203 protein-coding genes, 5 pseudogenes and 2 riboswitches (1 of these 210 running past the window's edge) are annotated in these 228,278 nt (G+C 65.8%); of the genes and pseudogenes, 82 read left to right on the top strand and 126 right to left on the bottom strand.

Annotation, left to right across the window (positions count from 1 at the left end):
- On the bottom strand, positions 1–773 hold the beginning of the coding sequence (locus CFB35_RS18405) for a VTT domain-containing protein (protein ID WP_089465399.1). 1,246 nt of this gene lie to the left of the window's left edge; the window shows 773 of its 2,019 coding nt (coding positions 1–773); it begins with the start codon at positions 771–773; the stop codon falls past the left edge of the window.
- A 122-nt stretch (positions 774–895) separates the two neighbouring features.
- On the bottom strand, positions 896–1,348 hold the full coding sequence (locus CFB35_RS18400; RefSeq protein WP_089465398.1) for a hypothetical protein: 453 nt from the start codon (positions 1,346–1,348) through the stop codon (positions 896–898).
- A gap of 332 nt (positions 1,349–1,680) precedes the next feature.
- Between CFB35_RS18400 and CFB35_RS18390 the strand changes: the two genes are divergently transcribed.
- Both CFB35_RS18390 and CFB35_RS18385 read left to right on the top strand, forming a co-directional pair.
- Positions 1,681–2,328: a response regulator transcription factor gene (locus tag CFB35_RS18390; RefSeq protein WP_059580324.1), complete on the top strand. Its 648-nt coding sequence runs from the start codon at positions 1,681–1,683 to the stop codon at positions 2,326–2,328.
- Entirely contained in the window at positions 2,325–4,124 is a 1,800-nt protein-coding gene (locus CFB35_RS18385; RefSeq protein WP_089465397.1) for a sensor histidine kinase, read from the top strand. The genes CFB35_RS18390 and CFB35_RS18385 overlap by 4 nt, the downstream gene beginning before the upstream one ends.
- 40 nt (positions 4,125–4,164) lie before the next feature.
- Here CFB35_RS18385 and CFB35_RS18380 read toward each other — a convergent pair whose 3' ends face one another.
- The 4 genes from CFB35_RS18380 to CFB35_RS18365 all read right to left on the bottom strand — a co-directional run bounded on the left by CFB35_RS18380 (position 4,165) and on the right by CFB35_RS18365 (position 7,295).
- The gene (locus CFB35_RS18380; protein ID WP_060967920.1) at positions 4,165–4,464 is read right to left on the bottom strand and encodes a type II toxin-antitoxin system RelE/ParE family toxin; all 300 of its coding nucleotides are present in this window, start codon (positions 4,462–4,464) and stop codon (positions 4,165–4,167) included.
- On the bottom strand, positions 4,461–4,736 hold the full coding sequence (locus CFB35_RS18375) for a YlcI/YnfO family protein (protein WP_059580322.1): 276 nt from the start codon (positions 4,734–4,736) through the stop codon (positions 4,461–4,463). The genes CFB35_RS18380 and CFB35_RS18375 overlap by 4 nt, the downstream gene beginning before the upstream one ends.
- Before the next feature lie 98 nt (positions 4,737–4,834).
- A complete protein-coding gene (locus CFB35_RS18370) occupies positions 4,835–6,145 on the bottom strand; it encodes an MFS transporter (protein WP_059580063.1) in 1,311 nt (436 codons plus the stop codon).
- A 124-nt stretch (positions 6,146–6,269) separates the two neighbouring features.
- The gene (locus tag CFB35_RS18365) at positions 6,270–7,295 is read right to left on the bottom strand and encodes an ABC transporter substrate-binding protein (RefSeq protein ID WP_089465396.1); all 1,026 of its coding nucleotides are present in this window, start codon (positions 7,293–7,295) and stop codon (positions 6,270–6,272) included.
- A 237-nt stretch (positions 7,296–7,532) separates the two neighbouring features.
- Between CFB35_RS18365 and CFB35_RS18360 the strand changes: the two genes are divergently transcribed.
- Together CFB35_RS18360 and CFB35_RS18355 are read left to right on the top strand one after the other, a co-directional pair.
- Positions 7,533–8,198, top strand: a complete 666-nt coding sequence (locus tag CFB35_RS18360; protein ID WP_059580058.1) for a response regulator transcription factor — start codon at positions 7,533–7,535, stop codon at positions 8,196–8,198.
- Positions 8,185–9,606: a sensor histidine kinase gene (locus CFB35_RS18355; protein WP_089465395.1), complete on the top strand. Its 1,422-nt coding sequence runs from the start codon at positions 8,185–8,187 to the stop codon at positions 9,604–9,606. Before CFB35_RS18360 ends, CFB35_RS18355 begins: the two co-directional genes overlap by 14 nt.
- Positions 9,607–9,660: 54 nt before the next feature.
- Here CFB35_RS18355 and CFB35_RS18350 read toward each other — a convergent pair whose 3' ends face one another.
- Entirely contained in the window at positions 9,661–10,110 is a 450-nt protein-coding gene (locus tag CFB35_RS18350) for a hypothetical protein (RefSeq protein WP_089465394.1), read from the bottom strand.
- A gap of 48 nt (positions 10,111–10,158) precedes the next feature.
- On the opposite strand from CFB35_RS18350, the gene CFB35_RS18345 reads away from it, so the two are divergent.
- A complete protein-coding gene (locus CFB35_RS18345) occupies positions 10,159–10,407 on the top strand; it encodes a DinB family protein (protein ID WP_256940000.1) in 249 nt (82 codons plus the stop codon).
- A 6-nt stretch (positions 10,408–10,413) separates the two neighbouring features.
- On the opposite strand, the gene CFB35_RS18340 is transcribed toward CFB35_RS18345, so the two are convergent.
- The 4 genes from CFB35_RS18340 to CFB35_RS18325 are packed head-to-tail and all read right to left on the bottom strand — an operon-like array spanning position 10,414 to position 15,088.
- Positions 10,414–11,178: an ABC transporter ATP-binding protein gene (locus tag CFB35_RS18340; protein WP_089465393.1), complete on the bottom strand. Its 765-nt coding sequence runs from the start codon at positions 11,176–11,178 to the stop codon at positions 10,414–10,416.
- Positions 11,175–12,032: an ABC transporter ATP-binding protein gene (locus CFB35_RS18335; protein WP_089465392.1), complete on the bottom strand. Its 858-nt coding sequence runs from the start codon at positions 12,030–12,032 to the stop codon at positions 11,175–11,177. Before CFB35_RS18335 ends, CFB35_RS18340 begins: the two co-directional genes overlap by 4 nt.
- Before the next feature lie 11 nt (positions 12,033–12,043).
- Entirely contained in the window at positions 12,044–13,855 is a 1,812-nt protein-coding gene (locus tag CFB35_RS18330) for an ABC transporter permease (protein ID WP_089465391.1), read from the bottom strand.
- A 39-nt stretch (positions 13,856–13,894) separates the two neighbouring features.
- Complete coding sequence (locus CFB35_RS18325) at positions 13,895–15,088, bottom strand: ABC transporter substrate-binding protein (RefSeq protein WP_089465390.1); 1,194 nt, start codon at positions 15,086–15,088, stop codon at positions 13,895–13,897.
- Between the two features lie 355 nt (positions 15,089–15,443).
- Between CFB35_RS18325 and CFB35_RS18320 the strand changes: the two genes are divergently transcribed.
- Genes CFB35_RS18320 through CFB35_RS18305 form a run of 4 tightly spaced genes read left to right on the top strand, consistent with a single transcriptional unit; the run spans position 15,444 to position 19,031 of the window.
- Positions 15,444–16,457: a LysR family transcriptional regulator gene (locus CFB35_RS18320; RefSeq protein WP_089465389.1), complete on the top strand. Its 1,014-nt coding sequence runs from the start codon at positions 15,444–15,446 to the stop codon at positions 16,455–16,457.
- On the top strand, positions 16,454–17,914 hold the full coding sequence (locus CFB35_RS18315; RefSeq protein ID WP_089465388.1) for an NAD(P)-binding domain-containing protein: 1,461 nt from the start codon (positions 16,454–16,456) through the stop codon (positions 17,912–17,914). The genes CFB35_RS18320 and CFB35_RS18315 overlap by 4 nt, the downstream gene beginning before the upstream one ends.
- Complete coding sequence (locus CFB35_RS18310) at positions 17,911–18,441, top strand: CMD domain-containing protein (protein ID WP_059580035.1); 531 nt, start codon at positions 17,911–17,913, stop codon at positions 18,439–18,441. The genes CFB35_RS18315 and CFB35_RS18310 overlap by 4 nt, the downstream gene beginning before the upstream one ends.
- Complete coding sequence (locus CFB35_RS18305; protein WP_089465387.1) at positions 18,438–19,031, top strand: peroxidase-related enzyme; 594 nt, start codon at positions 18,438–18,440, stop codon at positions 19,029–19,031. Before CFB35_RS18310 ends, CFB35_RS18305 begins: the two co-directional genes overlap by 4 nt.
- A gap of 267 nt (positions 19,032–19,298) precedes the next feature.
- Here the strand turns inward: CFB35_RS18305 and CFB35_RS18300 are convergent, their stop codons facing one another.
- The 4 genes from CFB35_RS18300 to CFB35_RS18285 all read right to left on the bottom strand — a co-directional run bounded on the left by CFB35_RS18300 (position 19,299) and on the right by CFB35_RS18285 (position 25,191).
- The gene (locus tag CFB35_RS18300; protein ID WP_089465386.1) at positions 19,299–22,067 is read right to left on the bottom strand and encodes an Hsp70 family protein; all 2,769 of its coding nucleotides are present in this window, start codon (positions 22,065–22,067) and stop codon (positions 19,299–19,301) included.
- 5 nt (positions 22,068–22,072) lie between these two features.
- Positions 22,073–23,914 (bottom strand): Hsp70 family protein, encoded by a 1,842-nt coding sequence (locus CFB35_RS18295; protein WP_059640351.1) that lies wholly within the window; start codon positions 23,912–23,914, stop codon positions 22,073–22,075.
- On the bottom strand, positions 23,911–24,501 hold the full coding sequence (locus CFB35_RS18290) for a DUF2760 domain-containing protein (RefSeq protein ID WP_060315824.1): 591 nt from the start codon (positions 24,499–24,501) through the stop codon (positions 23,911–23,913). Before CFB35_RS18290 ends, CFB35_RS18295 begins: the two co-directional genes overlap by 4 nt.
- 249 nt (positions 24,502–24,750) lie before the next feature.
- Positions 24,751–25,191, bottom strand: coding sequence for an Rrf2 family transcriptional regulator (locus CFB35_RS18285; protein ID WP_059580023.1), 441 nt, complete (start codon positions 25,189–25,191; stop codon positions 24,751–24,753).
- A 142-nt stretch (positions 25,192–25,333) separates the two neighbouring features.
- Between CFB35_RS18285 and CFB35_RS18280 the strand changes: the two genes are divergently transcribed.
- The 5 genes from CFB35_RS18280 (at position 25,334) to CFB35_RS18260 (ending at position 30,404) form a co-directional block, all read left to right on the top strand.
- The gene (locus CFB35_RS18280; RefSeq protein WP_089465385.1) at positions 25,334–26,248 is read left to right on the top strand and encodes an NAD(P)/FAD-dependent oxidoreductase; all 915 of its coding nucleotides are present in this window, start codon (positions 25,334–25,336) and stop codon (positions 26,246–26,248) included.
- Positions 26,249–26,356: 108 nt separating this feature from the next.
- Positions 26,357–27,316: a LysR substrate-binding domain-containing protein gene (locus tag CFB35_RS18275; RefSeq protein ID WP_089465384.1), complete on the top strand. Its 960-nt coding sequence runs from the start codon at positions 26,357–26,359 to the stop codon at positions 27,314–27,316.
- 129 nt (positions 27,317–27,445) lie between these two features.
- Positions 27,446–28,576, top strand: coding sequence for a DSD1 family PLP-dependent enzyme (locus tag CFB35_RS18270; RefSeq protein WP_059580017.1), 1,131 nt, complete (start codon positions 27,446–27,448; stop codon positions 28,574–28,576).
- A 109-nt stretch (positions 28,577–28,685) separates the two neighbouring features.
- Complete coding sequence (locus CFB35_RS18265; protein WP_059580014.1) at positions 28,686–29,657, top strand: ornithine cyclodeaminase family protein; 972 nt, start codon at positions 28,686–28,688, stop codon at positions 29,655–29,657.
- 24 nt (positions 29,658–29,681) lie between these two features.
- The gene (locus CFB35_RS18260) at positions 29,682–30,404 is read left to right on the top strand and encodes an HAD family hydrolase (protein ID WP_059580012.1); all 723 of its coding nucleotides are present in this window, start codon (positions 29,682–29,684) and stop codon (positions 30,402–30,404) included.
- Between the two features lie 60 nt (positions 30,405–30,464).
- Here CFB35_RS18260 and CFB35_RS18255 read toward each other — a convergent pair whose 3' ends face one another.
- Both CFB35_RS18255 and CFB35_RS18250 read right to left on the bottom strand, forming a co-directional pair.
- Positions 30,465–31,082 (bottom strand): glutathione S-transferase family protein, encoded by a 618-nt coding sequence (locus CFB35_RS18255; RefSeq protein ID WP_059580010.1) that lies wholly within the window; start codon positions 31,080–31,082, stop codon positions 30,465–30,467.
- Between the two features lie 94 nt (positions 31,083–31,176).
- Complete coding sequence (locus CFB35_RS18250) at positions 31,177–31,545, bottom strand: YciI family protein (protein ID WP_059580008.1); 369 nt, start codon at positions 31,543–31,545, stop codon at positions 31,177–31,179.
- 81 nt (positions 31,546–31,626) lie between these two features.
- On the opposite strand from CFB35_RS18250, the gene CFB35_RS18245 reads away from it, so the two are divergent.
- Both CFB35_RS18245 and CFB35_RS18240 read left to right on the top strand, forming a co-directional pair.
- Positions 31,627–32,094 (top strand): MarR family winged helix-turn-helix transcriptional regulator, encoded by a 468-nt coding sequence (locus CFB35_RS18245; protein ID WP_059580006.1) that lies wholly within the window; start codon positions 31,627–31,629, stop codon positions 32,092–32,094.
- 146 nt (positions 32,095–32,240) lie between these two features.
- On the top strand, positions 32,241–33,002 hold the full coding sequence (locus tag CFB35_RS18240) for an isocitrate lyase/phosphoenolpyruvate mutase family protein (RefSeq protein WP_059580004.1): 762 nt from the start codon (positions 32,241–32,243) through the stop codon (positions 33,000–33,002).
- Between the two features lie 151 nt (positions 33,003–33,153).
- Here the strand turns inward: CFB35_RS18240 and CFB35_RS18235 are convergent, their stop codons facing one another.
- Positions 33,154–34,053 (bottom strand): LysR family transcriptional regulator, encoded by a 900-nt coding sequence (locus CFB35_RS18235; RefSeq protein ID WP_060010323.1) that lies wholly within the window; start codon positions 34,051–34,053, stop codon positions 33,154–33,156.
- Positions 34,054–34,154: 101 nt separating this feature from the next.
- On the opposite strand from CFB35_RS18235, the gene CFB35_RS18230 reads away from it, so the two are divergent.
- Entirely contained in the window at positions 34,155–35,033 is an 879-nt protein-coding gene (locus CFB35_RS18230) for an aldo/keto reductase family oxidoreductase (RefSeq protein ID WP_059640367.1), read from the top strand.
- A gap of 50 nt (positions 35,034–35,083) precedes the next feature.
- Here CFB35_RS18230 and CFB35_RS18225 read toward each other — a convergent pair whose 3' ends face one another.
- Positions 35,084–36,286: an MFS transporter gene (locus CFB35_RS18225; protein WP_060010326.1), complete on the bottom strand. Its 1,203-nt coding sequence runs from the start codon at positions 36,284–36,286 to the stop codon at positions 35,084–35,086.
- Positions 36,287–36,356: 70 nt separating this feature from the next.
- Between CFB35_RS18225 and CFB35_RS18220 the strand changes: the two genes are divergently transcribed.
- Positions 36,357–37,406, top strand: a complete 1,050-nt coding sequence (locus CFB35_RS18220; protein WP_059579991.1) for an AraC family transcriptional regulator — start codon at positions 36,357–36,359, stop codon at positions 37,404–37,406.
- A gap of 52 nt (positions 37,407–37,458) precedes the next feature.
- On the opposite strand, the gene CFB35_RS35010 is transcribed toward CFB35_RS18220, so the two are convergent.
- Positions 37,459–37,623, bottom strand: coding sequence for a hypothetical protein (locus CFB35_RS35010; RefSeq protein WP_179231760.1), 165 nt, complete (start codon positions 37,621–37,623; stop codon positions 37,459–37,461).
- Between the two features lie 68 nt (positions 37,624–37,691).
- The gene (locus CFB35_RS18210; protein WP_059580319.1) at positions 37,692–39,608 is read right to left on the bottom strand and encodes a DUF3857 and transglutaminase domain-containing protein; all 1,917 of its coding nucleotides are present in this window, start codon (positions 39,606–39,608) and stop codon (positions 37,692–37,694) included.
- 178 nt (positions 39,609–39,786) lie between these two features.
- Between CFB35_RS18210 and CFB35_RS34445 the strand changes: the two genes are divergently transcribed.
- Positions 39,787–40,371, top strand: coding sequence for a hypothetical protein (locus CFB35_RS34445; RefSeq protein WP_143328743.1), 585 nt, complete (start codon positions 39,787–39,789; stop codon positions 40,369–40,371).
- Positions 40,308–41,171, top strand: coding sequence for a crotonase/enoyl-CoA hydratase family protein (locus tag CFB35_RS18200; RefSeq protein WP_059640373.1), 864 nt, complete (start codon positions 40,308–40,310; stop codon positions 41,169–41,171). The genes CFB35_RS34445 and CFB35_RS18200 overlap by 64 nt, the downstream gene beginning before the upstream one ends.
- A gap of 48 nt (positions 41,172–41,219) precedes the next feature.
- Here the strand turns inward: CFB35_RS18200 and pdeR are convergent, their stop codons facing one another.
- From pdeR to CFB35_RS18180, 4 genes are all read right to left on the bottom strand, one after another.
- Positions 41,220–43,223 (bottom strand): cyclic di-GMP phosphodiesterase, encoded by a 2,004-nt coding sequence (gene pdeR / locus CFB35_RS18195; RefSeq protein ID WP_089465383.1) that lies wholly within the window; start codon positions 43,221–43,223, stop codon positions 41,220–41,222.
- A gap of 574 nt (positions 43,224–43,797) precedes the next feature.
- Positions 43,798–47,436, bottom strand: coding sequence for a hydantoinase B/oxoprolinase family protein (locus tag CFB35_RS18190; RefSeq protein WP_059579981.1), 3,639 nt, complete (start codon positions 47,434–47,436; stop codon positions 43,798–43,800).
- 121 nt (positions 47,437–47,557) lie between these two features.
- Positions 47,558–48,856: an MFS transporter gene (locus tag CFB35_RS18185; protein ID WP_059579978.1), complete on the bottom strand. Its 1,299-nt coding sequence runs from the start codon at positions 48,854–48,856 to the stop codon at positions 47,558–47,560.
- Positions 48,857–48,940: 84 nt separating this feature from the next.
- On the bottom strand, positions 48,941–49,714 hold the full coding sequence (locus CFB35_RS18180; RefSeq protein WP_059579976.1) for a putative hydro-lyase: 774 nt from the start codon (positions 49,712–49,714) through the stop codon (positions 48,941–48,943).
- A 205-nt stretch (positions 49,715–49,919) separates the two neighbouring features.
- Here CFB35_RS18180 and CFB35_RS18170 point away from each other — a divergent pair, with 205 nt between their 5' ends.
- Complete coding sequence (locus tag CFB35_RS18170; RefSeq protein WP_059579973.1) at positions 49,920–50,852, top strand: LysR family transcriptional regulator; 933 nt, start codon at positions 49,920–49,922, stop codon at positions 50,850–50,852.
- Between the two features lie 155 nt (positions 50,853–51,007).
- Positions 51,008–51,865, top strand: coding sequence for a hypothetical protein (locus CFB35_RS18165; protein WP_059579969.1), 858 nt, complete (start codon positions 51,008–51,010; stop codon positions 51,863–51,865).
- Between the two features lie 10 nt (positions 51,866–51,875).
- Here CFB35_RS18165 and CFB35_RS18160 read toward each other — a convergent pair whose 3' ends face one another.
- The 5 genes from CFB35_RS18160 to CFB35_RS18140 form a co-directional block, all read right to left on the bottom strand.
- Positions 51,876–52,202 carry an antibiotic biosynthesis monooxygenase gene (locus CFB35_RS18160; RefSeq protein WP_059579967.1) on the bottom strand — a complete coding sequence of 109 codons (327 nt, stop codon included), beginning with the start codon at positions 52,200–52,202 and terminating at the stop codon, positions 51,876–51,878.
- Positions 52,203–52,267: 65 nt separating this feature from the next.
- A complete protein-coding gene (locus CFB35_RS18155) occupies positions 52,268–53,254 on the bottom strand; it encodes a YkgJ family cysteine cluster protein (protein ID WP_059579965.1) in 987 nt (328 codons plus the stop codon).
- Positions 53,248–54,060 (bottom strand): MetQ/NlpA family lipoprotein, encoded by an 813-nt coding sequence (locus CFB35_RS18150; RefSeq protein WP_059579961.1) that lies wholly within the window; start codon positions 54,058–54,060, stop codon positions 53,248–53,250. Before CFB35_RS18150 ends, CFB35_RS18155 begins: the two co-directional genes overlap by 7 nt.
- Positions 54,057–55,106: a formylglycine-generating enzyme family protein gene (locus CFB35_RS18145; protein WP_059579958.1), complete on the bottom strand. Its 1,050-nt coding sequence runs from the start codon at positions 55,104–55,106 to the stop codon at positions 54,057–54,059. Before CFB35_RS18145 ends, CFB35_RS18150 begins: the two co-directional genes overlap by 4 nt.
- A 15-nt stretch (positions 55,107–55,121) precedes the next feature.
- Positions 55,122–57,071 carry an arylsulfatase gene (locus tag CFB35_RS18140; protein WP_059579955.1) on the bottom strand — a complete coding sequence of 650 codons (1,950 nt, stop codon included), beginning with the start codon at positions 57,069–57,071 and terminating at the stop codon, positions 55,122–55,124.
- A gap of 275 nt (positions 57,072–57,346) precedes the next feature.
- Between CFB35_RS18140 and CFB35_RS18135 the strand changes: the two genes are divergently transcribed.
- Entirely contained in the window at positions 57,347–58,060 is a 714-nt protein-coding gene (locus CFB35_RS18135) for a hypothetical protein (protein WP_059579953.1), read from the top strand.
- A 94-nt stretch (positions 58,061–58,154) separates the two neighbouring features.
- On the opposite strand, the gene CFB35_RS18130 is transcribed toward CFB35_RS18135, so the two are convergent.
- Positions 58,155–59,084 carry a LysR family transcriptional regulator gene (locus tag CFB35_RS18130; protein ID WP_059579950.1) on the bottom strand — a complete coding sequence of 310 codons (930 nt, stop codon included), beginning with the start codon at positions 59,082–59,084 and terminating at the stop codon, positions 58,155–58,157.
- A gap of 131 nt (positions 59,085–59,215) precedes the next feature.
- Between CFB35_RS18130 and CFB35_RS18125 the strand changes: the two genes are divergently transcribed.
- Positions 59,216–60,235 carry an NAD(P)-dependent alcohol dehydrogenase gene (locus tag CFB35_RS18125; RefSeq protein WP_059579948.1) on the top strand — a complete coding sequence of 340 codons (1,020 nt, stop codon included), beginning with the start codon at positions 59,216–59,218 and terminating at the stop codon, positions 60,233–60,235.
- A 72-nt stretch (positions 60,236–60,307) separates the two neighbouring features.
- Here the strand turns inward: CFB35_RS18125 and CFB35_RS18120 are convergent, their stop codons facing one another.
- The 3 genes from CFB35_RS18120 to CFB35_RS18110 form a co-directional block, all read right to left on the bottom strand.
- Positions 60,308–61,492 (bottom strand): porin, encoded by a 1,185-nt coding sequence (locus tag CFB35_RS18120; RefSeq protein WP_059579945.1) that lies wholly within the window; start codon positions 61,490–61,492, stop codon positions 60,308–60,310.
- 136 nt (positions 61,493–61,628) lie between these two features.
- On the bottom strand, positions 61,629–62,411 hold the full coding sequence (locus CFB35_RS18115) for an ABC transporter substrate-binding protein (RefSeq protein WP_059579942.1): 783 nt from the start codon (positions 62,409–62,411) through the stop codon (positions 61,629–61,631).
- A gap of 50 nt (positions 62,412–62,461) precedes the next feature.
- Positions 62,462–63,583 carry a M20 aminoacylase family protein gene (locus tag CFB35_RS18110; protein WP_373453019.1) on the bottom strand — a complete coding sequence of 374 codons (1,122 nt, stop codon included), beginning with the start codon at positions 63,581–63,583 and terminating at the stop codon, positions 62,462–62,464.
- A 183-nt stretch (positions 63,584–63,766) separates the two neighbouring features.
- On the opposite strand from CFB35_RS18110, the gene CFB35_RS18105 reads away from it, so the two are divergent.
- The 4 genes from CFB35_RS18105 to CFB35_RS18090 all read left to right on the top strand — a co-directional run bounded on the left by CFB35_RS18105 (position 63,767) and on the right by CFB35_RS18090 (position 67,624).
- Entirely contained in the window at positions 63,767–64,726 is a 960-nt protein-coding gene (locus CFB35_RS18105) for a LysR substrate-binding domain-containing protein (RefSeq protein WP_059579937.1), read from the top strand.
- 154 nt (positions 64,727–64,880) lie between these two features.
- The gene (locus tag CFB35_RS18100) at positions 64,881–65,171 is read left to right on the top strand and encodes a co-chaperone GroES (protein WP_011694564.1); all 291 of its coding nucleotides are present in this window, start codon (positions 64,881–64,883) and stop codon (positions 65,169–65,171) included.
- A gap of 12 nt (positions 65,172–65,183) precedes the next feature.
- On the top strand, positions 65,184–66,824 hold the full coding sequence (gene groL, locus CFB35_RS18095) for a chaperonin GroEL (RefSeq protein ID WP_059579935.1): 1,641 nt from the start codon (positions 65,184–65,186) through the stop codon (positions 66,822–66,824).
- Positions 66,825–67,009: 185 nt separating this feature from the next.
- Positions 67,010–67,624, top strand: coding sequence for a LysE family translocator (locus CFB35_RS18090; protein WP_060967952.1), 615 nt, complete (start codon positions 67,010–67,012; stop codon positions 67,622–67,624).
- Positions 67,625–67,889: 265 nt separating this feature from the next.
- On the opposite strand, the gene CFB35_RS18085 is transcribed toward CFB35_RS18090, so the two are convergent.
- The 13 genes and pseudogenes from CFB35_RS18085 to CFB35_RS18020 all read right to left on the bottom strand — a co-directional run bounded on the left by CFB35_RS18085 (position 67,890) and on the right by CFB35_RS18020 (position 81,014).
- Positions 67,890–69,890: a family 2A encapsulin nanocompartment cargo protein cysteine desulfurase gene (locus CFB35_RS18085; protein ID WP_089465382.1), complete on the bottom strand. Its 2,001-nt coding sequence runs from the start codon at positions 69,888–69,890 to the stop codon at positions 67,890–67,892.
- Positions 69,865–70,797, bottom strand: coding sequence for a family 2A encapsulin nanocompartment shell protein (locus CFB35_RS18080; protein WP_006479760.1), 933 nt, complete (start codon positions 70,795–70,797; stop codon positions 69,865–69,867). The genes CFB35_RS18085 and CFB35_RS18080 overlap by 26 nt, the downstream gene beginning before the upstream one ends.
- A 136-nt stretch (positions 70,798–70,933) precedes the next feature.
- Positions 70,934–71,155, bottom strand: a complete 222-nt coding sequence (locus CFB35_RS18075; protein WP_011356215.1) for a helix-turn-helix domain-containing protein — start codon at positions 71,153–71,155, stop codon at positions 70,934–70,936.
- A complete protein-coding gene (gene epsC, locus CFB35_RS18070; protein ID WP_089465381.1) occupies positions 71,152–72,102 on the bottom strand; it encodes a serine O-acetyltransferase EpsC in 951 nt (316 codons plus the stop codon). Before epsC ends, CFB35_RS18075 begins: the two co-directional genes overlap by 4 nt.
- Positions 72,103–72,130: 28 nt before the next feature.
- Entirely contained in the window at positions 72,131–72,601 is a 471-nt protein-coding gene (locus CFB35_RS18065; RefSeq protein WP_089465380.1) for a rhodanese-like domain-containing protein, read from the bottom strand.
- A 371-nt stretch (positions 72,602–72,972) separates the two neighbouring features.
- Positions 72,973–74,372: pseudogene (locus CFB35_RS18060) on the bottom strand (amidase family protein).
- 75 nt (positions 74,373–74,447) lie between these two features.
- On the bottom strand, positions 74,448–75,239 hold the full coding sequence (locus CFB35_RS18055) for an alpha/beta fold hydrolase (RefSeq protein ID WP_059580317.1): 792 nt from the start codon (positions 75,237–75,239) through the stop codon (positions 74,448–74,450).
- An 84-nt stretch (positions 75,240–75,323) separates the two neighbouring features.
- On the bottom strand, positions 75,324–75,644 hold the full coding sequence (locus tag CFB35_RS18050; protein ID WP_059579919.1) for a DUF4148 domain-containing protein: 321 nt from the start codon (positions 75,642–75,644) through the stop codon (positions 75,324–75,326).
- Between the two features lie 279 nt (positions 75,645–75,923).
- A complete protein-coding gene (locus CFB35_RS18045) occupies positions 75,924–76,466 on the bottom strand; it encodes a cytochrome P460 family protein (protein ID WP_059579916.1) in 543 nt (180 codons plus the stop codon).
- Positions 76,466–77,509 (bottom strand): alpha/beta fold hydrolase, encoded by a 1,044-nt coding sequence (locus CFB35_RS18040; RefSeq protein ID WP_059640422.1) that lies wholly within the window; start codon positions 77,507–77,509, stop codon positions 76,466–76,468. The genes CFB35_RS18045 and CFB35_RS18040 overlap by 1 nt, the downstream gene beginning before the upstream one ends.
- 254 nt (positions 77,510–77,763) lie before the next feature.
- Positions 77,764–79,143 (bottom strand): tripartite tricarboxylate transporter permease, encoded by a 1,380-nt coding sequence (locus CFB35_RS18030; protein ID WP_059579912.1) that lies wholly within the window; start codon positions 79,141–79,143, stop codon positions 77,764–77,766.
- Positions 79,143–79,640: a hypothetical protein gene (locus tag CFB35_RS18025; RefSeq protein ID WP_089465379.1), complete on the bottom strand. Its 498-nt coding sequence runs from the start codon at positions 79,638–79,640 to the stop codon at positions 79,143–79,145. Before CFB35_RS18025 ends, CFB35_RS18030 begins: the two co-directional genes overlap by 1 nt.
- 87 nt (positions 79,641–79,727) lie before the next feature.
- Positions 79,728–81,014: a hydroxymethylglutaryl-CoA reductase, degradative gene (locus CFB35_RS18020; RefSeq protein WP_089465378.1), complete on the bottom strand. Its 1,287-nt coding sequence runs from the start codon at positions 81,012–81,014 to the stop codon at positions 79,728–79,730.
- A 164-nt stretch (positions 81,015–81,178) separates the two neighbouring features.
- Here CFB35_RS18020 and CFB35_RS18015 point away from each other — a divergent pair, with 164 nt between their 5' ends.
- Positions 81,179–82,564, top strand: coding sequence for a PLP-dependent aminotransferase family protein (locus tag CFB35_RS18015; protein ID WP_089465377.1), 1,386 nt, complete (start codon positions 81,179–81,181; stop codon positions 82,562–82,564).
- 53 nt (positions 82,565–82,617) lie between these two features.
- Here CFB35_RS18015 and CFB35_RS18010 read toward each other — a convergent pair whose 3' ends face one another.
- Together CFB35_RS18010 and CFB35_RS18005 are read right to left on the bottom strand one after the other, a co-directional pair.
- A complete protein-coding gene (locus CFB35_RS18010) occupies positions 82,618–83,895 on the bottom strand; it encodes an epoxide hydrolase family protein (protein WP_060967959.1) in 1,278 nt (425 codons plus the stop codon).
- 204 nt (positions 83,896–84,099) lie between these two features.
- A complete protein-coding gene (locus CFB35_RS18005) occupies positions 84,100–84,804 on the bottom strand; it encodes an SDR family oxidoreductase (RefSeq protein ID WP_089465763.1) in 705 nt (234 codons plus the stop codon).
- A 134-nt stretch (positions 84,805–84,938) separates the two neighbouring features.
- Here CFB35_RS18005 and gcvA point away from each other — a divergent pair, with 134 nt between their 5' ends.
- The gene (gcvA, locus tag CFB35_RS18000) at positions 84,939–85,829 is read left to right on the top strand and encodes a transcriptional regulator GcvA (RefSeq protein ID WP_059579899.1); all 891 of its coding nucleotides are present in this window, start codon (positions 84,939–84,941) and stop codon (positions 85,827–85,829) included.
- Between the two features lie 25 nt (positions 85,830–85,854).
- On the opposite strand, the gene CFB35_RS17995 is transcribed toward gcvA, so the two are convergent.
- The 6 genes from CFB35_RS17995 to CFB35_RS17970 all read right to left on the bottom strand — a co-directional run bounded on the left by CFB35_RS17995 (position 85,855) and on the right by CFB35_RS17970 (position 92,283).
- Complete coding sequence (locus CFB35_RS17995; RefSeq protein WP_089465376.1) at positions 85,855–86,442, bottom strand: pyridoxamine 5'-phosphate oxidase family protein; 588 nt, start codon at positions 86,440–86,442, stop codon at positions 85,855–85,857.
- 94 nt (positions 86,443–86,536) lie between these two features.
- Positions 86,537–86,728 (bottom strand): hypothetical protein, encoded by a 192-nt coding sequence (locus CFB35_RS17990; RefSeq protein ID WP_059579893.1) that lies wholly within the window; start codon positions 86,726–86,728, stop codon positions 86,537–86,539.
- A 12-nt stretch (positions 86,729–86,740) separates the two neighbouring features.
- Positions 86,741–87,940, bottom strand: coding sequence for a PLP-dependent aminotransferase family protein (locus CFB35_RS17985; protein WP_089465375.1), 1,200 nt, complete (start codon positions 87,938–87,940; stop codon positions 86,741–86,743).
- A gap of 370 nt (positions 87,941–88,310) precedes the next feature.
- Positions 88,311–88,955, bottom strand: a complete 645-nt coding sequence (locus CFB35_RS17980; RefSeq protein WP_226094119.1) for a hypothetical protein — start codon at positions 88,953–88,955, stop codon at positions 88,311–88,313.
- Between the two features lie 556 nt (positions 88,956–89,511).
- Positions 89,512–89,850, bottom strand: a complete 339-nt coding sequence (locus CFB35_RS34440) for a hypothetical protein (RefSeq protein WP_143328742.1) — start codon at positions 89,848–89,850, stop codon at positions 89,512–89,514.
- A gap of 132 nt (positions 89,851–89,982) precedes the next feature.
- Positions 89,983–92,283, bottom strand: a complete 2,301-nt coding sequence (locus CFB35_RS17970) for an NADP-dependent malic enzyme (RefSeq protein ID WP_089465374.1) — start codon at positions 92,281–92,283, stop codon at positions 89,983–89,985.
- 134 nt (positions 92,284–92,417) lie between these two features.
- Here CFB35_RS17970 and CFB35_RS17965 point away from each other — a divergent pair, with 134 nt between their 5' ends.
- Positions 92,418–93,389, top strand: coding sequence for a LysR substrate-binding domain-containing protein (locus CFB35_RS17965; RefSeq protein WP_089465373.1), 972 nt, complete (start codon positions 92,418–92,420; stop codon positions 93,387–93,389).
- 5 nt (positions 93,390–93,394) lie between these two features.
- Here the strand turns inward: CFB35_RS17965 and CFB35_RS17960 are convergent, their stop codons facing one another.
- From CFB35_RS17960 to CFB35_RS17945, 4 genes are all read right to left on the bottom strand, one after another.
- Entirely contained in the window at positions 93,395–94,072 is a 678-nt protein-coding gene (locus tag CFB35_RS17960) for a hypothetical protein (protein ID WP_089465372.1), read from the bottom strand.
- A complete protein-coding gene (locus CFB35_RS17955; protein ID WP_089465371.1) occupies positions 94,072–94,446 on the bottom strand; it encodes a VOC family protein in 375 nt (124 codons plus the stop codon). Before CFB35_RS17955 ends, CFB35_RS17960 begins: the two co-directional genes overlap by 1 nt.
- A gap of 215 nt (positions 94,447–94,661) precedes the next feature.
- On the bottom strand, positions 94,662–94,886 hold the full coding sequence (locus CFB35_RS17950) for a hypothetical protein (RefSeq protein ID WP_089465370.1): 225 nt from the start codon (positions 94,884–94,886) through the stop codon (positions 94,662–94,664).
- Entirely contained in the window at positions 94,886–95,146 is a 261-nt protein-coding gene (locus tag CFB35_RS17945) for a hypothetical protein (protein ID WP_089465369.1), read from the bottom strand. The genes CFB35_RS17950 and CFB35_RS17945 overlap by 1 nt, the downstream gene beginning before the upstream one ends.
- A gap of 328 nt (positions 95,147–95,474) precedes the next feature.
- Here CFB35_RS17945 and CFB35_RS17940 point away from each other — a divergent pair, with 328 nt between their 5' ends.
- Complete coding sequence (locus tag CFB35_RS17940; protein ID WP_089465368.1) at positions 95,475–95,933, top strand: GNAT family N-acetyltransferase; 459 nt, start codon at positions 95,475–95,477, stop codon at positions 95,931–95,933.
- Positions 95,934–95,989: 56 nt separating this feature from the next.
- On the opposite strand, the gene CFB35_RS17935 is transcribed toward CFB35_RS17940, so the two are convergent.
- Entirely contained in the window at positions 95,990–96,682 is a 693-nt protein-coding gene (locus CFB35_RS17935; protein WP_089465367.1) for a glutathione S-transferase, read from the bottom strand.
- Positions 96,683–96,828: 146 nt separating this feature from the next.
- Here CFB35_RS17935 and CFB35_RS17930 point away from each other — a divergent pair, with 146 nt between their 5' ends.
- Positions 96,829–97,404, top strand: a complete 576-nt coding sequence (locus CFB35_RS17930) for a TetR/AcrR family transcriptional regulator (protein ID WP_089465366.1) — start codon at positions 96,829–96,831, stop codon at positions 97,402–97,404.
- Positions 97,405–97,526: 122 nt separating this feature from the next.
- Here the strand turns inward: CFB35_RS17930 and CFB35_RS17925 are convergent, their stop codons facing one another.
- From CFB35_RS17925 to CFB35_RS17905, 5 genes are all read right to left on the bottom strand, one after another.
- Complete coding sequence (locus tag CFB35_RS17925) at positions 97,527–98,030, bottom strand: GNAT family N-acetyltransferase (RefSeq protein WP_089465365.1); 504 nt, start codon at positions 98,028–98,030, stop codon at positions 97,527–97,529.
- Between the two features lie 95 nt (positions 98,031–98,125).
- Positions 98,126–99,217 carry an IS630 family transposase gene (locus CFB35_RS17920; RefSeq protein ID WP_059625722.1) on the bottom strand — a complete coding sequence of 364 codons (1,092 nt, stop codon included), beginning with the start codon at positions 99,215–99,217 and terminating at the stop codon, positions 98,126–98,128.
- 82 nt (positions 99,218–99,299) lie between these two features.
- Positions 99,300–99,734 carry a lysozyme inhibitor LprI family protein gene (locus CFB35_RS17915; RefSeq protein ID WP_256939988.1) on the bottom strand — a complete coding sequence of 145 codons (435 nt, stop codon included), beginning with the start codon at positions 99,732–99,734 and terminating at the stop codon, positions 99,300–99,302.
- A 94-nt stretch (positions 99,735–99,828) separates the two neighbouring features.
- Positions 99,829–100,398, bottom strand: coding sequence for a YdeI family protein (locus CFB35_RS17910; RefSeq protein WP_060967970.1), 570 nt, complete (start codon positions 100,396–100,398; stop codon positions 99,829–99,831).
- A 96-nt stretch (positions 100,399–100,494) separates the two neighbouring features.
- Positions 100,495–101,622 carry an aminotransferase class V-fold PLP-dependent enzyme gene (locus CFB35_RS17905; RefSeq protein WP_089465363.1) on the bottom strand — a complete coding sequence of 376 codons (1,128 nt, stop codon included), beginning with the start codon at positions 101,620–101,622 and terminating at the stop codon, positions 100,495–100,497.
- Positions 101,623–101,898: 276 nt separating this feature from the next.
- On the opposite strand from CFB35_RS17905, the gene CFB35_RS17900 reads away from it, so the two are divergent.
- The gene (locus CFB35_RS17900; protein WP_089465362.1) at positions 101,899–103,080 is read left to right on the top strand and encodes a serine hydrolase; all 1,182 of its coding nucleotides are present in this window, start codon (positions 101,899–101,901) and stop codon (positions 103,078–103,080) included.
- A 94-nt stretch (positions 103,081–103,174) separates the two neighbouring features.
- On the opposite strand, the gene CFB35_RS17895 is transcribed toward CFB35_RS17900, so the two are convergent.
- The 4 genes from CFB35_RS17895 to CFB35_RS17880 form a co-directional block, all read right to left on the bottom strand.
- Positions 103,175–104,347, bottom strand: coding sequence for an FAD-binding oxidoreductase (locus CFB35_RS17895; protein WP_059579830.1), 1,173 nt, complete (start codon positions 104,345–104,347; stop codon positions 103,175–103,177).
- Between the two features lie 151 nt (positions 104,348–104,498).
- Positions 104,499–105,650, bottom strand: coding sequence for a branched-chain amino acid ABC transporter substrate-binding protein (locus CFB35_RS17890; RefSeq protein ID WP_059640455.1), 1,152 nt, complete (start codon positions 105,648–105,650; stop codon positions 104,499–104,501).
- 421 nt (positions 105,651–106,071) lie between these two features.
- On the bottom strand, positions 106,072–106,263 hold the full coding sequence (locus CFB35_RS17885) for a CsbD family protein (RefSeq protein WP_059579825.1): 192 nt from the start codon (positions 106,261–106,263) through the stop codon (positions 106,072–106,074).
- 140 nt (positions 106,264–106,403) lie between these two features.
- Positions 106,404–107,936 (bottom strand): helix-turn-helix transcriptional regulator, encoded by a 1,533-nt coding sequence (locus CFB35_RS17880; protein WP_089465361.1) that lies wholly within the window; start codon positions 107,934–107,936, stop codon positions 106,404–106,406.
- A gap of 399 nt (positions 107,937–108,335) precedes the next feature.
- On the opposite strand from CFB35_RS17880, the gene CFB35_RS35005 reads away from it, so the two are divergent.
- The 3 genes from CFB35_RS35005 (at position 108,336) to CFB35_RS17870 (ending at position 109,189) form a co-directional block, all read left to right on the top strand.
- Positions 108,336–108,500 (top strand): hypothetical protein, encoded by a 165-nt coding sequence (locus CFB35_RS35005; RefSeq protein WP_006484627.1) that lies wholly within the window; start codon positions 108,336–108,338, stop codon positions 108,498–108,500.
- Between the two features lie 87 nt (positions 108,501–108,587).
- A complete protein-coding gene (locus CFB35_RS17875) occupies positions 108,588–108,938 on the top strand; it encodes a BON domain-containing protein (RefSeq protein WP_059579819.1) in 351 nt (116 codons plus the stop codon).
- Positions 108,939–108,991: 53 nt separating this feature from the next.
- Entirely contained in the window at positions 108,992–109,189 is a 198-nt protein-coding gene (locus tag CFB35_RS17870) for a CsbD family protein (RefSeq protein WP_059579817.1), read from the top strand.
- 239 nt (positions 109,190–109,428) lie between these two features.
- Here CFB35_RS17870 and CFB35_RS17865 read toward each other — a convergent pair whose 3' ends face one another.
- Complete coding sequence (locus tag CFB35_RS17865; protein WP_060315991.1) at positions 109,429–110,457, bottom strand: DUF1338 domain-containing protein; 1,029 nt, start codon at positions 110,455–110,457, stop codon at positions 109,429–109,431.
- A 223-nt stretch (positions 110,458–110,680) separates the two neighbouring features.
- On the opposite strand from CFB35_RS17865, the gene CFB35_RS17860 reads away from it, so the two are divergent.
- Complete coding sequence (locus CFB35_RS17860) at positions 110,681–111,628, top strand: LysR family transcriptional regulator (protein WP_059579810.1); 948 nt, start codon at positions 110,681–110,683, stop codon at positions 111,626–111,628.
- A gap of 60 nt (positions 111,629–111,688) precedes the next feature.
- Here CFB35_RS17860 and CFB35_RS17855 read toward each other — a convergent pair whose 3' ends face one another.
- Both CFB35_RS17855 and CFB35_RS35000 read right to left on the bottom strand, forming a co-directional pair.
- Positions 111,689–113,818, bottom strand: coding sequence for a TonB-dependent siderophore receptor (locus tag CFB35_RS17855; protein ID WP_089465360.1), 2,130 nt, complete (start codon positions 113,816–113,818; stop codon positions 111,689–111,691).
- Between the two features lie 130 nt (positions 113,819–113,948).
- A complete protein-coding gene (locus CFB35_RS35000; RefSeq protein WP_179231759.1) occupies positions 113,949–114,491 on the bottom strand; it encodes a hypothetical protein in 543 nt (180 codons plus the stop codon).
- Between the two features lie 135 nt (positions 114,492–114,626).
- Between CFB35_RS35000 and CFB35_RS17850 the strand changes: the two genes are divergently transcribed.
- Complete coding sequence (locus CFB35_RS17850) at positions 114,627–116,255, top strand: NADP-dependent glyceraldehyde-3-phosphate dehydrogenase (RefSeq protein ID WP_089465359.1); 1,629 nt, start codon at positions 114,627–114,629, stop codon at positions 116,253–116,255.
- 71 nt (positions 116,256–116,326) lie between these two features.
- Here the strand turns inward: CFB35_RS17850 and CFB35_RS17845 are convergent, their stop codons facing one another.
- Positions 116,327–116,959, bottom strand: coding sequence for a LysE family translocator (locus CFB35_RS17845; RefSeq protein WP_059579804.1), 633 nt, complete (start codon positions 116,957–116,959; stop codon positions 116,327–116,329).
- Positions 116,960–117,548: 589 nt separating this feature from the next.
- Here CFB35_RS17845 and CFB35_RS17840 point away from each other — a divergent pair.
- From CFB35_RS17840 to CFB35_RS17825, 4 genes are all read left to right on the top strand, one after another.
- Complete coding sequence (locus CFB35_RS17840) at positions 117,549–117,872, top strand: hypothetical protein (RefSeq protein ID WP_034205546.1); 324 nt, start codon at positions 117,549–117,551, stop codon at positions 117,870–117,872.
- A 123-nt stretch (positions 117,873–117,995) separates the two neighbouring features.
- The gene (locus tag CFB35_RS17835; protein ID WP_089465358.1) at positions 117,996–118,481 is read left to right on the top strand and encodes a hypothetical protein; all 486 of its coding nucleotides are present in this window, start codon (positions 117,996–117,998) and stop codon (positions 118,479–118,481) included.
- Positions 118,482–118,724: 243 nt separating this feature from the next.
- On the top strand, positions 118,725–120,194 hold the full coding sequence (locus CFB35_RS17830; protein WP_089465357.1) for a PepSY domain-containing protein: 1,470 nt from the start codon (positions 118,725–118,727) through the stop codon (positions 120,192–120,194).
- Positions 120,195–120,234: 40 nt separating this feature from the next.
- Entirely contained in the window at positions 120,235–122,352 is a 2,118-nt protein-coding gene (locus CFB35_RS17825; RefSeq protein ID WP_089465356.1) for a TonB-dependent siderophore receptor, read from the top strand.
- Between the two features lie 94 nt (positions 122,353–122,446).
- Here the strand turns inward: CFB35_RS17825 and CFB35_RS17820 are convergent, their stop codons facing one another.
- Positions 122,447–123,679: an NADH:flavin oxidoreductase/NADH oxidase family protein gene (locus tag CFB35_RS17820; RefSeq protein ID WP_089465761.1), complete on the bottom strand. Its 1,233-nt coding sequence runs from the start codon at positions 123,677–123,679 to the stop codon at positions 122,447–122,449.
- A 77-nt stretch (positions 123,680–123,756) separates the two neighbouring features.
- Here CFB35_RS17820 and CFB35_RS17815 point away from each other — a divergent pair, with 77 nt between their 5' ends.
- Together CFB35_RS17815 and CFB35_RS17810 are read left to right on the top strand one after the other, a co-directional pair.
- A complete protein-coding gene (locus CFB35_RS17815; RefSeq protein ID WP_059579790.1) occupies positions 123,757–124,215 on the top strand; it encodes a MerR family transcriptional regulator in 459 nt (152 codons plus the stop codon).
- A 176-nt stretch (positions 124,216–124,391) separates the two neighbouring features.
- Positions 124,392–124,712 (top strand): DUF1330 domain-containing protein, encoded by a 321-nt coding sequence (locus CFB35_RS17810; protein WP_059579788.1) that lies wholly within the window; start codon positions 124,392–124,394, stop codon positions 124,710–124,712.
- A gap of 28 nt (positions 124,713–124,740) precedes the next feature.
- Here the strand turns inward: CFB35_RS17810 and CFB35_RS17805 are convergent, their stop codons facing one another.
- Positions 124,741–125,577: an NAD(P)-dependent oxidoreductase gene (locus tag CFB35_RS17805; RefSeq protein ID WP_089465355.1), complete on the bottom strand. Its 837-nt coding sequence runs from the start codon at positions 125,575–125,577 to the stop codon at positions 124,741–124,743.
- Between the two features lie 71 nt (positions 125,578–125,648).
- On the opposite strand from CFB35_RS17805, the gene CFB35_RS17800 reads away from it, so the two are divergent.
- A complete protein-coding gene (locus CFB35_RS17800) occupies positions 125,649–126,752 on the top strand; it encodes a LacI family DNA-binding transcriptional regulator (protein WP_089465354.1) in 1,104 nt (367 codons plus the stop codon).
- 82 nt (positions 126,753–126,834) lie between these two features.
- Here the strand turns inward: CFB35_RS17800 and CFB35_RS17795 are convergent, their stop codons facing one another.
- On the bottom strand, positions 126,835–128,127 hold the full coding sequence (locus CFB35_RS17795; RefSeq protein ID WP_059579857.1) for an MFS transporter: 1,293 nt from the start codon (positions 128,125–128,127) through the stop codon (positions 126,835–126,837).
- Positions 128,128–128,540: 413 nt separating this feature from the next.
- Here CFB35_RS17795 and CFB35_RS17790 point away from each other — a divergent pair, with 413 nt between their 5' ends.
- Positions 128,541–129,074, top strand: coding sequence for a methylated-DNA--[protein]-cysteine S-methyltransferase (locus tag CFB35_RS17790; protein WP_089465353.1), 534 nt, complete (start codon positions 128,541–128,543; stop codon positions 129,072–129,074).
- Positions 129,075–129,142: 68 nt separating this feature from the next.
- Here CFB35_RS17790 and CFB35_RS17785 read toward each other — a convergent pair whose 3' ends face one another.
- Entirely contained in the window at positions 129,143–129,634 is a 492-nt protein-coding gene (locus CFB35_RS17785) for an Lrp/AsnC family transcriptional regulator (protein ID WP_059640479.1), read from the bottom strand.
- Between the two features lie 156 nt (positions 129,635–129,790).
- Between CFB35_RS17785 and glmS the strand changes: the two genes are divergently transcribed.
- Positions 129,791–131,620, top strand: a complete 1,830-nt coding sequence (gene glmS / locus CFB35_RS17780) for a glutamine--fructose-6-phosphate transaminase (isomerizing) (protein WP_089465352.1) — start codon at positions 129,791–129,793, stop codon at positions 131,618–131,620.
- Positions 131,621–131,990: 370 nt separating this feature from the next.
- Here glmS and CFB35_RS17775 read toward each other — a convergent pair whose 3' ends face one another.
- The 6 genes from CFB35_RS17775 to CFB35_RS17755 all read right to left on the bottom strand — a co-directional run bounded on the left by CFB35_RS17775 (position 131,991) and on the right by CFB35_RS17755 (position 138,731).
- Complete coding sequence (locus CFB35_RS17775; protein ID WP_089465351.1) at positions 131,991–132,578, bottom strand: SLATT domain-containing protein; 588 nt, start codon at positions 132,576–132,578, stop codon at positions 131,991–131,993.
- Positions 132,556–133,440, bottom strand: a complete 885-nt coding sequence (locus CFB35_RS17770; protein ID WP_089465350.1) for a nucleotidyltransferase — start codon at positions 133,438–133,440, stop codon at positions 132,556–132,558. Before CFB35_RS17770 ends, CFB35_RS17775 begins: the two co-directional genes overlap by 23 nt.
- A 177-nt stretch (positions 133,441–133,617) precedes the next feature.
- Positions 133,618–134,721, bottom strand: a complete 1,104-nt coding sequence (locus tag CFB35_RS17765) for a hypothetical protein (protein ID WP_143328741.1) — start codon at positions 134,719–134,721, stop codon at positions 133,618–133,620.
- A 253-nt stretch (positions 134,722–134,974) separates the two neighbouring features.
- On the bottom strand, positions 134,975–136,981 hold the full coding sequence (locus tag CFB35_RS17760) for a DUF3732 domain-containing protein (protein WP_089465348.1): 2,007 nt from the start codon (positions 136,979–136,981) through the stop codon (positions 134,975–134,977).
- Positions 136,982–136,983: 2 nt separating this feature from the next.
- The gene (locus tag CFB35_RS35685) at positions 136,984–137,445 is read right to left on the bottom strand and encodes a three component ABC system middle component (RefSeq protein WP_373453018.1); all 462 of its coding nucleotides are present in this window, start codon (positions 137,443–137,445) and stop codon (positions 136,984–136,986) included.
- Between the two features lie 26 nt (positions 137,446–137,471).
- The gene (locus CFB35_RS17755) at positions 137,472–138,731 is read right to left on the bottom strand and encodes an ABC-three component system protein (protein ID WP_089465347.1); all 1,260 of its coding nucleotides are present in this window, start codon (positions 138,729–138,731) and stop codon (positions 137,472–137,474) included.
- A gap of 350 nt (positions 138,732–139,081) precedes the next feature.
- On the opposite strand from CFB35_RS17755, the gene CFB35_RS17750 reads away from it, so the two are divergent.
- The 6 genes and pseudogenes from CFB35_RS17750 to CFB35_RS35375 all read left to right on the top strand — a co-directional run bounded on the left by CFB35_RS17750 (position 139,082) and on the right by CFB35_RS35375 (position 142,924).
- The gene (locus CFB35_RS17750; protein WP_233624056.1) at positions 139,082–139,468 is read left to right on the top strand and encodes a hypothetical protein; all 387 of its coding nucleotides are present in this window, start codon (positions 139,082–139,084) and stop codon (positions 139,466–139,468) included.
- 2 nt (positions 139,469–139,470) lie between these two features.
- The gene (locus tag CFB35_RS17745; RefSeq protein ID WP_256939986.1) at positions 139,471–140,802 is read left to right on the top strand and encodes a nucleoside 2-deoxyribosyltransferase; all 1,332 of its coding nucleotides are present in this window, start codon (positions 139,471–139,473) and stop codon (positions 140,800–140,802) included.
- Positions 140,799–141,419: a 7-cyano-7-deazaguanine synthase gene (locus CFB35_RS17740; protein ID WP_089465346.1), complete on the top strand. Its 621-nt coding sequence runs from the start codon at positions 140,799–140,801 to the stop codon at positions 141,417–141,419. Before CFB35_RS17745 ends, CFB35_RS17740 begins: the two co-directional genes overlap by 4 nt.
- Positions 141,365–142,081, top strand: coding sequence for a hypothetical protein (locus tag CFB35_RS17735; protein WP_256939985.1), 717 nt, complete (start codon positions 141,365–141,367; stop codon positions 142,079–142,081). The genes CFB35_RS17740 and CFB35_RS17735 overlap by 55 nt, the downstream gene beginning before the upstream one ends.
- 339 nt (positions 142,082–142,420) lie before the next feature.
- Positions 142,421–142,609 (top strand): annotated as a pseudogene (locus CFB35_RS35380) (H-NS family nucleoid-associated regulatory protein); the annotation flags it as partial.
- Positions 142,610–142,675: 66 nt separating this feature from the next.
- Positions 142,676–142,924, top strand: a complete 249-nt coding sequence (locus CFB35_RS35375) for a hypothetical protein (protein ID WP_256940234.1) — start codon at positions 142,676–142,678, stop codon at positions 142,922–142,924.
- 220 nt (positions 142,925–143,144) lie between these two features.
- Here the strand turns inward: CFB35_RS35375 and CFB35_RS17720 are convergent, their stop codons facing one another.
- The 3 genes from CFB35_RS17720 to CFB35_RS35370 form a co-directional block, all read right to left on the bottom strand.
- Entirely contained in the window at positions 143,145–144,527 is a 1,383-nt protein-coding gene (locus CFB35_RS17720) for a competence protein CoiA family protein (protein ID WP_179231758.1), read from the bottom strand.
- A 474-nt stretch (positions 144,528–145,001) separates the two neighbouring features.
- Positions 145,002–145,145: a hypothetical protein gene (locus tag CFB35_RS35615; RefSeq protein WP_306427105.1), complete on the bottom strand. Its 144-nt coding sequence runs from the start codon at positions 145,143–145,145 to the stop codon at positions 145,002–145,004.
- Between the two features lie 677 nt (positions 145,146–145,822).
- On the bottom strand, positions 145,823–146,341 hold the full coding sequence (locus tag CFB35_RS35370) for a DUF6471 domain-containing protein (protein ID WP_089465340.1): 519 nt from the start codon (positions 146,339–146,341) through the stop codon (positions 145,823–145,825).
- Positions 146,342–147,151: 810 nt separating this feature from the next.
- Between CFB35_RS35370 and CFB35_RS34435 the strand changes: the two genes are divergently transcribed.
- The 5 genes from CFB35_RS34435 to CFB35_RS34420 are packed head-to-tail and all read left to right on the top strand — an operon-like array spanning position 147,152 to position 154,901.
- A complete protein-coding gene (locus CFB35_RS34435; RefSeq protein ID WP_143328739.1) occupies positions 147,152–148,513 on the top strand; it encodes a hypothetical protein in 1,362 nt (453 codons plus the stop codon).
- A complete protein-coding gene (locus tag CFB35_RS35680) occupies positions 148,506–150,008 on the top strand; it encodes a TniQ family protein (protein WP_373453015.1) in 1,503 nt (500 codons plus the stop codon). Before CFB35_RS34435 ends, CFB35_RS35680 begins: the two co-directional genes overlap by 8 nt.
- Positions 150,009–151,631, top strand: a complete 1,623-nt coding sequence (locus tag CFB35_RS17690) for a TniQ family protein (protein WP_089465338.1) — start codon at positions 150,009–150,011, stop codon at positions 151,629–151,631.
- On the top strand, positions 151,607–152,608 hold the full coding sequence (locus tag CFB35_RS34425; protein WP_143328738.1) for a hypothetical protein: 1,002 nt from the start codon (positions 151,607–151,609) through the stop codon (positions 152,606–152,608). Before CFB35_RS17690 ends, CFB35_RS34425 begins: the two co-directional genes overlap by 25 nt.
- 34 nt (positions 152,609–152,642) lie before the next feature.
- Entirely contained in the window at positions 152,643–154,901 is a 2,259-nt protein-coding gene (locus tag CFB35_RS34420; RefSeq protein ID WP_143328737.1) for a DDE-type integrase/transposase/recombinase, read from the top strand.
- A 407-nt stretch (positions 154,902–155,308) separates the two neighbouring features.
- Here the strand turns inward: CFB35_RS34420 and CFB35_RS17675 are convergent, their stop codons facing one another.
- Positions 155,309–156,190, bottom strand: a complete 882-nt coding sequence (locus CFB35_RS17675) for a GIY-YIG nuclease family protein (protein ID WP_089465335.1) — start codon at positions 156,188–156,190, stop codon at positions 155,309–155,311.
- 604 nt (positions 156,191–156,794) lie between these two features.
- Entirely contained in the window at positions 156,795–161,342 is a 4,548-nt protein-coding gene (locus CFB35_RS17670; RefSeq protein ID WP_089465334.1) for an AAA domain-containing protein, read from the bottom strand.
- 746 nt (positions 161,343–162,088) lie between these two features.
- On the opposite strand from CFB35_RS17670, the gene CFB35_RS17660 reads away from it, so the two are divergent.
- Entirely contained in the window at positions 162,089–162,601 is a 513-nt protein-coding gene (locus CFB35_RS17660) for a hypothetical protein (protein WP_143328736.1), read from the top strand.
- A gap of 346 nt (positions 162,602–162,947) precedes the next feature.
- The gene (locus CFB35_RS17655) at positions 162,948–163,427 is read left to right on the top strand and encodes a surface-adhesin E family protein (protein WP_060312399.1); all 480 of its coding nucleotides are present in this window, start codon (positions 162,948–162,950) and stop codon (positions 163,425–163,427) included.
- Between the two features lie 366 nt (positions 163,428–163,793).
- On the opposite strand, the gene CFB35_RS34415 is transcribed toward CFB35_RS17655, so the two are convergent.
- The 3 genes from CFB35_RS34415 to CFB35_RS17640 all read right to left on the bottom strand — a co-directional run bounded on the left by CFB35_RS34415 (position 163,794) and on the right by CFB35_RS17640 (position 166,686).
- Positions 163,794–164,279: a hypothetical protein gene (locus CFB35_RS34415; protein ID WP_143328735.1), complete on the bottom strand. Its 486-nt coding sequence runs from the start codon at positions 164,277–164,279 to the stop codon at positions 163,794–163,796.
- 965 nt (positions 164,280–165,244) lie between these two features.
- Entirely contained in the window at positions 165,245–165,601 is a 357-nt protein-coding gene (locus tag CFB35_RS17645) for a hypothetical protein (RefSeq protein ID WP_155644586.1), read from the bottom strand.
- 42 nt (positions 165,602–165,643) lie between these two features.
- A riboswitch (SAM-I-IV-variant riboswitch) is annotated at positions 165,644–165,747 on the bottom strand.
- A 150-nt stretch (positions 165,748–165,897) separates the two neighbouring features.
- Complete coding sequence (locus CFB35_RS17640) at positions 165,898–166,686, bottom strand: hypothetical protein (RefSeq protein WP_306427098.1); 789 nt, start codon at positions 166,684–166,686, stop codon at positions 165,898–165,900.
- Positions 166,687–167,521: 835 nt separating this feature from the next.
- On the opposite strand from CFB35_RS17640, the gene CFB35_RS17635 reads away from it, so the two are divergent.
- From CFB35_RS17635 to CFB35_RS17605, 7 genes are all read left to right on the top strand, one after another.
- Complete coding sequence (locus CFB35_RS17635) at positions 167,522–170,284, top strand: type VI secretion system Vgr family protein (RefSeq protein WP_089465330.1); 2,763 nt, start codon at positions 167,522–167,524, stop codon at positions 170,282–170,284.
- A 19-nt stretch (positions 170,285–170,303) separates the two neighbouring features.
- Positions 170,304–172,616, top strand: a complete 2,313-nt coding sequence (locus CFB35_RS17630; protein ID WP_089465329.1) for a hypothetical protein — start codon at positions 170,304–170,306, stop codon at positions 172,614–172,616.
- Positions 172,613–174,094, top strand: a complete 1,482-nt coding sequence (locus tag CFB35_RS17625) for a virulence factor (RefSeq protein WP_256939984.1) — start codon at positions 172,613–172,615, stop codon at positions 174,092–174,094. The genes CFB35_RS17630 and CFB35_RS17625 overlap by 4 nt, the downstream gene beginning before the upstream one ends.
- Before the next feature lie 65 nt (positions 174,095–174,159).
- Positions 174,160–175,503, top strand: a complete 1,344-nt coding sequence (locus tag CFB35_RS17620; RefSeq protein ID WP_089465328.1) for a virulence factor — start codon at positions 174,160–174,162, stop codon at positions 175,501–175,503.
- 79 nt (positions 175,504–175,582) lie between these two features.
- Positions 175,583–175,840 (top strand): PAAR domain-containing protein, encoded by a 258-nt coding sequence (locus tag CFB35_RS17615; RefSeq protein WP_060316058.1) that lies wholly within the window; start codon positions 175,583–175,585, stop codon positions 175,838–175,840.
- Positions 175,841–175,858: 18 nt separating this feature from the next.
- Positions 175,859–176,173 carry a TrfB-related DNA-binding protein gene (locus tag CFB35_RS17610; protein ID WP_059579849.1) on the top strand — a complete coding sequence of 105 codons (315 nt, stop codon included), beginning with the start codon at positions 175,859–175,861 and terminating at the stop codon, positions 176,171–176,173.
- A 155-nt stretch (positions 176,174–176,328) separates the two neighbouring features.
- Complete coding sequence (locus CFB35_RS17605; RefSeq protein WP_089465327.1) at positions 176,329–177,807, top strand: aminotransferase class V-fold PLP-dependent enzyme; 1,479 nt, start codon at positions 176,329–176,331, stop codon at positions 177,805–177,807.
- A gap of 97 nt (positions 177,808–177,904) precedes the next feature.
- Here the strand turns inward: CFB35_RS17605 and CFB35_RS17600 are convergent, their stop codons facing one another.
- The 5 genes from CFB35_RS17600 to CFB35_RS17570 all read right to left on the bottom strand — a co-directional run bounded on the left by CFB35_RS17600 (position 177,905) and on the right by CFB35_RS17570 (position 184,216).
- Entirely contained in the window at positions 177,905–178,072 is a 168-nt protein-coding gene (locus CFB35_RS17600) for a hypothetical protein (protein ID WP_226094112.1), read from the bottom strand.
- A gap of 135 nt (positions 178,073–178,207) precedes the next feature.
- The gene (locus CFB35_RS17595; protein WP_059579750.1) at positions 178,208–178,639 is read right to left on the bottom strand and encodes a hypothetical protein; all 432 of its coding nucleotides are present in this window, start codon (positions 178,637–178,639) and stop codon (positions 178,208–178,210) included.
- Positions 178,640–178,682: 43 nt separating this feature from the next.
- A complete protein-coding gene (locus CFB35_RS17590) occupies positions 178,683–180,530 on the bottom strand; it encodes a peptidase S10 (RefSeq protein WP_089465326.1) in 1,848 nt (615 codons plus the stop codon).
- Positions 180,531–181,232: 702 nt separating this feature from the next.
- Positions 181,233–183,047 (bottom strand): ExeM/NucH family extracellular endonuclease, encoded by a 1,815-nt coding sequence (locus tag CFB35_RS17575; RefSeq protein WP_060011790.1) that lies wholly within the window; start codon positions 183,045–183,047, stop codon positions 181,233–181,235.
- Between the two features lie 227 nt (positions 183,048–183,274).
- A complete protein-coding gene (locus CFB35_RS17570) occupies positions 183,275–184,216 on the bottom strand; it encodes a CopD family protein (RefSeq protein WP_060011788.1) in 942 nt (313 codons plus the stop codon).
- Between the two features lie 89 nt (positions 184,217–184,305).
- On the opposite strand from CFB35_RS17570, the gene CFB35_RS17565 reads away from it, so the two are divergent.
- Entirely contained in the window at positions 184,306–184,731 is a 426-nt protein-coding gene (locus tag CFB35_RS17565) for a hypothetical protein (RefSeq protein WP_081075378.1), read from the top strand.
- A 13-nt stretch (positions 184,732–184,744) separates the two neighbouring features.
- Here CFB35_RS17565 and copC read toward each other — a convergent pair whose 3' ends face one another.
- From copC to CFB35_RS17535, 6 genes are all read right to left on the bottom strand, one after another.
- Positions 184,745–185,125, bottom strand: coding sequence for a copper homeostasis periplasmic binding protein CopC (copC, locus tag CFB35_RS17560; RefSeq protein WP_059579847.1), 381 nt, complete (start codon positions 185,123–185,125; stop codon positions 184,745–184,747).
- 14 nt (positions 185,126–185,139) lie between these two features.
- Positions 185,140–185,487, bottom strand: a complete 348-nt coding sequence (locus CFB35_RS17555; RefSeq protein WP_060011799.1) for a copper-binding protein — start codon at positions 185,485–185,487, stop codon at positions 185,140–185,142.
- A gap of 66 nt (positions 185,488–185,553) precedes the next feature.
- Positions 185,554–186,849 (bottom strand): multicopper oxidase family protein, encoded by a 1,296-nt coding sequence (locus CFB35_RS17550; protein ID WP_060011786.1) that lies wholly within the window; start codon positions 186,847–186,849, stop codon positions 185,554–185,556.
- A gap of 1 nt (position 186,850) precedes the next feature.
- Complete coding sequence (locus CFB35_RS17545; RefSeq protein ID WP_060011784.1) at positions 186,851–188,347, bottom strand: TolC family protein; 1,497 nt, start codon at positions 188,345–188,347, stop codon at positions 186,851–186,853.
- Positions 188,344–188,625: a hypothetical protein gene (locus tag CFB35_RS17540; RefSeq protein WP_059579842.1), complete on the bottom strand. Its 282-nt coding sequence runs from the start codon at positions 188,623–188,625 to the stop codon at positions 188,344–188,346. The genes CFB35_RS17545 and CFB35_RS17540 overlap by 4 nt, the downstream gene beginning before the upstream one ends.
- A gap of 90 nt (positions 188,626–188,715) precedes the next feature.
- Complete coding sequence (locus CFB35_RS17535; protein WP_089465325.1) at positions 188,716–189,072, bottom strand: hypothetical protein; 357 nt, start codon at positions 189,070–189,072, stop codon at positions 188,716–188,718.
- 228 nt (positions 189,073–189,300) lie between these two features.
- Here CFB35_RS17535 and CFB35_RS17530 point away from each other — a divergent pair, with 228 nt between their 5' ends.
- Complete coding sequence (locus tag CFB35_RS17530; protein WP_059579730.1) at positions 189,301–189,972, top strand: heavy metal response regulator transcription factor; 672 nt, start codon at positions 189,301–189,303, stop codon at positions 189,970–189,972.
- Positions 189,969–191,378: a heavy metal sensor histidine kinase gene (locus tag CFB35_RS17525; RefSeq protein ID WP_059579727.1), complete on the top strand. Its 1,410-nt coding sequence runs from the start codon at positions 189,969–189,971 to the stop codon at positions 191,376–191,378. Before CFB35_RS17530 ends, CFB35_RS17525 begins: the two co-directional genes overlap by 4 nt.
- Positions 191,379–191,401: 23 nt before the next feature.
- Here the strand turns inward: CFB35_RS17525 and CFB35_RS17520 are convergent, their stop codons facing one another.
- The 4 genes from CFB35_RS17520 to CFB35_RS17505 form a co-directional block, all read right to left on the bottom strand.
- Positions 191,402–192,610 (bottom strand): MFS transporter, encoded by a 1,209-nt coding sequence (locus CFB35_RS17520; RefSeq protein WP_060011780.1) that lies wholly within the window; start codon positions 192,608–192,610, stop codon positions 191,402–191,404.
- 90 nt (positions 192,611–192,700) lie between these two features.
- Positions 192,701–192,886: a DUF1289 domain-containing protein gene (locus CFB35_RS17515; protein ID WP_059579721.1), complete on the bottom strand. Its 186-nt coding sequence runs from the start codon at positions 192,884–192,886 to the stop codon at positions 192,701–192,703.
- 2 nt (positions 192,887–192,888) lie between these two features.
- Positions 192,889–193,896, bottom strand: coding sequence for a CDF family Co(II)/Ni(II) efflux transporter DmeF (dmeF, locus tag CFB35_RS17510; RefSeq protein WP_059579718.1), 1,008 nt, complete (start codon positions 193,894–193,896; stop codon positions 192,889–192,891).
- A gap of 12 nt (positions 193,897–193,908) precedes the next feature.
- Positions 193,909–194,184 carry a metal/formaldehyde-sensitive transcriptional repressor gene (locus tag CFB35_RS17505; protein ID WP_059579714.1) on the bottom strand — a complete coding sequence of 92 codons (276 nt, stop codon included), beginning with the start codon at positions 194,182–194,184 and terminating at the stop codon, positions 193,909–193,911.
- 115 nt (positions 194,185–194,299) lie between these two features.
- Positions 194,300–194,468: riboswitch (yybP-ykoY riboswitch) on the top strand.
- 69 nt (positions 194,469–194,537) lie between these two features.
- On the opposite strand from CFB35_RS17505, the gene CFB35_RS17500 reads away from it, so the two are divergent.
- Positions 194,538–195,548, top strand: coding sequence for a sodium:calcium antiporter (locus CFB35_RS17500; RefSeq protein WP_059579712.1), 1,011 nt, complete (start codon positions 194,538–194,540; stop codon positions 195,546–195,548).
- A gap of 94 nt (positions 195,549–195,642) precedes the next feature.
- On the opposite strand, the gene CFB35_RS17495 is transcribed toward CFB35_RS17500, so the two are convergent.
- The 6 genes from CFB35_RS17495 to gstA all read right to left on the bottom strand — a co-directional run bounded on the left by CFB35_RS17495 (position 195,643) and on the right by gstA (position 203,261).
- Positions 195,643–196,011: a copper-binding protein gene (locus tag CFB35_RS17495; protein WP_059579708.1), complete on the bottom strand. Its 369-nt coding sequence runs from the start codon at positions 196,009–196,011 to the stop codon at positions 195,643–195,645.
- Positions 196,008–199,214, bottom strand: coding sequence for an efflux RND transporter permease subunit (locus CFB35_RS17490; RefSeq protein ID WP_060011778.1), 3,207 nt, complete (start codon positions 199,212–199,214; stop codon positions 196,008–196,010). Before CFB35_RS17490 ends, CFB35_RS17495 begins: the two co-directional genes overlap by 4 nt.
- A complete protein-coding gene (locus CFB35_RS17485; RefSeq protein ID WP_060011797.1) occupies positions 199,211–200,734 on the bottom strand; it encodes an efflux RND transporter periplasmic adaptor subunit in 1,524 nt (507 codons plus the stop codon). The genes CFB35_RS17490 and CFB35_RS17485 overlap by 4 nt, the downstream gene beginning before the upstream one ends.
- Before the next feature lie 11 nt (positions 200,735–200,745).
- Positions 200,746–202,038: a TolC family protein gene (locus CFB35_RS17480; protein WP_060011776.1), complete on the bottom strand. Its 1,293-nt coding sequence runs from the start codon at positions 202,036–202,038 to the stop codon at positions 200,746–200,748.
- A 92-nt stretch (positions 202,039–202,130) separates the two neighbouring features.
- Positions 202,131–202,517, bottom strand: coding sequence for a hypothetical protein (locus CFB35_RS17475; RefSeq protein WP_059579699.1), 387 nt, complete (start codon positions 202,515–202,517; stop codon positions 202,131–202,133).
- Positions 202,518–202,604: 87 nt separating this feature from the next.
- Complete coding sequence (gstA, locus tag CFB35_RS17470) at positions 202,605–203,261, bottom strand: glutathione transferase GstA (RefSeq protein ID WP_060011773.1); 657 nt, start codon at positions 203,259–203,261, stop codon at positions 202,605–202,607.
- Between the two features lie 44 nt (positions 203,262–203,305).
- Between gstA and CFB35_RS17465 the strand changes: the two are divergent.
- From CFB35_RS17465 to CFB35_RS17450, 4 genes and pseudogenes are all read left to right on the top strand, one after another.
- Positions 203,306–203,521 (top strand): annotated as a pseudogene (locus CFB35_RS17465) (winged helix-turn-helix transcriptional regulator); the annotation flags it as partial.
- A gap of 22 nt (positions 203,522–203,543) precedes the next feature.
- Complete coding sequence (locus CFB35_RS17460; protein WP_060011771.1) at positions 203,544–203,912, top strand: hypothetical protein; 369 nt, start codon at positions 203,544–203,546, stop codon at positions 203,910–203,912.
- A 40-nt stretch (positions 203,913–203,952) separates the two neighbouring features.
- Positions 203,953–204,816 carry a hypothetical protein gene (locus CFB35_RS17455; RefSeq protein ID WP_060011769.1) on the top strand — a complete coding sequence of 288 codons (864 nt, stop codon included), beginning with the start codon at positions 203,953–203,955 and terminating at the stop codon, positions 204,814–204,816.
- 549 nt (positions 204,817–205,365) lie between these two features.
- Entirely contained in the window at positions 205,366–206,250 is an 885-nt protein-coding gene (locus CFB35_RS17450) for a helix-turn-helix transcriptional regulator (protein WP_059579689.1), read from the top strand.
- Between the two features lie 90 nt (positions 206,251–206,340).
- On the opposite strand, the gene tam is transcribed toward CFB35_RS17450, so the two are convergent.
- Positions 206,341–207,126 (bottom strand): trans-aconitate 2-methyltransferase, encoded by a 786-nt coding sequence (tam, locus tag CFB35_RS17445; protein WP_060011768.1) that lies wholly within the window; start codon positions 207,124–207,126, stop codon positions 206,341–206,343.
- 138 nt (positions 207,127–207,264) lie between these two features.
- Here tam and CFB35_RS17440 point away from each other — a divergent pair, with 138 nt between their 5' ends.
- The gene (locus CFB35_RS17440; RefSeq protein WP_059579683.1) at positions 207,265–208,161 is read left to right on the top strand and encodes a LysR family transcriptional regulator; all 897 of its coding nucleotides are present in this window, start codon (positions 207,265–207,267) and stop codon (positions 208,159–208,161) included.
- A gap of 71 nt (positions 208,162–208,232) precedes the next feature.
- Here the strand turns inward: CFB35_RS17440 and CFB35_RS17435 are convergent, their stop codons facing one another.
- The 3 genes and pseudogenes from CFB35_RS17435 to CFB35_RS17425 all read right to left on the bottom strand — a co-directional run bounded on the left by CFB35_RS17435 (position 208,233) and on the right by CFB35_RS17425 (position 209,902).
- On the bottom strand, positions 208,233–208,667 hold the full coding sequence (locus tag CFB35_RS17435; protein WP_059579681.1) for an N-acetyltransferase: 435 nt from the start codon (positions 208,665–208,667) through the stop codon (positions 208,233–208,235).
- A gap of 108 nt (positions 208,668–208,775) precedes the next feature.
- Positions 208,776–208,979, bottom strand: a complete 204-nt coding sequence (locus CFB35_RS17430) for a hypothetical protein (protein WP_059579677.1) — start codon at positions 208,977–208,979, stop codon at positions 208,776–208,778.
- A gap of 34 nt (positions 208,980–209,013) precedes the next feature.
- A pseudogene (locus CFB35_RS17425) lies at positions 209,014–209,902 on the bottom strand (DUF3422 family protein).
- 161 nt (positions 209,903–210,063) lie between these two features.
- Between CFB35_RS17425 and CFB35_RS17420 the strand changes: the two are divergent.
- Positions 210,064–210,939 (top strand): LysR family transcriptional regulator, encoded by an 876-nt coding sequence (locus CFB35_RS17420; protein ID WP_006485479.1) that lies wholly within the window; start codon positions 210,064–210,066, stop codon positions 210,937–210,939.
- Between the two features lie 27 nt (positions 210,940–210,966).
- Here CFB35_RS17420 and CFB35_RS17415 read toward each other — a convergent pair whose 3' ends face one another.
- A complete protein-coding gene (locus tag CFB35_RS17415; protein ID WP_059579673.1) occupies positions 210,967–211,539 on the bottom strand; it encodes a hypothetical protein in 573 nt (190 codons plus the stop codon).
- Positions 211,540–211,667: 128 nt separating this feature from the next.
- Positions 211,668–212,018, bottom strand: a complete 351-nt coding sequence (locus CFB35_RS17410) for a hypothetical protein (RefSeq protein WP_089465324.1) — start codon at positions 212,016–212,018, stop codon at positions 211,668–211,670.
- A gap of 253 nt (positions 212,019–212,271) precedes the next feature.
- Here CFB35_RS17410 and CFB35_RS17405 point away from each other — a divergent pair, with 253 nt between their 5' ends.
- The 4 genes from CFB35_RS17405 (at position 212,272) to CFB35_RS17390 (ending at position 215,666) form a co-directional block, all read left to right on the top strand.
- Entirely contained in the window at positions 212,272–213,030 is a 759-nt protein-coding gene (locus CFB35_RS17405) for a hypothetical protein (protein WP_226094110.1), read from the top strand.
- The gene (locus tag CFB35_RS17400; protein ID WP_089465323.1) at positions 213,027–213,380 is read left to right on the top strand and encodes a hypothetical protein; all 354 of its coding nucleotides are present in this window, start codon (positions 213,027–213,029) and stop codon (positions 213,378–213,380) included. The genes CFB35_RS17405 and CFB35_RS17400 overlap by 4 nt, the downstream gene beginning before the upstream one ends.
- A gap of 343 nt (positions 213,381–213,723) precedes the next feature.
- The gene (blaOXA, locus tag CFB35_RS17395; protein ID WP_089465322.1) at positions 213,724–214,530 is read left to right on the top strand and encodes an OXA-1043 family class D beta-lactamase; all 807 of its coding nucleotides are present in this window, start codon (positions 213,724–213,726) and stop codon (positions 214,528–214,530) included.
- Positions 214,527–215,666 (top strand): acyltransferase, encoded by a 1,140-nt coding sequence (locus tag CFB35_RS17390; protein WP_089465321.1) that lies wholly within the window; start codon positions 214,527–214,529, stop codon positions 215,664–215,666. Before blaOXA ends, CFB35_RS17390 begins: the two co-directional genes overlap by 4 nt.
- Positions 215,667–215,839: 173 nt before the next feature.
- Here CFB35_RS17390 and CFB35_RS17385 read toward each other — a convergent pair whose 3' ends face one another.
- The 8 genes and pseudogenes from CFB35_RS17385 to CFB35_RS17355 form a co-directional block, all read right to left on the bottom strand.
- On the bottom strand, positions 215,840–216,430 hold the full coding sequence (locus tag CFB35_RS17385) for a class I SAM-dependent methyltransferase (RefSeq protein ID WP_089465320.1): 591 nt from the start codon (positions 216,428–216,430) through the stop codon (positions 215,840–215,842).
- Positions 216,431–216,929: 499 nt separating this feature from the next.
- Positions 216,930–218,651 (bottom strand): ubiquinone-dependent pyruvate dehydrogenase, encoded by a 1,722-nt coding sequence (poxB, locus tag CFB35_RS17380; RefSeq protein ID WP_089465319.1) that lies wholly within the window; start codon positions 218,649–218,651, stop codon positions 216,930–216,932.
- A gap of 282 nt (positions 218,652–218,933) precedes the next feature.
- Positions 218,934–221,939 (bottom strand): ATP-binding protein, encoded by a 3,006-nt coding sequence (locus CFB35_RS17375; protein ID WP_089465318.1) that lies wholly within the window; start codon positions 221,937–221,939, stop codon positions 218,934–218,936.
- Positions 221,924–222,154, bottom strand: a pseudogene (locus tag CFB35_RS35365) (hypothetical protein); the annotation flags it as partial. The pseudogene CFB35_RS35365 and the gene CFB35_RS17375, both read right to left, overlap by 16 nt.
- A 98-nt stretch (positions 222,155–222,252) precedes the next feature.
- Entirely contained in the window at positions 222,253–222,912 is a 660-nt protein-coding gene (locus CFB35_RS17370) for a response regulator (RefSeq protein ID WP_089465317.1), read from the bottom strand.
- Positions 222,913–223,262: 350 nt separating this feature from the next.
- Positions 223,263–223,451, bottom strand: coding sequence for a hypothetical protein (locus tag CFB35_RS17365; RefSeq protein WP_081059181.1), 189 nt, complete (start codon positions 223,449–223,451; stop codon positions 223,263–223,265).
- Positions 223,452–223,571: 120 nt separating this feature from the next.
- A complete protein-coding gene (locus CFB35_RS17360; protein WP_089465756.1) occupies positions 223,572–226,646 on the bottom strand; it encodes an ATP-binding protein in 3,075 nt (1,024 codons plus the stop codon).
- A gap of 380 nt (positions 226,647–227,026) precedes the next feature.
- The gene (locus CFB35_RS17355) at positions 227,027–228,052 is read right to left on the bottom strand and encodes a hypothetical protein (protein WP_089465316.1); all 1,026 of its coding nucleotides are present in this window, start codon (positions 228,050–228,052) and stop codon (positions 227,027–227,029) included.
- Between the last annotated feature and the right edge of the window lie 226 nt (positions 228,053–228,278).

Here is a 228,278-nt window from a genome sequence, read left to right as displayed (position 1 = left end):
AACAGCCACACGCAGCCGATGAACAGCAGCGCGAGCACGGGCACCGCGCCCGGCAACGCGCGCAAGCGGGCGATCGCGCCGTGCAATCGCGCGCCGACCCGCGGCCAGCGGTGCGCGCCTGCGTGCACGGCGTCGGCGAGCGCACGGCGCAGCAGCGGCCAGCCGCGCCGCAGCGCGACGCGCACGCCGATCCATACCAGCGCGACCAGCGCGGCCACGACCAGCAGGATGGCGGCGACCCGCACGCTGATCGCCGCGGCCAGTGCGGCCGATGCGCCGAACAGAATGCCGGGCGCGACGTGCACGGGCGCCCACACGAGTGCCGAGATCACGTTGACCGGATAGAACGACCGGCGCGGCAGCGTCGCGCAGCCGACGACGACCGGCACCACCGCCCGCACCGGCGCGAGAAAGCGCGCGAGCACGATGCTCTTCATGCCGTGACGCAACACGAATTCCTCGCCGCGCGCGTACGCGCTCGCGTAGCCGAAGCGCACCCATGCGTTGCGGATCATCCCGCGGTAACGTCGCCCGAGTTCGTAGCTGATCCCGTCGCCGATCACCGCGCCGACGGCCGCGACGCCGATCGTCGCCCATGCATCGAGCGCGCCCGCGCCGATCAGCGCGCCGGCCGCGAACATCACGGCGCCGGCCGGCACGACCGTGCCGATCAGCGCGATCGCCTCGGCGCACGCGGCCACGAATACGATGGCCAGCACGAGCAGCGGATGCGCGCCGATCGCGCCGATCCACGCATGGATCGTGTCGCTCATCGCACACTCCCGAGCGGGGCGGCCCGGTGTGCGAACGCCGGGCCGGCAGGGGCATTGGATACGTTCATCGCAACATGTACACGCTCGCGCCGCCGGCGGGGTTCAGGGGGCAGGGTTGCGGCTCAATCGAACTCGTGCTGCCGCGCGTCGGCCTCGAGCGGCGCATCGTGGTAGCCGACCGTCGCGATCTCGCGCAGGTAGCGCGCAAGAAACGCGCCGATCGAGCCGGCGGCCTCGTATTGATGTACGTGACGGAATTCATGGGTCAGCAGGCGGCGCGTGTCGTGCCCGCGCAGCACGTACACCGCATGACCGAGCGTGAGGCCGATCGTCCCGGGCGACAGCAGCCCCGTCTCGCGGGCGATCTCGGCAAGCGTTGGCGTATCGGGAAACGGCATGCGATCGACCGCCACCACGCGAATGAGGTCCGGCTGCACGACGCCCACCGCGCGCGCATCGTCGGCTTGCGCGGGCGTCAGCGGCGCGCCCCGGGCGAGCCCGCTCGCCGCCTCGGCTTCGGCCCAGGCGAGCGCGGCGGGCAGCGCGGACGGCAGGATATCGGCCAGGTCGATCATCGCGGGCTCCCCGGTTCGCGCAGTGGCATCGCGCACCAGTTTAGTCCCGATTCGGCACGGTTCGCGGGGCGGTTGCGGCGACGGCGCGCCGGGCCGCGTCGGACGTCACGATCCCCCCGGGAATACCCTGATTCGCCCGGGCTGGGGCCGTGCCATTCCGCGTGAATTATTTCGTGTCGGTGGGCATTTCGCGACCCACCATCCTGAAAATTTCGCGAACGAGTACCGTTTTCGGGTTCGGGGGCATATATTGGTCAGAAGAACGGCCGCGGCAACACCCGGACAGCAACGACAGCAGCGCGCGGCGTCATCCCGAAGAGGACCGCTGGAAGATGATCAGGGTAATTCTGGCTGACGATCACGCAGTCATGCGGGACGGACTGCGTCACATCCTGGAAACGGCCGGCGGTTTCGAGATCGTCGGCGAGGCGAGCGACGGCTCGGGCACGCTCGCGCTGGCCGAGCGCGCCGCCGCCGACGTGCTGCTGCTCGACCTGTCGATGCCCGCCCCCACCGGCATCGAGCTGATCCGGCTGGTCAAGCGCCAGGCGCCGTCGCTGCGCACGCTCGTGCTGACGATGCACGCGGAAACGCAGTACGCGGCACGCGCATTCAAGGCCGGCGCCATCGGCTATCTGACGAAGGACAGCGCGACCGCCGAGCTCGTCGAGGCCGTCGGCAAGGTGGCGGCGGGCGGCGTCTACGTGAGCCCGTCCGCGGCCGAAAGCCTCGCTCGCACGTTGCGGGCGCCGGCTCATGCCCTGCCGCACGAGCGACTGTCTGCGCGCGAGCTCGACGTGATGCGCCGCATCGTCACGGGCCGGACCGTCACGCAGATCGCGTGCGAACTCGCGCTGAGCGCGAAGACGGTCAGCACGTACAAGACGCGGATCCTCGAGAAGATGGCGCTGCCGCACGAAGCCGCGCTGATCCGCTACGCGGTGCGCCACGATCTCGACCTCGGCACCGACGACGCATGACGGCCGCCTTCCCCCTCCCGCCCGCCCCGCCGCCGTCGGACGACGACGGTCCGGATACGTCGCGCCTGTTCATGTCGTCGCTGCCGCCTGGCCGACGCGAGCGGCGGCTCGCGCTCGCGACGGTGCTCGTCTCGGCCGTGATCTTCGCCGCGCTCGCGCCGTTCGCAGCGATCCCGCTCGCGCCGGGCTGGGCGTTCATTCCCGTGTACCAGTCGGCGATCGTCGTCAACGACATGGTGACGGCCGGCCTGCTGCTCGGCCAGTACGCGATCCTGCGCGAGAAGCCGCTGCTCGTGCTGGCGGGCGGTTACCTGTTCACGGCGTTCATGGCCGGCACGCACATGCTGACCTTCCCCGGCCTGTTCGCGCCCACCGGCCTGCTCGGCGCCGGCGAACAGACCACCGCATGGCTGTACCTGTTCTGGCATGGCGGCTTTCCGCTGTCGGTCGCCGCGTACGCACTGCTGCGCGCGACCTCGCGCGGCCGTGCGGTGCCGGCCCCGCAGCGTCGCGCGGCGATTCCGGTCGTCCTCTGCATCGCGGCCGCAGGCGGCGTGACGGTCGCGCTCGCGCTGCTCGCGACCGCCGGCCACGACCTGCTGCCGCGCATCATGAGCGGCAACCGGATGACCGCGACGATGACGAAAGCGATCACGGCCGTCTGGGGGTTGAACCTGGTCGCGCTGATGCTGATGTGGCGGCAGCGGCGGCGCCATTCCGTGCTCGACCTGTGGGTGATGACGGTGCTCGTCGCGTGGCTGTTCGACATCGCGCTGTCGTCGATGCTGAACCACGGGCGCTTCGATCTCGGTTTCTATGCGGGGCGCGCGTACGGTCTCGTTGCATCGGGCGTCGTGCTGTTCGCGATGCTGTTCGAAAACGGCCGGCTGCATGCGCAGACAGTGCGCGCACTGGCGGGCGCCCGCTACCAGCATCTGCTCGTCGCACAGAAAAGCGCGCAGTTGAACGACGCGAACGAACGGCTCGAACAGCGCGTCGCCGCGCGCACCGCGCAACTGAGCGCGTCGAACCGCGACCTGCGGCGCGAAGTCGAGGAGCGCGTGCGTGCCGAGCGGGCGCTGCAGGCGTCGCGCGAGGAGCTGCGCGAGATCGCGGCGATCAGCGCCAGCGCGCGCGAAGCCGAGCAGCGCCGCATCGCGCGCGAACTGCACGACGAACTGGCGCAGTCACTCGCGGCGCTGAAGAACGACCTCGAATGGCTGATCGACCGCGTGCCGCAGGACGACGCGTCGCTCGCACGCAAGATCGCGGCAATGCATACGCTCGCACGCGGCGCGGTGGCCGCGACGCGCCGCATCGCGTCCGACCTGCGCCCGCTGATGCTCGACGATCTCGGCTTCGCGGCGGCGATGCAATGGCTCGTGGAGGATTTCCGGCACCGTCACGGGATTACCTGTTCGCTGCACGTCGAGCCGCCCGAGCTGCAACTCGACGAGCCGTATGCGACGGCCGTGTTCCGCATCGCGCAGGAAGCGCTCGCGAATGTCGCGCGGCACGCGGCCGCGTCGCACGCGGCCGTCGAGCTCGTGTGCGGCGGCGAAGCGATCGCGCTGACGATACGCGACGACGGCGCGGGATTCGATCCCGCGGTGCCGCGCAAGTCGAGTTCGTTCGGGCTGGTGGGGTTGCGCGAGCGCGCGTATCTGGTCGGCGGCACGCTGCGGATCGCGACGACACTCGGCGAAGGCACGACGGTGGAGGTGGATATTCCGGTGGCGTCCGTGCATGCGGCGATTGTGCATGAAGGACCCGGCGCGTTGCGGACGAAAGGCTAAAGCGGTCAAAGCAACGGTAGCGGGATGCTGCCGCGAGGGGTCAGTGGTAGTCCTCTTCGCGCTGATGCCGAACGGCCAAGACCGTGACTTGTTCAGCACTTTCGATCTCGAACAGGAGCACATAGCCTGACGTGCCGAAGGAAACGATGAGTTCACGCAGGAAGGGATTGCTCCCATCCAGCTTGCGGCAGGTAAACGGAAACAATCGCAACATGGCCACACCTCGTTCGATCGCTTCCAACGCCCTCGCTGCCGCTTCCTCATCACGTTCGACGAGATATCGATACAGTCGCACCAAGTCTTCGCGCGCCGCACGCGTATATCTGACTTGGTAACTCAATCCGCCGCCTTCTTCGAACGAGCCGCTTTCAGCATGGACTCGAGCTCGCGCTGAACGTCGGCGGCATCGATGTATTCGCCCGTGCGTCGCGCCTCGTCGCGAGACGCCAAACCTCGTGCGACGAACTCGCGCTGCAAGCGTCGCCGAGCGATGCCATCACGCAACGCCGACTCCATGAACGCAGACAGCGTCTCGTTTTCCGCAAGAACTGATTCCGCTTCCTCGCGCAACTGCGGATCGACTCGCAGCGCGGGCATCGTGGCCGTTTTCATCGCACCCTCCATGCATTACATATGTAATACATGGTAGCACATCGGCCCGAATCGACGACAGTCGACCGTTCGTTCTAGTCGAGCTGTCGACGGAACGCTCACGCCCGCGCCGCCACCATCCCCCGCTCCGAGCGCGTCCACGCGACCAGCGCGCCGACGCCGAGCAGCGCGAGGCACACGATCGGCACGATCATCGGCCCGAACGCGGTGCCCGTCATCTTGCCCGCGAACGGCATCAGGTTCTGGCTGAAGAAGCCGCCGAGGTTGCCGATCGAGTTGATCGCCGCGACGCTCGCGGCCGCCCGCGCGCCGGTGAAGTAACGCGGCGGCATCGACCAGAAGCACGGATACAGCAACGGGATGCACGCGCCGCCGAGCACCAGCGCGATGAAGCGCAGCGGCGTCGACGGCAGCACGAGGCTCAGCAGGAAGCCGAGCGCACCGAGCGCCGCGACGATCGCGATCGTGCGCAGGATGCTCTTCGCGCGGCGCAGCTTCGCCGGCAGCCACACCAGCAGCACCACCGCGAGCGCCCACGGCAGCATGCTCAGGAAGCCGTTCGTCGCGCTCGACACGCCGAACGATTTCACGAGCGTCGGCAGCCAGTACGTGACGCCGTACAGCGACGTCGACATCAGCATGTAGGTCGCCGCGAACAGCATCACGCGCGGATCGAGCAGCGCCTTCCACGGCTGCCCGTGCTCGGCCTGCGCCGGCTTCTCGCGCTCCAGCGCGGCCGCGACGATCTGCTTCTCGCGCTCGTCGAGGAACGGCGCTTCGCGGAACGACGCGGGCAGCACGCGGAACACGACGATCGCGACGATCACGGCCGGAATGCCCGTCGCGACGAACACCCACTGCCAGCCCGCGAGCCCCCACACGCCGTTCAGGCTCAGCAACACGCCGCCGACCAGCGAGCCGAGCATGTTCGCCAGCGCGCTGCCGAGCGTGAAGATGCCGAGCACCTTCGCGCGGTAGCTCTGCGGGAACCACAGCGTCAGGTAGTAGATCACGCCCGGATAGAAGCCGGCCTCGGCGATGCCGAGCAGGAAGCGCAGCGAGCAGAACGCGGGCATCGACGTGGTGAAGCCCATCAGCACCGTGATGAGCCCCCAGGTCAGCATGATCCGCGCGAGCCACACGCGTGCGCCGTAACGATGCAGCGCGAGCGTGCTCGGCACCTCGAACAGCAGGTAGCCGATGAAGAACAGCGACGACGCGAGCCCGAACGCGGCTTCCGTCATCCCGAGGCTGTGCACCATCTGCAGTTTCGCGAAACCGACGTTCTGCCGGTCGATGAACGCGATCAGGAACATCACGACGAGGATGGGCAGCAGGCGCCGCGCCATCTTCGACATGATGCGCTGTTCTTCGGCGGACGCGGGGTCCAGGGTGTCGGTAGCGTTCACTTCAGGCTCCTTCGTGAATCGGTTGCGTATCGGTTGAATCGGCGGGTTGAATCGGCGCCGCGCGGAACGAGCGCGCCGGCGCCACGTGGTTCGATGAATGGAATCGGCTCGCGGCCCGCGTGGCTCAACCCGACCGGTAGTCGTCGAGCATCGGCGCGAACATCTCGTGCCACGCGCGCGGCTTGGCCTTGATCGTGCCGGCGAGGTACAGGAATTCGACGTAGTCCATCAGCTGGTTCGGCCGCACCGAGAAGCGCGTGTCGGGCGCGGCCAGCATGCGCATCACGTCGTCGTGCGACACGCCGACGCCGGACGACGCCGCATAGAGCGCCGCCGCCGCGCGCGGGTCCTGCGCGATCAGGCGGTTCGCTTCGTCGAGCGCGCCGAGAAACGCCGCGGCCAACGCGGGCTCCGCATCGACGAGCCGCTTCGGCGCGAACACGACGTCGAGCGTCATCGGCCCGAGCACGTCGACCGAGCTCACCACGCGATGGATGCCCGGCTGCCGCAATTCGAGCGTCGAGAACGGCGGCGACGTGAAGTGCGCGGTCACGCCGTGCTCGCGGCGGATCAGCGCCTGCATCGCCTGCGGATGCGGCAGGTTCACGGTGATCGAATCGAGCTGCGCGAAATGCGTGGGGCCGAGCTGCCGGCTCGCGACCATCTGCAGTACGACCGCCGACAGCGACGTGCGGATGCCCGGCACCGCGATCCGGTCGGACGGCGTGAAATTGCGCAGCGACACGAGACCCGGCCGGTTCGCGTTCAGCGACAGCGACGTGGTCGACAGCCCGCTGATGCCGATCACCTCGACATTCGGAATGCCGCGCGCCCGCGCCCACAGCTCGATGAAACCCGGCGCGCCGGCGCCCGCGAAATCGAGCGTGCCGGCCATCATCGCGTCGTTGACGGAATTGCCGCCGTCGAGCAGCACCCATTCGACCGCGACGTCGCGCACGCCGTGGCGCGCCGCATGCCGCTCGAACAGCCGCTGCTTCTCCATCACGAGCAGCGGCAGGTACAGCACGCCATAGCCTTTCGAGATCCGCACCGTGCGCGGTTTCGCGCGCACGAGCGCCGGGGCCCCGAGCGCGCCCAGCACGCCGAGGCCGGCGGCGATCAACGCGCGGCGGCGCGGCGACGTCGTCATGCGCGCACCGCCGCGCGGCGGACGGCCAGCGGCGACGCGCCGGCCGGCGTGGCGCGGCGGCGCGCGTTCGTCGTGCCCGTGACATGCTGCATGTTGCCGTCTCCTTGAATATTTCTGGTATTAATGCCGTCCTTGCATCCTGCTTCCGGCTCGACACAGGTTATCGGGCGAGTCTGAGAAAATGCTGACATCCCGTCCCCGGGAAAACCCCTAATCCACCTACCTGCAAACGGCACCATGCGCATTCTCGTCGTGGAGGACGATGCCGAAATCGGCGCGGCGATCCGCAGCCGTCTCACGCGGCTCGGCCATGCCGTCGATCTCGAAACCGACGGCTCGACCGCGAACGGGCTGCTGCGCGTCGAGCGCTTCGATCTCGTCGTGCTCGATGCGAACCTGCCCGGCATGGACGGCTTCACGGTGCTGCGCAACCTGCGCGCGGCCGGCAGCACGACGCCCGTGCTGCTCGTCACCGCGCGCTCGGCGATCGACGACCGCGTGAGCGGCCTCGGCCTCGGCGCCGACGACTACCTCGTGAAGCCGTTCGACTACCGCGAGCTCGACGCGCGCGTGCAGGCGCTCTTGCGCCGCAACAGCGGCCACGCGAACGACGTGCTGACGCTCGGCGGCCTCGTGATCGACCGCAGCAGCCGTCTCGCGGAACTCGACGGCCAGCCGCTGTCGCTGTCGCGCCAGGAATTCGCGCTGCTCGAAATCCTCGCGAGCCGTCCGCAGCGCATCTTCTCGAAGGAAGAACTGCTGAACCAGTTGTTCAGCTTCGGCAACGAGCCCACGGCGAACGCGGTCGAGCAATACGTGACGCGCGTGCGCAGGAAGCTGCAGGGCAGCTCGGTCGAGATCCGCACCGCACGCGGGATGGGGTATCAGATTGCCGCGCACTGACTGGTTCCCGAGGACGCTGTTCGGGCGCACGCTGCTGTTCATCGCGCTCGTCGTCGCGACCGGCGCGCTCGCGCTCGCTGCGATCGCGCGCTACTACGCGGGCGTCGCGGCCGAACGCGCGTACGACCAGTTGCTGGCGGGCGCGTCGATCCAGGTCGCGGAAAACCTCTACGTGCAAGGCGGCGTGCTCGCGCTGAATCCGCCGGTCGCCGCGCTGTCGACGCTGTCGCGCTACGACCTCGTCTACTACAAGGTGGTCGATTCGCGCGGCGTCGTCGTGGCCGGCTATCACGATCTCGCGAGCCCCGCGACACTCGCCGCCGCGAAGCAGGGCCCCGCGTTCGCGAACGCCGTCTACCAGGGGCACCAGGTCCGCACCGCGACGATCGCACGCTACATGCCGGAGGAAAGCACGCCGGGCTGGGCGCTCGTGACGGTTGCCCAGACCACCAATGCGCGCCAGCAACTGACGAACGACATGAGCATCAAGGTATGGACGCTGATCCTGCTGATGAGCGTGCTCGCGATCGGTGCGAGCGGCCTCGCGATCCGGCGCGGCCTGCGCCCGCTCGCGCGGATCGGCGCGATCATCGCCGCACGCGACCCGGCCGACCTGCGGCCGGTGGCCGTCGATACGCCGAGCGAGATCGACGCGATCATCGGGTCGATCAACGGGTTGATGCGGCGGCTCGCCGAGCGGATCAACGCGATGCAGCGCTTCATCGCCGACGCCGCGCACCAGATGCGCACGCCGCTCGCGCGGCTCGACGCGCAGATCGAGCTGCTCGACGGCGAATCCGATCCCGCGCGTCACGCGGCACGGCTCGATGCGCTGCGTGCGACCTCGTCGGACGTCGGCCGGCTCACCGGGCAGTTGCTCAATCACGCGATGGTGATTCATCGCACCGAGGCCGTGCCGCTGCAACCGGTCGACCTCGTCGCGCTCGCGAAAGAAGTGCTGGGCCGCACGATTCCGCTCGCCGGCGAACGCGACGTGGCGGTTGCGTTCGCGAGCGACGCGCCGCATGCGTGGATCGACGGCGACGCGATCAGTCTTCAGGAAGCGCTGTCGAACGTGCTGCACAACGCACTGCTGCACGGCCATGCGGACGACATCGTCGTGTCGGTCGCGACCATGGGTAACGCGGATCAGGCGGTGACGCTGACCGTCACCGACAACGGGCGCGGGATACCGCGCGAGCACTGGGACGCGGCGTTGCAGCCGTTCGTGCGGATCGCGCCGGACGGCAGCGAGCGGCGCACGGGGTCCGGCCTCGGGCTCGCGATCGTGCAGGAAGTGATGAAGGCGCACGGCGGGCGCGTGGGGTTCGCGTTTCCCGAGGCGGGCGGGTTCGCGGTGGTGTTGACGTTTCCGCGTGCGGTGACGGCGCACGCAAGCGACACTTAGGCAACGGCATCCGGCGCAGGCACGCTCCGTTGAACGCCACCGGGCGACACGCGTTCAGCCGTCGCTGTCCCGACCGTCGTCGGCGTTTCGCCGCGCATGCCGCGCCACCAGTTGGTCCAGTTCGTCATACTGGCGGTCGCAGAACAACCGGCACAACGTATCGACGTCCACGCGCTTCCTCACGTCGATCGTCTCGACGTGCTGCTCCAGCTTGCCCTTGCCGATGCCGAAGAGCCCCTTCTTCATCCGCATGGACACCGCATTCAGCTGGAAGCCGTCCGAATGCGCATCCGTCAATGCCGTCACCCACAGCTCGCGCTGATCGTCGGCATGCTGCAACACGAGCGCCGGTAGCGGGCCGTCCTGCGTCTCGTTCCATTCGATGTGCTGGGCCGCCCAAGGAAACGCCTCGAACGCATGAACGAACGACGCGTAGTCGGTCGCGCCCTGCTGATCGAGCTGATTGAAATCGTAGCCGACTCTCTGGATGGAATAGGTCAACATGGCGCGGCAACCCCGTGGCGTTCGAGATCAGGAGATCGTCAATCTACCGTGAATTTCGGTATCGGTGACGATTTTTCTGGGCGGCTCATGCGCGAAGAGATGCTGACCCATGTTGTCACGCACGGCGGCTATCATCGCGGCGAAGCGGGCAGATTGATGATTCAGGCGGCCGCGCTCTCGGCACAGGATATCGAACTCCCTTGGGATACCTACACGGTTCACTTGCATCGGACAGAACCCGACCGACGGCTGCAAGGCAAGGTCGACGACGCGAACCCGCCGAATGCCGGGCGGTGAAACGCCCTACGCCGCCACCGCCTCCCCACCGAGATACGCATCGCGCACGCGCTCGTCGTCGAGCAGCGTTTTCGCGGGCCCTTCCAGCACCACACGCCCCGTCTGCAGCACGTACCCGTAGTGCGCGATTTCCAGCGCGAGGCTCGCGTTCTGCTCGACCATGAACACCGTCACCCCTTGCGTGTTGATCGCGTCGATCAGTTCGAGCACCTTGTCGACGTAGAGCGGCGACAGCCCCATCGTCGGCTCGTCCATGCAGATCAGTTTCGGCCGCGCCATCAGTGCGCGCGCCATCGCAAGCATCTGTTGCTCGCCGCCCGACAACGTGCCCGCACGTTGCGTCAATCGTTCTCGCACACGCGGAAACAGGTCCAGCACGCGCTCATAGTCCTCGGCCACCGCCGCGCGATCGCCGCGCGTGTACGCGCCCATCAACAGGTTCTCGCGCACGCTCATGTCGCCGAACAGCCGCCGCGCTTCGGGCACGGCCGCGATCCCGCGCCGCACGCGCTGCGGCGTCGCGAGCGCGGTCACGTCGTCGCCGTCGAAACGCACGACGCCGCGGCGCGGACGCATCAGCCCGAGAATCAGCTTCATCGTCGTCGACTTGCCGCTCGCGTTGCCGCCGAGCAGGCTGACGATCTGCCCACGGGCGACTTCGACGTTCACGTCGAAGTGCACCTGCACGGGCCCGTAGAACGTGTCGAGGTGTTCGAGTTTCAGCAGCGCGTCGGTCATGGTCGTATCAGGCACGGAAGATTGCACGGTCATGCGGCCGCCTGCGTGGTATGGTCCGCCGGCGCACCGCCCGCGTGGCGGCGACCGAGATAGGCCTCGATCACGCGCGGATCGTGCCGCACGTCGCGCGGCGCGCCTTCGGCGATCTTCACGCCGTTGTCGAGCACCATCACGCGGTCGGACACGCGCATCACGAGTTCGAGCTTGTGCTCGATCAGCAGGATCGTCAGTCCGCGTACCTTCAGCGACTGGATCAGTTGGAGCATCTCGGCCGTCTCCGTCTCGTTCATCCCGGCCGTCGGCTCGTCGAGCAATAGCAAGCGCGGATGCAGCGCGAGCGCGCGACCGATCTCCACGCGCCGCCGGTTCGCGTACGACAGACTGTGCGCCGGATGATCGATGCGCGGCGTAAGCCGTTCGCCGAAGCCGGCAATGATGTCGCGCGCTTCTTCACGCAAAGCGGCTTCCTCGCGCCGCACCGACGCGGGCCGCACGAGCGCGCGCAGCACTTCGGCCGCCGCGCCGAGCGCCGGCCAGCCCGGCCGCGCCGCACGCAGCCGCGCATGTGCGCCGATCAGCACGTTGTCGAGCACGCTCAGGTTGCCGAACACGCGGCCATGCTGGAACGTGCGCGCGATGCCGAGCGCCGCGAGCCGTTCGGGCGCGGTGCCGGTGATGTCGCGGCCGTCGAACGTCACGCGGCCGGCATCGGGCCGGTCGGCGCCCGCGATCAGGTTGAACAGCGTCGATTTGCCCGCGCCGTTCGGGCCGATCACGCTGAGCAGTTCGCCGTCGGCGAGCGTCAGGCTCGCGCCGTCGAGCGCGGTCACGCCGTCGAAGCGGCGCGTCAGGCCCTGCACGTCGAGCAGGGGTCGAGTCGTCGTCATCGCATTCCTCCTCACACCGTGCCGAGCAGGCCCTGTGGCCGGAAACGAACGAGCAGCAGCAGCACGAGGCCGTAGATCAGCATCCGGTAATCGGCCGCCCAGCGGAACAGCTCGGGCAACCCGATCAGCGCGATCGCGCCGACGATACCGCCGAGCACGTTGCCGAGCCCGCCGAGGATCACCATCGTCAGCGCGAGGATCGACACCTGCGAATCGAAGGTCTGGTGATTGATGTAGCTGTACAGGTGCGCGGCGATCCCGCCGCTCACGCCCGCCGCGACGCCGCCGACCGCGAACGCGATCGCCTTGTAGCGGTTCGGCGCGATGCCGTGCGCGCGCGCGGCGACGTCGTCCTCGCGCACCGCGCGCAGCGTGCGGCCCAGATGCGAGCGAAGCAGCCGCACCTGCACGAGCGCGAACACGACGAGCACCGCGAACGTGAACCAGTACGCGGCGCGCGCGGTCGTCGCCCACGGCAGCGGCGCGATGCCGGTAATGCCGAGCGGGCCGCGCGTGAGGCCATCCCAGTTCAGGATCACGAGGCTCACCACTTCGCCGATGCCGAGCGTCGCGATCGACACGTAATGCCCACGCAGCCGGAACGCCGGATAGACGAGCAGCGTGCCGAGCACGGCGGTGATCACACCCGCGCACGGAATCGTCACGGCCGGCGACCAGCCGAGATCCGACGACAGCAGCGCCGACGCATACGCACCGATCACGAGTAGCGCGGCGTGGCCAAGCGAGATCTGCCCGACCGTGCCCGCGACGAGCGTGAGGCTCAGCGCGAGCAGCCCGTACAGCCACGCGTTGGTCAGCGTCTGCAGCACGTACGGCGATGCACCGAGCCATGGCAGCACGGCCACCGCGGCGATCAGCGCGACGAGTACGGGGCGCGGCACGCGCACGGCTTTCGCGGCGGCGAGGAAGGTGCCCGTCATCGGTTCGGGCGGCAACGCGCGGTTCGCGCTGAACAAGCCGTTCGGCCGCCACACGAGGAACACGATCAGCAGCCCGAACGCGAACAGGTCGCGGTAGCTGGTGCCGAAGAGCGCGACGCCGTAGCTTTCGACGAGACCGAGCAGCAAGCTGCCGGCGATCGCGCCGGGCACGTTGCCGAGCCCGCCGATCAGCAGCGCGACGACGCCCTTCAGCGTCGCCTGAAAGCCCATCGCCGGATCGATGCTGTTGTAGTACATGCCGACCAGCAGCCCGCTCACGCCGCCGAGTGCGCACGCGATCGCGAATACGGTCTGGTTCACGCGATCGACGTCGACGCCCATCTGCAACGCCGCGTCGCGATCCTGCGCGGTCGCCCGCACGGCCCAGCCGAGCCGCGTGAAGCGCAGGAAGCCGTACAGCAGCGCGGCCGCCGCGATGCCGATGCCCGCGATCAGCAGGTCGAGCGAGCCGAGCGTCGCGCCGGCGATCCGCAGGTGCCAGTCGGGCAGCGGCGTCGGCACCGCGCGCGGGTCCGCGCCGAACGCGAGCTGCGCGAGCTGATCGAGGATGAAGCTGATGCCGATCGTCGCGAGCAGCGGCGCGATGCGCGCGGCATGGCGCAGCGGCCGCAGCCCGATCCGCTCGATCGCGATGCCGAGCGCGCCGCAGCCGACGACGACCGCCGCGAGCGCGGCCGGCAGCGGCAGCCCGAAGCGCGTCAGGCACAGCCAGCCGATGAACGCGCCGACCATGTACACCGAGCCGTGCGCGAAGTTGATCAGGTGCGACACGCCGAAGATCAGCGCGAGCCCGACCGCGAGCAGCGCGTAGATGTTGCCGACGATGAGGCCGTTGAGCGTGTAGTCGAGCCAGGAAGCCATCACGATGCGTCCGTCAGGTGCAGGCGGTTCATGTCGGGTTCAGCGCGCCGCGAGCTGCGGCTTCGCGCCGTCCCACAGCGCCCACTGCCCCTGCTTCACGACCAGGTACACGGTGCGCGCGCCCGCGACGCGGCGCGTCTGCGGATCGAAACGCACCTTGCCGAAGATCACGCTCGGCACGTCGCTGATCTTCGCGAAGCCGTCGTGCGCGGCCTGGCGCGTCGTGCCGTAGCGGCGCAGCACTTCCGCCGACAGGATCAGCGCATCGTACGCACGCGCGACGAACGAATCGGGATCGGCGTGGAATTTCGCGCGATAGCGCTGCACGAACGCCTGCACCTCGGGGCGCGGCTCGGCCGGGAAGAAGTTCGATTCCGTATAGACGCCTTCGACGGCCGTGCCGCCCAGTTCGAGGAACTTCGGCGAATACACGGAGCCTACCGCCGCGATCGGCAGCGCGACGCCCGACGTGCGCGCCTGGCGCACGATCTGCGCGCCGTCCGCGTAGTAGGAAATCAGCACGATCGAATCGGGCTTCGATGCGCCGATCCGCACGAGCGTCGAGCGGAAATCCTTCTCCGCCGGCTGGTAGCCTTCGGCCGCGACGACCTGCGCGCCGAGCCCCGTCACCGCCTTCGCGAAAATGTCCTTGCTGGTGCGGCCCCAGTCGGTGTTCAGGTACAGCACCGCGATCCGCTTGAAGCCGAGTTCCTTCACCGCGTAGCGGGCGAGCAGCGGCTGCTCCTCGGCCTGGCTCAGCGCGGTGCTCCACAGATAATCGCCGCCCTTCGTGAAATCCGGATGCGAATTCGTGAAGCCGAACTGCACCAGTTGCCCGCGCTGGTAGATCGGCGATGCGGCCATCGACGTCGCGCTCGAGAAATCGCCGAGCTCGATCGCGATGCGCGGATCGGCGACGAACTTCTGCGCGATCGCCACCGCCTGGCGCGGATCGCTGCGGCTGTCCTGGAAGTCGATCGCGAGCGGCCGGCCGTGAATGCCGCCGCTGCCGTTGATCTCGTCGAGCGCGAGATCGAAGCCGCGCTTCCACTGCTCGCCGTATTGCGCGTCCTGGCCCGTCAGCGGCCCGCTCACGCCGATCACCACCGGCTCGCCCGACACGCCGGCCGCGAGCGCGCCGCCGGCCGACAAGCCCCATGCGGCGGCGAGCGCCGCCACCGTGCCCAGCACGCGCCGCCATGCGCCGCGCGCGTCGTTCCCCGAAACCTTCATGCGTCCCCCAGCTTCCGTCAATCGAAAAGAGTGAGGGCATGTAACCATCCGGTTCAGGACGATCCAACGAAGTTTTGCGCATATCGATATCGCATGCGGCGCGAAGCCGATGACGAGCGCGAACGGCCGCCGATACCCGCCGCATCGATCGACATGCCGGCATGCATCGCATCGTATTGATTCGATGGGCGTTTCGTTCGGCGCACCGTGCACGACCGGTGCGACTGCACGCACGACGGGCCGCCGCGGCCGTTACGCCCTTCGCAGTTTTCCCGCTGTCGATAGCAAAAATCATTATATGAATCGTGCATGCTCGCACTCCTACAATGCGCAAATCGCATCATCGGAACGCGTCATGGAGTTGCATCAACTCGAAGCCTTTTCCGCGGTCATGTCGGCCGGCAGCGTCACCGGCGCGGGCGAGCTGCTCGGCCGCTCGCAGCCGGCCGTCACGCGGCAGATCCAGGAACTCGAAGCCGATCTCGGCTACGCGCTGTTCGACCGGCACGGCCCGCGCGTCACGCCGACGCGGCGCGCGTTCCTGCTGTACGAGGAAGTCGAGCGCTCGCTGGTCGGCCTGCGCGCGATCGAGGCGCGCGCACGCGCACTCGGCGACGAAACGGCCGAACCCGTTCGCATCGCGGCCACGCCGTCGCTCGCGGCCACGCTCGTGCCGGCCGCGCTCGCCGCGCTGCCCGACGACGCGCATGCGCCGCACTATCAGTTGCGCAGCGAATCGGCCGAGCACGTCGTGCACGAGGTGCTGGCCGGCACGGCCGATGTCGGCGTCGTCACGCTGCCGATGGCGCATGCCGGGCTCGACGTGCACTGGATCGCACAAACGCCGTGCGTCGCCGTGCTGCCGGCCGACGATCCGCTCGCGGCGAAACCGCGCATCGCGCTGCGCGACCTCGCGCGGCGCCGCATCGTGACGGTCGCGAACCGGCACCGGCTGCGCCAGCGGATCGACGCGGCGTTCGCGGCCGCGCGTGTCGATGCGCACGTGTTCATCGAAACCAACGCGTCGCTGAATGCGGTGATGGCCGCGCGCGCGGGCATCGGGGTCGGCATCGTCGATCCGGCCACGGGCGTCGCGCTGCCGGTGGACGGTGTCGTCGCGCGCGCGCTCGACGTCGACATCCCGTTCGCGTTCGGCGTCGCGACGCCGGCCGGCAAGGCGCGCACGGCGGCCGTCGATGCGCTGCTCGACGCGCTGCATCGCACGACGCGCGCGCTGCTCGACGACGTGACCTTTCACGATGCCGCCGCGCACGATGCGCTGCTGCGCGGCGACCGGCTGCAGGCCGACCGCGCGACGCGCGCGCCTCGCCCGGCACGTACCCGCCGCGTGCGCCCGGAGGCCGCATGACGCCCCCGCTCGACGCACTCGAGGCGCGCCTCGCGCAGGACCTGCGCTGGCTCGACCTGCCCGCGCCGTCGTGGGTGCCGCCGCGCGAAGCGGACGGCGCGCGCGTGCTCGACGTCGCGATCGTCGGCGGCGGCATGGCCGGGCTCGCGGCGTCGGCCGAGCTGCGCCTGCTCGGCATCGACAACCAGTGCGTGATCGACCGCGCGCCGGCCGGCTACGAAGGCCCGTGGGTCACGTTCGCGCGGATGGAGACGCTGCGTTCGCCGAAGCAGCTTGCGGGCCCCGCACTCGGCCTGCCCGCGCTGACGTTCCGCGCGTGGTTCGAAGCGCAATACGGCCGCGACGCGTGGGACGCGCTGTACAAGATTCCGCGCCCGCAATGGATGGACTACCTGCGCTGGTATCGGCGCGTGCTCGACCTGCCGGTGCGCAACGACACGACGCTCGTCGCGCTGCGCCCGCGCGACGACGGGCTGCTCGCGCTCGACGTGCGCGGCAACGGCGAAGCGCACACGCTGCTCGCGCGGCACGTCGTGCTCGCGACCGGCCGCGACGGCCTCGGCGGCCCGTACGTGCCGTCCGTCGCGCGGCGCGCGCCGCGCGCGCGCTGGGCCCATTCGTCCGAGCCGATCGATTTCGCCGCGCTCGCGGGCAAGCGCGTCGGCGTGGTCGGCGCGGGCGCGTCCGCGTTCGACAACGCGGGTACCGCGCTCGAAGCGGGCGCCGCGCGTGTCGACCTGTTCTTCCGTCGCGCGGACATTCCGCGCATCAACAAGCTGACCGGCATCGGCAGCCCGGGCCTCGTGCACGGCTACGCCGATCTCGACGATGCGACGAAGTGGCGTTTCATGCACTACGCGCTGACGTCGCAGACGCCGCCGCCGCGCGACAGCGTGCTGCGCGTATCGCGCCACGACCATGCGCATTTCCATGCGGGCAGCCCGATCGAAATGCTCGCCGACCACGCGGACGGCCTCGAACTGACGACGCCGCGCGGACGCTACACGGTCGACTTCCTGATCTTCGCGACGGGCTTTCATTCGGACTGGACGACGCGCGAGGAATTCGCGTCGTTCGGCGCGCACGTGCGGCGCTGGAAGGATCGGTATCGGCCGGAACCGGCGCTGTGGCTCGACGAGCTCGCCGAGTCGCCCGATCTCGGCCCCGCGTTCGCGTTCCAGGAACGCGAGCGCGGTGCGTGCCCGGCCGTCACGCGCATCCACTGCTTCAACCACGCGGCGAGCCTGAGCCAAGGCAAGCTGTCCGGCGATATCCCGGCGATCAGCGCGGGCGCGCAGCGGCTCGCGCGCGGCATTGCGAGCCGGCTGTTCGATGCCGATCGCGACCGCCACTACGATGCGCTCGTCGCGTACGCGAATGCCGAACTGCAAGGCGACGAATGGCGCGACGCCGACGCCATCGATCACTTTGACGACGAAGGGAAACCGAAACGATGACTGACTCCATCACGCCGGCCGCCGGGCCGGACACGATCGACGCGGCAGCCGGCCTGCGCGCCGGCGACGCCGTCGCCGCGCTGCGCCGCGTGCGCGACAAGGTGCTGTTGCATACGCAACTGAGCGAAGCCGCGCTGTTCGATCCCGCGCTACCCGATCTTTCGCTGATCGAGCGGCTGCATGCGGCACGGTATGTCGCGTGGCAGTCGAATGCGCACGCGCTGGCCGACATCTATCGCGCCCGGCTGCTCGACGCAGGCGGCACGCTCGACGACATCGAGCACGCAGATGCCGACGCGTTCGACGCGCTGCCTCGCCGCCTCGGCGCGATCCTGCTGCACGCGAAGCGCCTGACGCACGCGCCGGTCGACGCGCGCGCATCCGATCTCGACACGTTGAAGTCGGCCGGGCTCACGACGCCCGCGATCGTCGCGCTGTCGCAGCTCGTCGCGTTCGTCGCGTATCAATTGCGCGTCGCCGCGGCCGCGCGGGCGCTTCAGGCACGCGTCGCAAAGGAGGCCGCATGACGACTGCCACCCACGGCTTCACCTTCGACACGCTCGGCTGGCGCGCGTGGCTCGACACGGTCTCGCTCGATGCGGCGACGCCCGATCAGCTCGCGGTGCTCGAAGCGAGCCATCCGCAAGCGAAGACGTCCGACTATTACCTGCTGCTCGTCCATCTGCCCGACATCCTGCGGCAGCGCTCGGGCGTGTTCAACGCGATCATGTACGGCCCCGGCGGGCTGTCGCGCGCGGAGCGCGAACTGGCGAGCACGGCGGTATCGCGCGTGAACGGCTGCGTGTATTGCGCGTCGGTGCACGCGCAGCGTTTCGCGCAACTCGCGAAACGCACCGATGCGATCGAACAGGTGTTCGACGACCCGGCGACGGCCGGCACCACGGCACGCGAACGCGCGATCGTCCGCTATGCGATCGCGCTGTCCGAACGGCCCGACGCGATCGACGAGAACGACATCGCCGCGCTCGAAGCCGAAGGGCTGACGCATGAGGAAATGCTCGACCTGTCGCACGCGATCGCGATCTTCGCGTGGGCGAACCGGTTGATGCTGACGCTTGGTGAGCCGGTGTTTCCGGAGCCGGCGGCCGGCGCCTGACCGCACGGGAGAACGTGGCGCGGAACCGGCCCGCGTCGCGCCTTGTGCGTCAACGGTCGGTGCGCTGCATGCTCGCGGGGATTCATCTCGCGCGGCGCTCGGCGGCGGCGCAGGATGGCGCGAAATTCGAATCAATGGAAAAACGGCGCGAAGCGGCGTCGGTATCGCACGCCTGAATGGAGCGGGCGTCGCGGGCGCGCCATGGTTGGCGCGACCGCGACAGGATGCTTCGATCTGCGAACGAGATCGAAACATCCTGTACTGCCATCAATCGCCCAGCAGCTTCAACCCGGCCGGCAGCGTTTCGCCGAACACGCGCACCGTATCGGCTTCGTCGAACGCGATCGCTTCACGCACCATGTCGATCCACGCCGTCGATGCATTCGCGGCCGACAGGCGCTTGATCACCGCCTCGCGCGTGTCCTCCGGCAGATCGCGCGAGCGGTCGCCCGTCATTCGCGCAATCTGCGCAGCCGCGAACGCAGCCGGCTCGACCTGCTTCCAGTCGAGCGCGAACAGCGCATCGAGCCAGCCGATGACGATTTCCGCCGGCACGACGCCGTGCGCGCTGCCGTAGAACGGCCGGCGCGCGCCGATCCGCCCGAGCGCCCACGCGCACAGCGTGCGTTCGGCCGGCTTCTGCAATTGCGCGATCAGGCGCTCGGCCAGTTCGACCTTGCGCTCGACCGGCAGCCGTTCGAGCGACGCGGACAACCGCGTCATGTCGGCCGGCCCGACCTTGGCCGGATCGAACGGCAGCTTGCGCCGCTTGTCGTCGGACGGTTCGAGGAACGCGATCGCATCGCGCACCTGCGTCTGCGCATCGTCGTCGAGCCCGCCGGCCACGCGCCGCCACAGCGTCCACCACTCGGACCACACCTGCGCGTCGGTCACGTATTGAATGCCGTCGTCGAACAGCGGCCACAGTTGCTCGATGCGCCACGCGTCGAGCGGATGGCCGAAACCCGGACGCAGGCAATACCCGGCGAGATTCAGCCACGCGCGCTCGTGATCGGCCGAGCGGCGCCGCCGCCGCGCCCGCGCGAGCAATGCGTCGAACAGTTCGCGTGCGAGCGCGACGTCCCACTCTTCGCGCGCGCCGAGCACCTGCTCGAGTTGCGCGCGCAACCGGCGCGTGTCTTTCGGCGTCACGCCCGCGGCCTTGCTGCCGAACGAGCGCTCGATCAGCTCGATCGCCTGGTCGAGCCTTGGATGCCGCGTGGGCGCGGCCGCGTCGCCGTGCACCGGCGCGTCGCCGCGCAACTGGAATTCGAGCCGCCAGCGTCGCGACGAATCGTCGATCGCGATGCAGTGCATTTCGAGGGTGCCGACCTCGGTCAGCGACGCGGTGAGCGTCACCGGCGTTTCGCGCGCGTCGCCGCCCGCCTTCGCGTCGACGACCGTCGCGATCGGCGGCAGCCGCACGAAATCGCCATCGTCGAGATCGACGAGATCGCCGGGTCGATACTTCGTGTCGGCCACGGTCGATACGAGGTGGAAGCGCACTGGCTGCCCAAGCTGCAGCGCGAACGTGCGATCGTCGAGCCGGATCTCGCGGCCCTCTTCCGCGCCGCGCGGCAGCAGGCAGACGCCGCGTGCGGCCGCGTTGCCTTCGCCATCGTCGAGCACGAGGAAATAGCTGCGCGCGGAGCCGCCGCCGATGCGCGGCGCATGCCCGGCGCGCGCGAGCCCGTAGGCCACCGCGCCGCGCGCGACGGCCACGTCCGGGTGCGCGTTGTGCAGCACGTCGAGCGGCGCGCCACGCCACGCGCCGAGCGTCTGCGCGAGACGGCCGGCGAGCGCATCCGCGCGGAACACGCCGCCGTTGAGCAGCAGCGCGTCGGGCAGCGGGCCTTCCGCATGACGCTTCAGGAACGCGGCGACGTGGCGCGTAATGGCCGCGTCGCTCGCATACGGCAAGCCGAATTCGACGATCGCCGCGCGCGCCCGGCGCGGCAATTCGTCGGCGTCGACCTGCGGAAAGAACCCGTCGACGACGATCTGCTCGACTTCCTGCCGGGTCAGCTCGGCCGAGCGCGCGCCGCCCACCAGCTTGCTGCCCGCGCCGAGCAGCGTGACGGTGACGGACGCGGGTGCGTCGTCGCCGAGCAGCCGCTCCTTCGCCGCGCGGCAGCGCTCGATGAGTTGCGACAGGCTCGCGGCCGACAGCCGCGTGCCGGGCTCCGTCAGCCGCGTCTCGACGAGGCGCGCGAGCGCGAGATCCATGTTGTCGCCGCCAAGCATCAGGTGGTTGCCGACGCCGACGCGCGTAAAGGTCGGCTCACCGTCGTCGCCCGGCGCGACGTCGACGAGCGTGAGGTCGGTCGTGCCGCCGCCCACGTCGCAGATCAGCACGCGCCGTGCATGGGCGAACGCCTCGCGCAACGTGTCGCGTTGCCCATACAGCCAGTCGTAGAACGCGGCTTGCGGCTCTTCGAGCAAGCGCAGCGCCGGCAGCTTCGCGCGTTTCGCGGCCTCGACCGTCAACGCGCGCGCGCCGTCGTCGAACGACGCGGGCACCGTCAGGATCACGTCCTGCTGCGCGAGCGGCGCATCGGGAAAATGCGCGTCCCATGCGTCGCGCACGTGCGCGAGATAACTCGCGCTCGCGTCGACCGGCGACACCTTGTCGACGCCGTCAGCCGCGCCCCACGGCAGGATCGCCGCGAGCCGATCGACCGCGGCATGCGACAGCCAGCTCTTCGCGCTCGACACGAGCCGGCCCGGCACCTGCGCGCCGAGCGTGCGCGCGTAGCGGCCGATCACGGCCGGCGGCGCGTCGGTCTTGACCGATTGCGCGTTCGCCTTCGTATTTGCCTTCGGATCGACCGCCCACGGCAGTCGCAACGCGTCCGGCGGCAGCTCGCCCGCCGCCGGGTGATAGCGCACCGACGGCAGCAGCGGCTGCGCGGCCACCGCGCCGAGCCCGACCAGTTGCTCGACGTCGAACACGCGGATCGCGTCGGAACCGGCCTCGACGTACGCGACGACCGTATTGCTCGTACCGAGGTCGATGCCGACCGTATAACGCTTCATCGCGCTCAGGCGGCGCCGCGCACGTCGAACTCGACCTTCCAGCGCTCGTTCGTGCCGCTCGGAATCGCCTCGAGTTCGAGCGTGCCGGCTTCGGTCACGCGCGCATGCAGCTTCACCGGCACGACTTCGCCGACGGTGCGCCCTTCGGCGGGCAGCGTCGCCTGGATTTCCTCCAGCTCCTGCAGCTCTTCCGGCGACCAGTAGTCGAGCAGCGTGCCGACCTGGTCCTGGCGCCGCACCGACGAGCCGAAGAAGCGGAACTGCACCGGTTCGCCGACGACGAGCCCGAACTCCTGCGGCGGCAGCGCCGCGTCCGAGCCTTCCTCCATCCCGAACGGCGCGACGCACAGCGCCTGCACCGGCGGCTCCAGCCCCGGCACCGCGGGCATCGCCGATTCGATCGCGACGTAGTACGCACGCGCCGTGCCGCCGCGAATGCGCACGCCGCGGCCGCGCTTCACGTAGCCGTAGTACGCCGCGCCTCGCGCGACCGCGAGATCGAGATCCGCGCCTTCGAGCAGGCGCGCGGGCGGCGCGCCTTCGGCGGCGAGCCAGCCGTTGAGCGTGTCGAGCACGCGCTGCGTGAGCAGCGTCGACTTGAACACGCCGCCGTTGAACAGCACGGCGGTCGGATGCAGGAACGTCGCGCCCTGCGGCAGCGTGCGCTGCACGCCTTCGAGCGTGTCGAGCGCCGCGACCTGGCGGCCGAGGAATGCCGCGAGATGGCGCGTGATGCCGGCGTCCTGCGCATACGGCAGGCCGAGCTGCGTCAGGCCGACACGCGCGCGGCTCACCGGGCGCGCGGCCGCATCGACCTGCGGGAAGAAGCCTTCGAGGATCGTCTGCGTCAGTTCCGCGCGCGTCAGTTCGGTGCGGATCGAGCCGCCGATCAGCTTCGAGCCGCGGCTCGGCACGACGAGCGGCACCGCATCGGCGCTCGGGTCGGACAGCAGCGTTTCCTTGGCCGAGCGGCACGCGTAGGTCAGCGCGCGCAGTTGCCACGGATCGGGCTGCGTGCCCTGCTGCGCGAGCTTGCGCGCCACCACGTGCGCGAGCGCGAGGTCCATGTTGTCGCCGCCGAGCAGGATGTGCTCGCCCACGGCCACGCGATGCAGTTCGAGATTGCCGTCGCGCTCGACCACCGCGATCAGCGACAGGTCGGTCGTGCCGCCGCCGACGTCCACGCACAGGATCAGGTCGCCGACCTGCACCTGCTTGCGCCAGCCGCCTTCGCTCTTCTGGATCCAGCTATACAGTGCGGCCTGCGGTTCCTCGAGCAGCGTCATCCGCGAGTAGCCGGCGGCGCGCGCCGCCTCGGCCGTGAGCTCGCGCGCGGCCGGATCGAACGACGCGGGGATCGTCACCGTCACGTCCTGGTCGGCGAACGGTGCGTCGGGATGCGCGTGGTCCCACGCTTCGCGCAGGTGCGTCAGATAGCGGATCGAGCTTTCCAGCGGCGACACGCGCGTCACTTCCGGCGGCGCATCGCTCGGCAGGATCGCCGCGCGGCGATCGACGCCCGGGTGGCACAGCCAGCTCTTCGCGCTCGACACGAGGCGGATCGGCGTGCCGGCGCCGCGCGTGCGCGCCATCTCGCCGACCGCAAAGGTGCGCGAGGCCGTCCACGGCAGCGTCAGGTCGCCCTGCGTCAGCTCGCTTTCATGCGGCAAGTAGAGAAACGACGGCAGCAGGTCGCGCGATTCCAGCGCGCCGGGCGCGGTGAGCTGCGCGATCGGCAGCACCTGCTGCGTGATCTTCTCGCCGTCGCTCGTGCTGCTGTCGACGTACGACAGCGCGCAATGGGTCGTCCCGAGGTCGATACCGATCGAATAGCGCGGATCGCTCACAGTTCCACCTCCGCCGGTGCGATGACCGATGCGTCGTGGCTGCCCGTCAGCTTCGGCAGGCGCACGTCTGCGACACGCCAGCCGCGATGGCTGACCGTGCCCGTGAACGGCGCGGAACCGACCACGTTGCCGGTCACGCGCACGGCCGTCGCGTCGAAGCCGGCCGGCAGCGTCACGCGGCTGCCTTCGGCTTCGTCGCGCACGGGAACGATCGTGAAGTGCTCGCGCAGCGCGGCGCGGCAGCCGTCGTGCACGAGGCGCGCGGCCGCGCCGATGTCGGCGTCCGCGTAGCCGGCGATGTCTTCCTCGACGAAATCGATGAAGCGCGCATCGCGCTGCAGCAGGCCGAGCAGCTGCAGCGCGGCCTGCGGGCTCGCTTCGCGCAGCTCGGGCGCCGGCGGCTTCACGGGCGCGGGGGCGACGGGCGCGGCGGCCGGTGCCGGCGTCGGAGCCGGCGCGACCGGCGCCGCGGCGCCATCGCGCACGCGCAGCACGTCGGCGGCGAACTCGCGATTGCCGAGCACGGAGAAGAACGTGCCGACGGCCAGCGACAGCCGGCCGAAGAAGGACAGGTTGGATTCGGGCATGGGGTCTGGACTCCTGTGGGCTCGCAGCGTGGCGAGCGATCTTGCCTGGCACCGGGCGGCCGCGTGCGGCATGCGCACTGCCGCCGCCCGGCGCGTGATTCGAACGCGCCCTCGCGGGTGCGGAAAACCCGTATTTTGCCCTGTGGCGGGCGAACCGGGCAGAAGTTGGGGGACAGAACATGACGGCGCGACGGTTTCGATCGCGCCGGCGCGCACGTCACGCGTGTACGGCGGACGTGCTGCGCCGCGTCAGCGCGGCTTGCGCGGCCGCGCCGCCTTCGCGTCGAAATCACGCGACAGCATGCCGAGCGTGACTTCGCCGAAGCGCGCGAGCAGCGAGGCTTCGGCCTCCTTCAGCGTCGCCGACAGATGCGCGTTGACGGCCTGTTCGACCAGACATTCGGGCGCGTCGTCGGACACGAGATCGGAAAACAGCGGCGGCTCGCCCACCGCGCGATAGACGTCGAGCAGCGTGATGTCGTCGAGCGCGACGCTGAGCGCCCAGCCGCCGCCGTGCCCCTTCTCCGACTGCACGTACCCGCGATCGCGCAACCCGCCGAGCAGGCGCCGCACGACGACCGGGTTCGTGCACAGCATCGTCGCGATCGTCTCCGACGTCAGCGGGCCGTCGGCCTGGTCCATGTGGATCAGCGCATGCAGGATGCGCGACAAACGGCTGTCGGTTCTCACGGGTAGAACTCCCCTCTCTCTCGAAACTTCTGAAGTTGCATGAAGGATACCATCGCCCTATCATGCAACTTCTCATGTTTCATGAGTTGACCGTCAGTGGAGCACATCGATCATTCACGCAGGTTCAGAAAGGAGCGGACGCATGCATTCTCATCATGAAGTGATCGTGATCGGCGGCAGCTTTGCCGGGTTGTCGGCCGCGATGCAACTGGCGCGGGCGCGCCGCCGCGTGCTCGTGATCGACGCCGGCCGGCCGCGCAACCGCTTTGCCGAACACGCGCACGGCTTCCTCGGGCAGGACGGCAAGCCGCCGGCGCAAATCGTCGCCGATGCGCGCGCGCAGCTCGACGCGTATCCGACGGTGCGGCGCATCGACGGCACGGTTCGCACAGCCGAGCGCGACGCGGACGGGCGCTTTCACGTGACGCTGGCCGACGGCGGCCGCGCGAGCGCCGACCGGCTGATTCTCGCGACCGGCATCCGCGACGAACTGCCCGCGCTGCCGGGGCTCGCCGAACGCTGGGGCATCAGCGTGCTGCATTGTCCGTACTGCCATGGATATGAAGTAAGCGGCCAGCGGCTCGGCGTGCTCGCCACGCATCCGCTGTCGGTCCATCAGGCGATCCTGATTCCGGACTGGGGCCCGACGACGTGGTTCACGCAGGGCGTGGTCGAAGCGAACGACGAAGAAGCCGCGTTGCTCGCCGCGCGCGGGGTGCGGATCGAACGCTCGCCGGTCGCAGAGATCCTCGGCGCTGCGCCGCGTATCGACGCGCTGCGGCTCGCCGACGGCCAGGTCGTGCCGATCGACGCGTTGTTCATCGGCGCGCGCACCGGCATGGCGAGCGACCTCGCGCGGCAGCTCGGCTGCGCGTTCGACGAAGGGCCGCTCGGTCCCGTCGTTCGCGTCGATGCGTCGAAGCAGACGAGCGTCGCCGGCGTATTCGCGGCGGGCGATGCGTCGACGTCGATGAGCAACGCAACGTTCGCATCGGCATCGGGCGTGATGGCCGGAGTGGCCGCGCACCGGTCGCTGATCTGGGGGCTGCACGCGTAGGCGGGCGGGCGCCGGGCGTCACGATCGATCGGACGATTCAATGTATCGGCGAATGCGGCGGGCGGGCGCCGGCCACCCCGATGGCGGCGGCACCGAATGTGCGGTTTAATGCTGGATACCCTCTGCATTAAGAGCCATGAAATGCTCGACCTCGACGACCTTCGACTCGTCCGCGCGATCGGCACGTCCCGATCCCTGGCCGCTGCCGCCCGGCTGCTCGATCTCACGCCGCCCGCGGTCACGATTCGCCTGCAGCGGATGGAAGCGCGCCTGAACGCGCGGCTCGCCGTGCGGCAACCGAAAGGCATCGCGCTGACCGACGAAGGGCAGCGGCTGTACCAGGAAGCCGTGGGCATTCTCGAGCGCGTGGAGGCGCTGCCAGTCAGCATCGCGGGCGACCACGGCGACGTGCAGGGCACGCTGCGCGTCGTCGCCCCGCTCGGCTTCGGCCGCAAATATGTCGCACGAATCGTGCGCGACGTGCAGCGCGCACATCCGAAACTCGAGATCTCGCTGCATCTGTCGGAAAGCCCGCTGACCAGCGCGGCGGGGGCCGACGTGGTCGTCCATGTCGGCAGCCTCAAGTCGTCTTCGTGGATCGGCTATCCGCTCGCGCCCAACGAGCGCTTCCTCTGTGCGAGCCCCGCGTACGCGCGTCGCATCAAGGATCTGAAGCATCCGTCCGACCTGGCGCGATACGACTGCCTGTGCCTGCGCGAGAACGACGAGGACATCCCGCGCTGGCGCTTCTCGCCTGTTGGCGGCGCCAAGGGCGATTCGCGGCGGTCCACCGTCATCCGCGTCACCGGCGCGCTGTCGTCCAACGACGGCACCGTCATCACCGAATGGGCGCTGGCCGGGCTCGGCATCGTCGAGCGCTCCGAGTGGGACGTCGCACCGCTGCTCGCGAACGGCAAGCTCGTCCGGTTGCTGCCCCGCTGGCGCCTGCCGCCCGCGCCGGTGACGGCGCTCGTGCCATCGCGTACCGGCCGCTCCGCGCGGCAGCGGGTGTTTCTCGACGCCGCGCGGCAGCTTCTCGATCCGCCGCCCTGGCGCGGCAAGGCCTGAGTTCCGGTGCGATCCAGGAGGACTTCGTTGATTAAATTCTGCTTAATGGCAGATTAGACGTGCATTAAACACGGCGCTGCTCCCCTCCCCTACAGTGTCCGTATCGGCAACTTCGCAAACGGACGCATCGTGGACCTTCACACCCTCAACACCCCGGCCGCATTGATCGATATCGGCCGCATGCACCGCAACATCGCACGCATGCAGGCGCATCTGGACGCGCTCGGCGTGCGGTTCCGGCCGCACGTCAAGACCACCAAATGCCGGCAAGTCGTCGACGCGCAGATCGCGGCGGGCGCGCAGGGCATCACGGTGTCCACGCTCAAGGAAGCCGAGCAATTCTTCGCCGACGGCATCGTCGATATCGTCTATGCGGTCGGCATGGTGCCCGCCAAGCTCGGCCAGGCGCTGGCGCTGCGCCGGCAGGGCTGCGACCTGAAGATCGTCGCCGACAGCCTGCCGGCCGCGCACGCGATCGCCGCGTTCGGGCGCGAGCACGGCGAACGTTTCGACGTGTGGATCGAGGTCGACGTCGACGGGCACCGCTCCGGCATCCCGCCCGATGCCGACCTGCTGATCTCCGTCGGCCGCGCGCTGACCGACGGCGGCATGCGGCTCGGCGGCGTGCTCGCTCATGCGGGCTCCAGCTACGAATACGACACGCCCGAAGCGCTGGTCGCGATCGCCGAACAGGAGCGCAGCCGCACCGTGCGCGCCGCCGAGCGCCTGCGGGCCGCCGGCTTGCCGTGCCCGGTCGTCAGCATCGGATCGACGCCCACCGCGCTGGCGGCGCAACGGCTCGACGGCGTGACCGAAGTGCGCGCCGGCGTGTACGTGATGTTCGACCTCGTGATGCACAACATCGGCGTGTGCGAACCGTCCGACATCGCGCTGTCGGTGCTGACCACCGTCGTCGGCCATCAGGAAGAGAAAGGCTGGGCGATCGTCGACGCGGGCTGGATGGCGATGAGCCGCGACCGCGGCACGCAGCGCCAGGCGCGCGATTTCGGCTACGGGCAGGTCTGCACCGAAGACGGCGAGGTGCTCGGCGGCTACCTGATGAGCGCCGCCAATCAGGAACACGGGATCGTGTCGCGAACGGGCGCGCCGGATACGGACATCGCGCAGCGGTTTCCGATCGGCACGCGGCTGCGCATTCTCCCGAATCATGCGTGCGCCACTGGCGCGCAGCATCCCGAATACCAGGCCATCGGCGGCGACGGCGCCGCGCAGACGTGGCCGCGGTTCTACGGGTGGTGAGCGTCGTCCGGCGTCCATGCCGTCTCATCCACGCATTGACTATTTGTCCATATTTGGACAAACTTTAAACACCCTTGATTCATCTCGTGCCGAACAGGCGCCCCCGACCATGCCGACCGACGCCCGCCTCCTTCTCCTCGACCGCGATGCCGTCGAGCCCGCCCTGCAGGTCGAGCAAGTGATGGCGGCCGTCCGCGAAGCGTTCGTGCTGCACAGTCAACGGGCAGGACGCGTATTCCCGGTCGTGCGCGAGAAGCTCCATACCGGCGGCGTGTTCGGCATCAAGTCGGGCGACGTCGCCGGTCAGGACTTGCTCGGCTTCAAGGCGGCCGGGTTCTGGCCGGGCAACCGTGCGCTGGGCGGCGAGCCGCATCAGGCCACCGTCGCGCTGTTCGATCCGGCGACGGGACGCCCGCTGTGCATCATGGACGGCAACGCGATCACCACCGCGCGCACCGGGGCCGCCGGCGGCCTCGGGTTGCAACTGCTCGCGCGCCGCGACAGCACGCGGCTCTGCGTGTTCGGCACGGGCGTGCAGGCGCGTGTGCAGCTCGACTACGCGCTCAGGCTGCTGCCGCGGCGATGCACGGTGCAGTACGTGACCGTGAGCGGCGAACCGGACCCGGCGTTCGAAGCGCACTTCGTCGATCGATGCACGATCGGCGTGGCGCACAACCGCAACGACGCGGTGGCCGATAGCGACGTGGTGATCACGGCCACGCCGGGCGGCGGCGCGTTGTTCGACGCGGATGCCGTGCAGCCCGGCACCCACCTGACCTGCGTGGGCGCCGATACCGCGGGCAAGCGCGAACTTCCGGCGGGCGTGCTGGAACGCGCGCGCATCGTCGTGGACGATCACGAGCAGGCGCGCGGCATCGGCGAGTGCCAGTGGGCGCCAGATTTGCCGCGCACGGAAATCGGTGACATCCTCGCGGGTGCGACATCGATCGATCGTGCCGCGCACGAGATCACCGTCTTCGACATGACGGGGCTCGCGCTGCAGGATCTGACCGTCGCGCGCTTCCTGTATCGCCACGCGCTCGACAACGGCACCGGCACCGCCGTTCCGTGGCCCTGGTAAAACGACTTCCCGCTTTCAACCGCCATGCGTCTCGCCAAAGTCTCCGCCCTCTCGTTCGACCTCGACGACACCCTGTGGCCGTTCGGGCCGTCCGTCGTACGGGCCGAGGCGGCGCTTCGCGCATGGTTGATCGAGCACGCGCCGAACACCGAGCGCGTGCTGCCCACGCAACAGGCACTTGGTGCGCTACGTGACGAATACGAACGTTTGTGTCCAGAGCTTGCCGGCGACTTTCGCGCGATGCGAATCGGGTCGATCCGGCTGGCGCTGGAACGCGCGAACGAAGATGTCTCGCTGACCGATCGTGCGTACGACGTGTTCTATGCGGCGCGCAACCGCGTCGAATTCTACGAAGACGCGCTGCCGGCGCTCGCGTGGCTGAGCGAGCGCTTTCCGTTGATCGCGGTCACCAACGGCAACGCGGATCTCCGGCTGACCGGCGGCGGCGAATTCTTTCGCACGACGCTCAGTGCGCGTGAGTTCGGCTTCGCGAAGCCGGAACCCGAGATCTTCCATGCGGCGGCGGATGCGCTCGACGTACGGCCGGGCGAATTGCTGCATGTCGGCGACGATTTTCATCTCGATATCGTCGGCGCGCTGAATGCGGGGCTGCAGGCGGCGTGGGTCGTACGCGAGCCGCGAGGGCAAGGAGAACAGGCTTCACGGCACGCGGTGACGCCGCATCTTACGTTGCGAGATCTGGTGACGCTGTGTCACGCGCTGGGTGGACCCGATACGGTTTCGTGATCGCAGGCGGGCGCGGCGGGTCATGCCGATGCGGCACACGACCCGGCACCCGTTTCACTTTCACGCCGCCTTCCTCGCCTCCGCGATCCGCTGCGGCGCCTTCGGCCGCGCATACAGCCGTTCCAGATACGCGCGCAATTGCGGAAACGGCTCGATCAGGTGGCATTCGCTCGCCCAGTCGATCAGATAGGCCGTCACGCAATCGGCCACCGTCAGCGTATCGCCGACGATGAACGCGCGCCCTTCGAGATGCGTGTCGAGAATCGCGGCCATCGTCGTGAAATCCTCGCGCGCGAGTTCGATATCGGCCGGCGAGCGCTTCTCCGGTGGATAGAGGAACGTATGCCGCGTGATCCGCCACAGCGGCTGCTCGAGCTCCGTCACCGCGAACATGATCCACCGATAGGCCTGCGCCCGCAGCGCCGGATCGACGGGCAGCAGCGCCTTCTCCGGATACTTGTCCGCGAGATACAGCACGATCGCGGCCGATTCGGGAATCACGAGGTCGCCGTCCACCAGCACGGGCACCTTGCCGGCCGGATTGAGGCGCAGGAATTCGGGCCGCTTGTGCTCGCCCTCGAGGAGGTTGACCGACACGAATTCGAAGTCCGCATCCAGTTCCTTCAGCCCCCACAGCGCGCGTTGCGAGCGGGTGCCGGCAAATCCGTAAAGCTTCATCGCCTGTCTCCATCCAGAATGTCGGGAAGATGTCTCCATCCGGGCTACCGCGCATCGAACGACGCGACGCACGGTGCCCGGTATCACGCGTCGCTCATGCGCCGGGAATCGCCAGCACCGGCATCACGTCGACCGACACGCCCGGGAACAGCGTGAAATGCGGATGACCTTCGAACAGCGCGGCGGCCGCGTCGTGCGACGCCGCGCGCACGACGGTAAAGCCGGTCAACGCGTTGGCCGTGTCGCGGATGCCGCCTGCATCGATGGCCTTGGTCTTGCCGAGCGGCCCGCCGAGCTCGACGATCGCGTCGCGATGCCGCTCGACCCACGCATGCCATGCGGCGATGCCGTCGCGCTCGCGCGTGCGCCGCTCTTCATCCGGCAGCGCGAGCCATGCCTTCATCGCCGGGCTATCCTGGGTCCCGAGAAATACAGCGAGATACAACTGTTGTTGCGCACTCATGCCTTCCCCTCCGATGACGGACACGGCGGGTTGCCGCGCCTCGACCTTGACAAGATAGGTTGATATCAACACAATTGCAACATGGCACGAAAAGAAAAGCTTCCCTTCGAGACGACGCTGATGGTGCGCGATTGCTGCCTGTGCCTGCACATGCAGCGCGCGGCGCGCAATCTGGCGCGCATCTTCGACGATGTGCTGCGCCCGCTCGACCTCACCAACGGCCAGTTTTCGCTGCTGATGTCGTTGAACCGGCCGCAACCGGCCTCGATGAAATCGGTCGCGTCGCTGCTCGCGATGGACCGCACCACGCTCACCGCGGCGCTCAAGCCGCTCGAGCGGCGCGGCCTCGTCACGATCGTGCAGGATCCGGACGACCGGCGCAGCCGCCTGCTCGAACTGACGCCGGCCGGGCACGACCTGCTGGCCGAAGCGTTCCCGCTGTGGCGGCAGACGCATGCCGAGATCGAGCGGCCGTTCGCGCCCGGCGAAGTCGACCAGCTGCGCGGCCAGTTGCGCACGCTGTCGATCGATCCGGCTTCGCGCGGCTGAGCCGGCGCGCCGATCGCCGCGCGGCGCTCATGCCTACTTCCTGCCACGCGCTGTCAGCAGACATTGCCGGCCCGCGTCGCACCGCCCGATTCGGTGGCAATATCGCTCGGCACGACAACTGATCCGGTATTCACAAGGAGACGAGCATGGGCAACAACGAGAAAGGCGCGACTTTCCGGTCGCTTCACCGCGCAGGCCAGCCGCTGGTGCTGTTCAACGTGTGGGACGCCGGCAGTGCGCGCACGGCGGCCGATGCCGGCGCCGTCGCGCTGGCCACCGGCAGTTGGTCGGTCGCGGCAGCCAACGGCTTCGTCGACGGCGAGCAGATGCCGCGCGCGCTGATGATGGACGTGCTGGAGCGGATCACGCGCGCGACGGCGCTACCCGTCACCGTCGACCTCGAAAGCGGCTACGGCGAGCGGCCGGAGGATGTCGCCGAAACGATCGCGCTCAGCATCCGGGCCGGCGCGATCGGCTGCAATCTCGAAGACAGTTTTCCGGCGACGGGCGAACTGCGCGACGCCGACGAAGCGGCGGCCCGTCTCGCGGCGGCCCGGCAGGCGGCCGATCGCGCGGGCGCCGACTACTTCATCAACGCGCGCACCGACGTGTTCTTCAAGGCGTCAGCCGATACGCACGACGAACGATTGCTCGACGCGACGCTGGCACGTGCGCGCGCTTATGCGGCGGCCGGCGCCGACGGCCTGTTCGTGCCGGGCCTGCGCGCGCCGGCGCTCATTCGCGCGCTGACGGCCGCGTCGCCGCTGCCGGTGAACGTGATGCGGGTGTCGGAAACGCCGACGCTCGCGGAGCTCGCCGACTACGGGGTGGCGCGCATCAGCCACGGGCCGTATCCGTATCTGCAGGCGATGAAGACGCTGGCGGCGCTGGTCAGGCAAGGCGGCTGACGGATCCGCGGGGGCGGCGCGGCACGCCCGCTCCCGCGCTTCGGCCGTCGCGCCGCTTGCTGCAGCGCGTGCATCGCGCATCGGCCGGCCATATGAGCGGCGATGGCACGCGGCCCGCTGGGCGCGCATGCCCCGGGGCGCGGTCGAACGCTCAGGATGCCTTGATGAAATCGATGAACGCGCGTAGCGCCGGCGGCACGAGACGCCGCCCCGGATAATACAGAAAGGGCCCCGAAAACGGCCGCCACCACGGTTCGAGCACGGGTTCGAGCGCGCCGCTGTCGAGATGCGGACGCAGCCAGTCTTCGAACAGATGCACGATGCCCGTCCCGGCGATCGCCGCGTCGACCAGCAGCTCCGTCGCCCCGCCGATCTGGACCAGCAGCGGCCCGGCGGCCGGCTCGACCCGCACGACCTCGCCGTCGCGCTCGAACTCCCACGGCGGCATCGCGCCGCTCGCGAAGCGCCCGCGCAGGCACCGATGGGCGAGCAGGTCGCGCGGATGCCGCGGCCGGCCGTGCCGGTCGAGATAGCCGGGCGCCGCCGCGGTCGCGAACCGCTGGATGCGCGGGCCGATCGGCACCGCGATCATGTCCTGTTCGAGCCGTTCGTCGTAGCGGATGCCCGCGTCGCATCCCGCCGCGAGCACGTCGACGAAATTTTCGTCGGCAGTCACTTCCAGCCGGATGTCCGGATACGCATCGAGAAAGCGCGGCACGATCGCCGGCAACACGAGCCGCGACGCGCTGACCGGCACGTTGAGTTTCAGCGTGCCGGCCGGTCGGCCGCGGAATTCATCGATACCGTCGAGCGCCGCCGCCACTTCGGTCAGTGCGGGCTCGAGACGCGCGAGCAGGCGCTCGCCGGCCTCGGTGGGCACGACGCTGCGCGTCGTACGATGCAGCAGCCGCACGCCGAGCCGCGCTTCCAGCCGGCGCACGGCCTCGCTCAGCCCCGACGCGCTGAGGCCCGTCATGCGTGCGGCGTCGCGGAATCCGCTCGCGCGGGCGACGGCCATGAATGCGTTCAGATCGCCCAGATCGGTTTGCATTGTTCGCCTTTTCGTACAACCCGTGCGAATTATGCCCGCTTATCGCGCAGCCGACTCGTCCTTATGCTGAACGCATTCATCTCTTCGACAGGAGTAAGGTCATGCCCGATATTCGCCACATCGCCACCTTCAGGCTCGGCGATCGCCCCGTCAGACGAATCGGCTACGGCGCGATGCAGCTTGCAGGCCCCGGTGTATTCGGCCCGCCGAAAGATCGCGAAGCCGCATTGAACGTGTTGCGCGAAGCCGTCGAATCCGGCGTCGACCATCTCGACACCAGCGACTTCTACGGCCCGCACGTGACGAACCGGCTGATTCGCGACGCGTTGCATCCGTATCGCGACGATCTCGTGATCGTCACCAAGATCGGCGCGCGACGCGGCGACGACGCGTCGTGGCTGCCCGCCTTCGCGCCCGACGAACTCGAACGGGCCGTGCACGACAACCTGCGCAACCTTGGGCTCGACGTGCTCGACGTCGTGAACCTGCGCATCATGTTCGACACGCACGGGCCGGCCGAAGGATCGATCGAGGCGCCGCTGGCCACGCTCGCCGAGCTGCAGCGGCGCGGGCTCGTGCGGCACATCGGCCTGAGCAACGTCACGCCCGCGCAGGTCGCGCAAGGCCGGCGGATCTGCGACATCGTCTGCGTGCAGAACCACTACAACATCGCGCACCGGGGCGACGATGCGCTGATCGACGCGCTCGCCCGCGACGGCATCGCATACGTGCCGTACTTCCCGCTCGGCGGCTTCTCGCCGCTGCAGTCGTCGACGCTGTCCGGCGTGGCCGCGCGCATCGGCGCGACGCCGATGCAGGTCGCGCTTGCATGGCTGCTGCGCCGCGCGCCGAATCTGCTGCTGATTCCGGGCACGTCGTCGGTCGCGCACCTGCGCGAGAATCTCGCGGCAGCCGACCTCGATCTGCCGGCCGACGCGCTCGCGGAACTCGACCGCATCGCGGGCGCCGACGCCGCGTGACGCGCGGATAATCCGCCTGGCAGCCCGTGCAACGCGGGCCGCCACGCCGGTCAGGACGCGGCCACGCCGACGCGCTTCGGCACGCCGGTGACGATCGTCGCGACCGCCACCGCCAGCACGATCGCCGCGCCGACGAACACGCCCGCCGCGCCGTTCGCGTCGAACACGACGCCGCCGGCCGCGGCGCCCGTCGCGATCGCGAGCTGGATCGCCGCGACGATCAGCCCGCCCGCGCTCTCGGCCTCGTCGGGCACGGTGCGCGTGACCCACGTCGACCACGCGACCGGCACGCCGCCGAACGCCATCCCCCACAACGCGACCAGCACCGCGTCGATCATCGGCGCACGGCCGAGCGCGACGAGCGCGATGCCGAGCACGACCATCAACGCGGGCATGCCGATCAGCATCGGCCGCAGCCGGTGTTCGAGCACGCGGCCCGCGAGCGACGTGCCGACGAAGTTCGCGATGCCGTAGCCGAGCAGGATCGCCGACAGTCCGTTCACGCCAACGCCCGCCACCTGTTCGAGGAATGGCCGCAGATACGTAAAGAACGCGAAATGGCCGGTGAACACGAGGATCGTCGCGAACATCCCGAGGCCGACGGTCGGCCGGCGCAGCACGTCGATCAGCGTGCGCAGCCGCGTCGTGCCGCTCGGCGGCATCGACGGCAGCGTGAGAAGCTGCGACACGAACGCGATGCCGCCGAGCACGGCCGCGATCAGGAACACGTTGCGCCAGCCGATCAGGTGACCGAAGTAGCTGCCCATCGGCGCGGACGCGATGGTCGCGACCGCCACGCCGCTGAAGATGATCGACAGCGCGCGGGGCACCATCGCCGTCGGCACGAGCCGCATCGCGGTGGCGGTGGCCATCGTCCAGAAACCGCCGAGCGCGATGCCGAGCACGACGCGGCCGAACAGCAGCACGCCCAGGTTCGGCGCGAACGCGACGGCGAGGTTCGACGCCACGAGCAGCACCGAAAACACGAGCAGCACGCGCCGCCGGTCGATCGTGCGCGTGAGCGCCGAGATCAGCAGGCTCGTGACGAGCGCGACCGTGGCGGTGGCCGTGACGGCCTGCCCGGCCACGCCTTCGGTCACGCCGAGGCTCTCGGCCATCGGCGTGAGCAGGCTCGCCGGCAGGAATTCGGCCGTGACGAGCCCGAACACGCCGAGCGCCATCGCGAATACCGCGCCCCAGGCCGGTTCGCGGGGGGCCGCCGTCGAGGCGGCCGGGGAGATTCCGGGATTCATGCGGGATTCCGTGTCGGTTAGGGAAAGTACTGATGAGGGCGTATCGTAAGGAACAGCGGCAGGACGGTCTATGACGTACAATCCGTTCCTGTTGATCGATCGTCCGTATCTCACGATGTCCGAACCCCTTCTGCCGCCGATTCCCGATGCGCACGACCTCGTCAGCGAGTTGCTGCTGGGGATGCGCCTGAGCGGCGTCCAGTACCGCCGCATCCAGGTCGCGCGGCCGTTCGGGCTGAATTTCGGCCATGCGCCGGGCCGCGCGCAATTCCATTTCGTCGTGCGCGGGCCCGTGCTGCTGCGCGACGCGTCGGGCGAGACGATGCGGCTCGAGGCCGGCGACGCGATCCTGTTGCCGCACGGCGGCATGCATGCGCTGGTGTCCGATCCGGATGTGCCGTGCCGCGAGATCAACGGCTTCGAGATCGCGAAGATCTGCGATACGGTCGCGTCGGTGGCGTCGGCCGGCGTGTCGCCGGCCACCTGCGCGACGACGGAACCCGGCGCCGGCGATGCGCTGATCTTCAGCGCGTGCATGGAACTCGACCTCGGCGGCATGCAGCCGCTCGTCGGCACGATGCCCGCATTCATGCACGTGGGCACGCTGCTCGCGCGCTACCCGGAGATCCGCCCGATGCTCGACGCGATGGAGCGCGAAGCGTGCACGGCGCGCGCGGGCTTCGCGGGCATCCTCGCGCGGCTCGCGGACGTGGTCGCGGCGTTCATCGTGCGCGGCTGGGTCGAGTGCGGATGCGGCGATGCGACCGGCTGGGTGCAGGCGCTGCGCGAGCCGAAGCTCGGCCGCGCGATCGTCGCGCTGCATCGCGACCCGGGCCGCAACTGGAGCGTCGCGGAGCTCGCGACCGAAGCGGGCGTGTCGCGCTCGGTGTTCGCCGAGCGTTTTCTCGCGGCCACCGGGATGACGCCCGTGCGCTACCTGACCGAGCTGCGGATGCGGCTCGCCGCGCAATGGATCGCGCGCGACCGCGAGACGATCGAAGCCGTCGCGTACCGGCTCGGCTACGGTTCGCTCGCCGCGTTCAGCCGTGCGTTCAAGCGCGTGGTCGGCAAGCCGCCGGGCGCCGTGCGCGCGGACGGCAACGTGCACGCCGAAGCGTAACGCGCCGACGCGCGGCGCCGGTGGCGGCCGCGGCGGTGGCGGCCCGCGAGCGTCACTTCAACGCGTCGAGCCGGTCGACCAGCGCCGTCGCGCACCGCACCGCGAGCGCCGCGCACTGCTCCGCGTCGACTGCCTCGCCGGTCGCGACCGTGCCCTGCACGATCCTGCCCAACAATTCCTTCGAGAGTTCGGCGATCTCGTGATCCCGTTCCGTCATGATGTCCTCCTTCGCGTCGGCGATTCCGGTGATTCGCCCGTTCGGAGCGAATGCCGTGCCCGCGCCGCTCAACGCTGCTTCGCCCGCACGACGATCTGCGCCTGCGTGTCGCGCTCGATGCGCTCGAGCGACGCGCGCAGCGCCGTGAATTCGTCCGGCGTACAGACCTGCCGGCCGAAATCGGCGTTCATCCGCCGCGTGACCTGCACGACCCGCGCGGCCGCATCGAACACGTAATGCGACGTGAAGTCGACGAAGCGGTCGTGCACGGCCGTATCGGCCGGCAGGTCGGTCACGGCGACGCCCGCCGGCAGCGCGATCTGGCCGCTCTCGTCGAACGTGCCGCCGAGGCAACCCCACGGCTGCGTGCGCACGGGCTCGGCCAGCCACGTCTCGACCTGTGTCGCGATGCCGCCCGTGACGCTCGACAGCGCGGGCAACGCGGTCGTGCCGTCAGGCCACACGAAATGATCGAGCGTGCCGGTTATCGTCACGTCGAACGGGCCTGTCGACACGCGCCGGTCGCTGGTCGACAGTTGCGCGCGGCCGCGCAGGCCGCTTTGCCGCAGGCGCTCGTTCGCGAGTTGCGCGATGCGCTCGCGCGACGCGCGGCGAAACAGGTTGCGCTCGAGTTCGGCCGTCCAGCCGTCGTCCTCGACATAGGCCTGAACGCGCGCGGCGCCGGGCTGCGCGGCATCGATCGCGATCCGTGCGATGCGGCCGCGCGGCTGCGTGGCCGGCGTGCGCGACAGCACGCCCGTATCGACCAGCAGCGCCGGGCGGTCCATCACGATCGGCGGCAGGTAGCCGAACGCGATGCCGGCCGTCGTCGTATCCGCGTAGAGGCCGAGATCGGGCAGCCACGTGATCGCATGATTGATCGCGCCGGCGCCGTAGCCGGGCACCGACGGCAGCGTGTACACGGCGCCGAGATTGATCAGCACCGGTTCGCTGCGAATGCCGACCGCCGCGAGCAACGCGCCGAACAGCGCGACGTGATCCTTGCAGTCGCCGTAGCGGTTGCGCAGGATGTCGGCGACGCGATGCGGCGCGGCGGCCGTTTCGCCGAGAAACAGCCCGACGTAGCGCACGTTCGCCTGCACCCAGTCGTACAGGATGCGCGCCTTGTCGCGCGGATCGGCGGCATCCGCCGTGAGCGCACGCGCCAGTTGCACGACGGCCGGATCGTTCGCGCCCGGATCGACGGCCGCGTTGCGGTAGCGCGCGGCGAATGCCGCGTAGTCGGGCAGCGTCGACACGACGAGCCGGTCGCCGTAGGTCGGGTAGCCGACCGCGCCGCTCTCGATGCGATCGTACGCGCCATGCCGGTAGTCGAATGCGTAGCGCGTGCGGCCGTTCGCCGTGACGGGCGGCAGCGCGACGTAGCCGCGCGCATCCGCGTACAGCGGCATGTCGGCCGGCACGTCGAAGATCAGCCGCTGGCTGTCGACCGGCTCGCGCGACGGCTCGACGGTGTAGCCGAAATAGCCGCGATTGACGGGCTTCGTGCGGGTCTTGCGGAACGCGACGCGCGTGCTCGACCCGGCTTCGACGCCGGGGAACACGACGGTGCGCAGCAGCCCGTCCTGGAACGTCGGCGCGCCGGCCGAGCGCGGCTCCTGCACGTCGCGGATGCCGTCCGCGCCGACCGGATGCGCGACGCCGTCGCGATCGATCGTCTCGGCCGCGAGCAACTCCACCTTCTCGAGATTCTTGTCGAACCACACGTAGCGCTGCGCGACCGCGTCGATGCCGTTCGCGTCGTTCGCGCGCAGCGTCGAATCGTCGTGCTCGTCGAGCGAGCCGTCGCGCTGGATCACGAATTCGTGGACGTCGCTGACGAGCGTGACGGGCGCCGTATCGCCCGCGTCGCGAGCATCGCGCGTGTCGTGTGAGTCGCGCGTATCGGCCGCGGCCGCCCCCGCGCCGAGCGCGATGGCGCACGCGAGCAGGCAGCCGGTCCATCGGGAAGGAAAACGCACCACGTCGAAGCTCCCCGCGCGTTCGTTGCCGGGCGTCAGCACCGAGCGCCGGCACGGCGGCCCGACCCGCATGACGCGCGCATGACAGCCGCCCGCGCCACCCTCACGCGTGGCCGTCGTGCGACCCAGTGTGGGCGACGTGCCGGCGAGCGTCAAGCCGCGCCATCGGGAAGCAGACATCATGCGGAGCAACACCGATTTCAAAATCGGCGACCTCGCGATTGCGTTCGCATGGCTGCGCGTGATCCCGTTCGGCCTCTTGCCGACGGCGCCGCATCTCGAACGGCGGCACCCGACACCGATCGGCGCCGCACGTTCATGCGCGCTGCGCGATCGCTCACGGCGAATCGGCGGGCCGCCACGCCGATCGGCCCGACCCGCAACCGTCGATCGACGTCCCGACGTCATATTCGGCGCGCAAGCGACCGGCGACGCCGGCCGCCTCATCGCCGGCGCGCCGCTCGGCTCGCGCCGCCTTCCACCCGCCGATCTCGGCCCCTCATCCCCAATCCACCGCCACCCGCCCCGTCGCGCGGACGCGATCCGCACCGGCGTCCCGCTCGTGCGTTGTTCCCCGCATTTCGACATTTGTGCGCGCGCAACAATGGCGATGCCTCGCGCCTGGCGCCCGGCGGGCAACCCGATTCCCGCAGGGCGCCGGGCGCGATGGTCTTCAAAAACCACATCTCACGAGGACATACCATGCAACTCCAATCCCATCCGGCGTGCCGCCCGTTTTACGAAGCCGGCGAACTCTCGCAACTGACGGCCTTCTACGAAGAAGGCCGGAACGTCATGTGGATGATGCTGCGATCGGAGCCGCGGCCGTGTTTCAACCAGCAACTCGTCACCGACATCATCCATCTCGCGCGCGTCGCGCGCGACTCGGGCCTCACGTTCGACTTCTGGGTGACGGGCTCGCTCGTCCCCGAGCTGTTCAACGTCGGCGGCGACCTGAGCTTCTTCGTCGACGCGATCCGCAGCGGCCGGCGCGATCAGCTGATGGCCTACGCGCGCTCGTGCATCGACGGCGTGTACGAGATCTACACCGGCTTCGGCACCGGCGCGATCTCGATCGCGATGGTCGAGGGCAGCGCGCTCGGCGGCGGCTTCGAGGCCGCGCTCGCGCATCACTACGTGCTCGCGCAGAAGGGCGTGAAACTCGGGTTCCCGGAGATCGCGTTCAACCTGTTCCCCGGCATGGGCGGCTATTCGCTCGTCGCGCGCAAGGCGAACCGCGGCCTCGCGGAATCGCTGATCGCGACCGGCGAGGCGCATGCGGCCGAGTGGTACGAAGACCAGGGGCTGATCGACGAGACGTTCGACGCCGGTGACGCGTATCTGGCGACGCGCACCTTCATCGACGTGACCAAGCCCAAGCTGAACGGCGTCCGCGCGATGCTGCGCGCGCGCGAACGCGTATTCCAGTTGTCGCGCTCGGAGCTGATGGACATCACGGAAGCGTGGGTGCATGCGGCGTTCACGATCGAGCCGAAGGATCTCGCGTACATGGAACGCCTGGTGATGCTGCAGAACCGGCGCGTGTCGAAGCTGCGCACGGTGTAATGCGACGGCGCCGCCGGCCGTCGGCGGCGCCTTTTTCCGGAACGAAGCTCAGGCGATCAGCCTGAGCTTTCTCGTCTCCGCGAGCCACGCCTCGAACGCCTGCGCCGGCATCGGCCGCGCGTAGTAGTAGCCCTGCGCGTGATCGACGTCGAGTTGCTTGAGGAATTCGGCCTCCGCATGCGTTTCGACGCCTTCGGCGATCACCGCGAAATTCAGCGCCTTCGCGAGCGACACGACGGAGCGCACCAGCGCCTGCGAGCGCGGATTGCGGTCGATGGCCGTGATGAAGGTGCGGTCGAGCTTGATCGCGTCGAGCGGCAGGCGCGACAACTGCGACAGCGACGAATAGCCGGTGCCGAAATCGTCGAGGTGGATTTCCGCGCCGAGCTGGCGGAACTGCCGCATCAGCCCGATCGCCGCTTCTTCGTCCTCGATGAAGCTGCTCTCGGTGAGCTCGATGTCGACGAGGCTCGGCTTGAGCCCCGCGCCGTCGAGAATCGATGCGAACTGGTGCACGATGTTCATGTCCTGCAACTGCCGCGCGGACACGTTCACCGCGATCCGGATGCCGAGCCCCTTCGCCTTCCACGCGGCGGCCTGCGCGGCCGCGGTGCGCATCACCCAGCGTCCGAGCGGCGCGATCAGCCCCGACTCTTCCGCGAAACGGATGAACTCGACCGGCGCGACGAGCCCGCGATCGGGCGACTGCCAGCGGATCAGCGCCTCGACGCCGTGCACGTCGCCCGTCGCGATGTCGACGACGGGCTGGTAGTGCAGCACGAACTGCTCTTCCTCGAGCGCCTTGCGCAGGTTCGTGTCGAGCCACATGTACTTCGCGACCTTCTGGTTCATCTCCAGCGAGAACACGCGGTACGTATGCTTGCCTTCTTCCTTCGCGACGTACATCGCGGTATCGGCGCTGCGGATCAGCGTCTCGAGCGAATCGCCGTGCTGCGGATACATCGCGATGCCGATCGAGCAGCTCGTGTAGACCTCCACCAGCCCGAGGTGGATCGGCGTGCGCAGCCGCTCGAGGATGATCTGCGCGGTCGCCTCGAGCAGCGGCCGCGTGCCGTGCTCGAACAGCACCAGGAACTCGTCGCCGCCGAGCCGCGCGAGCGTCGCGCCGGACGGCAGGCAGCCGCCGATGACCGCGGACACGTCCTGCAGCAGCCGGTCGCCGGTGATGTGCCCGTAGTGATCGTTGACGCGCTTGAAGTTGTCGAGATCGAGGAACAGGATGCCGACCTGGCCGCGCGTATTGGCGTCTTCCTCCGCGATCGCCGCGCGGATGCGCTCGCTGATCGCATGCCGGTTCGGCAGCCCGGTGAGCACGTCGGTATTCGCGAGCTCGGTGAGCCGCTGCTGCGCGTTGCGCTCCTCGGTGATGTCGATGCCCGAGCAGATCAGGAACTGCTCGTCGACGCCGCTGCCGCTCTGCACGAACTTGTTGCGGAACTGGAACAGGCGCGGCCCGTTGACCGTGTTGATGTAGCGCTCGACCGCGAACGGCTGGTTGCTCGCGAAGAAGCCCGTGATGTTGCTGCGCGACTGCGCGCCCTGCTCCGGGCTCATGAACAGCTCGAACGCGCTGCGGCCGATCACGTCGACCTCGCGCTTGCCCGTCACTTCCTCGCACAGGCGGTTGAAGCGCTGCACCATCCCGTTGCGGTCGAGGATCACGACGAGCGAATTGACCTCCGACACCACCTGCTCGGCGAACGCGAGCCCGTGCGACAGATCGCCGGCGACGGATTCGGTATCGGAATAGGCGGACGCCGTGCCGGCCCAGTCGACCGTGTTGACCTTCCTGCCGACGAGATGGAGGCTGACCGGACTGCCGTACAGCACGATGTCGAGCACGAGGTGCGACGTGACGCCGGTGAGCGCGCGGATGCGCGCGGCCTGCTCGGCCGTCAGCGCGACCGCGACGTTGGTCAGGCCGCGCACCGCGGCGAGTTCGAGCGCGTTGCTGTCGCTGCCGAGACGCCAGCAGGGGCTGCGCGTACCGACATGCGCCTCGAGCACCGCGCTATCGTTTTCGTCATCCATGGACACGCCCCGATCCAGAAAAAACGCACAGTGTAGACGGAGGCGAGCGGGCCGGCCGCCTTCCCGGGACGCGCGGTGCGCGGGCCGGCAGGGCGGACGTGATTGCCGTGACGGCGAGTCTCGTCCCGTACTTGTTTGCAGTTGATGCGACCGGCGTTCGCGCGTGATGCGCAGGTTCTGCCTTACGAATGAATGATGAGAGCCATCTTATCAAATGACGATGAGGATTGGCACTCACATTTAGAGCAGAGTGTCAAGGAATTGGGACTCGATTGGCAAGCCGGATTTTTCATGATTGGCAGCGTGCGAATGGGCGGGCGACACGGCGCGTGCCGGGCGCCGCGTGCCACGCCGCGTGGCCCGACGGGCGGGCGGTCGCGGCCGATCCGCGAATATCGGGCCAGATCTTTCGGCGATGCTGTGGCGGCCAGGTCGACCCGGATGCCGCGATTCCGTTTTTTGCTGTTTTTGATTCAATTTGTGCGCGAATGCGCGGCTTTATTCCACAGTTCGTTGCAATGTCGTCCACCCGCCGTGCGCCCCCGGCGCGAGACGTTCGCGCCGGGTGCACAGCTCAGCCTGCCGCGCCGTAGCCGCCGCCGCCCGGCGTTTCGACGACGAACACGTCGCCCGGCGCCATCTGCGCGCGGCCGATGTGATCGAGCGTCTCGATGGTGCCGTCCGCCCGCTCGATCGTGTTGCGGCCCAGCGCGCCGGCTTCGCCGCCTGCCGCGCCGAACGGCGCGTGGATCCGGTTGTTCGACAGGATCGACGCCGTCATCGGCTCGAGGAAGCGAATCCGCCGCACCGCGCCGTCGCCGCCGCGCCAGCGCCCGCCGCCGCCCGAGCCGGCGCGGATCCGGTGCGAATCGAGCCGCACCGGGTAGCGCCATTCGAGCACCTCCGGATCGGTGAGCCGCGAGTTCGTCATGTGCGTCTGCACCGCGCCGACGCCCGCGAAGCCGTCGCCCGCGCCGCTGCCGCCCGCGATCGTCTCGTAGTACTGGTAGCGATCGTTACCGAATGTGAAGTTATTCATCGTCCCCTGGCTCGACGCGACGCAGCCGAGCGCGCCGTACAGCGCGTTGGTGATCGCCGACGACGTCTCGACGTTGCCCGACACGACGGCCGCCGGATACTCGGGGTTCAGCATCGAGCGGGCGGGCACGATCACGGTCAGCGGCTTCAGGCAGCCGGCGTTCAGCGGGATGTCGTCGCCCACCAGCGTGCGGAACACGTACAGCACGGCGGCCATGCAGACGGCCTTCGGCGCGTTGAAGTTGTTGTCGAGCTGCGCGGACGTGCCGGTGAAATCGATCTCCGCGCGCCGCGCCGCGCGATCGACGCGGATCGCGACGCGAATCTGGGCGCCGTTGTCGAGCGGGTAGCGGTACGCGCCGTCCTGCAGCGCGCCGATCACGCGCCGCACGGCTTCTTCCGCGTTGTCCTGCACGTGCCCCATGAACGCGAGCACGACGTCGCGGCCGAACTGCGCGACCATCCGGCGCAGCTCGTCGACGCCCTTCTGGTTCGCGGCAACCTGCGCGCGCAGGTCGGCCATGTTCTGCTCGACGTTGCGCGCCGGGTAGCGGCCCGACGCCAGCAGCGCGCGTGTCTCGGCATCGCGCAGCACGCCGGCCGACACGAGCTGCCAGTTGTCGATCAGCACGCCTTCCTCGTCGATATGGGTCGAATCGGGCGGCATCGAGCCCGGCGTCGTGCCGCCGATGTCCGCGTGGTGGCCGCGCGAGCCGACGTAGAACAGCGGCGCGTCCGAGCCGTCCGCGAACACCGGCGTGATGACCGTCACGTCCGGCAGGTGCGTGCCGCCGTGGTACGGGTCGTTCAGCATGAACACGTCGCCGTCGCGCATGCGGCCGCGGTTGCGCTCGATCACGGTGCGGATGCTCTCCCCCATCGAGCCGAGGTGCACGGGCATGTGCGGCGCGTTCGCGATCAGGTTGCCGTCGCCGTCGAAGATCGCGCACGAGAAGTCGAGCCGCTCCTTGATGTTTACCGAGTACGCGGTGTTCTGCAGCCGCAGCCCCATCTGCTCGGCGATCGACATGAACAGGTTGTTGAAGATCTCGAGCCGCACCGGGTCGGCGTCGGTGCCGAGCGAGCGGCGCGTCGGCAGCGGCGTCGTGCGCGTCAGCACGAGGTTGCCCTGCGCGGTCATCCCGGCGCGCCAGCCGGGCTCGACCACAGTCGTGCCGTTCTGCTCCGCGACGATCGCCGGGCCGTCGATCGCGTCGCCGGCGAGGAGCGTGTCGCGCACGTACAGCGCCGCGTCGTGCCACTGGCCGCCGGAATAAAAGCGCACGGCCGCGTGCGCTTGCGGCGCCGCGCCCACCTCGCGCGGTGCGAGCGGCGCGATATCGACCGGCGCGTCCGAGCGGCCGATCGCCTCGACCGACGCGAGCTCGGCCACGAGCGGCGTGCCGGGCATCAGGAACGCGTAGCGCTGCCGATACGCGGCCTCGAACGCCTGCTGCATCGCGGCGACGCTGCCGGCCGGCACGTCGAGCGCCGAGTCGGTGCCCTGATAGCGCAGGTGCACGCGCCGTTCGGTCGCGATCCGCTCCGGCGGCACGCCCTGTTCGAGCAGCGCGCCGATGGCCTCGTCGGCCAGCCGGTCGAGCGCGGCATTCAGCGCCGGCAGCGATTCGTCGGTCAGCACGGCCTCGACCGCGCGCTCGCGCATGGCCGTCTGGTCGGCAAGCCCCATCCCGTACGCGGACAGCACGCCCGCGAGCGGATGCGCGAACACCTGCGTCATCCCGAGCGCATCGGCCACGCCGCACGCATGCTGGCCGCCCGCGCCGCCGAACGTCGTCAGCACGTAGCGCGATACGTCATGGCCGCGCTGCACGGAAATCTTCTTGATCGCGTTCGCCATGCTGCCGATCGCGATCTCCAGGAACCCTTCGGCGAGCGCCTCGGGCGTCTCGCGCCGCCCGGTCGCCGCGTGGATCTCGTCGGCGAGCGCCGCGAACTTCGCGACCACGCCGTCGCGGTCGAGCGGCTGGTCCGCCTGCGGGCCGAACACGCGCGGGAAATGGTCGGGCTGGATCTTGCCGAGCATCACGTTGCAGTCGGTCACCGTCAGCGGGCCGCCGCGCCGGTACGCGGCCGGCCCCGGGTTCGCGCCGGCCGATTCGGGCCCGACGCGCAGCCGCGCGCCGTCGAAGCCGAGCACGGAGCCGCCGCCCGCCGCGACGGTATGGATGCTCATCATCGGCGCGCGCATCCGCACGCCGGCCACCTGCGTCTCGAACACGCGCTCGAATTCGCCGTTGTAGTGCGACACGTCGGTCGACGTGCCGCCCATGTCGAAGCCGATCACCTGGTCGAAGCCGGCCGCGCGGGCCGCGCGCACCATCCCGACGATGCCGCCGGCCGGGCCCGACAGGATCGCGTCCTTGCCCTGGAACGCATCGGCGCGCGTCAGCCCGCCACTGCTCTGCATGAACTGCAGGTTCACGCCCGGCATCTCGTGCGCGACCTGCTCGACGTAGCGGCGCAGGATCGGCGACAGGTACGCGTCGACGACGGTCGTGTCGCCGCGCGACACCATCTTCATCAGCGGCGACACCTGGTGCGACACCGACACCTGCGTGAAGCCGATGCGGCGCGCGAGTTCGGCCAGCGCGCGTTCGTGCGCGGTATGGCGGTAGCCGTGGATCAGCACGATCGCGAGCGCGCGCACGCCGCTGTCGAACACGCGGCGCAACGACGCTTCGGCACCCTGAACATCGAGCGGCACGACCACGTCGCCATGCGCGCCGACGCGCTCGTCGATCTCGACGACCGTCTCGTACAGCGCGTCGGGCAGCACGATGTCGAGATCGAACAGGCGCGGCCGGTTCTGGTACGCGATGCGCAGCACGTCGCGAAAGCCGCGCGTCGTCGCCAGCGCGGTACGCTCGCCCTTGCGTTCGAGCAGCGCGTTGGTCGCGACCGTCGTGCCCATCTTCACCATGTCGACGCGCTCGGGCGTGATCGGCTCGCCGGCCGCGAGGCCGAGCAGGTGGCGGATGCCGGCCACGGCCGCGTCGCGGTATTGCTCGGGGTTCTCCGACAGCAGCTTGTGCGTGACGAGCGTGCCGTCCGGCCGGCGCGCGACGATATCGGTGAACGTGCCGCCGCGGTCGATCCAGAATTGCCAGCGTGCGGCGTCGGAGGAAACGGGGGAAAGGTGTCGATCGGTCATGATGTCGGGTCGATGCGTCGTTGATTCGAGGGACGAGCGCCGCCGCACGGCGCGCGTCGCGCACCGTGTCACGGTGTCGATGAATGGGGAAGAAAAACGAACGGCCGGCCGCCGCCGTCGGTCAGGCGGCGTCGAGTTCGCGGCCGCGGGTCTCGGGCAGCGTCAGCGCGGCGACGATCACCACGCCGTAGGCGGCGACCGCGAAGATGCCGATGCTCGTGCCGAGCCCGTACTGCCTGGACAGCGCGCCGATCAGGAACGGGAACAGCGCACCGATCGCGCGGCCCACGTTGTAGCAGAAGCCCTGGCCGGAGCCGCGCACGCGGGTCGGGAACAGCTCGGTGAGAAACGCGCCCATCCCCGAGAAGATACCCGAGGCGAAGAAGCCGAGCGGGAAGCCGAGCCACAGCATCGACGCGTTGGTCAGGTTCAGCGACGTGTACGAGAACGCGATCACCATCGAGCCGACCGCGAACAGGATGAAGTTCGGCTTGCGGCCGAGGCGGTCGGTCAGGTACGCGCTCGTCAGGTAGCCGACCCACGAGCCGAAGATGATCATCGCGAGATAGCCGCCGGTGCCCATCACGGTGAGATGCCGCTCGGTCTTCAGGAAGGTCGGCAGCCACGTCGTGATCGCGTAGTAGCCGCCCTGCGCGCCGGTCGTCAGGAGTGCCGCGCGCAGCGTCGTCGTGATCAGCTTCGGCGCGAAGATCTCGGTGAGGCGCGGCGCGTCGGCCACTTTCGCCTGCGCGGCCTTTTCCTTCTCGTAGACGTCGGGCTCCTTCACGTAGCGACGGATCGCGACGACCAGCAGCGCGGGCGCGAGCCCGACGAGGAACAGCGCGCGCCACGCCTGCTCGGCCGGCAGCACCGAGAACAGCAGCGCATACAGCAGCGCGCAGAGTCCCCAGCCGATCGCCCAGCCCGATTGCACGAGGCCCACGGCCCGGCCGCGGTCGCGCGCGCGAATCACCTCGCCGATCAGCACCGCGCCGGCCGTCCATTCGCCGCCGAAGCCGAAGCCCATCAGCGCCCGCGCCGCGACCAGCTGGTGGTAGTTCTGCGCGAGCCCGCACAGCGCGGTGAACACCGCGAACCACAGCACCGTGAGCTGCAGCGTGCGCACGCGGCCGATCCGGTCGGACAGGATGCCGGCGATCCAGCCGCCGAGCGCCGACGCGAGCAGCGTGACCGTGCCGATGAAGCCTGCGTCGGCGAGCGAGATGCCCCAGGTCGCGACGAGCGTCGGGATCACGAACGACAGCATCTGCGTGTCCATCCCGTCGAGCATGTAGCCGACCTTGCAGCTCCAGAATGCGCGGCGCTCGCGCGGCTGCGCATCCGCGTACCACGAGAACAGGCCGCTGCGCTCGCGGCTCGCGGGCTCGGCGGCGGGCGCCGCGAAGGTCTTGCTTTCCATGGTGGTGCTCCTGTCGTTGTGCGCCGTCAAAGGGCGTGGGGTGCGGTGTGTCGTATGTGCGTGGCGTACCGGATGCCGGCCGCGTCAGAACACGGCCAGCGACGCGTTCGGGATGTCGGTCATCAGCATGTGGCCGGGCGTATGCGCGATCGCGATCGGCAGCTTCGCGTCCATCAGCGCGGTTTGCGGCGTCACACCGCACGCCCAGAACACCGGCAGTTCGCCGTCGCGAATCGTCACCGCGTCGCCGAATTCGGGCGCGTTCAGATTCTCGATGCCGAGTTCCCGCGGGTGGCCGATATGGATCGGCGCGCCGTGCACGCCCGGGAACCGGCTCGTGATCTGCACCGCGCGGATCGCGTCGGCGCCGCGCAGCGGCCGCATCGACACGACCAGCTGGCCGCCGAAGATGCCCGCGCGGCGGTTCGCGATCGACGTACGGTACATCGGCACGTTGCGACCTTCTTCGACATGGCGCAGCCCGATGCCTTCGCGGGCGAGCATGTCCTCGAACGAGAACGAGCAGCCGATCGCAAATACGACGAAATCGTCGCGCCACAGCGCTTCGAGCGACTCGACGCGCTCGGTCAGGCGGCCGTCCCTATATATGTTGTAGCTCGGCACGTCGGTGCGGATGTCGAGATCCTCGCCCAGCGCGTCGATCCGGAACGCACCCGGTTCGCCGACGCCCAGCAGCGGGCAGGCCTTCGGGTTGGCCTGGCAGAAGCGCAGGAAATCGTGCGCGTACGCATCGGGCAGGATCGCCAGGTTCGCCTGGGCAAACGGGCCGCAATGGCCGGCGGTCGGGCCGCGGAACGCGCCGCGGCGCACGGACTGGCGGAATTCGGAAGGCATCATGAGAATCGGTCTCGGGTCGGGATGACGTGGCGATGACGGTGGTGTGTCATCGGATACGGCGAAGAATAGAAAGGAAAAAATTTTGTCGCCAACGAGTTTTTTTGCGCCCACTGTATAGAATTTCTTAACGGATCCGCGGGTTTTCCCCGGTCCCGTTCATTTTTCGTCGGCGGCAAGCTGCGCATCCACTGCTCGCTCGACCACCATGAACACGCGTTTTCTCGAAACCTTCGTCACGCTCGCGAAGCTGCGCAACTTCCGCACGACCGCGGCTGCGCTGCACGCGACGCCGGCCGCGATCTCGCAGCGCCTGAAGGCGCTCGAGGACGAACTGCACACGGTACTCGTCGATCGCGACAGCCGTGAATTCCGGCTCACGCCGAACGGCGAATACCTGCTCGGCTATGCGAAAGCGGTGGTCGAGGCGACGCAGGAGCTGCAGGCCGCCGCGTCCGGCGAGAGCGCCCTGCGCGGCAAGCTGCGGCTCGGCGTGATCGAGACGGTCGTGCACAGCTGGCTGCCGCACTACATGCGGCGGCTTGCGGCCGACTATCCGCAGCTCGAGATCGACCTGACCGTCGACGTCAGCGTCGTGCTGCAGCGCCGGCTGATGGCCGGCGAGCTCGACCTGATCATCCGCGTCGAGGGCAGCGACGAGGCGTCGGTCGTATGCGATGCGCTCGCGAACTACCCGGTGCGCTGGATCGCGCGCGCCGGGCTGCTGCCGAACACGCGCACGGGCCTCGCGCGGCAGGTGCTGCGCCAGCCGATCCTCACCTACGGGCGCGGCACCGCGCCCCATCGCGCGCTGGAAGACATCGTGCGCACGCTCGCGCACGCGCACGGCGTGCCGCTGTCGGAGACGCGCATCACCGGGTCGCCGTCGATCTCGGTGATCGTGCAACTGGTGCGCGACGGCTTCGGCGTCGCCGCGATTCCGGTGCTGTTCGTCGACGCGCTGATCGAAAGCGGCGAAGTCGTCGAGCTGCCGCTGCAGCCGTCGCCGCCGTCGATCGTCGTGTCGATGTCGCGGCGGGCCGACGCGCCGCGGTTCGTGCACGGCGCATCGATCGCCGCGCGCGCGGCATGTCACGAGTATTGCGAGAAGAGCACGCGGTTGCTGGTCGAAGCGCTTTGACCGTGACGCGCCGGATATCGCGCGTTCGACATCGCGGCGCGAATCGCCCACAATCGCGTTCGGCGCGTCGCCACATCGGCGCCGCGCGTCGTGAATGACGGCCCCGCCGTCCGGCATTCGTCGCTTCGCATGATCGTGCACCACGAGAAGGCAACATGCAGATTCGCTCCGCTTCGCCCCGCCTGAACCTCGCGCGCATCGTGATCGTCGCGCTGTATGTCGCGTCGCTGCTGCTGCCCGTCGCGGCCGAACCGCCGAATGCGGCCGGCGCGGTGAGCTGGTGGCACGGCTACACCGTGCTCGCGCTCGGGCCGCTCGCGATCCTCGACCTGCAATTCGCATGGCTCGGCAACCCGCTGCTCGTCGTCGCGCTGCTCAGGCCGAGCCGCACCGTGTCGGCGTTGCTGGCCGTCGTCGTGGTCTTTGCGCTCGGGTGGCATACGATCCCGACCGACGCGAACTACGAAACGATCCGTACGTTCGGGGCCGGATACTACTTGTGGGTTGCAGCGATCGCGGGCGCCGCCGCGCTACCGTGGATCGACGGGCGGGGGGCGCAGGAGGGCGGTGCGCCGGGCCTTGCCGCCGGCGCCGCGGACGCGGCCGTGCCGACCGGCACCGGCCCCCGCACCGCGGCCCGGCCGAATGCCCGGCCGCGCGGCTGGACCGTGACGGCAACCGATACGCGCATCGAGTCGACCGACCGGACCGGAGCGACGCGTGGCATCGCGCTGTCCGACCTCGGCGCGATCCTGATCGAAACCAACGACCAGGGGCCGTTCGCGTCGGATGTCTGGTGGGTCCTGTTCGATACGAACAGGCAATTCGCGTGCGCATTCCCGCAGGATGCGGAGGGCGCGAAGGCGGCGGTCGATCGGCTGCTCGACCTGCCCGGCATCGATCACCGCAAGGTCATCGACGCGCAGACGTCGATCCAGAACGCGACGTTCCCGATCTGGGAGCGCCCGGCGCGCGAACCGGCCACGCCGGGAGACGCCGGCGCGACCGCCTGACCGGCAGCCGTTACGCGGAGGGCCCCGCATGCGGCGGCGTCAGCTTGCCGTCGCCGTACTCGCGAAGCACCTGCGAAATCACGACGCGATACCCGTCCAGCCAGCGCGCGTGCTTCGCCTTGGCTTCGAGATGCGCGGGATGCTGCATCAATTGCCGCAGCGCCGCCTCGGATTCCCAGTAGTAGACGTTCTGGATCAGGCCAGCTTCCGCGTTCTCCCACGTTTCCTCGCCGAGATAGCCGGGCGTCGCGCGCGCCACGTCGGCGATCTGCCGGTCGAGCCGGTGGAATTCGTCGTCGTACTGCCCGGCACGGAAAATGAAGGTCGACGCGTACATGTCCGCTCGCTCTGCAACGATTGAAAGAGCGCCAAGTGTAAGGCACGCGCGGCGTACCGCGATCGTCAGGCGGCAAGCGAATCGGTGTCGACGCGATCGTCGAGCCACGCGTCGATGCGCGGCGCGTCCTCATGCGTTGCGGCTGCCGGAGCCGGCATGGCCGCAAGCGCGCGTCGCGCCCGTTCCAGCGCCTGCGCGAAGCCGCGCAATTCGCTCGTCGCCGGCCGGTCGTCGGCTCGTCGGCGCGCGAGCGCCGCTTCGATGCGGGTGCCGATCAACGCGAGTTGAGCATCGATCAAGTCGATGCACAGTGCGCGACAACGTGCGGAAACCGGTGCGACGGCCAACAGCACCGGCACGATCGACACGGTCAGGTAGCCGCCGGGCGCAAGCCGCGACAGCGCATGACGCACGTCGTGCCCGCCATCGGTCAACGATGCGAACACGGCGTCGCGCCACACCGCACGCTCGAACACGAGCGCATCGCGATGCGCGTCGAGCGCCGCACGATCCGCGACCTGCCCGGCCGTCACCAGCGGAATCGGAAACGCCCGCTCGCCGGCGGATTGCCCGCTTCCCGCCTCGACGATGCAGTTCGCGCCCAGCCACGCCGCATCGTCGCGCCGTGCCACGAGCACGCGCGACTGCAACCGGTCGGGCAGCATCGGATCGAGCGGCACCGCGCGGCAGATCGACGGCTTGTTCGCGTGCACGCCGCAACGGCCGTCGTCGGCGAGCGCCGCGCAGCGGCCCAGCGACGGATAGTCGTAGCCTTGCAGCGTCAGCGCGAGCCATTCGCCATGCACGCCGCCGCCGCGGTGGAACAACCGGTCCGCCAGCGCATCGGCGGCCGCGACGTCGGCCGCATCGAGCGCATGCTCGCGCCCGCCCGCCTGCCAGCGTTCGCCGATCCGCCGCTTCGGCACGCGGCGAATCGTCAACGCGCCGACGAAGCGATGCCGATGCCGGAACAGCTCGCGCAACGACAACGTGGGCGCGCTGTTGCAGCAGCGTCCGCACGCGTTGCACGCGAGCAGCCAGGTGTCTACCACGGCCGCCGCACCGAATCCTGGTAGCGCGTGAGGATGAAGCGCGCGACGTCGTCCGAGTGATACGCGGCGACGAGCTGCGCGACCCACGGCTTCGCGCGATCGGCGTCGCGCACCGTCAGCACGTTCGCATACGGCGAGCGGGCGTCCTCGAGGCTTATGCTGTCGCGCGCCGGCTGCAGCCCGAAGCGGGCCGCGTCGTCGCTGTCGATCGCGACGAACGCGGCCGTATCGAGCGCCGCGTAAAGCCGGTCGCGGCGCAGCGCGACGAATTTGAGCCCGAGCCGGTTGCCCGTCACGTCGCGCAGCGTCGCATGCAGGCCGGCTTTTTCGCGCAGCGTCACCAGCGTGTCGTTCTGCAGCAGCACGAGCGCGCGCGCCAAGCCGCGCGGATCGGCGGGAAGCGCGACCGTCGCGCCGGGTTGCAGTTCGTTCAGGCGCTTCAGCTTGCGCGAATAGAACGCCATCGGCAGCGTGACCGTCGGCGCGACTTCGGTCAGCGCATAGCGCTTGCGCGCACGCGTCGCGGCAAGCTGTTGCGCATCCTCGAAGCTGGCCGCGTCGATGCGCCCGTCGGCCAGCGCCGTGTCGATGCGCGACGCATCGTCGAACTCGACGACGTCGACGCTCAGCCCGCGCGCGGCCGCCACCCGCTTCACTTCGTCGAGAATCTGCGCATGCACGCCGCGCGTGACGCCCACGCGCACGGCCGGAGCGGCGGCTTCGGCGGCCATCGCCGCGCCGTGATGCACGACGCCACATGCGGCCAGCAGCCAGGCCGCCACCCAACGCCCGATGCGCGTCGTCATGACGCGTCCCTCAGGATCGTGCGGAAGCCGATATGCGACGCGCCGAGATCGGCTTCCTGCTGTTCGCGCGACGATGCGCGATAGCGCACGCAGTAATCGCGCGAGCACAGGAACGAGCCGCCCTTGATGACCATCGGCGTATCGTGCCGGTGCGTCGGCGGGGCGACGGCCGCCGTATCGCCGTTCGTGTGCGACTGATGCGGGCCCGTGTACGCGTCCTTCGTCCATTCCCACGCGTTGCCGATCATGTCGTAAAGACGAAAGCCGTTCGCCGCATAGCAGCCGACCGGCGCCAGCCCCGCATGGCCGTCCTCGGCCGAGTCGAGCACCGGAAACGCACCCTGCCAGTAGTTCGCGGCCGGCTTGCCGTGCGCATCGCGCGGCGCCGCATCGAGCGATGCGTCGTCGCGGCCGGCCTTGCCCGCATATTCCCATTCGGCCTCGGTCGGCAGGTCGCGGCCGAGCCAGTGCGCATACGCGAGCGCATCGCGCTGCGTGACGAGCGTCACCGGCAGGTTGCCGAGCCCGTCCACGTTGCTGCCGGGCCCGCGCGGATGCCGCCACGACGCGCCCTTCACCCACGACCACCACGCGAGGTCGCGCGCATTCAACTCGTCGCGCGTCGGCACATGGAACACCGCCGCGCCGCCCTGCTGCTCGGCCTCGGTCACGTAACCGGTCGCCTGCACGAATGCCGCGAACTGCGCGATCGTCACGTCGGTCTGGTCGATCCAGAAGCCGCCGACACGCGCGCGCCCGTCGCCCGCCGGACGCTCGTCCGCATAGCCGCGCGTGCTGCCGAACACGAACGCGCCGCCGCGCAGATGCACCATTCCGGCCTTCGGATCGTCGCGCCACTTCGCGGGCAACCCCGAATAGCGTTCGCACGCGCGCTCCGAACCGAGCGGCGCGAGCGCGCGGCCGCGATTCAGCTCGTCGAACGCGTCGCCTGCCGGCGCCGCCGGATTCGCATAGCCCGCCGCGAACGCGGCGGCGAACAGCGTGGCGGCCAGCGCCGCGCCGATCGTCCAGAAACGCAACCGCATCGTCTCGCCCCGCGATCAGTAATAGCCGCGCGGACGCAGCGGCTCGACACCGCCGACGTTGCTCATGTAGGCCTTCCACTGGTCGACGAGCGTGCCGACCACCGACGGGTTCTGCGCGGACACGTCGGTCGTCTCGCCGCGATCCGACGCGAGGTCGTACAGTTGCCAGTGACCGTCGAGCGGCCCGAGCGGCGGCTCGGTCCACAGCGCCTTCCAGCGGCCGTCGGCGCTGCGCAGGTACGCGCGACCGTACGCTTCGTCGCCGAACGGCGTCGTGTGCACCTCGCCCGTCGCCGAGCCGGTGAGCACGGGCAGCAGCGACTGGCCGGTGACCGGATACACGTAGCGGTTGTTGTAGACGACCTTGCCCTTGTTCTGGTCGACGCCCGTCAGCGTGTTGACGAGCGGCGGCGCCGGCTGCGACGGCGGCGTGACGCCCGCGACCGCGAGGAACGTCGCCGTGTTGTCGGTCACGTGCGTGAACGCGCGCAGCGTCGGCAACGGCTGCGACTGGCCCGGCAGGTGCACGATCGTCGGCGTCGATACGCCGCCTTCGCCCGAATAGCCCTTCGTGAGCCGGAACGGCGCCGCGCTCACTTCGGCCCAGCGCAGCCCGTACTGGAGGCGCTGCGCATTCTGCTTGCCATTGTCGGTGCCGAGCGCGGAATAGACCGGCTCCTGCGCGTTCGCGGTGTCGGTGGCGGTCGGGTCCGCGCCGGAATCGATCGGCCAGCCTTCCGCGCCGTTGTCCGACTGGAACATGATGAACGTGTTGTCGTATTCGCCGATGTCCTTCAGATGCTGGATCAGGAGTCCGATGTTGTAGTCGAGGTTCTCGACCATCCCCGCGTAGATCTCCATGTAGCGCGCCTGCGCCTTCCGCTCGGCCGGCGACAGGCTCGACCACAGCTTGTCGACCTTGCCGCTGCCGTAGTCGCTGTAGCCGTCCGCGGCCGAATGTACCGCGCTGATGTACTTCGCGTTCGCGGTGCCGTTGTTCGCGGTCGCGGGCGATGCCGTCGTCGTCTCGGGCAGCCCGTCGAATGGCTTGAAATCCGCCGGAATCAGGCCGAGCGCCTTCTGTCGCGCGATCCGCGCGTTGCGGATCGCATCGTAGCCGGCGTCGTAGACGCCCGCATATTTGTGCAGCCACGGATCGGGCACCTGCAGCGGCCAGTGCGGCGACGTATAGGCCGCGTACGCGAAGAACGGCTTGCCGTCCTGCCTGTTCGCATCGATGTACGAGATCAGCTTCTGCGTATAGAAATCGGTCGAATAGAACACGGCCGGGCTGCCGCCCGCGCCGCCCGGCTGCCCGGGCTGGCCCGGTTGCACGTAGCGGCCGTCTTCCGTGTAGTTCGACGAGCCGGCCGGCTCGTGCGCGAAGTGGTTCGTCGCCGCGCCGCCGAGCAGCACGTAGCTGCGCTCGAAGCCCCACTGGTCGGGCGTCTGCCCGCTACCCGTCGTACTGCCGACGATTCCGGAGCCGATGTGCCACTTGCCCGCGATATAGGTGTGATAGCCGGCGTCCTTCAGCAGTTGCGCGAACGACAGCGCGCGGTCGTTCAGGTAGCCTTCGTAGCCGGGCAGCCCGCGCCGCTCGTCGGTCGGCACGCCCATCGTGCCTTCGCCGACGAGATGGTGATCGGTGCCCGACACCAGCATCGCGCGCGTGATCGCGCAGACGGTGCCCGTGTGATGGTTCGACAGGATGCGGCCCGATGCGACGAGCGCGTCGAGGTTCGGCGTATTGATCTCGCCGCCGAATGCGTGGATGTCGGAATAGCCGAGATCGTCGGCCATGATGTACAGGATGTTCGGGCGCTTGGCCGACGGCGTCGCGCTGGCCTGCGGCGGCGGATTGCTGTCGACGCCGCCGCACGACGCGAGCGACACCGCGCCGGCAATCGCGGCGCAGACGACACGGAAACGAACGGCATGCAACGGCGACGCGGACTTTTTCATTTTTGTTGACGCTCGAGCTACGGGAGCGGCGATCTTAGCGTTGCTCGCGCGGCGCCCAAAGTCGGATTCGTCACATGCTAACGGGGTGCGGGAATATGCGGCTCAAGCAGCGCGTGCTTGCCCATGCTTTCCAAACCGTAATCGAGACAGGAATGCGCATCCCGGCCCCATCATCCCGTCGTGCGCCGTCGTTCACGCGCGCATCCGCATGTTGATGTCGCTTTCAAGACCATGCAGGCACGCCATCCAGCCATCGAATTTTCATCGGAGTCGTCATGTCGAAAATCACGGAACTACTGAAAACGCTCGATACTTGCGAGCCTTACCGTCCAATAAAAACGTTGTCTATGGAGCGCGCGCGGAAGGCCTCCACACTTCTCCTTGGCAGTGGCGGCTTCTGCTTTCTGCTGCTCCTCTTGTTAGCCGGGTGGCATAAATTGGCGGCTGCCGAGTGGCAGGTGATTCCGGCAGTCACACTCTATGCCTTTACAGTCGTCCTCAGCCTGCTCTCTCTCGTTGTGGAACCCATCGTCGGCGTCGTAAAGATGTGTCACTGGAAGCAAGAAGCGCTGGATACGCTCATCCGCGAGATAGAAACCGACGAAAAGAACGCCCGATTGCTGAACAGCTATGCGGACGACACCCTCAAATGCGCGCAGCATTGCCTGCAGATCAAGGTGAAACGCCTCGATTCGCGTGTCGCTTCATTCTTTGGTAGCGGCGCGGCAGCATATGCGCTTCTTGCCATCACGTTCACCAACATTAAGGATGCGGGTGGATTGCCGTGGCTGGGGAATACGCTGGCGAGCGGATTCGTCTCCGGAAACTTCATCAACACGGCGATTCTCTGGGGTATCGCCCTCGTCTTTGGATTGTCCGTCGGCTCCATGATGATGAGGCGGGTCCAGTCGCGCTTCGCGTACCAACTCGAAGTGATCGAACTGACATTGTTACACCGAGCGTTGGAGACAATGGAAAAGAATACGTAGCGCCTTACCGGTTACCTTCTCGATATGTGAGACGAGAGCAAGCGCGACGTGCAGCCAACCGGATTGCGCGCCGTCATTGGAGAACCGGCCGCCGTCATGCGCGCTCCCCATTCGCGTCGTCCGACGCCAGCATCCGCGGAATCTCGTCGACCAGCGCATCGACGACCACCCGCACCTTCGACGGCACGTGACGCGCAGCCGGCCGCACCGCGAACACCTCGGCGCCCGACACGCTGTCGCTGTCCATCACGAGCGCGAGACGGCCGTCGCGCACGTACGGCGCCATCAGCCAGCACGGCAGCCACGCGAGGCCCGCACCGGCGGCGGCCGCGTCTGCGATCGCCTGCAGGTCGTCTAACCGCAGGCGGCCGGCCGCGCGATGGTCGTGCACCGCGCCGTCCGCGCCGATGATCCGCCACGGCGCCGGCTGTCCGCCGCGCGAATACGCGATGCCGACGTGCGACGCGAGTTCGGTGAGCCCCGCTGGCCGGCCGTGACGCGCGAGATACGCGGGCGATGCGCAGATGCCCATGCGCTGCACGCCGAGCTTGCGGCCGACCAGCGCGCTCGTATCGGCCAGCTCGCCGATGCGCACCGCCAGGTCGAAACCGTCGTTGACGAGGTCGGCCACGCGATCGCTGAACGACACGTCGATTTCGAGCCGCGGATGACGCTCGACGAGGCGCCGCACGACGGGCGCCACGCATTGCCGCCCGAACAGCACGGGCACGCTGATGCGCACGCGCCCGACCGGCTCGCGGCGGCCCGCGTCGAGCGCGGCCTCCGTCTCGCCGAGTTCGGCGAGCAGCCGCCGGCACTGCTCGTAATAGACGTGCCCTTCGTCGGTCAGGCCGAGCTGGCGCGTCGTACGCTGCAGCAGCCTCGCGCCGAGACGCTGTTCGAGCCGCGCGACGATCTTCGCGACCGCCGAGCGCGTCATGCCGAGGCGCAGCGCCGCCGCCGCGAAGCTGCCCGATTCCACCACGTCGACGAATTCGGCGACGCCTCTGAGCCGTTCGTCCATGTCGTTCCGCTCCGATGAAAGGGGATGACAGGGTTGTGTCCACACCGGCGACAATCGTTGGCCGAATTCTCGCCAATGCGTCCCCGGGCGCGACACTATGATAGTCCCGACTATCTCGAAAAGGAGCCGACATGCATGCATGGCAAATCAAACCGGGCGACGGCATTGCCGGGCTCGGTCGCGTCGATGCGACGGAACATCCGGTCGGGCCGACCGACGTCGTCGTGAAGATCCACTCGGCCGCGCTGAATTATCGCGACCTGATGTTCGCGCGCGGCGACTATCTCGGCATCGGAAAGGAAGCGCTGATCCCGGTCGCCGACGGCGCCGGCGAAGTCGTCGAGACCGGCCGCGACGTCACACGCTTCAAGCCGGGCGACCGCGTGATCAATACCTATTTCCCGCGCTGGATCGACGGGCCGCCGACGCCGCACAAAGTATCGGGCTCGCCCGGCGCGCAATTCGACGGCGTGCTGGCCGAACGCTTCGTCGCCGACGAAACGGCGCTGGTGGCGATTCCCGCGCATCTCGACTACGACAAGGCGGCGACGCTGTCGTGTGCGGGCGTCACCGCGTGGAACGCGCTGTTCGTCGACGGCGGGCTGGCGCCGGGCGCGACCGTCGTGCTGCTCGGCACCGGCGGCGTGTCGATCATCGCGCTGCAGCTCGCGCAGGCGGCCGGGCTGCGCACGATCGTGACCTCGTCGAGCGACGCGAAGCTCGAACGCGCCCGCGCACTCGGTGCGGACGCAACGATCAACTATCGCGCGACACCCGAATGGCAAAACGAAGTGTTGCGGCTCACCGGCGGCGCCGGCGCGGATCTGGTCGTCGAAGTCGGCGGCCGCGACACGCTACCGCGCTCGGTCGCCGCGACGAAGCTGGGCGGCCTCGTATCGGTGATCGGCGGACTCAGCAGCTTCGGCGGCCCGGAACTCGCGCTGCTGCCGCTGATCGGCGGCTTCCGGCGGCTGCACGGCTTCATGGTCGGCAGCCGCACGATGCTCGACGACGTCGTGCGGCTCGTCGACGCGAAACGGATCGAGCCGGTAGTCGATCGCGTGTTCGGCTTCGACGAAGCGCCGCAGGCGTATGCGTACCTGGAGTCGGGGCAGCACTTCGGCAAGGTCGTGATTCGCGTCGCTCAATGAGCGACGCGAGATGCACGGGCGGCGAGCGACGGACGGCCTCGTGCCGCGCTCGCCGCTTCCCGGATGACCTCGTCAGAACTTGTGACGAATCCCGGCATGCACCATCAATTGCTTCGACGTCGACGACAGATCCGCCGCACCGGGAATGTAAGCCTGGTCGAGCGACGAGCCGGTCGCGTCGCCCGCCACGCGCTGGAATGCGCCCATCAGGTACACGTCCGTGCGCTTTGACAGGTTGTAGTCGGCCATCAGCCCGATCGAATGGATCTTCGGTTTCGCGGAGCCCGTCGTCGCGTCATAGCGCACCGTCGTGTACACGTACTGCGCACCGACGAACAGCGCCGGCGTGAACTGATACTTGCCGTTCACTTCGAAGTTCTGGTACTTGATCGACGTGACCGTGCCGCCCGCAAGCGGGCCCGTCACCGGCTCGATCGTTTCGTCGCCGAACAGGTAGCCGACGTTCGCGCCCGGCCGCGTGACGTTGCTGTTCGTGTAAGCGAAGCCGACCGTCGCGGGCCCCGCCGTGTAGTTGATGCCCGCGCCGAAGATCCGCAACCGCGCCGACGCGAAATTGGCATCGGCGCCGACCGCCCCCGAACCGGCGATCGCACCGCCCGACGTCGCACCCGGGTTGTCCGCGTTGAGAAACGCCGCGCCGACGAGCAGGCCGCCGTGCTCGTACTGCGCGCCGACGCTCCATTGCCGGTTGTTCGCGAAGCCCGTGTCGTTGCTGAAGCTGTACGTGCCGCCGAACGAAAATCCGGAAAAATCCGGGCTCGCGTACTTGACCGTGTTGTTCACGCGAAACGTGTTGCCGGTATTGTCGTTGTCGAACGGATGCGAGAATGGATAGACGCCCCAACTGCCGTTCGCGGTGGTCGGCGCCAGATAGTCGACGAGCGCGTCGTACTGCCGGCCGAGCGTCAGCGTGCCGAACCGTGCGCTGCCGAGCCCGACGTACGCCTGCCGCCCGAACATGCGGCCGCCCTGCGCGAGGGTGCCGCTGTTGACGTTGAAACCGTTCTCGATCTGGAACAGCGCGCTGTAGCCGCCGCCGAGGTCCTCGGTGCCCTTCAGCCCCCAGCGGCTACCCTGTGCGAAGCCGCTTGCCATCTGCCACGCGCCGTGCCCGCCGACGTTGTTCGTATAGTCGATACCCGCGTCGACGAGGCCGTAAAGCGTGACGCTGCCTTGCGCGAACGCAGGCGCCGCGCACAGCGCCGGAATCGCGACGAAAACGAATCTCCATTTCATTATATGTAATCCTTATCGATATGATTTACCGTGACGAGCCGGCGGTTCATGGTCCGCCGCTCGCACAGGTGCGATGCTGCTTCCGTTTCCGGTGCACGGCTCGCCGCGCACCGTCCCCTCGTGCCGGTCCCGCGCGTTACTTCGCGCCGTAGATGTCGAAGTCGAAGTACTTCCGGTTGATCCGTTGATACGTGCCGTTCGCGAGAATCGTCGCGAGCGCGCGGTTGAATGCCTCGCGCAGATCGTTGTCCTGCTTGCGCAGCCCGAGTCCGTCGCCCTGCCCGAAGTACTTCACGTCGTCGATCGCCTGGCCGACGAACGCGAAGTCCTTGCCCTGCGGCTTCTTCAGGAAACCGTCGCTGGCCGCGATCGACGCCTGGAATGCCGCGTCGAGCCGGCCCGTCACGAGATCGGCGTAGACCTGGTCCTGGTTCTGATACGACACGATCTGCACGCCGGCCGGCTGCCAGTTCGCAATCGCGTAATCGGCCTGCGCGGAACCCTGCTCGACACCTACCCGCTTGCCCTTCAGCGCAGCGGCCGTCGGCAGCAGCGGCGAACCCTTGCGCGCGATCAGCCGCGCGGGCGCGTTCGAGATCCGGTTCGTGAACGCGATCTGCTGCATCCGCTTCGGCGTGATCGTCATCGACGATGCGATCACGTCGAACTTGCGGGCGAGCAGCCCGGGGATCATCCCGTCGAAGCTCGACTCGACCCACACGCAGCGCGCACGCAACTCCGCGCACAACGCGTTCGTGATGTCGATCCCGAAGCCCGTCAGCGTGCCGTCGGGCAGCTTGTATTCGAGCGGCGGATAAGTCGGATCGACCGCGAGACGAATCTCCTTGCCCGCCCAGTCGCCCGCCTGCGCCGTTCCTGCCGCCAGCGCCACCGCGAGCGCCGCCATCCATGTCTTCATTGCCAGTCTCCTTGCGTGTGTGAATCGTCGATCGAAAGCGTGCGGGCGCCTCAGGCGAGGTAGCGCTCCGCCAGCGCAATCCAGTAGCTCGCGCCGATGGCGACGCATGCGTCGTTGAAGTCGTAACCCGGGTGATGCAGCCCGCAACCGCCGACACCGTCGCCGTTGCCGATCGACAGGTAGCTGCCGGGGCACGCTTCGAGCATGAACGCGAAATCCTCGCTGGCCGCGATCGGCTTCAGGTGCGGAATCAGCGCCGCATCGCCGCCCCATTCGCGGGCGACGTCGCGCGCGAACGCGGTCTCCGCCGCGTGATTGACCAGCACCGGATAGTCGTGGCGGTAATCGATCTCGGCCGTCGCGCCGTAACTCGCGGCCTGCCCGTGCACGATCTCGCGAATGCGCGTTTCGAGCAGCGCGCGCACGTCGGGCGAAAGCGCTCGCACGCTGAGCGCGAGCTCCGCATGCGCGGGAATCACGTTCGATGCCGTGCCCGCATGAATCGACCCGGCCGTGACGATGGCCAGATCCTGCGGATTGACGTTGCGCGACACGACGCTTTGCAGCGCCATCACGATCGACGCGCAAACGACCACCGGATCGACCGTCAGGTGCGGCGTCGCGCCATGCCCGCCGCGCCCGGTCACACGTACCCGCACCTCGTCGGCCGACGCCATCGCCGGGCCGTCGCAGAAGCCGAGCACGCCGGCCGGCAGGCCCGGCACGTTGTGCATCGCGAACACCGCGTCGCAGGGAAAGCGCACGAACAGCCCGTCGTCGATCATCCGCTTCGCGCCGCCGAGCCCTTCCTCCGCCGGCTGGAAGATCAGGTTCAGCGTACCCGTGAAGCGTGCACGTTCCGCCAGACAGCGCGCGGCCGCGAGCAACATCGTCGTATGACCGTCGTGACCGCACGCGTGCATCACGCCGTCGTGCCGGCTCGCATGCGGCAGCCCGGTGGCCTCGCGAATCGGCAGCGCGTCCATGTCGGCGCGCAGCCCGAGCCGCTTCCCGGCGCCGCGCGTGAGCGTGCCGACCACGCCGGTGCCGCCGAGCCCGCGCGTCACCCGATAACCCCACGTTGTCAGATGCTCGGCCACGAGATCGCTCGTCGCATGCTCGTCGAAACCCAGCTCCGGATGCGCGTGCAGCCGGCGCCGCAGCGCGATCATCTCCGCCTCGATCGCCGCCATTTCCGGCTGAATGGATGAATGGTCCAACCCAATTCTCCTCGATGCATTCCGGTTGCCGATCGCCCGAATGACCGATCGTGCCCTAATCGTAGGTAGCGAAAATCCCGTCGAACAGCCTCGGTTTCGTTATGATGACAACCTTTCGTTGTCGGGTATCGCACCATGAGCACGATCAAGCTGCATCAGTTGCAGGCGCTCGTCGCCAGCGCGGAGGCTGGAAGCATTCGCGGCGCGGCACGCTCGCTCGGGCTGTCGCAGGCGGCCGTCACGCGTGCGCTGCGCGAGCTGGAGGCGAGCGAGCGCCTGCCGCTGCTCGTGCGCGCGCCGGAGGGGATCGGCTTCACCGACTACGGCAAGACGCTGCTCACGCACGCGAGGCTCGTGCTGAAACAGCTCGAACACGCGCAGAGCGATCTCGAACGCATGCGCGGCCGCGTCGAGGGCCGACTGAGCATCGGTGTCACGCCGTGGCTCACGATGACGTTCCTCGCGGAAGCGGTGCTGCGATTTCGCGAGCACATGCCCGACGTGCGGCTCGAACTCTACGACGCGCTGATGGCCGTCGCACAACCGCTGCTGCGCGACGGCAGCATGGATTTCGCGCTCGGGCACGTGCAGCCGGGCGGCACGCAGGAATTCGCATGCGAGCCGATGTTGCGCTACGAGACGTCGGTCATGGTGCGCGCCGGCCATCCGCTCGAACGCGCGCGGTCGATCCACGACCTGCTCGACAACGACTGGGTGCTGAACTTCGCGGCCGACGGGCAGGCCGCGCTCGTCGACTATCTGTTCACGCGCCACGGCGCCCGGATCGACGAGCGGCGCATCGTCCGCGCGCAGTCGGTCGCGATGTTGCAGACGATGCTCGAACAGGCCGACATGTGCACGTGGTGCCCGACGATTCTCGCGGCCGTGCCGCCGTCCGGCGACCGGATGCGCGCGTTGTCGCTGAAGGAGACGTTCGAACCGCGCGAGCTCGGCATCGTCACGCGCCGCAGCAGCACGCTCAGCGACGCCGCGCGCTGCTTCATCGATTGCCTGCTGCATGTCATCCGCCGGCACGCGCGATCCGCGCGCAAGGAGGACCTCGCGCTGTTCAAGACGGTGTCGCTGCTGATCTGACGGCCTGCACCGGCTGCTGTTCGTCCATAGCGCATTCGCGCAAATGCTTTTCGAAATCCGTTATTGGATCGCGCCGTCGCGCGTTTTTATACTCGTCAGCACTCTCTGCCAAAGAGTGCCAGCCAATTTCGACAGAACCGCACAGGACGAACCAATGAGCCTACGCCCCTTGCACGATCGCGTGATCGTGAAGCGACTCGATCAGGAAACCACCACCGCGTCGGGCATCGTGATCCCCGACAGCGCCGCCGAAAAGCCCGATCAGGGCGAAGTCATCGCCGTGGGCCCCGGCCGCAAGGACACGGACGGCCAGCGCATCGTGCCCGACCTTCAGGTCGGCGAGCGCGTGCTGTTCGGCAAGTACGCGGGGCAAGCCGTCAAGGTGGACGGCAACGAGTTTCTCGTGCTGCGCGAGGAAGACATCGTCGCGGTCGTCAATCAATAACGGAGCGCAATCATGGCAGCCAAGGAAATCATTTTCAGCGACATCGCCCGGTCGAAGCTGACCGAAGGCGTCAACATCCTCGCGAACGCGGTGAAGGTCACGCTCGGGCCGAAGGGCCGCAACGTCGTGCTCGAACGCAGCTTCGGCGCGCCCGTCGTCACGAAGGACGGCGTGTCGGTCGCGAAGGAAATCGAACTCGCGGACAAGCTGCAGAACATCGGAGCCCAGCTCGTGAAGGAAGTCGCGTCGCGCACCAGCGATGCGGCCGGCGACGGCACGACAACGGCCACCGTGCTCGCGCAGGCGATCGTCCGAGAAGGCCAGAAATACGTGGCGGCCGGGCTCAATCCGCTCGACCTGAAGCGCGGCATCGACAAGGCCGTCGCATCGGCCGTCGACGAACTGAAGAAGATCAGCAAGCCGACCACCACCAGCAAGGAAATCGCCCAGGTCGCGACGATCTCCGCGAACGGCGAGGAATCGATCGGCCAGCGCATCGCCGAGGCCATCGACCGCGTCGGCAAGGAAGGCGTGATCACCGTCGAGGACGGCAAGTCGCTCGCCGACGAGCTCGACGTCGTCGAAGGGCTGCAGTTCGACCGCGGCTACCTGTCGCCGTACTTCATCAACAATCCGGACAAGCAGATCGCCGAGATCGAAAACCCGTACATCCTGCTGCACGACAAGAAGATCTCGAACATCCGCGACCTGCTGCCGGTGCTCGAACAGGTCGCCAAGTCGGGCCGGCCGCTGCTGATCATCGCCGAAGACGTCGAAGGCGAAGCACTCGCGACGCTCGTCGTGAACAACATCCGCGGGATCCTGAAGACGGTCGCGGTCAAGGCGCCGGGCTTCGGCGATCGCCGCAAGGCGCTGCTCGAGGACATCGCGATCCTGACCGGCGGTCAAGTCATCGCGGAAGAAACCGGCCTGACGCTCGAGAAGGCAACGCTGGCAGAACTGGGCCAGGCGAAGCGCATCGAGGTCGGCAAGGAAAACACCACGGTGATCGACGGCGCGGGCGATGCGAAGAACATCGAGGCGCGCGTGAAGCAGATCCGCGTGCAGATCGACGAGGCGACCTCCGACTACGACCGCGAGAAGCTGCAGGAACGCGTCGCGAAGCTCGCGGGCGGCGTGGCGGTGATCAAGGTCGGCGGTGCGACCGAAATCGAGGTGAAGGAGAAGAAGGACCGCGTCGACGACGCGCTGCACGCCACGCGCGCGGCCGTCGAGGAAGGCATCGTGCCGGGCGGCGGCGTCGCGCTGATCCGCGTGCGGCAGGCGATCCGCGAACTGAAGGGCGCGAACGCCGATCAGGACGCGGGCATCAAGATCGTGCTGCGCGCGCTCGAGGAACCGCTGCGCCAGATCGTCACGAATGCGGGCGAGGAAGCGAGCGTCGTCGTCGCGAAGGTCGCCGAAGGCACGGGCAACTTCGGGTACAACGCGCAGACGGGCGAGTACGGCGACCTCGTCGAATCGGGCGTGCTCGATCCGACCAAGGTCACGCGCACCGCGCTGCAGAACGCGGCGTCGGTGGCCGGGCTGCTGCTGACGACGGACGCGACCGTGTTCGAAGCGCCGAAGGACGCGGCGCCGGCCGCCGCGCCGGGCGGCCCGGGTGCGGGCGGGCCGGGGTTCGATTTCTGACGACGCGGCAGCGTGCGCGCCGGTTTGTCGGCCTGCGCGCGGTTGGGCAGAATCCTGCAACAACGCGTGGCGACGGAAGTCGTCACGCGTTGTTTGCTTTGGCGCCACGGAATGCCGGGTTCGACGAAGCCGCCTGCCGCGCTCGGGTAAGATCAAGACCCGTTCCGCCACGCCGCTTCCACCCCATGTCGCCCATCGCCAACACCCTGCTGCCGCTCGCCGGCGTCCTGCTGCTGAGCGTCGCCAGCCCGGGCCCCAACTTCGTGATCGTCACCTCCACCGCGGTCGCGTCGCGTCGCGCCGGCGTGATGACGGGGCTCGGCCTGGCCGCGGCGTCCGGCACCTGGGCCGCGATCGCGATCGGCGGGTTGAGCCTGCTCGTCACGCACGTCGCATGGGTTCACACCGCACTGCGGCTGGCGGGCGCCGCGTACCTGATCTGGCTCGGCCTGAAGATGATCGCGACCGCGCGCAAGCCGCTGCCCGTTTCCGCGCCGGCCGCGATGTCCGACTGGCACGCGGCGAGAAAGGGCTACGTCGTCAGCATGACGAACCCGAAATCCGTCGCGTTCTACGGCAGCATCTTCGCGCTGATGGTGCCGGCCCACGCGCCGGCGTGGCTCGATCTGTCGGTCGTCGTGCTGTCGGTCGCGATCTCGGCCGCGTGGTATTGCACGATGGCGCTGCTCGCGTCGCACCCGTCGGTGCGCCGGCTGCTGGTCCGGCGCAAGGCCGTGCTCGATACGGCGGCCGGGCTGTTGCTGATAGGGGTCGGCGGCCGGATGCTGGCCGGACGTTGATTCGCTGCGTATTTGTCCGTTTCGAATGCTCGCCGTTCACCTGCCATGCCGCCCCGGCGGGCATTCCCGCGCACGCCTGAACACGACGTCGATGCGGTCGTCGCGCATCGCAACGCGTGCGTTCGATCACGGGCATGCTGCGCGACGGATTCAACGTCGAGAAGAAGCCGGTCGTGCGCTTCTGAGCGGGTAGCATGAAAACGCTCGCGGCGGCCCGCGAAGGCCGCCGCAAGTGGACAACATCGGCGCAACGAGAACGACGACGTCAACGTCGCGCCGCCAGTCTCCGGACGACACTCACCAGCGCATCGACTTCGTCGCACGTGTTGTAGAACGCGAGCGACGGCCGCACCGTGGCCTCGAGCCCGAAACGCCGCAGGATCGGTTGCGCGCAGTGGTGCCCCGAGCGCACCGCGATGCCCTCTTCGTTCAGCGCCTGCCCGACTTCCTCGGTTTCATAGCCCTTCAGCACGAACGACAGCACGCTCGCCTTGTCGCGCGCGGTGCCGACGAGCCGCACGCCCGGCACCGGCGCGAGCACGCTCGTCGCATACGCGAGCAGATCGTGCTCGTAGCGCGCGATGTTCTCGATGCCGACGCGGTTCACGTAATCGAGCGCGGCACCCAGCCCCACCGCATCCGCGATGTTGCCGGTACCGGCTTCGAAGCGGTTCGGCGGCGGCTGGAACACCGTGCGCTCGAACGTCACGTCCGCGATCATGTTGCCGCCGCCCTGCCACGGCGGCATGTCGTCGAGGATCGCGCGCTTGCCGTACACGACGCCGATCCCGGTCGGCCCGTAGATCTTGTGCCCGGAGAACACGAAGAAATCCGCATCGAGCGCCTGCACGTCCACCCGCATGTGCGAGATCGACTGCGCGCCGTCGACCAGCGCCTTCGCGCCCGCGCGATGCGCGAGCTCGACGATCTCCTTCACCGGCACGACCGTGCCGAGCGCGTTCGACACCTGCGTGACGGACACGATCTTCGTGCGATCGTTGAGCAGCTTCCGGTATTCGTCGAGCAGTACCTGCCCCGAATCGTCGACCGGAATCACGCGCAGCTTCGCGCCTTTCTGCGCGGCAAGCTGCTGCCACGGCACGATGTTCGCGTGATGCTCGAGATGCGACACGACGATCTCGTCGCCTTCGCCGACGTTCTGCACGCCCCACGTCTTCGCGATCAGGTTGATCGCCTCGGTCGTGCCGCGCACGAACACGATCTCGTCGGGCGACGATGCGCCGATGAAGCGCTGCACCGTTTCCCGCGCATGCTCGTACGCATCCGTCGCGCGGCCGGCCAGTGCGTGGGCCGCGCGGTGGATGTTCGAGTTCTCGTGTGCGTAGAAGTACGCGAGGCGGTCGATCACGGCCTGCGGCTTGTGCGTCGTCGCCGCGTTGTCGAACCAGACGAGTTGCTTGCCGTTCACGCGCTCCTGAAGGATCGGGAAATCGCGGCGGATCGCGTTCACGTCGAACGGCGGGTGGGCGCCGCGATACGGCTGGCCCTGCGGCTCGGCCGCCTGCGCGTCGTCGATGAAGTAGCGCGGCACGTCGGCCCCCGACCCACGCGACACCGGCACGTCGCGACGCACGGCGAGCAGTTCGCGCAGCGCGTCGTCGCCCGGCAACCCGAACGCTTCCGGCGACGCGAGGCCGTTCGACGGCACGACGATGTCCTGCGGCGTCGCCTGCCAGCCCTGCAGCGAACCGTCGGTGAAGTAGTACGGCGACGCCTTCGTCGCGCCTTCCGGTGCGGCCGCGTTCACCTGCGGCACGCCGAGCGCCGCGCCGCCGACCCGCGGTTCGAGCGCGGGCGCGATCGACACGGCGTTGTCGGGCAGCCCGTTCTGCGCGGCCGCATGCGGCGCGAGCGCGGGGGCGCGGTTGCCGAGCGACAGCACATGCGTCGGTGCGGACGGCGCGAGGTTCGCGCCCGGTACCTTGCCTTGCGGCAGCGCGAGCCCCGGCACGCCGGTGCCCGCTCCGCCCGGGCCTGCAAGCGGAGAGCCGCCCGGCACCGGGTTGCTGGCCGACGCGAGGATCGGCGCCGCCGCCGGCAATGCCGACGGCACGCCGCCGACCGCGCCGCTGCCCGCTGACAGCCCGGGCGCGGTGGCCTGCCCGGGCGGCGTCGCGAAGAACTCGGACGCGAGCCGCGCGAGCGTCGCCGGATCGGGCAACCCGGCCGGCAGCGGCGCGTGCGGCAACGCGTGCGCGTCGCCGGCGGCCACGCCGGGATTAACGATAGGTGTCGGGATAGTCATGGAACTTGGCGATTTCGACGTCATCGAGGACAGCCAGCGCATCCGGCGAATGGACCGCGAGCGAGCAATACAGCGAGATCAGGTACGACGCGATCGCCTGGTTGTTGATCCCCATGAAGCGCACCGACAGGCCCGGCCCCTGCTCGCCCGCGACGCCCGGCTGATACAGGCCGACGACGCCCTGACGCTTGTCGCCGACGCGCAGCAGCAGGATCTTGGTCTTGCCGTCCGCGACCGGCACCTTGTCCGACGGGATCAGCGGAATGCCGCGCCACGTGAGGAACTGCGAGCCGAACAGGCTGACCGTCGGCGGCGGCACGCCGCGCCGCGTGCATTCGCGGCCGAACGCGGCGATCGCGAGCGGGTGCGTGAGGAAGAACGCCGGCTCCTTCCACACCTTCGTCAGCAGCTCGTCGAGATCGTCCGGCGTCGGCGCGCCCGTCAGCGGGAAGATCCGCTGTTCGTCGGTCACGTTCGCGAGCAGCCCGTAATCGGGATTGTTGATCAGCTGGCTTTCCTGCAGCTCCTTGATCGTCTCGATCGTCAGGCGCAGCTGTTCCTTGATCTGGTCGTGAGGACTGCTGTAAAGATCGGAGATCCGCGTATGCACGTCGAGCACCGTGCTCACCGCGTTCAGGAAGTATTCGCGCGGCTGTTCCTCGTACGGCACGAAGGTCTGCGGCAGCACGCTTTCGTCCTCGAGCTGCGTGCACGCGGCGCGCACGGCTTCCGGGTTCTTCACCTGGTTCAGCCGATAGATGCCGGCCTCGACCGGCACCCATTGCAGCAGATGGGTCAGCCAGCGCGGCGTGATCGTGGAAAGCTGGGGGACGGTCTTGGTAGCGTTCGCTAGTTGGCGGGCGGCGTGATCGCTCAGCGCGGCCGTGCCGCTTGCAACGGTCGACATGTGTGGCTCCGGGTTCTTAAGATGAAAAACGGGATTGCTTATGACGCTCGGTGATTATCGGAAGCACGCCCGTGCCGGCTCAACATGCTATAGCCGTCAGGTCGTGCAACCGAGGGGGAAACGATGCGGCGCGAGCTCAGGTGACGTACGCGCCCGGCAGCAGCGTCGAGATCGACACGTCGAACGCGCGCGCGATCTTGTCGGCCGTGACGATCGACGCGATCGCCTCGCCGCGCTCGATTTCGCCGACGTACGAGCGGTTCAGCCCCGCATGCTCGGCCAGTTGCTCCTGCGACCACGTGCGCGCCTCGCGCAGCTTGCGCACGTTGGCGCCGAAGTGATGGATGAGGTCGCTCATCGCGCCTCCCAGGCGACGCGCGCCGCCGTGCGCGGCGCGGCGTTCGCTTCGCTGCGCAGCACGGCCTGCGTGACGTTTTCGCCGGGCGGCACGTCCTGCGTGAGCCACACGTTGCCGCCGATCACCGCGCCGCGCCCGATCGTCACGCGGCCGAGAATCGTTGCGCCCGCATAGATCACCACGTCGTCCTCGACGATCGGATGGCGGGCCAGCCCTTTCTCCAGATGGCCGGCCGCATCGCGCGGGAAGCGCTTCGCGCCGAGCGTGACGGCCTGATACACGCGCACGCGCTCGCCGATGATCGCCGTCTCGCCGATCACGACGCCCGTGCCGTGATCGATGAAGAAGCCCGCGCCGATGCGCGCGCCCGGATGAATGTCGATGCCCGTTTCCGCATGCGCCTGCTCGGCGATGATCCGCGCGAGCAGCGGCAGGCCGAGCCCGTACAGCTCGTGCGCGAGCCGGTGGTGGATCATCGCGAGGATGCCCGGGTAGCACAGCAGCACCTCGTCGACGCTGCCGGCCGCCGGATCGCCGTGGAAGGCGGCCAGCACGTCGCTGTCGAGCAGCCTGCGAATCTCCGGCAGGCGCGCGGCGAATGCCTGCACGGCCTTCGACGCGACTTCGTCGAGGTTGTCGAGCGGCCCGTCGGCATTGCGCTGACGCGCCGCGTAGCGCAATTCGAGCGTCACTTGACTGAGCAACGCATTCAGCGCCGCGTCGAGCGCGTGGGCCACGTGGAGGTTCTCGCTTTCCTGCCGCAGGTCGGGCGGCCCGAGCCGCATCGGGAACAGCACACCCTTCAGCGCGCCGACGATCTGCGCGAGTGCCTCGCGCGCCGGCAAATCGCGCCCGCCCGGTTCGAGCGAGCGCCGCTGCTTTTCGCGCCATGCGCGGCGCACCGTCTGCAGCGATTGAACGATGTCGTCGATGTCGAACGCGGCCATGCTGCTTTCTCCCCGTAACGGCCGTGAATCAATCCTGCGCCCAGGGCAGGCCGCGAAAGCGCCAGCCGTTGCGGCCGCCGCGATGCTGCCGGTCGTCGAGGTCGCCCTCGAAGCCTTCGAGCACGTTGAATACCTGCATGAAACCGCCCTTCGTGGCAGCCTCGGCCGCCTGCGCCGAGCGGTTGCCGCTGCGGCACAGCAACAGCACGACCGCATCCTTGCCGGTCTTTGCTTCCAGCTCGCGCACGAAGCGCGGGTTGCGCGTCAGGCTCGTGCCGGTCGCCCACGGCACGTGCAGCGACTCCGGCACGTAACCGACGAATTTCCGTTCCTCGGCCGTGCGCACGTCCACCAGCAATGCATCGCCCGCCGCGAACAGCGCCCACGCGGCTTGCGGCGCGACGCCGCCCGCGTAGGGCGTGCCGGCCGCCACGGCTGCCGCGCGCGCGTCTTCGAGCGCCTGCTGCGCAGCGGTTCGTTCTTGCAGTTCAACCGTCATGACACTTCCTCGTTCTCGCAGATTCGTATGAACAAAAACACCGGGAATGCGGCCGTCGCAGCTTGCGTGCTGTCTATAGCCGTCAGCGCCACTATGCGAGTGCGGTCGGGGAAGCAGAACCAATAAAAATTCATTTCCTAATCAGCGCCGCGGGGAATGCAATAGCGGACGCGCGCTATCGGCGCGCGGTCAATCGCAGGCTGGAGATGGGGAGCGACGCCGTTCGATGCTGTGCATCGAAGGGGTTTGAAAGAAAGGAGGGGGACGATCGGCGCACATTTCGCGCGTCGTCATGGAATTCGAAATGACACGAGCCACGCGATGCACCGACGAAGCCGCCGAGCCTCGTCGATGCACGCGCCGTCAGCACATCACGCCACCGGATCGACCGGCGCAACCGGCGCGCCACGCGCCTCGATATCGCGCCCGGCAAGCAGACACAGATCCTCGCGATGATGCGTGGCCACCACCTGCACGCCCACCGGCACGCCGTTCACGAGCGACGTCGTGACGGCCAGCCCCGGCAGCCCCATCGCGGGCAGCGCGCGCAATGTGAGCTGCGCTTCCCACACGCGCTCGAACCCGTCCGGCCCTTGCCGGTCGAGATCGTCGGGGAACGGCAGTTCCGCGGAAACAGGCAGCAGCAACACCGCATACTCATCGAGAAACAGCCGCCACTGCCGCGTCAGCGTCGTGCGTCGAACCAGTGCGCGACTGATCACGTCGGCCGGCAGGTCGCGCACCTTGCCGCGCACGGCGGCGATCACCGCGGCCGCGCCCTGATCGCCGTCTTGCTCGACCGCGTTCGCCAGCGCGTCGAACCCGTCGCCCAGCCACAGCTGCTCCTGCAGCAGCGCCGCCTCGCGCATCGGCGGCGTATCGTCGATCTCGTCGACGGTCCAGCCTGCATCGACGAGCCGACGCGCGGCATCGCGCAACGCGGCCTCGACTTCGGGCACGACCTCGAGGCCACGCGGACGCACGCACAACGCCGCGCGCTTCGGCACCGCGCGCCCGTCGAACGGCACCGCGACGTGCCACGGATCGCGCGCGTCCGGTGCGGAGAACGCCCGCAGCGCGAGCGACAGATCGTCGATCGTGCGCGCGATCGGCCCAGCCGTCGACATCAGTTGCGCGCCGATCGCCCGCTCGGGCGACGATGCATTGAACGCCGGCACGCGGCCGAGCGACGGCCGGATGCCGTGTACGCCGCACGCATAGGCCGGGTAACGCACCGAGCCGCCGATGTCGGTGCCGACCGCGAGCGGGCCGATCCGGCCGCGACGGCCGCCGCCGCGCCGCCGCTCGATCCGCCCGGCGTCAGCGACGGATTACGCGGATTGCGCGTGCGGCCATGCACGAGATTCGACGTGAACCAGCGCAACGCGAACGTCGGGGAATTGGTGCGGCCGAGCAGCACGCCGCCGGCCTTGCGGATGTTCGCGACCACCGGGCTGTCGGCTTGCGCGATCAGGCTCTCCTGCAAGCGCGTACCGTTGGTCGTCGCATAGCCGGCCTGGTCGACGTTGATCTTCACGGTGACGGGTACGCCCGCGAGCGGCCCCGGATCGTCGCCGCGCGCGATCGCACGATCGACTTCGTCGGCCTGCCGCCGCACGTCGTCGGGGCGATGCTCGACCACCGCGTTGATCGCCGGATTCACGGCGTCCAGCCGGTCGAGCACGGATTCCGCCACGTCGCGCGCGGATACTTCACGCTGCCGCACGCGTTTCGCGAGTTCGGTCGCCGACAGTTGCCAGAGTTGCGTCATCACTTCTCCTGGTGGAAAACATCGCCATCACTCAAGGCGCCGCGCATCCTCACGAAGGCGCGGCGCCGCATTCGCTCACTGCGTATCGTGCTTCGTGCGCTCGGCGGCGGCGATGATCGCATCGGCCACGGCTTTCGGCTGGCTCAGCATCGCGACATGGCTGCCGTTCACACGCGCGACCGTCGCGCCGATCCGCTTCGCCATCGCTTCCTGCAGCTTCGGATCGATCATCCGGTCCTGCGTCGCGACGACGAACGTCGACGGCTTCGCATGCCACGCGGCCTGCGTGACCTTCTCAGAGATGCATCCACCGTACCACGGCCCTTGCGTCGCCGCGACGATGCGCTGCTGCGCGGGCGGCAGATCCGGCGCGAAATCCTGCGCGATCGCCTTGTCCGACAGCCGCGCGAAACCACCCGCGTCCTTGCGCAGCTCCCCGGCCCACGACGGCGCCGGCAGCCCTTGCGTGACGTCGGCGATCGACTGGCCGTTGTCGGGCGCGAACGCCGCGACGTACACGAGCGACTTCACCTTGTCGTCGTTGCCCGCGTCGCTGATCACGACGCCGGCCCACGAATGGCCGACCAGCACGACCGGCCCTTTCTGTTCGTCGATCGTGCGTTTCGTCGCGGCCGCATCGTCGGCGAGCGAACTCAGCGGATTCTGCACCGACACCACGTGCAGCCCGCGCGCCTCGAGCAGCGGAATCACGCGGTTCCAGCTCGACCCGTCGGCGAACGCGCCGTGCACGAGCACGACGTTGGTGCCCTTCAGGTCTTCCTTCGGTGCGGCCTGCGCCGCGACCGCACCGAACAGTCCGCCGACTACCGCGGCGGATACCAGAACGCGTTTCATCAAACCGGCCATCGTCATGCTCCTATCTTTGTCGTGTTGTTCAAGTGAAGTGCTTCAGTGCGCGCCACACCTACGTGAGGCAGGCGCGGCGACCGATCACGAATGCGCGTACAGGTCGTCGGCGGCGTCGCGATGGCCGGCCGACGTCGACGCATCGGCCACGTTGTCGCCTTGCGACTTCGACGGGCCGTTCTGGTCCGAGCGTGCGACCTGCTGCGCGGCGGCGACGGCTTGCTCCGCGGCCGCGATATCGTCCGGGTAGTGCGCTTCGCTGCCGGCCGGGTTGTAGCCGGCCTGCTCGAGGCGGATGAGGTCGGCGCGCACTTCGGCACGCGTGAGGCCGTGGCCCGTATCGGCGAACGACAGGGCCGGAGCGACGGCGAGGACGGCAACGGCGAGGATTCGAGCGGCTTTCATGAGAGTTCTCCTTGAAGGAAGTTGGGGTGTCGATCACTTGGCATTCGGCGTGAACGTCTGGCGCTGAACGCTTGCTGCATGTCGACAGTAGAACCCGCGCACGTATCCGGCATGTTTCCGAAACCGGGGCGTTCTGCATGCCAGTTTTTCAGGAACGACCGCAGATACAGTGCGATACAAACGCGCGTGATCCGTTTCGCCCCCCGCCGCGCACTCCATGAAAAAAAAGCGTGCCTCGCAAGGCACGCCTTTCCATCCACTTCACGCCGCCGTGTCACGTCACGGTGCGAGCCGCGTGAACACGTAATCGTGATTCTTCACGCGCGCCTGGTGACACGCAAAGCACGTCTGATGCTGGCCGATGTCGGCGGGCACGCCGTTGATGAAGCGCCCGAAGCCCCAGCCGCCCGTCGATGCATAGCGGCGCGAGTCCTTCACCATCACCTGCACGGTCGTCGCCTGCCCGGGCACCGTCGCCGGCGGAAACTCGTCGGACTGCTTGCGCTTGTACGCGAGCTTCACGAGGATCGTGCCATCCGGAAACGGCAGCGTCGCCTTTTCGAGCGCGCGGATCGCGACCGGATTGCCGAGCACCACGCGCAACTCGTCGAGCGGCGCGGCTTCCTCTGCCGGCGCGACCATTTCCCATTTGCGATAGCCGGGCGGAATCGTCACGCCGTAGATCGGCGACGCGGCCGCGGCCGGCTTCGGCTGTTCCGCGAACGCGGCCGGCCCGCTCGCCGACCACGCACCGGCCAGCAGCACGCCCGCGGCGACCACCCGGCGCGCACCGCGCCGCCACACTCCCACGCGGGCCCGCATCACAGATGCTCCACTTGCAGGATCGCATCGGCGAATGCCTGCGGCGCTTCCTGCGGCAGGTTGTGGCCGATGCCGCCGGTGATCGTCCGGTGCTGGTACTTGCCGGTGAACTTCTTCGCGTACGCGGCCGGCTCCGGATGCGGCGCGCCGTTCGCGTCGCCTTCCATCGTGATCGTCGGCACGGCGATCGCGGGGCCTGCCGCGAGACGCCGCTCGATGTCGTCGTATTGCGCTTCGCCCTTCGCGAGCCCGAGGCGCCAGCGATAGTTGTGGATCACGACGGCCACGTGATCGGGATTCTGGAACGACGCGGCCGTGCGCGCAAAGGTTTCGTCGGAGAACTGCCACTTCGGCGACGCGAGCTGCCAGATCAGCTTGTTGAACGCATCGCGGTTCTGCGCGTAGCCGAGTTCGCCGCGCTCCGTCGTGAAATAGAACTGGTACCACCACTGCAGCTCGGCCTTCGGCGGCAGCGGCTTGGCGTTCGCCGCCTGGCTGCCGATCAGGTAGCCGCTCACCGACACCAGCGCCTTCACGCGCTGCGGCCACAGCGCCGCGATGACGTCGGCCGTGCGCGCGCCCCAGTCGTAACCGCCGAACACCGCGCGGTCGATCTTCAGCGCATCCATCAGCGCGACGATGTCGACGGCCGTGACGGCCTGCTGGCCGTTGCGCACCGTGTCGGCCGAGCGGAACGTCGTCGAGCCGTAGCCGCGCAGGTACGGCACGATCACGCGATAGCCGGCCGCGACGAGCAGCGGCGCGACTTCCGCGTAGCTGTAGATGTCGTACGGCCAGCCGTGCAGCAGGAACACGGCCGGGCCGTTCTTCGGGCCGAGATCCGCATACCCGACGTTGAGCACGCCCGCGTCGATCTGGTGGATCGTGCCCAGCGACGCGGCGCCGGCCGCACGCTTGCCGGCCGATGCATCGGGCGCGGACTGCGCATGCGCAAGCGCGCTGAAGCCGAGGTCGGCCAGGCTGAGGCTCGCCAGCGTCGAGCCCAGGATCAGGCGGCGGCGGGTGTTCACGTTATCGGACATGACTCGTTCTCCATTGTCGATCGCTAAGGAAGGGGCCCGCGGCACGTGCGGGCAATCCGGTATCGTCGTTCGCAGCGGCGGCGCATCGCACCGCGCCGTCGTGTGAATCGCTTCACCGGTTTTATATCCGAACGGACCGGGCGCTTTGTATCCCAACGTATCTGTGTGCGAACACGACAAAAAGCGATTCAAAAATCGTCGGAAAAGCGACGTTTCGCCGCGATGGCCGGGCATCCGCGACCGGCGCCGGCGCGTCAGAACAGTTTGGCGATCGCGGGCACGCTGAGCACCGCGACGTAATAGCCCATGAACTGCACGCCCGTGTTGAACGCGAACAGGCGCGACAACATTCCACCGAACAGGCCGATCGTCACGATCACGGCGAGCCCGAGCAGTTGCCCTTCCCACACGCCGATCACGACGATCAGCCCCGCGAAGGTCGCGATGATCGCTTCATGGCTCAGCTTGCGCGCGACGAACGACGCCGCGCGGTGCGCGTGGTGCATCGCGAGCGGATACGCGATCAGCGCGGCCAGCACGATCGACAGCAGCCCGTAGCCGAGGAACGCCGGCCAGCTCATCAGCGTATGCAGGTTGTGGATCTGCCCGCTCGCCGCATCGACCGTGAAGCGCGGCGGCGCATTGAACAGCGGCGCGGCCGGTCCGGCCGCCACCGGGCTCAGCGGCAGCCCGAACGCGATCAGCGGAATCAGCGCTTCGGCGATGTAGGTCGCCTCGGTCACGCCGTTGCGCGCGGCGATCACGGTCGTCAGGCGCTGGTACGCATGACGCACGCGCGCACCGACGATCTCGCCCATCAGCACCGTCATCGCGACCGGGCTGAACACGAACGTCGCGCTCGACACGGCGGCCGTGCCGACCGTCCAAGCGACCTGCTCGCGGTCGAGCACCTTCAGCGGATTCGGGAAGTAGCCGCGCCAGCTTTTCACGTCGGGCGCGAGCACGAACGTCGACGGCCCGTCGCGACGCATACGCCGCCGCTCGGCCGGCGACAGGATCGAGAACAGGTCGGCCACCAGCGGCCCGATCGCGATCCCGAGGAAGTAGCTGACGCTCAGCTTCACGCCGTAACGACCGGTGAGCGCCTGCAAGCCGACCACCAGCATCACGAACGGCACGAGCAGCAGTACCGACGCCCATCGCCCGGCGGAGAAATACGCGATGCCGACGGCCGCCGCGAGGAACACCCACGGCGCCGCCTTCGCGATCGCCGCGCCGAACGGCGCGAGCAGCGACGCGAACAGCACCGCGAGCGGCAGCGCGACGAACGCGGCAACGATCGCGCCGGAGATCATCTTGCGCAGCGCGATGTGCGGCACGCCGAGCGCGCGCAGCAGCGTCGCCTGTTGCAGCAGCGGCGCGGCCATCGTGTCGCCGGGAATACCGAGCAGCGCGGTCGGGATCGCGTGCGTGATGTGCTTGGCCACCGCGCCCGCGAGGAAGAACGTGAACACGCCGGCCGGCGGCACGCCGAGCAGCGCGACGAGCAACGTGAGCGGCGCGATCGTCGTCGTTTCGTCGGTGCCGGAGATCAGGCCGATGGCGGAGAACACGATCGCGCCGAGCAGCCCCATCGCGAACGCGGCCGGCAATGCATGCAGCAGCGCGTCCATCAGCGGCCTCCCGCGCGGGCGCGCCCGGTGGAGGCGTCGTACGACGCGAACAGGTCGAGCAACCCGAGTTCCTCCATCTCGGCGCGCGCGGCGGGCGACAGGTCGTTCGTCGAGCCGAGCCCGCCCGATGCGTCGGCGAGTTGCCGCAATGCGTCGTCGCGCTCGGCGCCGCCCGCCGCCTGTTCGATCACCGTGCGCTTCGGCTTGAACAGCCGCGCGCAGATCGCACCGCCCAGCAGGCAGCCGCCCAGGCCGATCAGCATCGCGTAAGCGCGTGCGATCGCCGCGTCGTGCACGAACGATGCGAGCGCGATGCGGCCGACCTCGAACGCGCCGAGGCTGATCGCGATGCCGAGCAGCACCGACCACGCAAGATGCTTCGTCGCCACCGTGTCGCCCCATACCTCGACGAGCGTCGTGGCCGCCGCATCGGCGCCGGCCAACGGCCGGGCGCGATGCGGCGCGGGTGCGACGGCGCTTGAACCGGTCTGTTCCATGTGTCTCCTCCTGGTTTGATATGTCGCCGGCCGTGCCGGCGCGGCGCGCTGCACGCCGCCTGTATCGCGCGGCGTGCAGCGGGCGGGTCAGCCGCCGCTGCGGCCCGCGAGCAACGCGACGGCGAAATCGGTACGCACGTCCTTCGCCGCGACCATCTGCTGCGCGATCCGGTCGATGTCGGCCCCCGTCGCACCGGCCGCGACGGCGATGTTGCGCGCATGCAGCGCCATGTGTCCGCGCTGGATTCCTTCGGTCGCGAGCGCGCGCAGCGCACCGAGATTCTGCGCAAGCCCGACCGCGACCGCAATTTCGCCGAGTTCCTGCGCCGACGTCACGTTCATGATCTTCAATGCAAGGCGCGCGAGCGGATGCGTCTTCGTCGCGCCGCCGACGAGCCCGACCGGCATCGGCATCTCGATCGTGCCGACGAGGTCGCCGTTGGCGGCCTTCTCCCACGTCGTCAGCGACGTATAGCGGCCGCTGCGGCTCGCGTACGCATGCGCGCCGGCCTCGACCGCGCGCCAGTCGTTGCCGGTCGCGACCACCACCGGATCGATGCCGTTCATGATGCCCTTGTTGTGGGTCGCCGCGCGGTACGGATCGGTCGCCGCGAACACGTACGCGTCGATCACGCGGTCGATCACGTCCTCGCCGGCGTAATCGTCGGTCGCGAGCGTCGCCGCCGAGTACCGTACCTCCGCGCGCGCCAACCGCAAATCGGCGAGGTTGGACAGTATCCGCAACCGTACCTGGCCGCCGGTGATCGCCTCGATGCGGGTCGCGACGGTTTCGGCCATCGTGTTCACCGTGTTCGCGCCCATCGCGTCGCGCACGTCGACGATCAGGTGTGCGACGATCATCGCGCCGCGCGGCGTGTCGGGGAACACATGAACCTCGATGTCGCGACAGCCGCCGCCGAGGCCGACCAGCACCTTGTCGCGGCTGTTCGCGAGGGCGATCAGTTCGGCCGCGTGCCGCAGGATCGCGAGCCGCGCGCCGTACGGATCGCCGACGCCGATCACCTGCACCTGCGCACGCATCAGCGGGCCGCTGCTGGACGTACGGAAGCCGCCGGCCGCGCGGGAGAGCTTCGCCATATACGATGCGGCCGCGACGATCGACGGCTCCTCGACGGCCATCGGCACGATCACGTCGCGATCGTTGATCCGGAAGTAGCCGGCCACCGCCATCGGCAGCTCGAACGTGCCGATCACGTTCTCGATCATCCCGTTCGCAGTGTCGAGCGGCAGCGCGCCCGGTTTCGCGAGCAGCGCGTGCTCGGCGTCGTCGAGCCCGACGGTGCGGGACAGGTGGGACAGGCGTTGCTCGGGCGTGAGCGAGCGGAAGTTCGGCAAGGCGGAATCGATCGGCATGATGGGTCGGCTGTTTCGGGGTGGCGGTGTGGCCCGTCGGCGCTTGCGACAGGCAGCGGATAGCCGAATAATAGTCACGCTGTACCCATTGAAAAGGTACAGACGGCGCAGACAGTCATCCAGCCGTACCCATGACAGTGGGCCGGCCCCGACGGGACATTCCGATGAAACAGCGTGCGAAAGCCAGCCTGTCTGGCGCAATGGCGGACAATCTGGCCAGACAGATAGAAGAAGGGGTGTTGCCGGCCGGTGCGAAACTGCCGTCGATCAGGGAATACGCCGAGGCGTCCGGCTGCTCGAAGAACACCGTGATCAGCGCGTTCGAGATGCTCGCGGCCGACGGCCTGATCGAGCCGCGCCGCGGCTCGGGCTTCTTCGTCACGCGGCGCGCGGCCGCCGTGCCCGACATCGACGAGCCGAGCTCGCTCGACCGCGCGATGGACATCGTGTGGCTGATGCGCGAGCAACTGCACGTGAAGCCCGACGTGCTCAATCTCGGCGAAGGCTTCCCGCCGATCGAGTGGCTCGAGGAAACGCGGCTGAACCAGTACCAGCAGCGCATCATGCGCACGAGCGCCGCGTCGCTGTTCCGCTACGGCAGCCGCTTCGGCTATCTGCCGCTGCGCCAGTCGCTGCAGCAGAAGCTCGCCGGCTACGAGATCGAGGCGCCGCCCGCGCAGATCGTGCTCACGCACGGCGCGAACCAGGCGATGGACCTCGTGCTGCGCTACTTCGTGCGTCCCGGCGATACCGTGCTCGTCGACGATCCCGGCTACTACCCGCTGTTCGGCAAGCTCAAGCTGAGCGGCGCGAACATCGTCGGCGTGCCGCGCGAGATCGACGGCCCCGACGTCGCGAAACTGGCCGAGCATGTCGCCGCGTACCGGCCGAAGCTGTTCTTCACGCAATCGGTCGGCCACAACCCGACCGCGACCGATACGAGCGCGGCCAAGGCACACCGCATTCTGCAGCTCGCCGACGCGCACGATCTGATCATCGTCGAGGACGATGCGCTCGCCGACCTGCGGCCGCGCTCGCTCACGCGCATCGCGACGCTCGACCAGCTGCGCCGCACCATCTATATCGGCAGTTTTTCGAAATCGGTGTCGGCGGCGTTGCGTGTCGGGTTTCTTGCTTGCAATGCCGCGCTTGCGAGCGATCTCGCCGACGTAAAGATGCTGACGCATGTCAGCAGCTCGGAATACTGCGAACGCACGCTCGACGCGATCGTCAGCGATGGCCATTTCCTCCGGCATACGAATCATCTTCAGGAGAAGTTGCGGCGCGCGACCGGCACCGCGCTCGATGCGCTCGGCCGCCTCGGCGCGGAGGTCTATCGGCCCTGTGACCAGAGCCTGTATCTGTGGGCCGCGCTGCCCGGCTGGCCCGATTCGATGCAGCTCGCGCAGGCAATGCTCGAGCGTGGCGTGATTCTCGCGCCCGGTGCGGTGTTTTCGCCGCAGGCCGATCGTCCGTCGAAGTATTGCCGCTTCAACGTTGCGTATCTCGCGGACAAGCGGTTTGCGCAGGCCTTGCAGGCGGTTACCTGAAAACGAACACGGGCCGCTCCACCGCCTGGCCCGCATTCGTCGTGCAACCGCGCTTACACGCGCCGCAACGGCCGGAACCCGGCACGCACTTCACGCGCAAACAGTTCCGGCTCCTCCCATGCGGCGAAGTGCCCGCCCTTGTCGACTTCGTTGAAGTAGATCAGGTTGTGATAGCTGCGCTCCGCCCAACTGCGCGGCGCCTGGTAGATCTCGCCCGGAAACACCGTGATCGCGGCCGGCAGCGAGATATCCACCGCGTTGAAGTTGTTCGAGTGATCCTCCCAGTAGATTTGCGCAGCGGACGTCGCGGTGTTCGTCAGCCAGTACAGCGAAATATCGTCGAGAATCTCGTCGCGCGGAATCGAGCGTTCGGGCACGCCGCCGCTGTACGTCCACTGCGAGATCTTGTCGTACATCCACGCGGCCTGTCCGGACGGCGAATCGGCCAGCGCATAGCCGACCGTCTGCGGCCGCGTGACCATCATCGCCGAGTAGCCGCAGTTGTCGCGGTAGAACGTCGCGAGCTTCTCGTACGCGGCCTTCTCCTTCGGCGACAGCGACGCCGGCGCCGGCGCATCGACCTGGAGCAGCGTCGCGATGTCCGGCGGCACCGTCGCCGGCATGTTCACGTGAATCCCGACGAGGCCCTGCACGCGCTGCATCGCCATCCGGTGCGAAATCACCGAGCCGCAGTCGCCGCCCTGCGACACGAAGCGCGTATAGCCGAGCCGCGCCATCAGCTCGCCCCACGCGCGCGCGATGTGATCGGAACCCCAGCCGGTCTTCGTCGGACGGCCCGAGAAGCCGAAACCCGGCAACGACGGCACGACGACGTGAAACGCGTCGTCCGCGCTCGCGCCGTGCGCGGTCGGGTCGGTCAGCGGGCCGATCGCCTTCAGCAGCTCGAAGACCGAGCCGGGCCAGCCGTGCGTCATGATCATCGGCATCGCGTTCTCGTGCCGCGAGCGCACGTGGATGAAATGAATGTCGAGCCCGTCGATTTCCGTGATGAACATCGGGAAACCGTTCAGGCGCGCCTCGCCCTTGCGCCAGTCGTAGTCGGTGCCCCAGTAGCGCAGCAGCGCCTGCATGCGCGCGAGCCGCACGCCCTGCGATTCGTCGGCGACGGTTTCGCGGCCCGGCCAGCGCGTCGCGGCAATGCGGCGGCGCAGGTCAGCCACGGCTTCATCGGGAATGTGCGCGGTGAACGGGCGTATGCCGCTCGCGCCGGTCGCGGCATGCAGCGCGGTGGGCAGCATCGCCGAGACCCCGGCGGCCACGGAAGTGGCCAGCAGGTGGCGACGCATCGGGGAAAACGGTGTGGAAGACATCGTTCGGCATCCTTTCGTGAAGTGGAAAGTGAAGATGCCGCGCGCGGGATCGCGCCCAGGCTTTCGATCCGGCGCGCCCTCGTCACGCGGCGTCGCCCATTTGAAAGGTCTGATGTATCCGGGATTTGTCTGATTTGTACGCGTTTGTAGCGGCTGCACCGCGAGCGGGCGGCCCGCGCCGCCGCTCGCTCGCCGCCGCGGCGCTCAGAGCGCCTTGACGATCGCGCCGTCGACGCGAATGTTCTGGCCGGTGATGTAGCCCGCGCCGTCCGACAGCAGGAACGCGACCGTCTTCGCGATCTCGCCGGTCTTGCCGAAGCGGCCGGCCGGAATGCGCGCGACGATCTCCGGCGTTTCCGGCCAGCTGTCGACGAAGCCCGGCAGCACCGCGTTCATCCGGATGTTCTCGGCCGCATAGCGTTCCGCGTACAGGCGCGTCCATGCGCTCAGCGCCGCGCGCAGCGCCGACGACACCGGCATCGGTTGCTCGGGCGCGTCCGCCGCGAAGCTCGAGATGTTCACCACCGCGCCGCCGCCCTGCTTCTGGAAGATCGGCGTCACGCGGCGCATCACGCGCACCACGTTCAGCAGGATCAGGTCGAGCCCCGCATGCCAATTGTCGTCGGTGATCGCCAGCAGTTCGCCCTTCGGCGGATGGCCGGTATTGTTCACGACCGCGTCGATCCGCCCGTAGCGGGCGACCGTTTCCTGCACGAGCGTGTCGATATCGGCTTCGTCCGTCACCGAGCCCTTGATGCCGAACCCGCCCAGTTCCTCGCCGAGCGCCACCGCGCTGCCCGACGGCGACATCAGCGCGACGCGATAGCCCGTCGCCGCCAGTTCGCGCGCGATCGCCGCGCCCATGCCCTTGCCCGCCGCCGTGATCAACGCCACTTTTTCTACAGTCACGATGTGCTCCTTGCTCCGATTCCGCCGCCGCGCAGCCGCCATTCGGCGCGCCATGGTGGTAATGTAGGCGCATCGATTCCGGCTGTCGAACCAGTATTTCTGCCGCCAGCCGATAGTTTTTCTACAGTCTTACGATGCCGCCACGCCCTTCCCGCCTGCCGCCGCTGAATGCGCTTCGCGCGTTCGAAGTCTCGGCGCGACACCTCAATTTCCGCGCCGCCGCCGACGAGATCGGCGTCACGCAGGGCGCCGTCGCGCAGCAGGTGCGCCACCTCGAGGACGTGCTCGGCCTGAAGCTGTTCGAGCGTCTGCCGCGCGGTCTCGCGCTCACGCACGACGGCGCCGCTTATTTTTCCGACGTGCAGCGCGCGCTGCATGCGATCGCCGACGCCACCGACAAGCTCGTGAAACGGCGCGCCGCGCTGACGATCAGCACGACGCCGTCGTTCGCGTCGAAGTGGCTGATCCCGCGGCTCGCGCAGTTCACCGACGCGCATCCCGACTACGACGTGCGCGTGATCGCCGACCCGCAGATCGCGACGTTCCGCCACGACGGCGTCGATCTCGCGATTCGCTACGGCAAGCCACCGTTCGGCAAGCATCTCGTCACCCATGCGCTGTTCCCGCTCGACGTGTGCGCGGTGTGCAGCCCTTCGCTGCTGACCGCGCCGGCTTCGCCGCGCGCGCTTGCCGGCCAGGTGCTGCTGCACGACGCGCACGACCTGTGGCCCGAGTTCCTCGCGGCGATGCCCGAACCGGTCGACGTCGATCCGCACAAGGGGCTGCGCTTCAACCAGACGTCGCTCGCGATCGATGCGGCCGTCGCCGGCCAGGGCATCGCACTCGCGACCGAGCCGCTCGTCGAGCGCGACATCGCCGCCGGACGGCTGTGCAAGCCGTTCGACTTCGCGTTTCCGCTGTCGATGGGGTTCTATCTCGTGTATCCGGCCGAGCGCCGCGACGACGGTGCGATCGCGGTGATGCGCGAGTGGATGATTCAAGCCGCGTCGGACGGGCGGCCTTGAGCGGCTCGAGCGCGTTCGGCCCGCTTCAGGGCGCGATCCAGCGGGCTTCGTAGCGGTTTTCGTTCAGGTCGAATACCGCTCGGCGATGGCCGGCGCGCGCGAGTTCGAGCCAGTCGATGCGTGTGACCGTCATGTGGATCAGGCAGAAGTTTTCGTAGCCGTCGCCGGTTGGTGCGGTGCTGTCGACATGTGCGGCTTCCGGAGACGCGACCGGCGTGCCGGGCGGCAACGGTGCTCGATACAGCAGCAGCGTATGCGGGCGGCTCGATGCCCAGAGCGCGCGCCGTTGCGTTTCGTCATCGCAGACCGATGCAATTCCTTGCGCGCGAATCTGCACGAGCGCGTCGAGATCATTGGCGACGATCGAGATACGCGGATCGCGACGCAACTCCGCGACCTTCGCCGAGCGCGCATCGGTATGAAACGACAGCACGCGCCCGACGCGGTTCACCTGACGCAACACGATCGTCCGGACCTTCGGTGCGCCATCGAGACCGAGCGTCGCCGCCTGCAACATCGTGAACGGCGAGCGCTGAACGCTGACGCCGGATTCGAGGCAGGACCAGATGCGGTCGTACGTTTGCGCGAGCGATTCGGAGGTCGAGTCGGACATGGGGCGGCGGCGATCGTCGGTGTTTCGATCGCGCAAGCTTAACCGTTTGTTTCGGCGACGGCTCGCAGGTGATGCGTCGCCGTCGTTGTGCCGCTCAGTTGTAGCCGAGCACGACCGGCGCCGCATCGCCGGCATCGGTCGCCGGCTCCGCGCCGAAGCGGCCGAGCACGTCGGCCACATACTGCGGCCCGGCGCTGATCTGCGACGAGCGATGCTTCGCCGGCTGCTTGTCGCCGCCGCTCGCCGCTGCGCACGTCGACGCCGTTTCGTTGACGGTGATGATCATGCCGATGTCTCCTTACGCGGCCCGCGCCGCACCATACGCTCGCACGAGGCGCGCGACGCCTTCCCGGATCGCGTCGACGTCCGGCGCGGCGAACGACAGGCGCAGCGACGCCGCGTCGACGTTGTCCGCGAAGAACGCCTTGCCGGGGACGAACACGATCTTGTGCGCGATCGCCTGTTGCAGCAGCACGTCCGACGATACCGCACCGATTCGCGCCCACACGAACATCCCGCCTTCGGGACGATGGAACTCGATCGCATCGCCGAACCCGTCGCGCAGCGCGTCGCACATCGCGTCGCATTTGATCCGGTACGCGGCCGCGATGCGCGGCAGATGGCGTTCGAGCGCGCCGTCCGCCAAATATTCGGCGGCGGTGGCCTGCGTCCACGGTGCGCTGCACAGATCGACCGTCTGCTTCGCGATCACGCAGCGCCGCGCGATCTCGGCCGGCGCGATCGTCCAGCCCACGCGCAGCCCCGGCGCGACGATCTTCGACAGGCTCGCGAAATGCACGAGCCAGTCGCGTGCGCCGTCCACCTCGCCGGTGAGCGCGAGCATCGACGGCACCGGTTCGCCCGCGAAGCGCAGGTCGCCGTACGGGTCGTCCTCGACGATCAGGAAACGGTATTGCACCGCGAGACGCAGCAGCTTCAGCCGGCGTTCGCGCGTGAGCGTCGCGCCCGTCGGGTTCGCGAAGGTAGGGACCGTGTAGAGCAGCTTCGGCTGCGCGATCGCGCCGGACGCGAGTTGTTCGCCGAGACGATCGACGTCGAGGCCTTCGCCGTCGACGGGAATCGTCACGATGCGCGCCTGTTGCAAACGCATGGCTTGAAGCGTGGCTGGGTACGCCGGTTGTTCGGTCAGCACGACGTCGCCGGGCGACACCATCACGCGCAGCAGCAGGTCGAGGCCTTGCTGCGAACCGGTCGTGACGAGCAGTTCGGCCGGCGTGCATGCGACGCCGCGCCGCGCCATCAGCGCGATCAGTTGCTGCTTCAGTTCGGCGAGGCCGTCGGTCGGGCCGTATTGCAGGCAGCGGACGGGCTGGGCATACGCGCGTTCGGCGGCCGCGTTCAGGCCGGCGACGTCGAACAGGTCGCTGGCCGGATAACCGCCCGCGAAGGAAATCATGCCCGGTTCGGACAGGTACTTGAACAACTCGCGGATCGGCGAGCCGGCAGGGTTTTGGAATGAGGGCGTGAACGCGTACATGTCGTCGTGAGCTGGAAAGCGCGGGCGGCCGGAATAGCCGTCGAGTGCCGGCCGCCAGGGCGCTTCTGGCGCCGCGGCGGTGAATTCGAGCCACGATTGTCGATAGTCATTAAGGGCTCGGCAAACGATATCTATGCACTAGGTCTTGCGGTTTGGTCATTAAATCGCGGTGGGGTGCGTGTTGGCGGTGCGCGGATGATGCGGGGGTTCCGGGGCGGTTTGCCGAACGGGTGTTTGATTCGGGTGGTTGTTTCGCCCGGGTGGTCATGATGATCGCTACGGCTTTCTTGGCTTGGGCGGTTCAGCAAGAATCGTGAATCGTGGGCGGCGCCGCTTCAACGCGACGACCACCACGGCATCGAGAGCGTTCTCAGCGAAGCCAAATCGGAATTCTCGCCGCGATCCAATCGAGCATGGTCGGTGGCAGCGAGATCGACCTTTCACTGTCGTACTCATCCGATGCGTCGAAATAAATCAACTTGTTCTTACGGATGATGGTCGATTCTTCCCCCGGCCGGCCGTCCCAAAAAACGAAAAATAGTCGAGTGGCGAGCGTCGAGCCGTGTGCATTGCTGACGACGAGTTTGACCTGCTCATTCTGATCCACAAAAAAACCATTGCCCGGAGCACCACTCCCGCAGATGTTGATGATGTAGGTTGTGCCGTCAACGTGCTTGACACCGCCATTCATCTTGACGTTGTAGTTGAAGCGCTGACAATCGGTACGGTCAGCCATGATCCCGCGAAATCCTACCAGGTAGACGAACGCAAAAAAAACGAGCGTGACGATCGCGAGGCCTGCGCGCTTCGCTCGGCTGAAACGGTTGAAATTTCTGACGCGCCGGTACAGGTAGAAACCGAAGATGATCGACGTGATGGCGAAGATCGCCGGCTTCGTATGCAGGAGCGCGAAAATCGTGATCGCGTTATGCACGTCAACCCACACGAACGTCCACCCGATATCGACCACCAGATATATGGCGATCACGGACAAGACTACTTTGAAGATGGTCACGCGTAGCCAGCACCTCTGAATGAATCCGCGCCAAATTAATCGATACCCATGCAAGTCCACAATAGTAATGAAAACAACTGTTAAATCGATCCGAGTACGCGAAAGTCGCGAAGATCAGGATAATTCTCAAAGGGCATGCGGTGTCGCCCGTACTAGCCTAACGCGACTTGGTGCTGAAACACTGGCGATGGCAAGGAGTACAAGACATCCTTCCCTCCAACAATCGTTATCTGGATGCGGGCACGCATGCCGATCTTCAACGAAGTTGGTCTGACCTAGCGATGCTCATCGAGCACCGCACATCCTCTGCTCGTCCGCCTTCAGGCGGTTCATATGGAATACATCATCCACCAGGAAGTACCCTCAGTATCGACATATATTGAGATTCGCCTCGTGGCGGAGTCGAGCCGAAAACCCGAGCAAGCCGCAACGGCTCGGCAAGGCTGGCCGCCAGGATCTTGATGAGCGCGGCAACGAAGATGGTACCTTCACCGGGCTCATCACATAGATGATCGGACGTCTCGCGCATACGGCCTCCCGCCAGCACCCAAATCACTCAACCATCTGCGCGCAATTCGAGCAATGGATTAAGGATCTGTAGGACTTCTGCGATCCCTACCACTCGTGAACCCTCTGCAACTTCAACACGCCGGCCAATCCAAAACGTGTGCGGGTATGCCTCAGGCGATAATAGCCAGACCTCCGCTCTGCCCTGCTGTCCCGTACAGACGCCTGTGACGTCCACGAATTCGTGATGTGACGATGACAAGTAGTCGTCGCGCACTTTGTAGATGGGACGATAGCCCGAGACGACCTCTTTCAACGAGCCGTCCGATCGCTGCGCGGTTAGAGAAAAATTCACCATCAGGTCGGGTGGACGAAGCGGGCGGGCCATACTCTTTCTCGCGGGCAGCGATGGGCGTCGGAACGTTGATTGTCGACGAATTTGCGCTGGGTGTCGAACGGCCCGTTTTAGCCGAATCTGACAAACAAAGGGCGGCCTCAGCCGCCCCACGAAGCCATTCAATCAGCCCGCCACACCCCGATTAGCCTCGATCACCGTCAACGCAGCCATATTCACGATCCGCCGCACGGTGGCGCTGGACGTAAGGATGTTCACAGGAGCATTGACGCCCAACAGGAACGGCCCCACCGCCACATTGCTCCCCGCCTCGGTCTTGAGGAGGTTGTACGCGATGTTGCCGGCATCCACATTCGGACAGACCAGCAAATTCGCCGCCCCCTTCAACGGCGACATCGGCAGCAGCTTCGCCCGCAGCCCTTCATCGAGCGCGCAGTCGCCATGCATCTCGCCATCGGCCTCGATATCCGGCGCCTGCTCCCGCATGATCTCCAGCGCCCGGCGCATCTTCACGCCCGAAGCCGCACTCCCCGACCCGAAATTCGACCGCGACAGCAGCGCGACCTTCGGCGTCAGGTTCAACCATTCCATCTGCCGCGCCGCCGCGATCGTAAATTCGGCGATCTGCTCCGCATCCGGGTTGTCGTTCACGTGCGTATCCACGAGCGCGACCGTCCGCTGATCGAGCAACAGGATGTTCATCGCCGCGTAGGTCGACGCACCCGGCTTCTTGCCGATCACTTCGTCCACGAACCGCAGGTGATTGTGATACTCGCCCACCGTCCCGCAGATCATCCCGTCCGCGTCGCCGAGCTGCACCATCATCGCGCCGATCAGCGTCAGGCGGCGGCGCATTTCCACGCGCGCCATTTCCTTCGAGATGCCGTCGCGGCAGCGCATTTCCCAATACTTCGTCCAGTACTGCGGGAAACGTTCGTCGTATTCCGGATTGGTCACTTCGACGTCCTGACCGAGCCGCAGGCGCAGTCCGAACCGCTCGATGCGCGCGAGCAGCACCTCCGGACGCCCGACCAGAATCGGCCGCGCCAGCTTCTCGTCGACGATCACCTGCACCGCACGCAGCACACGCTCGTCCTCGCCTTCGGTGAACACGATCCGCGCCTTGCCGCCGTCGCGCACGAGCTGGCGCGCGGTCGCGAACAGCGGCTTCATGAATGCGCCCGAGTGATAGACGAACTGCTGCAACTGCTCGACGTACGCATCGAGATTCGCGAGCGGACGCGTCGCCACGCCGCCTTCCATCGCCGCCTTCGCCACGGCCGGCGCGATCCGCACGATCAGGCGCGGGTCGAACGGCTTCGGAATCAGGTATTGCGCGCCGAACGACACGTCGTACGCGCCATAGGCCGCCGCGACGACTTCGTTCTGCTCTTCCTCGGCCAGCCCCGCGATCGCGTGCACCGCGGCGATTTCCATCTCGCGCGTGATCGTCGTCGCACCCACGTCCAGCGCGCCCCGGAAAATGTACGGGAAGCACAGCACGTTGTTGACCTGGTTCGGGTAGTCCGAGCGGCCCGTCGCGATCACGACGTCGTCGCGCGTCTCATGCGCCAGTTCCGGGAAGATTTCCGGCGTCGGGTTGGCCAGCGCGAGAATCAGCGGACGCGCCGCCATCTGCTTGAGCATCTCCGCGGTGAGGATGCCGCCGACCGACAGCCCGAGGAACACATCCGCGCCACCGATCACGTCGGCGAGCTTGCGCGCATCGGTTTCCTGCGCGAAGCGCGACTTGGCCGGGTCCATCAGCGCGGTACGGCCGCGATAGACGACGCCTTCGATGTCGGTCACCCACACGTTTTCCACCGGCAGCCCGAGGTCGACCAGCAGGTCCAGGCACGCCAGCGCGGCCGCACCGGCGCCCGACGTCACGACCTTCACTTCCTTGATGGATTTCCCGACCACCTTCAGCCCGTTGATGAACGCGGCCGACACGGTAATGGCCGTGCCGTGCTGATCGTCGTGGAAGACGGGAATCTTCATGCGCTCGCGCAGCTTCTGCTCGACGGTGAAGCATTCCGGCGCCTTGATGTCCTCGAGGTTGATGCCGCCGAACGTCGGTTCGAGGCCGGCGATGATGTCGACCAGCTTGTCCGGGTCGGTCTCGTTGATCTCGATGTCGAACACGTCGATCCCGGCGAACTTCTTGAACAGCACGGCCTTGCCCTCCATCACCGGCTTCGACGCGAGCGGGCCGATGTTGCCCAGGCCAAGCACGGCGGTGCCGTTCGTGATCACGCCCACCAGGTTGCCGCGGCTCGTGAAGCGGTGCGCCGTCAGCGGATCGGCGGCGATCGACTCGCACACGCTCGCCACGCCGGGCGTATAGGCCAGCGCCAGATCGCGCTGGGTCACCAGCGGCTTGCTCGCGACGACCGAGATTTTCCCGGGGGTCGGAAATTCGTGATAGTCGAAAGCGGCCTGCTGCTGTGTCTCTGTCTGTTTCATGTTTTCGTCCCGGCGTGGGCGCCAGGCCAGTCCCGGCGCGATCCATGAAGGCGATTTTAGGGATCCGCCATAACGTGATGATTCTGTTTTAATATCGGTCCATCACTTTTTCCTGATGGATGCATGACCAGTCAATGAATTTTGACGCAAACGACGTGGTCAGGCGGCTCGGCGCGCGCCTGAAGATTCGGCATCTGGTGCTGCTGCTGCAGATCCAGCAGCACGGTTCGCTGACGCGCGTCGCCGAGCACATGGCGAGCAGCCAGCCCGCCGTGACGAACGCGCTGTCCGAGCTGGAGAGCATGTTCGGCACGCCGCTGTTCGAGCGCTCGTCGCGCGGCATGCGGCCCACCGCGCTCGGCGCGGTCGTGCTCGAGCGGGCGAAGGCGATGATCAAGGATCTCGACCACCTCGCCCGCGAGATGGAGGCCGTCGCCGCCGGGCATGCGGCCCATTTGCACATCGGCGTGATTCCGTTCATCTCCGGCCAGATGCTGTCGGCCGCGCTGAAGCGGCTGCAAGCGCGCATGGAGCGGCGGCTGACCGTGACGATTCACGAAGGCACCAGCGATCAGTTGCTGCTGCAGCTCAGGGATCACAGTGTCGACATCGTGATCGGGCGCGCGTCGTCGGCGATCGATCTCGGGCAGGTCTCGTTTGAAGTGCTGTACCAGCAGCAGCCGCGCATGATCGCGAGCCGGCGGCTGGCCGCCAAGCTCGCCCGCACGCCGCTCGACTGGCACAAGCTGCACGCGCTCGACTGGATTCTCGGCGCGCCGCATACGCCGATGCGCGAACAGGTGACCGACCTGTTCCTGTCGGCCGGCATCGCGCCGCCCGTGCCGATCGTCGAAAGTTACTCGTCGAAGCTGATCGGCGAAATGATCGCGTCGAGCGACGAGGCCGTGTCGATCGTGCCGGCCGATATCGCGGAGGAACTGGTGCGGATCGCCGGCGTGGCGATCGTGCCTTATTCGCTGGTGTGGACGCTGCCGCCGATTGCGCTGTTCACGCGCTCCGCCGATTCGCAGTCGCCCCCGCGCGATCTGCTCGTCGACGCGCTACGCGAGGTGTGCAAGGAAACGTACGGAGAAATGCGTCGATAGCGGCGTTACTTGCCGGCGGCAAGGCGCCGCAGGATCTCCGGACGCTCGGCGGTCAACACGTGGTCCGCGCCCTCGCCCCTGTCGTAGCGTTTGCTCGTGCGGTAGGAAAAGCGCTTCACGTATTGATTGGCGGCGGGATCGAACATCCACGCGTCGACGTCGAAGAAGTGCTGACCGAAATGGTCCTCGTCCTTGCCCCACACGTAATCGGCTCGGACGAACAGCGGATACGGCGACACCTCCGGCAAGCTCCACATCGCGCGGTCGGCCATTTCCGTTTCGGTGACGATCGGCATCAGGTTCTCGATCTTGCCGTTCGCGCCGACACGCAGCACGGCCACGCGTTCCAGCATCCCGCTGCCGCCGCCCGAGAACATCCCCGAGAAGAATACCCACGAGCCGCCCGACGCAATCGGCAGCCGCTCGGACCGTGGATTCAGGCCGAACTGGTACCACTCCTTCGAAGAATGGGGAAGCGGCGCCGGCGGCATCTCGAAGCACGGCGCACGGTCGGGCAGCACGCAGAGCTTCACGCCGGAAAGCGGAAGCCCGTCGCCGTCGAGCTTGCCTTCCGTCTGTGTGAAGCGCGGGAATGCCGTTTCGCGGGGCGCTGCTTGAACGCAGGCGATGCCGACGAGCGCCATGCTCGCGATCGCCGCGAGCGTTTTACCGATCCAGCGCATCACCCCTCCGCCCGATGACACACCACCTCGATATTGTGTCCATCCGGACCGATGACGAATGCGGCGTAGTAGTTCGCGTGATAACGCGGCCGCAGCCCCGGCGCGCCATTGTCTTTGCCGCCCGCCTCCAGCGCCGCGCGATGGAACGCATCGACTTGCTGCCGCGTGTCGGCCGCGAACGCGATGTGAAGAGGCGCCGGCTTCTCGTCGGTCGGGAACAAACACAGTGAAGACTTGCTGGGCAGTCCGATCTCGATCCCGTACGACGGCTCACCTTCCCCGACAATTTCGGCGCCCAGCGGTTCAAGTGCCTTCAGGAAAAACGCCTTGCTGGCGGCGTAGTCGCTGACGCCGAACTTGACGTGGTCGAACATGAGTTCCCTCCGATGGATCGATCAGTCATCACGGTGGTGTGATGTAGCGATGGCCGCAATGTTGCCACATGCGGCGGTGGTCCGGTGCCGGCTCCAAAGGACCCGTTGCCGCCGTTCGATAACAAGGATGCCGACGGCCGTTTGGGTACCCGGAAGCCGACCCTCATGACGTGGCGTACGAGCTATTGCTGTTCTTTCGCAAGCGAGCGTAGGCTCTACTGCGGTGGCTTCCACTCGCCCGCCCAGAGATCGAAATACTTGAGAGCCGAGATGCAGCCGAGTACGAGCTGTTCGCCAATATCGTCGACGACTTTGAACGGGATGGAAATCCCGAAATTGCCTCCCGACAATGGAAAGATCTCGGCGAATGGAGCCGCATTTCCCAATTTCTCTACTACCTCTGCTCGGCTCCCGGCGGAAACTATGACCTGAATGCCCATCAGCGCTTGAACTCCACAGTAGCTACGTCGCAGAGCGCTGCCCTGACCTGGTCGATCGTCACTTCACTCACCGATTGCCCACGAACATCATAGACAAGCTGACATTTCCAGGACGCCGAAGGCAGATGCGATCGACCGTGCACGATGCGCGCTCGGTTGTACTCGATGCTTAGACAAGCGGCCTCCTCCGTTTCCAAGCTGTGGTTTGCTACTAGGGCAAACTGGCGCAGTTCTTCGTTTACAAATTCCGGTGTGAACATATGGGTCCCGTGCGCGACAAGAATGCCATTTTACTCAGAGCTTCTACACCATTCTCGATACGCCCGCGAAATGCTCGGATTGCGATTCATGCCTCACCAGTGGGCTGTAGCGACGGCAGATTGCGACCCGAAAGCAGCCATCAGGCGCGCCAGGTGAGTAGCCGCAATTGGCCGGACACTGCGCCAATTGTCCGCGCTGCAAACTCGATATATCGCGCGGACTTGCCGATTTCCGCCGCCCCTTCAGCAGCATTCCGCACGACCTTGGAAGTTCGATGCCATGCTGCTATCGTCGAGCATTCCTTGACGACTTCGGGGTGACCGAACCATGCCCCCGATCTTGCGTCGCGCGACGATGGCCGATGCCGCAGCGGTGGCCGACGTCTATCTTCGGTCGCGCGACACGCTGGCATCCTATGCGCCACTCGCGCACGCCGAAGCGGCCGTCCGCGATTGGGTTGCCAACATGCTTGTTCCGTCGGGCAACGTTACCGTTGCCGTGAACGATGGCCACATCATCGGCATGGCCGCACACGCTGCCACCGACGGCGTGACATGGCTCGAGGAATTGTACGTGTGCCCCGAATTCAAACGGCAAGGGATCGGCACTGCCCTGCTGGAATCGGTGAAGTCGCAAACGGACGGCACGCTCCAGCTCCATACGTTCCAAATGAACCACGATGCTGCTGCGTTTTACGAGCAGCACGGGTTCGTTGCCATTGCGTACAGCGACGGAAGCAGAAACGAGGAGGGTTGTCCCGATGTTTTGTATCGCTTGACGCGGTAGCGCGGTCATCCGTTCGCTCGCCTCATCCGCCCGTTATCGACCGATGCAGGGGCAGCTCAGGCCAGCATCGCAAACACCGGTTGGTTCCTGACGCTCTCACGCGCCAGCATTCTCGCGTACCAGGCTCGAAGCGCTTCGCATTCCTCAGGCACTGGCAGCTTCACGAGCATCGCAAAGATCAAACCACCGATGACGGTGATGTCGGCCATCGAGAACGTCTCGCCCGCAACATACGGTTGCCGTTGCAGAACGGCATCGAAGTAGCGCATGCCCCTCAACGCCTTGTCGCGTTGACGGAATCCCCACTCCGGGTTTTGATACGTCTCGACGTCCGGGCCCAGCCCCGGCGTGCCGTGATGGAAGTAAACGCTGATCGCGTCGAGCAACTCCAGCTCGGCGCGCTTGCTCATCATGTGGATGACGCCTTTTTCGCGTGGCGTGGTGCCGGTGAGCGTGGGTACGCCGTCGAGCGCGTCGAGGTATTCGGTAATGGCCGTGCACTCGGCAATGCACGTTCCATCATCGAGTTCCAGCACCGGCAACGTACCCGAATAATTCTTGCTGGCGATGAACTCGGGCTTTTTATGCTCGCCCTTGTAAAGATCGACCATCACGAACTGGACGCGCGATTGCAGCCCCTTTTCGGCCAGTGCAATGCGCACGCGTGTCGGATAGGGCCCTGTCGGGAAATCGTGGATCTTCATCATGGGCAGCTGGGCTGTGTCGAAGTCGACGTTACTGGAAGTCATTGCAGGGGCGCTCCGGAGTCGGTTGCACTGGATCGGACGACGCGGAAACACGTCGCCGGCGAAACTACCTAACGTTTGTTAGGTTAACCATATAAGGTAGAATCCGGGGTGTCAACATCCATTTCCTGCACGCGGAGGCTGAAGCAGTGACGAACGACGCGAGCTCGAACTCGAGAGAAAGAATTCTGGCAGCCGCCACGAGGCTCGCGCAGACGCACGGCTACGGCGGGTTGAACTATCGGGATCTCGCCAGCGAGGTGGGAATCAAGGCCGCGAGCATCTACCACCACTTCGAAAGCAAGGCCGATCTCGGCGCCGCGGTGGCGAGGCGTTACTGGGAGGATTCCGCGGCGGCGCTGGAGGACATGCTGGCCCGATCGCGCGATCCGCTGGACTGCCTGCGCCGCTATCCGGATACCTTCCGCAAGGCGCTCGAGACCGGCAACCGCCTGTGTCTTTGCAGCTTCATGGCCGCCGAAACCGACGATCTGCCGGAAGTCGTGATGAAAGAAGTCCTGGCCTTCGCAGACGTGAACGTGGCGTGGTTGAGCAAGGTTCTATCCGCAGCGGCGGTGGTCAGCGCCCGGGAGAGCAAACAGCGGGCGCGGGCAATCTTCGCCGCCATCGCCGGCGCTCAGCTCATCGCGCGGAGTCGCGCCGATCTCTCCCTCTATGACGCGCTGATCGACAATTATCGTAAAGCGGGCCTTTTGCCGGCGTAGCAGGGTAACGGTGACGCGGCTTCAGATGATGTCGAACGTTCGCGAACGCATGATGTTCGATCGTGCGACCCCGGCTGACGTGGAATTCGTCGCCTATGTTTGCTGCCGGACCACCGCAATCATCAGTGGGTCGAATTGACAGGCTTTTCGTAAAGAGACCAGACAATACCGTCCGTTTTCAATCCGACGCGGACAAAGCCCAGCGACTCGTAGTAAGCACAGAGTTTCGTGTTTTCAGCGCCGCAGTCGAGTCGAAGCAAACGCCGGTTCAAGCGGCTCACCTCATGAGCGCACCAGCCGAGCATGAAGCTGCCGAGCCCGAGCCCGTTGAAACCCTGCCGCACACAGAGGCCGTGCACGTAGCCTGCAATCGGCGCTTGAGGCCCCCAGTGCCTGTCCTCGTCGAAGTCGAGCGAGAACGTTCCGACCAGCGTGCCATCCTGTTCGACGACGTACACGGCTTTCTCTGCGACGTGGTTTCGTACCCACCGTTCGGAGAAGCCGTCGCGTTCCTTGCCCCATACGTGGTCGCCATGCGCGACCTTCTTTGCATGTGCATCGTTCCGGATCTGTGTCAGTACCGGGACATCGTCTGCCGTCGCTCTGCGGAGGCTTTTCGACACCATCGCTCGTTTCCCCCGTTATATCCGAGCTACCATCCCGGCGCACCACGTAACAAGCCTGACGCTAGCCGCGCTCCCGGCACTCATTCTGTCTTTATCTAGTGTCCTGTTCCGCTGATTCGCGAGCAAAGTCGATGCAGCTTTTCGAGGATGGAATCGGCTGACGCGGTCCAGACGAACGGTTTGCAGTTTTCGTTGTAGTGGGAAACGAATTGATCGATTCGCTTGACCAGTTGTTTGACCGAGCCGAACGAGCCTCTACGAATCGCCTTGTCGGTGATCAACGCAAAGAAGCGTTCGACCTGGTTGAGCCACGAACTGTAGGTGGGAATGAAATGCATATGCCAGCGGGGGCGTGCCGCCAGCCACGCCTTGACCTTCGGATGCTTGTGACTGCCGTAGTTGTCGACGATGCAGTGCACGTCGAGTTCGGCTGGCACGGCCTTGTCGATTTCGCGCAGAAACGACAGGAATTCCTGATGTCGATGGCGCGGCTTGCAGGTAGCGAGCACGGCGCCATTGAGGACATTCAGGGCGGCAAACAACGTCGTGGTGCCATGACGGACGTAGTCGTGAGTAACGCCTTCGACGTAGCCGAAACCCATCGGCAGCATGGGTTGTGTACGCTCGAGCGCCTGACATTGACTCTTCTCGTCCACGCACAGCACCAGCGCGTTCTCCGGTGGACTCAGATACAAGCCGACCACATCGCGCAGTTTCTCGATGAAGAACGGATCGGTCGAGAGCTTGAAGCTTTCACTTCGGTGCGGCTGCAGGCCCAGCAGTTTGAAGTAACGGTGCACGCTTGTCGGCGAGATGGCGGTTTCGGCGGCAATCGTGCGCACACTCCAATGAGTGGATCCATCTGCCGGCTTCGTGTGCAGGGTCTTGTGAATCAGTTGGGCCAACCGCTCGTCGTCGATGGTACGCGGCTTGCCGGGACGTACTTCATCGTAGAGTCCGTTGATTCGCTGCTCCAGAAACCGCAGACGCCACTTGCCCACCGTGGCACGCGTGAGTTGCAGGCGCTGCGCGATCGCGCTGTTGGGCTCGCCGTCCGCAGCCGCCAACACGATACGCGCCCGCGAGACCAGCGCAGCCGAAATCGAGCGAGAACGCGCGATCGACATCAGTTGCGAACGCTCGTCTTCGCTCAGCACCAGTTCCGCCTTCGGTCGTCCCATCGCCATGCTGACGTCTCCCGTTCCGTTGACGTCAACATGCTACGCGAAGATAGACCAGTTAACAACGGAACAGGACACTAGCGCCGCACTAACCATGGCTCACTTGTTTGAGCCACGCGTTCAATTGACGCGTACGATCACGTGTTCTGTCGATTTCGCAAGTCAGTAGATCAAGATTACGATCCGCGCCTGCCTCGTTTATCAGATACCAAGCGGAACACTCGTCGCCGAGAAAACGGATCCATTGCCGCTGAGCCGCGACAAATTTCACCTTGAGTGCTGGATAGTCGACGTACTCGTCACGTGGCCGAGACAGCGACTTCAATACCTTTTGGTAAGTGCGGTTCAATTCGTCGTCTGCTTGCTGAAATTCATCTTGACTACGTTGCAGCAAGCACTCGGGAGCTACGCTATCCGGTGCGCAGCCCTGCGCTTGCGCAGCGGTGAACCACGACAATGTCAGCGCCATGGCGGCGCCCAGCGCAGCGCGACGAAGGCTGAACGCCGATGCACGGATATGCATTCTTGCTCCCATTCCCGTTTTCCCATTCATATGGCGATCGGAACAATTCACGCGCCGATCGCGTTCGACGAAATCTCCGTCGGAAACCCACCCTCTACGGATGAAAAGTCTCGCCCCGCTTCAGCATGTCGATGAATTCGGCGATTTTGCGCGCTCTTGTTTCCGGCTTCTTGGCATTCTGTATCCGGAAGAGGATCGCATAGCGATTACGGCTGTTCAGCGTTGCGAAAAACTTCCCGGCTTTCGGATCGGCGTCCAACGCCGCCTGCAAGTCGTCCGGCACGATCGAGTTGCTGGCCGACGTATAAGCCGCCTCCCAACGGCCGTCCTTCCTCGCCTTCTCGATTTCGCCCATGCCGGCCGCGCGCATCCTGCCTGCGGCGATCAGCGCTTCGGCCTTGTCCTTGTTGAGTTTGGACCAGATGCTTTTTGCGGTGCGCGGGGTGAAGCGTTGTAACCAGTATTGCTCGCTCTCGGCCTTCTTTTGGCCATCGATCCAGCCGTGGCAGAGGGCGCTTTCCACCGCCTCTTCATAGGTGACGGTCCGCTGCCCCGCGCCTTTTTTCGCGAGCCGCAGCCATGCTCCGGTCGACGTGCCGCCGTTCCGCCCCAACCAGCTTTCCCATTCGGCTTGACTGGCAAACGTTAGTGCGCCTTCTGTCATGTCACGATCCAGAATGGTTGCGTTTTCAACGACTCGAAAGCCGCCACTCAACACACGAGCGGCGACCACCGAAGCAACCCTCGCCGCAAAACCGCCTCAAACGATCCGGTTCAACGCATCGGCAAACCGCTTCACCGCACCATCGACGTCATGCAGCTTGTCGAGACCGAACAACCCGAGCCGGAAAGTCTTGAAGTCCTCCGGTTCGTCGCATTGCAACGGCACGCCCGCCGCGATCTGCAAACCGACATCGGCAAACTTCTTCCCGGTGCGAATCCCGTCATCGTCGGTGTAACTGACCACGACACCCGGCGCCTCGAACCCCTTCGCGGCCACGCTCCTGATCCCCTTCTCCGTCAGCAGCGCGCGAATGCGCTCGCCGAGTTCGAGCTGTTCCGCCTTCACCTTGTCGAAACCGTATGCCTCGGTTTCCTTCATCACGTCGCGCAGGGTCGTGAGGCTGTCCGTGGGCATCGTCGCGTGATACGCGAACCCGCCGCCCTCGTACGCTTCCATGATCTGCAGCCACTTGCGCAGATCGCACGCGAAGCTGGTGCTGGTGGTCGAATCGATGCGCTCGCGCGCAAGCGGGCTGAACATCACCATCGCGCAACACGGCGACGCACTCCAGCCCTTTTGCGGCGCACTGATCAGGATATCGACGCCGCTCGCCTGCATGTCGACCCACACGGTGCCCGACGCGATGCAATCGAGCACGAACATGCCGCCGACCGCATGCACGGCATCGGCCACCGCGCGCAGGTACGCATCGGGCAGCATGATTCCGGACGCGGTTTCGACGTGCGGCGCGAACACGAGATCGGGCTTGTTTTCCCGGATCGCGGCGACGACTTCGTCGATCGGCGCCGGTGCGTAGGCGGCCTGCCTGCCGGCTTCGACGGGGCGCGCCTTCAGCACCGTCGCCTCCGACGGAATGCCGCCCATGTCGAAAATCTGCGACCAGCGGAAGCTGAACCAGCCGTTGCGGATCACGAGACACTTCCTGTTCGTCGCGAACTGTCGCGCCACGGCTTCCATGCCGAACGTCCCGCTGCCCGGCACGATCGCGACCGACTTCGCGTTGTAGACTTTTTTCAGCGTGGCGGAGATGTCGCGCATGACACCCTGGAAGCGCTGCGACATATGGTTGACCGAGCGATCGGTGTACACCACCGAATATTCGAGGAGCCCCTCGCGGTCAACATCGGGAAGTAAACCTGGCATGCTCGCCTCCGGCGAAAGATGAACGATGGAATCAGGACAAGCAGCGTCTTCGATTCGATACTGCTCTGCACCATGCAAATGCGTCATTTCCTCGACGAAAGCAGATTCTAACGAACGCTGCCGGCCGCTTGGCGCCTATTTTGCCTGCCGCCGCGCCCGGTGCTCGTCGACGCCGGCCGGTACCGCGCACATCGCCCTGTTCCGTGTAAGGGTTAACGACGCGTGCGGCCGCAGCCGCCTAACATGTCGATCGCCCCCTTCACGACGGAACTTTCGATGACCTCCTCTCCCGCATCGTCACTGCAGTCGTCAACCGATCCCGCGCTCGCCGAGCGCATCGACGCGGTCCTGTCCCGCCAGCTCGACACGCAGCGCCTCGTCGGCGCGGTGGTGCTCGTCGCCCGCGACGGCGAACTCGTCTATCGCCGCGCGGCCGGATTCGCGGATCGCGAATCGCGCACGCCGATGCGCGAGGACACGCTGTTCCGGCTCGCGTCGGTCACCAAGCCGATCGTCTCGGCAGCAGCGATGGCGCTCGTCGCGCAACGCAAGCTGTCGCTCGACGAAGACATCACGCGCTGGCTGCCCGAGTTCCGTCCGGCGCTGCCCGACGGCCGCGTGCCGACGATCACGGTGCGCCAGTTGCTCGTGCATACCGCCGGCCTCGATTATCGTTTCAACGAAACCGACGCGAACGGCCCCTATGCGCGTGCGGGGGTCTCCGACGGGCTCGATGGCGCATCGATCACGCTCGCGGAAAACCTGCGCCGGATCGCGAGCGTGCCGCTGCTGTTCGCGCCCGGCACGAGCTGGAACTATTCGCTGTCGATCGACGTCATCGGTGCGCTGATCGAGGCCGTCTGCGGCGTGCCGCTCGCCGACGCGATCGATACGCTCGTGCTGCGCCCGCTCGGGGCACGCGATACGGGCTTCGTCGCACGCGATCCCGCCCGGCTCGCCACGCCGTACGTGAACGACACGCCGCAGCCGCACCGGCTCGCCGAGAACGAGACGGTGCCCATCGACGAAGGGTTCGTCGGCGTCACGTACTCGCCGTCGCGCGCGCTCGATGCGCATGCGTTCCCGTCGGGCGGCGCCGGAATGGTCGGCACCGCCGGCGACGTGCTGACGGTGCTCGACACGCTGCGCGCAGGCGGCGGTGCGATTCTGCCGGCCGAGCTGGTCGACGAGATGGGCCGCGTGCAGACCGGCGATCTCGAATTGCCGGACCTGCCGGGCGCGGGGTTCGGGATCGGCTTCTCGGTGCTGCGCGACCCGCAGGCGGCCGCGTCGCCGGAATCCGTCGGCACGTGGCGCTGGGGCGGCGTCTACGGTCATTCGTGGTTCGTCGATCGCGCACGCGGGCTCACCGTCGTGTCGCTGTCGAACACGCTCTACGAAGGGATGAACGGGCAGTACACGCTCGATCTGCGCGACGCCGTCTACGGCGTTGGCTGACGCACGCGGCGAAAAAAGGCCCGACAAAGTCGGGCCAACGGGTTTGAGACACAAGGAGAATCCCGCCCACCCCATACCGGGCGGTTACGCCGCACTACACGACGTTCTTTTCGACGATCGGCCGGTTTTCGAGCACGCGCGCCCAGCCGAGCGACGACAGGTCGAGCGTGTCGTAACGCCCGCCCAGAATGAGTTCGCTGACGCCCCGCCCCGTCGCCGGCCCTTGCTGCAGCCCGTGGCCGCTGTAGCCGTTCGCGAACACGACGTTGTCGAGTTCGGGGTGGTAGCCGATGATCGCGTTGTGATCGAACACGTTGTACTCGTAGTACCCGGACCAGCAATGCTCGACGCGCAGCGCCTCGAATTCCGGCACGCGGTGCGCGAGCGTCGGCCAGATCACGTCGTCGAACAGGTCATGGTCGACTTCGTCGAGCGGCAGGTCGTCCGGGTCGCGATCCGGGCTCGGCGACGTGCCGCAGATATACGTGCGCCCTTCCGGCCGGAAATACACGCCGGTCGGATCGATCAGCAGCGGGCAATCGGCGAGCTTCGCCGGCGACGATACGTTGAAGATGCTGCGCCGCCGCGCATACACGGGGATGTCGATGCCCATCATCGACGACAGCGTGCGCGTCCAAGCACCGGCCGCGTTGACGAGCGTGTCGCACGCGTAGCGCTCGCCGTCGCCCGTCACGACATGCGTGATCCTGCGGCCGTCGCGCACCACGTCCTTCACGTCGGCCGGCACGTAGCGCGCGCCGAGCGCCTGCGCCTTCTTGCGCAGCGCCTGCACGAGCCCGTAGCCGTCGAACCAGCCTTCGCCGCTCACGCCGTACGCGCCCGACGCGAGATCGTCGACGTTCAGCCACGGGAACTTCGCGCGCAGCGCGTCGCCGTCCATCAGCCGGATATCGGCGCCGAGGCGCGTCTGCAGCGCATGGTTCTCGCGCAGCGTCGCGTCGCCGGCCGGCGTCGCGAGGAACAGGTAGCCGCCCTCGTGCAGGTCGATCGACGGCCGGTGGCCGTCCACTTCGAGCCGCTCGCCGATCGTGCGCAGGAAGTCGATGCCGAACAGCGACATCTCGATCGACAACGGCGTGGAAAACTGCTGGCGAATCGACGCGGCCGACAGCGCCGACGACGATTTGGCATAGGTGGGGTCGCGTTCGATCACGGTCACGGCGACCGTGGGATCGGTGGCGCGCAGAAAATAAGCGATCGAGCTGCCGATCACACCACCGCCGACGATGACGACTTGAGAACTCACGACTGACTCCGGTTGCACTTAAAAGGCTCAGGGCCTGTAAATGATGCGTGCCGCGACTCGCGCGGCATCCCGCGAGCAAATTTCGCGGACGATCGCCTCGGCTATTTCAGCACGTCCGGCATCGCCGCGAAAGCCCGCTCGCGCGTTGCGTTCAGTCCGCCGATTTCGTCGTGACGGGCTGCCACGCGGCGTTCTTCACTTCGTACAGCGTCGAGCTCGGGTTCTTCAGGTCGCCCGTGTTCGTGAACGCGATCGTGCCCGTGATGCCGTCGTAGCGCGTGCCCTTCAGTGCGCCGTTGAAATCGCCCGGCTTCGTCGAGTTCGCCTTCTGCATCGCGTTGATCGCGATCCACGTCGCGTCGTACGCGAACGGCGCATACGCGAGCATGTCGACGCCGTACTTCTGCCTGAATTTCGTTTCGAACAGCTTGCCCTTCGCGAGACGCGACAGCGGCTGCCCGTACTCCCATACCGACGCGCCTTCCGCCGCATTGCCGGCGAGCTTGATGAAGTTCGCGTTCATCACGCCGCCGCCCGCGAGGAACTGCGCGCGGATGCCGAGCTGGCGCATGCGCTTCACGAGCATCGCGGCCTGCGCGTCGAGGCCGCCGAAGAACACGAGATCGGCATTGGCGCTCTTGATCTTCGTGAGCTGCGCGCTGAAGTCGACGGCCTTGTCGTTCGTGAATTCGCGCGCGACGATCGTGCCGCCGTTCGCCTTCACGGCCTTCTCGAATTCGTCGGCTTCGCCCTGGCCGAACGCGGTGCGATCGTCGATGATCGCGATGCGCTTCGCCTTCGTCACGCTCGCGGCGTACGCACCGGCGTTGCCGGCGTTCTGCGTGTCGGTCGCGATCACGCGGTACACGGTGTCGAGCCCCGCGCGCGTGATGTCGGGATTGGTCGCCGACGGCGTGATCATCGGAATGCCGGCCTTCGCATAGATCTTCGACGCGGGCAGCGTCGTGCCGGAATTGAAGTGGCCGATCACGACGGCCACCTGCGCGTCGGCGAGCTGCTGCGCGGCCTGCACGCCGGTGCGCGGATCGCTCTGGTCGTCCTGCGACGCGACGACGAACTTCACCGGCTTGCCGCCGACGGTCGTCCGCGCCGCATTCGCTTCGTCGACGGCCATGCGCACGCCGTTCTCGATGTCCTTGCCGTATGCCGCGCCGCCGCCCGTCAGCGGGCCGGCCACGCCGACCTTGACGATCGTCTCCTGCGCATGGGCCGCGCCCGTCTGGAATGCGAAAAGCGCGGCGGTCAGCGCGACGCCGGAAAGCGAACGAATGCGGAACGTCATGGCAATCCTTCTTCTATGGGTCGGGATGCAACGCGAGACTGGCACGCGTCGGCAACCTCCTGCGCGCCGGTGATGCCTTTCCGTGCCGGAGTGCGTGCGACACGCCGATCCGGCCGGACGATCACCGCGGCTCCGTCTCCGAAGAACCTTTCATCGCGAAAGAGGTGAAGGGATTGTGGGTAGCCAATACCCGTCCAGCAAACGAAATATCGGAACTATGTCGTGAGGATTTGTCATCAAGTTCCGTGCTGATGGCCGATCGACGGCCGTCCGGCGGCGGCCGTGGATGGCGGTATTCCGTGGGGAATGGCGGCCGCGCCGAAGGGCGAAGGCAGGTCGTCGTCATGCCGGCCGCGCATCATCGTCGCGGCGCCGGCCCGGCCGGCCTTCGCGACGCCCACGACGGGCGCCGCGTCATCGGTCAGTGCCGATCGGTGCCCGTATGCTTGCGCACCGCATCGGCGGCCTCGCCGGCCTTCTCCTGGAGCTTGCCGGCCTGCTGCTCGGCCACGCCTTGCGCTTCGGTCTCGCGGTCGCCCGTCACCTTGCCGAGTGCTTCCTTGACCGAACCCTTGACCTGCTTGAGCTTGCCTTCGATGCGATTCCTGTCCATGGTCGTCTCCTGCGATGGTTGAGGAAAGCCGGCAATGCAGCGGCCTGCGCGGCACCGCCGAGCGGACAGGATCGCAAGCGGCGGCCGCGGGCGGCAGATGCGGATGCACCAGTGCGCATGGTGCATTCGCACCGATCCCGTCAGTCCGTGCCTTTCACGCCGCCCTTGTCGCCGCGCGCGCCGTTCGTTTCGGCCGCGCCGACGATGCCGCGCTCGCGCGCCCAGACGATCGCCTCGGCGCGGCTGTGCACGTCGAGCTTCGCGTAAATCGTCGCGACGTGATTACGCACGGTGTTCGGCGCCAGCCCGAGGCGGCCGGCGATCTCCTTGTCGGCGAGGCCGTGGCACAGCAGGTCGAACACGTCGCGCTCGCGCGCGGTCAGGTCGGACAGTTGGGCGCCCGCATCCGGCGCATTCGCGCGCCGCACGTTCGCGAGCTTCTCGATCAGCGTGCGGCTGAACCAAGACGCGTCCTGCATCGCGGTCTCGATCGCATAGACCAGCTCCATCTCCGTGCGCTTGCGGTCGCTGATGTCCAGCAGCGCGACGAGCAGGCAGTCGCGCCCGTGAATCGCGACGGGGTCGGCCGACACGACGCAATCGCGCACGTCGCCGTCGCGCGTGCGGATCTGCACGTCCACGTTGCGCACGTGGCCGTCGCGCGCGAGCCGGCCTTCGATCCGCGACCACGCGCCGCGTTCGGCCCACAGCCCGATCTCGTCCGCGGATTTGCCGAGCAGGTCGGCCTGCGCGTGGCCCGTCATCGCGGCAAACGCATCGTTCACGTCGAGCAGCTCGAAACGGTCGGCCGTGACGATCGCGGTCGCGACCGGCGCCATCCGGAAGGCCGTCGCGAAGCGTTCCTCGCTTTGCATCAGCGCGCGCTCGGCCTGCTTGCGCGGCTCGAGATCCATGAACGTGAACAGCATGCACGCCTCGCCGTTCATGTCGATCGGCTGCCCGGCGACGACCACCGCCTTGGTGCTGCCGTCGGCAAGTTTGAGCACGGCTTCCATCTGCGGGATGGTCGCGCCTTCGCCGAGCCGCTCGATCGCCAGCTCGCGCCGCTCGGCCTGATCCAGCACGTCGACCTCGTACACCGAGCGGCCGAGCACGTCGTCGCGCGCGTGGCCCGTCATGTCGAGAAAGCCCTGGTTGACCTTCACGTAACGCAAGTCGTCGAGCCGGCAGATCACGGCCGGCGCCGGATTCGCGTTGAAGGTGCGCTCGAAGCGCTCTTCGGCGCTCGCCCATTCGGTCGCGTCGTGCAGCACCAGCGCGAGGCAATCGGGTTCGCCGGCCGCGTTCGTCAGCACGAGGCTGCGGATGCGGTGCACCCAGCTCACCGACTCGTCGGCGGCCGATTCGACCTCGACCGTCACGTCGCTGAACTCCTCGCCGGCGATCACGCGATCCATCGGATAGTGGCCGTCGCGCACCGGATGGTTGTTCCGGTAGCGCAGCCGGAATCGCTCGCGGTATTCGGTGACGTCCGCGCCGAGCGCCTTCAGTTCGGTCACGCCGTGCATCGCGAGCGCGGCCTCGTTCGCCCAGACGATCCGCTGGTCCGGCTCGATCAGGATCACGCCCTCGGTGAGGCCCGCGATGATCTGGTGCAGCTGGCGCCGGTCGGTATGCGACTTGAGCACCTGTTCGTCTACTGGTTCGTTCATCGAATCGTCGTCCCTGTCGTCAACATGAGCGGTCAACATGCACGCCGGCCGAGCGCCCGTGGCAGCGGCACATGCCAGCCGCCGCGTGCGGCGATGATCGTGTGCCGGGCAACGGCGCGACAGGCGCGGATGCACTACCCCGAATAGTACATTCGCACGCCACCGCCGATCGTGCGGTGCCCCGCCGAACGAGGCGGCGCGGCCTGCGCGCCCGCCACGGCGGGTTGCCCGGGTCGTGGTGCATGTGCCGTTCCCGGCCGTGTGTTCCGTCCCCCCGGTGCAAACGCACTAGCCGACCCGGTGAATTTGCGCGATGTCCGCGCGCGTTCGCGTCGGTACGCTGGTACTGCATCGGCGCTCATGCGCTGCCCTTTCATACCGCAGAGGGAGGACATCAGGATGAAATTGCATCAGACACCCGATCCGACGCGGCCCGAGCCGGCCCCGGACAATCCGCCCGAACCGGCGCCGGGCACCGATCCGCCGGTGCCGCTGCCGCCCGACGTGCCGCGCCCGGACATGCCGCCGCGCGAGCCCGGTTACGACACGCCGATCGCGCGCTAAGCCTCGCCATGTATGCGTAGGAACGCACGGGAACGCTCCGTGCTCGCCCACCGATTGATTCAACCCGCCAATCGAAGGAGGACATCAATGAACAAGACCTCGCACCTTTCGACCCTGCTCGCCGTCAGCGCGGCGTTCCTGCTTTCCGCGGCCCCGCTCACGAACGCGCATGCCCAGGCATCGTCGACCGACAGCGGCATGGCGACCGAATCGAACCAGCCTGTCACCGACACCTGGATCACGACCAAGGTAAAGAGCGAACTCGCGACCACCAAGGGCGTGGAAAGCACCGACATCAGCGTGAAGACGGTGGACGGCGTCGTCACGCTGACGGGCGTGCTGCAGACGAAGACCGCCGTGAAGAAGGCCATCGCCGTCACCCGCGCGATCAAGGGCGTGAAGCACGTCGACGCGTCCGGCCTGAAGGCTAAGGCCTGAGCTACCCCGCGGCCGAGCGCCGCACTTTTCTCCCCTTACGAAAGGAGTACACGATGAACGAGGACAAGATCCAGGGCCAGTGGAAGCAGCTCACCGGCAAGCTGAAGGCCAAGTGGGGCAAGCTGACCGACGACGATCTCGCGGTTGCGGAAGGCAATCGCGACTATCTGGCCGGCAAGATCCAGGAGCGTTACGGGATCGCCCGCGACGAAGCCGAGAAGCAATTGAAGGAATTCGACCGCGAGCTGTAACGCGCCAGTCGTCTCACCCTGCCGCGACGCACGCCGCGTCGCGGCCACGAGGAGGACAACGACATGGGCAAATATCTCATCGCATGGCTGCTCGGCGTACCGATCGGGCTGCTGGTGCTGTTTTATCTGGTCACGCACCTGTTCTGACGCACGCGACGCCCCGTCGACGCAAACGGGCCGGCGGCTGAAACCAGCCGCCGGCCCTTCTGCTTTCCTCCCTGCCGCGCGACGCGAAGCGCTTACTTCGCCGCGTTCGCCGTCATCTTGAAGATGCCCTGCGCGTTGCCCGCGTCGAAGCGCAGGTCGGTCACCCAGCGACGCGACGCCTGGTCGAACGTGCGCTTGCGCGTGATGAACTCGTAGAACGAACCGGGCACGTTGCGCTTCACGGTGCCGCCGTCGCGCGTGCGGAACTCTCGCTCGACGGTATCCGCGCGATAGGCCGTCTGGAACACGCGGCCCGAGCGCGAGCGCTCGACTTCCGGCTTCATCGGCCGGCCCTTCGCCTTCTCGTCGTCGGACAGCTTGAACACGTCGGCGACGCGGTCCGTCGCGTGATTGAACGCATTGCCCTCGGTCGCGATCCACGCCATTTCCGCCGATTCCATCAGCAGCGTCTCGTAGTCGAGTTCGTTCGGCACGTCGTGCTGACGCGCGAACGCGCCGACGATTTCCGGCAGCAGCGCGTGCGCGGCTTCCAGCGGCAGCCAGCCTTCGCGCTCGACCTCCCACAGCAGTGCGACGGCCGCCGGCGACAGCGGGTCGCGCGACGAGCTGACCACGTTCGTCACGGCCTGCTGGAATTCCTTCGAAAAGCGCTCCGGATGCAGTTCGCTGACGAAGAACTGCGCGATTTCGTCCGGCGCGTCTTCATGCGCGTACGCGCGGCCCGTCATGCCGAGCTTGTCGAGCGGATAACGGCCGTTCAGCCGGAAGCCGAGCGGACGCAGGATACGCGTGAATGCGGCTTCGCCCGGCGGCAGCGCGCCCGTATGCGGCCAGCGCACCGTGCGTAGCGCGCCGTGGTCGAAATAGACCGAGCCGCCGCTTTCGATCGCGTCGGCCGTGTACGCGCGGCCGTTCGCCGAACGCTCGAGCAGCCCCTCGAACAGCGCCATGTTCATCGCCTGCGCGATTTCCGCGCGCGTCACGACGCCGTCCTCCCACTCCTCGAGAATGGCCGGCATGTTCAGGGTCGAGAACAGGGCGTCGGTCTTCGCCTGTCCCAGCAGCTTCGTCAGCAAGCTGTCGATATTCGGATTGCGCATCGGGATTCTCGTCTCGGGGGACCCGCCGGCAAGCGCGCCGGCCACTCGTCGGCCGGCCGCCCACGGGCGCCTGACCTTGCATGGCAAGCATTATTCAAAGGGTTGCAGCGGCGCGTAAAGCGAGATTAAATTGATATGTGATGAGTTTTTGGAATTATCGATCGTTCTTCGCCGGCATCGCCCCGGTGCCGGGCGGCTCCGTCCATCAGACAAAACGAGCATCATGCGCAAATTCAAGATCCCCAACATGGGTGCGCTCGTGGCCTTCGAAGCCGCTGCCCGCCATGAGAGCTTCACGCACGCGGCCAAGGAGCTGTTCCTGACCGAAAGCGCCGTGTCGCGGCAGATCGCGACGCTCGAAGCGAGCCTCGGCGTGCGGCTGTTCGCGCGCGTGAAGCAGCGCGTCGTGCTGACGCGCGCCGGCAAGCTGTACGGCACGCAGGTGCGGCGCGCGCTGGAGGCGCTCGACCGCGACACGCTGTCGATCATCGCGCACGGCAGCGGCGGCGGCTACCTGGAACTCGCGGTGCTGCCGACCTTCGCGTCGCACTGGCTGATCCCGCGCATCAAGAGCTTCTACGACCGCACGCCCGACGTGCGCGTGAACATGGGCAGCCGCACCGACCTGTTCTCGTTCGAGGACACGCACTTCGAAGCCGCGATCCACTACGGCAAGCCGACCTGGCCCGGCACGTCGTCCGACTACCTGTTCGGCGAGGAAGTCGTGCCGATCTGCTCCCCCGCGCTGCTGAAGGGGCCCGTCGAGCGCGTCGAGGATCTGCTCGCGTATCCGCTGCTGCACTCGACGACGCGCCCCGGCGCATGGGCGCAGTGGTTCGAGACGCACGGCGTCGAGGACATCCGCACGATGCAGGGCGTGCGCTACGAATTGCATACGATGCTGATCAGCGCGGCGGCGGCCGGGCTCGGCGTCGCGCTCGTGCCGAAATTCTTCGTCGAGGAACAGTTGCAGCAGCTCGGCCTCGTCGTGCCGTGCGATGCGACCACCGTCGGCGATTCGGCGTACTACCTCGTGTATCCGACGGAGTTCAGCCACAGCAAGCCGCTGGAATCGTTTCGCGGGTGGCTGCTCGAACAGGCAAGCGCGTATGCGGCGCCCGAGCGCGACGCGCACGACGCCGACGAGGCGGACGACGAGGACGTCGAGTAAGGGCGCCGCCGCGCCGGCGTCATCGCGCGGTGGCGCCGCAGGCGTGGCGCACCGCATGCGTCACATGTGCCACTTCACCGTGGCGGTCAGCGTGCGCGGATCGCCCGGCATGTTGTACAGGTCCGCGTTGCCGTGCGCGGCGATGAAGTAGCGGCGATTGAACAGGTTGTCGAGCGTGAGCGTCACGTCGACCTTCTTGCTGCGATAGCCGGCGCCCAGGTTGAACACCGTGAACGACGGCAGCGTGACGAGATCGCTCGCCGACGTATAGCGCGCCGACTGGAACTGCATGCCGGCCGCCGCATAGAAGCCGTACGGCAGCTCGCGCTTGAGCCACAGGCTCGCGCTGTGACGCGGCATCAGCCCCGGCGTGTTGCTCGACAGCGAGAGGCCGGCCGCCGTCGATTGCGCGGAACCGTCCACCGTGCCGTTCAGGTACGCGTAACCCGCATACACCGACCACTTCGGCGCGATCTCGCCGGTGAAGCCGAGCTCCATCCCGCGCACGTGCTGCGTGCCGATCGGCAGCGCATAGCCGGGATTCGCCGGGTCGCCGATCTGCTGGTTGGTCTGGCGCATGTCGAACAGCGCGACGCTGGCCGTCGCCTTACCGCCAAGGTCGAAGCGCGAGCCGACTTCATACGCGGTGGTCTTCTGCGGCGCGAGCGCGGCGCCGTTCGAGAACGCGCCGGAACTGATCAGCGTGTCGGCCAGCGGCGAGAACGACTGGCTGAACGACCCGTACAGCGTGAGCCAGTCGAGCGGTTCGTAGATCAGGCCGACACGCGGGCTCCACGCGTGATCGGTGCGGTCGAGATTGACGTTTGACGACGTGTAGTCGTGGCGGATCTGGTTCAGGTAGTCGAAGCGCAGGCCGGCGAGCACCTTCCAGTGTTCGGTCAGCGAGATCAGGTCCTGCGCGTACACGCCCGCGAGCCCGACGACGGTCGACGCGTTCGTCTTCGCACGCGCGCCGATCGGCACGCCGGGCAGGACGACCGGCTGCGGATTGAAGAGATCGTAGTTCGCGACCTTCGTCACGCTGTAGATCGTGTCGAACTTCTGCTGCTGCGACAGCTCCAGCCCGTACAGCAGCTCGTGGCGCATGCCGAACAGCGACGTCTTCTGCGTGAGCTCGAACAGCCCGTCGATGCCGTGGTCGGTGCGCTGGCGCGTCGACTGGTCGAGCGTGACGACCGGGTGCGCGGCGCTCTTGATCGGCTCGTACGTCACGTAGTTCTTCCGCTCGAGCGAGAAGTCGTACGCGCGGATCGCGCCGTGAAACGACAGCGAATCGTTGAAGCGGTGATCGAGCGACACCGTCGCGCTTTTCGCGGAGACGTCGTTGTACGAACTGTTCCCGCCGTCGGCCGACCCGTAGTACGTGTTGATCGGCACGTCGACCGGCCGGCCGCGATACGCGGGAATCCCCTGGTCCGACGTGCGGCGGTCGTGCAGGTAGTCGAATTCGACGTTCAGCACCGTGTCGCTGTCGAGCTTGAACTGCGCGGACGGCGCGATCGCCTGCCGGTTGAGCTGGAATTTGTCGCGGAAGCTGTTCGAATTCTCGGCCGCGCCGGTCATGCGAAAGCGCGCCGCGTCGTTCGCGTTCCAGCCGAGGTCGAACTCGCCGCGCCGCTCGCCGCGCGTGCCGAGCGTCACGCCCACGTCGTTCACCGGGTTCGCCTGCGGCCGCTTCAGCACGCGGTTCACGATGCCGCCCGCCGAGCCGCGCCCGTACAGCACGGCCGCCGGCCCCTTCAGCACCTCCACGCGGTCGACGTTCGACAGGTCGCGGTAGTAGAGCGCGTCGTCGCGAATGCCGTCGACGTACTGGTCCGTGATGCTGTTGAAGCCGCGGATCGTGATCTGGTCGCGCTGGCCGTCGCCGACCGAGAAGCCGACGCCCGGCACGTTGCGCAACGCGTCCTGCAGCGACGTCGCGTTCTGATCCTCGATCACCGCGTGCGGCACGACGTTCACGGTCTGCGGCACGTCCATCAGCGACATGTCGGTCTTGGTCGCCGCGCGCGAATGGCCGCCGTCGTACGACGCGTGCTCGGCGGCCGCGTTGACGGAAATCGCGGGCAGTGTCGCCGCGGCGTCGCTCGCCTGCGCAAACGAAGTGCGGGCGCCAGCCAGCGACGTGGCGATCAGAAGCGCATGGCACGCGCTCTTGTTGAGTTTCATCGTGAACGTAGAGGTAGTGAAGAAAGCGGCGAACGGGGCACGCCGGCCGCGCACCCGGCACGAAAAAAGCCGTGACGTCCGGTCACGGCTCGTAATGCGGCGAAATAATAAACGAGAATGATTCGTGTTTTTAATTAATTTGCGGCATGTCGCCTGCCCGCAACGCGGACGTGGAGCGCGCTCTGTATTCCTGACGAATACCTTTCTGTTTCAGGCCGTCGAGCGGCTTGATTCGTAATGTAAACGAAAGAATTGAATCGATCGTCTCGTGTGGCGACGATCGGTAAAAGGCAGGATTCGGGATACGGCGATGGAGAAGCTGGAGAGGATCACGAAGGATCGAGACAAGCAGGCGCGACCGATTCAATCGTCCGGTGCGCGCCGGACCGGGCAACCCCGACCCGGCGCTCCGGGCAGCCGACCTCGTATCGGCGGCGCGGCGGATCTTCTTCTGTTCTTCACTGCGTCTGCTCTCAGGTTCACTGCATTTTTTTTCCTCACCGCGTCGCGCCATTATCCGCTCAATTCGGCCGAAGTAAAACGTTTGCGATTGCACCCGAGCGGCTATACCGGCGATTCGGAAACAGTCTTTCGAAATACTTACGGTAATTGCGACGTGATTCCGCGTTGTTGCATTCGCTGCGGCGTTCCTTTTAAATGGAACTGGTTCCATTCGCCGGATCGGCCACATTCGCGCGTGACGTGCAGCCGCGTGCGCGTCATGATGCCGATTCAGGATCGAGGATCATTCCGCTCAGGATTCGCATCGCCCGTCCTTCCCGGACACCCCCCGTCAAACGAGACCGTCATGCCCGATTCCGCCTCCCTGCAGCACCTGTTTCCCGCGTTACAAGAGATTCCCGCCGAATGCCGGCTGGCTTCGCCGATCCACCAGCGCGTGTCGCTCGTCGACGGCGAACTGCGACCGTGGGACGGCGCCACCAAGACCGTGCTGTCGCCGGTATGCGTGCGGCAGGCGGACGGCAGCGTCGAGCAGGTCGAGATCGGCAGCTACCCGGTGATGGGCGAAACGGAAAGCGACGCGGCGCTCGACGCCGCGGTGCGCGCGTACGACGCCGGCCGCGGCGAGTGGCCGACGATGAAGGTCGAGCAGCGCATCGCGTGCATGCAGGACTTCATCAAGCGGATGGTCGCGCAGCGCGAACTCGTCGTGAACCTGATCATGTGGGAGATCGGCAAGAGCCTCGCCGATTCGCAGAAGGAGTTCGACCGCACCGTCACCTACATGACGCAGACGATCGACGCGCTGAAGGAGCTCGACAACGCGAACTCGCGCTTCGTGATCGCGGAAGGCACGATCGGCCAGATCCGCCGCACGCCGCTCGGCGTCGTGCTGTGCATGGGCCCGTACAACTATCCGCTGAACGAAACCTTCGCGACGCTGATCCCCGCGCTGCTGATGGGCAACACCGTGGTGTTCAAGCCGCCGCAGTACGGCACGCTGCTGTTCGAACCGCTGCTCGAGGCGTTCCGCGACGCGTTCCCGAAGGGCGTGATCAACACGATCTACGCACCGGGCGCAGTGGTCGTGCCGCACATGCTCGCGTCGGGCAAGATCAACGTGCTCGCGCTGATCGGCTCGAGCAAGGTCGCCGATCACCTGAAGAAGCAGCACCCGAAGTCGCACCGGCTGCGCGCGATCCTCGGCCTCGACGCGAAGAACGCGGCGATCGTGCTGCCCGACGCCGATCTCGACCTCACCGTGAAGGAGTGCCTGCTCGGCGCGCTGTCGTTCAACGGCCAGCGCTGCACCGCGCTGAAGATGCTGCTCGTGCATCGCTCGATCGTCGACGAATTCCTGAAGCGCTTCACCGCCGCGCTCGAACAGCTGAAGATCGGCATGCCGTGGGAAAAGGGCGTCAGCATCACGCCGCTGCCGGGCATGCATCGCACCGCGTACATGACCGACGCGATCGACGACGCGAAGGCGAAGGGCGCGCAGGTCGTCAACCACCAGGGCGGCGAGTTCAGCAAGACGCTGTTCTACCCGGCCGTCGTGTATCCGGTGTCCGAAGGAATGAAGCTGTACCGCGAGGAGCAATTCGGGCCGATCATTCCGGTCGCGCCGTTCGACGACGTCGATACCGCGCTCGACTACGTGACGACGTCGGAGCACGGCCAGCAGGTCAGCATCTTCGGTTCGGATCCGGCGCAGATCGGCGCGCTCGTCGATCCGCTCGTGAACCAGGTGTGCCGCGTGAACATCAACTGTCAGTGCCAGCGCGGGCCCGACGTGTTCCCGTTCGCGGGGCGCAAGGATTCGGCGGAAGGCACGCTGTCGGTGAGCGACGCGCTGCGCGCGTTCTCGATTCGCTCGATGGTCGCGGCGAAGCAGACCGACAGCAGCAAGCAGTTGCTCGACTCGATCGTGTCGGATCACCACTCGAAGTTCATCAATACGGGCTTCATTTTCTGAAGCCGGCTTGACCGATGCCGGAGCCTCCGTCGCACGCCGGTGCGGCGCAGGCTCCGGCACACGCTGCACGGCTAAACGTTCGTCGCCAGCAGCCGAACGCCCGCCACGCCGAACACGACGGCCAGACACGCTTCCATCGCACGCCGCCCGCGCACGTACAGCCGGCGCGCACCGTCCATCGAGAACACCAGCGCGTAGCCGCCGAACACCACGCAGCCGATCGCGAGGCAGCCCGGCACGACGGCGCCGTGCGCGCCGCCCGCGCCGTTCGACGACAGCGCGACGATCGACACCCACACGAGGATCGCCTTCGGATTGGTCAGGTGCAGCATCGCGCCGCGCACGTAGAAACGCGACAGCCGCTGCTCGCGCGCCGCGTTCGCGGTTGCAGCCGGCGGGCCCGACAGCGCCATGCGCCCCGACTTGAACGCGAGCCACAGCAGGTACAGCCCGCCGAACACCTTGATCGCGACCAGCAGCTTCGACCACGCGAGCAGCGCGGCCGAGACGCCGAGCGCCGCCACCGTTGCCCAGAACATCGACCCCGAAATCACGCCGAGCGCGAACGCGAGCGCCGCCTTGCGGCCCTGGTTCGCGGCGACCGACATGATCGCGAGATTGCTGGGGCCGGGGCTGGCCGTGCCGATGAAATAGGCGGTGTAGGCAAGCAGCAGGTTGGCGGAGAAGAAGGCGTGGGCGTTCATGTCGCACCTCGGGAGATGATCGGGAGATTGTCGGCAAACCCGCACCGTGTGCCCATGGACAATTGCGCGGCGATTCGCTGGGCCAGTTGCGTGACCATGCAACCGATTGCCGCGCGCCGGACCGTCTCTGTTTTGAAACAACCGGCGCGCGCGCCGCCGGTTCGCGCGACGCGGCGGCACACGCGCCATGCAGACGTTTCCCGGCAGCGGACGCACGGCGGGCGTGGCGCAACCGCACGGCACGCGCGATGCCGGCCGTTCGCCGGCAGATACGCGCGGCCCGCCCGAGGTCCGCGTTACGTTACATACATGAAGCATTTCGCATCGTCGCGCCGCGTCGGGCGCCCGGGTCCGCCCACCTCCCGCCCGTAGACACCCTCGTCGATCACCTGCGCGATCCAGTCCCGGCGGGACTCGCCGACCGATGCCGGATCACGGCTCAACATTACTCAACAATCGTTCGGCGGCGCTGGTACGGAATCTGCATTCCGTTCGGGCAGAAGCCGCGCCCCATACCGCGCGGACATGATTCACCCTCGGGCGCTCCACGGATCCGCCCGTACGATACGCACACGCAACGAGGCTCTTCATGGATGCGCAGCCCAACTCGTCCGATTCGTCGTTCCAGCTCTTCCTCGCGAAGGTGCTCGAACAGCCGCTGCCCGACTGGACCGAAAAACAGCAGATGGAACTCGAGATGGCGCGCACGCTGTCGACGCAAATGGTCACGCTCGCCGAAGACATGCGCGGCCGCGCGCCCGATCTCGCGCGCTGCCTCGTGCTGCTCCGCTACGCGAAGGTGCTCGACTTCATGCTGACGTCGCTCGCCGCGCACCGCGACATTCATCCGCAGACGCTGCGCACGCTGTTCCGGCTCGCGAACCTGAAGGTCGACGACGCGTATCCGGTGTGAGCCGGCGCAACCGACCGGAGGCCGCGCACGACCGGTGCGGCCACGCCGGCCATGCGTGATTCGCCCCACGCACACGCACGGCCCGCCTGCCCCTCCGCGCAAACGGAGGTACAATCGCGCGCCATGAACGCACTTCGCCGCTTCCTGCTCCGGCCAGGCGTCGCGCGACAGTTGCTGTGGGGGTTCCTCCTCGTGACGCTGCTGTCCCGCGCGCTGATGTCGGGCGCCGTGATGCTCGATCCGGACGGTCCGGATGCGGGCTCGGTGGTGCTGTGTTCCGGCCAAGGCCCGCTGATCGTCACGAGCGCCGCGCTGGCCCCCCGCTTCGACGCGAGCGCGCCGATCACGCCGGCCAACGATGCGCGCGCGCTCGTCGACGCGCTCGAGCATGACGCACACGCCGACAAGGCCGCGCCCTCCGGCCACGGCGACGGCCCGTGCGCATTCGGCGCCGCGCTGTTCACCGCGCTCGCATCGTTCGCGCTGCTGGTGCTGCTGTTCCCCGCGGCGCCGCCGCGGCGCTTCCGCGTTCAATTCGACAGCCTTCCTTTCGTGCGATCGATATTCGACGATCGCCCGCCCTCCCGCGCGCCTCCTCTGTTCTGCTGAACGTTCCGCCCCGTGGCGCGTGCACGTCGACGTGCATGCGCGTTCACGCCGTTCGTTTCACCCGACCTGATTCACGCGTTCACTCGCATGCCCGCCTCGCGCGGGCGGCGCCGCCCCGCGCACCGTTTGCGCGGCGGGCCGCGCCGCCTGCCTGCGGCGATGCATGCACGCGGGTGTGACGCACGTCGACGGCAGCCGGCCCACGCCGCTCCCGCCGCTCGACGAACCCGAGGAGTTCACACCATGTCGACCACCGTCGATCGGGCCATCTCGCCCGCCCGTTCCGCCAGCGCCGGTTACCGCACGCTCTGGCGCTGGCATTTCTATGCCGGCCTGTTCGTGATGCCGTTCCTCGTGATCCTCGCGATCACGGGCACGCTCTATTGCTTCCAGCCGCAGATCGAGCCGCTGCTGTATCCGCACCGGCTGATCGTCGAGCCGCGCGCGACGCCGCGACTCGATGCCGACACGCTGCTCGCCCGCGCCCGCACCGCGATGCCGGCCGGCGCGACGCCGATTTCCGTGCAGGTCGCCACCGCGCCGGATCGCAGCGCCGAGTACGTTTTCCGGCTGCGCGACGGCAGCCGCGAGAGCGTGTACGTGAACCCGTACGACGGCAGCGTGCTCGGCACGCTCAGCGTCGAGAACCGCTTCATGCAGGTCGACCGAATGCTGCATCGCAAGCTGCTGCTCGGCAAGACCGGCGAGTTGCTGATGGAACTCGCCGCGTGCTGGACCTTCGTGATGATCGGCACCGGCATCGCGCTGTGGTGGCCGCGCGGCGCGGCAAGCGTCGGGCGCGCGCTGCGGCCCGACCTGTCGCTGCGCGGCCGGCCGCTGTGGAAGAGCCTTCACGCGACGGCCGGTATCTGGCTCGCGGCCGGCACGATCGCGTTCATCCTGTCCGGGCTGCCGTGGTCGGGCTCGTGGGGCAAGAACTTCAAGGCGCTCGCCGCGACCGTGAACCTCGGCGCGCCGGAAGGCGCGTGGGGCGGTGCATCGGTACGCTCGACGCGCCCCGGCGCCGCAGCGACGCCCGAGACTGCGCGTGCGCAGGCGGCCGCGCCGTCCGGCCATCACCACGATTCCGGGGAAGCGATGCCGGGAATGGTGATGGACGACCTGCCGTTGCCGCAGACGCCGTGGGCGGTCGGCAACGTGCCCGTGCCGCATTCGCCGTCCGCGCCGACGCCCGCGCCGCTGCCGCTGGCCCGCGCGATCGCGATCGTCGCCGGCCTCGGCGTGACGAGCGGCTACACGCTCGCGCTGCCGTCCGGCGCGGACGGCGTGTTCACCGCGTCGTACTTTCCGGCCGACCCGAAGGCCGAACGCACGATCTACGTCGACCAGTACAGCGGCGCCGTCTTGAAGGACATCCGCTATGACGACTACGGCGCGGTAGCGCGAGCCGTGTCGTACGGCACGTCGCTGCACATGGGCCGATATTTCGGGCTCGCGAACCAGATCATCTGCGCGGTGCTGTCGCTCGGGCTGGCCGCGATGGCCGTCACGGGTACCGTGATGTGGTGGAAGCGCCGCCCGGCCGGGACGCTGGGCGCACCGTCGCGCGAACGCGGCACGCCGCCGATGCGCGGCTGGATCGCCGGGCTCGTGCTGCTCGGCATCGTATTCCCGTTGATGGGGTTGACGATCGTCGCGGTCTGGTTGATCGACCGGCTGCTGTTCGGCCGCGCGGCTGCCGCAGCGGCGTGATCGATGCAAGCGCTTCCCCCATTCGAAGGAACCCGAAACAATGAAGTTCAGATTGATGCTGCCTGCTGCCGTGCTCGCGGCGCTGTCGCCGGCCGGGCAGGCACAGGAAAGTGGCGTTGACGGCACCGGCGCCACGCTCGCACCGATTCGTGTCGACGCGCACAAGGCGGCCGCCCTGACGCAACCGCTCGACACGGGCAGCCATCTCGGGCTGTCGCCGCTCGAAACGCCCGCGAGCGTCGAACAGATCAGCCGCGCGACACTCGACACGCGCGGCGACAGCTCGATCATCGACGCCGTGAGCCGCGCCGCCGGCATCAGCGCGTCGCCGCATCCGGGCAACGGCAACTCGGAGCTCGCCGCGCGCGGCTTCGTCGGCGCGTCGTCGGTCACGCAGCTGTACGACGGCGTGCGCCCGTACGGCGCGATTGGCGTCACGTTCCCGTTCGACACGTGGTCGGTCGACCATATCGACGTGCTGCGCGGCCCCGCCTCGGTGATCTACGGCGAAGGCGCGATCGGCGGCGTGGTCAACATCGTCCCGAAGAAGCCGACGCGCACGCCGATCCGCAACGAACTGCAAATCGGCGGCGGCACCGAGGGTACGGCGCGCGCCGCGTTCGGCAGCGGCGGCGCGATCAACGACAAGCTGTCGTACCGCTTCGACATCAGCGGCAACCGATCGTCCAACTGGGTCGATCGCGGCAATTCGCGCAACCTGTCGGTCTCCGGCGCGCTGCGCTACGACGTGACGCCCGACCTGTACGTGACGGCATCGTACGCGCAGGGCTTCATGCATCCGATGCAGTATTTCGGCGTGCCGCTCGTCAACGGTGCGCGCGATCGTGCGCTCGACAAGAAGAACTACAACGTCGGTGACGCCGACATCGCGTTCCGCGACAGCTGGGCCACAGTCTCGGCGAACTGGCAGCCGAGCGACGGCCTGAACGTGACGAGCACGCTGTACCGGATGAAGAGCAACCGTCACTGGAAGGATGCGGAGTACTACACGTATCTGCCGTCGAGCGCGCAAGTCCGGCGCAGCAGCTACACCGAGATCTTTCACGACCAGGAGCAGTACGGCAACGTGACGACGGCCACCGTCGGCAGTGTGCTGCTCGGGATGCGCAACACGTTTTCGGCGGGCGTCGAGTTCAACCACACGACGTTCCAGCACGACAACAACTCGCCGTATGCGGGCACGTCGACGGTCGATCCGTTCGACTTCGATCCGGGCCGTTTCATCAATACGGCCGGCACGTTTCCGAAGTACCGCAGCCAGTCGAACCAGTACGCGATGTTCGCGGAGAACCGGCTCGAGATCACGCCGCGCTGGTCGGTGATCGGCGGGCTGCGCTACGACCATGCAAGCGTGAACCGCGACGATCTCGTGAACGGCGGCGCATTCACGAAGGTGTTCGCGAATACCGGCTGGCGCATCGGCACCGTGTACGACGTGCGGCCGGGCCTCGCCGTGTACGGCCAGTACTCGGTCGCGGCCGATCCGGTCAGCTCGCTGCTGTCGCTGAATGCATCGAAGGCGAACTTCACGCTCGCGACCGGCCGGCAGATCGAGATCGGCGTCAAGCAGTCGTTTCTCGACGGCAAGGCCGAATGGACGCTCGCCGCGTACCGGATCGTCAAGAGCAACCTGCTGACGGCCGACCCGGTGAACCCGAACCAGTCGATCCAGGTCGGCCAGCAGTCGTCGCGCGGGCTGGAAGCGACGGTCGGCGCGGAGATCGCGAAGGACTGGCGCGTCGATGCGAACGTGTCGATCCTGCGCGCGAAATACGACGATTTCCAGCAGTCGTCAGGCGGCGCGACCGTGTCGCGCGCGGGCAACGTGCCGGTGTCGGTGCCGCAGCGGCTCGCGAACCTGTGGGTGAGCTGGCGCTTCGCGCCAGACTGGACGGGCATCGCGGGCGTCAAGTACGTGGGCAAGCGGTTCGCCGATACCGCGAACCAGCTCGTGATGCCGTCGTACACGACCGTCGATCTCGGCCTCGCGTGGAAGCCGCGCAAGGACACGACGATCACCGCGCGCGCGTACAACGTGTTCAATCGCCGCTACGTGCAATCCGCGTACTACAACGAGACGCAGTATCTGCTCGGCAATGACCGGCGGTTCGAGGTGCTGGCGAACTACCGCTTCTGAGCGCGCACGCCGCCGCGCAACGTGCAAGGCGGCACGGGCGCGGCGGTGTGCCGGTCAGCCTTCGGCATCGCCGCCGCCAATCCGGAGGCGCCCGTCACGCACGCGGGCCCGCCATCCACTTCCGGTAGCGCCGCGTCTGGCACTGCGCGGCCAGTTGCTCCCGCACCAGCGCGCGCAACGGCGACACCTGCGGGTGCGTACGGCGCCCTTCGCTGAGCCGCGCGAGCTGGAACTTGACGACGGCCATGTTCGCCAGCGCGCCCAGCGCCTTGTTCTTCCAGCGGATCGGCTGCAACACCGGCGCGCTGTCCTTGCCGGCGCGCCAGTCGCGCGGCAGGTTCGGGTCGATCGACAGCGCCGTCGCGATGCCGACCATCGCCACCCCGCTGTCCACCACCTGCTCGGCCACCGCACGGCGGCGGATCCCGCCCGTGACCATCAGCGGCATCCGCGCGACGGCGGTGATGTCGCGCGCGAATTCGAGGAAATACGCTTCGCGCGCGAGCGTGCGCCCGTCGCGCGCCTCGCCCTGCATCGCCGGCACTTCATAGCTGCCGCCCGACAGTTCGACGAGATCGACGCCGAGCGGATTCAGCAGTTCGACCACGCGCTTCGCGTCGTCCGCGCTGAAGCCGCCGCGCTGGAAATCCGCCGAGTTCAGCTTCACCGCGACGACGAATGCCGGCGACACCGCCGCGCGCACCGCCTTCACGATATCGAGCAGCAGGCGCGCGCGATTCTCGATGCTGCCGCCCCATTGATCCTGCCGGCGGTTCGTCAGCGGCGACAGGAACTGGCTCAGCAGATAGCCGTGCGCCGCGTGCACCTGCACGCCGGTGAAGCCGCTTTGCTCCGCGAGCTGCGCGGCGCGCACGAAGCGCTGCCGCACGTCGGCGATATCGGCTGCGGTCATTTCCTTCGGCACCGGAAACTGCTTCGACAGCGCGCCGAGCGCGAGCGGCACGGCCGACGGCGCGAGCGTCGTCTGGCCGAGCGCCGCCTGCATCTGGCGCCCCGGATGATTGATCTGCATCCACACGTGTCCACCGCCCGAGCGCGCGATCTGCGCCCAGCGGCGGAAGCGGTCGAGATGCGCGTCGCTTTCGAGCACGACGCCGTTCGGCCCCGTCATCGCGCGGCTGTCCACCATCACGTTGCCGGTCAGGATCAGGCCGACCTGACCGTCCGCCCACGCCTGGTACAGGCGCAGCAACGCGTCGGACGGCGCGTGGTCCGCATCGGCCATGTTTTCTTCCATCGCGGCCTTGGCCAGACGGTTCGGAACCACCGCCCCGTTGGGCAGTGTCAGGGGCGCAAACAGATTCATGGTGAGCATCCTCGATTGACGATGCCCAACGATAACTTTAAAGTCAACTTTAAGGTCAAGCCCTTTTGGAGCCCACCATGAAAATCGGCGAACTGGCGAAGGCGAGCGGCCTCGCGGCGTCGCGCATCCGCTTCTACGAAGCGAGCGGCCTGCTCGAACCGGCCCGCCGGCAGGCGAACGGTTATCGGGAATACGGGCCGGAAGCGTTGACGCGGCTCGCGATCATCGACCGCGCGCAATGCGCGGGCTTCTCGCTCGACGAGATTCGCGCGGTGCTGCCGCCGGATCTCGGCGCATGGCCGCACGACGAACTGCTGGTCGCGCTGCGGCACAAGGTCGATGAAATCGCGCTGCTCGAACGGCGTCTCGCGCAGAACCGGCAGCATCTGGAAACGCTGATCGACGCGATCGAAAACAAGCCGGCCGGCGAGGATTGCACGGGCGCCGCGCAGCGGATGCTCGACCGGCTGTGCGAGCAGGCCAGCGAGCCGCTGGAACCGGCGCCCGTCGTGCGGCCTGCGCGCAAGCGGGCGTGATGGAGTGTGCTGCGGGATTGCGTCGCGTCGTCCATCGATCGATGCGCTCGCGACCTGAAGCGCGACACGGCGCGGTTGTCGCGATTTGCTTACGTCGCAGGTAATCGACGCGCGCCGCCCGCGCCGCGATCATGGCCCCATCGACTCACGCACCGCATCCCGCCAAGGAGCCCGCCATGACCGCCTATGCCATCGCCCACCTGCACGACGTCGAGATGTGCGACGACATCGTCGAATACCTCGAACGGATCGACGGCACGCTCGCGCCGTACGACGGCCATTTCGTGATTCACGGCGCACGGCCCGAAGTGCGCGAAGGCGTGTGGCGCGGCGACCTGATCGCGATCGCGTTTCCCGATCTCGACGCGGCGCGCGCGTGGTACGACTCGGATGCGTACCGGCAAATCCAGCCGCTGCGCGCACGCCACGCGAGCGGCCCGTTGATCCTGATCGACGGCGTCGACGAACGGCACAAGGCGACCGATATCCTGCGTTGACGATTGACGCCGGCGACGCCGGCAGCGCTTACGACACCTTCCGCTCCATCGGCTCGCCGACGACGAACCCGCCGCCCTGGAACCGCTGCGCGGGATCGTCGTACTCGGCGGTCGGCGCCGTCACCGGGAACAGCCCGGCGAACTGCTCGGAGCTGTCGCGCGGGCGGAAGCCGAGGAAGCCGACCTTCGTGTTGTCCCACCACTTCACCGGGTTGTCCGACGCACCGTAGACGATCGCGTGCCCGACGCGGTTCGTCAGCAGCGAGCAGCGCACGAGCTCGATGAAATCGCGATAGCTGAGGAACGTGACGAGCATGCGCGGATTCTTCGGCACCTCGAACGACGAACCGATCCGCAGGCATACGGTTTCGATCCCGAAGCGGTCGAAGTAGTAGCGCGACAGCGATTCGCCGAAGCATTTCGTCACGCCGTACAGGCTGTCCGGGCGCAGCGGCGCATCGGCATCGAGCACTTCGGTGACCGGATGGAAACCGATCGCATGGTTCGAGCTCGCGAACACGACGCGCTTCACGCCATGCTTGCGCGCGGCTTCGTACAGGTTGTACGTGCCGATGATGTTCGCGCCGACCAGATCGTCGAACGGCGCATCGACGGAAATGCCGCCGAGATGGACGATCGCGTCGACACCTTCGACGAGCTGCATCACGGCCGGCCGATCGGCCAGATCGACGACCCGGAGCTCTTCATGGGCGGCCGCGTCGCCGAGCGCCGCGATGTCGCTGACGCGCACGACGTCGGCCCAGTCGGCGAGCGCGCCGCGCAACTGGCGGCCGAGGTTGCCGGCCGCGCCCGTCAGCAGCAGGCGGCCGAACGGTTTGCGCGCGGCGGTGGATGAGGCGTTCATCGAATCTCCTTGGATCTGATCTAAACCGGAAAACGTTTTCCAACTATACGCGGACGCCGCGCCGAACGTCAATGGTCGGACCTGTTCGCGGCCATCCGCATTTTCCCGATATCGCCGTACGGCCGCGCGCGGGCTTTTTCTGCCACAATCCGGCGTTATCGAACGAAAACGTTACCCTTCGGATGAAAAAAGTTTCCCCGACGATCCGCGACGTGGCCGCGGAAGCCGGCGTGTCGGTCGCGACGGTATCGAAGTACGTGAACGGCACGCAGCGCTTCTCGCCGACCGTCGAGGCACGGCTGAAGGAAGCCATCGAGCGGCTCGGCTACCGATCGAACCCGCTCGCGCGTTCGATGATCACCGGCCGCACGCGCACCATCGGCCTCGTGATCCTCGACATCAGCAACCCGCACTTCACGAATGTCGTGAAAGGCGCGAACCGCGTCGCGCTGCAACACGACTACACGCTGCTGCTCGTCGACACCGAGGAGAACCAGACGCGCGAACGCTCGCTGATCGAGGCGCTCGCGCAGCGCGTCGACGGGCTGATCGTCAGCACGCGGATGCCCGACGAGGAAGCCGGCTGGATGCTCGACCTCAACAAGCCGCTCGTGCTGCTGCGTCGCAGCCCCGGCCTGCCGATTCCGAGCGTCGGCATCGACAACCGGCTGTCGACCTACATGCTCGCGCGTCACCTGCTCAACCTCGGCCACACGCGCATCGCGTATCTCGGCTTCGGCACCGCGCGCGTGAACGACGAACGGATCCAGGGCGCGCGCGACTGCCTCGCCGAAGCGGGGCTCACGCTCGACGTGCACGACGCGCACGCGCCGACCGCCGAGGCCGGCGAGCGCGCGTGCTCGCGCGTGATGCTCGGGCCGCAGCGCCCGCAGGCCGTGATCTGCTACAACGACCTGATCGCGCTCGGCTTCATGAAGGAGGCCGCGTCGCTCGGCTTCCGGCTGCCGCAGGACGTGTCCGTCGCCGGCATCGACAACGTGCCGTATGGCGCATACGCGGCGCCCGCGCTGACGACCGTCGACATCCAGAGCGAGAACATGGGCGAGCTCGCGATGCAGAAGCTGATCGACGCGCTCGCCGGGCGCACCGACGCGAGCTATTCGACGTTCGAGCCGCGGTTGATCATGCGCGCGTCGACGGCGTCGGCCGGCTGACGCGTTCGCGACGCGTCACTTTCGGGAAAGCAAAAAAACGCCACCCAAGTGAAGGGCGGCGTTGTCGCTTGCCGATACGCAATCACGCGTCGAGTTTCGCGGGCTTCATCTTCGGCGTGAGCACATGCATTACGGCCAGCGCGATCAGGTAGGCCGATGCGCCGATCGCGAACAGCACCCAGTAGTGGCCGGTGCGCTGCAGCACCTGGCCGATCACTTCCGAGAACAGCACGCCGCCGATCGAGCCTGCCATCCCGCCGATACCAACCACCGACGCGACCGCGCGGCGCGGGAACAGGTCGGAGGCCGTCGTGAACAGGTTCGCCGACCAGCCCTGGTGCGCGGCGGCGGCGAGGCCGACGATCAGCACCGCGATCCACAGGCTCTGCACCTGCGACACGAACGCGATCGGCAGCACGCAGCATGCGCAGATCAGCATCGCCGTCTTGCGCGCACGGTTCACGCTCCAGCCCGCACGCAGCAGCATCGACGACAGCCAGCCGCCGCCGATGCTGCCGACCGTCGTCAGCGCATAGATGCAGACGAGCGGCAAGCCGATGTGCTGCATGTCCATCCCGCGCGACTCGTTCAGCCACTTCGGCAGCCAGAACAGGTAGAACCACCACACCGGATCGGTCAGGAACTTGCCGACCAGAAAGGCCCACGTCTCGCGTTTGCGGATCAGCTCGCCCCAGCGCGGCGCGCCGGCGTTCGCGTTCGCCGCGTCGAGCGCTTCGGCTTCGTCGCGCGGCTCGTCGTATTCCGCGGCGAGCGCGCGCGTATCGGCCGTGCGATACATCACCAGCCACACCGCGAGCCACACGATGCCGATCGCGCCGATGATCACGAACGCCGCGCGCCAGCCGTAGGCCACCGCGATCGCCGGGATGATCGCCGGCGCGAACACCGCGCCGATGTTCGCGCCCGAGTTGAAGATGCCGGTGGCGAGCGCGCGTTCGCGGCGCGGGAACCATTCGGCCGTCGTCTTGATCGCGGCCGGGAAGTTGCCGCCCTCGCCGATCCCGAGCAGCGCGCGCACGAACGCGAAGCCCGCCACCGAGCCGACGGCCGCGTGCAGCATCGCGGCGATGCTCCACACCAGCATCGCGACCGCGTACGACACGCGCGTGCCGAGCCAGTCGACGATGCGCCCGAAACCGAGCAGGCCCAGCGCATAGAACGCGGAAAACGCCATCACGATGCGGCCGTACTGCACCTGGCTCCAGCCGATGTCGTGCTGGAGCATCGGCGCGAGCAGGCCGAGGATCTGCCGATCCATGTAGTTGATCACGGTCGCGAAAAACAGCAGCGCACAGACGGTCCAGCGGTAGCGGCTCGCGGCCGCGCGCACGGCGCCGACGACGGCAGAGGGCATGAATGTCTCCGATGCGCGGTCGCGCCCGTCGCGCCGCACCAAGTTCGTTGACCGGCGACCGGCGCCGGGGCGAACGGCCCGCGCGCTCGCGCACAGGCCCTTTCACCAACCAATCTGGAAAACGTTTTTCAAAGGATAGGCCGCCTACCGGCACCGTGTCAGTCGGGGATTTCGATGAGTCATCTCAAATTGGTCGCGAGAAAAGAGACGACTGTTTCGCAGAGTGGTATTAACCGTTTTTCCGCTGATTTTCCCGCCGTGGCGTGGCGGCCCCGCGGCCGCCGAAACGCACGACCGATTCCGGCCGGAATCGACGTCGAGGATGGTTTACAGTCGTCACATGCGGCGCGCCGGGCGCCGTGACGCGCGTATGCCGCACTGCATGTGTGGCGCCTTCATGGAGATGTGTCGCGATGACTCCCGCTCACCTGATTCCGAGCCCGCTGGGCGACATCGCCGTACGCATCGAGGACGATGCGCTGACCGGCCTGTACTTCGTCGGCCAGAAATACTTTCCGTCGCTCGCGATCACGACCGAAGCGGACGCGCACGCGATGTCGCCCCTCGCGCGCCAGGTCGCGGAAGAAATCGCCGAGTACTTCACCGGCGCGCGCGACACGTTCTCGGTGCCGATCCACCTGCGCGGCACCGCGTTTCAGCGACGCGTATGGAAGGAATTGCTCGCGATTCCGTTCGGTGAACTCGTGTCGTATGGCGACATCACCGAGCGCGTCGGGCTGCCGATGAGCGGCGCGCGCGCCGTGGGCGGCGCGGTCGGCCGCAATCCGATATCGATCATCGTGCCGTGCCACCGCGTGGTCGGCGCATCGGGCAGCCTGACCGGCTATGCGGGCGGCATCGAGCGCAAACGTGCGCTGCTGTCGCTCGAAGGCGCCGGGTTTTCGCGCGGCATGCATCAACCGATGCAGCAGGCGCTCGCGTTCTGACGCCATTCGGTGAACGACAGCCCCGCGTCCTGCCGGAACAGCCGCGACAGCGCTGCCGGTCACCCACGCTATGTGCGCTTGCGCATCGCATGCGCGACCCGCGCGTTCGCCTCGAATTTCGCGCGATGCGTCGAGAAAAACGTCCGCACGTTGCGGACGTTCGACGCGCCGGTGAACAGCCGCCGCGCGAATTCGTCGTATTCGGCCACGTCCGCCAGATCGGCGATCACGACGAAATCCGGCCCCGGCGACACGCGGTAGCACTGCGTGACGGCCGGCTCCGCGCACACGTACGCTTCGAACGTGTCGTAGTCCTCGGCCGTCTGCCGGTCAAGGCTGATCTCGATCAGCGCGGTGACGGCCGTGCCGATCGCGACCGGGTCGAGCACCGCAACCTGCCGGCGGATCACGCCGGCCTCCGTCAGCCGCCGCACGCGGCGCATGCAGGTAGGTGGCGACGACAGCGCGCGCTCGGCCAGTTGCAGGTTCGACACCGACGCATCCTCCTGCAGGATCGCGAGGATGCGCAGGTCGAGATCGTCGAGGGTGATGCCGGGCATCGGCTGCTCCTTCCGGTTAGCGGATGAAATTTAATTTCAACATGATAATCTATCCACGGTTAATTTCATCCATCGCAATTTTTTGAAATTTAATTCCATTTCGCTGGCTCTACCATCGCTCTCACTGATTCAGACAGGACATTTACGGAGCGCGATATGTGTGGAATTGTCGGGGCGGTAGCCCAGCGGGACATCCTGCCGAACCTCGTCGACGGCCTGAAGCGGCTCGAATACCGCGGCTACGATTCGTGCGGCGTCGTGGTCTACCGCGACCGCGCGCTGGCGCGCGCCCGAAGCGTCGATCGTGTCGCGAACCTGCAGCGCGAGATCGCCGCGCTGGCGTTGTCCGGTTACACCGGCATCGCGCATACGCGCTGGGCCACGCATGGCGCGCCCGTCACGCTCAACGCGCATCCGCACTTCTCACCGAGCGACGCGAACGCGCGCATCGCGCTGTCGCACAACGGGATCATCGAGAACTGCGATCAACTGCGCGCGGAGCTGCAGGCGCACGGCTACGTGTTTGCCAGCCAGACCGACAGCGAGGCGATCGCGCACCTGATCGATCATCTATACGACGGCGATCTGTTCGAGGCCGTGCGGCTTGCGGTCGCGCGACTGCGCGGCAGCTATGCGATCGCGGTGATGTGCCGCGACGAGCCGCACCGGATCGTCGGCGCGCGCGACGGGATGCCGCTCGTCGTCGGGGCCGGCGAAGGCGAGAATTTTCTGGCGTCCGACGCGATGGCGCTGTCGGGCATCACCGATCGCATTGCGTACCTGGAGAACGGCGACGTCGCCGATATCCAACTGCATCGCTACTGGATCGTCGATGCGGCCGGCCAGCGCGTCGAGCGCGCGGTGCAACGCGTCGCCGCGCATAGCGGCGCGGCCGATCTCGGGTCGTACCGCTACTACATGCAGAAGGAGATCTTCGAACAGCCGCAGGCCGTGGCCGATACGCTGCTCGACGTTTCGTCGATCATGCCCGAGCTGTTCGGCGACGGCGCGTGGCGCGTGTTCAACGACGTCGATTCGGTGCTGCTGCTCGCGTGCGGCGGCAGCTATCACGCGGCGCTGACCGCGAAGTACTGGATCGAGAGCATTGCGAAGCTGCCGGCCAGCGTCGAGATTGCCAGCGAGTTCCGCTATCGCGACAGCGTGCCGAATTCGCGCACGCTGGTGGTTGCGGTGTCGCAGAGCGGCGAGACGGCCGATGTGCTCGGGGCCGTGCATGTCGCGAAACGCAGCGGGATGATGCACACGCTCGCGATCTGCAACGTCGCGACGAGTGCGCTGATGCGCGAATGTGCGTTGCAGTTCGTGACACGTGCGGGAATCGAGATCGGGGTGGCTTCGACGAAGGCATTTACGACGCAGCTCGTCGCGCTGTTCCTGCTGACGCTGTCACTGGCGCAGGTGCGCGGGCGGCTGAGCGACGACGAAGAAAAGGAACATCTGCGTGCGCTGCGGCACCTGCCCGACGCGATGTCGAAGGTGCTCGCGCTGGAACCGCAGATCATGGCGTGGTCGGAATTGCTCGCGCGACGCGACAACATGCTGTTTCTCGGGCGCGGGATGCATTATCCGATCGCGCTCGAAGGCGCGCTGAAGATGAAGGAGATTTCCTATATTCATGCGGAGGCTTATCCGGCCGGCGAGCTGAAGCATGGGCCGCTGGCGCTCGTCAGCAACGAAATGCCGGTGATCGCGGTCGCGCCGAACGACATGCTGCTCGAGAAGCTCAGGTCGAACATGCATGAGGTCAGTGCGCGCAATGGGCGGCTGTTCGTGTTCGCGGATGTGGACTGCGGGTTGGTGCCGAGCGAGGGGATCGAGGTGATTCGGCTGAACGAGTACTACGGGCCGTTGTCGCCAATCCTGCATACGGTGCCGATGCAATTGCTCGCGTATCACGCGGCGCTCGCGCGGGGGACGGATATCGATAAGCCCAGGAATCTGGCTAAGTCGGTGACGGTGGAGTGAGGGGGTTTCCCCTCGTCACCCGATATGTTCGCCAAAAATGAAAGCGTCCCGTGGCCACCCGCAAAAGCGTTCCAAGAAGGGGGTCAATATTCCCTCAAGCGCCTTCTGAACGTGGCACGGGACGCTTTTACTGTGCCATGTGTATTTCGTGAAAAATACCGGCTAGGGACCTCCTGCTTTTAGCGCAATCACAGGAGGTGAGCTGCCACGGAGCGCATCTTCCCGGTATAGCTACACCGCAGCAGCATGCCGCTGGATGTGACTTGCGATGCGGCTCGGGGCTCGCACGCCAACTGGAACAGCCATTCACCTGAACTCGGAGTCAATGGATTGTCGGCAGCGTGAACCAGCCGGCATCACCAGAATTGATTCAGGGTCGCTTCGTTCGCAGCTCCTTTGGCAGCATGCGGTCGAGTTCATCGTCGGTAAAGAAAAGCTCCTCCGACTGCTTCAGCGCCCTCTGCGCATCACCGTAAGCCTTGCTGTTTGTCCTAGGAGCAGCCTTGTAGATGTCCTCGAGCGACTCATTCAGACGGTCCCGCACGTTGCGTATCTCATCGACAGCGCGCCCATCCTTCATGTCGACCAGAAGTGACAGTAGCGTCTCGCGGACGCCCCACAGTTTTGAGGCGACTATGGTGTGCTTTTGCGCTTGCTCACCGAGGCTCGCCTCTTTGAAATAGAGGGCGAATCCAAGCAGTACCGTCGAAAGTAATGCACCAACAATCGTATACGGATGAGAGTCGCCGAGCACGGCCAGCAACAGGCTGCTCGTAGTCATGGCTGACAGGATAATTTCAGCAGTCTTGATGAGTTTGTACCGAGCGATGTACCGGTCGGCCATCTTCTCGTGGGTCTTATGTGTGTACGCGGCGCGCGCATACATCTCCCGCAACTGCCCCTCGAGCGTGGTCGCCGGCACCACCGATGCGTCGTTACGCTGGGAATGTTGTTCCATAGATTTCCCGGTATTTTTGTCTGGCCGACCAGTCGTGGTTGTTCTGCTGGAGCCCAAGGGCCTCGATTGCCCTGAGTTCCGCGGAACGGGCTTTGTACTGAAATATGTCGCTACGGTAGACGCGCGAGTTACTGCCGGGAGCAAGCCAATACGTCTGCTGCATGTCCAGATTCGCGAGATAGTTGAAAAAGTCGCGAGTCATATAGTCGTAGTAGAGATACGACTTATCGCGATACGCCCAGGTACCAATGAACTGATAGGCGAGCGTGTCAATCAGCATGCCGCTCATCGAGACGTTGTTCGCGTCACGCCACGCCCGTGCCATACGACTGAGTTCTGTGAGGTTGGAATTGCACGCCAGATTCCTCGCAGAAAATTCATCCATTTCATGCTTGGGTTTGCATGACTTCCAAGACCCGCCGTTGTTTGAATCAGCGAAGGTATAACCACCCTCATTGTTGAGAAATGCCGGCAGAATCTCGAACCTCACCCCATCGGTAAAATTGATGGCCACAATCTGCCCATCGGAGGCGAGATATGTGGTGCTGTATGTATTGCTGATTGAGTTTTTGACGTGCGTCAGCAATGCCGATTGCCCGTTGCCAGCATGACCATGGAATCGCTCATATAGCGCGTACGGAAGCTGGTACAGCAAGTCGATGTCACTGACGCTCGGGATAGCCGTGCTGCGACCGTAAGACCCGACGTAGAAGCGATTCGCTGTCGGCGATTCTAGCTTGTCGCGAAGGTCATAATTTAGTTGACCGACAATGCGGCCAGTTCGATATGCAATAGATTTTCGCTTGTCACCACTGATTCGAAGCGCGCCACAAAAATCCGAAAACCATTCCCCGACGCCCATGTTCTGATGCCTCTCCTGGTTGTTTTGTACATCCGTTGAAGCTGCTTATGCCTCTTCGCTGAGCGCTCGCTTCTCTAGGTGCCAAGCTACTTATGAGCAGTGAAGTGTAAGAGATTCGCCTATTCGCCTGAGCGTACATTTGTCCGCGCATCAAGATGACCACGCGATGAAGGTTTTTCACGGTTTCGGTCTGCTCGACCGAGAGGCGCTTTCCGTGCGTTGTTCGGCTTCCATATCTATCGACAACTTGTGCGAGGCCGCTTTTTCCATGGCCGCCAATCGTTTCTTGACCCCAATTTTCGAATCTAAGCCAAGGGCGGCACGGTAAGCTTCTATTGCCTCGGTTGGCTTGTTCATCTTTTCTAGCAACTCGCCCTTAAGGCGATAGCCGCCCGCGAGCCACCTGCCGTCCTGCCCGGACTGGAAAGCAGAAATCGTTGCATCAACAACACCAAACGCGCGCTCAAGTGCCTTATCGGAGCCGTCCATCTCGACCAGTTCCCCAGCGGCCCGGATGCGCGTCCACGGGTCGCCTTTGGTGAGGCGAGCGGCCATAAATTTCTTTGCGTCGAGAAATTCGCCGGTCGGTGAATATGCGAACCACCCAAGGTGGTTGATTTTCGCAAAAACGCGTTTGAGCTCCCCGCCCTCAATTTCAAACGTGTATTCCGAGCTCCAGCCTGCGACCGGCGTGCATGAGGCCAGTACCCTCTGCTGCGCGACGTCATGTATCTCGAGGATGAAGCTGTCTTCGTTGGCCGAATTACAGGTTTGGCTCGCGACGTACCGCCCACACGGTGAAATGCTGAAGCCAGCCAGGTTCGCGTTATACACACGCCTATACTCTGGCTTGCCTGTTGGGTCGAAAATCATGAGCTTCGCGGAAAGCGCTGAAGTCTGGCCAGCGTCGTTCACCCCAAAAACCCCCGTGTCCGAGACGTCAACCGAGAATGGGCGTTCCAGGTTGTTGACCATGGTCACAATGCCGCCGGTCATATTATCGCGAAGACTCACAGTTCGTTGTCGCTTCTGCGATGCGTCGGGTCCTGGGTCCCAATAACCGACAGACCAGTGCTTGTTGGGCGAGTGACGCGCGAGGCCGAAATCCATCAAGTCATCAATTTTTGATGGAAGCCGGATACGCTCACGAGCTGGCTCAGCAACCACCGTGTCTGCAACTTTGGTGGTCGTTGGCGCGGTAGCCGTCGGCCTAGGTGCTGCCGCAGGTGCAGTCCGGGGTTTTAGCCCCAAAAAGCCGAGGAGACCTTTTAAGAGCGTCATCCACTCCCTCCCGTATAAGATGGCCCCGATAGTCGTACGCATTGTGAGACTCTCTCGGTTTTCGCCTTCCGGGGCGCGTGCCACGGTTCTGTTTCACGGCCGTTTGAAAGAAACAGAATACTGCAGTGACCGAGGCCATTCTCCAAGATTGAAATGCCCCGAAGATATCAGGCAGGTCACCTGCTTCGCGGCACTAAGGTCGGCATGCACTGCGTCACGTATCCATCCGTCGGCAATGCGCATCACCAGCACACTAAACCCAATTCTTCGGAATCAGGCCATCGCCTTCTTCCTTCCAGACAGCGACTTCGTGCATGTAGCGGCCCAACTTTCCTCCGCCCCAAATCGATTTGTCGGCATGCTCTACCACGATTGTCTGGTACTTGAACTCGGAACGTTGTAGACCTCGGGCTAATGCCACAAAGATGAGGCGAGTCTGCTCGATGTCAACGTCGCGCTGTCCCCGGAGTTCGGTCGCTTGCTCGCGATACTGGTCCAGAAGGTTTGTTCCCGAGAACGTGCTTGGGAAATAAACCTGACTGGGCTGGTCGATTGCGAGGAAGCTAAACACTGGCCCGTTGATTCGCTCCTGCTTGGTGAAGAACTCATGGAGCGCGAGAAACGTCGCGAGGTGATAGGCCATCCAATTGGCACCACTGCCAATTTCCCAGAGATAGTCCTTCCTGTTCGTAACCGCCCGCGTAAAGCTCAGCGTCAACTCCCTCTCGTCAAGAGCAATCTTGCCCTTCTCTTCGAGTTTCAGGTTGCTCGCGTAACCTTCGATTAGGCTCGTCAGCTCCCGACCAACAGCTTTCTCTCGCTCCTCGCGGCCCGATGCATTGATGAAGCCATCAAGAAACTTGATGCGGCGCTCAGTCTCGCGGATTCGGTCCGGCAGGTCGCCGCGGCCCTCCAGCGTGGCAAGTGCCATCAAAAGCGACTGCAGGCGACCGAGGAGCACGAATATGCGACCAAAGGAACCCAAAGGTGAAAATTCGTCCGGCTTCAGTTCAATTCGCCTCAAGCGTGCCGCATGGAGCCTAGCTTCCGCATCAGTCAAGTCGCGCTTAAGATGCTCCAGTTGACGGTCTACGATTGGCCCCTCGCGGAGTGCCTTGGAAAGCCGCGCGACATCGTTCAGCTTACCCGCAAGCTTGTCCAGGACAAAGTGGCTATGGTCCGTTTTCGAGCCGCACACCACGCAAGCTGAATCATGAACCAGACTGCGCTGCAGCCAATCCAGACTCACGACCTGAGCCTGTTCTGTATCAACTGCTTTCGCGAGTTCCTTCGCTCTGCCAGACAGCCGCTCATAGTCCTGGAGTTCACGGGCCAAATCATCTAGGTTCCGTTGCGCCGCATCTTCTTCCAACGTCGCTAGCCGAAGCTGCTCGTTCGCATATCCGTACTGCGGCGCCCTCAGGCGTTCGATGAGGTCGCCACGCAAGTATCCGTCGTTGAGCTCCTTAAGAGCGCCAACTCTCAATTCAAGGCTTTCGCCATCGGCGGCCTCCGACAGACCAAGCTTGACCGCCTCCTCCCAGATTACCCGCACATCGGCTTCCCAAGAGGCATACGCTCGGTGCCGAGAGAGCTCTTCCTTTTGCAGACCATCGAGCTGCTTTTGCAGTCGATTACGCTCACGGGTGGCCGTCAGGTAGTCTGCGTCTACTATCCCGAGTGCATACGGAAAGACCCGTTTCAGCTTCTCTTTGTGTTTGTACGAGTCCGACTTATAGAAGAGGACATTCGGATTCGCGACAATGTGCTGCGGCAGGAGGTTGAACGACGCGAGGTCGCGATAGGACGGCGGGTTCTCGGAATTGATGCTTCCGTCTTCATCGGCGACCAGCGAAATGTTCGTGATACGCGCGATTTTGTTGAACGCCTCTTTAAACTGGGCAAGTGTATGGGTCCCGATAAGCTCGTCCGGAAGAGGCGCCTCACGCGAGGCCAGCCTGGAAATGTGACATTCCTTGCTGCCAACGGCACGCTCCGGCGTACGGCGGGCAATGAGCACCCATGTGTCCCGAATGCGAACTTTCAACCCAAACCAAGCGGTCTTGTCCCGAATCTGACCAACCGGAATCGCGCAACGACTTGCACCCAGGCAGTAGTCGATGATAGCGATGATGGACGACTTACCTGTTCGGCTGCGCCCATGAATGATGTTCACCTTGTCGTCAACAAACGTGAGCGTCTGGATACTGTTCTCGGGATGCTCAGGCCAGAGAATGAGCTGGGAGATAAAGAATTGCATAGTCAAATGAGGCCCAACATCGCAAACAATTCCGCGGCAGTGTAGTCCTTAAACCAGTTTGCTAAGCGCAAGACCGTTCCAGCCATGTCGCCTGGGATGCCCGTCGGACTGCTCCCTCGAGGCCAATGGCCACGTTCGAATGCAAACTCTACGCCCTCTTCATTCGACCGCTTTACAAGTAGACCAGTCCCACACGCTATGTTGAGACCCTGACAGGTTACCGGCGCATGTGCGGAAACTCTGGCAGCCAGACCTTCCAAAATTCTTGGCTCATCCGACAGCACGCCATGAAGAGCAGTATCGAAATTTCTCCGCGCGATACTACGACGACTCGGTCCATGCCACACAAGGGGAAGAACAAGCAACAGCTTCTCGAACCCCGGGTGCCGAGTGTTGGCTGTACGGGTTTGATACCCTTTCGTAAAGCTAGCCAGCAGGAAGCATGCTAGAGCGCTGTTATGCATCAGACTACGGTCTTTGTAGCCAGTCTTCATTCTCCACCGCCATCTTTAGCATCATCCTTGTTCGCGAAGGCCGGGTGCCAATATACGAAAAATGACTCATCCGGGGCGTTCGCCAGATGGTGATAGTGTCCATGGGTGAAGTACAGATTCTCAGACTTGTATCGACCTATCGGCGCCTTGTATTCACCGTCGAGCGTCAATCGGAGCGTACGCTTTCCGAGCGCCTCTGGCGTCGCATCCGCCAAATCGAGCTCAGCATTATTTCGGCACGTTCGCCATCTCTGATGAAGCTGGTCCTCGCGTGCAAGCCAATCGGCTTGGTGCACGCCTTCACCCTCAATCCTGACCCTCTCGATATAGAAGGCCCAGTAGTTGTCTAGCTGCTCGTCGACGTATCGAGTCGGCAACCCGAGATGGGTCAACTGCTTCAGGAAAAAGTGGTCTCGCCCACCGGCTTGAACATATTCCTTGAAGCCTACTGACATCATGGGTCGCTCAAGGTAATCCTTCAGTGAGCGACGACCGACCTCCTTATGAAGCAGGTCTTTAAACATCTGCGGAGAGAACCATGCTGCCTCGTCCTTTTCCCATGCCGTACGACATTTGTCGACTGCCACACCAAGTATATGCTGGTAGATTTCATCACCTTGCGCCACCAGACCCGAAGGCAGGAGGAAACGCTGAATGGTGTCTTCCCGTGGCGGATTCCCGGTAGCAGTTCCCCCGTTGTCCGATAGCTTCAGGCGCCCAATCAGATATGCCAAATCATCGTCGGCATACTTGACTACGAAGCTCGCCTCCTTGCTCGCCGTCGACTTTTTATTCGCGAGCACTACCTTGGCTTGCTCACGCAACGCTGCGACCGCAGCCTCGATATCCTTCGCAGATACCGCATCGGAGAGACGGCGTACTAAGGTTCCCGATGGGACGCTGACATTCGTTACCAAGCGAAACTCTGTTTCGGCATACTGCTTCAAGTCAGCGAGGTGGCTGAGCCAGACGCGCAGCGTATGCCATAGCTTCCGGCTGCTATCCTGATAAGGGTGCCCCGAAGCCTGGACCGTGTTCGCGTCTTGCTCGAGCTTGGCAACGACAGTCCCGTCGGCTTTCGTTACCAGCTCGGCAACGTCGTCGAGAGTTTCGATGCCAACTTGCCTGTCAGGTGTTCCGCTCGAAAACAGTTCATTCAGTGCACGGTCAAACTGGAACGTGAAAGCGACGATTGTTGGCGCAGCACCTGTATTGATTGGCTTTTCGACTTGTAGTTTTTGGTCATCCTCGTCCATATTATTCCCCGATGGGAACTCGTAGTCTCGCCGAAATCAGTGTTTCATTAAATACTGTATGGATGAACAGGCAACCACCTCAGAACACCGGAGCCCACCTACGGGCGAATCACGCAACAATGACGAGTCGACCACTATCCGCGCGCGTCGAATAGGTACCCTCCCCGGTGCACAATCGGCCCACTGTTCTCCACTTGCGCCGCCTATCCATTTTGCAATGCACCAAGCTTAGATTGCGGCGTACGTGTCGAAATCGCGACGACTGAATCCCAGATTCTTGTACACTTCCTTAGAGAAGAAAGCACATATACCACAGGAAAGGACTTCATCAGCCACGCAACGGGGGCACTATGGGCAGTTCAGGCTCGGGTTCTTTTTCGGACTATCCTGGCACGAAAGCCAAGGAGGTCGAGGGAGATGGAATTGGTGTCGCGGGTGGCACGAGCGGCGTCGATAGATGCAAGCAGGCATTCTCCTGCGTGCTCGAGGATGTCGGCCAGTGCGACTTCTATTCGCAATTCAGGAAAGTACCGGCGCCCGGCACCCAGTTGGGCATCTTCTTTGATAAAAAGCGCATCTTCGCAGTCGATGTGGACGGCGTGAAGGTTGGGGCGCTTCCCACATCGTTCAACTATCTTGCGGCCTGCCTGGCGGGTGGCGTGACTTATGTCGGCATCGTGAAGAGTTCGGCGGACAAGCCTGTTCCCACCGTCGAAGCTGACTTCGTACCGCAATAATCATGGCCCCCGCAGACGCAGTTCTGGTTGTTGGGGAGTTGGTTGTCGACTACACACTGGCCCGCCAAGGTGCGATGTGCAAGCTGCGTTTGGGTGGCGTCACGCACGCTGCGCGAGGACTTTGGGCTGCGGGCCTCGATTACTCTGTGGCAGCAGTGTGTCCACAGTATCTGGTAGACGAAGCGAAGCGCTATCTGAAGGAGTGCGGTTGTAAGGAATTCATCTGGCTTGGTGATGTCGTCGGCGCACCGAACGTCATTCTCATAGGAGATGCGACGGAGGTCTCACATCAAGGCTATGAAGACTTGATGCGCGACACAAAGGTAGTAAAATTCCGCGACCCGCTCCCGCAGCTTGATGCTTACCAGAAGGTCGTTATCTTCCCCGGTCGGTTCGATATCAACGAACTCACTAGCGCTTTTTCTCCCGACGCACGCTTCTCTTTCGATATCGCGTATGACCTGGACGACCTGTCAGCACTCGAGGCATATATCGGACGCGTGCAGGCACTCATCATCTCGACGTCGTCTTCGTTGTTCGCGCGGCTCGGCAAGGACGATGTTGGCGGATTGATAGGCGCTGTCAAGAAGCTGTCACCAGACGTGTTCTTGCTGAAGGAGAATCGCGGCGGCAGCCGGCTCTTTGATTTACGAAACGCCGGTGTCGAAGAAATACCTGCGACCCTTGGCAAAACGGTCAACTCCGTCGGAGTTGGCGACGTCTACACCGCTGTGATGGTGGGTCTCTCTCACAAGGGATGGACTGAAGCCGCGTGGCGCGGCTGTCAGGCCGCGACGGCGTACTCGCAGTCCACGTTCCCTGACGACATCCAGCGCGACGTGCAACGAGGCTTCCTGCTGCCTCTCGATGTGCTGCAGTCGCTCGGCGGGACCATGCTTCCTTGGCACGACCGACCGCGTTATTCCATCTACCTCGCTGGCCCGGACTTCTCCTATGTTGAGAAGCAGGAACTCGACCGAGCTGCGAATAGCCTGAAGTATCACAACTTCAAAGTGCGTCGCCCCATTCAGGAGAACGGTGAGCTGAAGCGGCCCGCGAGCGAAGCCGACCTGCGGCGCACGTATTACATGGACTGTCAGCTGCTCGAGGAGTGCGATGCCGTCTTCGCAGTTCCGTTCGACCGTGACCCTGGCGCTCTCGTCGAAATCGGCATGGCAATCGAGATGGGCAAGCCGGTCATCACCTACGACCCACGGCGAGAAAATGAGAACACGATGGTCGTCGTCGGAAGTTCGGTATACTCCGCCGACCTCGACGTGTGCCTCAACGGCACCTTCGTCGCTCTTGCCAAATTGAGGGCCGAATCGCGATGAAAAAAGCGCTCCTTCTGGCCTCTGGCGGGCTGGACTCAACGACAGTTGGATACCAGCTCGTGGCAACCGGCGTAGAGGTTGTACCAATCTTTTTTGACTACGGGCAGCATTGCGTAGAAGTCGAGTGGAGTCGCGTTAACGAAGTCTTGCCTATCGATATGCAGCGGCCTGAGCGCTTCAACATATCGGATATCTTCAGAGGTTCGCAGTCGCGGCTGATTCGCGAAGCTGACCTCTGGACCGAGGAGGTCAAGGACGACGACCTGTACATCCCGTACCGAACGATGCTGTTCTTCGCCGCAGCTGCTGCGCGTGCACAGACTGTCGGTATCCTGGATGTCTATACTGGCTTCATCAACAGCAACCATGCCAAAGAAATCGACTGCACTGCCTCGTTTATGAACAGCCTCGACGGACTCACATCGAGCATCGGTCCGGTTCGCTTTCACTCCCCGTTCCGCTATTCATCCAAGGCCGATGTGGCTAGGGCGGCGGCTGAGCTTGGCGTGCCTATCGGACGAACCTACTCGTGCCAAGCGTCTGCCCAGTTTCCGTGCGGTGCATGTCCGAACTGCGTCGAGCGTTTGAACGCATTGAAAGAGGCGAAGTTGGTATGAGAAGGATTGGAGCGGAAAGGTCCGCCATCGAGGTGTTGCTTGCAGCGCGTCGCATCGCCGACCATGCGAAGGATGAGGGCGCGCTCTTTGAGGAGAACCGCCCGCGTGCTACGTGCGAGCACTTGGGTGCCGTTCTCGCGGATTCGGTGCTCCAGGCTGGGCTCAACTACACGACGGTTGTGCGTCCGCGGGTGCTGGCTATCCTGCGGGCGCATCCGGCTCGCAATACAATTTCTTCATTGGTCTCGCTGATACAGGATGGAAAGACTGGTGCATTCCTGAACTGGCGCCACCATGAAAAGGTCAGCCGTTTTGAAGCGTTGGTTGGTTTCCTGAAAGACTGGGACATCGAGGACGTGAAGGAATTGCGCGCCGGCTTGTCATCCGGCGAGTTCTGCGATGCGATTCAGACTGTCAACGGTATCGGCCCGAAGACCGTCGATTACATGGCATGCCTCGTCGGCATCGAGTCCATTGCAGTCGACCGTCACGTGCGGACGTTCGCGAAGGCAGTAGGGGTCGAGAACGACGACTATCACTTCCTGCGCAAGTCGTTTTGCTGCGCAGCCGACTTTCTTTCTCTTCCGCGCCGCGAATTTGACGCTTGGCTATGGCGCCGGGCTGCGGCGCCGGCTCAGGTGCAATTGCCCCTCGAGGTCTAAGCACGATGGCGGGCGTGCACACATGATGCGGCGCCGCTCATAATCAGCTGTAGCTCAATCCATCGGACGCAAGGCGAATCGATGGGCGTCGCCTGGTTCTTAACGTCGTCCGAGGCAGGGCCGAAGCCCGCCTGGAAGACAATGGCCCGGCACTGCCGCGCCGGCTGCGGTCAGAACGGTACCAGGCGCGACGCCAGGAACCCGACTGGCGTGGCAAGTCATGCCGGATGGATGCGTCTTGGCTCGGGCGAAATCGCGACCGGTCCTCAAGCTAGCGGGAATTTTGAAATCTGATGTCTCGGTCGATATCGAAGATATGAACCCGTGGCATGACTAACGATGGACCGGACGAAGTTTCTCGTAGAGGCGGCTCCTGCAAAGTCGGCTCGTGCCGGTTCGGCGGCGGTGAAGGCCGCGAACTATGTAAGAGGCCCGCAGCGTCCGAAATATCGAGACCCAAAGTCGGGAGCGACCTGGAGCGGTCGTGGTCGCGCGCCAGCATGGCTCGCTGCCGCGAAGGACCCCTCAAAGTTCTTGATTGACGGAACTGACGAAGCAACCTTGGCTGCGAAGCCGACGGCCACGAGGAAGAGCGTGGCTAGCAAGAAGGTAGTGGTCAAGAAGGCGGCAGCCGCGAAGAAGGTGCCAACCAAAAAGCCGGCAACGAAAACTCCCGTTCAAGCCTCGCAGAAGGCGCCTGCCAAGAAGGCTCCAGTGAAAAAAGCCGCATCGCAGAAGGCGCCGGCGAAGCGGGTCGCTCGCAGGGCAGTGCACAGCGCAGTGCCCGATGCGACTGGAATCGCAAATGTTGCCGTTCCGACCGAGGGCGCCGAGGCCGCCTGAGCGCCTTCGAGTGTGAGTCGACAGGAGTTCATCGCGACACTACATACGCTTTGGGGAGAGCTGTTGGCTCCTCAAAGCCATCGACTACAGCGAACTGGTCGGCACTTCCCCGGGACGCATGCGGCGATGCGCAATCGCCTTGTCGTTAGAGCGTCGACCTCACAGCCTTCGGCCTTCGACACGAGCTATCCGTTCCTGTTCCTCCGGCCACGTGACCGGGTCAGATTCGCACGAAGAATCCGGCCGCCACGAGAAACTCCACCGTTTGCTCAAGCGGCAACTGCAATGCAACCGAAACCCGGTGTGCATATTCCGCCTCACTGTCTAGGTACACACGCCCCCGCATCAAACTTTGCATCGCGGCGCGCGGCTCCCGTACGCCGGTTTGTTTCGCAGCGAGATAGATTTGCATCTCGTCGCCAAGGCTGCGCGACCAGAACAGCCCGCGTGTCGCTGCCGCGGCCGGATGCAATGCATGCGTGGGCTCGACCTGCCCCGGCGCGACAAGGGCGTCTTTCAGAATCTCGAACTCCTGCCGAACCGTCCGGCGGAGATAGCCTTGGGTTTCAAGCACTGACAGGAAGTCCCACACCGCGACCCGCAGCGAGGTCGACGCTGACGGCAACGCCGTGTAACGCTCGGTCAGCCATGCAGCCACTGCGTCTACGGTCAAGGCTGGCGTATAGCGCAAGCTCCGCTGGCCATGGATGAACTTCCGGAAGACGTCGGCTTGCCATATCCGCGGTCTCGCATTCACGGCGGAGGCGCCACGTACTGTGCTACCGAATACCAGTGGCCACTTCCGTTCCGCTAGGCCAAGCTTCCAGACAACAAAGGCCTGTTTTTCCGCGTCCGAAGCTCGGCGAAACCGCTCGTTCGCCACTTCACGCTTGCGTCGGGCGGCGGCCTGTCGTGCCCGCTCTGCGGCTCGCTGGCGGCGCTCCTGAGCGCGTTCCCGCATGCGTTCAGCTGCGAACTCGGCCTCTTCCTCCGCGAACCGAGCGTCGAGCCGAGACTGTGCCTCGGCCCATCCGGGATAGAAAAGCCATCTCTTGCCGGCAACCGTGTCCAGGATGCGGTGGGTAAGCGTTTCGACGGTGACCTCGCGTGCGACGTCAGACAGGTCGATTTCGAGGGCTGGAATCGCAAGGCTATCGAGCCGCGCCCGCTTGATGTCATCGGGTTCGTGTGTCACGACGACTTCGACAATCAGCAGCTGCTCCCCGCAGTCGGCCAGGAAGTCGGGCCGAATGCCATCCATCCATTTCTCGACATCGCCTGGAGCCTCCCAGCGGATGATGCGCTCATCACACACCGTGATGTCTTCCTCAAGCGAACTTTCATCCGTGCAGACCAGTGCTGGCACACGTAGATGCCGATGCTCGAGCAGAATCTGTTTAGCCAGCATGTGAAGTGCCGTTTCAAAACCCTTCGCACAATCCGAACCCGGCCGGTGCGAAAAATACCAAGCTTTCACTTCACCTTGCTTCAGAATCACCGGACTTCGGCAGGCGGCACAGCGAAACGGCCCTTTCGCATGCTTCGGCAGGTCGCGTGCAGCGACAAGACGCCCCAACGGGCTCACAGCAAATGGGATGGTCAAACCGGCTTTCATCGAGCAAGAGCGCAAAGCAGGAGTGGCTACTATAACAACACGACAGGGGTTCACCGCGTTCGAACGTGGTTCCAACCTTGTCATCCTGGTCGCGTTCCTATCAGTACCGGCGGAAACTCTTTCGATTTCGGGTTGTTTGCGAGCGTGAATTTCTCGCCGCGTATGAGATTGACGACATCGCTGACATGGACGACGATGACCTGCGCCGAAAAGCACGCGCACCACCTGAGCCGCAGGATTGAGGGCCGGCGTCTGACGTGCAACGGGTCGGCCGACGGCAGCTGCGGGGACGGCGAAGACTTCCGCGATTACATGCGAATACTGGGTACAAACCTTCGGCGGTGCGCCGGGAACGACAGTGGTCATAGTGTCGCTCGGGAAATCGCCTGGCACATCACCCACGCCCATCTCGACGCCCTTTCATCCCATCCGTTTTGCAGTCCATATTAAATAATCTATATGTCAACCGCGGACCGGCTGGGCCCAGATTCCTGGCAGCGCTGCAGCAGATGTCGCGATATCAACATCGAGGGGGTAGTGCCGAAGCAAACGAAGCGCCAACGCTCGCACTTCACTGGATGCTGCGCTATCAGCAGCGGCAAGCATCTGCAGAAACTCGCGCGTCGAAATCACCGCGTTTGTTCGCTCATCCGCAGTTGTCATCTACCACCCCGGCCAGGAACTCGTTGGTGACGTCCGAGATTGACTCCACCCCGGCCCCCTCACACCAACATTGCCAAACATAGTCAGCGTTATCCGACCGTCCGGGTTGGCCAACGAGTTGATAGACGCGCCCCGACTGCGTCTTGCCTCGCAATGTGCGATGGTCGAACGCGACAATCGGAGAACTCACGCGGCCACTGAAGTCACGTTCATCCGCTCCGACAAAGTGCCATGTCCCGCCATCGATTTCGAGAACCCTCCACCTGACAATGGAAACCTCGGGTTCGGCGGCTACGGGACCAATCTTCCAAAGTGCCATGGCTCAACTCCTCCCGGCGCGTTTGATGTCGTTCGAACGGTCGTGGTTGCGGCGCGCCACACCAGATGTGTGCCGGAAGTGACTTCGCGTGTTTGCGAACTGCTCGTATGGAAACACGTGCACTCAGTCCCGCACGCCACGCTCGGCAAATCCTTGCACCAACCGTGGCAATGCCGGCGAGACCGGGTGTCGTCTTTCGGCCCGCGATGGGGCGCGTGCCTCCTCAAAAACAGACATAAAAATCGCTGTTTTTATTCTAGCTGAACAACCGGAAATGACAAGGCGAAAGGTCGGCTACCGCTCACGCGAGCGGCGAGGCAGGTGGCGCCTCAACCGCCGCAACGAGGTCTTCGTAGTCGATGAAACGCTCCATACTTGAACTGCCCAGCGCAACCACACACTGGAGAAACTCGGGGAGCGATACCGTTCCGTCTAGAAGATGGGAAGCGAGTGTCCGCTCAGTCAGGTCCGCACCGAGGCGAACCATTCTCTGCGCCAGTTCCTCGACTGTAACTGTTGGGTGCCGAGACAACTCAGCTTCGATAACCGCTCTAGCTCTATCCTCCCAGGTCCCCGGGAACGACGCAGGTTCGAGCCAAAGCCGAGGCATCTTGGCGCGAGTCACGGAAAGTATCTGCAGAAGGAGCCCGAGCTTAATCCTCCCTCTCGATACTCGTGACGCGAGCGACCTCTCACTTTCCTTTACGCCCACGGACGTCAACGCACAAGCAAGTTCTGCATAGCTCACCCCCTTCCGCGCAAGCACGGCGCGCACGACACGCGAGGCCAAACCGGTCCAGGGGGTGTCTGCTTCGCTCACAAGACTCCTTGCTTCTTCGGGCACGCGAACTAAACTAAAATGACAGTAAAAATCGCCGATTAAAACCAAAGCTGCTGCGCCCAATACATCTTGAGCCAGTAGCAACTAGGAAGGCCATCGTCGGGGAGATTGTACTGTGAGAGGGACGCCCTAGGTGCTGCTGGACACACGTTGCCCGCAAGTGCCCACGAGAAAACCTGCCTGCGCATGGCACGCCAAAGCTTATTAGCAAGCGAGCGCAACGCCGCAAAAACAAAAGCTGAGGGGGGAGTGAAAACAAGAAGGGAAAAGCGGAGACACACCACCGCACTTGCGGAGCGTAAAATAGTGCCGTATGATATCAGGTCGGATTATACCGAGAAAACCACATTTGTCAAGCGACTGGCGCCCCCAGGCATCGGTCGACGACTCACCGACGTTCGCACGGAGGCGACGACGATTTAGCGCACAGATAGCCCTTCAAATGAAAACGGAGGCTTTGGGTTGCAGCCCAAGCCTCCGCCCGATGGTGAACCCCTAGAGGCCCCCAACGCTTTCGCGCGCGAATGGTCTCACACCGGGTTCGCCATGTCAACTCCTGCCCGTTCGATTATTCGTCGGCAGGAGGCGCATTGCGCTTTGATTACCGAACTGTGAGACTTCGATGACTACCCATTCAATCGGCGCGACGGCCCTTCTCCCGTCCGACCACGTACGCGCATTGCTTCCCCTGCGCCCGACGCCATGCCTGCCGTCACCAACCGGCGCCTCATACCTACAGGCCTTCAAGACGCGCGCCACCGCGAGCTACTACAGCTGACGGACGGTGACATGGAAATCCAACAAGCGTCCGCGTGGCAGCCAGTCGTGCGCCGCGGACTAGTCGTAGCATCTGCAAGCAGCCTTGAGTCCTACTACAACCAAACGTCGGAATTGCCGGAGTTCGTCCACGCGCCGAGCAAAACAGCCGTAAAAGAGCGGTTGCGGAACAGGCTCGTGCGCAACGACCCAGAGCTATGGAAGGCTAGTCCTGAGGCCAAGGTACAAGCCTTGGTTGATTTCGATAAGGGATACCTGCCGACCGAAGAGGCGTTACGGTTCACGGTTAGCCTCGTAGCGTCCTACGTCGACTGCATGCGTAGCAGAGACATTCATAACCCGCGGTATCGCCGCTATTTCTACTCCTTCAAAGAGGCATTGCAAGGGCGTGGACCTGTGCCAAGCCGCGAGAGTTTGGAGACCCTTACAGGCGTCAGCTACATCTTGGCCGGTAGCGTGCATCAATGCCGTACAACATACATACAGCGACTTCGAAATCTGTTCGGCGAGCCATTTCGTGTCGAGGGCCCGTCGTTAAATGACATCAACGCGGTCTGGTATTTTCCCATCGTGGTCTTGCGGTGGCCTACGTGCGGAACCCTGAAAGGATTGCTCGAGCAATTTCGAGACCGGTTGGTGTCCGAACTCAAAGACCCTGCCGACACAGGACCGATTCTGAAACGAGTGCGTGGAAGGAATGCTCCGTCCGCTTTAATTGCAGCGTCCGTACTACTGAACGTTGGAATGCTTGTCGTCGATGGTGCCCTGGCAGAGAGCCTCGGAGGAGAACTCCGCGACATCCTCGCGTTCCTCGGTGACCTCCAGAGCTATGCCAATATCCCCGTGCTGCTCTCCTGCAGCGACGCATTTCTGAATGGGGCCGAAAAACTCGGGAGCAAGGTCGAAAACGTGCTTCGAGGTCGAATGCTGGTATTCGAGCCACTCGCACGCCCCGCTGCAGGCGCGAGCAAGCGCGGGCTCTGGCATCAACACAATCAATGGCTTTGGTCAGCCGGACTTCTGCCTCCGATGCTTGAGATGCCGTGCAACCTGCCGTCCTGGACATGGGAAATCTGTCTCGGCCGAGTCGACTGGCTGGTCGACGGCTTTCGCGCGCTCCACGAGCGTTTAGCCTGGGAGCCCAGTCTGCTGATAAATGGCGGCCCATCGCGCGATGTCGTCGTGGAGGCGTTCAAGCTTCGGCTTCGTATTTTGACGGCCCCCCGCAGTTTCATCGAAGAGTACGACAACAAGTCCAAGTTCTTGCAGCGAAAGGACCTCCTGCAGCACGTCGACTATCTCCCATTTAACGACATTGCCGAACTATTGGACGTACGCCACCGGCCTGCACGACTGGGAGTGGAATATGCATGAACCGCGTGATTCGCTCGTGCTCGTGACGCCGTTTCCCGACGGCGAAACTGTAAATTCGTTGCTAAGTCGGCTCGCAGATTTTCGCAACGACTGCTCCCTGAGAGCGATGAGTAGGCAACTGCTAGCCCGAGGTGCAGGCCTCGATGATATGCCGAGCCGACTAGACACTTTTTACACCCGTATAGGGCATCTCTTTGGAGACAGAAAAGTGTTGGAGGAGAGGCACACGCTACTTCAGTACGGGCTCCTCGGCCTGCCACCGGAAAAGCACGCGATGCAACGCGCTCGACTTTGGTCGCAATGCTCGGGACCGATTCGTCTCGCACGCCTTCCCGTTATGCTTGCGCCGTCAAACGGACCGCGTCTGATGTGCCCAGAGTGCGCAGAAGAAGCACTCGAGCAATACGGATTCACCTTCGCCCATCGCCGCAACGCTGCTCCTTTTGTCCATACTTGCCCGCTCCACTTTTGCGAGATGCGGCCCACAGCTGGACAGGAGTTGTTGCTTGACGAACTTTGCCGGCTACACAGCACGCGGCGTCAGTTTCGAGACACTGTCGAATTTGCTATCCGGTCAACGTTGTGCGTCGAGAATTCAAATTCCATCTCCCGTTACAGCAAAGCCGCCGTCATCTCCAGCCTGCGTCAATCCCAATGGCTAAACGAAAACGGCCGCGTACGGATTACGGAACTTGTCGAGACATTCATATCGTTTTTCCGTAACCGTTTCGACGACCGCCGGCTCGAGGCGTTGGTATCGAGCGACGGACACGTAGGGGTTGCGCTCCGTGCGTTGATGCGCGACGACCATGCCTTGCATACGGTCTGGTGCATCTTGTTCGCCTGGTTCGCCGAGTATTGCGAATGCCGTCGCACGCAAAGCGTGCTCGCCCCGGAGCCCGATGGAAAACCCCGGACGGAACAGCCAGACACGATACCTGACGCACTATCCAGCCCAGGACTACACCGGCGGAGTGTGAGCCGAGATGTCTGCGCGTGCGAGCCGGCGTACCGCAAAGGCCCCCTCCTTTCAATACCCCCCACGCCCTACCCACCGACGCCAGAGAGGCTCATGAAATTGCGTCGTGATATTCCTGCACGGTCGAACTACCGAAAACCGCAGCTGAAGTCTGGCCATATGGCGCCGAGACAACGTCGGTCGGAGGAGTTGCTGACCGTACTCTGCCATGCAGCCATTAGAGCAGCGGACCACCTCGATTCTCGTGCCTGTCCGCCAACTCGGCGGAGCCGCTACCGACTGCGCTCGATGTTGGGCATCAGTGAGTACGCGCTCAATTCTTTGCTACCGGCATCGGTCTTAGAGGCATTCACGCAAACTCGAGATGAGTATATCTCCCAACGCATTCGATGGGCTGCCGACCATGGAGCCCCGGCCAACTCTCAGGAGTGGTACGTAGCACGCGTTGCGCGACTTCGGCAGGAAACACTGAAAAACTGGACGCATGGTCGACGAAAACGAGAGCAGAAAAGGTAAATGAAAAAGGTAACTGTACTGGCAGCATCTAGTATCAAAGAAGAGGAAGACTTCACAGGTTTCGTTGTGAGGCAGTGCGAATTGAGCAATGTTGACAATCATCGTGGTCTGATGTCCCTGCTCGGGAAACAAGCGCACCGACCAGCGTTCTTGCATCCATCTCGCATTGAAGACATTTCGGCTCTGTTCCCGAGCCTACTGCCGGACTGGGAGCGCATAGTCATGAAACACACCAGATACCCGCTCTATAGCGCGTTCCTCAATCGAGCAAACAAAAAGCGACTGCTGCTACATCACCGAAGCGGACAAGATACTTCGGCACATCGCCTCATCGGAATGAACCGATTACCTCTTCGAGGCCGCCTCGGCATCTGCCTCAGTTGCGTCGAGTCGGACCTCGAGCTGCACGGCTTCGCAACGTGGCATCGCGCGCATCTCATGCCATCCATATTCTACTGTCCAACGCATGCCGAACCGCTGTTCACCTTCTGTCAACATTGCGAGCTCGGGCATCGACGAGCACGTCGAACCTGGTTTCCCAGGCCCGATTGTTTGTGCGGGAAACCGCTCAGACAAATCGCCTCGTTGGCGAGCAGCGAAAGCGTAGCCGCTGCCATTGCCATTTCGAAGATGGCAGATGACGTACTTCGGGGTCAAATCGACACATCGATATTCGCGGAGAATGTCGCCCCAGTCATTCGAGCGCAACTGCAGCGAAACATCGACGCCGGATTACGTGACTACATCCGACGAGCAACAGAGTATTTAGAAATCCGCCTTGGACCGGAATTATGTTCGTCGCTCGACTTCAGCGCATATACGTTAAAGCGGGCCATTGGAATAAAAACGTCCGACGGGCCGCTGACCAATCCTATTCAGAATATCGCAACAATATGGAGCGTATTTAAGGGATGGCCAACCTTCCTCCGCGAGGTACAGGCTCGTCATGGAGACCACGAAAAATACGACGCAAACACCAGACCAGCACCAATTCGTATCCGCGTGAACGTCAAGAGAGATAGGCGTGCCGAATCGCTTCATCAAATCGGCAGCATGAGCGCCGCCGAACTGGCGGCATACCGGGCGCGCAATCGAGAGCAAATTCTTGCGCTGATTTCCGGTAGACCAAGTCTTTCGCGCTCGAGCCTCTCGAAATCCCCTGGTGGCGGAAAGTTACATTTCTTCGCAACTCAGTTTGACGCCCCCTGGTTCGACGAAGCACTGCCTAGTCGACGGAACGGCTTTCAGTCACCAATGGACCGCCAATGTGTGCAAACGGCGAGCCGAGAAGCGGCCTCACTCGTGCTCTGTCGTTACGAGCAAACCGTACGACAGAATCCTGAGCGCTTCATTACGCGCGCCTTCCTGCTGACCGGCACTGCGAATGAAAGCATATATAAGCGCCGCTGGAAACAGCCCGAACTCGAAGGCATGTTGGCCCGATGTGTAGACACCTTCGAAACATGGTCACGGCGCCAAATTACTAACGTCTGCTCATCGGCACGAAAATTCGACCCGCAGTCAAAATGGGCCGCGCCCGAGACCTTCGAAGGACTGAGTCGAAGACATCTAAGTCAGCGCCTCTATGGAGCACGGATATGGCTAAAAAAGCATCAAGGTTGATTGGGGACTGTTCCCATCTCTCGTTCTCTCGAGCGAAAGGCGCACAGTTGCGCGGCATGGCCATCGCAACCGGCGTGCGAGAGACTGAGTGGCATCCGTGGTCCGGTCACGTCCCCTTACCCAAGGTTATCGACAGTGACTTGCCGGGTCGCGATGACGATGCGTCGGGCGGTGGTGGCCTTCGACTCCGAACCCTGAAGGGCTTTCCGGTGCTTCAATGGCCAATTGTTCTTCCAGAGCGTGACCCGCGCGGAATTCTTAGCGCGGACAACTTCGACTGCTGGAAAAAGGCAAGCGCAAGTCGGATTGGAATAGCCGGATATCACTACAGTTTCAAAGCCGGGGGGGCGGTCGCATGCCATTCGAGTCTAGAGGCTCGACTTCTAGCTTACTTTGAGATGTGTCCCTTCGTCGTGGAGATTCGAACACAGTATCCACAATGGAATCGCGAATCATTCATCGCATACTGCAACGCCGGCGAGCCGTTCCCTCGCAGAGAGCTAGCTACTATCGACTTTATGCTAACGCTTCAAATTCCAGGAATCCGGCATCGAATCTATCACGGTGTTTCCGCTAAGCCCGACGCGCAAGTTGAACTGAAGAGCGTCCGCGCTAGGCACAAGCGCGAAGCGGCTGGCCAGTGGGAATGGGGCTCCACGCATGAGGTCATGACTGAGACGACGGTTACGGACGTCGAATATCAGAGCTACCGCCGCATGTTCGAGCATATGAAGTATGCGGAGGCCGAAGAAATCACGGCTCTGGCAGCGAGCGCCCAAGAACTCTCGACTTCGCTCCTGTCGACACAAGCTCGAGGTGATGCTGCGCGGGTCGTCAGCATGGTTGGAAAGCGTTTCGGATGGGACAGAAAAAAATCGTTTCGATTGCTGGCGATTGCATTGTTCCTTGGTTATCTGAGATGGGATGTTGAACACCTATACGCCAGCAATCATCCCCTTTGCTTCATCAGGCCATAGCCTGGCTTCTTGAAAAACTCGCAGGTGACTAATCATGAATGATACGCACTCCGATACATATCATGCAAAGATATTTCCGAAATTCTGCAACTTGGCAGAGGTCGTTGGCAGAGGCAAACAACTTATTTTTCGATACCTTGGCCAAGACGACGAGTACGTGTATCTCGTCGAAATCGGGTCTACTACAAACGGAATCGTAAAACTTAACCCCAACCCTAGCAACAAGAAGTATCGGTCAAAGAGACCCGTAACCGAGGTTCGCAGCCTGGTGACTCGCGAACGAATCAAGCGAATCGCCGAACGAGGCGTGCCAGCAGCGATGACGATGCTCTCACCCGATGAGGCAGTCAAAAGGTCGCTGGCTGAAAAAAGGAAGGTCGTCGACTACATCACCCGCGTCTACGGCGATGAGACATTCATGCGGCCCAAAATGTATGCAAATGCGATATCAGACGCAGTCAAGATTTTCGGACTAGATGCGAAGACTGTCCGTAAATACTATGAGCGTCACCTGTTCTATGGAGAGCAAGAGTTTGCCTTGGCAGACCACAATTGGGAAAAGGGGGCGCCCGGCGTTTCACGGCACGGAGCGAAGCACGCTGACGGAACACTTATCGAGTCTGGACGGAAGACCTACGCGCAGACGCTCGACCGCTCAAGCAAATTCCGGCGGAAGATGTTTCCGGAAAGACTGCGAATGAGCCTGACAAAATTCATCCGCGCCAATGCTCACGAACCCGGCGCCACAGCTACCGCACTCGTTCGACGCTTTTATCGCGGATTACGAGGCTACAACCGTGCAGCCGATGGCAGTATACAGAGCTCTCCCGTCGACCCAAGGAACCTACCACCGGAGGCGAACGCCGTACGTATAGCAACGCCAATCCTAAAAGAGGAACGCGCTCGCCTGGCTGTACTCAAAGACTCCGCACGTGGGAAGGGCTACTCCGCACAAATTGCGAATGGCGACTTCAACGTGGTCGATATCGATGGCACTGTCGCGGATTGCTTCTTGCGGTACGGCGATTCGAGGATTGAAATCGATGGAGTCTTGAAGCCCACTGTTCTGTTAGCAATTGACCGCTCCAGCAGGGCGATAATTGGGTGGTATGTGACCTATCGCATGGAGAATGCCGACGCGTACCTGGCCTGCGTCTTCAGTGCCTGTACGGACAAAGAGGCCGAACTGGCGAGGTGGCAAGTATCGCATCTAGATGGAATGGTCTATGGATGTCCGAGTGCGATATTCGTGGACCGAGGACCTGGAATCTCGGAGAAGGTGCGAAACGCCGTGGTCACTGGAATGAGGATGCGGCAATTGATGGCGGCGCCTGGCAGCCCGCAATCGAAGGGCGATGTCGAGCAGGCGATGGATTTTTTCCAGGAGGAAGTCGCCAGAATCTCCGGCTCGACGTACGGTGAGCCGGTAAAGGGAAAGGGGCCTGATAAGGACGCTACCAGGAAACGGAATCGGACGAAACTGAAACGAGCGCCGGGCACTGCTACCCTCACACTGGCGGAGTTCATGAAGGCGCTTCTCACTGCCATAAGCAAACACAACTTGACCGCGGATGTGACAAGACTACGGACCGACCTCATGCTGGAAGGCAATGTGCCTCCCGTGCCGAAGCAAATGTTTCTTTTTAACCAGGCAATGCGTGACGGCGACGCGGCCTGGGATATGACGGAAGAGGAAGTGATACGTCGACTTGCCAAACCATTCTATGGGCGTGAAGCGCCGGGCGGAATCATCACCTTCGGGAACATGAGCTTTACCTCAGATGAGCTTCGTAAGAGCGCCATTGCATTCGAAGCCTATAACAATGGACGTACCCTGACCATCAATGGCTTCGAACTGTTCACTTCCGATTTGCATGCGCTCTGGGACGACGACGGTCATTTGGTAGAACTTCAAGGGACACCATTGACGAAGAAAAGGTACGGCCTCACCTACCCTGACATATGTGACTACATCTCAATGCGGGGCGTGTCAGACCTTGCCAAGGAACGGGACAAGCATCGTAAACATCCAACAGCAGAACAAGCTGTCAAACGCGACCGAGTCTCGCAATCCATGCAGAAACAAATGGAGGCAGCTGAGGGAGTGAAGCGCACCGTCAACAATCGAAACGTTCGCAAAGCTGCGGTGGAAGAGTCCGGCGCTGCTGATACGCGTGCCCTGCTGGGCGTTGTTCGCGGCGCGCTGACAGTGGCCCCGACACCGAGCCAAACCGTACGCGTTGAGGGGGCGATTTTCGTAGACGACGAGCAAGAACTCGACATCGATTTCTAACGATTTCGCGGCTCGGGGGACCGGGGCGAGCAACTTCCATCTCACGTAGCGCGAAGCCGCCAAGATTACGTGCGGTGGACACGAAGCGTCCCGCGGGACGCTTTCATTTTTTTGAGCGCGACGACACGAATTTTTGCGACGTTGAGGGTTAACTGGAACCAAATTTCGCGGTTGGTTCGCCATTGGCTCCGAACGAGCGTAACCTGTAGTATCAAGCGTACGCTTACATTCGGCAAAACGCGCACGTCGCCTTACGGCCGCCAACCGGAATTCCGGTCCGGCATGCACCTTGTCAACATTAAAGTATTTCGCGTCGCGACGTCCCTATTCCCTTGCAGCAAGCCCTCGCTCGATGAATCCGGCTAGCGCTCAGCGTTGCAACCACGAAGGTAGCCGGGAAGAGGGGCTTAGATTTTCCTGAGCCTGAAAGCACCACGCTTCTGCCGAACGATGCGCTCGTAAAAACTGACCGCGTCGCCAACTTCCAAGTCCAGATTCGCCACGTCATCATTGTCCTTGTGGAAAAACACCGAACTCCCATCGTTCTTCTCGATGGCACCGTAAGTGCGCGCGTCATTCCACCACTTTACGCGACCTTCCTGTCTCAGGAGAAGGTCCTGCCCCGTAAGGATGTGGCGGATGATGCGTTCAGCGTCACGGAAATCGAGAGCAAAAAACTCCCGGTCGGCCCTGATGCGATATGGCTGAAGTGCGTCGTGAACTGCTCTTTCACCTGCCTGCGCGTCGACAACCTCAAAGACGGCCCGTGCACCCAGTGGATACAGCACACCTGTCCCGCCATTAATTTCTTTGGCACGTTGCTCGACCGTGCGTGTAGTGAAGCCGACCTTAAGCACGTCCTTGTCTTCCCTTGTCGAAAGGACGTACACAAATCCAGCTCCGATGGACCGTTCTGCGCTCCCATCAAACGCATCCAAGAGCGCGAAAAATCCCAAATCAGTGAGACGGCGCACGCATAACTCTCGCTTCGCAATATTACCTTCCTTGTCCACGTTCGCGTATTCGGTGAGCGCCTGAGCGATGGCTTTACAGATGTCTCTCGGCGGATATCCGAGCATCGCATGAACAGTGCTCCAGTCCCACTGGTCCTGTCGCACACAGCGATTGAAAAGGCCTTTTACTTCCCCGAGTGCCGTGCGCTCGATATCAGTAAGGCGGCGACAGACAAACCCTCGAAGGGTTTCCATAGCCTGCACCGCGGTCGTGTACTTCGCCCTCGTCGCGGGCTTGAGCGGTGCCATGCCGAAAGGCCATTTAGCTATTTTCATGTCAAAAGAAAGCTTCTGATTGGTGTCGGTCGCCGAGAAACAGATGCCTTGTCTCGGCCGTCACCGCTTTGTTCTTTCGACACCCGCAACGCCTCCTCCAGGCCGCGTAATGCCGACATCACTCGGGCGTACAGCATCACTGGCAGCACGACCCACGAGGCTATTCCCATCGAACGGATTTCCCGCACGTAGAGCAGTGCTTGGCACTTCGTCCCAGGGGTCCATTGCAGAAGCTGCACGTGTAGACGGGGTCACCCTCAAACGTTATACGTCCAGTCACCCTTGGTCGGGATGCGTTGAACGGTGGAGCTTCACTATCCTGCGGTTGCGGTTGCGGTTGCGGTTGCGGTTGCGGTGCGCATTGTTTGCACGTCTTCGTCGATGCCGACCAGCAATTCGATTTGCACACAAGTTTCCCGCAATGTGCACAGCGGTGCCGAGGCGAATGGGGCGTGCAGCCGCATCTCTCACAGCGCTCTTTCATCGGACCCTCCGTCAGAATTCTTGCGTGGATTTTGCCAGTCTCCTCGCTGCCGGGAGCAGCCTCAGCACAGACATCGAAGCGTCTCCGTGCAACGGCATTCCAGAACCCGACCGCTCAGATTTAGGCCGATGACTGTGCCGGCGACGACTCTTCGTCGACCAATTCTTCGCGGTCTCCATTCCATTCCCGGTACTCAACTAGCGCCGGCACCCGCTCAATAGCTCCCAGGGGCTCAATGTCAAGCGCATACATGCGGGCCAGCAGGTCGTTGAGCACTTCTTCCCTGCGCATCGACCAGGTCGAAGCAAAGCAGCGCCAGAAGACCCAACCGGCGCGCTCAAGCACCCGCTGCCGATTCATATCCGCTTGCCATCGGTCGGGACCATGAAACTCATCGCCATCCAATTCGATGGCAAGTCGCGCGTCGTTCGCCCCCTCAACCACCATATCGATGCGAAACGCGCCCGCCTTCACCTGTGGAATGACACGGTAGCCCCGGTTCACCAGCTCCGCGTACACCTGGCGCTCAAACCCCGACTCGCACAGGTCGATGAGGCTTTTTTCCTCCTCGCCGTTGCCCTGCTGGTCGATTGGCATCGAGAAATGCTGTAACAGGCCTGCGCGCAGGTCCTTCCCTGATGCCGACAGCTCCGAGAGTTTCACCGAGCGCACGAGATACATGCGGTCCTGCGCGCGGCTCGCCGCTACGTTGAACCGCTGCTCTGACGACTGGTCCGAGAGCGCGCGCGTACCGGACGAGTCGATGACAAGCGACAGGAAGATGATATGGCGCTCAGCACCCTGGAATGTCCGAGCATCGCCGCAGGCGAACTTGCGCCGATGCAGTTCAGCCGCGTCACAACGCTCGCGTACGAGGGTGTCGATGAACTTGCCTTGCTCTGGTCCGAGCAGCGTGACCACGCCCAGCGTGCGATGCTCGAACTGTGGGTTGGCGAGGATGGCCTGAATTTCGGCCACAATCGCCTCGGCCTCCGCGCGGTTGATGTCCCTCTTGTCGCGCACGCCGTGCGGCACATAGATGTCGACCAGCGGTGGGTCAATCCTCTGCGACATTTTGGGAATGCGCAGTGGCTGGATGAAATCCTTGTAGAAGTGCTTGTTGCTGTACGCGATGATGGGCGGGACGCACCGGAAGTGCTCACGCAGCATGACCTTTTGCGCGGCGAACACCGTCGACGCAATATCGTAGAGCGACTTCTCCGGCGTCAGCACGGGCGCATGGGGCTGGTCAGCAAGGAAACGGTCCTTCAGCTCCTGGATACGAACGGCCGAGATGAAGCCGCCATCCGGCGACACCTGGCGGTCGTCACCAACCACCAGAATCTTTTTGCCGCGCAGGACTGCCGGCAACGCCCACAGGTCAGACTGCGACGCCTCGTCGACGATGACAAGGTCGAAAGCACCGAGGTTCGCCGGAAGCGTTTCCGACACCTTGGCGTGGCTCATCACCCAGCACGGCACGGCGTCCTGTGCATCGTGCATCGCCTTCTGCGCGTCGCGGCGGTGCCGAACCGCATTGGGGCCGGTGCCGGCGCCGATGCGGCGAATTGCAGTTCGGTATGTCTCGAGCGCCGACAGCACCTTCGGCGTCGCATTCATCTTGGTCGATAGCCATGCCGACTTCGACACCATGCTCGAGTAAAGGCGGGAGAGCCCCGACTCGACATCCCGGCGCTGGGCCGCGAGTTCAAGCAGTTCCTGTCGCGCTTCGATGCTTTCCAGGTAGTCGCGCACACGCGCCCAGTTCCACGCTTCGCGCCAGCTTGCGGGCCACGTAACGTCCTCACCAGCGGCGGGCACCGGGACGCTGCGCAGTCGCGCGGCGAGGCGCACAGCGCCAGCAGTCTCAATCTTTTTACTGAGCGTGCGGACCGCTTCGAGTTCGTTGAAAAGTCCTTCGATGCGCCGCAGTTCCGCAACCAGCTCGGCGTAGTCGGCCGCCGCTTTCTCTGCCGGCAACGCTGGCTCACCCAGACAGTTCTCCGCAAAATCGCGCAGCTGCTCCGCCACCGGCCCGCGGGTGCCCGCGAGCTTCTCGCGCAGGATGCTCAGGTTCGTCATCGCCTGCGCCAGCTCAACACGGCTCAGGTGCTGGCGCAGATAGTCCCGAACGCGCGAAAGCTGCTCCGAACCACCTCGAAGGTCATCCACTGGCGGTACTGCAAACACCTTGTCGGCGACCGCGGTTAGATGGACGTCGTGGTTCGTCGCGAAAGCATGTGCCTTGCGCGCGGCGATGGTGACCCGCTCAATATGACGCAACTGCGTGACGCTCGGTGTGAGTCTAGGGACGACCAGGACATCGGCGAACTCGTTCCAGCGCGCACAGAAAGATGCAACTTTCTCGTGCAGGTTCACGTACGAGAGCACATGCTGCCAGTCGGCTTCGTTCTTCGGCCCGATTCCGGCAATACGAATTGCTGCCACCATTTCCTTGGCATCGCCCGCGCCCATCGCGAACATGCCGAAGGGCTTGCCAGTCTTTGCCGCGCGCTCAAGCGCCTCTTTTACCTTCGGTGAGCCAAGCGCGGCCTCGTCGATTTTGACCGGGCGCTGCATGAACGCCGAGCGCGCCTCCATCAGCTGGTCGGATTCCCCAAAAAGCGCTTCCAGGGCCATGCGTTCAGTCGCGTGGTCGGCGCGGCGGCATTTGCGCCTTAGGTCAAACGGCCATGTCTCTTCGGTTTCTTCAATCTCGATGGCGAGCGTGACGGCCGCGTCGACCTTGGCGAGCATGTCGCGCACATGCTCGTAAACATCGTCAGTTGTGGCCCTCAACGGAATGAGCGTGCCCTTCGCCTCTGCCTCCTTGAGGCTCGCGATATTCACCATGACCGTATGCAGCCGGCGGACATCATCCACGGTCAGGAGCGCGGCACTCGCCGGCAGATGCGACGAAACATATCCAATGTCGGTGCCGAGGTTGCGCCGCGCCTCGCGCAATGCACTGACCTCCTCGGCAACCAGCGGCGGCGCATTCTCGGGAGCAAGCGAGAGCGAATCGTCGAACCAGGAGAACGTCTTCCCGCCTTCGATAACGAAGTCCGCCATCTTCTGGGCACGCATCACGACGCCATCCACCTCCACATCGGATAGTTGCGTCATCGCGATTTCGTCGATGCGGCGGTCGATGCGCTGCATGGTGGTATGCGCACGGTCGATGGCGGAGAGGTCTGCCTGAATCTGGGAAGCGACCACATCCGGGTTCATCTGGCTAACATGGTGAATGATGGCCTCGATACTCGCCTGAAACTGCTGCATGCCCTGCCGGTCACCCGAAAGCAATGCCACGGTCAGCGGCCGCACTTCCTCGGGAATCTTCTCCTGCAGCAGTTCGAGAGCTTTCTCGCCCTTGGACGTCACCAGAATCTTCTTTCCGTTCGCTAGGTAGTGGCAGATGATATTGGCAATGGTGTGTGTCTTTCCGGTCCCGGGCGGGCCCTGCACCGCTACGCCATCGGAGCGCTCGAGTTGCTCGACGATGGTGACCTGCTCGTGGTTGTAGGGCAGCGGAAAATAAAGTTCTCGCGTCTTGCCCGAACCACTGGATGGTGTACCCGCGAGGCCGCGGAACGAGACGGCTTCATAGCTGACCTTCTCATCCGCGGGCGGTGTGACCAGTGCGAGCGGGCCTTCCGGAATCTCGGCTCCGTCTTTCAGGCACGCTTTGAGCCGCTCGATGTCCTCGTGCAGGAAGTTGTTCGACCGGGGCCTCGAGTAGAGCACCCATAGGTCCGTAACGAGCAGCGACGGACCAGCCGGAGGGAGCCCCACCTGCCCTTCAATGTATCTGCCGTTGCGGTCGATATTCCCTGCAACGCTTCTCAGAGCATGCTCATAGGTCCCCGGGTCGAATGGATTGGGCGGGCGCTCCGCCGACCGCTCGAGCTCCTCCTTGGCCGCACGCTCGACTGCTGCAGCACTTTGCAGCTGACAAGCGGAAAACGCATCGAACTCGATGCGCGGGCCAACCGCGCGGGGCCGGACCTCAATCGCGAGGGTCCGGTCATCGATGGCCAGTTCGAGCGACTGCGTGAGCACCGGATACTGGTAGTCGAAGTCGACCTTCTTCGTGCGTTCCTCAAAGCTCATCTTCCAGGACGCGACACCAATGCCGCACACGAACTCCTGCGGCTTGGCCGTGTCTTCAAGCTCCAGCTGCTGCTTGAGGGAGAACAGTTCACCATAAAGTCGGATAGCCTGCCACCGCGGCTTTTCTGCCTCGGCCCATATCTGCCAGAGCCTGGTGTAACGCTCCAGCTCCGCCTGAACAGACTCTTTCTCGCTGTCTGCAAGCCGCTGCGACGCCAGCTCAGGCTCACCTTCCGTCAAGACAACAATACGCCGCTCCAGCGCCGCTTCATTGATACGCGGAAGTTTTCCGGTCGGGTTGGAGTCGACGACAAACAGTTCCTTCTGTTCGGGCGGAACCGCGGGCGGATTCTGGGCCTCAAGTCGCTCAACGCGGAGCCAGATATGGTCGCCTTCGACCTTGATGTCGAGGTCTACGCCCGGCAACCCTCGTAGGTCTCCACTCGTGCGAAGGAATCCATCGGTGCCAGAAAGCCTGAACCCTCGCGGGTCGATATCTTTTGACTGCTCGATGACGTAGTCAAGCAGCTTGGTAAGCAAGCCAGAAGCACTCATTTAACCCTCGGATTCGATGCGAGTCACGCGCGGCGGCACGACGAGCCCAAGCTTTCGACAGTGGTCAAGGATAAGCGTCTCGAGCAGGTTCGTCTGACTGCGGTTTTCGTATTCCGCGGCTTCTTGGAGCAGGCGTTTGAGGTCCGGCCGAACACGCACATTGATGGTCTCGGTTTTACCAGCGGGCATATTTTCCCCGTCGATTGTGTAACGCAGAATACGTTACACAATCGCCTTGTTTACGGCAACCGCGATTTCCAACTGAAACGCGAGTAGCGCATGCCCCATATCCGCGGGGTCTTTTCGCTCGGCATCGCGCTGCTAGCTGACGACGGTCAGCAGCCGGATGCCGCGCACGGAGCCCGCCAGTAGCACCGCTCGACCTGGGTCCAGCCGAGCGCGTGCAGTATTGGCGGTGCGAATTGCACACCTAGACGAAAGCCCGCCCGGCAGCGGGCCCTGTCAGGGGGAGCCGAGATAGTGTGGGTCTGCGTATCTCGCCCACCAGCATCGTGCTAGGGTTGCGTCATCCTTTGCGGGGATACGGAGACGCAAATGACAAGAACGATGCCGGTCATCATGCTGGCCGGCGCCAGCACATTGGTGCACGCGCAATGGAGCGGTGAGGCGCAGACGGTCCTACCGGTTTCGCGCAAGCGCGCAATAGCCGGCCGCCGTCGATGACAATGCGGCCTATCCGGCGCGAAGCCGGACCAGCCGGGTCGTGAAATTACGGGGACGGAATCATGGAAGCTAAGCCAATCGCAAAAGCTGTTGTTACGCTGATAGCGGTAATGTTAGTGGTTGGACTCGCCCGCCATGCGATTGATTCGCTGCGTGGCACGCCAGTCCCTACGGCGGCGCCGGACAACGCTCAACAGGAGGTGCAAAAACAAAAGAATATCGGAGCCGCGAAGCAAGCCGAGGCCGCGGCGAGTGCTGAACAGCTTGCCGTGCTCGGCGTAGTGGGTAAAACCTATGATGCGATGCGGGACCAGCAATCGATGACGGTGTCAAGCGTCGGCGTGATTCACACCGCGAAGGTCGTGACAGCGTGCATGGAATATGCGTCCCGGAATGGTTTTGGCGGCATGAATCGCGGACACGCCACTTGGCAATTGAAGCAAGGCGGCACCTTCAATTTCGCCGCTGATAACGCATCGAGCTGGAACCGGGACTGTGCTCACAAGGATTATGTTGATTACACCGACCTGGGCCGGTCACTGTTGAAGAAAATGAAAGACCACAATGCCCAGTAACGCGGCTGGAGAGGCTCCGCTCGAAGATAAGCAACGGGCTGCTCGCTAGGTGGACCGGTTCTCTCACCATCGGCGCCAACGGGCCCGCTCAGACACGCAGCAGCCGGCCATCTTCGATGATGGTGCCGACCGCCTTCAGGCAACCGACGCATGCATGCGGTTCGTAGAGCCGTTCCCCTGCCTCGCTTCGCATGATGCCAGAGTTATCAGCTAAACTCGCGCGCTGGTTCGTATATGAACAGTGCCAACCCGGTCCTAATTTATTTTTTTACGTTGCTCTTCAAATAGCAGTTCTCGTGCCGATACAAGCAATACACGACCAACATTCATCGAGCGAGGAAATTTGATGGAAATCCGCTTTTCGGCTAAACAAGTCCTTCTGGCAGTTGCCGTTTGCTCCACCCTGATGGCAGCTACATCGGCTGCCTCGGCATCCGAGTGGTACGTGTATCCGAGTTCACAATATGGTCACCTGCTCGCCGAAAAGGCCCAGATGGTGAAGAGCGGCGACACGGTGAAATTCTGGTCGGTGCAGCTTCCGCTGCGCGGAAAATCCGGGCAGCCGGTCTACACGAAGACCGTGTACGCAATCAACTGCGGTCAGCGTACCTACAGCATCCTGCAGAACACGGCGTATGACGCAAATGAAAGCGGCATCGATATTCCCGTAGCTCAGGCGTCGCGCGAGATTGAGCCTGACTCGAAAGAGGACGCGCTCGCTGGGTTTGCATGTGGGCCGAAGTCTAACGCGTGGGAATCCGTCAACAACGTTGCTGAATTCCTGCATGCGCGAGCGCACCTCGCGAAGCAGGGCCTGACGGACTAATTGAAGCAAGAGGCCAACCTCTCGACGTCGAACGGCCACCAGCGCTTCCACCGGTGGCCGACGAGCCGTGGACCGACTGCTCATTTGTTTCACGCCTGTGCACCGGCATCATCGACTGCGCGCCGCGAAAAACATATTTGGAAAAGCGCCCCTATCAAGAAAGTTGCAGCGAGCGAGAACCTAGGCGATGCCGGTGACGCTGAACGCTGACGTCGGAACCGAACAGAAAAGCGCGTTCATTGATTCGGTTCATACAGCAGTTCGAATCTGACACGCTTGAATCGATAGCACGATTTCACGAAGACGACCCGACTCATGCGCTCGGTATATTGAAATGCGTACCGAAAGCGTATCATGGGTAGCTGGTCACGCAACCTCAGCAGCCTCGGAGCCTCGTCGGTCCTCTAACTTGAGGCAGGCCGCCTCGACAATCTCAGGCGAAAAGTGTTCCGGATTTCGCCGCACAACTGCTTCGAAGGTGTAGTCGCCCAATCCGAGAGAATGCAGCAGCTCAAAGCCCTGGCCCTCGGGTTTCTGCACCATGAATGCGACAGCGCCAAGTTCGCCCCGATGGTCGATAACCTTGCGCGTATTGCCCGCCCTCAGACGTTTTCCGTGCTTCACGAAAAGAGCTTCTTCCTGCGCGTAGACGACGCTCCAAATGTCTCGACGCAATTCCGAGTCGAGATTCAGCACGCCCACCTGCAACTCAACTGAGCGTTGACGTGCCGCACGCACAAGATGCGGATGTTTAGCGCCGACGTTTCTCGCAAATTTCGCGCAGTCATCGCGAGATTTCAGATACGATATGCGTTTGCGGTCCTCTGAGTTTAGGTTCTCAAAACTGTCCATCAGGTTATCTCCTCGCGCTTACCAACTGATTACGACCGTTTAGGCGCCGCACACTTTAGCTCTGCGGCGACTCCATCCACTGATGGCATCCTTGAGCCGCACCGCGCCTGCCAACGTAGTTGACTCCGCGACTCCTCGAGGTCGGCGTCGAAGTCCAACACATTGGTTCTATCAAAGTGGCGCAGCGCGTTGGTTAGCCGGTTCTCGGCATCCGTGAAGCTCCCTTGCCCTGCAATTTGCCATGCAGTACATGTGTGCGCCAGGTCGGTCATCTTGAATATCCAGTCCAGGACCGCCTGCTTGCCAGCAGACCTCTTATCGCAACCGCGACCAAGTTCTGTCTCTACTCGTAATATCGGCCAGCGGTGCGTTGACTTTAATGTGGACGCTTCGGAATATCGTTTTGAGCACCGCGCAACACGCGGGACATCACAGGAAGTGTACGCCGATGACATCAGCGAAGGTGATGTCACCTTGCGCTTCAACCAGCTGAAGGGCATCGCTTCAATCCGCGACTCGCCGTATCACGCGTGAGATGCTTTACCGATACGTGAGTTCTGCTGGACGCCGTTCGCGGCGCGCTGGCGGTAGCTCTAGCACCGACTCAAATCCGTAAGCGTAGAGCAAGCGATTTCCGTAGAAGGCGAGCAAGAACTCGACATCGATTTCTCTAGCGAATTCGCGGCCTGCCTAGGGCAATCGAGTCGAGTAATTTCCGTCTCACGTAGCGCGAAACCGCGCCCAGCAAGAATTCCGCCGTACAGAAAGCGTCCCGCGGGACGCTTTCATTTTTTTGGAGCGCGATGGTGCGAATTTTTGCGACGTTGGGGGTCAACTGGACCAAAATTCCACTGCAGCTTTCTCGCAAAACCCAGTCGGACAAGGTCTTGGCCACGGTGAAAAGCGTCCTACGGGATGCTTTCTTTGTTGGCGAACACGATAAAGCCACGACGCGCATGCATCGTCTAATGGCCGCTCTTCGACCCATGTCCGGCGGCCGCCGCCCCCACCCGAACGAAATGATGCTCGACCCTCGTCCGGAGCACGCCATCGAGCGCCGCAAGCCGTTCACGCAGCCGAACCGCTTGCCCTTCCGTCATCTCGCCGAGCACGATCTTTTGTTCGAGCACGTCGCCACAGCGGGTGATGGCCCACCGGTCGACCGTCGCCGTTTCGCCTTCGAGTACGGCAGCCGCGGTCGAAACAATGCCCGGATTCCGTCTCGAAACGAGATGAACCGTATGCGTCAACGTGAAACCGGGAAGAAAACGCGACCAGTCTTCACAGACCGTCGGATGGGAAGCGGAGGAAACTTGGCTCATGGTTGCTCCGGATGAATGGTTATCGAACCGGTGCCAGCCATGCTGCTCCCGTTTCGTTGCCGTCAATCGGCCGCATCGCCTCGAGGGCGTCCACCTTGCCCGGGAGGGCAGGTTGGCGTCGGAAAACCCGACTCTGGATGCTTGAATTCTCACGTTCGACATTCCGAACTTGGGTCCATTATACCGAAAACCCGGCGTTGAACAAGCGGCCCCGGAACGCGCCGCTTCGGCGGGATGGTTCCGCTGATCCGGCCCTTCCCTATCCGTGCGCCTGCATGACCGGCCCGCCGGAACCGCTACTTCGACAACCGCAGCTTCTTCGACACCACGACGCCGCTCGACGGACTCACCAGCCAGATATCGCGGAGATCCATGTGCAACGTGGAGATTCTCGTCGAAATGTCCGTCGGCTCCTCGATACTCGGATCGGCGTGTTCGGTTTGTTCGGTCAGGTAAGGCCGAACCAGGCGCCCGGAAAAAACGAGTGCGAAGTCGCCTTGCGTCCGCGCGTACTCGGCGGCCGAAAGCCGCATGCGGCTCCTGACCGTGGTCTTTTTGCCTTGTCCGGCGTCGAGTTCGATGATGTCGACGTGCTGGATGTACCCTTTTGCCTTCGCTTCCGGCGCAATCACGAGCCCACGCCCTCGCGGCCCCGTCGTCACCCTTCTGAGCAGGATGCCTGCCCGGCCGTCGCGCTCCGCATCGAACAGGTCGACATCCAGCGTCAGCAGGTGCGGCCGTGACCGGTATCTCAGCCCGTACCGCACCGGCACCACGAATGTCACGTCACGATCCAGACCGACGGCCGCCAGGTCGGGATCCGGGCCGTGCCGGCCGGCGGCGCCGGAGACCGCGCCGCGAATCCGATCACGCAACGAAGGCGGGAGCGTATTGACGTGCAGCTTCTGCAACGCATCGCGGATGGCAACCGGATCGTCGCCGACGATCGGTCGTGCCGCGGACGTGCCGTGATCGACAGCCGCCGCGACGTGCGTCGCGCCGTCGCCAGCCTCCACTTGTGCATGCGCCGCGACTGGCGCCAGCATCGCCACGGCGACGATGCACGCGAAGCGTGAACAACCCAATTTGAATCTCCGGTGAAACACGACGAACTCCCGAACGCTTCCAGATCGATCAACGACGAGCACTATAGGGTGGAATGATCGGCCACGCACCCGCCATCTGGAATTGGCCGATGCCGGCACGCGTCGCCACAGATTCATTGTCGGCCCGGCGGCACGTCAATGGGCAACACTACCGTGTTGCCTTGGCGACAACAACCGACGCAAAGCGCGCGGCGGCGCCCGTCGCGCATCCGCAAACGCATCCCGCGCCATCGCCTGACTCGCGACACACGTTCGGATCCGGCACGCCATTCACGCGCGCATTCGCGCCGCGACTCGCCCGCCGATAGTCCGGCGACGCATACCCGCATCGCCCGCTTCGACAACCGGTAGTGAAGCGCGGTGCTGATCAAATCATCCTGCATTTTCGACATTCGATCGGCGAGTGGGCATATCGCGCGCCAGAGCGCAAGCCCGCTCGCATCGATTTCAATGGCATGACATATCGCTGCTCGCATTGAGTCGGGACAATTCCGATTTTTCAACCTACCACTCAATCATGTCCGGACAAAAAATCCTTACTTCAGCGATATTTGAAAACGAGTCGAGACAAATACCAATCCCGAATAGTCGAATCGACATATTCTCATTCACACAAAATCCCCGCCCAAGCCAAACAAACATTAACCATTGTTTCAAAATAACTTATCTTCCATCTCAAAATAAAAATATCAGTTAAAGCTAGAAATAGCTTGCTATCCTTCGCTCCGAAATTCCAAAGACCATCGCCTTATCACTCTGAGAGGCGGATTCGAACCCATCCGAATCCGGAACAAAAAATAACGAGATTGTCGTTATGTCGATAGCAGCAACTTTGCGAAACTTTGCGTCGGGTCTGGTCGACCGGAACAAGCGACCGGTCGCCCTTCATTTCGGTCAGGCGCAACGCGCAGTCGGTCATCTGCTGGCGCTCCACCACGCCGATATCCGCGAGGGGCTCATGTCGGGCATCGAAGGGCAATTGACCTGCGTGTCCACCTACGATCATCTGCCGCCTGCGCTGTTTCTCGGTTTGCCCGTATCGGTCCGGCTGACGACCGATCGAGGCGACATCCGGGCCATCAACGCAATCGTGCACGAAGTGCGGGCCGGTCAATCCGACGGCGAACTGACCGTCTATCAGTTGCATGTATGCGACGCCCTGTCGCTGATGGGTCGTCGCACGAACGCGCGCCTGTTCCGCTCGCGCAGCGTGCCAGACATTCTGGCGACGCTGATGAACGAGTGGAAACAGCGCAGCCCCGCGCTCGCGCGAGCGTTCGATTTCGACCTGTCGACCTTGCAGGCCGATCGCTATCCGGCACGCGAGCTGACGCGGCAGGTCAACGAATCCGACGCACGCTTCATCCGGCGCCTGCTGCGCCGGGAAGGCATCACGGTCTTTGCGAAGGCCGCCCCGGCCGGCGGCAGACGCGGCGTGACCGACGAGCGGCCGATTCACACGCTCGTGTTCTGCGACGATCCGCATCGTCTTCCGGACGCGCCGGCGGGCACCGTACGCCTTCACCCGCGCGACGCCGGCGTCGAGCAACGCGACACCGTGACGCTCTTCGCGTACGACCAGCGTCTGTCCGCGGGCAAGGTCCGCCGCCCGTCGTGGGATTACAAGACCGCGCGCGTGGACGATTTCGAGGCCTTCACCGACATCGATCAGGGCGAGTCGGGGAACGATCTCGCGCGTTTGCTGACCGACGTCGCGATCGACATCCCGCACGTCGGCGACTCGTGGAACGATCACGCACGCATCGCGCACGACCGGATGCTGGCCCATCAGTTCGAAGCCGCGCGCTTCGAAGGCATCGGCACAGTGCGCGACATGCTGGTCGGATACGGATTCACGCTCGCGGGCGACCCCGACCTGGATATGAAGTCGATCGATCGCCGTCGGTTCGTCGTCACGTCGATTCGACACGTCATCTGGAACAACCTGCCGAAAGACCTGTCGGGACGCGCAAGCGGGCTGTTCTCGGCAAGCCGCAACCTGACGCCAACCGTTCCGCCGCCCGATGCATCGGGACAAACGGACACGCGCTACGAAAACAGCTTCACGTGCGTGCAACGCGGTGTACCGCTCAAGCCGGCCTACGATCCGACCATCGACGCGCCGCCGGTTCACCTGCTGACCGGCACGATCGTCGGCACGCAGGGCGAGCAGGTGTTTTGCGACAAGGCCGGCCGCGTACGTGTGCAGCTTCACGGTCTCGATCCGGCGGACCACGCTCATGCGCAAGGCGCCGGTACGAACGGCCTGGCCGGCGACAGCGCGCCGATTCGCGTCGCGGCGAGTCTCGCGGGCGAATGCTTCGGCGCGCTGTTCCTGCCGCGTGTCGGCATGGAGGTCCTGCTGGGGAGCCTGTCGGGCGATCCGGACCGTCTGGTGATCATCGGCGTGTTGAGCAACGGTGCGAACCCGCCGGCGACCTTCAGCGATACCGGCGCGCTTCCAGGCAATCGCTACGTGTCCGGCATCAAGACGCGGGAAATCAGGGGCCGCCGGCACAACCAGCTTCGCCTCGACGATACGCCGTCGCAGATCTCCGCGCAGTTGGCAAGCGAACATGCGCACACGCAGTTGAATCTCGGCTACCTGACGCAGCCGCGCATCGACGGCCACGGGGACGATCGGGGCGAAGGCGCGGAGCTGCGCACCGACGCGGCCGCGGCGTTGCGCGCCGCCCAAGGCATGCTGTTGACGACCTATGCGCGTTCGCACGCAACCGGCGGTCAGCTCGATCGCGACGAGCTGATCCACTTGCTCGATCAATGCACGGCGCTGTTCAAGTCGCTCGGCGATCATGCCGGCCAGCATGGCGGGCATTCCCCCGACACGGCCGGCCAGGACACCCTCGCCGATGCGTTCCGTCACTGGAAACCCGGCGGTTCGGAATCCGGCGCTACCGGCGACGCCCGCGCATTCATGGCGTTCGGCGCGCAAGCGGGTTCGCTGAACGTCACGCCGAAAACGCACGTCACGTATGCGGGCGAGAACATCGATCAGATCGCACAGCAACACGTGCAAATCACGAGCGGCGAGCGAATCAATCTGCATGCCGGGCATGGCGTCGCGATGTTCGCGCACGGCAATGGCGTATCGGCGATCGCGCATCAGGGGAAAGTGGCCATTCAATCGCAGCACGACGACACGCAAATCGAGTCCGGCAAAGGCATTCAGTTGACCGCGGCCGGCGGCAAGCTTGCCGGCACGGCGAGCGACGAAGTCGTATTCGTCACGGCGGGCGGCGCGTATCTGAAGCTGCATGGGAGCGATATCGAACTCGGATGCCCCGGCAAGTTCACCGTGAAATCCAACGGTCACGCATGGGACGGCCCCGCCAGCATGAGCGCCGATCTGCCGGCCTTCGATCGACATACGCTCGGCCGCGTCCCGAAGCTGATCCGCCCCACGGACGGCAACGCGGCGCCGGGGTTCGAAGGGCAGGTTCGAAAGGCTTCGGGAACGCTGTCGAATTTGACGACCGACACGGCCGGGGAACTGCCAGCGGTCGACACCGACCGGTTCGAGAGGCTGGCGGTGCAGTTCACCAAGAAGAATGTTTAACGAAAGCGCAGGATTCCGGATGAATCAGTCATCTCTCGATCCTCGACCGGAAGAGGACATCCGCACCAACGAGCACGCCGCGAAGGCCGACGTGCCCGACGCGGCCGCGTCGCGCCCGGAGGCGCCGCAGATCGTCGTCGGCCGGACCGACGGGGTTGCGATGTGGACGAAAGACACCCGCCTGATCTGCGTCAAGCAAATGCCGTTGCCCGGTGTCGTCATCTTCGTGCATGGCGTGAACTCCGAAGGCGAATGGTTCGAGGCCGCCGAGCAGGGGCTGTGCGATGGCCTGAATCGCCGGCTCGGGCGGCTGGACGATCAGTTGAAGTATCACGGCATCGATGCCGGGCAACTGGTGCCGGCGAAGTACACGGAAAGCGTGACGCCGGACGGGTTTCTGAACCCGAAGCTTTGGTCCGGCAACTACATCAAATCCGACCCGTCCTTCTCTCCCGTCATTCATTTCCGATGGGGCTATCGGGCGACCGCCGCTGAGCTGAAAGAGTACGGCGACAAGATCTTCCTGAACGAGAAGGACTATTGGGGCGGCGGCCCGTTCACGAACGGTTGCGCGAGCCTGCCCGATCTCTGGCACGGCGGCCTCGACGACCGCGCGGCCGGGTGGTTGACCGTCCAGGGGATCAACCCGACCAATCGACCGCTGTATCGCGCGCCACCCCGCGCATATGGCGTGCTCGCGGCGTTGCGCCTTGCGAAGCTGATCGAGTCGATTCGCCGCATGCAGGCCGACGTGCCGATCACCGTCGTGTGCCATAGCCAGGGCAACATCGTGGGCCTTACCGCGGCCTTCTTCGGCGATGCACTGCCCGATGTCGAAGATCCGTGGGGACGTAGCGGGCATTGCGTGGCGGATGCCTATGTACTGGCGAATGCGCCGTACAGTCTTGCGCGCGCAGATGGCCCCAATCCATCCGATACGTTCATGGATACCTGGTCGCAACGCGCGACCCGGGACGGTGGCGGCCGTCGCGGACGGCAGGCCTACACCGCCCGCACGAAAACGTTCGGCAAGTTTCTGTCGATCATCGGCACGCGGAAGGCCTACGAACTGCCCGCCGACAAGATCGATGAAGACATGGCGAACGAACGGGTATCGCCGACCAGCAAGAAGTCTTATGCGGCACAAGAGGATCGGATACGCCACGGCCTGAACGGATCGACGTATGGTCGGGTCACCGCGTATTGCTGTCCACATGATCAGGTGATTTCGGCGGTCACGGTTCAAGGCATCGGCTGGCGCGGCATCGACAAGAACGAGCTGAACGATATCGGTGTCCCCGGCGTGCTGACGCAGCGCGTCTTTGCCTCCGGCTTCCGGGTTGGCGTGCAGAAGCACTATCGGTATTGGGAAGACGACTGGCGGCATGGCAAAAAGGGAACGACTTCGGGCTTCTGGTATCCGCCTTCACCGCCTGCCAAGTTCAATCTCATCGGTGCACTCAAGGGAAACGAGTCTGTGTTCGGGGTGGCGGCCACGCTTGCATCCGCGCCGATCATGTTTTTCGTCACCCAGATCAGCTCGGCATTGAACATGTTCCGCGTGAACGCCATTCCGCCGCAGGGCTGGACCGTGGTGGCGGACGCGCCGGCACTCGACGAACCGTTCGCACCGAAGGCGTTTCGGTTCGGCAAGCCCATCGAAACGAAGGACGGCAATGCGACAAGCGACTTCAACGAAGGCAACGATCCGCCTGCCGCATGGCGCGACGCAGGCAAAAGCGAGGCAGACAAGCGCACGGACGATCCCTACGATCAGTACGAGGCGAAGAACGCGGACAGCGTCGCGCAAGGGACAGCAGAGAGCGAAGCCGGACAGCGTTATGAGGATCGCGCGTTGATGCGGATGGAAGCGCGGCGAACGCTGAATACGGAATGGCTCGATGGTGATGGCCACGTAATCGGCGAGGACGGCAAGAGCGAAATGCCGGAGGGCTACAAGGAATGGCGAGATCAGCAGATTGTCGATTGGCTCGATCGTGGCGCGACCAACAGCCCGACGAATCACTCCACGACGATGACGAATCCGAAGCATGCCGAAAAGGCGCTTGCGTACGACGTGGCGATCGGGGTTTGCTATCTGACGCCGGATCAACTCTACGACTTGCGGATTGAGGCGGATTGGCGAATGGGAGACGGTATTCCCGACGACAGCCCGAACAAGAAATACACGGAGTACTTTATACGCGGAAAGTTTGACGATCTATCGATACAAAGTTGGATCCATGAGGAGAACAGCGAAGGCAGAATGCCGACCGCGATCACGGACGAACGCGAAGGACAGTTTTATCTGAAGGTTGGGGGTTCGGTATGAAGGTGCTGATCGTTACATGGCCGCGACGTGTTGCCGTTTCGGTCGGAGCATGGATCATCGCAGCCGTACTCATGGCCTCGCTGATGGCACACGTAGAACAACCGGACCCGACACAGTTGGAATTTGGAGATTGGATGAAGCGATTGGTAGTTGTACCCAGTTTGGTAGCGCTCATGGTTTTTCTGTTTACTACGGCCATGACCCGTTCCGCGCATTCCGCGCCAACCCCTGAGTTCGTAGCGAACTCAGCTCCGGCCGCCGCAGAGCCGGCGAAGCCATTTGTTGCCCAAGTTGTCGGTCTGATTTGGTTGAATCCATTGCAACGCATGGATTACCCGACCGAATGGCAGTTGTTGTGGACGCAAGGGCTTTCCGGGCCGAACAAGAATGACGATATGGTTCGCACCGACCCGCAGTCCTTTACTACTCTCCAATCGGTAGCAGGCATCGCATATGGCAACCGCGGAGCAGAAACATTTAGAGGGTTCTATCGCAAGTACATGACCAAGTTCCCGCTGCTGCTTCACTCACGCTATGCGAGCAACGCGAAGTATTTCTACACGGTCAATCCTGACGATAAAAAGAACTGGCGCGAGTTAGCCGGCATCCGTGTCGAGCTCGCGATTCCGGAGCGACTCGACGCAGCCGAATCGCAAAGCTACTTGCAGGACTCGATCCGAAAGACGTTCTCGATCGGCAACCCACATTTTCCGACGATGTGGAGCCGCAATGCGCTCCCCGACGTACAAGTCACGCAAGGCGGTGCAAACGCCGGATTCACATCGCTGAACAATGCGTTGGACTACTTGCAGGCGAACCCCGACAAGAGCGTCTGGGCGATGAACTGGGACGCACCCAACTTCCCGCCCACGGACGCACAGATCAACGAGAATCTTGTCGTGCTGTTCCTCGCCGGCCCGACCTTCAACACCGAGCGTGAACCGCTCGCCTGGATCGGCAAGGCAGCAACCGGCAACACGCATGATTTTCCGAAGAAGACCGGTACGACGCGAATCGTGCAGGCGTGGAAGGCAACCATCGACCAAGCCGCACGCAACGCCGGCATCGCGGCCCCCGACCTCAACTACATCGTCCACGACGCAGGTAAAGGCAGCGACGCATCGTCGGCACGCCTTGCTGCGCTCGCGCAGACGTTGACCGAAACCCTTCCCGAATACGACCACCGCAAACAGACATTCAACACGGCCGCCCTGCTCGGCGACATGGGAACAGGCAGCGCATTGACCGACGTCGCGCTCGCCATCGGCCGGATCAACCACTTCGGCGGCAACGCACTCGTCGCCGGCACGACCGACCCCGAGCACCCGGTCGCGGTCGTTGTCCGGCCACCGTCGAAGCTCACGCCGATCGATCCCGACAAGGACTGGTTCCGCGCACGCGGCGGAAACAACGCCTACCTGCCGTGGTGGGGACGCCGACACGATACGAATTACGGCATGCAAGGCTATTCATGGTGATGCACACCGGCACGGCAGCGCGTTAAACGTGAACGTAGATGTTGTATCGAGCAGCAGGAGGTGGGATGAAACGATTTGTAGTTATACTTAGTTTGGTGGCACTTGTGGCGTTTCTGTTCTCGACGGCCATGATGCGCTCGGCGCATTCCGCAGCTGCCGCTGAACCAATAGCGAACGCAGCTCCCTCCGTCGAAGAGCCGGCGAAGCCATTCTTTGCCCAGGTCGTCGGACTCATTTGGTTGAATCCGTTGCAACGCATGGACTATCCGACCGAATGGCAATTGCTGTGGACGCAAGGGCTTGTCGCACCGAACAAGAATGATGACATGGTGCGCACCGATCCAGAATCTTTCGCGAAGCTTCAATCGATTGGCGCGCTGGTATATGGCAACGAAGGCGCAGAAACATTCAGGGGCTTCTATCGCAAGTACATGACCAAGTTCCCGCTGCTGCTTCACTCACGCTACGTGAGCAACGCGAAGTATTTCTACACGGTCAATCCTGACGATAAAAAGAACTGGCGCGAGTTAGCCGGCATCCGTGTCGAGCTCGCAATTCCGGAGCGACTTGACGCAGCCGAATCGCAAAGCTACTTGCAGGACTCGATTCGAAAGACGTTCTCGATCGGCAACCCACATTTCCCGACGATGTGGAGCCGCAACGAACTCCCTGACGTACAAGTCACACAAGGCGGCCCAAACACCGGATTCACATCGCTGAACAATGCCCTGGACTACTTGCAGGCGAACCCTGACAAGAGCGTCTGGGTAGTGAACTGGGACGCACCCAACTTCCCGCCCACGGACGCACAGATCAACGAGAATCTTGTCGTGCTGTTCCTCGCCGGCCCGACCTTCAACACCGAGCGTGAGCCCCTCGCCTGGATCGGCAAGGCCGCGACCGGCAACACGCATGATTTTCCGAAGAAGACCGGTACGACGCGAATCGTACAGGCCTGGAAGGCAACCATCGACCAAGCCGCACGCAACGCCGGCATCGCGGCCCCCGACCTCAACTACATCGTTCACGACGCAGGTAAAGGCAGCGACGCATCGTCGGCACGTCTTGCCGCACTCGCGCAGACGTTGACGGAAACCCTTCCCGAATACGACCACCGCAAGCAGACCTTCAACACGGCCGCCCTGCTCGGCGACATGGGAACAGGCAGCGCATTGACCGATGTCGCGCTCGCCATCGGCCGGATCAACCACTTCGGCGGCAACGCACTCGTCGCCGGCACGACCGATCCGGAGCACCCGGTCGCGGTCGTTGTCCGGCCACCGTCGAAGCTCACGCCGATCGATCCAGACAAGGACTGGTTCCGCGCACGCGGCGGAAACAACGCCTACCTGCCGTGGTGGGGACGCCGACACGATACGAATTACGGCATGCAAGGCTATTCATGGTGATGCACACCGGCACGGCAAATCGCTTCGTCCGAACGTGATCGCCGCGTCAGACCTCAAACCATTTGGAGGATGGAATCCCATGCGGGGAATTATCCGGGTAGAAGATACGCACACCCACGGCGGCCGGGTCGAATCCGGCGCCCGAACAAGCACGGTGATGGGGCGCGCGGTCGCGCGTATCGGCGACGCGTGCTCGTGTCCGATTCATGGCGCCTGCGAGATCGCCGAAGGCGACCCGAGCTTCGACATCGAAGGCCGGGCCGCCGCGTTCGACGGCCACAAGACTTCGTGCGGCGCGGAATTGATCTCGTCACTTCAACATTCGGGGCGGATCTGAATGCAAACGACCCGACGCATGACTGCCGAACAGTTCCGGCTGTTGCGGCTTCAGGATACGCGGACCAAGCCGCTGAACCAGTGGGCCTTGCACGAGATTTTCGTGAAAGGCAGATCCCAACGGGCGCTGGCCGCCGAACTCGGCATGACGGACTCCGCGATGTCGCAACTGGTGCGAAAAACCTGGCGGCGCTATCTGGAATTGCCCAGCAGCGCCACCCGCCTCACGACGCTCACGGTCACGATCCCGTCGAAGTACGAGCACGCGCTGCTGGCGTGGGTGCGGGATGCACACCGGTTGTCGACCCAATCCGGCCCCGATACGGCGACGTGATCGGGCCGGCGTGCTCATATAAAAACAAATTCCCCAATTCCGCAAATAAATAAAACGTTATTCCACGTTAGATCGAATCGTCAGCCAACTTTGGATCCTTTTTCCCTTCTGTCCCCCGTATCATTCCGTCACCACGCAATGAGCAAGAAACGGACATGAGCGACATCCCCCCGCTGCACTACCTCGACTACGCAGCCACGACCCCTGCCGACCCCCGTGTGATCGAAGCGATGACGGCCTGCCTCGGCTTCGACGGCATCTTCGGCAATCCCGCGTCCAGCTCGCACGCGGCCGGCCGACGGGCGAAAGACAAGGTCGAGCATGCCCGTGCGCAGGTCGCCGCGCTGATCGGCGCGGATGCCGACGAGATCGTCTGGACCTCGGGCGCCACCGAATCGAACAACCTCGCGCTGAAGGGGTATGCGGAAAACGCGACCGGCAAGCGCCACCTGATCACGAGCCGCCTCGAGCACAAGGCCATTCTCGACACGATGGCGAACCTGTCGAAGCACGGCGCGCAGGTCACCTTCCTGGCGCCCGACGCCAACGGCGAAATCACCGCCGACGCAGTGGCGGCCGTGATCGGCCCCGACACGGGCCTCGTGTCGCTGATGCTCGTGAACAACGAGATCGGCACGCTGACCGACATCGGCGCGATCGCCCGCGTCGTCCACGCCGCCGGCGCGCTGCTTCACGTGGACGCCGCGCAGGCGCTCGGCAAGACGCCGATCGACGTGCGCGCGCTCGGCATCGACATGATGTCGATGTCCGCCCACAAGGTGTATGGCCCCAAGGGCATCGGCGCGCTGTTCGTCCGTCGCGAGATCGCGAGCCGCATCGCGCCGCAGATTCATGGCGGCGGCCACGAGCGCGGGCTGCGCTCGGGCACGCTCGCCACGCATCAGATCGTCGGCATGGGGGTAGCCTGCGAACTCGCCGCTGAAAAGCTCGACGGCGAGGCCGCGCGGATCGCGGCGCTCGGCGCGCGGCTCACCGGCGCGCTGTTCGCGCTCGGCGACGTCACGCAGAACGCGGCCGCCGCCCGTCGTATCCCGCACACGCTGAGCCTGACGGTGCATGCGCCGGGCTTCTTCCCGTTCATGCTCGGTGAAGCGCTTGCCGTGTCGTCCACCTCCGCATGCAATTCGACCAGCGGCGCACCGTCGCATGTGCTGACCGCGATCGGCCTCGATGCCGAAACGGCCGGGCGTACCGTACGCATCAGTTTCGGCCGTTTCACGACGGAAGAGGACGTCGACTTCGCGATCGCCTGTTTCACGCGGGCGATCGAGCAATGCCGGGCGGCGGCGGCGACCGGCTTCACCGCGTCGCGGCAGATCACGCCGGCCGACCTGAAGGCGATCCGTAATGCCGGCTTTCGCGCGGTGATCTGCAACCGGCCCGACGGCGAAGGCGCGGATCAACCGGCGTTCGAGGAGATCGCCGCCGCGGCGCGCGAACTGGGCATGGATGCGCGTTACCTGCCGGTCGAGCGCGACCGCATCGGCGAAGCGGAAGTCGACGCGTTCGGCGCACTGGTCGACACGCTGCCGAAGCCCGTGCTCGCGTATTGCCGCAGCGGCAGCCGCTCCGGCCTGCTGTGGAATCGGCTGTCCGCTCGGCGCACGGCCTGAGTCGCCGCTGTCCCGCCATGACGCGTGACGACCCGCGTTCACGCACGAAGCCGATGCTTCGCTGCGTGGCCGTCGGCGGGCGCCCTTCACATCCGCATCACGCCTCGTCATCGCCGTTTACCGGCGTATGGATCGCCAGCTTCAGCGCGGGATCGTCATTCTTCGCATAGAGATCGTGGCTCGTGTGAAACAGCGCGATCATCCGCGGCGCCTCGTCGGCCCGGCTCGCGGCGAACAGCGCACGCGCGTGCGGCGCCTCGAACATGTAGACAAGGATGTTGCGATCGACTGGCGCCGGCCCGTCACGTAGGCACGCCGCCGAAAATGCGCGACGACCTGCGCGATGATCCGCGGCCCGCGCGAGGGAAAGCCGCGCCGGCCGCCGCCCTGCGTTGCTACGTCACTCGTCTTGCTGTTCCTGCTGCGCCTGCACCTGTCGCTGCCGGATGAACTGCCGTACATCGCTCATCGTCACGCGGCCGGTGTGCTTCGCATCGATCTCGTCGAAGTGCTGCGACACGAAGCCGAGCCCGCTGCTCTGCGCCTGCGCCTTCGTCACGGCCGCGCCGTTGCTCAGCACGGTATTGCCGCCGAGCCGCGCGTCGACGCGCTGCTGCGCCTGCTGCTGCAGGGCCGCACCGGTCGACGGCAGCACCGGCGCCGCCCGCGTGGCCGGGAAGAACGGGCCGTCGACGCCGCGCCCGCCGTGCGGCAGCTTCACCGGCGCCACCGCCTGCGGCGGCAACGCGTAGGCACTGCTCATCACGGCACCGAGCACGATCAACGGGGACATACGCCGCATCAATTGGATTAGGGACATGATCGCTCGCATTCAATGGATGAATAGAGGGTTCCTTTGACAAGGAGTCCGTCGCTCAGGGGGCGGCCGCCAGCGTCGTCGCCGCTGTCGCGCCCGGCGCGCTGCCGGTCGGTACGCCCGGCGGGTTTTCGTCCGGCCACGGCGGCGGCAGCGTATGCAGCGTCAGCGCCGTCGGAATCCGCGCGCCCTTGTAGAACGTCTGCAAGTCCCGCTTCATCTGCGGACGGGCAACGTCGTCCAGATAGATCATGTGGCCGCCCTGGAAGAAGTTCACCTGCAGCTTCGGATTCAGGCCCTTCACCGTCTGCAGCCGCGCGAGTTGCTTCTCGGTGTTGAAGAACGGCGTCGCGAGATCGTGGTAGCCGTTCTCCGCGAGCACGCGCAGCTTCGGGTTGAGCTGCAGCGCACCGAGCAGATCGGGGATCGTGTCGGGCATCGGCTGGCCGTCGTGCGAGAAATCCCAGACGCCGATGATGTCGTCGTTCAGCGGCAGGTACGTCGCGTTCGGGGCCGTATAGCCGAGATAGTCCGGCATCTGCGTCGCGAGCGCGTTAGTGAACGGCTGCGAGATCAGGATGTCGGACGGATCGCCGTCGGTCTGCAGCCGCGGGTCCGAATTCGGCAGCGACACGCGCCCGTCGTACCGGCCGATCGTCGCGCCGGGCACCAGGCTCGTGCCGAACGGATTCGCGTTGAAGTAGTCGCGCAGCGCCCGCTGCGTGAGGCTCGACGGAATCGACCACAGCCTGAGCGTCGCATCGCTCGGGAACACCGGCGTGCCGAGCGCATCCGGAATGCCGAGCTGGCTCAACACCCATGACTGCGAATACTTCTGCAACTGGCTGTAGATCAGCGTCGTGAACAGTTCCGTCTGCAGTGCGTACAGATCCTGGTTCACCGGCGCCGGCGACACCTGGTTGAAGTACGCCGCGACCGCCGCGTAGCCGGGCAGGTAGCCGGCCACCGTATCGGTATCGAGCAGCAGCCCTTCGGTCGACTGCGTGATCGCCACCGCTTCCACCGCGTCCGCGAAGTAGTTGAGGATCGACGACTGCAGCACGATGCCCGTCAAGTGCACGCCGGCCGATTCGAGCGCGAGCGCGAGCATGTCGGTACGCGGCGTGCCGTACGATTCGCCGTACAGGTAGATCGGCGACGTGCCGCGGCCGTTGACGTTCAGGTAGCGCTGGATGAAGTCGCGCATGATGTTCACGTCCACGTCCGAGCCCCAGTACTTCTGGTTGGTGTTCGGCAACACGGCTTCCGACAGCCCGGTGCCGGGCGGGTCGATGAACACGAGGTCGGTGGTGTCGATCAGGCTGTCCGCATTGTCGACGAGCGGATAGTTCGGCCAGTTGGTGCCGAACAGCGGATCGGGCGTGGCCACGCGGGTTGGCGCGAACGAGCCGAGCCGCAGCCAGATCGACGACGAGCCGGGCCCGCCGTTGTAGACGAACGTGACCGGGCGCGGCTTGCCGTTGGTGCTGGGCGCCGTGTACGCGACATACGACATCGACGCTTCCGGATTGCCGTTCGCATCCTGCGCGGTCAGGTGGCCGGTGGTCGTCGTGTAGTCGATCGTCTTGCCGCCGCCTTTCCACTGGTAATGCATGACGGCCGCTTTCTCGGACACCTGCGACGGCGCGAGGCCGTCGGTCGCGTTCATCGAGTACGCGACCGGGTCGACGTACGGCTGGTTGGCCGCCGACGCCTGGGTGCCGGCCGCCTGCGCGCTGGCCTGCTGGCTCGCGGTGGCCTGCGCGAGGCTCGACGCGCCGACGGACGACGAATCGTCGCCGCCGCATGCCGCGAGCGCCAGCGTCATGGCGGTCAATGCGCCTAGCCCGGCCACCCGGCCGCGACGGACACGGCGGCTGCCGGTATTGCTCTTGTCTGGTTTCATCTCTTTCCTTCGGCTTCGGATACCGCATCACAAAGGCCGCCAACGCCCGCGACACGCGCAGGCCTACCCCGCGACTCGCGTTGCAAGGTCGGCAGTCGGCGGTTGGGAATGGGACTTCTCAGAGACTGAACTTGATACAGACACAGCAAACTGCTGGCGAGAATGATGCCCGGACGCGCCCCCTGCAGTTTGGCCAACTTTTGTATTACCGAAATTTACGACATGACAAAAATAGGCGGTGCTGCGCCGCGTTGTCAAAGATCATTCGGATATTAAAAATCCCGCGATGATGCGAAGGGCAGATAGTGTCTGGGATTTGAAAGAAAACGGAATTATTCGTGCAAGGTAGGCTTTATCAGCTAGGTCGCGCCGACTATTTTACTTTTTCAGCACGGCGCAGAAGCCGCTTCCCGTATTGGCGCAACGTATCGAAAGCCTTCATATCGACAGGATCATTCTTTCAATTTTATTATCGCCAATCGATTAAGACGATGCAGCATCATGCACACGCCATTCGATGATTCTTTCCACTTCAATCGCGTTTCAATCGAAGTGCCGATGTGCACTGCGTCATCCATAAAATACCGGCTCGACTAATTATTCGCGGCATTATTTACCCGGTATTCGAACGGCTTTCCGGGACGGGCGCGACGCGCGGCATTGCCGCACATCGCGCCCGTCGTCGCAAGACTCAAACCACGATTACTTCCCGCCGCCCGGCAGCGCGATATCGATCAGCACCGGATCGTGATCCGACGAACGATACGCATCGGCCGCGTAGAACGTCTTCTGCTGCTCGGCCGACTTGTACGCGAGCGTGTATTGCAGCGCGAGCGGCTCGTCCGCGTTGATGTGCCATTCGTGCACGGCCTTCACGTGCGACGCGAGCGGCAGCGTCGCGAGCGCGTGGTCGAGATAGCCGGCTTCGCCGTTGTACACGTAGCTGTACGCGTTGGCGCCGATCCAGCGCGCGACGAGGTTGCGGTAGCCGCGCGATTCGAGCGTGCGGATCGGGTCTTCGTACGTGTAGCTGTTGAAGTCGCCGATCAGCAGCACGCCCTGGCTCTTGACGCCCGTCGGGTTGCCGGCCAACCAGTCGGCCACCTTCGCCGCCGCGCGCGTGCGCGTCGGGTTCCAGCAGCCCTGCCCATCGCCCTGGTCGAGATCGTCGTTCGCGGCGTCCGGGCAGTTCTTCGACTTCAGGTGGTTCACGGCCACCGTCAGCGCCTGCTTGTTGCCGCCGACCAGCCGGAACGACTGCGCGAGCGGCTGGCGGTTCTTGTCGTCGATCGCGAGCGTCGCCGCGCGACCGACCGGTTCGACCTTGCGGCTGTCGTAGATCACCGCGACCGCGATCGCATCGCCGCCGAGCCGCGACGTGCCCGGATCGACCACGCGCCACTGATTGCCGAGCTTCGCCGCGAGCTGGCGCACCGCGCTCAATTCGCCGTAGCCGTTGTTCTGGATTTCCATCAGGCCGATCACGTCGGCGTCGATGGCCTTCAGCGCGCTGACGATCTTCGCTTCCTGGCGCTGGAATTCCTGGAACGTCTTCGCGCCGCGGTTGTTTGGATCGTCGAAGCCGCCGCCGAGACCGTTGCCGTTGAAGTAGTTGAGCACGTTGAACGACGCGACGCGCAGGTTCGATTTCGGGTCGCGCGCGGGCGCGTTGGTGCGCGGGTTCTCGCGCTTGTCGAACGCCGGCACGGCCGCGCCCGGCAGCGGCTGCACGCGCCATGCGCCGTAACGCACTTCGAGCACGCCCTCGACGTCGCGCACGGTGTAGCCCGCGCGCAGCGTGTTCGCGGCCGACAGGCCCGGCGCCGGATACGGTACGGTCGCGGGGTTCTGCTTGTTCGAGCCGTCGTCGAGGATCAGACGGTTGCGCGCATTCGCGTCGATCTGCGTCTGCGCCTGCGCGGGCGGCACGACGCTCGTCGGCGTACGCAGGCGGCCGTTGCTGAGCATCACGCTGCCGTAGCGGCCAAGCTCGTAGTTGTCGGTGACGCTCAGCGTCTGCGGCAGGCGCACGCGCATCCCTTCGTATGCGGCGAACGCGTTCGGGCCGTCGACCGGCAGCGTGAGCGTCGCGGGCGTCACAGTCTGGCCGTTCGCGCACACCGCGATCGCGCCCGACAGCGTGAGCTGCGTCTGCCCGTATTTCTCCTCGACCTTGCCCGTCACGTGCACGAGATCGCCGGCCTTCGCACGCACCTTCGGCGCATAGACGAACAGGCCTTCGGACACGCCCGGCTGGTTGCGGCGCTGCGCGTCGGCCTGCTGGACGAAGAAGCCGCCAAAGCCGTCCGTGCCGCCGAAATCGGCGGTGACGACGGCCTCGATCGACGCGTTCTGACCGGCGAGCGGCGACGGCGCGCCCGGCCCCTGGATATCGGCGATCGGCGTCGTGCTGCCGCCGCAGTTCGGGCTGACGGGCGCGGCGGTGGCGCCGAATACCGGCGCGGCGAGCGTCGGGAGCAGCAATAGCGGGGCAAACAGGCGGATTGTCGAGCGCATGGCGGGAATCCCGGTTGTGAGGGTGGCGAAAGCTTAGCGGCGCTCAATGACAGTTTTTGGTAATCGAGAGACAGGTATATGTAATTATCGCTATCGCGCTGAGATCGCCACCGACCGCGCGTTTACCCCGGAAAAAGCGGGGGTTCGTCTGACGAAAGTTCGCCGCGCCCATGACGATTGCCCCGCACGCCTTCGCTGCCACGACAGCGCAGCGTCGCGCCGTCGCACTACACCGTGCCCGGCAGCGCGCTCGCCACGAGCACGGCCGCAACCATCAGCACGCCGCCGAGCACCACCGCCTCGATCCGCAACACGGCGCCGAACCGTTTCAACGAACTGGCCGGCATCGGGGCTGCCGGATCCTTCAGTGCGGCCAACAGATTCGGCATCCCGAAGAAGCGGTTATGTCCGCCGAGCGCCGCCGCGATCAGCACGAGCGCGAGCTTCAACAGCAGGATCTGCCCGTACGTCGACGCGAGCAGATTGGCGGGCGTATCGACGCCTCGCCAGCCGTTGTACGCGCCGGTCACGAACAGCACGATCAACGTGTAGGTCGACGTATCGGACAGCGACTGCACGAACGATGCGCCGGTCGTGCGTTCGCTCGCGGGCATCGCGGCAAGCCCCGGCATCACGCCGAATGCCGTCACGAGCACGAGCCCGACCCATGCGCTGATCGCCAGCAGATGCAGCCAGTCGATCCACACCGGTACGCTGAACAGGCCTGCGTCCACCGGATGCCCGCCGTTGCTGCGTGCGAGCGCGACGCAGGCGAGCGCGGCCCACATCGCGAACGGCAAGCGCGTATCGTTCGCGCGCCGGATAAACGACAGCACCACGACGACGAGCATGAACACCGCCCCGACCAGCCACGCATGACCGAACCCCGTACCCGCGAGCATCGCGCGGACGGCCGGCCCCGCTTCGAGCAACGACACCTCGCTCATCAGCGCGCAATGCGCCCAGAACGCGGTGACGCTCGCGAGCAGCGATACGACGGACGCGATGCGCAGCGTCGCGACGAGCCGCCGCCCGACGCCGTGCTGCCACGCGGACGCGCCGCGCGCGAGCCAGTGGCGCGCCAGCAGCGCACCGACGACGACCGCAAACCCGGCGTTCTGGATCGCCACCCCCACGAGCCGCAGCAGGCCGACGATACCGTCGTTCATCAGTTGCTCCGAGAAACCCCGTCCTTCAGGACGGGAAGGAAAGGATCGCCGTTGACGGACAGCTTCTTCCACGGGTTGGGATCACCGACATGATCCTTGTCTACCGCTACCGCGTGAAGTCGCTCAACGGACTGCTCAACCAGCAGAGCCGTGCGGTGAACTACGTCTGGAACTTCTGCAACGACACGCAGAAGCACGCGCTCAAGTGGAGCAAGAAGTGGCCGACGGGCTTTGACCTGAACATGCTCACCACTGGCAGCAGCAAGGCGCTCGGCATCCACTCCGGCACGATCAACGCGACGTGCGAGCAATATGCGAAGTCGCGCAGCCAGCACCGTCGGCCCTACCTGCGCTATCGCGGCAGCACGACGCGGCCGAAAGGTATCGCGGGACTGAGAATAAGAGAGTGGGCCTACAGTGACTGTGGTGTCGAGCATGATCGAGATACCAACGCTGCGTTGAACATTCTTCGATGCGGACGTGCATCGCCAGGTGTGGGAATCCTCTCCCTTTAGGGAGAGGAGGACGTCAATCCTTCACCCGGAATGTGTAGCTACCCTTCGTACGATGCGCGTCGGCCGTCATCGCCGCCCACTGCACCCTGTACGCGCCCGCCGCGAGCTTCGGTATCGCGACGGTCATCACGCGCGGGTTCGACGCATCGACCTTCGCCTTGTCCTGCGTGGCGGCGTTGCCGTTCGCGTCGGACACCTTCACCGAGCTGAATGCCGGTTCGAGATCTTCGTTGAACGTGAGCCGCACCGTGTCGGGCGCGGTGTCGACCGTGCCGCCGGCCGCCGGTACGGCGCTTTCCAGCTTGCCGTGCGCCGACGCCGCACCCGGTGCGACCGCGAAAAGGGCGGCGGCCGCGGTGAAGCCGGCCAGCCGGTTGAGCATCGAGATCTTCATGTTCGCGCTCCGCATCACGGCTTCTTCAGTTCGACGACGGTCAGCGCGCCGTTCACGTCCTCGGCGACGAAGTCGACCGTATCGCCCGCCTTCACCTGCGACAGCATCGCCGGGTCCTTCACCTTGAACACCATCGTCATCGCGTCCATCCGGAGGTTCTCCAGCGGGCCGTGCTTTATCGTCAGCTTGCCGGCCGCCGTGTCGACCTTGCGGATCTCGCCGTGCGACATGCGCGCCGCCGCGGCGGCGCCCTGCTTCGCGCTCGCGCCCATGTCCATGCCGGCCATGTCGCCGGCCGCGTACGACGCGGCCGGGAACGCCAGCGCGCAACCCGTCGCCATCAAAACCAGTCCCTTCTTCATCATGTCGACTCCCGTGTGAGTGAATGGAAACCGGCGGCCGCATCGGCGCGGCCGCCGCGTGCTGCTTCAGCCGTCCGGCAATTCGCCGGTGTATTCGTACGCGACGGTGCCCTTCGGATGCCGGAACCAGCCCGGATCGCGATAGTCGTTGCGCCCAAGCCCCTGTCGCACCTTGAGCACCGTGAACATGCCGCCCATCTCCAGCGGCCCGAACGGGCCCGTGCCGGTCATCATCGGCAGCGTGTTGTCGGGCAGCGGCATTTCCATGCCGCCCATCGCGCCGCCCGTGCTGCCCATCGCCATGTAGTCGGGCACGAGCTTGCCGATCCGCTTCGCGAGATCCTTCTGCGGCACGCCGATCAGGTTCGGCACCTGGTGGCCCATCGCATTCATCGTGTGGTGCGACTTGTGGCAATGGAACGCCCAGTCGCCCGGACGATCGGCGGTGAACTCGATCGCGCGCATCTGGCCCACCGCGACGTCGGCCGTCACTTCCGGCCAGCGTGCGGCCGGCGGAATCCAGCCGCCGTCGGTGCCCGCGACTTCGAAGCTGTAGCCGTGCAGGTGGATCGGATGATTCGTCATCGTCAGGTTGCCGAAACGAATCCGCACGCGGTCGCCCGCGCGCACCGGCAATGGATCGATGCCGGGGAACACGCGCGAGTTGAAGGTCCACATGTTGAAGTCGGTCATCTCGTTTACGCGCGGCGTGTAGCTGCCCGGGTCGATGTCGTACGCGGCGAGCAGGAACACGAAATCGCGGTCGACCGGCATCGTGCCGCGATCCTTCGGATGTACGATGAACATGCCCATCATCCCCATCGCCATCTGTACCATCTCGTCGGCGTGCGGGTGATACATGAACGTGCCGTGCGCTTCGAGCCGGAACTCGTAGACGAACGTCTTGCCCGGCGGGATATGCGGCTGCGTGAGGCCGCCGACGCCGTCCATCCCGTTCGGCAGCCGCAGCCCGTGCCAGTGGATCGTCGTGTGCTCGGGCAGCCGGTTGGTCACGAAGACGCGGACCTTGTCGCCTTCGACGGCCTCGATCGTCGGGCCCGGCGACTGGCCGTTGTAGCCCCACAGGTTCGCGTTCATGCCGGGCGCCATCTCGCGCACGACGGGCTCGGCCGTCAGGTGGAACTCCTTCCAGCCGTTCTTCATCCGCCACGGCAGCGACCAGCCGTTCAGCGTCGCGACGGGCGTGTACGGGCGGCCGTTGGGCGGCACGAGCGGCGGCTGCGTGCCGGCTTTCGCCATCGTGGGCGCTTCGGGCAGCGACGCGGCGCCGGCCCGGCTGACCATCGCCGCACCGAGCAGCGCGGCGCCCGAGCCGCTGAGAAATTGTCGACGGGACACCATGTCAATGACCTTCCGGATGCGGTTGCGTGGCGGGCGCCGACGGCGCCGCGGGAGTGGAAGCCGGCTGCGGCGCGGCGTCGGGTTTTGCAGCGGATGCGGATGCGGCGGAATGCGTCGCGCGCGGCACGGCATCCGACGACGGCAACCGGCCGCCGACGGCCATCTGCAGATCGGTTTCGGCGAGCCAGTAGTCCTTCAGCGCATCGATGTAGCCGTTGATCGCGCCGACCTGTTCGCGCGCATCGGTCAGCAGCTCGAACACGCTCGCGAGCATCCCGTTGTAGCGCAGCAGCAGTTCGTCGGAGATCGTCTTGCGCAGCGGCACGACTTCATCGCGGTAGTGCGTGGCGACGTCGTAGCTCGTCACGTACGCCGCGTACGATTCGCGCACTTCGGAGCGGGCATCGATGGCGGTTTTCGCGAGCCGGTTCGCGGACTGCATGTAGATCGCCTCGGCGCGCGCGACCTTCGCGCCGCCCCAGTCGAACAGCGGAATCTCGACGCTGATCTCGTAGCCGTGCTCGTGGCCCTTGCCGGTTTCGTAGTCGTTCACGTAGCCGAGCTCGACCGCGTTGACGAAGCGCGTGGCCTTGCTGAGGCCAAGCGAAGACGCGACGCCTTGCGTCTGCAATTTCGCCGCCTGGATGTCGAGGCGGTTGCTCATCGCGAAGCGTTCGAGATCGGGCAGGTCCGGGCGCGCCTTCGGCAAATCCGGCAAGCGTTCGGGCAGCGTGTACCGCGTGCGTTCGCCCCACAGCCCCATCGCGCGCGTGAGCCTCTCGCGTGCGGCGACGGCCTGCTGGCGCGCCTTCGCCTGCTGCGCGACCGCGTCGGCGTGAAACGCCTGTTCGCGTGCATGGTCGAGCCGGCTGAAGTTGCCGGCCTGCCGCATGCGCAGCGCGAGTTCGGCGGCCGCGCTGGCGGCCTCGCGCACCTGCTGCGCATAGTTCGCGGCCTGCTCGGCGGCGACGGCCTCGACATACGCGCGGCGCGCGTCGGCCGCGACCTTCAGCATCGCGTCGGCCGTTTCGAGCTTGGTCTGCTCGAAGCGGCGGCGTTCGATATGCGTCGAGAGCGGCATCGTCAGCAGCGCGAACACGTTCGCCGAGAACGTGCGGCCGAGCGTCAGCTCGCCGTCGCCGGCACGCGTGCGGCTGAATGCGAAGCGCGGGTTCGGCAGCCGGCCGGCCTGCACGAGGTCGGCCTCCGACAGCCCGAGTTCTGCGTACGACGCCTGCAGGCCGCGGTTGTTCAGCAGCGCGATTTGCACCGCATCGTCCATCGACAGCGGTTTCGCGAGCAATTCCGTCGTCCGCCGGTCGACGGCTTCGCGGTCGGCGTCGGTCCGCACAGCCACCGCCTCCTTGCCGATGCGCTCGGATGCGACGGACGACACGGCGTCGAAGCCGCCGTCCTTCGAAAACGTCGTGCAGCCCGCGAGGATCGCCAGCACGACCGCAGCCGCGCCGATCCTCGGCGATATCGCGAGCGTCGTCATCGCGCGGCCCCGCCGTGTGTCGAATGGGCGGCGCCGTTGCCGGCCGCGGCGCCGCTCGTGCGCCCTTTCGCGGGCCGCTCCGCCACGTCCCGGTTCAGTTGCTGCCAGCCCGGGCCTGCGTCGTCCCGATACGGCCGGTAGCCGTCGAACGCGGACGTCACGGTGACGTCCGGCACCGACGCGGCGGCGTCGGCCGGATCGGGAAACCGGGTTTGCGCCGGCACGAGCGACGGCGCGAGGGCCGCCGCGCTCCAGAGCGCCGCAATGATCAATCGCATGAACATGTCTCGTCGTCAGTCGTCCGGCGTGGCGCGATGCGTCGGCCGGAGCAAATAGCGGGATCGCGGCGGGTCCGCCGCGGGCAGGAGCTAGACGGGCATTCGGCGAGGCGGCCGGTCGATGCCGCCGGTCAGGAACGACACGTCCCCGGCCGAGCGCGGCGGCGCGACGATCGCGACGCCGACGCTCGCCGCGGCGGGCACCGCGGGCGTGCCCGACATGGCCGCGCCGATGCAGCAGGACACGCACGCGGCGCACGACGTCGCATGCCGCGCGTGGTCGCCGTGATCGTGATGCCCGTCCTGCGCGGCCGATAGCGTGTGCGGCGCGCTGTCCCCATGCGACACGGCGGCGCCCGCGCATGGCATCGACACAGCCGCGAACGACTGGATCGGCAGGCTCAGCGCGAGCAACACGACGAGAACGAATGTGCGCCAGTACGACATGGAAGCGAAATCGGGACAGCGACCGTTGGGCCGGCGCGGCGCACGACGGCGCGCTCCGGGGACAAGACGGCCGCAGCTTAGCGCCGCCGCGGTGACGACGAGATGGCCGAACCATGACCGGTTTTTCATGACAATTCCGTCATCCGCCGGTCATCCTTCGCGCACGCGCGACGCCGTACGCTCTGGCGTTACACTGACCGGCTGGAATCACGGACAGCCTGCCTCACCATGCGGATACTGATAGTCGAAGACGAACCGAAGATGGCGTCCTACCTCCGGAAGGGGTTGATGGAGGCGAGCTATACGGTCGACGTCGCGGAAAACGGCCAGGACGGGCTGTTCCTCGCGCTGCACGAGGATTTCGACCTGGTCGTGCTCGACGTGATGCTGCCGGAGCTGGACGGCTTCGAGGTGCTGAAGCGGCTGCGCGCGCAAAAGCAGACGCCCGTGCTGCTGCTCACGGCGCGCGACGCGATCGAGGACAAGGTCGCCGGGCTCGAGCTCGGCGCCGACGATTACCTGCTCAAGCCGTTCGCGTATGCCGAATTCCTGGCGCGCATCCGCTCGCTGCTGCGGCGCGCGCCGCGCAACGTGCGCGACGTCCTGCACGTCGCCGATCTCGAAATTGACCTGCTCAAGCGCCGCGTGCGGCGCGCCGATGCCCGCATCGACCTGACCGCGCAGGAATTCGCGCTGCTGCAACTGCTCGCCGAACGAGAGGGCGAGGTGCTGACGCGCACCTTCATCACGTCGCAGATCTGGGACATGAATTTCGACAGCGACACGAACGTCGTCGATGCAGCGATCAAGCGCCTGCGTGCGAAGATCGACAACGCGTACGAGAACAAGCTGATCCACACGATTCGCGGCATGGGCTACGTGCTCGAGGATCGTTCGTGACCGCGCGCTCCGCTTCGTATTCGCTGCTGCGGCGCCTCACGCTCGCGTTCGCCGCCGTCGCGGCGCTCGTGTTCGCGCTGACCGGCGCGTATCTGTACCGCTCGCTGTCCGCGGAGCTGACGCGGCGCGACGACATCGAGATCTCCGGCAAGCTCAACCAGTTCCTGCAACTCGCGCGCGCCAGCGGATCGACGGCCGCGCTGCGCGCCGATCCGGCCGTGTTCCATGACGTGCTGCTGTCGCATCCGGGCGTCTATCTCGGCATCTACGACGCAGGGAACCGCCCGCTCGTCGAGCATTCCGACGCAGCCGGCAATACGCTCGCGTCGGTGATCGCCGCGCCACATCCGGCTGGCGGCGCCGACGGCCCGTTCACATGCGCGCCGCCCGGCATCGGCACGTCGCGCTGCGTGGTTGCACGCGAAACGCTGCCATCCGGCGAAACGATCCACGTCGCGCTCGCGCGCACCGCGGCCGATCGGCAGTCGCTGCTCGAAAGCTATCGGGTCGATATCTGGCTCGCGGCAGCCGTCGGCGCGCTGCTCGTCGGCGCGCTCGGCTACGCGGTCGCGTCGCGCGGCCTGCGCCCGGTCGAAAGCCTCGGCCGGCAGACGTCGCGCATCGAGGCGCACAACCTGAACGCGCGCCTCGACGCGCGCGGCGGCCCGGTCGAATTGCGCGAGCTCGCCACGTCGGTGAACCGGATGCTCGACCGGCTCGAACGCGCGTTCGTGCGGCTGTCGCAGTTCTCGTCCGATCTCGCGCACGACATGCGCACGCCGCTCGCGAACGTGATCAGCTCGTCGCAGATCACGCTGTCGCGCGCCCGCTCGACGGACGAATACGAGACGCTGATCGAATCAAACATCGAGGAATGCGAACGGCTGCAGCGGATGATCGAGAACATGCTGTTTCTCGCGCGCACCGACAATGCAACGCAGCATCTGAAGGCCGCCAAACTCGACGCGGGTGGCGAATTGCGCCGGCTCGCGTCGTATTTCCAGGCGCTGGCCGACGAAGCCGGCGTGCGCATCGACGTGCGCGGCGAAGCGCCGGTCGTCGCGGACGCGACGCTGTTCCGGCGCGCGGTGAGCAACCTCGCGTCGAATGCGCTCGAACACGCGCAAGCCACGTCGACGATCGAGCTGGCGGTGTCGACCCAGGGCGATTACGCGGTCGTCGAAGTCACGAATCGCGGCGCGGCGATCCCGCCCGAACAGATCGAGCGGATCTTCGAGCGCTTCTACCGGATCGATTCGTCGCGGCACGGTGCGGCGCGCAACGCGGGGCTCGGGCTCGCGATCGTGAAGTCGATCATGGAACTGCACCGCGGCAAGGTGGAGGTTGCAAGCCGCGACGGGCGCACGACGTTCGCGCTGTACTTTCCGCACGGCGCCGATGGTTAGATCGTGCGCCACCGCGTTCAGCGCTAGCGATCCCGCACCACGCCGAACGACGTGCGAACGCACACGAGCAGCACGATGGTCGCCGCGCTGAATACGGCTCCCGCGTAGAACGTGGCGGCGGCGCCTGCCCGGTCCCACAGCGCGCCCGCGACGACGCTCGATACGAGCGTCACGACCCCGCTGATCAGGTTGAACACGCCGAACGCGGTCCCTCTCAGTTCGGCCGGCGCGGCCTGCGCGACCATCGTCGCGAGCAGCCCTTGCGTCATCCCCATATGAAGCCCCCACAGCGCGACGCCGACGAGCACGGTCGGCCAGTGCGCGCCGTGCGCCAGCACGACATCGGCGGCGATCAGCAGCACCAGCCCGATCACCATCAGTTTCGTGTGGCTCGTCGTATCGGCGAGCTTGCCGAACGGGTAAGCGGACAACGCATACACGACGTTCATCGCGACCATCACGAGCGGCACGAGTGCGACGGGCACGCGGCTGCCCATCGCGCGCAGCACCAGGAATGCCTCGCTGAAACGCGCGAGCGCGAACACGCCGCCCACGGCCACGACCCACCAGTAGCGGGTGCCGAGTTGCGCGACGACCGCACGGCGGATCGGGTTCACGCGCTTCTCGCCGGGTACACGCGCCGGCTCGTCGATGCCGAACGCGAGCAGCGCCACGGCCAGCACGCCGGGGATCACGGCGAGCCAGAACGCGAGGCGGAAATCGTCGCGCCACGCCAGCATGATGACGACGGCCAGCAGCGGCCCGAGGAACGCGCCCACCGTGTCGAGCGCCTGGCGCAGTCCGTACGCGGCGCCGCGCAGGTGAACGGGCGTGACGTCGGCGACGAGCGCATCGCGCGGCGCGCCGCGAACCCCCTTGCCGACGCGGTCGACGATCCGCGCGGTCACCACGACGCCGATCGTCGGCGCGATCGCGAACAGCGGCTTGCTGAGCGCGCCGAGCGCATAGCCGGCCACCGCGAGCCATTTGCGATTGCGCAGGTAGTCGCTCAGCGTGCCGGAGAACACCTTGACGACCGGCGACGTCGCCTCGGCGATCCCTTCGATCAGGCCGATCGTCGTCGCGCTCGCGCCAAGGCCCGCCATCAGGAACATCGGCAACAGGCTGTGGATGATTTCGGACGACACGTCCATCAGCAGGCTGACACAGCCGAGCACCCACACGCTGCGGGGAATCTGCCGAAGAATGCCGGTCGATGAGTCGGTCTGCATGGGTCGCTCCCCGGTTCAGGAATCCTGAAGCTGAATGCCCGTGATGCTACCGCACGCCCGCGATGCCGAGCCGGGGAACGCGTGCCCTTGCTATTCCGCCGTATCGCGCTGGAGCTTCGCCTGCCGGCGCTTACGATCGTTCAGTATCTGATGCCGGCGATGATCGGTCAGCTTCTTCCAGTCGCGCGCCTCGTCGCGCGTGCGCAGGCAGCCGACACAAAAACCCGTGCGGCCGTCGAACGCGCACAGGTCGATACACGGCGATTTCACGGCCACGATCAGGCCGCCTTCGCAGGTGTCATCACTTCGACCGTCACGTGCGACATGCCGTCGAAGCCCGCGAGCAGCGCATGGTAGAAACGCGCATCGCGCGCGGCGTCGCCCGATTCGACCGACACGATCGCACTCATGTGCCCGGGGCCCACGCGCCACACATGGAGATCGTTGACCGTGTCGCCGAGCGCCTCGATCGCGCGACGCACGTTGTCCGTCAGCGGGCGATCGACGTTGACGTCGAGCAGGATCTCGCCCGTATCGCGCATCAGCCCGTACGACCAGTTGGCGATCACCAGCGCGCCGACGATGCCCGCGAGCGGGTCCATCCAGCCCCATCCGAACGCACGCGCGAGCAGCAGGCCGACGATCGCCAGCACCGACACGGCCGCGTCGGCGATCACGTGAACGTAGGCCGACCGGATGTTGTGGTCGCGATGCGCGGCCGAGTGCGAACCGCGATCATGGTGCGCGTGGTCGTCGTGGTCATGGTCATCGTGGTGGTCATGCGCGTGCGCGTGGTGATGGCCGTGACCATGCCCGTGATGGTGGTCGCCGCTCAGCAGCCACACGCTGGCGAGGTTCACGGCGAGCCCCAGCACGGCGATCGGAATCGCTTCGTCGAAATGGATCGGCACCGGCGCCAGCAGGCGCGCGATCGCCTCGTAGCCGATCAGCAACGCAATCATCGCCAGCACGATCGCGCTCGTGAAGCCGGCCAGGTCGCCGAGCTTGCCGGTGCCGAACACGAAGCGCGGATCGTCGGCGTACCGGCGCGCATAGGTGTAGGCCAGCGCGGCGATCAGCATCGCGCCCGCGTGCGTCGACATGTGCAGCCCGTCGGCGACCAGCGCGAGCGAGCCGAACAACGTGCCGCCGACGATCTCGGCGATCATCATCGCCGTGCACAGGCCGATGACCATCCACGTCTTTCGCTCATTGCGCGTGTGCGCGGCGCCCAGAAACGCGTGGCTGTGCGCACCGCCGGCCGGCGAGCCATTGAATTCGTTCATGTTCCGGCCCGGTTACTTGAAATAGCTGTGCACGACGTCGATCAGTTGCTCGGTCGCGCTGCCCTCGTGCGCGTCGGCCGTGTCCGCATCGACGAGATGCGACCGGATGTGGTCTTCCAGCACGACGGCCAGCAAGCCGTTCATCGCGCCGCGGCAACTCGTGATCAATTGCAGCACGTCGTTGCAGCCGCGCTCTTCTTCCAGCGCCCGCTCGATCGCCTCGACCTGCCCCTTGATACGGCGCACGCGGTTCAGCAGCTTCTGTTTTTCGCGAACGGTATGACTCATCGGCGGCTCCGGTATAGGGTAGGGGAGTATATATCCGGAAGGCTGACCCTATAGGGTGGAGGGGTATATTTTTCGAGACGAAGGCTTGTCGAAGGAAAACCGCTCGGCTAGACTGATTTCCGTCTTTGGGGAGTAGCCTGCTTTCCGTCCGCCGGAAAGCGAACGCGTCAACACACTCGGCCTGCGGCCGTGGCGCGTTCAGCCTGATCGGCCTGGCGAGACCATCGGCACGTCGCGTCGTTCCTGGTCGGACGGCGGCGGATGTGTCATGGTTCGTCAGCGTCCGACCACGGAGTCCCCATGTCCCTCCCTGCTCACCTCCCCCACGCCACCGCTGCCTGCGGAGGTGCCGCATGACGTTCATGTTCGTCGAACTGGCGTTCATGCTGATCGTCATCCTCGTCGCGGCCGAACTCTTCACCAATGCGCTCGAACATCTCGGCGAACGCCTGAAGATTTCCGAAGGCGTGACCGGCTCGCTGTTCGCGGCCGTCGGCACCGCGCTGCCCGAAACGATGGTGCCGCTGCTCGCGCTGGCCGGCGGCACATCGAACCAGGCCGTGAACGAGGAGATCGGCGTCGGCGCGATCCTGGGCGCGCCGCTGATGCTCGCGACGCTCACCACGTTCCTGATGACGCTCGCCGTGATCCGCTCGCGCGGGCTGCGCGGCACGCTCGCGCCCGAACGCACGGGCTTCGCGCGCGACATGAACACCTTCCTCGCCGCGTTCTCGCTGGCGGCCGCCGCGATGTTCGTCCCGCATCACAACTGGGCCGTGCGCGCGCTGCTCGCCGCGATGCTGGTCGGCCTCTACGTGATGTACGTCGTGCTGACGTTGCGCGCGTCGACCGGGCTCGTCGATGCCGGGCATGGCACCGAGGCGCCGCACGCGATGTTCCTGTCGCGCGTCGGTCTGCCGGCCAACCTGGCGACGATCGTGCTGCAACTGCTGATCGGCGTCGCGCTGCTGGTCGGCGGCGCGAAGGGCTTCATCCACGGCGTGGAAGGCGTGTCGCATGCGCTCGGCATCTCGGCGCTGCTGCTGTCGCTGATCATCGTGCCGATCGCGACGGAACTGCCGGAGAAAGTCAACAGCGTGCTGTGGATCCGCCGCGGGAAGGACACGCTCGCGTTCGGCAACATCACCGGCGCGATGGTGTTCCAGGGCACGCTGCTGCCCGCGATCGGCATCATGCTGACGCCGTGGGAGCCGCGCCCCGAAGTGCTGACCGGCGTGATCATCACGCTCGCCGCGGCCGCGTGGCTGCGCATCAACGCGCGCACGCGCGGGCTTGCGATCTGGGCGCTGCTGGCGAACGGTGCCGGTTATGCGGGATATCTGGTGCTGACGCTCACGCGCTGAATGCGCCGGGCGGGCGCGCCGGCCGACGGACACGTCGGCGCGGCGCGTTTCATGGCGCCGGTCGCGGGCGGCGGCGCCATCCGCATCCGGACGCTCAGGAAGCCTTGACGAGCTTGACGATCGTCAACGTGCCGTCGACCTTCTCGATCCGCACCTTGACCTTGTCGCCCGCACGCGCGTGCGCGAGCATCGCCGCATCCTTAGCCTTGAACGCCATCGTCATCGGCGGCATCCCGACATTCTCCAGCGCGCCGTGCTTCAGCGTGATCTTGCCGCTCGCGGCATCGACCTTCTTCACTTCGGCGTCGGTCAGCGCGGCGTTCGAATCCGTCGCGCCGCCCGACGACATCTTCATGCCGGGCATGTCCATGCCCGACATGTCGCCGGCGGCGGACGCCGGTACCGCGAAAGCGGTCAGCGCGACGACAGCGGTTGCAGTGGCGATCAGTTGATTCATCTTCATCGTGATTCTCCGGTGGGAAGGGATGGCACGTTCGTGCCGGAAGGAACTGCATCGGAATGCCGCGCGCGGCCCGCGCTTCGCGCACGACGGCGCTGAAGCAGAAGCCACGCGGCGGGAATGACGAACATCGACAGCAGCGGCGCCGTGACCATGCCGCCGACCATCGGCGCGGCGATCCGCTGCATGACTTCGGAACCGGCGCCGTGGCCGATCATGATCGGCACGAGCCCGGCGAGCACGACGGCGACCGTCATCGCCTTCGGCCGCACGCGCAGCACCGCGCCTTCGCGGATCGCATCGAGCAGCAACGCATCGGTCGGCGGTTCGCCTGCGTCGAGCCGGCGCTGCAGCGCACCCTTCAGGTACAGCAGCATCACGACGCCGAATTCCGCGGCCACGCCCGCCAGCGCGATGAAACCCACCGACGTCGCGACGGACACCGCATGGCCGAGCGCCCACACGAGCCAGAACCCGCCGACCAGCGCGAACGGCACCGTCGACATCAGCAGCAGCGCGTCGGCCGCCGACTCGAACGTGACGAACAGCAGCACGAAGATCACGACGAGCGTGACGGGCACGACGGTGCGCAGCGTCGCCGCCGCGCGTTCGAGATACTCGAACTGCCCCGACCATGCGATCGAATAGCCGGGCGGCAACGCAACCTGCCGCGCGACGGTCTGCTGCATCGCGCGCACGGCCGTGCTGAGGTCGGTACCGCGGAGATCGACGTACACGTAGCCGGACAGCCGCGCGTTCTCGCTGCGGATCATCGGCGGCCCGTCGGCGATCGCGATACGCGCGACGTCGCCGAGGCGGATCTGCGCGCCGCGCGCGGTGACGATCGGCAACTGCCGCAGGTTCTCGAGCGAATCGCGGATCTCGCGCGGATAGCGGATGTTGATCGGGAAGCGCTCGCGTCCCGCGATCACTTCGCCGACGTCCTCGCCGCCGATCGCCGACGACACGACCGACTGGATATCGGCCACCGACAGCCCGTAACGCGCGGCGGCGAGCCGGTCGATGTCGACGTCGATGTAGCGGCCGCCGTTCAGCCGCTCCGCGAGCGCGGACGTCACGCCCGGCACGCGCTTCACGGCGGCCTCGACCTGCGTCGCGATCGCGTCGATCCCCGCGAGGTCCGGCCCGGAAATCTTCACGCCGACCGGCGTCTTGATCCCGGTGGACAGCATGTCGAGCCGGTTGCGGATCGGCGGCACCCACACGTTCGACAGGCCCGGCACCTTCACCGTCCGGTCGAGTTCGTCGATCAGCTTCTCCGGCGTCATGCCCGGCCGCCACGCGCTGCGCGGCTTGAAGCGGATCGTCGTCTCGAACATCTCGAGCGGCGCCGGGTCGGTCGCCGTATCGGCGCGGCCCGACTTGCCGAACACCGTGTCGACCTCGGGCACGGTCTTGATCAGCCGGTCGGTCTGCTGCAGCAGCTCGCTCGCCTTGTCGGCCGAGATGCCCGGCAGCGCGGTCGGCATGTACAGCAGATCGCCTTCGTCGAGCGGCGGCATGAATTCGCCGCCGAGGCGCGACAACGGCACGGCCGTCACCACGAGCGCGACGACCGCGACGCCGATCGCGGCCCACGGGCGCCGCAGCGTCGCGTCGAGCAGCGGCCGGTACAGGCGGATCAGCACGCGGTTGATCGGGTTCGCGTGCTCGGGCGGAATGCGGCCGCGCACCAGATAGCCCATCAGCACCGGCACCAGCGTCACCGACAGCCCCGCGGCGGCCGCGATCGTATAGGTCTTCGTGAACGCCAGCGGCGCGAACAGTTTGCCCTCCTGCCCTTCCAGCGAAAACACTGGAACGAACGACAGCGTGATGATCAGCAGCGAGAAGAACAGCGCGGGCCCCACCTCCGCGGCCGAGGCCGCGACGAGTTCCCAGCGGCGCGCGGCCGTGATCGGCTCGCCGGGATGCGCGCGGTCGTACGCTTCCAGATGCTTGTGCGCGTTCTCGATCATCACGATCGCCGCGTCGATCATCGCGCCGATCGCGATCGCGATCCCGCCGAGCGACATCAGGTTCGCGTTCACGCCCTGATAGCGCATCACGATGAACGCGGCCAATACGCCGAGCGGCAGCGACAGGATCGCGACCAGCGCGCTGCGCAGATGGAACAGGAACACCGCGCAGACGACGCCGACGATGACGAATTCCTCGACCAGCTTGTCCGTCAGGTTGTCGACCGCGCGCGCGATCAGTTGCGAACGATCGTAGGTCGTGACGATCTCAACGCCGGCCGGCAGCGAACGCTTGAGCTCGGCGAGCTTCGCCTTCACCGCGTCGATCGTCGTCAGCGCGTTCTTGCCCGAGCGCATCACGACGACGCCGCCCGTCACCTCGCCCTGCCCGTTCAGCTCCGCGATGCCGCGCCGCATCGCCGGGCCGACCTGGATGCGCGCGACGTCGCCGAGCAGGACCGGCGTGCCGGCGTCGTCGGTGCGCAGCACGACGCGACGGAAATCGTCGAGCGTGCGCAGGTAGCCGGACGACCGCACCATGTACTCCGACTCGGCCAGCTCGACGACCGAGCCGCCGGATGCCTGGTTGGCCTTGCCGAGCGCCTCCGCGACCGCCGTCTGCGTGATGCCGTACGCGCGCAGCTTGTCGGGGTCGAGCACGACCTGGTACTGGCGCACCATGCCGCCGATGCTCGCGACTTCCGATACGTCCGGCACGGCCTTCAGCTCGAACTTCAGGAACCAGTCGTTGAGCGCGCGCAGTTGGCCGGGATCGTGACGGCCGGTGCGATCGACGAGCGCGTACTCGTAGACCCAGCCGACGCCGGTCGCATCCGGGCCGAGCGACACGGTCGCGCCCGCCGGCAGGCGGCTCTGCACCTGGCTCAGGTATTCGAGCACGCGCGAGCGCGCCCAGTACGGATCGGTGCGGTCGTCGAACAGCACGTAGACGAACGCGTCGCCGAACGACGAATACGCGCGCACGGTTTTCGCGCCCGGCACGCCGAGCAGCGTCGTCGTCAGCGGATAGGTCACCTGGTCCTCGACGACCTGCGGCGCCTTGCCCGGATACGACGCCTTCACGATCACCTGGGTATCCGACAGGTCGGGCAATGCGTCGAGCGGCGTCTGTCGCAGCGAATGCACGCCCCATGCCGCGAGCAGCACGGTGGCCAGCAGCACCAGAAACCGGTGGTGGACGGACCAGTGAATGATGCGCGCGATCATCGCTCACCTCGCTGCGGCTCGACCTTCGTCAGCCGGTAGCCGTCGTCGGTCTGCGTGAACGCGAAACGCACGGTCTGGCCCGGCTTCACGTCGGAAAACGCGTGCGCCGACGGTTTGCCGAACGCCATCGTCATCGCGCCCCAGCCAAGCGCCGGCACCGGCTGATGCGAGAACGTGATGTCGTCGGCCGTGACTTTCTCCACCTTGCCGGTGGTTTCGTAGACCGGCGCGGTTGCCGGCACGGACGATGCGGCCGCGCTTGCCCCGGCCGCCCGCTCCAGCCGCGGCAACACGCTTTTCAGGCTGGCTTCCGAATCGATCAGGAATTGCCCCGACGCGACGACCGTGTCGCCTTCGTTCAGCCCGGCGAGCACTTCCGTGTCGCCGCCGACGTCGCTGCCGACCGTCACCGACGCCGGCTGAAGCCGGCCGTCGCCGTGCTTCACGATGACGATCGTGCGCTGGCCGGTCGCGATCACGGCCTCCGACGGCACGAGCAGGCGCGACACCGTCTCCTTCTCCGCGACCCGCACGCGCATCAGCATGCCGGGCGTGAGCTTCAGCGATGCGTTGTCGATCTCCACGCGCGCCTGCAGCGTGCGGCTGCCCGTGCTGATGCCGGGCAGCACTTCGCGGATGCGTCCGCTGAAATGCCGCGCCGGATTGCCCGCGAACGTCGCATCGACCGACATGCCCGGGCGCACGTTGAGGGCCAGCGCTTCCGGCACCTCGACGATCAGCCACAGCGTCGACAAGCCGGCGATCTTCGCAAGCGTCTGGCCGGGCGCGACCATCGCGCCGTCGCGCACGTTCAGCTCGCTGACGACGCCGGCCTCCGGCGCACTCAGCACGACGTGCGTCTGCGCGCGGCCGGTGCGGTCGAGGGCCGCGATCATGCCGTCCGGAATCGACAGCGCCCGCATCCGCGCGCGCGCCGCGTCGAGCAGGCTGCCGTCCATCCCGCCGCGCTTCAGCGCGAGATATTCCTCCTGCGGCGCGAGCCAGTCGGGCACGAACAGCGATGCGACCGGCGCGCCCTTCGCGATGCGCTGCATCGGCGCGCGTGCATACAGATGGTCGATGTAGCCGGTCACGCGCGACTGCACGACCGCCGCGCGCGCTTCGTCGAACTGCGTGGCGCCCACCGCGTCGAAGCCGGCCGCCGTCTGCTGCCGGCGCACGGTCGCATAGCGAATGCCCAGGTTCTGCTGCAGGCCCGGATCGATCCGGACGCCCGGTGCGTCGCCGCCTTCGTCCGCATAGACGGGCTGCAACTGCATGTCCATGAACGGCGATTTGCCCGGTTTGTCGAAGTGCTGGTTCGGCACCATCGGGTCGTGCCAGTACAGGACCTTGCGCGCGGCCTGCGGCGCCGGCGCGCCCGACGGCGCGGCAGCGGGCACGGCGGACGCCGCCGCGCCGTTCATCGCATGGCGGACGCCGACGACATAGCCGGCGCCGACGAGTATCGCGCCGGCGGATGCGATCAGCGCCGCACGCATCAGTGATTGCCTTGTCATGAGCGTCTCCTTCACTGAGCGGCGGCCATCGCCGACGGCACGACCTGATATTCGAGCCGCGCCCAGGTCTGCGACACGTCGCGCCTGAGGTCGAGCACCTGCAACTGCGCTTCGAGTTGCGCACGCCGCGCGGCGAACGTGTCGGCGAGCGACCCCGTGCCGGCCCGGTACGCGGCCGTCGCGAGCTGCACGCGCTGATCGGCGGCCGGCAACAGCGCGGCGCTCAGGTTCGCGATACGTTCACGGCCGCTCGCCAGCGTGTCGGATTGCGTACGGATGTCGGCCTGTACCTGACGCAGCGTGTCCTCGTACATCAGGCGCGCCTTCGTCGCGAGCGCCGCCTTTTCGGCGACGTCGCGGTTCTGGCGATTCTTGCGATTGAGCGGCAGCGGGATCGAGACGCCCACCGACACCATGTTCGAATACGCGCCGCCGCGCTGCTGGTACGCGATTTCCCACGTCCAGTTGGGGCTGCGCTCGCTGTTCGCGACCGCGGCGTCGGCTTCGGCCACCGCGATATCGTCCGCGGCGGCGACGAGCGCCGGCTGCGACACGCGCAGCTCGTCCGGCGGTAATGCCGATACGACGGATTCTGGCGCGGGCGGCGTACCCGTCACGTCCGTCACGGGCGCCGCCGTCCAGCGGGCCAGCGCGACGAGCGCGGTGCGATACGCCTGCTGCGCCTTGAGCACCTGATCCTGCGTCTGCGCGAGCATCGCGCGGGCCTGCACGACGTCGCCCGCGCTCGCCTTCGCGCCGCGATACGACGCCTGCGTCGCGGCGAGTTCATGGTTCATGTGACCGAGCAGCGCCTGCTGAAGCGCGAGCGCCTGCTTCGCGTAGACGGCATCGAGCCACGCGGCCGCGGTCTGCCGGCGCACGGCCGCCAGCTCCACGAGATAGCCCGCGCGCTCGCGGCCGACCTGTTGGTCGGCCAGCGCGGTACGCAGGCGCCGCTTGTCGCCGGACACCCATTCCTGCTCGATGCCGATGCGGCGCATCGTCATGAAGTCCTGGCCGACGGTGAGGCGCTGCCCGCCGTTGATCGGCAGGTTGTCGATGCCGGCCTTGAGCATCGGGTCCGGCAACTGGCCGGCCCTGACCGCCGCTTCGGCACGCGCGAGCACGGAAGCCTGCGCGGCCTGCATCGATGCGGAACGATCGGTGGCGGACTGCAGCGCGGCGTCCAGCGTGAGCGGCGACTGCTGCGCGTGAACCGCGCCCGCCATCAGCAGCGCGGCCCACGATACGGGCGCGCGCCGGCATGCACGCGGCATGCGCGGCGTGCGGAAAGCGAATGACATGGTGTAACCCCAAATCGGAACCCAAAGGGATTCCACGTCCTGCGCACAGGACGAAACCTCACCGCGTGCGCGGTGAACCGGTCAAATCGGGATCAGCTGATGCGTGGCGGGCGCCACAACCCGTTCGGGTCGCGAGCCGGGACGGACTGCGTGTAGTGGAAGACGATCGTGCTGGCGAAGGCAGCGGGACGGCTGACGTCGACGCGGGCGGCCGGGTGGTAGAGACTGCCGAACTGGCATTGGGCCGTTACCTTGCAGGCCATGCCCTTGGCTTTGGCCTTCGCGTGATCGGCGGAGGGCGGCTGCATCGAATCGCAGTTGCTCATGTCGGCGGACATGGCCATGTTCATGCCCGTATCCGCGTCCATCGACATCGTGTGCTGCATCGGACATTCACCGGTCAGGCCGCTGGCTGCCAGCCCAGTGATGGGCAGCACCGCGCACAGCAGCAGCAGGATGAAAGTCCGAAACAGTTTCATGGCGGCGATTATAGCGCGGCCCGTTGCGGCATGGCGCGGCGTCACTACGACGAAATGATGCGCATTCCCCGCGGTGGGCGCCGCGCGTCATCGCGGCAGGTCGTCCGCCGCCAGCACGGCCTGCACGGCCGGCCGCTCGCGCACCCGCTCGTACCACGCCCGCAGATGCGCATGCCGGCTCAGGTCGATATCCGCGTTGTACACCGAACGCATCCAGCCGGCCTTGCCCCAGCCCGTCAGCGCGAACAGGTACGCATCGGCGACCGTGAACGTGTCGCCGGTGACGAACGTCCTGCCGTCGAGCTGGCGGTCGATCCACGCGAAGCGGCCGTCGAGCTTCTGCCGCACGGGCTCGACGTACTTGCCCGCCTGCACCGCATACAGCAGCGGGATGAAGCCCTTGTGGATCTCGGTGCCGAGAAAGTTGAGCCATTCCATCAGCCGGTAGCGCGCGAGCGTGCCGTAAGCGGGCGCAAGCGCGGCTTCCGGGCGCTGGTCCGCGAGATACTGCGCGATCACCGGCCCTTCGCGCAGCATCGTGCCGTCGTCGAGTTCGAGCAGCGGCACGTAGCCGAGTTCGGTCACGTCGTAGTAATCGCGGCCGTCCTCGACGACATGCTTGCGCGCGTCGACCTTGACGATCTCGGCGTCGAATCCGCCTTCGCGCAGCACAATGCAAATCGCCTGCGAACAGCTGCCGGGAGCGTGATAGAGCTTCGTGCGTTTCCTTCGTGGGTTGTCCATGTATCGATTCGCCGCGACGCGGGCGCTAATATCTCGCATCGGCACGGCGCCGGGAAGACGCGAGCCTCGTGCGGCGCACCGTCTATCCGGAAGTGCCGGTGCGCGTCGAGTACGATCTCACCGCGGACGGCGACCGGCTGCGGCCGGTGGTCGACGTGATGCGCGAACTCGGGCTGTGGCTGAAGGCACGCGACGCGCACGCCGACGCGACACCCAACGCCCCGGCCGCAATCGAGCCGACGGCGCATGCCCCCCGCTAACCCCACGCAGGAACCCACGTTCATGGAACTTCACGCTACCGTCGGCGCGGCCACGTCCGACCTCGACGACGACGAAAGCTTCGCCAACATCTACTGTCACGACGCGGAGCAGGACTATTGCTTCGCGCTGTCGCGCTTTCCGGACGACACGCTGATCGAAGTGATGGTGCGCGACCAGCTCAACCTGCGCGTCAAGGATCTGTCGGTGCGGCTGACCGACGACACGATCGACGTCGAGATCGAACCGGGCGTCGCCGCGCGTCTCGACGGCCACACGCGCTACGTGATCCATCTCGCGCCCGGTCAGTACGATCCGGTCACGCTGCGCGCCGCGTTGAATGAAATCTTCGTCGGCAAGGACGGCTATCGCGACGACAGCACGCGTGGTTGATCGGTCGCCTGCACGCTCTTCCTCGCCACGACAACCGCCCATGACACGATTTCCGCGATTCCACCCGCTTGCCCGTGTCGCCGCGCTGCTGTTCGCCACGTGTGCGTCGATCGCACCCGCCGCGCACGCCGCCCGGCCGCTGCTCGAGTTCAAGGTCGACGATGCCGTCACGGCACGCGTCGAGCGCACCGACGGCGCGCACGTCACGGTCCGCTTCCTGCCGAGCGGAACGACCCAGACGCTGGCCGTCACCGCCGCCGACGAGGAAGGCCGCTACCACCTCGCGACCGACGACTACAACTTCGACGGCCATCGCGATCTCGCGATGCGCGCGGTGCTCGGCATGGTCAACGAGAACTACGGCATCTACCTGTACGCCCCCGCGCGCCAGCGGTTCGAACCGCTGAAGATGCCGGCGGGCAACGGGCCGCACGGCAATTGCGACGACCTGATCAACGTCGAAGCGAAGCCGAAAACGCGCACGCTGTACAGCTCGTGCCGCGGCGGCCCGATCTGGTACACCGATGCGTACCGCTTCGACGGCAACGGCAAGATGTATCTGTATCAAACCAGCGAAGCGATCCCCGACGATCTGCGCGATCTGCTCGACGGCGACTCGGGCCCGTCGTCGATGCTGCTCACCTACGACGAGCACGGCAGGCGCGTGTCGCGCCGCCCGCAGGATCATGATGGCGGCACGGTCACGTTCAAGGTGCGGCCGGCGCGCCTGCCGCTGCACGTCGCGATGGCCGACGCACCCACGCGCCGCTATGTCGTCGCGGGCGACACGGTGGAGGTGATCGACGCGAGCGACGATTTCCGGTGGTTGAAGGTGCGGTATCGCAATCCGCAAGCCGGCGCCGTGCAGGGCTGGGTCAGTGCGAAGGAGGCGATGGGAAACTGAGGCACGATGCAGTGCTCCCCCGCTGCCACATATCGAGCGCTGAACATCCCATTAACGGGATGCCTGCCCAAATGTCACGCACGCCGCGCCACGGCTCCAACGTTCGCTCCAACGCCATTCGATCCGGCCGCCTCGTTCGCGCGCGCCGGCCGGCGCATAGAACACAGGAGACGACCGTGGCCCACCTGCATCGCCGCGATGGCGCTCGCGGGCAGCCATCGTACGGGCTGCTCGTCGGCGAGGTGGCACGCATCGACGCGTAGCCGCGCAAGAAAAAAGGTGGAGATGCAGTGACTCGTTTACACTGCCCCCGTATGCCCTCTTCGGGGTGACGCGCGACGTTTTACGGGGCGAACGGATCGACACGACGCCTGCCGGTATTTCCCCGGATGACGTCCTTCGCGGCAAGCGCTAGAATCCAGCCGCGTCAAGGGCCTGCTCCCGCGGATGACGGGCGTGCGGTCGGCCCCGCCGCGGGCCAGCCCGGCACATGCTTTTTTCGTATCAGGGGAACGCGGGTCATGGGCGGAACAGGCCCTTCGGAACCGCATGCTGCTCAACGTGAATTCCTTCCACCGCGACAACGACCGCTTCAACGTGTCGTTCAAGGCATTGGGCGAGCTGATCGAGACGGTCGGCACGCCGCACTTCGTGCCGCGGCTCACGCAATTGCTGAACGATGTCGTGCCGCTCGACGTCGCGCACGTCGAACGTTCGCGCGTCGACGCGACGATGCCGACCGGCTACCGTTGCGAATGGATCGGCAGCAGCGGCATCGGCGCCGCGTCCACCGGAATCTCCGACGTGATGACGCTCTACTACGAGCGCTTTCTCGACGCCGACCCGCTGTTCGCGGGGCTGCGCGGCAAGACGGGCACGATGCTCGTCGTGCGCGACGTCGCGGCGATCCCGCCCGGCGAATTCCGCCAGCGCCTGTTCGACGACGTGCATATCGGGCATGAATGCGTGCTCGCACGCGGCACGCGCTATTCGCAGCATTCGATCGCGCTGGAGCGCGGCCGCGACCGCCCGCCGTTCACGCTCGCCGAGATGAACCGCTTCCGCAGCATCAGCGACATGCTGTTCCCGCTGCTCGAACTGCATGCGTCGACCACCGCCGCGCGGCGCATCGCGCACGCGACGCCCGACGTCCATCCGCTCGCGCAATTCGATGCGCGGCTCGCGGCCGACGGCGTGAAGCTGTCGAAGCGCGAATACGAAACCTGCAAGCACCTGCTCTCCGGCAAGACCGTGCCGGAAACCGCCGGGATTCTCGGCGTGCGGGTCGCGTCGGCCGAGTCTTACGTGAAGCGTGCTTTCGCGAAGCTCGGCGTACGCACGAAGCGCGAACTCGCCGCGTGGGGTTCGGCCACCGCCGCGCGCCCCGCCGCCGAAGCGCGCGACGGCGGCGCGCCGCCGGCCATCTTGCGCTGACCTGCGCCACCGCATCGGCGTCCCGGCATCGCTGCAGGCGGTGCGCTGACGCACGGCCATCGGTCTCATCGATGCCGCGTCGTTGCCGCGTTACTTGCGCGTCGCCACGATGAACAGGCGCGGAAACGGCAGCAGCACCGTGCCGTCGCCTTGCGCCGGATAACCGTCCGGTCCGGCCAGCGCGTCGCGATAGCGCGCGAGAAACGCGCGCTGTTCGGACGCGTCGAGCGCCGCGAGAAACGGCCGCAGCGCGCTGCCCTTGAACCATTCGACGACCGCATCCGCGCCGCCGCGCAGCGGGTGGTAATAGGTCGTACGCCACACGTCCACGCGCGAGCACAGCGGCGCGAGCAGCGCATGGTAATAACGCGCATCGAACCGCTCGGTGCGCGCCGCGCCTTTCAGCTTGTCGGCCCACGGCCCGGCCGCCGCGACTTCGCGCATCAGCCGGTGCGCAGGTTCGTCGAGATTGTCGGGCATCTGCACCGCGAGATGGCCGCCCGGCGCGAGCCGGCCGACGAGCATCGGGAACAGCGCGTCGTGCGCGGGCACCCATTGCAGCACCGCGTTCGACAGGATCAGGTCATAGCCGCCCGGATCGTCCCAGGTGGAAACATCGGCCACGTCGAAACGCAGCGCCGGCAGGCGCTTGCGCGCGGCCGCGATCATGTCCGCCGACGCATCGATCCCGTGGATCGTCGCGTCCGGCGCGCGCGCGATCAGCGCTTCCGTCGAATTGCCGGGCCCGCAGCCGATATCGATCGCCGTATGGATCGGTGTGTTCGGCACGGCGGCCAGCAGGTCGCGCACCGGCCGTGTCCGTTCGTCCTCGAACTGCACGTACTGATTCGCGTATTGATCGAGCGGGGTCGTCACGATAGATCTCCTTGTCGGCATGAGCGGCCGCCGCGCATCCGCGCGGGGGAAGCGGCTGGCCATCGGTCCAGCGCATTCTGCGACTGCCGCCGGCCTTCAGTAAAATGAATTTAATATCGTGATTGATTCAAAATTCTGATGAAAATCGATACGCTCGGTGTCCAGGCTTTCGTCGCGATTGCCGACGGCGGCAGCTTCAGGCAGGCTGCCGATACGCTCCATGTCACGCAAACGGCGATCACGCAGCGGCTGCGCAAGCTCGAGGCGTATCTCGGCGTCGCGCTGGTCGAACGCACGACGCGCCGCACCACGCTGACCGAGATCGGCCGGCGTTTCCTGCCGCAGGCGCGCCGGCTGCTGAACGAGCTCTCCGATGCGCTGACCGAAATCCGCGAGACAGGCCTGAGCCAGCGCGGCGACGTCACGATCGCGTGCGTGCCGACGGTCGGCGTGCAGTACCTGCCGCGCATCCTGCGCGCGTTTTCCGGGCACCGGCCGCACGATCGCGTGAAGATTCTCGATCACGCGTCGGCGTCGGTGCTGCAGGCCGTGCTGCGGCGCGAGGCGGAATTCGGCATCGGCATCGCCGGCGACCAGCACCCGGAACTCGTCAGCGTGCCGCTCACGCATGACCCTTACGTACTCGTGTGCCGCGACGATCACCCGCTCGCGAAGCGGCGTCGCATTCGCTGGGCAGCGCTGCAGCCGCATCCGCTGATCTTCGCCGGCGAAGTGAGCGGCAATCGCGGGCTGCTCGAAGGCGCGCTGAAAACGAGCGGCGTATCGCTGCATTCGTTCTACGAGGTGCAGCGCAGTTCGACCGCGCTCGGGCTCGTCGCGCAAGGGCTTGGCGCGGCTGTCGTGCCGAAGCTCGCGATCCAGAAGAATGCGTATCCGATGATCCGCACGATCGAGCTCGTCGAGCCGTCGGTGTCGCGCACGCTCGTGCTCGTCATGCGCCGGAACGCACAACTGTCACCCGCGGCACGCGCGCTGTACGACATGATCGTCGAGCGGGCGGCGCCCGGGCGATGATCCGTGAGCGATGCGGGGCGACCGGTGCGTCACGAGATGTCAGGAAGCGGCCCGTTGCCGCTCCTTCACGCTCAGAGCACCTTGACCATGAACACGCGCGCCGCGCCTTCCGGCTCGCACGGCACTTCGCCGAACGTCTCGTAACCGTGCTTCCGGTAGAAGTCCGGTGCCTGGAACGAGATCGTGTACAGCACCGCACGCGCGCACCCGCGTCGCTTCGCTTCCGCTTCGGCCTCGCGTAGCAGCCGGCTGCCGAAGCCGCCGCCGCGCAGCGATTCGGGCAGATAGAACAGGTCGATGAAGAACAGGCCCAGCGACGTCCGGCCGGTGAGGCCGCCCAACACGTCGCCGGTCGCGGGATCGGTCACGTAGACATCGAGCGCCGCCGCATCGGCACGCCCCGTCAACGCATGGTTGAATTCGCCGAGTTTGCGGCTGATGAAGTCTCGCGCGGCCGGCTGCTCGGTGTCGGTCAGTTGAAGGGTGACGTCGGGATGGGTTGTCATCGAAGCGAACGCGTACGTGAATAGGCCGCCGGCTGCGCAGCACACGCGGCGGATATCGCACGACTATAGCGCGTCAGGTCACAACGATCGCGGCGAACGAAACGCGCGTCAGTTGTACCCGAGAATCGCCACCGCCGCGACCTCCGGCCGGTCGAGCGTATTCCCGACGAGCGACGTCATCGGTTCCTGCAGCACGGCCTGATACGACGTCACGCGCATTTCTTCCGGCATACCCGCGTCATCCGCGGCCGGCTCGTCGAACGCGGCATCGAAACCGCTATAGAACGCCGCTTGCTTCTGCGAAAAAGTCATCTCCACTCCTTTGCCTTGATAGGTCGTTGATGTTTTAGCTGGCCCGCTTCAACGCCGCCGCATGCACGGGCGCACCGTCATGCGCCGCCTCCGAACGCGCAAGCTGCGCACGCGTGCGTCGCGTGATGTGGATCACCGCGAACACGACCGGCGCGATCAGCAGCCCTTCCGCCAGTTCGGGATCGACCGGCAGGTTCATCACGTGCAGCGCCTTGAACGCCGCCGTCGCGAGCCATTCGCTGCATCAGCGCGTGCAGCGCCGCGTGGATCTCGTCGAGCTCGCGACTCATCCGGCGCGCGACGGGCAACGCGAGCAGCGCCATCATCCGGTACGTTTCGATTTCGTACAGACGCTGCAACAGCCGGCCGCCCTGCTCCTCGCGGAAATCCTCGTCGACGACGAGAAAGCGCATGAAGCCGTCGTCGCGCACGTGCCAGTCGCAGAACACCTTGCCGCCGCCGAGCACGCGGCTGCCGACGAGCGCGGGCCCGTCGATCCAGCGCCGCAGGTCGCCGCACACGCGCCGCGCGGCGTCGCCGGACAGCAGCTCCATCCGCACCGCGACGAAGCGGATGCCGGCCAGCCGCGCGAACCACGCGGCCGGAATGCCGGCGATCGCGAGATCGTCGAAATAACCGGTGTCGCGACGCGGCGCGACGAACGTGAAGGTCGAGAATTCGGTGTGACGCTCCCACTTCAGGTGCCAGCCGCACGGCGACTGCACCGCGTAGTGCGTCGCGCCTTCATGCGGCGCGTCGATTCCCGTGTCGCGGCACAGCGCGTGCAGCAGCGTTTCGTGAATGTCGGGCTGGCCGTCCGCATAGATCGCGTAATGCGTGAGCGATACGGCTTCGGCGAGCCGCAGGAACGGCCGCGCATGCAATTCCGCGGCCAGTGCGGCGCGCAACGGATGGTCCATCATCGATTCACCACGCTTCCCTGTTCGGTCCCGCACGCCGGATCGACCGGCCGACCGCCGCGCCGCACTCGGGCGAAACGCCAGCGTGATCGCACTATGGCAGACACACAGCAACAATAAAAACGCATAATGCTGATCGTTACGTTCAGTTTTCCTGATACCCCATGAAGATGCTCGATCACGACGTGCTGGCCACCGTCGTCGCCGTCGCGGAAACCGGCAACATGACCCGCGCGGCCGAGGCCGTGAACCGCTCGCAGTCGGCCGTGAGCATGCAGATCAAGAGCCTGGAAGACGCGATCGGCCGGCCGCTGTTCGTGCGCAAGCCGCGCAGCATCGTGCTGACGCGCGAAGGCGAGGTGCTGCTCGGATTCGCCAGACGAATGCTGGCGCTGCGTGACGAGGCATGGGCGGCCGTGGTGCGGCCGGAAGTGACCGGCAAGGTCGTGATCGGCGTGCCGGACGACTATGCGTCGTCGCTGCTGCCATCGGTGCTGAAGAAATTCTCCGCGACCTACCCGAAGGTCGAGATTCAGGTGATGGGGCTGCCGAGCAGCGCGCTCGCGCCGCTGATCAAGGAGGGCACCGTCGATCTCGTGTGCGGGACGCGCATCAAGGGGCTGTCGGGCGATTTCATCCGCCACGAGCCGATGGCGTGGGCCGCGATGACGAACGGGCCGCGCGTGTGGGAGGAGCGGCCGCTGCCCATCGCGGTGTTCATGCCGGGCAGCGTCGCGCGCGAGAACGCCATCCGCAGCCTCGAACGCGCGAAGGTACCGTACCGCACGTCGTATGAAAGCCCGAGCCTGCTCGGGCTGCTCAGCATGGTGGAGGCCGGCCTCGCGGTCGCGCCGCTCGCGCGCTGCGCGATTCCCGCGCAACTGTCGATGCTCGGCCGCTCGCACGGGCTGCCCGATCTCCCGCCGCTCGAGCTGATCCTCGCGCGCAGCACCAAGTCGAAACGGCCGCCGTGCGACTTCCTCGCGGAACAGTTGATGGAAGACCTGCAACGGCAGACCGGGCAGACCGGCGACGCCTGAGCCCGCCGGCGCTCGCTCGCCGCGGGCTCACCCGTGGCCCGTCGCGCCATGTCCGGCCGCGCGCAACGCCGCGTTGACGATGCCGGCCACCGTGTCCACGAGCGCTTCGAGCGTGTCGCCGTGCACGTGCCGCCCTGCCGGCGGAACATGCTCGCCGCGCCGGCCGCCCCACTGCGAGCCGGCCGTGACCGACAGCGTCGCGCTGAACCGCTGGCCGTGTCGCCGGCCGAAGATGCCGATGCGCCGCTCGGCTACATAAGCCTGTTCGGGAAGAAACAACCGGATCTCGACCGCGACTTGATCGGGGTCGGCCGCATTCGCATCCCCGTCCGCATCGAACGCCGGTGCGAGTGACTTGACAATGCGGAACGTCACGTGGGAATCCCACGCGGCGAGCGGCCCGCCGGCCGCATCGACGCGCTCGGCGTCGACCGACCACTGATGCCGATCGGGCACGCGAATCGCCTGGCGCAGCAGCACGTCCGCCGCGCGAACCGTCACCATCAATTGCCGGGCAAGCTGCCTGCCCGACGGCAACGCCGCGGCGTGCGCGCGGCGGGCGGCCGGGCGCGCGATACGCACTTCTTCCGTAAGGTACATGGGCCCTCCCTGTTCAGGGGTAGCGCCGCGTTCGACGCAGCGCACAAACGGCCGCCGTTGCCAGCCGGCGGACAGCACGCCGGCCGGCGAATCGGCGGCGGATTAACCGAGCAATCGGCGTTCCCGGCTCAGCGGGCGGCGGGCAGAACGCGCAACCGGCGCGCGACCGGCCCGATCACCGCGTCGACTTGCTGCGCGATCAGCGTGTGCAGCGTGAAATCCAGGTCTTCCGGTGCGATGTCGACATGCACGTGGATCACGTTGCGCACGGCGCGCGCGCTGACGACATACACACCGAGCGGGGAATGCAGCAACCCGGCGAGCCGGGCGTGCGCGGCCTCGGCGGAGTCGGCCGTCAGCGTGACGGGCAGTTGCAGGCGCGGGCGCGGCGGCGGAAACGGTGCGACGTCGTCGGGTGCGCCGGCGCGTAACCGGCGGCTGGCGACATCGAGCGCGGGAAAGGGATGAATGAAGGTCATGGCGTGGACGGAAGCCGTCCCGGCTGTTCGACACGTCCCCAGCTTAGAAGCGACCGTATAAAAGCCGTGCAAAAAAACGGGGCGGTCGTGCAAAAAACGGCATGCCGCGCGGCGGACGGATCCTGCTGTTTTACGAGCCGACCTGCCGCGTGGCGCTGCCGACGTTCGACAGGGGCAAGGCGGATACGACGGGCAATCGAGTCGACATCCGATCGGCCGTTTGGCGGACTCGGCCCGCCGGGGGCGCGGCGATATGCTGGGCGCTTTCCACTCGTCGCCCGCAGCCATGACCGTTCAGCGTGTCGATCTCAGTCACGTCCTGCCATACGAGACGATGTACTTCGACGATCGGCTCACGGTCGATCGAAACGATCTGGATATCGCCGCGTGCGTCGGCGTGGACGGCGACGTGCCGGACGAACTGCTGGTTTCGCTGTGTGGTGCGCCTGCCGGGTCGGACGTTCAGGTGTATCTCGATAGCACGAATCGACTGACGTTCTCCGTGACGCATCCAGGACTCATCCGATCCGAGAACCGCGTATCCGTGCTTCAAACCCACGAAGCGTCCATACTGGAACTTGGGATCATCGATCTCGTCGATAACGCTGTCGTCGGGCTCGGCGCGGCGATGCTGTGGCGAATCGTCAGGGCATGTGATAGGTTGAAGATCGCGCGGATCAGCGCATTCGCAATAGGCGGCCGCAAAGCACCACCCGAACCCGGCGGGCCTCGGCTCTGCGGATATTACGCGTGGCCGCGGTTTGGTTTCGATGCGCCCATTCCCGGCACGCATGGCGACGAGGCTGCACTGTTCCAGTACTTCCAGGGATATCCGGTCGGCTTGGCCGACGGATCGCTTCGGTCTCTGCATGCGCTTTACGCGACGCGATCCGGACGAGACTTCTGGCGGGCGGCCGGATCGCATCGCGTGATGACATTCAACGTTGCGCCTCATGGCGCGTCAGTACTGGCACTGCAACGATACCTGATCGAAAAAGGGATATACGGATGACTCGGAAACACCGTCCAATTGCCGGCTTTCGGATCGTGAAGCCCACGGCCGGACGCGGTCGCGCGCCGAACACCCATCTTCCCATTCGCTTCTCGCAGTTCAAGCAGTTCATCGACGCGCTCATCACGCACGAACGTCATGACGGACACTCGCAGGCGTCAAATACGGCTACCGTCGCGCCCGATACACTGCCGGCCCTCCACTCGCCCGCGCCACCGCAACGAAAAGTCTTCGACGTGGGGCCGATCGACCGGTCGAAGAGCACGCTGAGCGTCATCTCGATAGCCGACGCCGAAGCGCGTTGCCGCCGGGAAACGCTCCTGCACTTCGGGTTGGATCCGGACCTGTAACGCGTCGCAGGCCCCGGGCAGCCGCCTCCCCCTGCCACCATGCGACAACCGCGCCGGTCTGCGCGAGGTGTCTTTGTCCGCCCGCAGGCACAGGCCGGCCGCGAGCCTTTCATCGGCGTGACAATGCGTGTGATCGACACGAGCCGCTGGACCCGGCGAGGGTCGCCATGCGCGCCCCGTCAACCATGACAGGTCGACAGTCGGCGATCCGCCGATACACTGTGAGCCACCCCGACGGCCTCGATCGTGCTCACCCATGCCGGCCGTCGGCTTCGATTGCGCACGGCCCTCCCGCTTCCCGCCCGCCCCGCGCACCTTCCGCACGCTTTCCAAGGAGTTGCACTTGAAGCCCTGGCGCCATGCGCTGTTCGCCTTCGCCGGCCTCGCGGCCGCCGCGCCGTCTCACGCCCATCCCGTTTGCACCGTCGTCGCCGACGCCGACACCGGCACGGTGCTCGTGCAGCAGGGCGACTGCACGACCCGCGTGACGCCTGCATCGACGTTCAAGGTCGCAATCAGCTTGATGGGCTTCGACGCCGGCGTGCTGAAGGACGAGCACACGCCCACGCTCGATTTCCACACCGGCTACCCCGCCTGGGGCGGTGCGCCGTGGCGCGAGCCGACCGACCCGGCACGCTGGATGAAGCTGTCGATCTTCTGGTATTCGCAGCAGGTCGCGCAGGCGCTCGGGCAGGTACGCTTCCAGCAGTACACGAGCGCGTTCGGCTACGGCAACGCCGACGTCACCAGCAACGACGGCGAACGCCCCGGCGTGATGGGCGCGTGGGTCAATTCGTCGCTACGCATCTCGCCGCTCGAACAAGTCGCGTTCATGCGCGGGATCGCACGACGGACGCTGCCCGTCAGCGCGCACGCGTACGACATGACCGCACGCATCACGCTGATCGACACGCAACCGGGCGGCTGGACGGTGCACGGCAAGACCGGCACCGGCTCGCCGGGTATCAAGTACGATGCCGCGCACGCATACGGCTGGTTTGTCGGCTGGGCGACGAAGGGTGCGCGCACGCTGGTGTTCGCGAACCTGATCCAGGACGACGAGCGGCAGACGCCGAATGCCGGCCTGCGCTCGCGCGACACGTTCCTCGCGGCGCTGCCGACGCTTGCCGAACCGGCCCGGCCGCAATGAGCACCGCCCCCCGCAACGCCCGCATCGACCTGCTGCGCGGCGTCTCGATCCTGCTCGTCCTGCTGCATCACTTCAACATCGCGTATTCGCTGCGCGACACCGCGCTCGCGCGCGTGCTCGGCTGGGACACGATCCATGCGATCGTGCGCAATGGCAACTACGGCGTGACGATGTTCTTCACGATCTCGGGCTACCTGATCACGTCGAACGCGCGCCGCCGCTGGGGCAGCCTCGGCGCGCTCGACGTGCGCGCGTTCTACGTGTCACGGGTCGCCCGGATCGTCCCATGCCTGCTTCTGCTGCTCGCGCTCGTCAACGGTCTCGCGGCGGCCGGCGTGCCGATCTTCACGAACCATGCGCCGCAGGGCATCGCCGTGTCGTACTGGCTCGTGAATCTGGCGTCGCTCACGTTCTGGATGAACGTGCTGATCGGCGCGTACGGATGGGTCAATTACGCGCTCGGCGTGCTATGGTCGCTGTCGGTCGAAGAGGTGTTCTACCTGTCGTTCCCGCTGCTGTGCATCGCGCTGCGTCGCGACACGCGGTTGTTCGCGTTCTGGCTGCTGATTGCCGCGATCGGTCCCGTGTACCGCTACACGCACCAGGGTGACGAAGGCGGGTTCCTGTACGCGTACTTCGCATGCTTCGACGGCATCGCGATCGGCTGCTGCACCGCGCTGCTGGCCGCACGCGCGCGATGGCAGAAGCTTGCGGCCGCGCCCGTGCAATGGCTCGCCGCCGCACTGATGACCGCGCTCTATCTCGCGTGGCCGATCGCCGAAAGCCATGTGTTCGGCGTGTCCGCGATGGCGCTCGGCACGGCCATACTGCTGATCGGCGCGCATGCGGAACGCGGCGCCGCTCGCGGTCGCACGCTCGCGCCGCTGCGCTCGAGCGGCCGGCTCAGCTATGAGCTGTATCTGTTCCACCTGATCGTGCTCGGCGCGCTGCGCACGTTCTGGCCGCCGTCTGCCACGCACGGCAACGGCAAGCTGGCGCTGCTCGTCACCTATCTGGCGCTGTCGGCCGGCGTGAGCGCGGTCATCGCACGCGGCTACGCGACGCCGCTCGATCGCTTCATCAAGCGGGTCGCGTCGCGGCCCGGGGTGCAGGTAACGGACAGCGCGCGTGTCTAGCGCGTGACCATATCGCCAGTATCGCCGACACGACACCGGCGACCTGATCGCAAGCATTGCTCACGACGCGTCGACCCATCCAGCGGCAAGAATCGGACATGACGGCACGATGGATGGAATCTGGAAGAGTCGGTATGGCCGCTGCTAGGATGCGGCAGCGCGCCGCGGCCAGCTCAGCCGGCGTATTCGGCGGCGGCGCAGCGCACGGTCACGATGCGTGCCGGCGGCAGATTGGCCCAGACGATCCGGCTGTCGCACGCGACGAATCCCGGATCGCCGAGCAGATGACGGCCGGGCGGGCGCAGATCGTACGTGAACTGAATCATCACGCCGTCGGCCGACAGCACGCGTTGACATTGACCGAGGATCGCCGCCACGTCCACACGCGGCAGCGTGCGCAGCGGCAGGCACGACACGATCGCGTCGACCGTGGCGCCCGGCGGCAGCAGCCGCTCGAGCTGCCGCGCGTCGCCCGACACGATCGAGATGCCGGGAAAGCGACGCCGCAGATGCTGCACGAACGCCGGCGAGCGTTCGACCACGACGAGGCGCCGCGGCGCGACGCCGCGTTCGAGCAGCGCCGCGGTGACCGCGCCAGTGCCTCCGCCGAGCTCGACGACCAGCCCGTCGCCGCCCGGCACCGCGTCGGCCATCTCGCGCGCCAGATGCCGCGAACTCGGGCACAACGCACCGACCGAGGCCGGCCGGCCGACCCACTCGCGCACGAACAGTGCCGAGACACGCCACGCGTTCGGCCACGTCATAGGCGCGCCTCCAGCGCTTGTGCGGTCAGCCGCGGCGTGCCGACGACTGCGCGGAACAGGGTGACGGCGACACGGACAAGGTTCATGCGTATCCTCCTCGGCGAATCTGTCCGCCGCAGGACGCGCGACGATCAATCGATTCTAGGAAACGCAAACTTAAGGCGACGTGAAGATTGACCCTGATTCGCCTGACCAATTCGTGCCCGACCGGCCGCCCGTTCCACGGTCGGCGATCGACGCGCCGCGGCAAGCGCGCGGCGCAACGCTCGCCGACGATCCCAACCTGCGGCAGCGTCGTCTCTCCATCGCGGCGAGACCGTCGGCCAGCGACCTCGTGGTGGCGGCCGAAATGGGGTCTGGACATTGACGCGGAGTACCATTCGCCCGCGCCCCACCCGCCGATGGCGTCGACGGTGGTCTTCGATGCCATGTGCGAGCAGGCGGCACTGCCGGCGCTGTGCACCGCGCGCCATGCTGATTGCACGACGCGCAGCACACGTCACCGCAAGTTGGTTCTCGCGAGTTCGACGATCTCGTCGCCGCGCCCGCTGAGGATCGCGCGCAGCATGAACAGGCTGAAGCCCTTCGCATGCGCGAGCTCGATCTTCGGCGGCATCGCGAGCTCGTACTTCGACGTGACGACGTCGACCACCGCCGGCCCGTCATGCGCGAATGCCGTACGCAACGCGTGCTCGACGTTCTCCGAATGCTCGACGCGCACGCTGAAAATGCCGGCGCCTTTCGCGATCGCCGCGAAGTCGGTCGGGCTCAGGTCGACGTTCGTGTCGAGATAGCCGGCCGCCTTCAGCTCCATCGACACGAAGCCGAGCAGGCTGTTGTTGTACACGACGATCTTGATCGGCAGCTTGAGCTGGCGGGCGCTCAGCAGATCGCCGAGCAGCATCGACAGCCCGCCGTCGCCCGACAGCGACACGACCTGCCGCCCCGGATGCGCGCCCTGCGCGCCGAGCGCCTGCGGCATCGCATTCGCCATCGACCCGTGGTTGAACGAGCCGTGCAGTTGCCGCTTGCCGTTCATCGTCAGGTAGCGCGCCGCCCACAGCGTCGGCGTGCCGACGTCGGCCGTGAAGATCGCATCGTCGGCCGCGACTTCGTCGATGATCTTCGTCAGGTACTGCGGATGAATCGCGCGGCCCGGCGGCTCGGCCACCGCGAGATCGTCGAGCCCCTTGCGCGCGGCCGCATAGTGCTTCAGCGCATTCTCGAGGAAGCGCCGCTCCGTCTTGCGCGTCAAGCGCGGCAGCAACGCCGCGATCGTCTCCTTCACCGTGCCGACGAGCCCGAGCGCGAGCGGCGCGCGGTGGCCGAGCTGCGAGCCTTTCCAGTCGATCTGCACGACCTTCGCGTTCGCCGGATAGAACGGCCGGTACGGGAAATCCGTGCCGAGCATCAGCAGCGTGTCGCACGATTCCATCGCGTGATAGCCGGAGCTGAAACCGATCAGCCCCGTCATCCCGACGTCGAACGGGTTGTCCCATTCGACGAATTGCTTGCCGCGCAGCGCATGCACGACCGGCGCGCCGAGCGTGTCGGCCAGCGCGACCACTTCGTCGTGCGCGCCCTGCGTGCCGCTGCCGCACAGCAGCGTGACGGCGTCGGACCCGTTGAGCAGCGCCGCGAGCCGGTCGAGATCGGCATCGGCCGGCACGATGGACGGCGGTGCCGATTCGCTCCAGACAGGCGCCTCGTCGGGGCCGTCGCCGAGCGCGATGTCGCCCGGCAGCACGATCACCGCGACGCCGCGTTCCTCGATCGCGGTGCGCATCGCCCGCGCCAGCACGCGCGGAAACTGCGACGCGTTCGTCACGAGTTCGGCGAAGTGGCTGCACTCGCGAAACAGATCCTGCGGATGGGTTTCCTGGAAATAGCCGAGGCCGATCTCTGTCGACGGGATGTGCGCGGCGATCGCGAGCACCGGCTGGTGATTGCGGTGGCAGTCGTACAGGCCGTTGATCAGGTGCAGGTTGCCGGGGCCGCAGCTGCCCGCGCAAACGGCGAGCCGCCCGGTCGACGCGGCATCCGCGCCGGCCGCGAACGCCGCGCTTTCCTCGTGCCGCGTATGCATCCAGCGAATCGAGCCGATCTGGCTCAGGCTGAACGACAGGCCGTTCAGGCTGTCGCCCGTCACGCCCCAGATGCGCTCGACGCCCGCTGCCGCCAGCGTCTTCGCCAGGTATTCCGCCATCGTCTGTCTTGCCATGATGCCCTCACAGTTAGGTTATCGCGATATGCGGCATCTGCCCCGCATGGGCGCATGATAGTCAAGGACGCAAACTGACGTCTGATCGGTGCAATCGCGGCCCGTTGCGCGCGGAACACCCGCGCGAAACCGGCCGTCACGCCGCGCGACAGCGGCAACGCGTGCGTGGACAGGATCTCCGCGAGCACCATGAACGCGCATCCGCTCGGCGGGCTCGGCTTCATCGGTTTCGCGGACGAAGTGCGGGCGCAGGAGGCGCAGCCCGGCGCGGCGCCATTCGGTTCAGATGCCGGCCAATCTCGCCAGCGCGGCCTCCATCGCCGCGCGTATCTCCGGCCATTCCCGCTTGAGCGCGTCGAGACCGCCCGCAGCCAGCATGCGCTCGCCTTTCGCGCATGCTTCGCTCGACTCCGCATCGCCGGCCAGCGCGAAACCGCCTCGCATCGAATGCAGTTCGCCGCGGAGGCATGCGACGTCCCCGTGCGGCAACGCGGCATCGATCGTCGCCAGCGAGTGCAGCGTCGAGGCACGCAATTTTTCGCGTATCTCGTTCGTCATGGGCGGCACCGGCCGGGCGGCACGATCGGCCTGATGCGACGCCGCCGCGCCGCGTCCTCCGTGGCGCCGCAACACCGCGCCGAGCGCATCGATCGACAGCGGCTTGAGCACGACCTCCGCGACGCCGGTCTGCGCGCAGCGCCGCCGATCCTCCTCGGTCGCATGCGCGGTCATCGCGATCACCGGCACCTTCGCGCCCTGCTCGCGCAGGAAGTTCGCGAGCGCGAAGCCATCGAGTTCCGGCATGCCGAGATCGGTCAGCACCACGTCGAACGGATGCGCGAAGAACGCGCGCATCGCCTCGACACCGTTCGCGACGAGCATGGCGTCGCAGTGCAGCGCATCGAGCTGATCGCGCAGCAGCGCGCGGCTCGCCGGATGATCCTCCGCAACGAGCACGCGCAGCGGAGTCTCGCCCGCCGCGTATGCGGGCAACGACGACGCGGCGGAATCCGTCTCGTCGAACTCGGCGCGCCATCCGGACGGGGCGTCGCGCAACGGCAGCGACACGATGAACGTCGCGCCCTGGCCCGGCCGGGTCTCGACCGCCAGGTCGCCATGCATCAGCCGCGCGAGGCGCCGGCACAACGGCAGGCCGAGCCCCGTGCCGCCGAAGCGCCGGTAGATCGACGCATCGGTCTGGACATACACGTCGAACAACGTCGGCAGACTCTCCGGCGCGATACCGATACCGGTGTCGCGTACCACCACCTCGACGCCATGCGCTCGACCGTCGGCGCCCGTCGGGCGCGCCTCGATCGTCACGCTGCCGCGCTCGGTGAACTTGATTGCGTTGCTGACGAGATTCGACACGATCTGACGCAGGCGAGTGGGGTCGCCGACATAACCGTCGGCCAGTCGCGGATCGATCCTGCATTCGAGCGCGAGGTGCCGGGCGGCGGCGAGCGGACGGAAAATCGCCGCGACGTCGCGCACAACCGCACGCAAATCGAACGGCACGGCCTCCAGCACCATCTGGTTCGATTCGACCTTCGACAGATCGAGCACGTCGTTGATCACGCGCAGCAACGCATCCGACGACGACATCACCGTCTGCAGGCGTCGCCGCTCGTCGGCCGGCAACGGCGCGCGCTCCATCAACTCCAGATTGCCGACGATCGCGTTCAGCGGCGTGCGGATCTCGTGGCTCATCGTCGCGAGGAACGTCGACTTCGCCTTGTTCGCATCGTCCGCCGCCTGCCGGGCCTCGCGCAGCATGCCCTCTACCCGCTTGTGCGCGGTGATGTCGGTCAGCGTACAGAGCAACACATCGACGCCGCGATAGCGCGTACGGACGATGTGCGCGGCGAGAAAGGCCGTCCCGTCGCCGGCGCGACCGACCGGCAATTCGTGCGTGACGACACGTGGCGTCCGCCCACCCGCCATACTGTCGTGATAGGCCTGCCAGATGCGCTTGCCGAGCGGCGGCTCGGTTCGGGTGTCGTCAAATGCCTGCGCGGCCTCGTTGCGCACCATGGTGTCGCCGTTGGCGAGCGACAGCAGCATGAGCCCGGCCGGCGCCGTGCGAATCAGCGTGCGGTTCAGCGCCTCGCTTTCGATCAGCCGGATTGCACGACGGTTCATCGGGCGCAGCGCGCGTCGGTCGAACATCACGATCGCGAACCACACCATGCCGATCGCCAGCACCGCGAGACCGATCGCGATTCCGAGGCGGGCAACCACGTCGTCGAACAGGCTGCGCCACGAGATGGTCGCGATCAACGCCGCGCGGAACCCCGCCATCTGGTCGCCGATGACGATATTCATGCCGACGCGATGGAGCGCCGCCCTTTCATCGCGCGCCCCTTGCGCAAAGTCGAGTGCGCGGGCAGTCAGCGCCGGATCCGCTTCGCGCCCCGTCAGGACATGCGCGCCCGGGGCGACCAGCGCGTAATCCTTGCCGACGGACGACGAACGCAGAAAATCGTCGATCGCAGGTCGCGTGACAAGGGCAAACCAGGCGATCGGCTTGCCCTGCGCGTCGCGTACTGCCTGCACGAACCGCAACACCGAACGCCCGACGAGCGGGTCTTGTCGCCGGTCCAGCAGGATCTTCCGGTAATCCGATTCGGCCGCCGCCGATATGAACTCGGGCGGCGGCTGCAACTGCCGGATCAATGCCTTGATGTCGAAGCCCGCGGGCAGCGCCAGCACCTGCTTGACCAACGGATACCCGGCGACAATGACGAAATTGCCTTCCGGATCGATCAGATATCCGCCCATTCCCGGATCGCCGGGCTGTTGTGCCGGCATGGTGCCCGTGACCTCGCTCTGCGCGAGCAGCCTGCCCAGCCACGGAGCGTAGGCCTTTGCCGACTGCGATGACGAAGCGACCGCGAACGCGGCAAAGGCCACCCGCCCCGCCTCGCCAACGACGACCAGCCTGCCGCGATCGTCGGCGAAGCGCCCGAGCGTATCGGGCGCCACGGCCGTGCGGTTCCTGGCGATCAACTCGATGTTCTCGACATAGCGGTTCTGCAGCGCCCTGACCACCTCCATCTCCGTGAGCAGGTCGGCCTTGCGCACCAGAAACTCCGAACGGTACTGCGTAAGCGATTCCTGCAGGTCGAGTCGCACGACAAGTGCCGCGCAAACCAGCACGAACACCGTGATCGCCACACCGCTTCCGTACAGCAGCCATTGCTGCTGGCGCCGCACGCGCCCGGGCTCGAACGGCTTGCGGCCTGGCGCGGTAGCGTGCGCAATCAGCGCTTTCAGTTTGGTGGGCATAAGAGACGCTGGCAGAATGATTTTTGAAGTTGCCGCCAGCAGATGATGCAAGCGGCGATTTTCATGAACGCCTCGCGTATGGCAGCGATGCGTTCGAACCGGATACGCAAGCGCCCGAAGTTGCGCAGCCACGCAAAGGGGCGCACGACGCCCCAGCGGGTTTGTCCGAGGCCACTGCCGTGCGGCTCACGTCGACGGGCGGTCTGCGCAGCGATACTTTTGTTGGATTTTCCAGGTGTCGTGGAAGTCGCGTCGGCGCCGGTGCAGCCGCCCGCGCCGCCCGGGTCACGGTTACCGCCCGCCGGTTGCTAGTCTACGCATCGGTCGCAGGCATGTCGGGCAGATGGCCCTCGCTTGCATAGCGGATCAGATCCGCGTCGCGGACGATGCCGAGCTTCTTCATCGCGCTCGACTTCTGCGAGCTGATCGTCTGCTTGCTCCGGTGAAGCTGAATGGCGATCTCGCCGACCGTCATGCCGGCCCCGTAAAGCCGCACGACCTCGATTTCGCGGGCCGTCAGCGCACGCGTGCCCGTCGATTTCTCGGTGCCCTCGAGCAACTGCTTGACGAACGGCGACAGATAGTTCGCGCCGACATAGGCCGCGTGAACCGCGCCGACCAGATGCGAAATCGCATCGGACTTGCTGAGGATGCACCCCACGCCCTGCCGCTGGATCGCATGCAGCACACTGGGATTGTCGATCATCGTGATCGTGACGAGATGAAGCGCGGGATAGCGGCGCTGCAGAAACGACAACAACGTGAGGCCGTCGCCATACTTGCCGCCCGGCATCACGTAATCGACGACGAGCACGTCGCTCTGCTGCTCGTCGAGCATCGCCACCAGATCGGTCGAATTCGAGACAGTGCCGAGCAGCTTGATCGTGCTGCTGCCCGCGAGTGCCTGCGACATCCCGAGTGCGGACGACGGATGATCGTCCGCCACCATCACTCGCACAAAAAATTCATCCATCTTTATTCTTCTCCCGATACACGCGGCCCGACGTGCCATGTTGCGCGACGCGCCGGGATTCGAATCGATCTCGCAACGGTTGGATTGCGACGTTCAGCGAACCGGGCGGTGCGCAGCGTAATTTTAGGATAATAGACGGGTTCGGCGTCGCCACCGAGAATCGGGACGGGCGGCGCTTCCGCCGGTCCGCGCCCGTCGAGCTTCGACGCCACCGCCGACGCGCCGGCCGCCGGCTGGAACACGGCGCCGCGACGGCACGCACGTTCGGCGATCGGACGCCCACGCACACCCGATCGACGGCCCCCACACCGTCGATCCATCCCGTCCCGCAAAGCGCCTTGGCCCGTTGCCTAACGCCTGGCCACGGTCTTGTCCGGTTCATCCATCCTGTCGTCCGCAGCATGCTGCCACTCGGTGATCGCCCGCCGCTTCTGCGACGGCGACATCATCATGAACTCGTTCAGCCTCGTGAGGAAATCCCGTCTGGATTTCTCCGGTAGCGTCGCGAATCCAAGCAACAGCCCGAACACCTTCCCCATATAGCGCACGGCCTTCGCCCTCCTTGTTCAATCGAAATCACGCGGCATCCGGGCGATGCCGCGTGTCTGCCTTGCCAGTTTGGACACGGGCGATCTACGCCGCAGTCGTATCGTTCATTTTTATCGTCCCGGCCAGTGCGCCGTCGCAGCCACGGCTGCTCTCGACGCCGGTCGTTCGTCCGCGGCGACGGCGGGAAACCGTATCTCGCGCTGTCGTGCGATACGGGCCAGGCTGCGACGCAGGTCGGCCAGCGTCACCGGCTTGGTCAGCACGCAGTCGACGTTCGACGCCGCGTAACGACGCGCGTCCTCGGGCGTCAAATGCGATGCGACCGCGACCATGTCGCAAGGCAACGCGCGCGCATGGACGGCTTCCGCGAGTTCGCATGCCGACATGTCGGGCAGGTCGGCGCCGAGCAGCAGCACGTCCCACGCACCGCTCGCGAGCGTATCGAGTGCGGCGCCGCCGGACGACACGCACCGGACCGCGCAACCGAGCACCTCGAGCTGCTCGCGGAAAATCGACCCGTTGACCGACGCATCGTCGGCAACCAGCACGCGAGGCACACGCGCGCCGGAACTTCCCGCTGGCCGATCGTCACTCCCTTCCCGCGCCGGCGGCCGCCGCTGCTCGGCCGTCGCGACGCGCGCCTGCTCGATCGCCGTGCACAACCCGTTCAACGAATAGCTCGACACGCGGATCGTGCGGCCCGCGACGTTCGGCTGCAGCGGGCCGTCCGGTGTCGCGAGTACGACCGGCGTACCGCCGCCGAGACTGTCGAGCTCGTCGCGCCGCCACTGCTCCGAATCGCCGAAGAGTACGATCGCGTGAGCACGCTCGAGGCACCCGGCGGCAATCCCGATCGGACTCGGATGCATCGCGACATCGAAACCCCATGCACGCAGATGCGGAAAGGCGAACGCGCGCCACGCATCGTCGGGCGACACGACGATCAGTGTCCGGCGCTCGCCTGTCACCGCCCGGGATTTCGGCGCAATCTCCATGCGCAGCGGCAACCGAACGGTAAACCGGCTGCCGACGCCCGGCGCGCTGTCGACCGAAATCGTCCCGCCCATCGCCGCGACGAGCCGATCGCACAGCGCGAGGCCGAGCCCCGTGCCGCCATAGCGCCGCGTGATCGACGCGTCGACCTGGGAAAACGGCTTGAACAGCCGGGCCCGCTGCGCGGGATCGATGCCGATGCCCGTGTCCTCGATGCCGATCGCGAGTTCCGGTACGCCGCCCGTGCCTCGCCCCGCCACCACACGGGCGACGACGCGGCCTTCGCGAGTGAACTTGATCGCGTTGCCCAGCAGGTTGCCGACCACCTGCGCGAGCCGCGTCGGATCGCCGCGCATGCGCTGCGCGCCGCTCGCGTCGATGTCGGCGAACAGCGGCAATCCCTTCGCCTTCGCGACGGAGGAAAATGCCGCCAGTTCGCGCTCGATCACCGCGATCACGTCGAACTCGATCGACTCGACCGACATCGCGCCGGCCTCGATCTTCGAGAAATCGAGGATATCGCTGACGATCGCGAGGAGGCCCTCCGCCGATGCGCGCAACGTCTGCACGCGGCTCTGCTGCGATGCATCGAGCGCCGTGCGCTCGAGCAATTCGAGGTTGCCGAGGATCACGTTGAGCGGGGTCCGGATCTCATGGCTCGTCGCGGCGAGAAACGACGACTTGGCGGCATTCGCCGAATCGGCCGCGCGCACGGCTTCCTCGAGCTGATGCACGAGCCGGCGCTGGGCACTCGTGTCGGCGAAGGACGCGATCATCACGTCCTCGCCTTGATAGCGCGCACCGTGCGCGATGACCTCCAGATGCAGCGGCGCGGCGCCGGATGCGTCGAGCACGAGTTCGGTCGTCATCGTTCGGCCAGCGCCTTCGTCCGCGACGAACCCCTCGTATTGCGCGAGGACCTGCGCCGCCAGCGCCTGCGGATCGCCGCCGTACGGCACGAGCATCTGCGCCAGCACGTCGCTCGCCAGTATCACGCGGCGATCGGATCGTGACACGAGCCCGATGCCGACGGGCGCCATTCCGATCACGCTGCGGCACAGATCCTCGCTGTCGAACACGCGTGCCGAGCGCGCGTAGACGGGCACGAGCATGCGCCGGTAGAAACGCACCAGCAGCAGCCACATCACCGCGATCGCCAGCAGCGACGTCGCGACGAGCGCCCCGGCCTGCACGCCGATCGCGGCCGCGACATCGGCCAGCGACAGCGCATAGGCGATCGTCCAGCCGGTTGCGGCGAGCGGGCCGCGGAACACGATCGTGCCGTCGCGAAACATCGCCTCGGCCGGCGCCGCGTGCTCGTGCGCGACGTCCAGCGCGAGCAGGCGCGCGTCGAGCGCCGGCGTGCGCTCGACCCCGGGATCGATCGTGATGAGCCGGTTGTCCGCGGTCGTGATGAAGAAAACGCCCGCCGCGTGGCGATCCTGCAGCCACGACAGCAGATATTCAGGCGCGTACTCCGTCACGAGCACCGCGAACGGCTGGTCGTCGGCGCGCGCCTGCGCGGCGATCCGGATGCGGGCCTGCCCCGTCACCGGGTTGACGTAGGGCGGCAACCAATGCACGTGCGGCCGACCATCCGCGCCGAGTTCGGGCGTGGGTGTGAAATCGATGCGCAACGCGTCGAGCACATGCGCGCGCGCCTCGGCCGTGGCCAGCGCCGGGTTGTCGCCCGACAGGTGCGGCACCAGACCGAACAGCCCCGTGCGCGTGCTGTAGTGGTAACCCTCCAAGGTGCGTCCGCGATTGAGCGAACTCGCCGCGCAGATACGCGACAGCATGAACGACAGCGCGAGGTAGCGCGCCACCTCGTCGCGCCGCGTCGTCTGGCCCGGCACGCCGACCACCAGCGACGGATACGGCTTGATCGCGAGTTTCTCGCCGTCGGCGAAGAATGCGTCGACGACGGACGCCGGCGCCGCATCGAGCTCTCGCCAGATCAGCTGCGTATTCGCGACGCCGTTGCGGAACGACGTCTCGCTCACCTGAATCTCGTCGACGGTTTCCTCGACGCCGTTCAGGAAATTGCGCCGCTCGCCGTCCAGATAGCCGTATACGATCGACACGATCCCGAGCCCGCAGGCGACGAGAATCAGGATCGTCACGACAATGGCGCCGCCGAACATCGAAATGCTCTGATAGCGGCGAATGGACTGAAGCGTGCTGTACGGCATGGCCTGGCGCGACGGCACGTCGGGTTCGGCGGTGAGCGGATGCTCGGCCCGGACGGACGTCACGATGGAATGAAAGGGATGGAGTTGTCCCGATCATGCCAAACGACTCGGGGGAAATCAGTCGAGTCAGGCCGTTTTAGTACTCGTCTGAATAATTTGAATAATTGTTTTGAACTTGACCGAGTCTTTGGCGCGACATTTCGACCGATCCGGGCCGCGGCGTCACGCGGAGAACGGCAAAGCGCGGCGTACGCAGAAACGAAATACCGCCGGCAAGCCGGCGGCAAAAGATGCGCCCACGCATCGCGTGTCGCACCTGAGGCACTCGATGAGGTGCGCGCGGATCATTCTCGAATGAACGCCCCGCGCGGCGCGCCCGCTCAGTTCTGCGTGAGCGGATTCAGCGTCGTGCACAGGAAGCCCGTGCAGTTCTTCGGCGCGAAATAGAACGACGCCATCACCGGCGGCACGGTGGTGCCGAGCGCGATGTCGCTCAGATACGCCGAGCCCTGCGCGCCGAACGTGTTCGCCTGCTGCACGAAGTTCGCGCCGGTCGACTGGATCGCGGCCGACTGGTACGTGAAGGTCGGCGACTGCGTCTGGTCCTTCACGTAGACCCACGAGATCGCCGTGCCGAACGCCATCGCGCCCTTCGCGCGGTAGCCTTTCGCGCCTTCGCTGTTGGCCTGCGCGATGAAGTCGCCGACCGTCGACGTCGGCGCCAGCGCGTCGTACGTATAGGTTGCGTTCGACGCGTTGTTCTTCATGTAGACGTTCGCCTGCACGGCCCCGACCATCAGCGGGCCGACGAACCAGTAGCCCGACTGGCCCTGGCCGTTCGCCTGTGTGAGGAACGCGTTCGCATCGGCCGGCAGCCCGGTCGTCGTGTACGTGTAGGTGGCCGACGAGCCGCCGTCCTTGCGATAGAGATCGCCGTACGTGAGCGGCCCTTCGTAGCGGTAGCCGCTCGCCCCTTGCGCGTTGGCCGTATTGACGAAGGACGTCATGTCGGCCGGCGCCGTCTGCAACTGATACGTGTAGGTCTGCGCGGTGCCGTCATTCACGAAGATCGACTGCGTGCCGCCATTGCCCGCAGCGTAGAAGTAGTCGCCCAGATAACGATAGCCCTTCGCGCCTTCGTTGTTGACCAGCGTCAGGAAACTGGCCCGATCGGCCGCGACAGGCTGCGCCTCGTAGCGCCAGGTCAGCGTGCCGCCGCCCGAGCCGCCCGAGCCGCCGTTGCCGCCGGAACCCGCGCCGCCCGTCCCGCCGCTGCCGCCGCTGCCGCCGCTGCCGCCGTTGTTGGTCGTCCCCGAACCGCCGGACGACGCGGGCGATGAATTGTCGTCGCCGCCGCAAGCGGTCAGCGCGAGGCAGGTCAATGCGATCAGTGCAACGGCTTTCATCGGAATCACCTTTCAAACGAGCAGGACGAACGACGCCCGTACGCGCGGATCACACCGCACGCACCGACCATCACGAATCAGGAATCAGGAATCGGGGCCCGACAAGCGGCCGGCGGCATCCCGCCGGCCCGTCAGCGTCAGTTGACCTGAAGCTGGCCACCGCGGCCCAGGCCGCCCTTCACGTCCTGCGCCTTGTAGCTGCGCAGCGCGACGACCATCTTGTTCC

The sequence above is a fragment of the Burkholderia sp. AU16482 genome, from assembly GCF_002223285.1.
Classification (GTDB): Bacteria; Pseudomonadota; Gammaproteobacteria; order Burkholderiales; family Burkholderiaceae; genus Burkholderia; species Burkholderia semiarida.
This window is presented reverse-complemented; position numbering and strand designations above follow the sequence as displayed.

Bases quoted from the DNA above. Each gene is read 5' to 3' on its own strand.
- gcvA (WP_059579899.1), top strand. From the start codon at position 84,939: ATGCCGCCACGCCCTTCCCGCCTGCCGCCGCTGAATGCGCTTCGCGCG.
- CFB35_RS17850 (WP_089465359.1), top strand. From the start codon at position 114,627: ATGCCCGATTCCGCCTCCCTGCAGCACCTGTTTCCCGCGTTACAAGAG.
- CFB35_RS18400 (WP_089465398.1), bottom strand. From the start codon at position 1,348: ATGATCGACCTGGCCGATATCCTGCCGTCCGCGCTGCCCGCCGCGCTC.
- CFB35_RS17675 (WP_089465335.1), bottom strand. From the start codon at position 156,190: ATGAAAATAGCTAAATGGCCTTTCGGCATGGCACCGCTCAAGCCCGCG.
- CFB35_RS18190 (WP_059579981.1), bottom strand. From the start codon at position 47,436: ATGACCGATCGACACCTTTCCCCCGTTTCCTCCGACGCCGCACGCTGG.
- CFB35_RS18300 (WP_089465386.1), bottom strand. From the start codon at position 22,067: ATGAAGCGTTATACGGTCGGCATCGACCTCGGTACGAGCAATACGGTC.
- CFB35_RS17660 (WP_143328736.1), top strand. From the start codon at position 162,089: ATGGAAGCTAAGCCAATCGCAAAAGCTGTTGTTACGCTGATAGCGGTA.
- CFB35_RS18125 (WP_059579948.1), top strand. From the start codon at position 59,216: ATGCATGCATGGCAAATCAAACCGGGCGACGGCATTGCCGGGCTCGGT.
- copC (WP_059579847.1), bottom strand. From the start codon at position 185,125: ATGAAGATCTCGATGCTCAACCGGCTGGCCGGCTTCACCGCGGCCGCC.
- CFB35_RS18165 (WP_059579969.1), top strand. From the start codon at position 51,008: ATGCAGATTCGCTCCGCTTCGCCCCGCCTGAACCTCGCGCGCATCGTG.
- CFB35_RS18200 (WP_059640373.1), top strand. From the start codon at position 40,308: ATGCAACTCCAATCCCATCCGGCGTGCCGCCCGTTTTACGAAGCCGGC.
- dmeF (WP_059579718.1), bottom strand. From the start codon at position 193,896: ATGAACGAATTCAATGGCTCGCCGGCCGGCGGTGCGCACAGCCACGCG.
- CFB35_RS17410 (WP_089465324.1), bottom strand. From the start codon at position 212,018: ATGACCTTCATTCATCCCTTTCCCGCGCTCGATGTCGCCAGCCGCCGG.
- CFB35_RS17690 (WP_089465338.1), top strand. From the start codon at position 150,009: ATGAAAAAGGTAACTGTACTGGCAGCATCTAGTATCAAAGAAGAGGAA.
- CFB35_RS17970 (WP_089465374.1), bottom strand. From the start codon at position 92,283: ATGAAACAGACAGAGACACAGCAGCAGGCCGCTTTCGACTATCACGAA.
- CFB35_RS18310 (WP_059580035.1), top strand. From the start codon at position 17,911: ATGACTGACTCCATCACGCCGGCCGCCGGGCCGGACACGATCGACGCG.
- CFB35_RS17870 (WP_059579817.1), top strand. From the start codon at position 108,992: ATGAACGAGGACAAGATCCAGGGCCAGTGGAAGCAGCTCACCGGCAAG.
- CFB35_RS17385 (WP_089465320.1), bottom strand. From the start codon at position 216,430: ATGACGTGGCCGAACGCGTGGCGTGTCTCGGCACTGTTCGTGCGCGAG.
- CFB35_RS18055 (WP_059580317.1), bottom strand. From the start codon at position 75,239: ATGGCCGGTTTGATGAAACGCGTTCTGGTATCCGCCGCGGTAGTCGGC.
- CFB35_RS17735 (WP_256939985.1), top strand. From the start codon at position 141,365: ATGTCCGAACTGCGTCGAGCGTTTGAACGCATTGAAAGAGGCGAAGTT.
- CFB35_RS18330 (WP_089465391.1), bottom strand. From the start codon at position 13,855: ATGGCTTCCTGGCTCGACTACACGCTCAACGGCCTCATCGTCGGCAAC.
- CFB35_RS17505 (WP_059579714.1), bottom strand. From the start codon at position 194,184: ATGAGTCATACCGTTCGCGAAAAACAGAAGCTGCTGAACCGCGTGCGC.
- CFB35_RS17365 (WP_081059181.1), bottom strand. From the start codon at position 223,451: ATGGGGAAGGTGTTCGGGCTGTTGCTTGGATTCGCGACGCTACCGGAG.
- CFB35_RS17630 (WP_089465329.1), top strand. From the start codon at position 170,304: ATGAATCAGTCATCTCTCGATCCTCGACCGGAAGAGGACATCCGCACC.
- CFB35_RS17765 (WP_143328741.1), bottom strand. From the start codon at position 134,721: ATGACGCTCTTAAAAGGTCTCCTCGGCTTTTTGGGGCTAAAACCCCGG.
- CFB35_RS35680 (WP_373453015.1), top strand. From the start codon at position 148,506: ATGCATGAACCGCGTGATTCGCTCGTGCTCGTGACGCCGTTTCCCGAC.
- CFB35_RS17815 (WP_059579790.1), top strand. From the start codon at position 123,757: ATGAAAATCGGCGAACTGGCGAAGGCGAGCGGCCTCGCGGCGTCGCGC.
- CFB35_RS18120 (WP_059579945.1), bottom strand. From the start codon at position 61,492: ATGAAATGGAGATTCGTTTTCGTCGCGATTCCGGCGCTGTGCGCGGCG.
- CFB35_RS18390 (WP_059580324.1), top strand. From the start codon at position 1,681: ATGATCAGGGTAATTCTGGCTGACGATCACGCAGTCATGCGGGACGGA.
- CFB35_RS18260 (WP_059580012.1), top strand. From the start codon at position 29,682: ATGCGTCTCGCCAAAGTCTCCGCCCTCTCGTTCGACCTCGACGACACC.
- glmS (WP_089465352.1), top strand. From the start codon at position 129,791: ATGTGTGGAATTGTCGGGGCGGTAGCCCAGCGGGACATCCTGCCGAAC.
- CFB35_RS17475 (WP_059579699.1), bottom strand. From the start codon at position 202,517: ATGAAACTGTTTCGGACTTTCATCCTGCTGCTGCTGTGCGCGGTGCTG.
- CFB35_RS17530 (WP_059579730.1), top strand. From the start codon at position 189,301: ATGCGGATACTGATAGTCGAAGACGAACCGAAGATGGCGTCCTACCTC.
- CFB35_RS17750 (WP_233624056.1), top strand. From the start codon at position 139,082: ATGGGCAGTTCAGGCTCGGGTTCTTTTTCGGACTATCCTGGCACGAAA.
- CFB35_RS18050 (WP_059579919.1), bottom strand. From the start codon at position 75,644: ATGAAAGCCGCTCGAATCCTCGCCGTTGCCGTCCTCGCCGTCGCTCCG.
- CFB35_RS17495 (WP_059579708.1), bottom strand. From the start codon at position 196,011: ATGAAGATGAATCAACTGATCGCCACTGCAACCGCTGTCGTCGCGCTG.
- CFB35_RS18240 (WP_059580004.1), top strand. From the start codon at position 32,241: ATGGGCAACAACGAGAAAGGCGCGACTTTCCGGTCGCTTCACCGCGCA.
- CFB35_RS17830 (WP_089465357.1), top strand. From the start codon at position 118,725: ATGTCGACCACCGTCGATCGGGCCATCTCGCCCGCCCGTTCCGCCAGC.
- CFB35_RS34445 (WP_143328743.1), top strand. From the start codon at position 39,787: ATGCGGAGCAACACCGATTTCAAAATCGGCGACCTCGCGATTGCGTTC.
- CFB35_RS17655 (WP_060312399.1), top strand. From the start codon at position 162,948: ATGGAAATCCGCTTTTCGGCTAAACAAGTCCTTCTGGCAGTTGCCGTT.
- CFB35_RS17745 (WP_256939986.1), top strand. From the start codon at position 139,471: ATGGCCCCCGCAGACGCAGTTCTGGTTGTTGGGGAGTTGGTTGTCGAC.
- CFB35_RS18090 (WP_060967952.1), top strand. From the start codon at position 67,010: ATGTCGCCCATCGCCAACACCCTGCTGCCGCTCGCCGGCGTCCTGCTG.
- CFB35_RS17960 (WP_089465372.1), bottom strand. From the start codon at position 94,072: ATGCGCTGGATCGGTAAAACGCTCGCGGCGATCGCGAGCATGGCGCTC.
- CFB35_RS17910 (WP_060967970.1), bottom strand. From the start codon at position 100,398: ATGACAGAAGGCGCACTAACGTTTGCCAGTCAAGCCGAATGGGAAAGC.
- CFB35_RS34420 (WP_143328737.1), top strand. From the start codon at position 152,643: ATGAATGATACGCACTCCGATACATATCATGCAAAGATATTTCCGAAA.
- CFB35_RS17860 (WP_059579810.1), top strand. From the start codon at position 110,681: ATGCGCAAATTCAAGATCCCCAACATGGGTGCGCTCGTGGCCTTCGAA.
- CFB35_RS17835 (WP_089465358.1), top strand. From the start codon at position 117,996: ATGAACGCACTTCGCCGCTTCCTGCTCCGGCCAGGCGTCGCGCGACAG.
- CFB35_RS18030 (WP_059579912.1), bottom strand. From the start codon at position 79,143: ATGGACGCGCTGCTGCATGCATTGCCGGCCGCGTTCGCGATGGGGCTG.
- CFB35_RS35615 (WP_306427105.1), bottom strand. From the start codon at position 145,145: ATGCTTGCCGCTGCTGATAGCGCAGCATCCAGTGAAGTGCGAGCGTTG.
- CFB35_RS18340 (WP_089465393.1), bottom strand. From the start codon at position 11,178: ATGACCGTGCAATCTTCCGTGCCTGATACGACCATGACCGACGCGCTG.
- CFB35_RS18265 (WP_059580014.1), top strand. From the start codon at position 28,686: ATGCCGACCGACGCCCGCCTCCTTCTCCTCGACCGCGATGCCGTCGAG.
- CFB35_RS18015 (WP_089465377.1), top strand. From the start codon at position 81,179: ATGAAACAGCGTGCGAAAGCCAGCCTGTCTGGCGCAATGGCGGACAAT.
- CFB35_RS18045 (WP_059579916.1), bottom strand. From the start codon at position 76,466: ATGCGGGCCCGCGTGGGAGTGTGGCGGCGCGGTGCGCGCCGGGTGGTC.
- CFB35_RS17435 (WP_059579681.1), bottom strand. From the start codon at position 208,667: ATGACAACCCATCCCGACGTCACCCTTCAACTGACCGACACCGAGCAG.
- CFB35_RS17535 (WP_089465325.1), bottom strand. From the start codon at position 189,072: ATGTCGTACTGGCGCACATTCGTTCTCGTCGTGTTGCTCGCGCTGAGC.
- CFB35_RS17990 (WP_059579893.1), bottom strand. From the start codon at position 86,728: ATGATCATCACCGTCAACGAAACGGCGTCGACGTGCGCAGCGGCGAGC.
- CFB35_RS35000 (WP_179231759.1), bottom strand. From the start codon at position 114,491: ATGGAACCAGTTCCATTTAAAAGGAACGCCGCAGCGAATGCAACAACG.
- CFB35_RS17840 (WP_034205546.1), top strand. From the start codon at position 117,549: ATGGATGCGCAGCCCAACTCGTCCGATTCGTCGTTCCAGCTCTTCCTC.
- CFB35_RS17940 (WP_089465368.1), top strand. From the start codon at position 95,475: ATGCCCCCGATCTTGCGTCGCGCGACGATGGCCGATGCCGCAGCGGTG.
- CFB35_RS17985 (WP_089465375.1), bottom strand. From the start codon at position 87,940: ATGTACGCGTTCACGCCCTCATTCCAAAACCCTGCCGGCTCGCCGATC.
- CFB35_RS17995 (WP_089465376.1), bottom strand. From the start codon at position 86,442: ATGTCCGACTCGACCTCCGAATCGCTCGCGCAAACGTACGACCGCATC.
- CFB35_RS18235 (WP_060010323.1), bottom strand. From the start codon at position 34,053: ATGCAAACCGATCTGGGCGATCTGAACGCATTCATGGCCGTCGCCCGC.
- CFB35_RS18110 (WP_373453019.1), bottom strand. From the start codon at position 63,583: ATGATCGCGCTGCGGCGCCGGCTGCACGCGCATCCGGAGCTGGGTTTC.
- CFB35_RS18115 (WP_059579942.1), bottom strand. From the start codon at position 62,411: ATGAAGACATGGATGGCGGCGCTCGCGGTGGCGCTGGCGGCAGGAACG.
- CFB35_RS18245 (WP_059580006.1), top strand. From the start codon at position 31,627: ATGGCACGAAAAGAAAAGCTTCCCTTCGAGACGACGCTGATGGTGCGC.
- CFB35_RS35005 (WP_006484627.1), top strand. From the start codon at position 108,336: ATGAAATTGCATCAGACACCCGATCCGACGCGGCCCGAGCCGGCCCCG.
- CFB35_RS18305 (WP_089465387.1), top strand. From the start codon at position 18,438: ATGACGACTGCCACCCACGGCTTCACCTTCGACACGCTCGGCTGGCGC.
- CFB35_RS17760 (WP_089465348.1), bottom strand. From the start codon at position 136,981: ATGCAATTCTTTATCTCCCAGCTCATTCTCTGGCCTGAGCATCCCGAG.
- CFB35_RS17590 (WP_089465326.1), bottom strand. From the start codon at position 180,530: ATGAAACCAGACAAGAGCAATACCGGCAGCCGCCGTGTCCGTCGCGGC.
- CFB35_RS18135 (WP_059579953.1), top strand. From the start codon at position 57,347: ATGTCGAAAATCACGGAACTACTGAAAACGCTCGATACTTGCGAGCCT.
- CFB35_RS17390 (WP_089465321.1), top strand. From the start codon at position 214,527: ATGAGCACCGCCCCCCGCAACGCCCGCATCGACCTGCTGCGCGGCGTC.
- CFB35_RS18225 (WP_060010326.1), bottom strand. From the start codon at position 36,286: ATGAATCCCGGAATCTCCCCGGCCGCCTCGACGGCGGCCCCCCGCGAA.
- CFB35_RS17955 (WP_089465371.1), bottom strand. From the start codon at position 94,446: ATGTTCGACCACGTCAAGTTCGGCGTCAGCGACTACGCCGCCAGCAAG.
- CFB35_RS17455 (WP_060011769.1), top strand. From the start codon at position 203,953: ATGACACGATTTCCGCGATTCCACCCGCTTGCCCGTGTCGCCGCGCTG.
- CFB35_RS17875 (WP_059579819.1), top strand. From the start codon at position 108,588: ATGAACAAGACCTCGCACCTTTCGACCCTGCTCGCCGTCAGCGCGGCG.
- CFB35_RS17565 (WP_081075378.1), top strand. From the start codon at position 184,306: ATGATCCTTGTCTACCGCTACCGCGTGAAGTCGCTCAACGGACTGCTC.
- CFB35_RS17375 (WP_089465318.1), bottom strand. From the start codon at position 221,939: ATGCCCACCAAACTGAAAGCGCTGATTGCGCACGCTACCGCGCCAGGC.
- CFB35_RS17795 (WP_059579857.1), bottom strand. From the start codon at position 128,127: ATGCCCTCTGCCGTCGTCGGCGCCGTGCGCGCGGCCGCGAGCCGCTAC.
- CFB35_RS17370 (WP_089465317.1), bottom strand. From the start codon at position 222,912: ATGGATGAATTTTTTGTGCGAGTGATGGTGGCGGACGATCATCCGTCG.
- CFB35_RS17805 (WP_089465355.1), bottom strand. From the start codon at position 125,577: ATGAACGCCTCATCCACCGCCGCGCGCAAACCGTTCGGCCGCCTGCTG.
- CFB35_RS17360 (WP_089465756.1), bottom strand. From the start codon at position 226,646: ATGCCGTACAGCACGCTTCAGTCCATTCGCCGCTATCAGAGCATTTCG.
- CFB35_RS17945 (WP_089465369.1), bottom strand. From the start codon at position 95,146: ATGTTCACACCGGAATTTGTAAACGAAGAACTGCGCCAGTTTGCCCTA.
- CFB35_RS17440 (WP_059579683.1), top strand. From the start codon at position 207,265: ATGAAAATCGATACGCTCGGTGTCCAGGCTTTCGTCGCGATTGCCGAC.
- CFB35_RS17890 (WP_059640455.1), bottom strand. From the start codon at position 105,650: ATGACGTTCCGCATTCGTTCGCTTTCCGGCGTCGCGCTGACCGCCGCG.
- CFB35_RS18360 (WP_059580058.1), top strand. From the start codon at position 7,533: ATGCGCATTCTCGTCGTGGAGGACGATGCCGAAATCGGCGCGGCGATC.
- CFB35_RS17460 (WP_060011771.1), top strand. From the start codon at position 203,544: ATGGAACTTCACGCTACCGTCGGCGCGGCCACGTCCGACCTCGACGAC.
- CFB35_RS17950 (WP_089465370.1), bottom strand. From the start codon at position 94,886: ATGGGCATTCAGGTCATAGTTTCCGCCGGGAGCCGAGCAGAGGTAGTA.
- CFB35_RS17555 (WP_060011799.1), bottom strand. From the start codon at position 185,487: ATGAAGAAGGGACTGGTTTTGATGGCGACGGGTTGCGCGCTGGCGTTC.
- CFB35_RS17450 (WP_059579689.1), top strand. From the start codon at position 205,366: ATGCTGCTCAACGTGAATTCCTTCCACCGCGACAACGACCGCTTCAAC.
- CFB35_RS18185 (WP_059579978.1), bottom strand. From the start codon at position 48,856: ATGGAAAGCAAGACCTTCGCGGCGCCCGCCGCCGAGCCCGCGAGCCGC.
- CFB35_RS17570 (WP_060011788.1), bottom strand. From the start codon at position 184,216: ATGAACGACGGTATCGTCGGCCTGCTGCGGCTCGTGGGGGTGGCGATC.
- CFB35_RS18080 (WP_006479760.1), bottom strand. From the start codon at position 70,797: ATGTCGACCGTTGCAAGCGGCACGGCCGCGCTGAGCGATCACGCCGCC.
- CFB35_RS17400 (WP_089465323.1), top strand. From the start codon at position 213,027: ATGACTCGGAAACACCGTCCAATTGCCGGCTTTCGGATCGTGAAGCCC.
- CFB35_RS17575 (WP_060011790.1), bottom strand. From the start codon at position 183,047: ATGCGCTCGACAATCCGCCTGTTTGCCCCGCTATTGCTGCTCCCGACG.
- CFB35_RS35685 (WP_373453018.1), bottom strand. From the start codon at position 137,445: ATGCATAACAGCGCTCTAGCATGCTTCCTGCTGGCTAGCTTTACGAAA.
- epsC (WP_089465381.1), bottom strand. From the start codon at position 72,102: ATGGCCGCGTTCGACATCGACGACATCGTTCAATCGCTGCAGACGGTG.
- CFB35_RS17610 (WP_059579849.1), top strand. From the start codon at position 175,859: ATGACTGCCGAACAGTTCCGGCTGTTGCGGCTTCAGGATACGCGGACC.
- CFB35_RS18100 (WP_011694564.1), top strand. From the start codon at position 64,881: ATGAGCCTACGCCCCTTGCACGATCGCGTGATCGTGAAGCGACTCGAT.
- CFB35_RS18280 (WP_089465385.1), top strand. From the start codon at position 25,334: ATGCATTCTCATCATGAAGTGATCGTGATCGGCGGCAGCTTTGCCGGG.
- CFB35_RS18140 (WP_059579955.1), bottom strand. From the start codon at position 57,071: ATGAAAAAGTCCGCGTCGCCGTTGCATGCCGTTCGTTTCCGTGTCGTC.
- CFB35_RS17905 (WP_089465363.1), bottom strand. From the start codon at position 101,622: ATGCCAGGTTTACTTCCCGATGTTGACCGCGAGGGGCTCCTCGAATAT.
- CFB35_RS18275 (WP_089465384.1), top strand. From the start codon at position 26,357: ATGCTGGATACCCTCTGCATTAAGAGCCATGAAATGCTCGACCTCGAC.
- CFB35_RS17740 (WP_089465346.1), top strand. From the start codon at position 140,799: ATGAAAAAAGCGCTCCTTCTGGCCTCTGGCGGGCTGGACTCAACGACA.
- CFB35_RS18350 (WP_089465394.1), bottom strand. From the start codon at position 10,110: ATGTTGACCTATTCCATCCAGAGAGTCGGCTACGATTTCAATCAGCTC.
- CFB35_RS17785 (WP_059640479.1), bottom strand. From the start codon at position 129,634: ATGCCCGGCATCACCCTCGACGATCTCGACCTGCGCATCCTCGCGATC.
- CFB35_RS17925 (WP_089465365.1), bottom strand. From the start codon at position 98,030: ATGGTGTCGAAAAGCCTCCGCAGAGCGACGGCAGACGATGTCCCGGTA.
- CFB35_RS17520 (WP_060011780.1), bottom strand. From the start codon at position 192,610: ATGCAGACCGACTCATCGACCGGCATTCTTCGGCAGATTCCCCGCAGC.
- CFB35_RS17545 (WP_060011784.1), bottom strand. From the start codon at position 188,347: ATGACGACGCTCGCGATATCGCCGAGGATCGGCGCGGCTGCGGTCGTG.
- CFB35_RS18170 (WP_059579973.1), top strand. From the start codon at position 49,920: ATGAACACGCGTTTTCTCGAAACCTTCGTCACGCTCGCGAAGCTGCGC.
- CFB35_RS18065 (WP_089465380.1), bottom strand. From the start codon at position 72,601: ATGACGGTTGAACTGCAAGAACGAACCGCTGCGCAGCAGGCGCTCGAA.
- CFB35_RS17820 (WP_089465761.1), bottom strand. From the start codon at position 123,679: ATGAATCTGTTTGCGCCCCTGACACTGCCCAACGGGGCGGTGGTTCCG.
- CFB35_RS17755 (WP_089465347.1), bottom strand. From the start codon at position 138,731: ATGGACGAGGATGACCAAAAACTACAAGTCGAAAAGCCAATCAATACA.
- CFB35_RS17615 (WP_060316058.1), top strand. From the start codon at position 175,583: ATGCGGGGAATTATCCGGGTAGAAGATACGCACACCCACGGCGGCCGG.
- CFB35_RS17920 (WP_059625722.1), bottom strand. From the start codon at position 99,217: ATGGCGATGGGACGACCGAAGGCGGAACTGGTGCTGAGCGAAGACGAG.
- CFB35_RS18150 (WP_059579961.1), bottom strand. From the start codon at position 54,060: ATGACGACGCGCATCGGGCGTTGGGTGGCGGCCTGGCTGCTGGCCGCA.
- CFB35_RS17935 (WP_089465367.1), bottom strand. From the start codon at position 96,682: ATGACTTCCAGTAACGTCGACTTCGACACAGCCCAGCTGCCCATGATG.
- CFB35_RS18010 (WP_060967959.1), bottom strand. From the start codon at position 83,895: ATGTCTTCCACACCGTTTTCCCCGATGCGTCGCCACCTGCTGGCCACT.
- CFB35_RS18145 (WP_059579958.1), bottom strand. From the start codon at position 55,106: ATGCGGTTGCGTTTCTGGACGATCGGCGCGGCGCTGGCCGCCACGCTG.
- CFB35_RS17965 (WP_089465373.1), top strand. From the start codon at position 92,418: ATGAATTTTGACGCAAACGACGTGGTCAGGCGGCTCGGCGCGCGCCTG.
- CFB35_RS17810 (WP_059579788.1), top strand. From the start codon at position 124,392: ATGACCGCCTATGCCATCGCCCACCTGCACGACGTCGAGATGTGCGAC.
- CFB35_RS17800 (WP_089465354.1), top strand. From the start codon at position 125,649: ATGGTCGGACCTGTTCGCGGCCATCCGCATTTTCCCGATATCGCCGTA.
- CFB35_RS18320 (WP_089465389.1), top strand. From the start codon at position 15,444: ATGGAGTTGCATCAACTCGAAGCCTTTTCCGCGGTCATGTCGGCCGGC.
- CFB35_RS18315 (WP_089465388.1), top strand. From the start codon at position 16,454: ATGACGCCCCCGCTCGACGCACTCGAGGCGCGCCTCGCGCAGGACCTG.
- CFB35_RS18220 (WP_059579991.1), top strand. From the start codon at position 36,357: ATGACGTACAATCCGTTCCTGTTGATCGATCGTCCGTATCTCACGATG.
- CFB35_RS17915 (WP_256939988.1), bottom strand. From the start codon at position 99,734: ATGCATATCCGTGCATCGGCGTTCAGCCTTCGTCGCGCTGCGCTGGGC.
- CFB35_RS17885 (WP_059579825.1), bottom strand. From the start codon at position 106,263: ATGGACAGGAATCGCATCGAAGGCAAGCTCAAGCAGGTCAAGGGTTCG.
- CFB35_RS18250 (WP_059580008.1), bottom strand. From the start codon at position 31,545: ATGAGTGCGCAACAACAGTTGTATCTCGCTGTATTTCTCGGGACCCAG.
- CFB35_RS17880 (WP_089465361.1), bottom strand. From the start codon at position 107,936: ATGAACGAACCAGTAGACGAACAGGTGCTCAAGTCGCATACCGACCGG.
- CFB35_RS17420 (WP_006485479.1), top strand. From the start codon at position 210,064: ATGAAGATGCTCGATCACGACGTGCTGGCCACCGTCGTCGCCGTCGCG.
- CFB35_RS18025 (WP_089465379.1), bottom strand. From the start codon at position 79,640: ATGGAACAGACCGGTTCAAGCGCCGTCGCACCCGCGCCGCATCGCGCC.
- CFB35_RS17790 (WP_089465353.1), top strand. From the start codon at position 128,541: ATGACTCCCGCTCACCTGATTCCGAGCCCGCTGGGCGACATCGCCGTA.
- groL (WP_059579935.1), top strand. From the start codon at position 65,184: ATGGCAGCCAAGGAAATCATTTTCAGCGACATCGCCCGGTCGAAGCTG.
- CFB35_RS17430 (WP_059579677.1), bottom strand. From the start codon at position 208,979: ATGACTTTTTCGCAGAAGCAAGCGGCGTTCTATAGCGGTTTCGATGCC.
- CFB35_RS17605 (WP_089465327.1), top strand. From the start codon at position 176,329: ATGAGCGACATCCCCCCGCTGCACTACCTCGACTACGCAGCCACGACC.
- CFB35_RS18325 (WP_089465390.1), bottom strand. From the start codon at position 15,088: ATGAAGGTTTCGGGGAACGACGCGCGCGGCGCATGGCGGCGCGTGCTG.
- CFB35_RS18020 (WP_089465378.1), bottom strand. From the start codon at position 81,014: ATGCCGATCGATTCCGCCTTGCCGAACTTCCGCTCGCTCACGCCCGAG.
- CFB35_RS34435 (WP_143328739.1), top strand. From the start codon at position 147,152: ATGGAAATCCAACAAGCGTCCGCGTGGCAGCCAGTCGTGCGCCGCGGA.
- CFB35_RS17480 (WP_060011776.1), bottom strand. From the start codon at position 202,038: ATGTCATTCGCTTTCCGCACGCCGCGCATGCCGCGTGCATGCCGGCGC.
- CFB35_RS17500 (WP_059579712.1), top strand. From the start codon at position 194,538: ATGACGTTCATGTTCGTCGAACTGGCGTTCATGCTGATCGTCATCCTC.
- CFB35_RS18075 (WP_011356215.1), bottom strand. From the start codon at position 71,155: ATGAGCGACCTCATCCATCACTTCGGCGCCAACGTGCGCAAGCTGCGC.
- CFB35_RS17550 (WP_060011786.1), bottom strand. From the start codon at position 186,849: ATGGTGTCCCGTCGACAATTTCTCAGCGGCTCGGGCGCCGCGCTGCTC.
- CFB35_RS18105 (WP_059579937.1), top strand. From the start codon at position 63,767: ATGAGCACGATCAAGCTGCATCAGTTGCAGGCGCTCGTCGCCAGCGCG.
- CFB35_RS17355 (WP_089465316.1), bottom strand. From the start codon at position 228,052: ATGAAAGCCGTTGCACTGATCGCATTGACCTGCCTCGCGCTGACCGCT.
- CFB35_RS18385 (WP_089465397.1), top strand. From the start codon at position 2,325: ATGACGGCCGCCTTCCCCCTCCCGCCCGCCCCGCCGCCGTCGGACGAC.
- CFB35_RS17645 (WP_155644586.1), bottom strand. From the start codon at position 165,601: ATGAGCCAAGTTTCCTCCGCTTCCCATCCGACGGTCTGTGAAGACTGG.
- CFB35_RS18230 (WP_059640367.1), top strand. From the start codon at position 34,155: ATGCCCGATATTCGCCACATCGCCACCTTCAGGCTCGGCGATCGCCCC.
- CFB35_RS34425 (WP_143328738.1), top strand. From the start codon at position 151,607: ATGGCTAAAAAAGCATCAAGGTTGATTGGGGACTGTTCCCATCTCTCG.
- CFB35_RS35010 (WP_179231760.1), bottom strand. From the start codon at position 37,623: ATGACGGAACGGGATCACGAGATCGCCGAACTCTCGAAGGAATTGTTG.
- CFB35_RS17625 (WP_256939984.1), top strand. From the start codon at position 172,613: ATGAAGGTGCTGATCGTTACATGGCCGCGACGTGTTGCCGTTTCGGTC.
- CFB35_RS18290 (WP_060315824.1), bottom strand. From the start codon at position 24,501: ATGCCCGAATCCAACCTGTCCTTCTTCGGCCGGCTGTCGCTGGCCGTC.
- CFB35_RS17635 (WP_089465330.1), top strand. From the start codon at position 167,522: ATGTCGATAGCAGCAACTTTGCGAAACTTTGCGTCGGGTCTGGTCGAC.
- CFB35_RS34415 (WP_143328735.1), bottom strand. From the start codon at position 164,279: ATGGACAGTTTTGAGAACCTAAACTCAGAGGACCGCAAACGCATATCG.
- CFB35_RS17825 (WP_089465356.1), top strand. From the start codon at position 120,235: ATGAAGTTCAGATTGATGCTGCCTGCTGCCGTGCTCGCGGCGCTGTCG.
- gstA (WP_060011773.1), bottom strand. From the start codon at position 203,261: ATGGACAACCCACGAAGGAAACGCACGAAGCTCTATCACGCTCCCGGC.
- CFB35_RS17600 (WP_226094112.1), bottom strand. From the start codon at position 178,072: ATGTTCGAGGCGCCGCACGCGCGTGCGCTGTTCGCCGCGAGCCGGGCC.
- CFB35_RS18365 (WP_089465396.1), bottom strand. From the start codon at position 7,295: ATGACGACGTCGCCGCGCCGCCGCGCGTTGATCGCCGCCGGCCTCGGC.
- CFB35_RS17540 (WP_059579842.1), bottom strand. From the start codon at position 188,625: ATGCGATTGATCATTGCGGCGCTCTGGAGCGCGGCGGCCCTCGCGCCG.
- CFB35_RS34440 (WP_143328742.1), bottom strand. From the start codon at position 89,850: ATGGCCCGCCCGCTTCGTCCACCCGACCTGATGGTGAATTTTTCTCTA.
- pdeR (WP_089465383.1), bottom strand. From the start codon at position 43,223: ATGGATGACGAAAACGATAGCGCGGTGCTCGAGGCGCATGTCGGTACG.
- CFB35_RS17770 (WP_089465350.1), bottom strand. From the start codon at position 133,440: ATGGGCGTCGGGGAATGGTTTTCGGATTTTTGTGGCGCGCTTCGAATC.
- CFB35_RS17595 (WP_059579750.1), bottom strand. From the start codon at position 178,639: ATGCGAGCGATCATGTCCCTAATCCAATTGATGCGGCGTATGTCCCCG.
- CFB35_RS18130 (WP_059579950.1), bottom strand. From the start codon at position 59,084: ATGGACGAACGGCTCAGAGGCGTCGCCGAATTCGTCGACGTGGTGGAA.
- CFB35_RS18255 (WP_059580010.1), bottom strand. From the start codon at position 31,082: ATGAAGCTTTACGGATTTGCCGGCACCCGCTCGCAACGCGCGCTGTGG.
- CFB35_RS18375 (WP_059580322.1), bottom strand. From the start codon at position 4,736: ATGAAAACGGCCACGATGCCCGCGCTGCGAGTCGATCCGCAGTTGCGC.
- CFB35_RS17670 (WP_089465334.1), bottom strand. From the start codon at position 161,342: ATGAGTGCTTCTGGCTTGCTTACCAAGCTGCTTGACTACGTCATCGAG.
- CFB35_RS18160 (WP_059579967.1), bottom strand. From the start codon at position 52,202: ATGTACGCGTCGACCTTCATTTTCCGTGCCGGGCAGTACGACGACGAA.
- CFB35_RS17845 (WP_059579804.1), bottom strand. From the start codon at position 116,959: ATGAACGCCCACGCCTTCTTCTCCGCCAACCTGCTGCTTGCCTACACC.
- CFB35_RS17405 (WP_226094110.1), top strand. From the start codon at position 212,272: ATGCTGGGCGCTTTCCACTCGTCGCCCGCAGCCATGACCGTTCAGCGT.
- CFB35_RS17620 (WP_089465328.1), top strand. From the start codon at position 174,160: ATGAAACGATTTGTAGTTATACTTAGTTTGGTGGCACTTGTGGCGTTT.
- CFB35_RS18040 (WP_059640422.1), bottom strand. From the start codon at position 77,509: ATGTCCGATAACGTGAACACCCGCCGCCGCCTGATCCTGGGCTCGACG.
- CFB35_RS18180 (WP_059579976.1), bottom strand. From the start codon at position 49,714: ATGATGCCTTCCGAATTCCGCCAGTCCGTGCGCCGCGGCGCGTTCCGC.
- CFB35_RS18335 (WP_089465392.1), bottom strand. From the start codon at position 12,032: ATGACGACGACTCGACCCCTGCTCGACGTGCAGGGCCTGACGCGCCGC.
- poxB (WP_089465319.1), bottom strand. From the start codon at position 218,651: ATGGCAAGACAGACGATGGCGGAATACCTGGCGAAGACGCTGGCGGCA.
- CFB35_RS17415 (WP_059579673.1), bottom strand. From the start codon at position 211,539: ATGTACCTTACGGAAGAAGTGCGTATCGCGCGCCCGGCCGCCCGCCGC.
- CFB35_RS17775 (WP_089465351.1), bottom strand. From the start codon at position 132,578: ATGGAACAACATTCCCAGCGTAACGACGCATCGGTGGTGCCGGCGACC.
- CFB35_RS17900 (WP_089465362.1), top strand. From the start codon at position 101,899: ATGACCTCCTCTCCCGCATCGTCACTGCAGTCGTCAACCGATCCCGCG.
- CFB35_RS18085 (WP_089465382.1), bottom strand. From the start codon at position 69,890: ATGACTATCCCGACACCTATCGTTAATCCCGGCGTGGCCGCCGGCGAC.
- CFB35_RS17485 (WP_060011797.1), bottom strand. From the start codon at position 200,734: ATGACAAGGCAATCACTGATGCGTGCGGCGCTGATCGCATCCGCCGGC.
- CFB35_RS17865 (WP_060315991.1), bottom strand. From the start codon at position 110,457: ATGCGCAATCCGAATATCGACAGCTTGCTGACGAAGCTGCTGGGACAG.
- CFB35_RS17855 (WP_089465360.1), bottom strand. From the start codon at position 113,818: ATGAAACTCAACAAGAGCGCGTGCCATGCGCTTCTGATCGCCACGTCG.
- CFB35_RS17490 (WP_060011778.1), bottom strand. From the start codon at position 199,214: ATGATCGCGCGCATCATTCACTGGTCCGTCCACCACCGGTTTCTGGTG.